At 62.0% G+C, this 220,263-nt stretch carries 227 protein-coding genes, 1 tRNA gene and 5 pseudogenes (1 of these 233 only partly in view); 148 read left to right on the top strand and 85 right to left on the bottom strand.

The window, feature by feature from the left end; all coding sequences use genetic code 11:
* The 35 genes and pseudogenes from AB4Y43_RS01165 to AB4Y43_RS00995 form a co-directional block, all read left to right on the top strand.
* Window positions 1-761, top strand: the 3' portion of a protein-coding gene (locus AB4Y43_RS01165; RefSeq protein WP_368726787.1) for a hypothetical protein. The gene continues 181 nt to the left of window position 1, outside the view; only the last 761 of its 942 coding nucleotides appear in the window; the start codon falls outside the window, past its left edge; it ends in the stop codon at window positions 759-761.
* A gap of 108 nt (window positions 762-869) precedes the next feature.
* Entirely contained in the window at window positions 870-1,670 is an 801-nt protein-coding gene (locus AB4Y43_RS01160) for a LexA family protein (RefSeq protein WP_368726786.1), read from the top strand.
* A 578-nt stretch (window positions 1,671-2,248) separates the two neighbouring features.
* Window positions 2,249-2,332: transfer RNA gene (locus AB4Y43_RS01155), tRNA-OTHER, on the top strand.
* A gap of 371 nt (window positions 2,333-2,703) precedes the next feature.
* Window positions 2,704-3,033 (top strand): hypothetical protein, encoded by a 330-nt coding sequence (locus AB4Y43_RS01150; protein WP_368726785.1) that lies wholly within the window; start codon window positions 2,704-2,706, stop codon window positions 3,031-3,033.
* A gap of 134 nt (window positions 3,034-3,167) precedes the next feature.
* A complete protein-coding gene (locus AB4Y43_RS01145; protein WP_368726784.1) occupies window positions 3,168-3,761 on the top strand; it encodes a hypothetical protein in 594 nt (197 codons plus the stop codon).
* Between the two features lie 9 nt (window positions 3,762-3,770).
* Window positions 3,771-3,968 (top strand): hypothetical protein, encoded by a 198-nt coding sequence (locus AB4Y43_RS01140; protein ID WP_368726783.1) that lies wholly within the window; start codon window positions 3,771-3,773, stop codon window positions 3,966-3,968.
* Window positions 3,969-3,971: 3 nt separating this feature from the next.
* Entirely contained in the window at window positions 3,972-4,166 is a 195-nt protein-coding gene (locus AB4Y43_RS01135) for a hypothetical protein (protein WP_368726782.1), read from the top strand.
* Window positions 4,163-4,510: a hypothetical protein gene (locus tag AB4Y43_RS01130; protein WP_368726781.1), complete on the top strand. Its 348-nt coding sequence runs from the start codon at window positions 4,163-4,165 to the stop codon at window positions 4,508-4,510. Before AB4Y43_RS01135 ends, AB4Y43_RS01130 begins: the two co-directional genes overlap by 4 nt.
* Before the next feature lie 112 nt (window positions 4,511-4,622).
* Entirely contained in the window at window positions 4,623-4,745 is a 123-nt protein-coding gene (locus AB4Y43_RS01125; protein WP_368726780.1) for a type II secretion system protein, read from the top strand.
* Between the two features lie 164 nt (window positions 4,746-4,909).
* A complete protein-coding gene (locus tag AB4Y43_RS01120) occupies window positions 4,910-5,272 on the top strand; it encodes a hypothetical protein (RefSeq protein WP_368726779.1) in 363 nt (120 codons plus the stop codon).
* Between the two features lie 436 nt (window positions 5,273-5,708).
* Window positions 5,709-6,128, top strand: a complete 420-nt coding sequence (locus tag AB4Y43_RS01115; RefSeq protein WP_368726778.1) for a hypothetical protein — start codon at window positions 5,709-5,711, stop codon at window positions 6,126-6,128.
* 8 nt (window positions 6,129-6,136) lie between these two features.
* Entirely contained in the window at window positions 6,137-6,349 is a 213-nt protein-coding gene (locus AB4Y43_RS01110; RefSeq protein WP_368726777.1) for a hypothetical protein, read from the top strand.
* Window positions 6,346-6,579, top strand: a complete 234-nt coding sequence (locus AB4Y43_RS01105; protein WP_368726776.1) for a hypothetical protein — start codon at window positions 6,346-6,348, stop codon at window positions 6,577-6,579. Before AB4Y43_RS01110 ends, AB4Y43_RS01105 begins: the two co-directional genes overlap by 4 nt.
* Window positions 6,576-6,737: a hypothetical protein gene (locus AB4Y43_RS01100; protein WP_368726775.1), complete on the top strand. Its 162-nt coding sequence runs from the start codon at window positions 6,576-6,578 to the stop codon at window positions 6,735-6,737. The genes AB4Y43_RS01105 and AB4Y43_RS01100 overlap by 4 nt, the downstream gene beginning before the upstream one ends.
* Window positions 6,737-6,934 (top strand): hypothetical protein, encoded by a 198-nt coding sequence (locus AB4Y43_RS01095; protein ID WP_368726774.1) that lies wholly within the window; start codon window positions 6,737-6,739, stop codon window positions 6,932-6,934. Before AB4Y43_RS01100 ends, AB4Y43_RS01095 begins: the two co-directional genes overlap by 1 nt.
* A complete protein-coding gene (locus AB4Y43_RS01090) occupies window positions 6,931-7,440 on the top strand; it encodes an HNH endonuclease signature motif containing protein (protein ID WP_368726773.1) in 510 nt (169 codons plus the stop codon). The genes AB4Y43_RS01095 and AB4Y43_RS01090 overlap by 4 nt, the downstream gene beginning before the upstream one ends.
* Window positions 7,433-8,704, top strand: a complete 1,272-nt coding sequence (locus AB4Y43_RS01085) for a hypothetical protein (RefSeq protein ID WP_368726772.1) — start codon at window positions 7,433-7,435, stop codon at window positions 8,702-8,704. Before AB4Y43_RS01090 ends, AB4Y43_RS01085 begins: the two co-directional genes overlap by 8 nt.
* Window positions 8,701-9,495, top strand: coding sequence for an ERF family protein (locus tag AB4Y43_RS01080; RefSeq protein ID WP_368726771.1), 795 nt, complete (start codon window positions 8,701-8,703; stop codon window positions 9,493-9,495). Before AB4Y43_RS01085 ends, AB4Y43_RS01080 begins: the two co-directional genes overlap by 4 nt.
* The gene (locus AB4Y43_RS01075) at window positions 9,492-10,139 is read left to right on the top strand and encodes a lambda exonuclease family protein (RefSeq protein WP_368726770.1); all 648 of its coding nucleotides are present in this window, start codon (window positions 9,492-9,494) and stop codon (window positions 10,137-10,139) included. The genes AB4Y43_RS01080 and AB4Y43_RS01075 overlap by 4 nt, the downstream gene beginning before the upstream one ends.
* Window positions 10,140-10,157: 18 nt before the next feature.
* Complete coding sequence (locus AB4Y43_RS01070) at window positions 10,158-10,601, top strand: single-stranded DNA-binding protein (protein ID WP_368726769.1); 444 nt, start codon at window positions 10,158-10,160, stop codon at window positions 10,599-10,601.
* Window positions 10,602-10,735: 134 nt separating this feature from the next.
* Window positions 10,736-11,020: a hypothetical protein gene (locus AB4Y43_RS01065; RefSeq protein ID WP_368726768.1), complete on the top strand. Its 285-nt coding sequence runs from the start codon at window positions 10,736-10,738 to the stop codon at window positions 11,018-11,020.
* 96 nt (window positions 11,021-11,116) lie between these two features.
* Window positions 11,117-11,497: a hypothetical protein gene (locus AB4Y43_RS01060; protein WP_368726767.1), complete on the top strand. Its 381-nt coding sequence runs from the start codon at window positions 11,117-11,119 to the stop codon at window positions 11,495-11,497.
* A gap of 13 nt (window positions 11,498-11,510) precedes the next feature.
* Window positions 11,511-12,263 carry a hypothetical protein gene (locus AB4Y43_RS01055; protein WP_368726766.1) on the top strand — a complete coding sequence of 251 codons (753 nt, stop codon included), beginning with the start codon at window positions 11,511-11,513 and terminating at the stop codon, window positions 12,261-12,263.
* Complete coding sequence (locus AB4Y43_RS01050; RefSeq protein WP_368726765.1) at window positions 12,256-12,483, top strand: hypothetical protein; 228 nt, start codon at window positions 12,256-12,258, stop codon at window positions 12,481-12,483. Before AB4Y43_RS01055 ends, AB4Y43_RS01050 begins: the two co-directional genes overlap by 8 nt.
* A gap of 3 nt (window positions 12,484-12,486) precedes the next feature.
* A complete protein-coding gene (locus AB4Y43_RS01045; RefSeq protein ID WP_368726764.1) occupies window positions 12,487-12,696 on the top strand; it encodes a hypothetical protein in 210 nt (69 codons plus the stop codon).
* Entirely contained in the window at window positions 12,693-13,046 is a 354-nt protein-coding gene (locus AB4Y43_RS01040; protein ID WP_368726763.1) for a hypothetical protein, read from the top strand. Before AB4Y43_RS01045 ends, AB4Y43_RS01040 begins: the two co-directional genes overlap by 4 nt.
* Window positions 13,039-13,281, top strand: coding sequence for a hypothetical protein (locus AB4Y43_RS01035; RefSeq protein ID WP_368726762.1), 243 nt, complete (start codon window positions 13,039-13,041; stop codon window positions 13,279-13,281). The genes AB4Y43_RS01040 and AB4Y43_RS01035 overlap by 8 nt, the downstream gene beginning before the upstream one ends.
* Entirely contained in the window at window positions 13,278-13,616 is a 339-nt protein-coding gene (locus AB4Y43_RS01030; RefSeq protein WP_368726761.1) for a hypothetical protein, read from the top strand. The genes AB4Y43_RS01035 and AB4Y43_RS01030 overlap by 4 nt, the downstream gene beginning before the upstream one ends.
* On the top strand, window positions 13,616-13,966 hold the full coding sequence (locus tag AB4Y43_RS01025; RefSeq protein WP_368726760.1) for a hypothetical protein: 351 nt from the start codon (window positions 13,616-13,618) through the stop codon (window positions 13,964-13,966). Before AB4Y43_RS01030 ends, AB4Y43_RS01025 begins: the two co-directional genes overlap by 1 nt.
* Window positions 13,966-14,247, top strand: coding sequence for an ASCH domain-containing protein (locus AB4Y43_RS01020; RefSeq protein WP_368726759.1), 282 nt, complete (start codon window positions 13,966-13,968; stop codon window positions 14,245-14,247). The genes AB4Y43_RS01025 and AB4Y43_RS01020 overlap by 1 nt, the downstream gene beginning before the upstream one ends.
* A complete protein-coding gene (locus AB4Y43_RS01015; protein WP_368726758.1) occupies window positions 14,248-14,406 on the top strand; it encodes a hypothetical protein in 159 nt (52 codons plus the stop codon).
* Window positions 14,403-14,567 (top strand): hypothetical protein, encoded by a 165-nt coding sequence (locus tag AB4Y43_RS01010; protein ID WP_368726757.1) that lies wholly within the window; start codon window positions 14,403-14,405, stop codon window positions 14,565-14,567. The genes AB4Y43_RS01015 and AB4Y43_RS01010 overlap by 4 nt, the downstream gene beginning before the upstream one ends.
* A gap of 189 nt (window positions 14,568-14,756) precedes the next feature.
* Window positions 14,757-14,969: an excisionase gene (locus AB4Y43_RS01005; RefSeq protein ID WP_368726756.1), complete on the top strand. Its 213-nt coding sequence runs from the start codon at window positions 14,757-14,759 to the stop codon at window positions 14,967-14,969.
* Window positions 14,942-16,123, top strand: coding sequence for a DUF3596 domain-containing protein (locus AB4Y43_RS01000; RefSeq protein WP_368726755.1), 1,182 nt, complete (start codon window positions 14,942-14,944; stop codon window positions 16,121-16,123). Before AB4Y43_RS01005 ends, AB4Y43_RS01000 begins: the two co-directional genes overlap by 28 nt.
* A gap of 28 nt (window positions 16,124-16,151) precedes the next feature.
* Window positions 16,152-16,658: pseudogene (locus AB4Y43_RS00995) on the top strand (alpha/beta fold hydrolase); the annotation flags it as partial.
* Between the two features lie 207 nt (window positions 16,659-16,865).
* On the opposite strand, the gene AB4Y43_RS00990 reads toward AB4Y43_RS00995, so the two are convergent.
* The 3 genes from AB4Y43_RS00990 to AB4Y43_RS00980 form a co-directional block, all read right to left on the bottom strand.
* Window positions 16,866-17,222 (bottom strand): STAS/SEC14 domain-containing protein, encoded by a 357-nt coding sequence (locus tag AB4Y43_RS00990; protein WP_368726754.1) that lies wholly within the window; start codon window positions 17,220-17,222, stop codon window positions 16,866-16,868.
* Window positions 17,223-17,610: 388 nt separating this feature from the next.
* Window positions 17,611-18,369 (bottom strand): SDR family oxidoreductase, encoded by a 759-nt coding sequence (locus AB4Y43_RS00985; RefSeq protein ID WP_342947270.1) that lies wholly within the window; start codon window positions 18,367-18,369, stop codon window positions 17,611-17,613.
* A 19-nt stretch (window positions 18,370-18,388) separates the two neighbouring features.
* On the bottom strand, window positions 18,389-19,138 hold the full coding sequence (locus AB4Y43_RS00980; RefSeq protein WP_342947271.1) for an SDR family oxidoreductase: 750 nt from the start codon (window positions 19,136-19,138) through the stop codon (window positions 18,389-18,391).
* 96 nt (window positions 19,139-19,234) lie between these two features.
* Between AB4Y43_RS00980 and AB4Y43_RS00975 the strand changes: the two genes are divergently transcribed.
* Complete coding sequence (locus AB4Y43_RS00975; RefSeq protein ID WP_069266417.1) at window positions 19,235-20,152, top strand: AraC family transcriptional regulator; 918 nt, start codon at window positions 19,235-19,237, stop codon at window positions 20,150-20,152.
* Between the two features lie 66 nt (window positions 20,153-20,218).
* On the opposite strand, the gene AB4Y43_RS00970 is transcribed toward AB4Y43_RS00975, so the two are convergent.
* A complete protein-coding gene (locus AB4Y43_RS00970) occupies window positions 20,219-20,980 on the bottom strand; it encodes a hypothetical protein (RefSeq protein ID WP_368684517.1) in 762 nt (253 codons plus the stop codon).
* A gap of 402 nt (window positions 20,981-21,382) precedes the next feature.
* Between AB4Y43_RS00970 and AB4Y43_RS00965 the strand changes: the two genes are divergently transcribed.
* On the top strand, window positions 21,383-22,432 hold the full coding sequence (locus AB4Y43_RS00965; RefSeq protein ID WP_368602178.1) for a methyltransferase: 1,050 nt from the start codon (window positions 21,383-21,385) through the stop codon (window positions 22,430-22,432).
* Here AB4Y43_RS00965 and AB4Y43_RS00960 read toward each other — a convergent pair.
* Entirely contained in the window at window positions 22,429-23,415 is a 987-nt protein-coding gene (locus AB4Y43_RS00960) for an aldo/keto reductase (RefSeq protein ID WP_368726753.1), read from the bottom strand. The genes AB4Y43_RS00965 and AB4Y43_RS00960 overlap by 4 nt on opposite strands.
* 26 nt (window positions 23,416-23,441) lie before the next feature.
* A complete protein-coding gene (locus tag AB4Y43_RS00955) occupies window positions 23,442-23,792 on the bottom strand; it encodes a hypothetical protein (protein WP_368726752.1) in 351 nt (116 codons plus the stop codon).
* Window positions 23,793-24,169: 377 nt separating this feature from the next.
* Between AB4Y43_RS00955 and AB4Y43_RS00950 the strand changes: the two genes are divergently transcribed.
* On the top strand, window positions 24,170-25,855 hold the full coding sequence (locus tag AB4Y43_RS00950; protein WP_368726751.1) for a sialidase family protein: 1,686 nt from the start codon (window positions 24,170-24,172) through the stop codon (window positions 25,853-25,855).
* A 185-nt stretch (window positions 25,856-26,040) separates the two neighbouring features.
* Here the strand turns inward: AB4Y43_RS00950 and AB4Y43_RS00945 are convergent, their stop codons facing one another.
* Entirely contained in the window at window positions 26,041-27,630 is a 1,590-nt protein-coding gene (locus tag AB4Y43_RS00945) for a winged helix-turn-helix domain-containing tetratricopeptide repeat protein (RefSeq protein ID WP_368602182.1), read from the bottom strand.
* Window positions 27,631-27,812: 182 nt separating this feature from the next.
* Between AB4Y43_RS00945 and AB4Y43_RS00940 the strand changes: the two genes are divergently transcribed.
* The 4 genes from AB4Y43_RS00940 to AB4Y43_RS00925 are packed head-to-tail and all read left to right on the top strand — an operon-like array spanning window position 27,813 to window position 30,501.
* Complete coding sequence (locus tag AB4Y43_RS00940; protein ID WP_368726750.1) at window positions 27,813-28,568, top strand: SDR family oxidoreductase; 756 nt, start codon at window positions 27,813-27,815, stop codon at window positions 28,566-28,568.
* Window positions 28,569-28,613: 45 nt separating this feature from the next.
* Window positions 28,614-29,093, top strand: coding sequence for a carboxymuconolactone decarboxylase family protein (locus tag AB4Y43_RS00935; protein ID WP_069266424.1), 480 nt, complete (start codon window positions 28,614-28,616; stop codon window positions 29,091-29,093).
* A gap of 23 nt (window positions 29,094-29,116) precedes the next feature.
* Window positions 29,117-29,515 carry a cupin domain-containing protein gene (locus AB4Y43_RS00930; RefSeq protein ID WP_368726749.1) on the top strand — a complete coding sequence of 133 codons (399 nt, stop codon included), beginning with the start codon at window positions 29,117-29,119 and terminating at the stop codon, window positions 29,513-29,515.
* A 53-nt stretch (window positions 29,516-29,568) separates the two neighbouring features.
* Window positions 29,569-30,501 (top strand): MBL fold metallo-hydrolase, encoded by a 933-nt coding sequence (locus AB4Y43_RS00925; protein ID WP_368726748.1) that lies wholly within the window; start codon window positions 29,569-29,571, stop codon window positions 30,499-30,501.
* Window positions 30,502-30,544: 43 nt separating this feature from the next.
* Here the strand turns inward: AB4Y43_RS00925 and AB4Y43_RS00920 are convergent, their stop codons facing one another.
* A complete protein-coding gene (locus AB4Y43_RS00920) occupies window positions 30,545-31,522 on the bottom strand; it encodes a zinc-binding alcohol dehydrogenase family protein (protein ID WP_368726747.1) in 978 nt (325 codons plus the stop codon).
* Window positions 31,523-31,641: 119 nt separating this feature from the next.
* Between AB4Y43_RS00920 and AB4Y43_RS00915 the strand changes: the two genes are divergently transcribed.
* Window positions 31,642-32,646 (top strand): LysR family transcriptional regulator, encoded by a 1,005-nt coding sequence (locus tag AB4Y43_RS00915; RefSeq protein WP_368624598.1) that lies wholly within the window; start codon window positions 31,642-31,644, stop codon window positions 32,644-32,646.
* A 74-nt stretch (window positions 32,647-32,720) separates the two neighbouring features.
* Here AB4Y43_RS00915 and AB4Y43_RS00910 read toward each other — a convergent pair whose 3' ends face one another.
* Together AB4Y43_RS00910 and AB4Y43_RS00905 are read right to left on the bottom strand one after the other, a co-directional pair.
* Window positions 32,721-33,632, bottom strand: coding sequence for a LysR family transcriptional regulator (locus AB4Y43_RS00910; protein WP_342947280.1), 912 nt, complete (start codon window positions 33,630-33,632; stop codon window positions 32,721-32,723).
* Window positions 33,633-33,761: 129 nt separating this feature from the next.
* Window positions 33,762-34,220, bottom strand: coding sequence for a nuclear transport factor 2 family protein (locus AB4Y43_RS00905; protein ID WP_368726746.1), 459 nt, complete (start codon window positions 34,218-34,220; stop codon window positions 33,762-33,764).
* 117 nt (window positions 34,221-34,337) lie between these two features.
* On the opposite strand from AB4Y43_RS00905, the gene AB4Y43_RS00900 reads away from it, so the two are divergent.
* The 4 genes from AB4Y43_RS00900 to AB4Y43_RS00885 are packed head-to-tail and all read left to right on the top strand — an operon-like array spanning window position 34,338 to window position 38,869.
* Window positions 34,338-35,039 carry an NADPH-dependent F420 reductase gene (locus AB4Y43_RS00900; protein WP_368726745.1) on the top strand — a complete coding sequence of 234 codons (702 nt, stop codon included), beginning with the start codon at window positions 34,338-34,340 and terminating at the stop codon, window positions 35,037-35,039.
* A gap of 44 nt (window positions 35,040-35,083) precedes the next feature.
* On the top strand, window positions 35,084-36,343 hold the full coding sequence (locus AB4Y43_RS00895; RefSeq protein ID WP_368726744.1) for a hypothetical protein: 1,260 nt from the start codon (window positions 35,084-35,086) through the stop codon (window positions 36,341-36,343).
* A 25-nt stretch (window positions 36,344-36,368) separates the two neighbouring features.
* Complete coding sequence (locus AB4Y43_RS00890; RefSeq protein ID WP_368726743.1) at window positions 36,369-37,688, top strand: hypothetical protein; 1,320 nt, start codon at window positions 36,369-36,371, stop codon at window positions 37,686-37,688.
* A gap of 53 nt (window positions 37,689-37,741) precedes the next feature.
* Window positions 37,742-38,869: a hypothetical protein gene (locus AB4Y43_RS00885; RefSeq protein WP_368726742.1), complete on the top strand. Its 1,128-nt coding sequence runs from the start codon at window positions 37,742-37,744 to the stop codon at window positions 38,867-38,869.
* 660 nt (window positions 38,870-39,529) lie between these two features.
* Here AB4Y43_RS00885 and AB4Y43_RS00880 read toward each other — a convergent pair.
* The 5 genes from AB4Y43_RS00880 to glaH form a co-directional block, all read right to left on the bottom strand.
* Window positions 39,530-39,976, bottom strand: a complete 447-nt coding sequence (locus AB4Y43_RS00880; RefSeq protein WP_342947285.1) for a MaoC family dehydratase — start codon at window positions 39,974-39,976, stop codon at window positions 39,530-39,532.
* Window positions 39,977-40,061: 85 nt separating this feature from the next.
* Window positions 40,062-41,021: a LysR family transcriptional regulator gene (locus tag AB4Y43_RS00875; RefSeq protein ID WP_342947286.1), complete on the bottom strand. Its 960-nt coding sequence runs from the start codon at window positions 41,019-41,021 to the stop codon at window positions 40,062-40,064.
* Between the two features lie 57 nt (window positions 41,022-41,078).
* A complete protein-coding gene (locus tag AB4Y43_RS00870) occupies window positions 41,079-43,091 on the bottom strand; it encodes an FUSC family protein (protein ID WP_368726741.1) in 2,013 nt (670 codons plus the stop codon).
* An 80-nt stretch (window positions 43,092-43,171) separates the two neighbouring features.
* The gene (locus AB4Y43_RS00865; RefSeq protein WP_368726740.1) at window positions 43,172-44,410 is read right to left on the bottom strand and encodes an alpha-hydroxy-acid oxidizing protein; all 1,239 of its coding nucleotides are present in this window, start codon (window positions 44,408-44,410) and stop codon (window positions 43,172-43,174) included.
* A gap of 85 nt (window positions 44,411-44,495) precedes the next feature.
* Window positions 44,496-45,428, bottom strand: coding sequence for a glutarate dioxygenase GlaH (glaH, locus tag AB4Y43_RS00860; RefSeq protein WP_342947289.1), 933 nt, complete (start codon window positions 45,426-45,428; stop codon window positions 44,496-44,498).
* A 94-nt stretch (window positions 45,429-45,522) separates the two neighbouring features.
* Between glaH and AB4Y43_RS00855 the strand changes: the two are divergent.
* Both AB4Y43_RS00855 and AB4Y43_RS00850 read left to right on the top strand, forming a co-directional pair.
* Window positions 45,523-45,603, top strand: a pseudogene (locus AB4Y43_RS00855) (LysR family transcriptional regulator); the annotation flags it as partial.
* Window positions 45,602-46,444: a LysR substrate-binding domain-containing protein gene (locus AB4Y43_RS00850; RefSeq protein ID WP_368726739.1), complete on the top strand. Its 843-nt coding sequence runs from the start codon at window positions 45,602-45,604 to the stop codon at window positions 46,442-46,444. The pseudogene AB4Y43_RS00855 and the gene AB4Y43_RS00850, both read left to right, overlap by 2 nt.
* Before the next feature lie 52 nt (window positions 46,445-46,496).
* Here the strand turns inward: AB4Y43_RS00850 and AB4Y43_RS00845 are convergent.
* The 3 genes and pseudogenes from AB4Y43_RS00845 to AB4Y43_RS00835 all read right to left on the bottom strand — a co-directional run bounded on the left by AB4Y43_RS00845 (window position 46,497) and on the right by AB4Y43_RS00835 (window position 48,452).
* Window positions 46,497-47,131, bottom strand: a pseudogene (locus tag AB4Y43_RS00845) (glutathione S-transferase family protein).
* A gap of 4 nt (window positions 47,132-47,135) precedes the next feature.
* Entirely contained in the window at window positions 47,136-47,762 is a 627-nt protein-coding gene (locus AB4Y43_RS00840; protein WP_368726738.1) for a glutathione S-transferase family protein, read from the bottom strand.
* A gap of 66 nt (window positions 47,763-47,828) precedes the next feature.
* Complete coding sequence (locus AB4Y43_RS00835) at window positions 47,829-48,452, bottom strand: isochorismatase family cysteine hydrolase (RefSeq protein WP_368726737.1); 624 nt, start codon at window positions 48,450-48,452, stop codon at window positions 47,829-47,831.
* A 252-nt stretch (window positions 48,453-48,704) separates the two neighbouring features.
* Here AB4Y43_RS00835 and AB4Y43_RS00830 point away from each other — a divergent pair, with 252 nt between their 5' ends.
* Entirely contained in the window at window positions 48,705-49,217 is a 513-nt protein-coding gene (locus AB4Y43_RS00830; protein WP_368726736.1) for a winged helix-turn-helix transcriptional regulator, read from the top strand.
* A 20-nt stretch (window positions 49,218-49,237) separates the two neighbouring features.
* Here AB4Y43_RS00830 and AB4Y43_RS00825 read toward each other — a convergent pair whose 3' ends face one another.
* The 4 genes from AB4Y43_RS00825 to AB4Y43_RS00810 form a co-directional block, all read right to left on the bottom strand.
* The gene (locus tag AB4Y43_RS00825; RefSeq protein ID WP_368726735.1) at window positions 49,238-50,461 is read right to left on the bottom strand and encodes a YbfB/YjiJ family MFS transporter; all 1,224 of its coding nucleotides are present in this window, start codon (window positions 50,459-50,461) and stop codon (window positions 49,238-49,240) included.
* A gap of 39 nt (window positions 50,462-50,500) precedes the next feature.
* On the bottom strand, window positions 50,501-51,487 hold the full coding sequence (locus AB4Y43_RS00820) for an MDR family oxidoreductase (RefSeq protein ID WP_368726734.1): 987 nt from the start codon (window positions 51,485-51,487) through the stop codon (window positions 50,501-50,503).
* An 85-nt stretch (window positions 51,488-51,572) separates the two neighbouring features.
* Window positions 51,573-52,751: an MFS transporter gene (locus AB4Y43_RS00815; RefSeq protein ID WP_368726733.1), complete on the bottom strand. Its 1,179-nt coding sequence runs from the start codon at window positions 52,749-52,751 to the stop codon at window positions 51,573-51,575.
* Between the two features lie 83 nt (window positions 52,752-52,834).
* Complete coding sequence (locus AB4Y43_RS00810) at window positions 52,835-53,461, bottom strand: isochorismatase family cysteine hydrolase (RefSeq protein WP_368726732.1); 627 nt, start codon at window positions 53,459-53,461, stop codon at window positions 52,835-52,837.
* Between the two features lie 341 nt (window positions 53,462-53,802).
* Between AB4Y43_RS00810 and AB4Y43_RS00805 the strand changes: the two genes are divergently transcribed.
* Window positions 53,803-54,093, top strand: a complete 291-nt coding sequence (locus AB4Y43_RS00805; RefSeq protein ID WP_342947299.1) for a hypothetical protein — start codon at window positions 53,803-53,805, stop codon at window positions 54,091-54,093.
* Window positions 54,094-54,192: 99 nt separating this feature from the next.
* Window positions 54,193-54,765, top strand: a complete 573-nt coding sequence (locus tag AB4Y43_RS00800) for a hypothetical protein (RefSeq protein WP_342947300.1) — start codon at window positions 54,193-54,195, stop codon at window positions 54,763-54,765.
* 397 nt (window positions 54,766-55,162) lie between these two features.
* Here AB4Y43_RS00800 and AB4Y43_RS00795 read toward each other — a convergent pair whose 3' ends face one another.
* From AB4Y43_RS00795 to AB4Y43_RS00770, 6 genes are all read right to left on the bottom strand, one after another.
* Window positions 55,163-57,241, bottom strand: a complete 2,079-nt coding sequence (locus AB4Y43_RS00795) for an NAD(P)/FAD-dependent oxidoreductase (RefSeq protein WP_368726731.1) — start codon at window positions 57,239-57,241, stop codon at window positions 55,163-55,165.
* 52 nt (window positions 57,242-57,293) lie between these two features.
* Entirely contained in the window at window positions 57,294-57,935 is a 642-nt protein-coding gene (locus tag AB4Y43_RS00790) for a DUF1109 domain-containing protein (RefSeq protein ID WP_368602221.1), read from the bottom strand.
* On the bottom strand, window positions 57,932-58,435 hold the full coding sequence (locus AB4Y43_RS00785) for a DoxX family protein (protein WP_083245397.1): 504 nt from the start codon (window positions 58,433-58,435) through the stop codon (window positions 57,932-57,934). The genes AB4Y43_RS00790 and AB4Y43_RS00785 overlap by 4 nt, the downstream gene beginning before the upstream one ends.
* A 5-nt stretch (window positions 58,436-58,440) precedes the next feature.
* The gene (locus AB4Y43_RS00780) at window positions 58,441-59,220 is read right to left on the bottom strand and encodes a putative DNA-binding domain-containing protein (protein ID WP_368726730.1); all 780 of its coding nucleotides are present in this window, start codon (window positions 59,218-59,220) and stop codon (window positions 58,441-58,443) included.
* Window positions 59,210-60,103 (bottom strand): DUF692 domain-containing protein, encoded by an 894-nt coding sequence (locus AB4Y43_RS00775; RefSeq protein WP_368726914.1) that lies wholly within the window; start codon window positions 60,101-60,103, stop codon window positions 59,210-59,212. The genes AB4Y43_RS00780 and AB4Y43_RS00775 overlap by 11 nt, the downstream gene beginning before the upstream one ends.
* A 79-nt stretch (window positions 60,104-60,182) precedes the next feature.
* Window positions 60,183-60,494 (bottom strand): DUF2282 domain-containing protein, encoded by a 312-nt coding sequence (locus AB4Y43_RS00770; protein ID WP_069266451.1) that lies wholly within the window; start codon window positions 60,492-60,494, stop codon window positions 60,183-60,185.
* Between the two features lie 493 nt (window positions 60,495-60,987).
* Here AB4Y43_RS00770 and AB4Y43_RS00765 point away from each other — a divergent pair, with 493 nt between their 5' ends.
* Window positions 60,988-62,184 carry an NnrS family protein gene (locus AB4Y43_RS00765; protein WP_368726729.1) on the top strand — a complete coding sequence of 399 codons (1,197 nt, stop codon included), beginning with the start codon at window positions 60,988-60,990 and terminating at the stop codon, window positions 62,182-62,184.
* Between the two features lie 97 nt (window positions 62,185-62,281).
* Complete coding sequence (locus AB4Y43_RS00760) at window positions 62,282-62,806, top strand: heme-binding protein (RefSeq protein WP_368726728.1); 525 nt, start codon at window positions 62,282-62,284, stop codon at window positions 62,804-62,806.
* 27 nt (window positions 62,807-62,833) lie between these two features.
* Here the strand turns inward: AB4Y43_RS00760 and AB4Y43_RS00755 are convergent, their stop codons facing one another.
* Window positions 62,834-63,484 carry a FadR/GntR family transcriptional regulator gene (locus tag AB4Y43_RS00755; RefSeq protein ID WP_368602226.1) on the bottom strand — a complete coding sequence of 217 codons (651 nt, stop codon included), beginning with the start codon at window positions 63,482-63,484 and terminating at the stop codon, window positions 62,834-62,836.
* A gap of 212 nt (window positions 63,485-63,696) precedes the next feature.
* Between AB4Y43_RS00755 and AB4Y43_RS00750 the strand changes: the two genes are divergently transcribed.
* From AB4Y43_RS00750 to AB4Y43_RS00735, 4 genes are read left to right on the top strand one after another with little or no spacing between them, the layout of a single operon-like run.
* Entirely contained in the window at window positions 63,697-65,481 is a 1,785-nt protein-coding gene (locus tag AB4Y43_RS00750) for a gamma-glutamyltransferase family protein (RefSeq protein ID WP_368726727.1), read from the top strand.
* Window positions 65,482-65,514: 33 nt separating this feature from the next.
* Window positions 65,515-66,927: an MFS transporter gene (locus AB4Y43_RS00745; RefSeq protein WP_368726726.1), complete on the top strand. Its 1,413-nt coding sequence runs from the start codon at window positions 65,515-65,517 to the stop codon at window positions 66,925-66,927.
* A 30-nt stretch (window positions 66,928-66,957) separates the two neighbouring features.
* Window positions 66,958-67,509, top strand: a complete 552-nt coding sequence (locus AB4Y43_RS00740) for a GAF domain-containing protein (protein ID WP_368726725.1) — start codon at window positions 66,958-66,960, stop codon at window positions 67,507-67,509.
* 17 nt (window positions 67,510-67,526) lie between these two features.
* Window positions 67,527-68,819 (top strand): MFS transporter, encoded by a 1,293-nt coding sequence (locus tag AB4Y43_RS00735; RefSeq protein ID WP_368726724.1) that lies wholly within the window; start codon window positions 67,527-67,529, stop codon window positions 68,817-68,819.
* Window positions 68,820-68,970: 151 nt separating this feature from the next.
* On the opposite strand, the gene AB4Y43_RS00730 is transcribed toward AB4Y43_RS00735, so the two are convergent.
* The 3 genes from AB4Y43_RS00730 to AB4Y43_RS00720 are packed head-to-tail and all read right to left on the bottom strand — an operon-like array spanning window position 68,971 to window position 70,944.
* The gene (locus AB4Y43_RS00730) at window positions 68,971-69,480 is read right to left on the bottom strand and encodes a DUF1697 domain-containing protein (RefSeq protein WP_069266458.1); all 510 of its coding nucleotides are present in this window, start codon (window positions 69,478-69,480) and stop codon (window positions 68,971-68,973) included.
* Window positions 69,481-69,503: 23 nt separating this feature from the next.
* Window positions 69,504-70,253 (bottom strand): Pr6Pr family membrane protein, encoded by a 750-nt coding sequence (locus AB4Y43_RS00725; RefSeq protein WP_368602229.1) that lies wholly within the window; start codon window positions 70,251-70,253, stop codon window positions 69,504-69,506.
* Between the two features lie 58 nt (window positions 70,254-70,311).
* Window positions 70,312-70,944, bottom strand: a complete 633-nt coding sequence (locus tag AB4Y43_RS00720) for a TetR/AcrR family transcriptional regulator (protein WP_368726723.1) — start codon at window positions 70,942-70,944, stop codon at window positions 70,312-70,314.
* A 265-nt stretch (window positions 70,945-71,209) separates the two neighbouring features.
* On the opposite strand from AB4Y43_RS00720, the gene AB4Y43_RS00715 reads away from it, so the two are divergent.
* Window positions 71,210-71,521, top strand: a complete 312-nt coding sequence (locus AB4Y43_RS00715) for a hypothetical protein (protein WP_368726722.1) — start codon at window positions 71,210-71,212, stop codon at window positions 71,519-71,521.
* 175 nt (window positions 71,522-71,696) lie between these two features.
* Here the strand turns inward: AB4Y43_RS00715 and AB4Y43_RS00710 are convergent, their stop codons facing one another.
* From AB4Y43_RS00710 to AB4Y43_RS00700, 3 genes are all read right to left on the bottom strand, one after another.
* On the bottom strand, window positions 71,697-72,089 hold the full coding sequence (locus AB4Y43_RS00710; protein WP_368726721.1) for a hypothetical protein: 393 nt from the start codon (window positions 72,087-72,089) through the stop codon (window positions 71,697-71,699).
* Between the two features lie 336 nt (window positions 72,090-72,425).
* On the bottom strand, window positions 72,426-72,827 hold the full coding sequence (locus AB4Y43_RS00705; protein WP_368685236.1) for an SRPBCC family protein: 402 nt from the start codon (window positions 72,825-72,827) through the stop codon (window positions 72,426-72,428).
* 113 nt (window positions 72,828-72,940) lie between these two features.
* The gene (locus tag AB4Y43_RS00700; RefSeq protein WP_342947315.1) at window positions 72,941-74,029 is read right to left on the bottom strand and encodes a DMT family transporter; all 1,089 of its coding nucleotides are present in this window, start codon (window positions 74,027-74,029) and stop codon (window positions 72,941-72,943) included.
* A 298-nt stretch (window positions 74,030-74,327) separates the two neighbouring features.
* On the opposite strand from AB4Y43_RS00700, the gene AB4Y43_RS00695 reads away from it, so the two are divergent.
* The 11 genes from AB4Y43_RS00695 to AB4Y43_RS00645 all read left to right on the top strand — a co-directional run bounded on the left by AB4Y43_RS00695 (window position 74,328) and on the right by AB4Y43_RS00645 (window position 87,524).
* A complete protein-coding gene (locus tag AB4Y43_RS00695; protein WP_069266464.1) occupies window positions 74,328-75,266 on the top strand; it encodes a D-ribose ABC transporter substrate-binding protein in 939 nt (312 codons plus the stop codon).
* Between the two features lie 82 nt (window positions 75,267-75,348).
* A complete protein-coding gene (locus AB4Y43_RS00690) occupies window positions 75,349-76,008 on the top strand; it encodes a DUF2291 family protein (RefSeq protein WP_368726720.1) in 660 nt (219 codons plus the stop codon).
* A complete protein-coding gene (locus AB4Y43_RS00685) occupies window positions 76,005-77,567 on the top strand; it encodes a sugar ABC transporter ATP-binding protein (RefSeq protein WP_368726719.1) in 1,563 nt (520 codons plus the stop codon). Before AB4Y43_RS00690 ends, AB4Y43_RS00685 begins: the two co-directional genes overlap by 4 nt.
* 63 nt (window positions 77,568-77,630) lie before the next feature.
* On the top strand, window positions 77,631-78,698 hold the full coding sequence (locus AB4Y43_RS00680) for an ABC transporter permease (RefSeq protein WP_368726718.1): 1,068 nt from the start codon (window positions 77,631-77,633) through the stop codon (window positions 78,696-78,698).
* 3 nt (window positions 78,699-78,701) lie between these two features.
* Window positions 78,702-79,760, top strand: coding sequence for a Gfo/Idh/MocA family protein (locus AB4Y43_RS00675; protein WP_368726717.1), 1,059 nt, complete (start codon window positions 78,702-78,704; stop codon window positions 79,758-79,760).
* Window positions 79,757-81,724 carry a hypothetical protein gene (locus tag AB4Y43_RS00670; RefSeq protein ID WP_368726716.1) on the top strand — a complete coding sequence of 656 codons (1,968 nt, stop codon included), beginning with the start codon at window positions 79,757-79,759 and terminating at the stop codon, window positions 81,722-81,724. Before AB4Y43_RS00675 ends, AB4Y43_RS00670 begins: the two co-directional genes overlap by 4 nt.
* Window positions 81,725-81,865: 141 nt before the next feature.
* Complete coding sequence (locus tag AB4Y43_RS00665; RefSeq protein ID WP_368726715.1) at window positions 81,866-83,221, top strand: MFS transporter; 1,356 nt, start codon at window positions 81,866-81,868, stop codon at window positions 83,219-83,221.
* A 38-nt stretch (window positions 83,222-83,259) separates the two neighbouring features.
* On the top strand, window positions 83,260-84,090 hold the full coding sequence (locus tag AB4Y43_RS00660) for a phosphogluconate dehydrogenase C-terminal domain-containing protein (RefSeq protein WP_069266471.1): 831 nt from the start codon (window positions 83,260-83,262) through the stop codon (window positions 84,088-84,090).
* Between the two features lie 20 nt (window positions 84,091-84,110).
* Window positions 84,111-85,355, top strand: coding sequence for a ribulose-bisphosphate carboxylase large subunit family protein (locus AB4Y43_RS00655; protein ID WP_069266472.1), 1,245 nt, complete (start codon window positions 84,111-84,113; stop codon window positions 85,353-85,355).
* Window positions 85,356-85,363: 8 nt separating this feature from the next.
* On the top strand, window positions 85,364-86,743 hold the full coding sequence (gene oiaK / locus AB4Y43_RS00650) for a 3-oxo-isoapionate kinase OiaK (protein WP_368726714.1): 1,380 nt from the start codon (window positions 85,364-85,366) through the stop codon (window positions 86,741-86,743).
* A gap of 73 nt (window positions 86,744-86,816) precedes the next feature.
* Entirely contained in the window at window positions 86,817-87,524 is a 708-nt protein-coding gene (locus AB4Y43_RS00645; protein ID WP_069266474.1) for a transcriptional regulator NanR, read from the top strand.
* 37 nt (window positions 87,525-87,561) lie between these two features.
* Here AB4Y43_RS00645 and aspA read toward each other — a convergent pair whose 3' ends face one another.
* The 6 genes and pseudogenes from aspA to AB4Y43_RS00615 form a co-directional block, all read right to left on the bottom strand.
* Window positions 87,562-88,980 carry an aspartate ammonia-lyase gene (gene aspA / locus AB4Y43_RS00640; RefSeq protein WP_321931448.1) on the bottom strand — a complete coding sequence of 473 codons (1,419 nt, stop codon included), beginning with the start codon at window positions 88,978-88,980 and terminating at the stop codon, window positions 87,562-87,564.
* 28 nt (window positions 88,981-89,008) lie between these two features.
* Window positions 89,009-90,475, bottom strand: a complete 1,467-nt coding sequence (locus AB4Y43_RS00635) for an aspartate/glutamate racemase family protein (RefSeq protein WP_368726713.1) — start codon at window positions 90,473-90,475, stop codon at window positions 89,009-89,011.
* Window positions 90,472-91,767 carry a dicarboxylate/amino acid:cation symporter gene (locus AB4Y43_RS00630; protein ID WP_368726913.1) on the bottom strand — a complete coding sequence of 432 codons (1,296 nt, stop codon included), beginning with the start codon at window positions 91,765-91,767 and terminating at the stop codon, window positions 90,472-90,474. The genes AB4Y43_RS00635 and AB4Y43_RS00630 overlap by 4 nt, the downstream gene beginning before the upstream one ends.
* Window positions 91,768-91,949: 182 nt before the next feature.
* Window positions 91,950-92,864, bottom strand: a complete 915-nt coding sequence (locus AB4Y43_RS00625) for a LysR substrate-binding domain-containing protein (RefSeq protein ID WP_368602245.1) — start codon at window positions 92,862-92,864, stop codon at window positions 91,950-91,952.
* A gap of 179 nt (window positions 92,865-93,043) precedes the next feature.
* Window positions 93,044-93,208, bottom strand: a pseudogene (gene ansB / locus AB4Y43_RS00620) (L-asparaginase 2); the annotation flags it as partial.
* A gap of 343 nt (window positions 93,209-93,551) precedes the next feature.
* Entirely contained in the window at window positions 93,552-94,187 is a 636-nt protein-coding gene (locus AB4Y43_RS00615) for a LysE family translocator (RefSeq protein ID WP_069266479.1), read from the bottom strand.
* A 393-nt stretch (window positions 94,188-94,580) separates the two neighbouring features.
* Between AB4Y43_RS00615 and AB4Y43_RS00610 the strand changes: the two genes are divergently transcribed.
* A complete protein-coding gene (locus AB4Y43_RS00610; RefSeq protein WP_028205419.1) occupies window positions 94,581-94,805 on the top strand; it encodes a hypothetical protein in 225 nt (74 codons plus the stop codon).
* Window positions 94,806-94,902: 97 nt separating this feature from the next.
* On the opposite strand, the gene AB4Y43_RS00605 is transcribed toward AB4Y43_RS00610, so the two are convergent.
* Complete coding sequence (locus AB4Y43_RS00605; RefSeq protein ID WP_368602344.1) at window positions 94,903-96,159, bottom strand: MFS transporter; 1,257 nt, start codon at window positions 96,157-96,159, stop codon at window positions 94,903-94,905.
* A 128-nt stretch (window positions 96,160-96,287) separates the two neighbouring features.
* Here AB4Y43_RS00605 and AB4Y43_RS00600 point away from each other — a divergent pair, with 128 nt between their 5' ends.
* Complete coding sequence (locus AB4Y43_RS00600; protein ID WP_069266481.1) at window positions 96,288-97,193, top strand: LysR family transcriptional regulator; 906 nt, start codon at window positions 96,288-96,290, stop codon at window positions 97,191-97,193.
* Between the two features lie 30 nt (window positions 97,194-97,223).
* Here AB4Y43_RS00600 and AB4Y43_RS00595 read toward each other — a convergent pair whose 3' ends face one another.
* The 4 genes from AB4Y43_RS00595 to AB4Y43_RS00580 are packed head-to-tail and all read right to left on the bottom strand — an operon-like array spanning window position 97,224 to window position 100,524.
* Window positions 97,224-98,453, bottom strand: a complete 1,230-nt coding sequence (locus AB4Y43_RS00595) for a cytochrome P450 (RefSeq protein WP_368602247.1) — start codon at window positions 98,451-98,453, stop codon at window positions 97,224-97,226.
* Window positions 98,454-98,492: 39 nt separating this feature from the next.
* Window positions 98,493-98,813: a 2Fe-2S iron-sulfur cluster-binding protein gene (locus tag AB4Y43_RS00590; RefSeq protein WP_069266483.1), complete on the bottom strand. Its 321-nt coding sequence runs from the start codon at window positions 98,811-98,813 to the stop codon at window positions 98,493-98,495.
* A 50-nt stretch (window positions 98,814-98,863) separates the two neighbouring features.
* On the bottom strand, window positions 98,864-99,670 hold the full coding sequence (locus AB4Y43_RS00585) for an SDR family NAD(P)-dependent oxidoreductase (protein ID WP_342947329.1): 807 nt from the start codon (window positions 99,668-99,670) through the stop codon (window positions 98,864-98,866).
* A 50-nt stretch (window positions 99,671-99,720) separates the two neighbouring features.
* On the bottom strand, window positions 99,721-100,524 hold the full coding sequence (locus tag AB4Y43_RS00580) for an SDR family NAD(P)-dependent oxidoreductase (protein WP_368617171.1): 804 nt from the start codon (window positions 100,522-100,524) through the stop codon (window positions 99,721-99,723).
* Between the two features lie 253 nt (window positions 100,525-100,777).
* Between AB4Y43_RS00580 and AB4Y43_RS00575 the strand changes: the two genes are divergently transcribed.
* The 3 genes from AB4Y43_RS00575 (at window position 100,778) to AB4Y43_RS00565 (ending at window position 103,914) form a co-directional block, all read left to right on the top strand.
* Window positions 100,778-101,944: a phosphotransferase gene (locus tag AB4Y43_RS00575; RefSeq protein WP_368726712.1), complete on the top strand. Its 1,167-nt coding sequence runs from the start codon at window positions 100,778-100,780 to the stop codon at window positions 101,942-101,944.
* A gap of 147 nt (window positions 101,945-102,091) precedes the next feature.
* A complete protein-coding gene (locus tag AB4Y43_RS00570; protein WP_069266487.1) occupies window positions 102,092-103,042 on the top strand; it encodes a spirocyclase AveC family protein in 951 nt (316 codons plus the stop codon).
* A complete protein-coding gene (locus AB4Y43_RS00565; protein WP_069266488.1) occupies window positions 103,039-103,914 on the top strand; it encodes an enoyl-CoA hydratase-related protein in 876 nt (291 codons plus the stop codon). Before AB4Y43_RS00570 ends, AB4Y43_RS00565 begins: the two co-directional genes overlap by 4 nt.
* 18 nt (window positions 103,915-103,932) lie before the next feature.
* Here the strand turns inward: AB4Y43_RS00565 and AB4Y43_RS00560 are convergent, their stop codons facing one another.
* From AB4Y43_RS00560 to AB4Y43_RS00540, 5 genes are all read right to left on the bottom strand, one after another.
* Entirely contained in the window at window positions 103,933-105,465 is a 1,533-nt protein-coding gene (locus AB4Y43_RS00560; RefSeq protein ID WP_368726711.1) for an AMP-binding protein, read from the bottom strand.
* A 32-nt stretch (window positions 105,466-105,497) separates the two neighbouring features.
* Window positions 105,498-106,310, bottom strand: a complete 813-nt coding sequence (locus AB4Y43_RS00555; RefSeq protein ID WP_368726710.1) for an alpha/beta fold hydrolase — start codon at window positions 106,308-106,310, stop codon at window positions 105,498-105,500.
* Between the two features lie 76 nt (window positions 106,311-106,386).
* Window positions 106,387-107,361: an NmrA/HSCARG family protein gene (locus AB4Y43_RS00550; RefSeq protein ID WP_368726709.1), complete on the bottom strand. Its 975-nt coding sequence runs from the start codon at window positions 107,359-107,361 to the stop codon at window positions 106,387-106,389.
* 168 nt (window positions 107,362-107,529) lie between these two features.
* Window positions 107,530-108,513 carry a phytanoyl-CoA dioxygenase family protein gene (locus AB4Y43_RS00545; protein ID WP_368726708.1) on the bottom strand — a complete coding sequence of 328 codons (984 nt, stop codon included), beginning with the start codon at window positions 108,511-108,513 and terminating at the stop codon, window positions 107,530-107,532.
* Between the two features lie 40 nt (window positions 108,514-108,553).
* Entirely contained in the window at window positions 108,554-108,982 is a 429-nt protein-coding gene (locus AB4Y43_RS00540; protein WP_069266493.1) for a carboxymuconolactone decarboxylase family protein, read from the bottom strand.
* 181 nt (window positions 108,983-109,163) lie between these two features.
* On the opposite strand from AB4Y43_RS00540, the gene AB4Y43_RS00535 reads away from it, so the two are divergent.
* Window positions 109,164-110,138, top strand: a complete 975-nt coding sequence (locus tag AB4Y43_RS00535; protein WP_368726707.1) for a GlxA family transcriptional regulator — start codon at window positions 109,164-109,166, stop codon at window positions 110,136-110,138.
* Window positions 110,139-110,158: 20 nt separating this feature from the next.
* Here the strand turns inward: AB4Y43_RS00535 and AB4Y43_RS00530 are convergent, their stop codons facing one another.
* The gene (locus AB4Y43_RS00530) at window positions 110,159-111,139 is read right to left on the bottom strand and encodes a LysR family transcriptional regulator (protein WP_368726706.1); all 981 of its coding nucleotides are present in this window, start codon (window positions 111,137-111,139) and stop codon (window positions 110,159-110,161) included.
* A gap of 227 nt (window positions 111,140-111,366) precedes the next feature.
* Here AB4Y43_RS00530 and AB4Y43_RS00525 point away from each other — a divergent pair, with 227 nt between their 5' ends.
* The 6 genes from AB4Y43_RS00525 (at window position 111,367) to AB4Y43_RS00500 (ending at window position 115,074) form a co-directional block, all read left to right on the top strand.
* Complete coding sequence (locus tag AB4Y43_RS00525) at window positions 111,367-111,753, top strand: aldehyde dehydrogenase family protein (protein WP_368726705.1); 387 nt, start codon at window positions 111,367-111,369, stop codon at window positions 111,751-111,753.
* A gap of 98 nt (window positions 111,754-111,851) precedes the next feature.
* Window positions 111,852-112,790: a LysR family transcriptional regulator gene (locus tag AB4Y43_RS00520; RefSeq protein ID WP_368726704.1), complete on the top strand. Its 939-nt coding sequence runs from the start codon at window positions 111,852-111,854 to the stop codon at window positions 112,788-112,790.
* Window positions 112,791-112,942: 152 nt separating this feature from the next.
* Window positions 112,943-113,728 (top strand): glucose 1-dehydrogenase, encoded by a 786-nt coding sequence (locus AB4Y43_RS00515; RefSeq protein WP_254353343.1) that lies wholly within the window; start codon window positions 112,943-112,945, stop codon window positions 113,726-113,728.
* 283 nt (window positions 113,729-114,011) lie between these two features.
* Window positions 114,012-114,209 carry a hypothetical protein gene (locus tag AB4Y43_RS00510; protein ID WP_083245399.1) on the top strand — a complete coding sequence of 66 codons (198 nt, stop codon included), beginning with the start codon at window positions 114,012-114,014 and terminating at the stop codon, window positions 114,207-114,209.
* Complete coding sequence (locus tag AB4Y43_RS00505; RefSeq protein WP_368726703.1) at window positions 114,206-114,520, top strand: hypothetical protein; 315 nt, start codon at window positions 114,206-114,208, stop codon at window positions 114,518-114,520. The genes AB4Y43_RS00510 and AB4Y43_RS00505 overlap by 4 nt, the downstream gene beginning before the upstream one ends.
* Before the next feature lie 11 nt (window positions 114,521-114,531).
* Window positions 114,532-115,074, top strand: coding sequence for a nuclear transport factor 2 family protein (locus AB4Y43_RS00500; RefSeq protein WP_368726702.1), 543 nt, complete (start codon window positions 114,532-114,534; stop codon window positions 115,072-115,074).
* An 87-nt stretch (window positions 115,075-115,161) separates the two neighbouring features.
* On the opposite strand, the gene folE is transcribed toward AB4Y43_RS00500, so the two are convergent.
* Entirely contained in the window at window positions 115,162-115,797 is a 636-nt protein-coding gene (gene folE, locus AB4Y43_RS00495) for a GTP cyclohydrolase I FolE (protein WP_368726701.1), read from the bottom strand.
* 184 nt (window positions 115,798-115,981) lie between these two features.
* Between folE and AB4Y43_RS00490 the strand changes: the two genes are divergently transcribed.
* Window positions 115,982-116,959, top strand: a complete 978-nt coding sequence (locus AB4Y43_RS00490) for an NAD(P)H-dependent flavin oxidoreductase (protein WP_368602263.1) — start codon at window positions 115,982-115,984, stop codon at window positions 116,957-116,959.
* A 74-nt stretch (window positions 116,960-117,033) separates the two neighbouring features.
* Here the strand turns inward: AB4Y43_RS00490 and AB4Y43_RS00485 are convergent, their stop codons facing one another.
* Together AB4Y43_RS00485 and bktB are read right to left on the bottom strand one after the other, a co-directional pair.
* Window positions 117,034-118,680: an MBL fold metallo-hydrolase gene (locus tag AB4Y43_RS00485; RefSeq protein ID WP_368726700.1), complete on the bottom strand. Its 1,647-nt coding sequence runs from the start codon at window positions 118,678-118,680 to the stop codon at window positions 117,034-117,036.
* A gap of 42 nt (window positions 118,681-118,722) precedes the next feature.
* On the bottom strand, window positions 118,723-119,904 hold the full coding sequence (gene bktB / locus AB4Y43_RS00480) for a beta-ketothiolase BktB (protein ID WP_368685213.1): 1,182 nt from the start codon (window positions 119,902-119,904) through the stop codon (window positions 118,723-118,725).
* A 354-nt stretch (window positions 119,905-120,258) separates the two neighbouring features.
* Here bktB and AB4Y43_RS00475 point away from each other — a divergent pair, with 354 nt between their 5' ends.
* From AB4Y43_RS00475 to AB4Y43_RS00440, 8 genes are all read left to right on the top strand, one after another.
* Window positions 120,259-122,190 carry an AMP-binding protein gene (locus AB4Y43_RS00475; RefSeq protein ID WP_342947347.1) on the top strand — a complete coding sequence of 644 codons (1,932 nt, stop codon included), beginning with the start codon at window positions 120,259-120,261 and terminating at the stop codon, window positions 122,188-122,190.
* Window positions 122,191-122,195: 5 nt separating this feature from the next.
* Window positions 122,196-123,407 (top strand): acyl-CoA dehydrogenase family protein, encoded by a 1,212-nt coding sequence (locus AB4Y43_RS00470; RefSeq protein WP_368726699.1) that lies wholly within the window; start codon window positions 122,196-122,198, stop codon window positions 123,405-123,407.
* A gap of 79 nt (window positions 123,408-123,486) precedes the next feature.
* Complete coding sequence (locus AB4Y43_RS00465; RefSeq protein WP_368726698.1) at window positions 123,487-124,647, top strand: acyl-CoA dehydrogenase family protein; 1,161 nt, start codon at window positions 123,487-123,489, stop codon at window positions 124,645-124,647.
* A gap of 19 nt (window positions 124,648-124,666) precedes the next feature.
* Window positions 124,667-125,404, top strand: a complete 738-nt coding sequence (locus AB4Y43_RS00460; RefSeq protein WP_368726697.1) for an enoyl-CoA hydratase — start codon at window positions 124,667-124,669, stop codon at window positions 125,402-125,404.
* Between the two features lie 79 nt (window positions 125,405-125,483).
* Entirely contained in the window at window positions 125,484-126,278 is a 795-nt protein-coding gene (locus tag AB4Y43_RS00455) for an enoyl-CoA hydratase/isomerase family protein (RefSeq protein WP_368726696.1), read from the top strand.
* A gap of 52 nt (window positions 126,279-126,330) precedes the next feature.
* Window positions 126,331-127,110 (top strand): SDR family NAD(P)-dependent oxidoreductase, encoded by a 780-nt coding sequence (locus AB4Y43_RS00450; RefSeq protein WP_368726695.1) that lies wholly within the window; start codon window positions 126,331-126,333, stop codon window positions 127,108-127,110.
* Between the two features lie 21 nt (window positions 127,111-127,131).
* Window positions 127,132-128,124, top strand: coding sequence for a nitronate monooxygenase (locus tag AB4Y43_RS00445; RefSeq protein ID WP_342947352.1), 993 nt, complete (start codon window positions 127,132-127,134; stop codon window positions 128,122-128,124).
* Between the two features lie 128 nt (window positions 128,125-128,252).
* Window positions 128,253-128,933, top strand: coding sequence for a TetR/AcrR family transcriptional regulator (locus tag AB4Y43_RS00440; protein ID WP_083245401.1), 681 nt, complete (start codon window positions 128,253-128,255; stop codon window positions 128,931-128,933).
* Between the two features lie 21 nt (window positions 128,934-128,954).
* Here the strand turns inward: AB4Y43_RS00440 and AB4Y43_RS00435 are convergent, their stop codons facing one another.
* Complete coding sequence (locus tag AB4Y43_RS00435; RefSeq protein WP_368726694.1) at window positions 128,955-129,842, bottom strand: SDR family NAD(P)-dependent oxidoreductase; 888 nt, start codon at window positions 129,840-129,842, stop codon at window positions 128,955-128,957.
* A gap of 55 nt (window positions 129,843-129,897) precedes the next feature.
* On the opposite strand from AB4Y43_RS00435, the gene AB4Y43_RS00430 reads away from it, so the two are divergent.
* On the top strand, window positions 129,898-130,425 hold the full coding sequence (locus AB4Y43_RS00430; RefSeq protein ID WP_368726693.1) for a nuclear transport factor 2 family protein: 528 nt from the start codon (window positions 129,898-129,900) through the stop codon (window positions 130,423-130,425).
* Window positions 130,426-130,466: 41 nt separating this feature from the next.
* Complete coding sequence (locus tag AB4Y43_RS00425) at window positions 130,467-131,618, top strand: Gfo/Idh/MocA family protein (RefSeq protein WP_069266511.1); 1,152 nt, start codon at window positions 130,467-130,469, stop codon at window positions 131,616-131,618.
* Here the strand turns inward: AB4Y43_RS00425 and AB4Y43_RS00420 are convergent.
* The 6 genes from AB4Y43_RS00420 to AB4Y43_RS00395 all read right to left on the bottom strand — a co-directional run bounded on the left by AB4Y43_RS00420 (window position 131,520) and on the right by AB4Y43_RS00395 (window position 136,719).
* Window positions 131,520-132,029 (bottom strand): tyrosine-protein phosphatase, encoded by a 510-nt coding sequence (locus tag AB4Y43_RS00420; protein ID WP_342947356.1) that lies wholly within the window; start codon window positions 132,027-132,029, stop codon window positions 131,520-131,522. The genes AB4Y43_RS00425 and AB4Y43_RS00420 overlap by 99 nt on opposite strands.
* A 121-nt stretch (window positions 132,030-132,150) precedes the next feature.
* Window positions 132,151-132,927, bottom strand: a complete 777-nt coding sequence (locus tag AB4Y43_RS00415; protein ID WP_266228802.1) for an enoyl-CoA hydratase-related protein — start codon at window positions 132,925-132,927, stop codon at window positions 132,151-132,153.
* 43 nt (window positions 132,928-132,970) lie between these two features.
* On the bottom strand, window positions 132,971-133,735 hold the full coding sequence (locus tag AB4Y43_RS00410; RefSeq protein WP_069266513.1) for a glucose 1-dehydrogenase: 765 nt from the start codon (window positions 133,733-133,735) through the stop codon (window positions 132,971-132,973).
* Window positions 133,736-133,774: 39 nt separating this feature from the next.
* Window positions 133,775-135,028 (bottom strand): CoA transferase, encoded by a 1,254-nt coding sequence (locus AB4Y43_RS00405; RefSeq protein WP_342947357.1) that lies wholly within the window; start codon window positions 135,026-135,028, stop codon window positions 133,775-133,777.
* A 2-nt stretch (window positions 135,029-135,030) separates the two neighbouring features.
* Complete coding sequence (locus AB4Y43_RS00400; RefSeq protein ID WP_069266515.1) at window positions 135,031-135,507, bottom strand: MaoC/PaaZ C-terminal domain-containing protein; 477 nt, start codon at window positions 135,505-135,507, stop codon at window positions 135,031-135,033.
* A 48-nt stretch (window positions 135,508-135,555) separates the two neighbouring features.
* The gene (locus AB4Y43_RS00395) at window positions 135,556-136,719 is read right to left on the bottom strand and encodes an acyl-CoA dehydrogenase family protein (protein ID WP_342947358.1); all 1,164 of its coding nucleotides are present in this window, start codon (window positions 136,717-136,719) and stop codon (window positions 135,556-135,558) included.
* Window positions 136,720-137,103: 384 nt separating this feature from the next.
* On the opposite strand from AB4Y43_RS00395, the gene AB4Y43_RS00390 reads away from it, so the two are divergent.
* The 15 genes from AB4Y43_RS00390 (at window position 137,104) to AB4Y43_RS00320 (ending at window position 152,284) form a co-directional block, all read left to right on the top strand.
* Window positions 137,104-137,469, top strand: a complete 366-nt coding sequence (locus AB4Y43_RS00390) for a Zn-ribbon domain-containing OB-fold protein (RefSeq protein ID WP_069266517.1) — start codon at window positions 137,104-137,106, stop codon at window positions 137,467-137,469.
* Window positions 137,470-137,529: 60 nt separating this feature from the next.
* A complete protein-coding gene (locus AB4Y43_RS00385) occupies window positions 137,530-138,681 on the top strand; it encodes a thiolase (RefSeq protein ID WP_342947360.1) in 1,152 nt (383 codons plus the stop codon).
* A gap of 53 nt (window positions 138,682-138,734) precedes the next feature.
* Complete coding sequence (locus AB4Y43_RS00380; protein WP_342947361.1) at window positions 138,735-139,535, top strand: enoyl-CoA hydratase/isomerase family protein; 801 nt, start codon at window positions 138,735-138,737, stop codon at window positions 139,533-139,535.
* 11 nt (window positions 139,536-139,546) lie between these two features.
* Window positions 139,547-140,353: an enoyl-CoA hydratase/isomerase family protein gene (locus AB4Y43_RS00375; RefSeq protein WP_069266520.1), complete on the top strand. Its 807-nt coding sequence runs from the start codon at window positions 139,547-139,549 to the stop codon at window positions 140,351-140,353.
* 17 nt (window positions 140,354-140,370) lie between these two features.
* Complete coding sequence (locus tag AB4Y43_RS00370) at window positions 140,371-141,186, top strand: enoyl-CoA hydratase/isomerase family protein (RefSeq protein WP_368726692.1); 816 nt, start codon at window positions 140,371-140,373, stop codon at window positions 141,184-141,186.
* A gap of 44 nt (window positions 141,187-141,230) precedes the next feature.
* On the top strand, window positions 141,231-142,085 hold the full coding sequence (locus tag AB4Y43_RS00365; RefSeq protein WP_368726691.1) for an SDR family oxidoreductase: 855 nt from the start codon (window positions 141,231-141,233) through the stop codon (window positions 142,083-142,085).
* A 3-nt stretch (window positions 142,086-142,088) separates the two neighbouring features.
* On the top strand, window positions 142,089-143,231 hold the full coding sequence (locus AB4Y43_RS00360) for a CaiB/BaiF CoA transferase family protein (RefSeq protein ID WP_368726690.1): 1,143 nt from the start codon (window positions 142,089-142,091) through the stop codon (window positions 143,229-143,231).
* 44 nt (window positions 143,232-143,275) lie between these two features.
* Complete coding sequence (locus AB4Y43_RS00355; protein ID WP_368726689.1) at window positions 143,276-144,475, top strand: acyl-CoA dehydrogenase family protein; 1,200 nt, start codon at window positions 143,276-143,278, stop codon at window positions 144,473-144,475.
* Window positions 144,476-144,506: 31 nt separating this feature from the next.
* Window positions 144,507-145,661: an acyl-CoA dehydrogenase family protein gene (locus AB4Y43_RS00350; protein ID WP_368726688.1), complete on the top strand. Its 1,155-nt coding sequence runs from the start codon at window positions 144,507-144,509 to the stop codon at window positions 145,659-145,661.
* A gap of 32 nt (window positions 145,662-145,693) precedes the next feature.
* Window positions 145,694-146,860, top strand: a complete 1,167-nt coding sequence (locus tag AB4Y43_RS00345; RefSeq protein ID WP_368685196.1) for an acyl-CoA dehydrogenase family protein — start codon at window positions 145,694-145,696, stop codon at window positions 146,858-146,860.
* Between the two features lie 18 nt (window positions 146,861-146,878).
* Window positions 146,879-147,685: an enoyl-CoA hydratase gene (locus AB4Y43_RS00340; protein ID WP_368726687.1), complete on the top strand. Its 807-nt coding sequence runs from the start codon at window positions 146,879-146,881 to the stop codon at window positions 147,683-147,685.
* 19 nt (window positions 147,686-147,704) lie between these two features.
* Complete coding sequence (locus tag AB4Y43_RS00335; protein ID WP_069266527.1) at window positions 147,705-148,574, top strand: MaoC/PaaZ C-terminal domain-containing protein; 870 nt, start codon at window positions 147,705-147,707, stop codon at window positions 148,572-148,574.
* Window positions 148,575-148,628: 54 nt separating this feature from the next.
* Window positions 148,629-149,837, top strand: a complete 1,209-nt coding sequence (locus tag AB4Y43_RS00330) for an acyl-CoA dehydrogenase family protein (RefSeq protein WP_368726686.1) — start codon at window positions 148,629-148,631, stop codon at window positions 149,835-149,837.
* Window positions 149,838-149,846: 9 nt separating this feature from the next.
* Complete coding sequence (locus tag AB4Y43_RS00325) at window positions 149,847-150,980, top strand: acyl-CoA dehydrogenase family protein (protein ID WP_368726685.1); 1,134 nt, start codon at window positions 149,847-149,849, stop codon at window positions 150,978-150,980.
* A gap of 74 nt (window positions 150,981-151,054) precedes the next feature.
* A complete protein-coding gene (locus AB4Y43_RS00320) occupies window positions 151,055-152,284 on the top strand; it encodes a cytochrome P450 (protein ID WP_069266530.1) in 1,230 nt (409 codons plus the stop codon).
* 68 nt (window positions 152,285-152,352) lie between these two features.
* On the opposite strand, the gene AB4Y43_RS00315 is transcribed toward AB4Y43_RS00320, so the two are convergent.
* Window positions 152,353-153,012: a TetR/AcrR family transcriptional regulator gene (locus AB4Y43_RS00315; RefSeq protein WP_069266531.1), complete on the bottom strand. Its 660-nt coding sequence runs from the start codon at window positions 153,010-153,012 to the stop codon at window positions 152,353-152,355.
* 1,380 nt (window positions 153,013-154,392) lie between these two features.
* Between AB4Y43_RS00315 and AB4Y43_RS00310 the strand changes: the two genes are divergently transcribed.
* The 5 genes from AB4Y43_RS00310 to AB4Y43_RS00290 all read left to right on the top strand — a co-directional run bounded on the left by AB4Y43_RS00310 (window position 154,393) and on the right by AB4Y43_RS00290 (window position 162,640).
* Window positions 154,393-156,084, top strand: coding sequence for a DUF1302 domain-containing protein (locus AB4Y43_RS00310; RefSeq protein WP_368610278.1), 1,692 nt, complete (start codon window positions 154,393-154,395; stop codon window positions 156,082-156,084).
* A gap of 14 nt (window positions 156,085-156,098) precedes the next feature.
* Window positions 156,099-157,448: a DUF1329 domain-containing protein gene (locus AB4Y43_RS00305; RefSeq protein WP_069266532.1), complete on the top strand. Its 1,350-nt coding sequence runs from the start codon at window positions 156,099-156,101 to the stop codon at window positions 157,446-157,448.
* 144 nt (window positions 157,449-157,592) lie between these two features.
* The gene (locus AB4Y43_RS00300) at window positions 157,593-158,954 is read left to right on the top strand and encodes a DUF1329 domain-containing protein (RefSeq protein ID WP_368726912.1); all 1,362 of its coding nucleotides are present in this window, start codon (window positions 157,593-157,595) and stop codon (window positions 158,952-158,954) included.
* Between the two features lie 125 nt (window positions 158,955-159,079).
* Complete coding sequence (locus AB4Y43_RS00295) at window positions 159,080-160,144, top strand: WD40/YVTN/BNR-like repeat-containing protein (RefSeq protein ID WP_368726684.1); 1,065 nt, start codon at window positions 159,080-159,082, stop codon at window positions 160,142-160,144.
* A gap of 12 nt (window positions 160,145-160,156) precedes the next feature.
* A complete protein-coding gene (locus AB4Y43_RS00290; protein WP_368726683.1) occupies window positions 160,157-162,640 on the top strand; it encodes an RND family transporter in 2,484 nt (827 codons plus the stop codon).
* Window positions 162,641-162,767: 127 nt separating this feature from the next.
* Here the strand turns inward: AB4Y43_RS00290 and AB4Y43_RS00285 are convergent, their stop codons facing one another.
* Complete coding sequence (locus tag AB4Y43_RS00285; RefSeq protein WP_342947375.1) at window positions 162,768-163,550, bottom strand: SDR family oxidoreductase; 783 nt, start codon at window positions 163,548-163,550, stop codon at window positions 162,768-162,770.
* 17 nt (window positions 163,551-163,567) lie between these two features.
* Window positions 163,568-164,593 (bottom strand): NAD(P)-dependent alcohol dehydrogenase, encoded by a 1,026-nt coding sequence (locus AB4Y43_RS00280; RefSeq protein WP_368726682.1) that lies wholly within the window; start codon window positions 164,591-164,593, stop codon window positions 163,568-163,570.
* Window positions 164,594-164,730: 137 nt separating this feature from the next.
* Here AB4Y43_RS00280 and AB4Y43_RS00275 point away from each other — a divergent pair, with 137 nt between their 5' ends.
* The 15 genes from AB4Y43_RS00275 to AB4Y43_RS00205 all read left to right on the top strand — a co-directional run bounded on the left by AB4Y43_RS00275 (window position 164,731) and on the right by AB4Y43_RS00205 (window position 179,955).
* On the top strand, window positions 164,731-165,480 hold the full coding sequence (locus AB4Y43_RS00275; RefSeq protein WP_368726681.1) for an electron transfer flavoprotein subunit beta/FixA family protein: 750 nt from the start codon (window positions 164,731-164,733) through the stop codon (window positions 165,478-165,480).
* A gap of 2 nt (window positions 165,481-165,482) precedes the next feature.
* The gene (locus AB4Y43_RS00270; RefSeq protein WP_368726680.1) at window positions 165,483-166,415 is read left to right on the top strand and encodes an electron transfer flavoprotein subunit alpha/FixB family protein; all 933 of its coding nucleotides are present in this window, start codon (window positions 165,483-165,485) and stop codon (window positions 166,413-166,415) included.
* A 178-nt stretch (window positions 166,416-166,593) separates the two neighbouring features.
* Entirely contained in the window at window positions 166,594-167,952 is a 1,359-nt protein-coding gene (locus AB4Y43_RS00265; RefSeq protein WP_069268808.1) for an SRPBCC family protein, read from the top strand.
* Entirely contained in the window at window positions 167,952-169,661 is a 1,710-nt protein-coding gene (locus tag AB4Y43_RS00260; RefSeq protein ID WP_368726679.1) for an FAD-binding protein, read from the top strand. The genes AB4Y43_RS00265 and AB4Y43_RS00260 overlap by 1 nt, the downstream gene beginning before the upstream one ends.
* A gap of 16 nt (window positions 169,662-169,677) precedes the next feature.
* Window positions 169,678-170,664: a thiamine pyrophosphate-dependent dehydrogenase E1 component subunit alpha gene (locus AB4Y43_RS00255; protein WP_368602290.1), complete on the top strand. Its 987-nt coding sequence runs from the start codon at window positions 169,678-169,680 to the stop codon at window positions 170,662-170,664.
* Entirely contained in the window at window positions 170,661-171,653 is a 993-nt protein-coding gene (locus tag AB4Y43_RS00250; protein WP_342947379.1) for an alpha-ketoacid dehydrogenase subunit beta, read from the top strand. Before AB4Y43_RS00255 ends, AB4Y43_RS00250 begins: the two co-directional genes overlap by 4 nt.
* Before the next feature lie 44 nt (window positions 171,654-171,697).
* Window positions 171,698-171,928, top strand: a complete 231-nt coding sequence (locus tag AB4Y43_RS00245; protein WP_069268804.1) for a biotin/lipoyl-containing protein — start codon at window positions 171,698-171,700, stop codon at window positions 171,926-171,928.
* Window positions 171,929-171,978: 50 nt separating this feature from the next.
* Window positions 171,979-172,800, top strand: coding sequence for a 2-oxo acid dehydrogenase subunit E2 (locus AB4Y43_RS00240; protein ID WP_083245640.1), 822 nt, complete (start codon window positions 171,979-171,981; stop codon window positions 172,798-172,800).
* 33 nt (window positions 172,801-172,833) lie between these two features.
* Window positions 172,834-174,363 (top strand): class I adenylate-forming enzyme family protein, encoded by a 1,530-nt coding sequence (locus AB4Y43_RS00235; protein ID WP_069268802.1) that lies wholly within the window; start codon window positions 172,834-172,836, stop codon window positions 174,361-174,363.
* 37 nt (window positions 174,364-174,400) lie between these two features.
* Window positions 174,401-175,294 (top strand): crotonase/enoyl-CoA hydratase family protein, encoded by an 894-nt coding sequence (locus AB4Y43_RS00230; RefSeq protein ID WP_069268801.1) that lies wholly within the window; start codon window positions 174,401-174,403, stop codon window positions 175,292-175,294.
* Window positions 175,295-175,325: 31 nt separating this feature from the next.
* On the top strand, window positions 175,326-176,105 hold the full coding sequence (locus tag AB4Y43_RS00225) for an enoyl-CoA hydratase-related protein (RefSeq protein ID WP_069268818.1): 780 nt from the start codon (window positions 175,326-175,328) through the stop codon (window positions 176,103-176,105).
* A gap of 76 nt (window positions 176,106-176,181) precedes the next feature.
* A complete protein-coding gene (locus AB4Y43_RS00220) occupies window positions 176,182-177,384 on the top strand; it encodes an acyl-CoA dehydrogenase family protein (RefSeq protein WP_368726678.1) in 1,203 nt (400 codons plus the stop codon).
* Window positions 177,385-177,386: 2 nt separating this feature from the next.
* The gene (locus AB4Y43_RS00215) at window positions 177,387-178,529 is read left to right on the top strand and encodes an acyl-CoA dehydrogenase family protein (protein WP_368726677.1); all 1,143 of its coding nucleotides are present in this window, start codon (window positions 177,387-177,389) and stop codon (window positions 178,527-178,529) included.
* A gap of 17 nt (window positions 178,530-178,546) precedes the next feature.
* Window positions 178,547-179,380 carry an SDR family oxidoreductase gene (locus AB4Y43_RS00210; RefSeq protein WP_368685185.1) on the top strand — a complete coding sequence of 278 codons (834 nt, stop codon included), beginning with the start codon at window positions 178,547-178,549 and terminating at the stop codon, window positions 179,378-179,380.
* Window positions 179,377-179,955: a nuclear transport factor 2 family protein gene (locus tag AB4Y43_RS00205; protein WP_368726676.1), complete on the top strand. Its 579-nt coding sequence runs from the start codon at window positions 179,377-179,379 to the stop codon at window positions 179,953-179,955. Before AB4Y43_RS00210 ends, AB4Y43_RS00205 begins: the two co-directional genes overlap by 4 nt.
* 52 nt (window positions 179,956-180,007) lie before the next feature.
* On the opposite strand, the gene AB4Y43_RS00200 is transcribed toward AB4Y43_RS00205, so the two are convergent.
* The 4 genes from AB4Y43_RS00200 to AB4Y43_RS00185 all read right to left on the bottom strand — a co-directional run bounded on the left by AB4Y43_RS00200 (window position 180,008) and on the right by AB4Y43_RS00185 (window position 183,233).
* Complete coding sequence (locus AB4Y43_RS00200; protein ID WP_342947386.1) at window positions 180,008-180,784, bottom strand: SDR family NAD(P)-dependent oxidoreductase; 777 nt, start codon at window positions 180,782-180,784, stop codon at window positions 180,008-180,010.
* Between the two features lie 5 nt (window positions 180,785-180,789).
* Window positions 180,790-181,110 carry a 2Fe-2S iron-sulfur cluster-binding protein gene (locus AB4Y43_RS00195; RefSeq protein WP_069268796.1) on the bottom strand — a complete coding sequence of 107 codons (321 nt, stop codon included), beginning with the start codon at window positions 181,108-181,110 and terminating at the stop codon, window positions 180,790-180,792.
* 21 nt (window positions 181,111-181,131) lie between these two features.
* Complete coding sequence (locus AB4Y43_RS00190) at window positions 181,132-182,394, bottom strand: FAD-dependent oxidoreductase (RefSeq protein ID WP_342947387.1); 1,263 nt, start codon at window positions 182,392-182,394, stop codon at window positions 181,132-181,134.
* Between the two features lie 110 nt (window positions 182,395-182,504).
* Entirely contained in the window at window positions 182,505-183,233 is a 729-nt protein-coding gene (locus AB4Y43_RS00185) for a TetR family transcriptional regulator (RefSeq protein ID WP_342947388.1), read from the bottom strand.
* A gap of 164 nt (window positions 183,234-183,397) precedes the next feature.
* Between AB4Y43_RS00185 and AB4Y43_RS00180 the strand changes: the two genes are divergently transcribed.
* The 6 genes from AB4Y43_RS00180 (at window position 183,398) to AB4Y43_RS00155 (ending at window position 190,090) form a co-directional block, all read left to right on the top strand.
* Window positions 183,398-184,642 carry a cytochrome P450 gene (locus AB4Y43_RS00180; protein WP_069268793.1) on the top strand — a complete coding sequence of 415 codons (1,245 nt, stop codon included), beginning with the start codon at window positions 183,398-183,400 and terminating at the stop codon, window positions 184,640-184,642.
* A 114-nt stretch (window positions 184,643-184,756) separates the two neighbouring features.
* Window positions 184,757-186,358 (top strand): GMC family oxidoreductase, encoded by a 1,602-nt coding sequence (locus AB4Y43_RS00175; RefSeq protein ID WP_368726675.1) that lies wholly within the window; start codon window positions 184,757-184,759, stop codon window positions 186,356-186,358.
* Entirely contained in the window at window positions 186,355-187,125 is a 771-nt protein-coding gene (locus AB4Y43_RS00170; protein WP_368726674.1) for an enoyl-CoA hydratase/isomerase family protein, read from the top strand. The genes AB4Y43_RS00175 and AB4Y43_RS00170 overlap by 4 nt, the downstream gene beginning before the upstream one ends.
* 37 nt (window positions 187,126-187,162) lie before the next feature.
* A complete protein-coding gene (locus AB4Y43_RS00165; protein ID WP_368726673.1) occupies window positions 187,163-188,329 on the top strand; it encodes a serine hydrolase domain-containing protein in 1,167 nt (388 codons plus the stop codon).
* An 8-nt stretch (window positions 188,330-188,337) separates the two neighbouring features.
* On the top strand, window positions 188,338-189,195 hold the full coding sequence (locus AB4Y43_RS00160; protein ID WP_342947393.1) for a MaoC family dehydratase N-terminal domain-containing protein: 858 nt from the start codon (window positions 188,338-188,340) through the stop codon (window positions 189,193-189,195).
* Window positions 189,196-189,259: 64 nt separating this feature from the next.
* Window positions 189,260-190,090: a CoA ester lyase gene (locus AB4Y43_RS00155; protein ID WP_368726911.1), complete on the top strand. Its 831-nt coding sequence runs from the start codon at window positions 189,260-189,262 to the stop codon at window positions 190,088-190,090.
* Between the two features lie 63 nt (window positions 190,091-190,153).
* Here the strand turns inward: AB4Y43_RS00155 and AB4Y43_RS00150 are convergent, their stop codons facing one another.
* Window positions 190,154-191,059: an SDR family NAD(P)-dependent oxidoreductase gene (locus tag AB4Y43_RS00150; RefSeq protein WP_368726672.1), complete on the bottom strand. Its 906-nt coding sequence runs from the start codon at window positions 191,057-191,059 to the stop codon at window positions 190,154-190,156.
* A gap of 154 nt (window positions 191,060-191,213) precedes the next feature.
* Here AB4Y43_RS00150 and AB4Y43_RS00145 point away from each other — a divergent pair, with 154 nt between their 5' ends.
* Complete coding sequence (locus AB4Y43_RS00145; RefSeq protein WP_368726671.1) at window positions 191,214-192,416, top strand: cytochrome P450; 1,203 nt, start codon at window positions 191,214-191,216, stop codon at window positions 192,414-192,416.
* 32 nt (window positions 192,417-192,448) lie between these two features.
* Entirely contained in the window at window positions 192,449-192,619 is a 171-nt protein-coding gene (locus AB4Y43_RS00140; RefSeq protein WP_069268785.1) for a rubredoxin, read from the top strand.
* 49 nt (window positions 192,620-192,668) lie between these two features.
* Here the strand turns inward: AB4Y43_RS00140 and AB4Y43_RS00135 are convergent, their stop codons facing one another.
* The 5 genes from AB4Y43_RS00135 to AB4Y43_RS00115 all read right to left on the bottom strand — a co-directional run bounded on the left by AB4Y43_RS00135 (window position 192,669) and on the right by AB4Y43_RS00115 (window position 198,290).
* Window positions 192,669-193,865, bottom strand: coding sequence for an acetyl-CoA C-acetyltransferase (locus AB4Y43_RS00135; RefSeq protein WP_368726670.1), 1,197 nt, complete (start codon window positions 193,863-193,865; stop codon window positions 192,669-192,671).
* 50 nt (window positions 193,866-193,915) lie between these two features.
* Window positions 193,916-195,208 (bottom strand): acetyl-CoA hydrolase/transferase family protein, encoded by a 1,293-nt coding sequence (locus AB4Y43_RS00130; RefSeq protein WP_069268783.1) that lies wholly within the window; start codon window positions 195,206-195,208, stop codon window positions 193,916-193,918.
* Between the two features lie 13 nt (window positions 195,209-195,221).
* Window positions 195,222-196,418 (bottom strand): CaiB/BaiF CoA transferase family protein, encoded by a 1,197-nt coding sequence (locus AB4Y43_RS00125; RefSeq protein WP_368726669.1) that lies wholly within the window; start codon window positions 196,416-196,418, stop codon window positions 195,222-195,224.
* A complete protein-coding gene (locus AB4Y43_RS00120; protein ID WP_069268781.1) occupies window positions 196,415-197,401 on the bottom strand; it encodes a nitronate monooxygenase family protein in 987 nt (328 codons plus the stop codon). Before AB4Y43_RS00120 ends, AB4Y43_RS00125 begins: the two co-directional genes overlap by 4 nt.
* Before the next feature lie 112 nt (window positions 197,402-197,513).
* Window positions 197,514-198,290, bottom strand: coding sequence for an enoyl-CoA hydratase (locus tag AB4Y43_RS00115; RefSeq protein ID WP_368687469.1), 777 nt, complete (start codon window positions 198,288-198,290; stop codon window positions 197,514-197,516).
* A gap of 220 nt (window positions 198,291-198,510) precedes the next feature.
* Between AB4Y43_RS00115 and AB4Y43_RS00110 the strand changes: the two genes are divergently transcribed.
* Window positions 198,511-199,305 carry a crotonase/enoyl-CoA hydratase family protein gene (locus AB4Y43_RS00110; protein ID WP_069268779.1) on the top strand — a complete coding sequence of 265 codons (795 nt, stop codon included), beginning with the start codon at window positions 198,511-198,513 and terminating at the stop codon, window positions 199,303-199,305.
* A gap of 48 nt (window positions 199,306-199,353) precedes the next feature.
* The gene (locus AB4Y43_RS00105; RefSeq protein WP_069268778.1) at window positions 199,354-200,595 is read left to right on the top strand and encodes a CaiB/BaiF CoA-transferase family protein; all 1,242 of its coding nucleotides are present in this window, start codon (window positions 199,354-199,356) and stop codon (window positions 200,593-200,595) included.
* A 60-nt stretch (window positions 200,596-200,655) separates the two neighbouring features.
* On the opposite strand, the gene AB4Y43_RS00100 is transcribed toward AB4Y43_RS00105, so the two are convergent.
* Window positions 200,656-200,925 (bottom strand): NAD(P)(+) transhydrogenase (Re/Si-specific) subunit beta, encoded by a 270-nt coding sequence (locus AB4Y43_RS00100; protein ID WP_368726668.1) that lies wholly within the window; start codon window positions 200,923-200,925, stop codon window positions 200,656-200,658.
* Between AB4Y43_RS00100 and AB4Y43_RS00095 the strand changes: the two are divergent.
* Window positions 200,848-201,276 (top strand): annotated as a pseudogene (locus tag AB4Y43_RS00095) (NAD(P)(+) transhydrogenase (Re/Si-specific) subunit beta); the annotation flags it as partial. The gene AB4Y43_RS00100 and the pseudogene AB4Y43_RS00095 sit on opposite strands and share 78 nt — an antisense overlap.
* Before the next feature lie 649 nt (window positions 201,277-201,925).
* On the opposite strand, the gene AB4Y43_RS00090 reads toward AB4Y43_RS00095, so the two are convergent.
* Window positions 201,926-202,798, bottom strand: a complete 873-nt coding sequence (locus tag AB4Y43_RS00090) for an SDR family NAD(P)-dependent oxidoreductase (protein WP_368726667.1) — start codon at window positions 202,796-202,798, stop codon at window positions 201,926-201,928.
* A gap of 139 nt (window positions 202,799-202,937) precedes the next feature.
* Here AB4Y43_RS00090 and AB4Y43_RS00085 point away from each other — a divergent pair, with 139 nt between their 5' ends.
* On the top strand, window positions 202,938-203,732 hold the full coding sequence (locus AB4Y43_RS00085; protein ID WP_368617228.1) for an IclR family transcriptional regulator: 795 nt from the start codon (window positions 202,938-202,940) through the stop codon (window positions 203,730-203,732).
* A gap of 105 nt (window positions 203,733-203,837) precedes the next feature.
* Here the strand turns inward: AB4Y43_RS00085 and AB4Y43_RS00080 are convergent, their stop codons facing one another.
* Complete coding sequence (locus AB4Y43_RS00080) at window positions 203,838-205,259, bottom strand: MFS transporter (RefSeq protein WP_368726666.1); 1,422 nt, start codon at window positions 205,257-205,259, stop codon at window positions 203,838-203,840.
* A gap of 238 nt (window positions 205,260-205,497) precedes the next feature.
* On the opposite strand from AB4Y43_RS00080, the gene AB4Y43_RS00075 reads away from it, so the two are divergent.
* The 3 genes from AB4Y43_RS00075 (at window position 205,498) to AB4Y43_RS00065 (ending at window position 208,324) form a co-directional block, all read left to right on the top strand.
* Window positions 205,498-206,694 carry an amidohydrolase family protein gene (locus AB4Y43_RS00075; protein WP_069268775.1) on the top strand — a complete coding sequence of 399 codons (1,197 nt, stop codon included), beginning with the start codon at window positions 205,498-205,500 and terminating at the stop codon, window positions 206,692-206,694.
* 104 nt (window positions 206,695-206,798) lie between these two features.
* On the top strand, window positions 206,799-207,593 hold the full coding sequence (locus AB4Y43_RS00070; protein ID WP_368726665.1) for an enoyl-CoA hydratase/isomerase family protein: 795 nt from the start codon (window positions 206,799-206,801) through the stop codon (window positions 207,591-207,593).
* 35 nt (window positions 207,594-207,628) lie between these two features.
* Complete coding sequence (locus tag AB4Y43_RS00065; protein WP_368726664.1) at window positions 207,629-208,324, top strand: SDR family NAD(P)-dependent oxidoreductase; 696 nt, start codon at window positions 207,629-207,631, stop codon at window positions 208,322-208,324.
* A gap of 64 nt (window positions 208,325-208,388) precedes the next feature.
* On the opposite strand, the gene AB4Y43_RS00060 is transcribed toward AB4Y43_RS00065, so the two are convergent.
* A complete protein-coding gene (locus tag AB4Y43_RS00060) occupies window positions 208,389-209,540 on the bottom strand; it encodes an NADH:flavin oxidoreductase (protein ID WP_368726910.1) in 1,152 nt (383 codons plus the stop codon).
* Window positions 209,541-209,593: 53 nt separating this feature from the next.
* Between AB4Y43_RS00060 and AB4Y43_RS00055 the strand changes: the two genes are divergently transcribed.
* A complete protein-coding gene (locus AB4Y43_RS00055; protein ID WP_368726663.1) occupies window positions 209,594-210,112 on the top strand; it encodes a PaaI family thioesterase in 519 nt (172 codons plus the stop codon).
* A gap of 30 nt (window positions 210,113-210,142) precedes the next feature.
* On the opposite strand, the gene AB4Y43_RS00050 is transcribed toward AB4Y43_RS00055, so the two are convergent.
* The 6 genes from AB4Y43_RS00050 to AB4Y43_RS00025 form a co-directional block, all read right to left on the bottom strand.
* Window positions 210,143-210,841: a TetR/AcrR family transcriptional regulator gene (locus AB4Y43_RS00050; RefSeq protein ID WP_256095044.1), complete on the bottom strand. Its 699-nt coding sequence runs from the start codon at window positions 210,839-210,841 to the stop codon at window positions 210,143-210,145.
* Between the two features lie 113 nt (window positions 210,842-210,954).
* Window positions 210,955-212,361 carry a hypothetical protein gene (locus tag AB4Y43_RS00045; RefSeq protein WP_368726662.1) on the bottom strand — a complete coding sequence of 469 codons (1,407 nt, stop codon included), beginning with the start codon at window positions 212,359-212,361 and terminating at the stop codon, window positions 210,955-210,957.
* Window positions 212,351-213,202, bottom strand: coding sequence for an oxidoreductase (locus tag AB4Y43_RS00040; RefSeq protein ID WP_342947404.1), 852 nt, complete (start codon window positions 213,200-213,202; stop codon window positions 212,351-212,353). The genes AB4Y43_RS00045 and AB4Y43_RS00040 overlap by 11 nt, the downstream gene beginning before the upstream one ends.
* Before the next feature lie 37 nt (window positions 213,203-213,239).
* Window positions 213,240-214,625 carry a hypothetical protein gene (locus tag AB4Y43_RS00035; RefSeq protein ID WP_368726661.1) on the bottom strand — a complete coding sequence of 462 codons (1,386 nt, stop codon included), beginning with the start codon at window positions 214,623-214,625 and terminating at the stop codon, window positions 213,240-213,242.
* Window positions 214,625-216,085 carry an acyl-CoA reductase gene (locus AB4Y43_RS00030; RefSeq protein WP_368726660.1) on the bottom strand — a complete coding sequence of 487 codons (1,461 nt, stop codon included), beginning with the start codon at window positions 216,083-216,085 and terminating at the stop codon, window positions 214,625-214,627. Before AB4Y43_RS00030 ends, AB4Y43_RS00035 begins: the two co-directional genes overlap by 1 nt.
* 78 nt (window positions 216,086-216,163) lie before the next feature.
* Window positions 216,164-216,754, bottom strand: coding sequence for a MarR family transcriptional regulator (locus tag AB4Y43_RS00025; RefSeq protein ID WP_342947407.1), 591 nt, complete (start codon window positions 216,752-216,754; stop codon window positions 216,164-216,166).
* 98 nt (window positions 216,755-216,852) lie between these two features.
* Between AB4Y43_RS00025 and AB4Y43_RS00020 the strand changes: the two genes are divergently transcribed.
* From AB4Y43_RS00020 to AB4Y43_RS00005, 4 genes are all read left to right on the top strand, one after another.
* Window positions 216,853-217,926, top strand: a complete 1,074-nt coding sequence (locus tag AB4Y43_RS00020) for a phosphotransferase (RefSeq protein ID WP_342947408.1) — start codon at window positions 216,853-216,855, stop codon at window positions 217,924-217,926.
* Between the two features lie 143 nt (window positions 217,927-218,069).
* On the top strand, window positions 218,070-218,888 hold the full coding sequence (locus AB4Y43_RS00015) for an SDR family NAD(P)-dependent oxidoreductase (protein WP_342947409.1): 819 nt from the start codon (window positions 218,070-218,072) through the stop codon (window positions 218,886-218,888).
* A 71-nt stretch (window positions 218,889-218,959) separates the two neighbouring features.
* Window positions 218,960-219,523, top strand: a complete 564-nt coding sequence (locus tag AB4Y43_RS00010) for a hypothetical protein (RefSeq protein WP_342947410.1) — start codon at window positions 218,960-218,962, stop codon at window positions 219,521-219,523.
* Window positions 219,524-219,692: 169 nt separating this feature from the next.
* On the top strand, window positions 219,693-220,263 hold a 571-nt coding region (locus AB4Y43_RS00005; protein ID WP_368726659.1), incomplete at its 3' end, for an NAD(P)/FAD-dependent oxidoreductase.

Raw genomic sequence — 220,263 nt, 5'->3', positions numbered from 1 at the left:
AGGCTTACCATCCCGTCAGAGCCGCGCCAGAGAGCTATCGCGATGCTCTGAACGCCCTCAAGGTTTTTCAGGTGCCAAACCTTGTTCAAATATCTGATGTCGCCGAACGAGTAGAAAAATGTGAGGCAATGCCACGACGGATGATTGGTCAGAAGCGTTCGCCCGTAAGCGAGCGCAGCCTCGGGCTCCCAGATTTTGGGGATTGCGCGACCGCGAAGCGCATTGCACGACCGGCAGACGGGTTCGACATTGAGTGGTTTGTTGTAGTCTCGATGATCGTATTCTGTAGCGGCGCGGCCGCAGTCTCTACAATCAAACAACTTCGGGTTGGCGAGGATACCTTTCCTTCTGGCGGATGCGACCGCGCTTCCAGCGAGGCTGCCACCACTCCAATAACGGGTGCGAAAGTATTGGGATTGCATTTAGCCCACCATCCGCGATTCAACGAGCTTGTCGCTCGAGCCACCGACTGGCGGCTGTACGTCATCACTACTGGCCGCGCGATCCATCGTCCCGCACTTGACCTCGCGATCCTTGTTCGGCTCGTAGAAGAAAGTCACCAGGTCGGCTTTGCTAAAATCAGCACCGAAGCGTATGCATGCCGCATAGAGGCTTTCCATGAGCTTCGGCCCCGGTATCTTTCTCGCGTAGACGAGATGGGTCTCGATGTACCGGATCGTGGTGCCGACCTCCTTGGCGAACTGCTGCTTTCGCTCACGATCCAGCGAGCGGTAGAAGGTCTTGAAGTCGGTGGGGTGTGAATTCGTAGCCATGCACCCATCATCTACTACCCGTAGGGTGCTGTCAAGCCTTTTTACTCCCCTAAGGGGAAATTTACCTATTAGGTGTAATGTGTCCTAATGGCGACCATGAAATCAATCGACGACATTCGCCGCGAAAACCTCGAAATCCTCATAGATGAGCGCTGCGAGGGCAATGAGAGTGAGCTATCACGCCGGTTAGGTTACGAAAGACCGACGATGGTGAACCATTGGACTGCCGGCCGTAAAAATATGAGCAGCGCATCCGCCAGGCGCATTGAGCAGACGCTCGAGCTGCCCGAGTTCTGGATGGATTCGGACCGAGGGTTATACCTGCGCACGCGCGCCGCCGTTAAACACACATCTGCGACGCATGATTCGGCAATCAAGCACTCAAAGTCTGCAGTGATTAAGGAATTACCTACAGCGGGCAGGAATAACCTTAGCGGGGTGGGTCGGGACGAATACGACCAGAACGTGGCGCCCGCTCCCACCGGTCAACGCCGCATCCCTATTATTAGCTACGTGCAGGCCGGTATGATGACGGAAGCGATGGACCCCTTCGCCCTGGGGGATGGTTTCGAGGTGATCCTTGCGGATCTCGATGTATCGAACGGAACCTTCGCGCTGCGCATCAAAGGGGACTCTATGCGAGATAGATTTTCGGAGGGCGACGTCGTAATTATCGACCCGGAAGTCGAGCCGCTGCCCGGAGATTTCGTGGTTGCGAAGAATACAAACGAGGAGGCGACTTTCAAAAAATACAGGCCGCGCGGTTCGGACGTGCGTGGAGACATGATTTTTGAACTGGTTCCACTGAATGACGACTATCCCACCCTGCATAGTGAGCGCGATCATCTGCGCGTTATCGGTGTGATGGTCGAGCACCGGCAATATCGGAAACGCTGAATTAGTTAGAGCTTCCCACCCAAGCCCGCGCTCGCGGGCTTTTTAATTCCTATCATTACTCCCCGTATGGTAGTTAGAATCAATCAAAAGATAACACCCGCAGGGTTGCTATTGAGACACCCGGCGGGTAATATTCATCCCATACCTAGCAACACCCAGCGCAACGGCGCGACGCTCAGTGACAGTGAGCGGTGCTCTTTAACAACGCAGCAGTCGAGTGTTAGTCAGGGCGGCGCCTTCTCCCGGCCTTGAGCATAACGGAGGTGGCGGGCTCGCGAAGCCACCGCGACCCATAAGGGCGCCGCGCCTGACGACATTCGACACTGCTTCATGGATACAAGGTGCCACGGCTTCGGCCCGAGCGCACACACGTCCTACCAACCGCGTGAGTAGCTGGAAAGGTTGAAATGGCTGAACCGTATCGACGGGGATGCTTCCGAAAGGGGCCGACGGACGCCGATGGCCTGGTAATCAGCGAACTAGCAGAAAGCCCGGGAAGGGTAGCAGACAGTTTCAAACCGTGACGGACCCTGAGCCGATAACAAGGGTGTAGCAGGGCCGTCACGCGCAATGTTCACGCATGGGGTAGCTCAGCCAGGCAGAGCACCGGGGTAACCGCGGCGATGCGCCGGAGGTCGTTGGTTCGAATCCAGCCCCCAGCCGTGAACACTGCAATAGCAAAGAGCAGAGGGAATCCACCAATACCCAGCATGAGTCGAGAATCTATTTCCCGCGCGGGCCTAGATACGAGGATCGGCAAGCAATAGTGCGAATTGCGGTGGTGGCGGTCGGGAATAGACCGGCACGAATTATCGAAATCCCGTAGCGCCCGGTAGATAGGGCGGCTCCATGCGAAGTCCACGTCTTGACGCATGGGGTGGCTGTGACGTGGCGCCGCACAGGCGAAATTATCGTGCTGGCAGGCCGGAAAGGACGGTCCACCCGACGCCATGAGAGCGCGTCGCCGGACGAGGGTAACCGGCACCAATTTCAACTCGCGCGATTAGCGCTAAGTACTCCTATGGAGACGATCATGCACGTAGAACGCTTGCAGCGGATGGTGACGATGCTGCGCGGGTTGCCGGAAGAGAAGTTCGATATCACGAATTGGGACTGCGGAACGGCTGCGTGCGCGGTAGGGCATGCATGCCTGAATCCCATCTTCAACGAACAAGGCTTGTGGCTTTCCGATGGGATGCCCGCCTTCCAGGGCGATGAATCCTGGTGGGCGGTTGAGCGGTTTTTCGAGATCGATAGCGTGCAGAGCGGGCACCTGTTTTACGGGCCTGACTATCCGAATGGCGATCTGACCACCGCCGCCGAAGTCGCCGACCGAATCGAAGCATTCATCGCTGGAGGCTGAAATGCAAGTCCACACAGTAATCCGCCCGCACGAGGCGGCGGCTTGGATCTACTCGGAATATGCGCTATTCGGCGGCCGGTGGCGCTATCTCAGAACGGTTGATATGTCGCGTTGCACCTACCAGTGAGGCAATCATGGGCGAATTTATATCGCTTACAGAGGCGCGAGCGAGAGGCTTGCCCAGATATTTCACCGGCAAACCATGCAAGCACGGCCATATCTCAGAGCGATTCGTTGGCGATACTCATTGCGTTACTTGCAAGCTCGCCCGAAATAAAAAATTCTACGAAAACAATCGCGAGCAGCAACAAGCATCGCAAAGGGATTACAACCGGAGAAATAGCGAAAAACGCGCGATAGCCTCGGTTAAATATCGAAAAGCGCATCCGGAAGTGTCTGCCGCAGCGTCCAGAAGATACCGCGCGAAGAACCCCCATTTCGCCAAATACACGAGAGATTTGTCGCGTGCGAGAGGGCTGGGGTGCATTCCAAAGTGGTTTGGGGAGTTGGACGAATTGGCCTTCACGGAGGCCATCGATCTCTTTAAAAGACGAACCAAGATGACGGGAATCGCATGGGAGATTGACCATATCGTCCCGATGAAATCCAAATGGGTGTGTGGTTTTCATACCTGGTTCAACATCCGCGTCATACCGCAGAAGATTAACCGGTCCAAACATAACAGACCTGAATTGCTCGGTCCATTGGATTGGATTCCATTGATTTAGGAGGCAAACATGGATTGGATGCAGCCAATGACCGTCGTAGACGGCACGCTCTATGTGAATGACAAATGGACCGGGCGATTCAGCTCGCATCAGGCGGCATTAGAAGGCCTCCAGCTAATGCGTTCAGGCCTGCGCCTCACCAAATGCCGGGCGTTGACTGAGCCGGATTTGGATCTTCTCGACATTATCGACACGGATGAGGACTAAACGATGTGCGACCACGAATACAACCCTGACTCCTCAGCCATCGCAACGGCCATGCTGCGGGAAGCGCGGGAGCGGTTGGAGGGGCAGCGGGGCGGCAAAGCATTCCGCAGCATCGAAGAGTGGGAACGTCACTATTTGCCGAACGGCATCCCGGAACTGCCGCAGCTTCCAATGCTTGCGGATGGAGATCATAAATGACTGCTGCACACGAACAATACGCATGGCACCTGCGCGAGTTGCCTCCACTCGATGAAGAGGCGTTCCACGCAGCGCGAGCGGCTATGGGGACGAACACAGAGCTACAGGATCGGATGCTTTATCAGGCCATCCTGACATACGTCCGCGCTACCCCGCAAGCCACGCTGACCGACGAGCAACGCGAAACCATCCGCGAAGCCGCGCAATGCCTGTCCTACGCCGTGACGTTGACTCAAGACGGCTACGACGGCGAGACGGGGCCAGCCTCCGAGTGGGATATGGCAGCGCAACGGCTCTCTGCCGAACTGAACGCCATTCTCGCCGCCACCAAGGAGCAATCATGAGCCACCTATACATCGGCATCACCATCGGCGCTATCTACACCGTGTTTGCATTGGCTCTCGGTAGCGCTGTAGGGCGGATGCTAAGGGATGCGCGCAGGCAGACGGAGGAAGTGTGAGAAAGCAACGCGGATTTACGCTGATCGAGGCTTTGGTCGCGATCATCTTTGTTTCATGTCTCGCGATGGCCGGTGGCGTGTTGCTGGTGCTTGGGCACTTCATTGCGAAATTCTGGTGAGAGCGACATGGACCCCGACGACGAAATCTTCGATGACACCGGCAATGGGTGTTTATGCCCGGTTTGCGATGGAACGGGCGGCGATCCAATGAACGATGGGATTACGCCCTGCGTACATTGCGACGGCGCAGGGTACGAGTGGTGGGAATAACCGGAGAACAACAATGGCTGACACGACTGGCCCGATTTCGACGCTTCCCGGCGCGCATCATTCTGTGCCCGCTGGCGTCATGTGCGACGACCATCCCGACCGACCGGCCACGCATCGCGTTCAGGGCGAGACGGATTCGTTCGGCTGCGAGCTGATCGACATGTGCGACGAGTGCCATGGCGAATGGAAAGCGTACCGCGATACACCGCAGGGTGGCGTGTGCGACTGGTGCGGCAAGCATGCCGACAAGCTGAGGCCGCGCCGAGACTACGAAGAGGGCATGTATGGGCGCGTCTATGACGTGTGCGTGCCGTGCATCACCCGAGCCAACCAAGAGGCCGAGGAAGAACTCGAGCGTTCTGGCTGGTACGACTGAGCAACCGCCCGGAGCAGTCCCCATAGCGCGAGACCTTCGGGTGCAACGCTCAAGGACGAGACCGAAGGAAGTTTCCGGCCAAGGCGGAGCCGGGCCATTTGACGGCGAATCCCGGCCAGCCGAACGACCGGGAATACTTTGCGGAGGGTGCCGCCATGAAGTAATCGACGCATAACCCCAAGGCTGATTCGGCCCGTGAAAGCGGCACGAAAGACCGCATGGGACTTAGTTACTGCCCGATGGTTGAGGAGATTCCCACCCTCGCTAACCAGGTGACGGCCACCATAGCACACGTGTCGCAGCACACTGCCGGGCCTGACGACCCGGGTGGAGCTTCCATAGCGAGCCGCTGGCCCTGCGCACGGGCGCCCTGACGAATGCCAATGCAAGCCGTAGCCATTCGCCAGGGATATCCACACACAATTTTGGAGTCCATATGACTATCGGCCATGAAGAAGGCGAGATTTGCGGTCGCGACGGCTGCGAAGGGCGCATCGAATTCACGAAGCCTGACAACTGTTCCTGCCACATAAGCCCACCATGCCACGCGTGTACGTCCACATACCTGCACTGTCCCGATTGCGATTGGGAAGCGGAAGAGCAGCCGCTAAACGACTACGTGGTGACGGTCAACACGAAGAGCCACGTCTACGAAGCTTGGCGACCGCGCGGACTCGATCCGACAAAGATCGACTGGCACAGCAAGGCGCACACGCACTTCTCGATGATCAAGGAAGGCGTCTATCCGCCGGATGCAACACGTGCACAGGTTGAAGAAAAGGTGCGCGGCACGTTCGGCGGCCGATTCGCATACTTCGGCGACGGGAAGTTTAAGTATGTCGCCTACACAGATTGAGGTGTGACATGACCCCCGTAGTCCGAATCTGCATTCACCTGATGGACGACCCATCGCACCGTCTGATCAGCGAAACCGAACACGATCTAACCGTCTACGAAGATGCGGGCGGCAGTCTCAAGGCATACGTGGACTATCACGGCTCGATCCTGCCGGTTCCGGTTGAATCGGCGGTGCTGGAGCGGTGGTTTGCGAAGGATAGAAGGGAGGCGGTGGTATGAGCACGATTACCGACGAACAGGCAGAGGACATTCAAGAGGCGCGCGAGATCCTTGTGAACATGCTCCGCAGCGTCGAAGAACATGGCCCATATTCCGCCGAGGCGACCTGCACCTTTCTGCGGCAGGCCATTCTGTGCTTGCCCCGTTTCTCCGAAACCTTCTGCTCATCCTGCTCTAAAGCGCTCGGCCCCGGCAATAGCGGTGCGAGCCACTGTGGAGACCACAAATGACGAACGAATTTACCGCCGACGACATGCGATTCAAAAAGATCCGCGCGATTCACATGGGAGTTTGCATCGGAAGCGCTGCGGCGCTCCTGGTATTGCTGGCGCTCGAAGAGATACCCGGATTTCTAAACCTGATTTGGCACGCATTGGGAGTCAAATAATGAACACGTTCCGTACACCGCAGCGCGGAGACGATCTGCGCCACATAGAGACGCTTCTCTCGCCCGACGAACGGCTCGCAGCGGTCAACGAATCGAAGCGCCTGCAAGCCATCAAGGCGCTGGGCTCGCGCTGGCTGCTGGCGAAGGACTACGACGGGCACTATCAGCCGGAATTGAGCCCGAAGGTGGTGGCATGAGGCCGCTAAGTGAACTAGCTAAGAGGATCGAAGATCGCTGCGAAAAGATAACCGAAACCGGCTGCTGGATTTGGATGTTCTACACAAACAGCGATGGATACGGAAAGATTTGGTGGGATGGGAAAAGCAACTCGTCGCACAGAACTTCATATTTATCGTTTGTAGGACCGATCCCCAGCGGCTTGTTGGTTTGCCACCGATGCGATATCCCTGAATGTTGCAACCCTCACCACTTGTTCTTGGGAACCGATCTTGAGAACACGCGCGACAAAATCAAAAAGGGAAGATTTCGTGCTGGCACCCCTCAGAGAGGCGAACAAAATGTCACGGCTCGATGGACGGATGAACAGATCTTGGCAATACGGGCTGACACAGATAGTCAGAGGGTAATCGCCAAGAAATATGGCACGAGTCAGGGTGCCATATCTCAGATTAAGAACGGGAAGATCTGGGCTCACGTGTCAAATGATCTATTAAACGAACCGATGGAGTCGAAAAGTGAGTGAAGAAAAAACATTGACCCTGCCAGAACGCGCTTCGGTCGCGCTGGGCGCACCGAAGTACGAGCAGGAAATCCGCGAACTGGTCGCCAAGACGGTGACGATCACGGAAGTTAAGAACAAGGACGGGCGTGAGCAGTGTCACGGCGCAATGATGACGCTCAAGAATGCGCGCGTCGCCATCGAGAAGGCAGCCAAGGCAGCGCGCGAGGATGCAACGGCGTTTTCCAAGGCGGTCATCGCCGAGGAAAGGCGGCTGGTGGCGCTGACTGAGCCGGAAGAGACAAGGTTGCAAGGTCTACGCGACGCGTGGGATGCCGAGATCGAGCGCGAGAAGGCAGCGAAGGCCGCTGCCGAGAAGGCTAGGGTCGATGGCATCCGTAAGCGCATCGCCGAAGTGCAGGCTATCCCGGCCATGCTGGTAGGCAAGCAGTCGCAAACCATCGCAGCGGCGATTGAGAGCCTGGAGGCAGTCGAGATCACGCTGGAAGCGTTCGCGGAATTCGCGGGCGAAAGCCAGATGGTCAAGATCGCGGCCGTGCAGAAGCTGGGCGAGATGCTGTCGGCGCAGGTGGCGCACGAAGATGAACAGAAGCGCATCCTGGCTGAGCGCGAGGAGTTGGAGCGCCAGCGTGCCGCCGAAGCCGCCCGCTTGGCTGCGGAACGTGCCCAGCTTGAGCGCGAGCGTGCCGAAGCCGCCGAGCGGGAGCGCAAAGCCGCCGCCGAACGTGCAGAGGCGGAACGTGTTGCCCGCGTGGCCCGCGAGGCAGAGGAAGCCCGTCTGCGGGCGGAACGCGAGGCGCACGAAGCCGAACTCCGAAAGCAACGCGAAGCCGAGGAGGCGAAGTTGCGTGCCGCGCGCGAAGAGGCCCAGCGCCAACTTGACGAGCAGCGCCGCGAGATCGAGCGCCAGCAGGCTGAGATTGCTGCGGCTAAGGCGGAACAGGAGCGCATCGAGCGCGAGCGTCTGGCAGCGATTGAGGCGGAAGAGCGGCGCAAGCGCGAAGAAGCCGAGGCAGTAGCGCGCGCCGAAGCCGCAAGAATCGAAGCGGAGCGCCGCGCCGCCGAGCAGGAGCAAATCCGCCGCGAGCGCGAACAGTTTGCCATCAATGGACCCGGCGACGTCGAGATGGTCAAGGTACTGGCGAATCACTACGGCGTCGTCATCGGCGACGTCATGCAGTGGATGAAGAAATTCGACTACGACGCAGCGGATGAGCATTTCGCTGCCGCGAACGTCGCAGCTAACCAAATGGAGAAAGCAGCATGAAAACAGCAACGATGGCAGACATCACCGAAATCGAAGAGGTCACGCCGGTCACGGCGAAGCCGCCCGCAGTCCAACAGACCCGCGCAGTCGCTGCGGCGACGCCGGCAGATCTTCTGCGGATCGCGGTCGAGCAGGGGGCGGACTTGGATCGCCTTTCTCAATTGATGGATCTCCAAGAGCGCTGGGAAGCCAAGGAGGCGAAGCGAGCTTTCGACGCGGCATTTGCAGCGTTCAAGGCTGAGTCGGTCATGATCCTGAAGGGCCGCAAGGTCACGGACGGCCCGCTCAAAGGAAAGAGCTACGCAGAGCTGCACGACGTCGTGAACGCCGTCACGCCCGCTCTCTCGAAGTACGGCCTTTCGTCGTCCTGGAAGCTGACGCAGGACACGAAGGACTGGATGGAAGTCACGTGCTACCTGCGCCACGTCAACGGCCACGAGGAAAGCGTGTCGATGGGCGGCCCTCCCGACGCGGGCGGCGCGAAGAACGCAATCCAAGCCCGCGCCAGCACGAAGACGTACCTGGAGCGCTACACGCTGAAGGCGATCACCGGTCTGTCGGAGCAGATGGACGATGACGACGGCAACGGGAAGGTGCCGCAGGGCAATCCCGACGAAGTTTTCATGAAGTACGAGAGCCAACTACTGGAAGCCACGACAGCCGACGACGTGCGCCGCGTCCGAGCATTGGCCGGCGCAGCGTTCGAAGCCGTCAAGGATGTCAAGGGCTGGAATCAGTTCAAGGCGATGGCAGACAAGAAACGCGCCGACCTCGAAGGGAGCAATCAATGAAGCGAAATTTCATCGTCTCGGAGCATCCGCAAAACACGCCCGAGTGGTTCGCGGATCGCTGCGGTCGTGCGACCGGCTCGAAGGCTGCGGCGATCACGGCCAAGGTCAAATCCGGCGAAGCCGCCACGCGTGCTGATTACCGCGTGCAGTTGGCCCTTGAGCGCCTGCTGGTCAAGCCGTGCGCCGATGAGTTTTCGAACGACGATACCGACCGCGGCCACGAGCGCGAGCCCTTCGCCCGGATGCGTTACGAGATCGTCACCGGGATTACGGTCGAGCAGTGCGGCTTCGTCTATCGCGAAGACATCATGGCCGGGTGTAGTCCCGATGGCTTGCTCGAGGATGCCGGTCGCCTTGGCCTGTGGGAGGCGAAGTGTCCGAAGTCGAAAACGCACTTCAAGTACCTGCTTGAGCAGCGCGTGCCGCCGACGTACCAGAACCAGGTGCTGCACAACATGCTCGTCACTGGTGCGGAGTTTGTCGACTTCGTGTCGTTCGATCCCGACATGCCGGGAAAGCTTCAGTTGTTCATATTCCGCTGGGAGCGTGACGAAGCACTGATTAAAGAGTACGAGGCCGAGCTTCGTCAGTTCCTGATGGAAGTTGACGCCACGCACAAGCAGATCGCGGCGATGGCCGCATAACCTTACACAAGAGCGAACATGATTCAGATATTTGGACTGGCCCGAGTTGGCCGAGATGTGGAAGTGCGGAACACCACGAACGGCGATGCCGTCGCAAGCGTTTCGCTGGCGTTCAGCTATGGTCGCAAGGGCGACGACGGCAAGAAGCCGACGCAGTGGGTTGACGGAGCGCTGTGGGGAAAACGCGCCGAAGCGCTCGCGCCGTATCTCACGAAGGGAACGCTCGTCACCGTGTCGCTGGAAGATGCACACGTCGAGACGTTCCAGAAGCAGGGAGGCGGCGAGGGCGTGAAGTTGGCCGCGCGCATTATCGCAATCGACCTAGCCGGGAGCCCTCCCCAAGCTGCGCCGCAGCCGCAGCAACGCCAGCAACAGCGCCCGGCACCGCAGCAGCGCCAAGCCCAGCAGAACATTCCTGCGGGCGGCGGCTTCGATGATATGGCGGATGACGTCCCGTTCTGACGATTACCGCCTCAGTGCCGCACGGATGAAACCCCGAATCTCCGTGAAAACGCGGCACAGGGGCACCTTTTCTTGCCGGTAGCTTGCGCTACTTTTGCGGGTGAGGCTGCCCGCACTTTTTATTCGAGGAAAGCATGAACCTCTACGACACCTTCGAGAAGTTTGAAGACGAGTACGGTGAATTTGAGCGAGTCCAGGACAAGTTGAGCAGCCGTCCCGACCTTCACGCCTTCATCCTGCTCAACCAACTTTGTCCCGGCGACCGCGACATGGTGAGTGCCGCCGAACACGACGAGATCTATCTCGACGTCGATATGGACGAACTGGCAGCGGTCATCACCGAAGATCAAGTGTGCGAGCTAGCGCGCTGCGGCGTTCGGTATGACGGCGGGCTCGACTGTCTGGCGATGTTCGTCTAACCCTATCTCCTCAGCCCTCCGGGCTTTCCCGCGTCGCATTCTGGCGCGGCTTTCTATTCCACGCTTCCGCTGTGGCGGGGGCATTTCGAGATGAGCATGAGTTGCTACTGCGATATCGACTATGACGAATTGCCGACCTTCTACACGGAAAGTATGGTTAAGGCGCGGCGCGAGCATCGTTGCTGCGAATGCCTCGGAACCATCTCGCGCGGAGAGAACTACCAGCGCAGATCCGGTAAATGGGAAGGGCGCTTCGAATGCTTCAAAACCTGCCAGCGCTGCATTGACTTCGAGGCGAACGTCAAGGCGCACATTCCCTGTTTCCGGGTCTGCTCCATCGGCGAGTTGATAGCGGAGGCTGTGGAGTGCCTGCGCGAGTATCGCGAGGAAGCGCCATCACTGCTTTTTGGGGCGTACCGGCGCGACATCATGCGCCGTCGCAATGCTACCGCCCTCCGTGCCGCTCGCTCAGCCTAACAAGGATCAACTAATGACGACATTCGATCAAGCCTACGCAGCCGCCAATGCTGAGCGCGTAGTGGAACTGGATGATTTTCAAGCGGGATGGGATGCGGCTCTTGCTTCAGGTGCGGCGCAGACGCCGATCTATCAGGTGTGGGAAGAGGCGCTAATGTGCTACGTAGACGTGACGCCCGAGTACTACGCCGAGCGACAGCCAAGCAACCGGCGCAAGCTCTACGCCGCTCCCGTCGCCCCTGCCGCGGTAGCGCCGATCAGCGAAGCCGACGTGAAGCCATTGAACGGCATCCCTGCCACGCTTCAGCATGATGAGGGCGCAATTGCGCGTTGTTCATACTGCGGTCGGTATTCGCTCGACCCCAAGACGTTGGGCAGCCGCCAACCGAAATGCGACTGCGGCGAACAGAACGGATGGAGCGGCAGTTTCCTGGCACCTAGCCATGACGCGAAATGGAGCGGAGCAGCACCGCAACCCGCCACCACACCCCAACCCACCCTCGAAGCCACCGACGCCTGTTTCCGCCGCAATCTTGACCTGCGCTTCGTCAACGTGATCGTGAGCGACGAGAACGAGGTGACGTGGGCTCGCATCTCTTGCCGCAATGTTGAGTCGTCGTTGGCGATTGAACGGGCAGCGTCTGTTCCCGAGGAAGTTCGTGAAGCCGTGGATTCAATGCGCGCGCTGTACGAGACGAATGGGATTCACGACGACGCGGATATTTTGCGTGATTGGCTTGCGCGTAATGGAGGCAACAATGCCTAGCGTCTTCTACAGCAGCCCAACCAATAGCACATTCTTCACGACGTGCTGTCAGGCGGCGATCCTCGACTATCAGCAGAAGTGCCCGCGTTGCAGCAAGGACGTCTATCCGTTCTTCGAAGGCATGACGGATCGAGAGCGCGACGACGCGTCGGCTGGCTACTACAACCACAACACTCGTATGGCGCGAATGGCTGCTGCGCGCAGGCCGAATTGGAGATAACCAATGCTTGACGACGTACAGGTTGGCGACACATGGCATTTTCGGCTGCCGGGAGCATCCGCTGTGTCAACTGGTTTTATTTTCGAGAAAACGGGCGCCACAGTGTTGATCAGACATCACAAGTTTTCGGCGTACGGAAGCAGATACGTGACGGCCGAGCTTGAGTGGTTTATCGAGCGCATAGAGCGGAGCGCCGCCCCGGAGGGATCGTGAGCACACGAGAACAATTCGAGGCGTGGTGGTTGAAAGATGTACCCGAGGAGCACCGCGCGTTCGCCAAGAAACTGTTAGACGGGTACGGCCCAGATTACGTCCACGCAGCGGGAGTGGCCGACGCGTGGACGGCTTGGCAAGCATCGCGGGCTGTGGCGCTGGAAGATGCGACCAAAGCATGTGATCGAATCGCCGCCGATTACTGGAATCTGTACAAGGGACATTTGCCCTATACGGGACTGGAGGGCGGTCGAGCAGATCCGGCCATCGAGGGGAAGTCGGATAGCGCCGAAGAGTGTGCCAACGCTATTCTAGCCCTAGCCAAAGCAGAGGGAGGGAACAATGGATGACCTAGACGCCCTGTACGACCAACTAGACGCCTATGCGGATTCGCTGCGCGCGAAGGATCGAGCAGTCAAGCAGCAAGCCGCACGGATTACCGAGTTGGAAACTCACCTTGATTTGATGACGAAAGAGTTTGTCCGCGTGTTCCCGATTTATTACTACGCCGAGCCGTGGGCGCATGACCGGAACCAGGTGCTGCAAGCCGCAAAGGCGGCACTCGCGCCAAAGGAGGGCGCATGACCGACGAACTGATTAAACGGTTGCGCCATTACATCGACTCACTTGCGCCGCCGATGGCGAAGCGTTACATCGAAGAGGCGATCCGCGAACTCGAAACCCAATCCGCCATGCTAGCCACCCTCGAATCGCGAGTATCGCAGCAGTCGCGGGTGATAGGGGAGATGTGTGAGCGGGCGGGGGAGCGCATACCGAACGGTTGGCGATTGGAGCCGCACGGAGTCGGCGGGTGCCTGGCGCTGATCAATTCGGCCGGCCAGTGGCGAATCTTCGGGCCGGACCTGGGAGAGGATTTCCTGCTTGCTTTTATGACCGCTCTCGCGCAGAAGGAGGGGTAATGGGTCGCGACATCGAAGCAATGAAGGCGCTCAACGAGGCGCACCTGCAGGAGCCGCAGGTCGGCGACATGTGGGAGGAAATGTGCAATTGGGTCTGCGTCGTTCTGGATGTGACGCCCGACACCGTGACGATCTGCCGGAAGAAGAAAGCCGAGTCCAGCCAGTGGTGGTCATGGGATTTGGCCGAGGCGGAAGAACTGACGCGCGCCGAGTTCCGCGCATGGCTGTCATACGGCTGCATTCCCGGCACATGGGCTTATGTCCATGCTAGGCGCGGCAAGGGCGATGCTGAGTACTGGCGCGACAAGTTCGCGAAGCCCGAGCGCGCATACGAATTTGAGGTGGATTGATGGAACTACCAACCCTAACCCTCCCCCTCAAGCGCGAATACTTCGACGCCATCAAGAGCGGCGAGAAGGTCGAGGAATACCGCCTATGCACGGACTACTGGCGCAAGCGTCTGGAGCATCGCCACTACGGTCGCATCGTCCTGACGCTGGGCTATCCGAAGGCTGACGATTGGGAGCGGCGCATTCTGAAGCCGTGGCGCGGGTATGTCGAACAAACCATCCAGCATCCGCACTTCGGGCCTGAGCCTGTGCGCGTGTTTGCTATTTTTGTGGGGCCTTGAATGAGCAACGTGGGAAATAGTCTTGTCGACAACTTCTTCCGCGGCTACGGCCATCGCGTCGTCGTCGAGGGCGATTGGGATAACGTCACCGTCGAGGATCTGTATCAAATGTTCAAGTTGCGCATGGAACTGGAGCGCGACGATTCGGAGGCGGAATGACGAGCGAAAACCAACCGACCGGCGCAACCGACCTTGGCGCGCTGAAAGACGAACTCCGCTACTGCCTGGACAACGGCATGTATGGGCCTCGCACTGGCGCAGCGCTGTTGTGGGCGCTTGAGTTGGTTGAGGACATCGAGAAACAAGGAGAGGCGGTATGAATCTCTGCTGGCACAAATGGATCTGGGAGAGCGTCACCAGTAACGACAAGGGCGACTACTTCCAGCCGGGCTACTGCTGTAGGTGCGGCAAGGCTCGAATTAGGTGGATGTCCAGATACTGAATGGAAGCAGCGTTGCAGAAGATCTTAGCCGCGACCGCCGAATGGTGGTCCATCATAAGGAAAGAACATGGAAGCATTGACCGCGCAAGTTGCGCCCGCTCCGTATGTGACGGTCGCGCTTGCTGCCATAATTACGGGTCTCACGGAGAAGGCGATCCGCCGAAAGATCCAAGAGGGTAAGTGGATCGAGGGCCGGGAGTTTCGCCGCTCGCCTGATGGCGGCATTTTTATCTCGCTCAAGGGTTACCAGTCATGGGTGGAAAGACGACAGGCGGCGTAGAGATCCGCGAGAAGTCCATACGTCTGCACTTCACAATAGACGGGAAGCGCCAACGGCCTACGTTGATGGTCGACGGCAGGCCGCTGGCTCCCACGCCCGCAAACATCAAGTATGCAAACCGTCTGATTATCGAGATCTGCGAGCGCATCCGCACCGATACATTCAGTTTTGTCGAATACTTCCCGGCCAGCGGCGGCACAGGCAATTTGACCGTTGAGAGCTGGCTCAACTCCTGGATCGCCACCCAGCGCATTGAGGATTCGACGCGCAAGGGCTACGCGGCGGCGATCAACTTCTGGTGCGGGGCTGCCAGCGATGAAGTCGGAAACAAGATCGGGCCGAAGTCCATCAAGTCGTTGAGACTGACGCACATCCTGACGGCAATCGCGAGCCGATCGTATCTGAGCGGGAAGACGATCAACAACTACATGAACGTGTTGAGGCAGGCTCTCGCGCTCGCCGTCGAAGAAAAACTGATCCCGACCAATCCCGCCCTGAAGGTGCCGAAAGCCAAGCACCAGAAGTCGCCACCAGATCCGTTTTCGCGGGAGGAAAGCGAGCGGATCATCGCCGAGGCATTGCGCGCCCATGCGGGGCACGTTCACAACATGATCGAGTTCTGGTTCTGGACCGGGCTGAGAACTTCCGAAATCCTGGGCCTCGATTGGCGGAATGTTGACCTTGCGTCTGGCTCTATCCTCGTGGCATCGACTGTTGTCAATGGCAAGGAAAAGGACCACACCAAGACCGCGGTGGCTCGAACCGTCATCCTGAACAGTCGCGCGCTCGCAGCAATCAAGCGGCAACGCGCACTTACCCAGGTGACAGGTGGCCGCGTGTTCCACGATCCGCGCCACAACAAGCCATGGCGGGCTGAGGACACGTTCCTGCACACCTATTGGGAGCGCATGCTCAAACGCATCGGAATGCGCTACCGGCGCCCGTACAACATGCGCCACAGCTACGCCACAGCGATGCTCATGGCGGGCATGACGCCGGCCTTCTGCGCGCGCCAGATGGGCCACAGTGTGGAGATGTTTCTGAGCACCTACGCGAAGTGGCTGGACGGCTCGCAGAACGAGATTGAGATGGCCCGACTGGAGGCGTCATTGTCCCTGGAAAGTCCCAGAGAAAAAGCGAAAGGCGGCAAGTGACCGTGTTTACAGGCGCTCCGGCTTTTCGTCCGTGGGATACGGTACCAATGATCCGAACCAGATGCTGACCCTGCAGCAGGTGCGCAATTACTGGTACCACTGGTTCATGGCGACGCCGCGAGGCGCTCGCGTGGTGCGGGACGAACGTGAGGCTTTCGCCCGGCAGATGTGGGATACCTGGGCGCCGGCTGGCTGGTATGCGCCGGCCGACTTCGACGAAGCGGCGCAGGCATTCGAGGGCGACGATTGGGCAGAGGTCGTGCTTCATAGCTACCGGCACCGTTGGGGCTTTGTCGACGGCGACCCTGCCTATGCCGAGGATGAGGCGCGTCTGAATCCCGCGCCGAGGCTGTCGGTCGCAACGTTGGTGCTGCACGGCGGCGCGGACACCTGCAACCATCCCGATAGTTCCAGCGGGCGGGAGTCGTTGTTCGTTGGACGGTATGAGAGGAAGGTACTCGATGGCGTAGGCCACTTCCCGCAGCGCGAAGCGCCAAAGGACGTTGCCGATGCGATTTTGCGGTTCTGTCGATAGGCGCTACGCGCAGGGGGCTTGGCGGTACTTGGCGACCCTTCGTCGATCTGCCGGAATAAATTGTGTCCACGCCGTCCTCGATACGGCGCTGCCTGCTGCCATGAAGGCGAAACGCATCGTGACTGCGAAATCAGTCAATCCGACGTTGGGGAACAGTGGGCGGCTCCTCGCCGCCCACCGTCCGAAGCGTGCGGTTGCAGGCGACGTTCACGCGTTGATCCAGGCACGCGCCTGTTCCAGCTCGTTGACGTGGAACGCCTTGATTTCAGCCTTGGTAAAGAATCGCGCCAAATTCATCGAGGCGCGAATCCAGGCCGCATCGGCCACCACCGCGGCGCGCGTGACCTTGCGGGCGACGGACACGCCTAGCGTCATGTCGGTCCACAGCGCCTTTGGCTCGATACCGCTGAAATGCTCGATGCGTTCGAGCACACGGGTTTTCCCGTTCAGTTCAAGATCGCCACGCATGCGCTCGATGGCTTCGCGCAAATCGTGGTCGGTGATTTTGCCTTCGACGGTGATTTCGACGACGGGCGAATCGGGAGTGGAGTGATACTGGATCATGGCGGGCCCCCATGGTAAGGAGACGTTACACGCTCAGGCGCGGCGAGGCCTGGCGTTCGACAGCACTTTCATAGTACCCCTTTTCATGCGCCATGCTGCCCGCAAGAAAGTGGTGTGCCTTTTGAAAGCCGCCTCAAATGTTTGCAGTGCATAAAAAAAGCCGCATACAGGGACGCGGCCGAGGGGGGCACCTGACGGGGGCTATTCCGTGTGCAGGCGCATAGCCAGATTACTCAAGCTGTGTGACATTCATCTAGCCGAAAAAAATAGCGGCGCTTCGTGTCGACACGGCGCAACAACAAAATTAGGGAATCTTGCGGTGCGCTGCAGTCTGGGCTAGATCGGCCGCGTCGCTTTTAATGAGGGTGCTTCAGCGGCGGCCCCTCGTTCACCACGGAATCGTCTGATTTTCCCAGCGGGTGAATGTCCCCGACGGGCCGTTCGGACCCAGCAGAATGACGCGTACCGCTTCGCGGGCACCTTCCTCGACGGTCTCCGTGCCGGTGAAGCCGTTCAGGTTCGTGCGCGTGTAGCCCGGCGAAACGGCGTTGACCCTGATGCCCTCCGGTTCCAGTTCGATCGCCATGGCAACGGTCAATGCGTTGAGCGCCGTCTTGGACGCGGGGTACACCGGACCGAAGATCGAGCGCCACGGGAACGCAGGGTCCGAGTTTGTCGTGAGCGATCCCACACCACTCGACACGTTGAGGATGCAGGCGGCCATCGATTTGCGCAGGAGCGGCAGCATCGCCTGATAAACGGCCAGCACGCCGAACACGTTGGTGTCCCACACCGCGCGCATTTCGTCGAAAGAGACATTGCTCGGGCGGGTGGTCTTCGCGAAGTCCTCCACGGACTGGCCGGGCTGCCGGTTCGTGCTCGAAATCGCGGCGTTGTTGACGAGCACGTCGAGGCGGCCATGCTCGTCGCGAATGCGCTGCGCGGCGGCGGCGATCGAAGCCTGATCCGTCACGTCGAGCTGGAGCGCACGCGCGTTCGGCCCAATCTCCCTGGCCGCGGCCTCACCGCGTTCGAAATTGCGCGACCCGACGAGCACCGTGAGGCCGTGTGACGCGAGATCCTTCGCGATCTGCAGACCGATTCCCTGATTGGCGCCGGTGACGAGCGCGATGACATTGTCCTGCATGCAAATCTCCTGGTGTTGATTAGCTCGCCTCAGCTGCCCACGCCTGTGCATCGGCACCGGCGGGAATGTGCATCGGAGTCGAGGGATCGGTCGCCGCGCGCCACACGGCTTCGGCGACGTCCTGTGCCTGGGTGAGCGGGGACGCCGTGTCCTCCAGACGCGCGATGACTTCTTTGACGAGACCCGCATAGGCCTCATTGTCGAAGCCGTGGATGTGGGCACGCGCGTTCTCTCCAAAGCGCGTCTCCAGCGAACGGCCTGGTAGCACGAGGCGCACTCGCACGCCGAACGGTTCGAGTTCGAGCGCCATCGACTCGGTGAACGCGTTCACCGCCGCCTTGCTCGCGCGGTACGCGCCGATCAGCGGCAGCGCCTTCAGCGTCACGCTCGACGTAACGTTCACGACGACGCCGGCCTTGCGCGCGCGGAACTGGGGCAGCACGGCTTGCGTCACCGCGATCGTGCCGAACGTGTTGGTCTCGAAGACCTCGCGCACGGCGTCGATCGGAACAAGCTCAGCCGGGGACGCCGCGCCAAAGCCCGCATTGTTGACGAGGACGTCGATCGGGCCCGCAGCCATGACGGCCGCGCGTATGCTTTCCGGCTTCGTGACGTCGAGCGCCAGCACGCGCAGATGTTCCGAAGGCGGCAGCACGTCGTCACGCGGCGTACGCATCGTGGCGACGACCCGCCAGTCACGGGCCAGGAAGTAGCGGGCGATCTCGAGCCCGAAGCCGGACGAGCAGCCGGTGATCAGCACGGTTTGCATGGAATCTCCTTTGGTTTGCGTGTGTCCATACGATAGATCGCGCAGACCGTACTTGCTACAATCAAAGGTCCGAATTTCGTTTGCAGGAGTCCGGCCATGATCGATCCGTTGGCTGAAGTCGTGACGCTGCTGCAGCCGAGTGCGCGCTTCTCCAAACTCGTCCTCGGCGCCGGCCCCTGGCGCATCAGTCGTTCGGGTGCGGGCGAGCCTTTCTATTGCGTCATCCTCGATGGCGGGTGCTGCATCACGATCGACGATCACGCGCCGCTCGAACTCGTGGCCGGCGACTTCGTCCTGATTCCTGCGTCCTATGGCATCGAGGTGAGCAGCCTCGAGCCTCCCCCGCCGGACGTCGAGCCAGTGACGCCCGTCGCGCTGGGCAACAATGAATTCAGAATCGGCGCCGCGGACCACCCGGTCGATTCGCGCATGGTGGCGGGCCACTGCAGCTTCGGGTCGCCGGATTCATCTTTGCTGGTTTCGCTGCTGCCGCAACTCGTGCATGTCCGCGGCCAGGAACGGCTGGCCACACTCGTCAAGCTCGTGCGCGAGGAATCGAGAGCGCAGCGGCCTGCGCGTGAAGTGGTGCTCTCTCGCCTGCTGGAAGTGCTGCTCATCGAAGCACTGCGATCCACGGCGGGAACGTATGCGCCACCGGGGCTCGTGCGCGGACTCTCCGACAGCCGCCTCGCGGCCGCGATCCGGGAGATGCACGAGCACCCGACGAAGCCGTGGACGGTTGCCGCGCTCGCGAAGGAGGCCGCGCTCTCACGTTCGACGTTTTTCGAACGCTTCAGCCGCGCAGTCGGCGTCGCGCCGATGGAATACTTGCTGACCTGGCGCATGGCGCTCGCGAAGGACCTGTTGCGTCGCAATCACGGCCGTATCGCCGAGATTGCGCAACTTGTCGGCTACAGCTCGGCCAGCACGTTCAGCGTTGCCTTTACGCGGCACGTCGGCCGGCCGCCTACGCAGTACGCGCGTGAGGAGCAGGTGGCCCCGGATGGCGCGTAAGCAGGCGCGAGCGGGTTGCCGGGAGGGCTGTTCGCGTCGGCAAATTTCCAGGCGGTACTGCGGCGACTACTGTCCGAGTATGGAGAGCGCCTCATGCACGGGCGCGAGGGAGACAGCGACGATGCCGCCGAGCGGCGTGTTCATTTCCAGAATCAAAAAAATGGCGATAGAGGTGGATATCGCGCCCAGAAAGAACGTGATGACGACCGTCGTGTTGGGTGAGGTGAACAGCCCAAACGAGCCGAAGATGATGCACAGCCACAACACGAGCGTGAGCAGCAGCGGCATCGGGGTCGAGCCTGCCGCCTGCAGCAGTGCAAGCTCGCGCATCGCCAGGACGTCGCCGGCGATCTGAATGGCGCGCGCCTGTAGCCGGCGTTGCGTTTCACTGTTCGGTGACAGTTGCGCCAACCGGCGTTGAATATTTTCCCCGCGTTTAAGCTCCTCGGGGCTGCGCATGCTTGCCAGCTGAGCCGGATCGCCGGAGGTGATCTTCTGGATGCCAGTGGCGACGCCCTGCTTCAGCAAGACCCGGATCTCCTGCGTCTCTGGACCGTACTGGGCGAGTGTGCGATCGAGCAGAATGATTTCGGTGGCGTCGCGCACGACCGCGGCGTTCGCGGCATCGAATGAGTTTTTCGCCGACGAGATCAGCAGCCCGAGCACCAATGCGGCCATGGTGGCTATCAATCCAATCGTCAGCTTAATGACGCTGACCGATTCGTCGCCGAGATGATGCGCTGGCAGCATGGTATGCAGATACAGGCCGAGCAGGGCGCAGCTAAACACGCATGCAAACACAATGATCGCAATGCCCAGGTGTGGCACGGTTCGATTCTCCGTTTTCGCTGGAGGCGTGGTTGCCTTCGCCGGATGCCTGAACGACTATTTTGTATTACACCCCATGTAATTGGCGAGGCTGCGGCGCATCACTACTCTTTGTTTGTCGTGTCATCGCCCCTTGATGCATGCGTCCGACTCCCAAGGAAAAATCATGGCTCACTTTCCCGTATATACACTCGATTCGGCTCCGGAAGGCTCGAAGGCGGCATGTCGAGGTCTTGCCGAAGCAAAGCACTCTTTCAGACGCCGTGCGCTTCCAGCCGCCTGAAGATGAGGTAAGCGCGGAATAGTCTTCGCCCGCAAGGTGTTCTGTTGACGCAAAGACGATTCGTGTAGCAAAGCAAAGCCATCGAGAAACTTGCTATCTCTGCGAAAGGAAACAAGACAATGGAAACGCAATTGAGCACCTTGACGTCTGAAACCGCGAACGCATCTGCCGCCTCCCCACAAAAGCTGCTTCAGCTGGCCATGGGTTTCTGGGCCTCGAAGACGCTGCTCTCCGCGGTCGAACTCGACCTGTTCACCGTTCTGGGAAGGGGTCCGCGCACAGCAACACAACTGATGGATCAAATGCAGTTGCATCCGAGATCGGCACACGACTTCCTCGACGCTCTGGTCGCGCTAGGGGTCCTGGATCGAGACGACGGGCTGTACCGGAATACCGCCGAGGCCGATGCATTTCTGGACAGATCCAGGCCGGGTTGTATCGCCGGATTTTTGCTCATGGCTAACAACCGCTTATATCCGTTCTGGGGCTCGTTGACCGAAGCATTGCGCACGGGGCTCCCGCAGAACGAAGCAAAGGAGGGCGGTAACCCGTTCGATGCAATCTATCGTGACGAACGCGGACTCCGTGAGTTTCTGGGCGCAATGAGCGGTGTCAGCATGGATCTGGCAAAGGAGATTGCGCAAAAGTTTCCCTGGCAGAACTATCGCTCGGTCGTCGACGTCGGGACCGCGCAGGGCGCCCTCGTGGCGGAGATTGCGCGTACGCACGAGCATCTTGCGGGAATCGGGTTCGATCTGCCCGCCGTCGCTCCGGTATTCAACGACTACATCGCGGCGAACGCGCTAGAGGATCGAATTCGCTTTCATCCGGGCGACTTCTTCGTGGACGCCTTGCCTTCAGCCGACGTTATGGTGATGGGACACATTCTGCACGACTGGAATCTCGAACAGAAGCGCGAACTGCTCGCGAGGAGTTATCAGGCGTTGCCCGCCGGCGGATGTCTGATCGTCTACGACGCGATGATCGACGACGAGCGCAGGCGCAATGCGTTCGGCTTGCTCATGAGTCTGAACATGCTGGTCGAGACGCCCGGCGGTTTCGACTATACCGCCAGGCAGTGCCGCGAATGGATGACCGAGGCTGGCTTTCGGGAGATCAGGGTCGAACCGCTGGGCGGGCAGAACTCGATGGTGATTGGCGTGCGCTAGCGGTCGAGATGCGACAGCATGGGCGGCAGGTAACGTGTGCCCGCGGTCTGGTGTCCGGCAAGGAAACTCCGAATGTGATCCAGATCCGCCGGCGTCAGCCGAACTGAAGCTGCGTTCACGTTTTCCTCGAGGTATTGGCGCCGTTTGGTGCCGGGGATCGGCACCAGATCGTCACCTTGCTTGAGCAGCCAGGCGAGCGCGAGCTGGCCCGGTGTCACGGACTTCTCGTCGGCAAGGGCCTTGATGAAATCTGCGAGCTTGACGTTCGTATCGAAGTTGCTGCCCTGTATGCGCGGATCGTTGGCTGCCCGCCAGTCGTTGGCGGGAAGGTCCTCCGCCCGCCTGGCGTTGCCGGTCAGGAAGCCCCGGCCAAGCGGACTGTAGGGAACAAAGCCGATACCCAGTTCGCGCAGCGCCGGCAGCACCTTGTCTTCGACGCCGCGCTCGAACAGCGAATACTCGCTTTGCACGGCCGAGACGGGTTGCACGGCATGGGCGCGCCGGATGGTATCGACGCTCGCTTCCGACAAGCCGAAATAGCGAACCTTGCCCGCGGCGATCGCGTCCTTGACCGCGCCCGCCACGTCCTCGATCGGCACGTCGGGATCCACGCGATGCTGGTAGAGCAGATCGATGTGATCGGTCTGCAACCGGACGAGCGACGCGTCGATCACCTCCTTGATATGCTCGGGGTGGCTGTCGAGGCCGCGTACGCCGTTGTCGATCTTGAAGCCGAATTTCGTCGCGATCGTCACTGCGTGACGACGCCCTTTTAGCGCGCGTCCGAGCAGTTCCTCGTTGGCGAAAGGACCATAGATCTCAGCGGTATCGAGGAATGTGCAACCGAGCTCGATCGCCCGATGAATCGTGGCGATCGACTCGGCGTCGTCGGGCGTGCCGTAGGCGTAGGACATCCCCATGCACCCCAGCCCGATCTCCGAAACGGCGAGTCCTTCACGTCCAAGCTTGCGCGTGTTCAGCATATTGCCCTCCTGTGGTGGCTAGCTACCTAGCATGGCACGCGCGTCGGATACGTGTTAGCACGATACTCCTGATTGCTTGCACGATTCTCCTGCAGATAAGGGACGCTCACCAACTCCATTGAGTCGTCGCAAGGCAATGCGAGTGCGACCTCGCAGTCAGCGCAATAGACACCACCCATGCCGTCGAGTTGCGCGCTTGGCTTGCCGGCCTGGTCGATGATGTCACTCGCATCGATCTGCGCTTGGGACATGTGCCGGATAAGGTCCTCCATCTCGTCCAGAAGCACGCCGGGAATATCGTGAAACGCTTCCTTTGTGACGCTTGTGGAAGCGCGATCATTCTCATTCCAGGTAAATAAGCATTCCGAATAAAACAACGATGTTTGAAAGAACTGAGCCGTCGAACACGCAGTCGTCTATGGCTCCCATGGAGTTCCGTCACCATGCTTCTGCAAGCGTATACATGATTTGACCGTGGATCTGCAATCCTCGTACCAAGCCAATATTAGTGAGGGCGCCGCGTGATGAATCGGAATCCGTAATGTTTTTTTCACACAAATGCGCCTACAGCGACCTAGTGTGTTTTGGTAGTGGCATCTTCGCTGCATGTTTACGCGGACGGTAGCAAGCGTTGGTTTTGCGGTGGGGCAAGTCGGTTTCACATGTACCGGAAGATCACGATATGACAGTCATGGCTCCGGTGACGGACAGCCGGAAAGTGCACAGGCGTTTTCCCTTTTTCGCGAGGCTCAGAATGAAAATCAATATCAGGTGCTTATCCCGGTTTGCTTTCCAGGGCGTGGCAGGCGGCGGGGTCATTGCGCTCGCATGCTCGATCGGCCCAGGCGCGAACGCGCAAACACTCGGATCGCTCGTCCAGGTAGCCGCGGGCGACCCGTTCAGCGGATGTGCCGCCGACCAGGTGCATGCGCAGGAATCGGCATTCGGCAGCGTCCTGTATCCGGCGACCTCGATTGAGCCATGGATTGCGGTCGATCCGACCGACCCGTCTCGTCTCCTCGCCGGCCACCAGCAGGATCGCTGGAACGACGGCGGTTCACGCGGGCTCGTCGGCGTCGCCTCGAGCGATGCGGGCACAACCTGGTCCAATACGATTCCGTCCGGCGTGACTGCGTGCACCGCAGGCAAATTCCGGCGAGCTTCCGATCCCTGGGTAGATTTCGCGCAAGACGGAACGGCCTTCTTCTTCTCTCTGGTACTGGACCCTGCGCAGCCGACGACTCCATTCGGAGCCCGAAATAGCGGAATGCTGGTCAGCCGCTCCACTGACCATGGCGCGACGTGGCAGCCTCCCGTTACGCTGATCCGCACCAACTCGCCGCACGTGCTCAATGACAAGAACTCACTCACTGCGGATCCGACCGCGAACAAATACGTCTATGCGGTCTGGGATCAGTTGAGCGTGTTCCCGCCGACGAAGGAGGGCGCCCAACTGCTCGCGCAAAATGACGGTGTTGAGATCGCGCGCCAATTGGCGGGCCTCTCTTCGACATGTGGGACGCCGCCGTGCGCGGGTGGTGCCCCCTCCTCCAAATTCAGTTTCACCGGCCCTAGCTTCTTCTCACGGTCCACCGACAATGGCGTGACGTGGAGCACAGCCGCACCGATCTACCAGCCTGGCACGAACGCGCAGACAATCGACAACATGGTGCGCGTGCTGCCTGATGGAACCGTGCTCGACTTCTTCACCGCGATCAACGTCACGCCATCGCCACTGAGCATCGGCTATATCAAGTCGACGGACAAAGGCGCGAGCTGGTCGGGGCCGACGTTCACCAACAATATTCATACGATCGGCGGCGTGGTCACCGGCGTGGTCACACCTGACAGCGGTCAGCCGATACGCGACGCCGCTATTCTCTACAGTGTCGCTGTGAACCCGGTCTCGGGGGCTATCTATCTTGCCTGGCAGGACGATCGCTTTTCGTCCGGGACCTGCACCACACCCACCGGATCGATTCCGATTGTCGGGGTCGTCTTCAGCGAGTCGGATGACGGCGGGGCGACCTGGTCAGCACCCGTGATGATCAACAAGACGCCGCCGAACGGTACGAACCCCTGCCGTCAGCAGGCGTACATTCCGGCGATAGTGCCTTCGGGCGACGGCAATACGATCGTGGTGACCTACTACGACTTTCGTAATGACACGAACACGCCTGTGGGCTTCGAGGGCAGCGACTATTTCGCGGTGTTCTGCTCGACAGCCACTGCGTGCACGAACCCCGCCAACTGGGGTAACGAACGGAAACTGACTGACGCCTCGTTCAACATCCTGAACGCACCCGTAGCGGGTGGACATTTCCTCGGCGACTACATGGGTCTGGCCGCTAGCGGACCGAAAACTATTTACCCCTTATTCGGTGTTGCCACGAGTGCCAACGTGACGGCCGAATACACCCGTAAGATCACCTTACCGTAAGCGCTAACGGCGGCGGCCGCAGGAGGTCGCCGCCCATGAATCGGGAAGCATGTGTAGACGACCGATTCGGCCGACGCGGGAAGTTGGACACGCGTGCACTCCTCGTCAGGACGGCGGCGAGAGCGCCTCGTTGAACTGCGAGAGAAACTGTCATGAAGTAACATCGGTGTGCTCGCCGGATCGCATCAATCCTTGCAGGGTTGTGGATTAAATCCAGCCTTGGCCAAGCCTTCCGTGAAAACGGCAAGATTTTCGTTGCGCTGGATCGGCATCCATTCGGTCAAGTTGCCGAGGCGCAAATCGGGAACCAGTTCACGTAGACGAATCGCAGCTTGTCGAGCCTCCCGTTGATTCCCGAGCCAGGCCTGACTCGCGGCGAGCGTTGCGTGGGCAAGGCCGAAACTCGGCAAATCCCGCATCGCCTTCTCTGCCCACGCAGCGGCCTCGACGAAGTTGCCCATGAACAAATGCGCAGCAGACAACCCAAACTGCATCCGGTAGCGTTCCGGATCCAACGGGCTCAGCTGCATCGCATGGGAAAATTGCCTGATCGCCTGTTCGGTTTCGCCGTGCCACAAGCGAACGAATGCGCCGAGGAACCACGCGGCGGCGAGATTGTGATTCAGTTCCAACGCCCGATCCAGAAGCGCAATGCCTTCCGCCAGGTGGTCACCGGCAAGATGTCCGAGGGCGTGCCCGCTGCGCGCCAGGGCCACGGCGTCATATCTGCCAAGCTCGACCGCGCGGCGCGCCAGACGCGCGCCTTCGGCCATTTCCCGCGGGCGATCCTGCATCCAGCCGTTGACCTTGCGCCAGCAATGACACCAGGCCGCCATTGCGTATGCCGATGCGTATTCCGGGTCGCACTCAAACGCGCGCTGGAATAGCGGCAACGCTTCGTCAATCGCTTCGCGGGTGCCTCGATGAAGCCGCGCCATGCCGCGTAGGTAGAAGTCGTACGCATCCAGACTTTCGGTCGGTTTGAACCGGGCGCGAGCGATCTCCGCCTGTTCGAGCTGCGGCGCAATTGCGCCGACCACGCTGTCGGCGATCTGATCCTGGAACTCGAAAATATTGTCGAGCACGCCCTCGAAGCGACCAGCCCAATGAGTCGCGCCGGTGCTCGCATCGACGAGCTGGCCGGTGATGCGAACGCGGCCCTGTGCCCGGCGCCAACTTCCTTCGAGCACGTAGCGCACGCCAAGCTCGCGCCCGATCTGCTTCACATCCACGTTTCGATGCTTGTACGTGAAGCTGGAATTACGTGCCACGACGAATAACCAGCGGTATCGCGACAACGCCGTGATGACGTCCTCGATCACACCGTCGGCGAGGTAATCCTGCTCCGGGTCACCGCTGAGATTGACGAACGGCAGGATGGCGATGGAAGGCTTGTTGAGCTGCGCCGCGTGCGGCGACGATGCTTCGGACGGCGTGGTTGTCTCGCCGGACTGAAGCGCCAGCGGTCGTTCGGTGATATCGGCGACGAACCGGAATCCCTTGCGCGCCACGGTTTTGATCACACGCTGCTGCTGACCGTCATCGCCGACCGCGGTGCGCGCGGCATTGACGTGGCTCGCCATGGTGGATTCGGAAATCACGCGTCCGTCCCACACCGCATTGATTAACTCGTCACGGCCCACGACACGGTTGCGATGACTCGCCAGATAAACCAGCAGATCGAACACCTTCGGCGTCGTGGCGACCGGTTGGGAAGCACGGCACAAGTCGCGACGTTCCAGGTCCAGCGTGCAGTCAGCGAAAACCCATTGCATTCGGGGCTCCAGCGCGAGAAGGCCGCCGGGCATGGGGTACCCGGCGCGCCGATGAAGCAGATCAAGGAATTTTGGACGGAAATACAAGGTGCAGGCAAAGCGGCGCCCGCGTCCGGAAATCATACTGCACTCATCGGATAACGCGGCAAGCCCTTCGTAAACTTGGCCAGCGGGAGTGCAACATGAAAGTGGTCGTCATAGGTGGCAGCGGACTGATCGGCTCGAACGTGGTGCGGCGGCTTGGCCGCGATGGGCACGAAGTGGTGGCCGCATCCCCCTCGACCGGGGTGGACTTGATGACGGGCGAGGGGTTGGTGAGGGCGCTTGAAGGCGCGCAGGTCGTTGTCGATGTCGCCAACGCGCCATCCTTCGAGGACGACGCCGTGATGGCCTTCTTCCAGACAGCGGGCCGCAACCTGTTGGCCGCCGAATACGCTGCGGGCGTCGAGCACCACCTCGCCCTCTGCGTCGTGGGCACCGAACGCCTGCAGCAAAGCGGCTATTTTCGCGCCAAGGCCGCGCAGGAGACGCTGATCAAGGCGTCGCCGGTCCCGTACACGCTGCTGCGCGCCACCCAGTTCTTCGAATTCGTCGGCGGCATCATCGCCTCCGGCAGCCAGCGAGACGAGGTGCACCTTTCGCCCGCGCTGATCCAGCCGGTTGCTGCCGACGACGTCTCCGCAGTCCTCGCCGATCTTGCGGCGGGGATGCCATTGAACGACACCATTGAAGTCGCCGGTCAGGACCGCTTCCCGCTGGACGACCTGGCCCGCAAGTTCCTCGCCGCACACAAGGATCCACGCACGGTGATCGCCGATGTCCACGCACGCTATTTCGGCAGCGAACTCGACGACCGCACCCTGGTCGCCGGCAGTGGCCATCGCGTCGGCCCGACGCGCTTTCACACCTGGCTCAGCCTCTCCGTCGCGAAAGACTGATTCCTGCAACGATTTTCCTCTGTTTAACCCCATAAGGGACATGCCATGACCCAGCGCATCGATTACCAGCAACAATCCCCGGAACTGTTCAGAAAATTTGTCGAATTCAGCCTCGTGCTCAAGAAGTCCGCTATCGAGGAATCCATCGGCCATCTAGTCGATATCCGGGCCTCACAGCTCAACGGCTGTTCGTTCTGCGTCGACATGCACGTGAAGGAAGCCACGATCCATGGCGAGCGTCCGCTGCGTCTTCATCACGTCGCCGTGTGGCGCGAGTCCAACCTGTTCACGCCGCGCGAGCGTGCCGCGCTGGCCTGGACCGAAGCGCTGACCCAGATTTCACCGCTTGGCGTGAGCGATGAAATCTACGACCGCGTGCGGACCCAGTTTTCGGAGAAGGAGCTGTCCGATCTCACCTTCCAGGTGATGTCGATCAACGCGTGGAACCGGGTCAACATCGGCTTCCGCATCCCGCCGGGGATCTACGACAAAGCCTTCGGCGTGGACAAGTCGGGCCTGGCCTGACCGCGGCGCAAAGGGGTAGCGTCATGCAAATTTCGAGATTGCTGATCGCATCGCTGCTGCTCGCTGCGGGCGCTGGGCAAGCGCACGAGCCGGCGCAAGCACAAGTCACGCCGCTGATGACCAAGGCGCTGGACGACTATCCGGGCAAGGAAGCGCTGATGATCCGCCTGGAATATCCGCCCGGCGCGTCGGACCCCGTGCATCGGCACAATGCGCACGGTTTCATCTACGTGCTGGAAGGCAACATCGTGATGCAGGTCAGGGGCGGCAAACAAGTGGCGCTCGGTCCGGGACAGACGTTTTATGAGGGGCCGAACGACGTTCATACGGTTGGGCGCAATGCGAGCCAGACGAAGCCCGCGACGTTCATCGTAGTGCTGCTCAAGGACAAGGGCGCACCGGTTCTCGTGCCAGCGAAGTAAACCATGCCGTCGCCCGGCGCGGCTCACGAAATCTATTAATAGGATTACTTAAAATGACTAAAGCAACCCGCAATGTGCAGCCTGTTACCGCCAACCTTGGCAAAGCAGGTTCAGTCGAACTCGTGCCTTCCCGCTACGCCGTGCGCGTGGGTGACGTCGACGTCGTGCTGATCAGCGATGGCATTCTGCCGCTTCCGACCTCGACCATGTCCACCAACGTGAGCGAAGCGGACCGCAACGAATGGTTCGACGGTCGCTTCCTGCAACGCGACATGTTCGACTGGGCGCTGAATATTGCGCTCGTGCGCAGCGGCGAACGCCTGATCCTGATCGATTCGGGTGTGGGCGACGGTTTCGAATACTTCACCCGTGCAGGTCGGTCGGTGATGCGACTGGAATCGGCTGGCATCGACCTGGCTACGATCACCGATATCGTGATTACGCATATGCACATGGATCACGTCGGCGGACTGAACGTCGATGGCGTTAAGGCCAGACTGCGCCAGGACGTGCGCATTCACGTATCTGCGGCCGAAGTGGAATTCTGGAAAAGTCCGGACTTCAGCAAGACGGTGATGCCGGAAGCCGTTCCTCCCGCGCTCCGCAAAGCGGCTGCGAAGTTCACGGAACTCTACAGCGAAAACATCATGCAGTTCGATCAGACCGTCGAAGTCGCAACGGGCGTGTCGGCGCGCGTAACGGGTGGGCACACGCCGGGGCATTGCGTCGTAGACGTCGCCTCGAACGGCGAGAAACTGACGTTCGCAGGCGACGCGATTTTCGAAGTCGGCTTCGACAATCCCGATTGGCAGAATGGCTTCGAGCACGATCCTGACGTGGCTGCGGACGTGCGTATCGCGCTGCTCACCGACGCTGCTGAAACCGGCGCTTTGCTGGCCGCAGCACATGTGGCGTTCCCGTCCATCGGTCACGTTGCAAGGAACGGTAAAGGCTTCCGTTTCGTGCCGGTGCAGTGGGATTACTGATTGATGAACGCCTGTCAGTCATCGGCGGGCGTGAAGGCCGCCTTCATGGCAGCACGACGATCTTCCCGCCGGCCTTGTTCTCTTCCATGCACCGGTGTGCATCTACGATTTCGTCGAGTCGAAAAACCTTCCCAACGGGGACGCGAAGTGTCCCGGCCTTCACCTGCGCCAGCAATTCGTCATACGGCGTCGCCATGAATTCATTGACTCCGCCGTCGTAAATGGTGAGTTTTACCGTGCTCGGTATCACTTCCATCGGACTGAAGGTGTCGAACGACCACTGGTTGCCAACAATGCCAGTCATGCACACCACACCGCCTTGTTTCGCGCAGCGCAACGAGTCCTTCAGCGTCGTGGTTCCGATGAGTTCCAGCACTTTATCCACGCCGCCGGGCGACACTTCGCCGATCTCCTGCGCGATTGTGCCCGAGTCTATGACGACACGGTCGGCGCCGTTCGCACGCAGCGCGTCGCCTTTCTGCGGATTGCGGGTCGTCGAAATCACAAACGCACCGTGCGCTTTGGCGATCGCCGCAGCGGCAAGTCCAACCGATGTCGTTCCACCCCGAACCAGCAGCCGGTCCCGCACTTGCAGCGCGAGGGCCTTGAACAGCGAGCCCCACGCGGTCTGAAGCATTTCCGGCATTGCGCCGAGCGTTTCCCAGGGCAAGCCAGTGACCAGTTTTTGTACCTGCCGGGCAGGTACGCAGGTGTACTCCGCATAGCTGCCGTCGAACTCACGCCCCAAGCCTCCCATCGCGGTGGCAACCGTCTCGCCCTTGGCGAACTCCATTCCCGGTGCGTCTTCCACGATGCCGACCGCCTCGATTCCCAGCACGCGTGGAAACTTCACGCTCTGAGAAAATCCCTGGCGGGTAAACATTTCGGATCGGTTGAGTCCGAACGCCTTCACGCGGATCAGTACTTCGCCGCGCTGCGGCGTCGGTATAGGCCGTTGTTCGAGCTTGAGCACCTCAGGACCACCGGGCTCGTGGATCACTGCTGCTTTCATGGTCGTCATCGACGCCTCCTTTGCGGCTCGCGAGTGTCTATTCGAAACCATAGAGCAGCTGCGATTTTCCGGTAGGCGGTAATGCAGAAAATCGTTTTCCACTTCCGGAAAGATCAGCGTGCCATGATATGTCACGTGGGCGCTCGTGCTCCGGGTTGGCATCTATCCTTGCGGCGTCGCCGACGATTGGCGCACAATGGTTTTCCAAGGATGGAAAAGCGATGGCGAACCTCAACTCGCTGGTGATATTCGCAAAGGTGGTCGAATCGGGCAGCCTTTCCGGGGCCGCACGCCGGCTTGGCATGCCGGTCTCTACGGTCAGCCGGCACATCGCTGAGTTCGAGCAGGCACTGGGCGTTCGGCTCCTTGAGCGCTCCACGCGCAATCTCACCCTCACCGACCTCGGCAAGGAGGTGTATGAGCAAGCCGTGCGAGGCGTCGAGCTGGGTGAGGCCATCGACAGCGTCGCGTCCAGCCATCTCTCGGACGTGTCGGGGCTCTTGCGCCTTTCGGCGCCGCCAAGCGTTTCGGACACCTTGTTGACGCCGCTTGTCCTGGAATTTCAGAAGCGCTATCCGAATGTGCGTTTTCAGATTCTCGTTACCGAGCGCTACGTCGAACATATCGCGGACGGCGTCGACCTTGTGTTCCGGGTTGGCGCATTGCGCGATTCGTCGCTGGTCGCGCGGCGCCTTCTGGCCTATCGTCATCGCATCGTTGCGACGCCCGCGTGCCTGAAGCGCTGCGGGGCGATCCGAAAGCCGCAGGATCTGCTCGAGCATCGCCTCCTTGCGTTTTCGCACTGGAAGGCGGATTGCAGCTGGTGTTTCGTGCACGAGAATGGAGGGGAAAAGCAGACGCTCACGTTCCAGCCGTTATTCGCGATGAACGATTTTGCCGGCCTCGCTTCCATGCTGCTGGCGGGTGCCGGCATTGGTGAACTGCCCCCTGTGGTCCGGCCCGATCTTGTTCGCGAGGGCAAGCTGGTGGAGGTGATGCCGCAGTGGCGCCTCCCGACATACGACCTCTCGCTCGTGTACCTGGGCAACCGGCACATTTCGAAACCGTGCAGGCTCTTCAAGGAATTCGCGATTGAAATGGCACCCGTGTTGTTTCCGGATTTTCCGCAGTAAGATGCAGACCATTCGAACTCCTGAATGATTTCGAATGGTTGAAACGGGTTCGATGATATCGCCTGTTTCGCCTTTCAGGATGGTAAGGTGCCAAAGAGCCCGGGCACCATCTTCGAGGCGAAGTCCCTGAAGATGCGTACCTGCCGGGGCAGATAGCGGTCGCGCAGGTTGGCGATGGTCAGGTCGAACACAGGCAGATGCCAGTCCGGCAAGACCTCGACGAGCTGCCCGCTGCGCACGAGGTCTGGCTGGACGATGGGCGGCAGTTCCCCGATGCCGCAGCCCTCGAGCAGCGCCACAATGAGCCCGGTGTAGTCGTTCATGGCCATTGTCGGCTGGAAGGAGACCGTTTCGGTATCCCGGCCGTTGACATGAACGAAGCTCCAGCTATAGTCCGGCTTCCAGAAAGAGAACGCGAAAAGCCGGTGCGCGGGAAGGTCCCGCGGCGACTGCGGAGGCGGGCATCTGGCGAGGTACTTCGGACTTGCAACGACCTGATGCCGGTAAGTCAGAAGCGTGCGCGCTGCGAGCGTCGCGTCGGTGAAGGTTCCGACCTTGAACGCGATATCGACGTCTTCGGCTATCTGGTCGACGATGCGTTCGGTAATGAACGCCTTGACCTCCACGTTCGGGTAAGACTGCTGAAAGGCTTCGACGACAGGCACGATCAGCGAGTCGGAGAGGTTTGGCGGCGCACAGAGCCGTACGGCGCCGGACACCTCGGGCAGGCGGTTCGAAATGACATTGTCGACGGCTTCGCTGACCTCGGTGGCCTGTCTTGCGAGCTCGAATACTTCGGTGCCGAAGTCCGTGAGCCTCAGGTGATGCGTGGATCGATCGAGCAAACGAACACCCAGCTGATTTTCGAGTTCGGCAATACGGCGGCTCACAGAGGAAATGGGCATCTTGAGCCGCCTCGCGCCCTCCGAGAAGCTGCTCGCCTCGACGACCTTCGCAAAAATGAGCAGCGTATTGAGATCTTTCATTACCGTTACGCTCCGTTCGACCTGCAACTTGCTGGCGATCTGCAGCTTCCATCGTCTGACGCAGATTACCGCCGCAACCGGGCGGCAGCAAGGCGGCAGTCCGCCTGGCGAGGTAAAGGAACCAGTCGGCTAGAGCACGACTCGCTCGCCGTTCGGATTGCCTTGAAAAGTCCAGCTTCCGCCGCTTCGGAACGACGCGCCTGTCGCGAACGTGTCCTCCATGAACTGGAGATACGTGCAGCGGCCATGTTCGACCTTGGCGAACACCGCGAAGGGCGTCGTCACGACCTTTGAGAGTACCGTCGACCGGTACGTGAAACGACCGAACATGGCGGCGTATTCGTCGGTGCCGAACAGCGCCTCCGGCTCGAAGGATTGAATCTGCCAGTAGCGGCCGACATCCATAAAGGTCTTCACGATGCTCTCGGGACCACGAGACGTACCGGCCCACGGCATGATCCGCTTCAGATCGGGATTGTCGTAGTTGAGCGAAACATAGATTACGTCAGGTGTGACGAGCGAACGGACGTGCTCGATATCGGTTGGCTTCTCGAGTATCGAAGACAGCACTTCGGTTGGCGCGAGCATGGGCTTTCTCCTCCTCATCAGGGCACACGCTCAAGCATACAAACGCGGCCGCTCGCGTGAGCTTTCCAGAAATGGAAATCCGATTTCCGCACTGTCCGTTAGCGGTCGACCGAACGGTTGGCTACCATTGAGATCACATTGCGGTCACGCAAGCGGGAAACAGAAAGGAGCGCAACTGTCATGAGCACGGCAATCATCGGCCTTGGAAACATAGGCTCCCGGCTGGCGAAGAATCTGGTAACGGGTGGCGAGACGATCATCGTCGCGGCAAGGACGCCGGACGAGGCAGAGGAGGTGGCCCGAGACCTCGGCAGCCATGCCGAAGCGTTGACGGTCGAGGATGCAGTCGCCAAGGCGGACGTCATTGTCCTGGCGATCCAGTTCGACGCGATCAGGCAATTTCTCGTTACGCATCGTGAGGCGCTGGCGGGGAAGATCATCGTGGACCCGTCAAACCCGATCGCCCCGGACGGTAAGGGCGGATACAGAAAGACCATTCCTGACGAGCAATCTTCTGGCGTGCTGATTTCCGGGCTGCTCCCGGCTCGGGCGCGTCTCGTCAAGGCGTTCGGCACGCTGGGCGCGCAATCGCTGGAGGCCGGCGCGAACCGGTCGCCGGAGCGGGCCGTGCTGTTTTATGCAGCGGACGATGCGCAAGCCGGCGAGGTCGTAGCAAGACTCATTACCGTCAGCGGGTTTTCTCCTTTGCGCGTGGGCGGCATCGACCAGTCGATCCGGATCGAGGTTGGCGGCGATCTGCACGAGTATGGACAGCTTGGCAAGCTGGTCAGCGCCAAAGAGGCCGTGTCGCTCGTCTAAGCGGCATGCGCGCCGTTCATCAGATCACGGAGGAACGACTCATCGTGAACACCGAAACGCGCACCGTCTCCACGCTCGCCGAATTGCAGACGGCAGTCGACGACGACCAGGTTCTGCATATCGTCGTTTCAGCGCAGATCGATGGGGTGGCAGCCCTTCGCCTGCGACCCGGTTTGGCTCTGACCGGCATCGACGCACATGCCGCCCTGCGCTTCGCGCCCGGCAGCGACGGGCTCCAGCTTTCCGCCGACAATCGGGTAGAAGGCTTGCGGCTTGCCACAGACCCCGATCGGCGCGCCATTTTCAATGACACGCGTGTCGACGGATTCGGTCGGCTCGTGCTGCGCCATCTGAATGTTGCGGGCGTCGTGCAACTGCTGGCCCGCGACAGTGTGGCTGGCGGCCATGTCGAAGCACACGATATCGACATTGGGGCCGCGGACGCCCGCGGCTATGAAGAGCGCCCGAAGGGATACGGCGTCGAAGTCGTTCCCGGCGTCTTCACGCTCTGGAATCAGCGCGAAGACCGCGGCGTAGTCATCACGGCGGACCTCACCGGGCTTTCGGCGGGCCGTGCCGGTGCGCCGGTTCGCGGCAGCGGCATCTTCGTTGGCGGCGCCGGAGAGGCGGGCGGGCGCGTCGTGGCGAATCGGCTGGAGACAGGCGCCGTCCATAGCGATGGCGGCATCGCGCCCGGCACGCCGGATCGCATTACCGGCGGCGTATTCGTCGTGTCGGGCGCATTCGTGGCCAGCGTGCGCAATCACGGCCCGGTGACGACCTACGGTCCGAATGACATGGTGCTCGACAACTGGGGAGCCGTCGATCGCTGGATCGTCGACGGGAAGGTCACGTCCCACGGGCCGAGCGGCATTGGCTTCGTGAATTTCGGCTCCCTCGAGCGGCTCGAAGTCAACGCGTTGATCGAGACGTTCGGCCAGGGATCGCGCGGTTTCAATGTCTACACGGGCACCGTGCGGTCGGCGCAATTCGAGCGCGTCGTCACGCATGCCGATGGCGCAGTGGGCATTCAGATCAGCCAACCTGTCGGCGAAATCACGGTCCGCCGGGGCATCGAGACGTGGGGCGGTACCGGCGACTCATTGGTCAAGGGCGTCGTTGTCCGGCTTGCGGCGACAGCGCTCAGCATCAAGCCCGGAGGATCGGCGCGCAAGATCGCGATCGCCGGCGGCCTGATCACGCATGGCGAAGGCGTCAATCCGCTGGAACTGCACGGCGTAATCGACGCGCTCGAGGTCAGCGGTGGATTGACGGCTGCCGGTGGCGGATTCGCCACCATCTAGCACCGAACGACAACCAGGGAACGCAATGGATCACACGACAACATCCGGTATGGCGGAAGAGGCCCGTGCGCGGCGCGAGTTTCTGCGGGCTGGCTCGGCTTCGGCACTCATGCTTGCCTTGGCGGGCCCGGCGCTGGCCGCGGGCGAAAAGACCAGGGCTGATGTAGAGGAGGGCGGCACACCGCGGCCGGGCGGTCCACTCCAGTCTGCGGGAGCCCTCGAGTTCGGGCCCGGCAATGTCCTCTTCGTCGGCGATATCACAGGTGCGGCCGTTCATGCGTTTGCACTGAAGGATTCGGACGTGACCTCTCAGGCCGACGTGGAAATGGGAAATTTTCATAACTTCGAAGGCCGCGATCTGGTCCTGGGCGTGGATCAGAAGCTCGCTGCGCTCTTCGGGACGACGGTCGGCAATATTGTCATCAACGATATGGCGATCCATCAGCCGTCGCGACAGATTTTCATGTCGGTCGAGCGCGGCAGCGGACCAGGCGCCATGGCTGCGATTGTGAAGGTCAATCACGGCAAGCTCGAGTTGCTCGAACTCGACGGTATTGCGCACTCGAAAACGGTAATTCCAAACGAGCCGGACCAGAACGCGATGCTGGAGTTCGAGCCCCAGCAGGTCTATGCGATTACGGACGTCAAGTACTACAACGGCGAGGTTTTCGTCACAGGAATCTCGAATCAACGCTTTGCATCGACGCTGTATCGCATCCCATACCCGTTCCGTTCCCGCCTGTCGACGAGCACCGTCGAAATCTGGCACCCGACGCACGGGGAGTTCGAAACGCGCGCCCCGATCGTGCGGCAACTGATCCGGGAGATGGATGGAAAACCGTACCTGTTTGCCGTGTATGGTTGCACGCCGCTCGTTCGCTTCCGCCTGGAAGATTTAAAGGATGGCGCGCATGTGCGTGGGGACACGATCGGCGAACTGGGCTATGGGTCGAATCCGCTGGATATGCTGACTTATACCGATCCGACGGACAATAAGGACTACTTGCTCGTGACCATCGACGTACGCAGCGCGTCGCGTATCGGAGCTGCGGAGTTGACGACCGCGAAACCCGAGCCGACCGGTGGCCCCATCGACTTCGGGCCGGGCGGCCTCGGGCGTACGCAGCGCGATCTGCCGATCCGGGCGGAACATATCGCGATTCTCGATCCACGATGGGCAGTCGTCATCTGGCGGCATCCGAAGACGTCCTGGCGGCTGGACATCGGCACGCTGATGGTTCCGTACTTCTTCGACCGCAGGTTGGGAATGGCTGAAATGAACTGGCCGAATGGTCCCGATCCATTCCACTACCGCGAACATCGCAACGAGATCGACCACGCGTAGCCGGTTGCGAGATCAGCCGGCCGCAGAATATCGCGCAACGCGACCGAGTAAGGATGCCGATGACACTCCAGCCAACACTGCGAGTCGAGCACGAGACCGAGAGGAGCGGGGTGGCTTGCGTCTGCGTGCGCAACCTCGATGCAGATCTTGCTGCGCTTCTCGTCGAACACCAGGGGACGGCCCGCTCGCTGCAACCCGTGCTGCGTGTGAACGTTATCGATGCAGCCATGCGGGACGGCGACGAACTTCCCGATGTGGCTGGCTGCTGTCAGCTTCTGGAGGCCGGGGTGCGATTCGTTCCGCGTTTTCCGTTCGAACCGGGCGTTCGCTATCGAGCAAGCTTCGATTTGCGGCCGCTCGGCCGTATTGGGCATGCGGACGTGCTGACGCTCGAATTCTCGCTACCGAACCCCATCGGGGTCGACCCGGCTTCGGTGTCGGAAGTCTTTCCATCCGCCGATGTCCTGCCGGAAAACCTGCTTCGCTTCTACGTTTGCTTTTCCAGCCCGATGCGGCGTGGCGGTGCCGAAACGCAGATTAGTCTTATCGGCCCCAATGGACGGCCTGCGCACGACGTGCTCTATCGGCCTGCGCTGGAGCTTTGGGACAGGAGCATGCGATGCCTGACGGTTCTGCTGGATCCGGGCAGGCTGAAACGCTGGGTCGGTCCCAATCGGGAACTGGGTCCGCCGCTGAGGTTGGGGCAACGCTACGCGTTGGCCATCGGCTCGGCAATGGTCGACTCATCCGGTCGTCCGCTCCGGCAGAATTCCTACAAGCCGTTCGTTGTCGCTCAGGCGGTCCGGGAGCCCGTTGCGCTCGCGCATTGGACGGTTCTGCCTCCTGCGGCGCTGAGTTGTCAACCTCTGGAAATCGTGTTTCCCAGGCCGCTGGATTGGGCGTTGCTGCGGCACGCGATTGTGGTCGTGGGCGACGACGAACGGCCGGTAGCAGGGCGAGTCGCGATCGAAAAGGGCGAAAGACGCTGGACCTTTACGCCGGATTCGCCCTGGACGGCGACGCGGCCCGCCATTCGCGTCGCGCCGGACCTTGAAGACGTCTGCGGCAACACCCTGTTCGAGGCTTTTGACGGGCCGCTGCGAGCGCACCGCGAATCGAGCGCGCAACGCAACAACCGCACGATTCGCTTCGAATTCACACGGCCGGCGAATTCCGCGTAACGATTGTGGAGGCAACCCTTGGCCTCGGCGGCCAGTCGTTTGCCACGGGACGTGTGGATTGGCAACGATTTCGAGCGAAGGAGCCGCATCAAGCTAGTTGCCCGATTGCTTAACGGTCTCGGTTGAGCAGTACGTTTTTGTAATGTAAACGGGCGACATGCACCGTCGCTTGTCCGAACACGAATCCGCCAACACCGCCGCCGATCATCGCTCCGACGACAGTGTGATTAGCAAGCGCACCCAGTCCAGAGCCTACTCCGGCGCATATGGCGCACCCGAGCAGGCCGGCCCATGTCTCCCAATGCCGCCATGTTCGACGAAAGGCACGTCGCCAATACGCGCGTCTCTCTCTCGCGCTTAGATTTGCCAGCTCAGGGATGCTTTTCAACGTCCAAAAGATCGTCATTTCCCATCTCCTACCCGTTTATTCGCGCCGAGGCATTGTCGACGAACTTCGCCCCGTTGTCGACTGGCCGGAGTTGGCCGGATCTGGAAATTCGAAGTCGGATGTCCGGTCCCTCCGACGCTTCGGTCTAGAACTTCCGTAGCCGACCCGAAGCGGTCTCATGGTAGCTGGTCAAGCGGACGGCCGGTTCCAGTGATTAAACGGTCATCGGCCCGGCGACAAGGACAGCCGAAGTCTGGTCCGGGAGCGCGTAGTCAACTGCGTCTGAAAGCGAGGAGGCGGGCAACAGATCGCTGGCACACTTCGCCATGCTGGTTCAACGTGTCGCTCTGCACCGTCACAATTCCTCGGTCATGCTTCGATCTGGATGGCGCAATCTCCACGATCGTGCTCACGACGTGCAGGATGTCGCCTGGCCGGGTTGGGCGTGGCCAACTGATCTCGCTTCCCGCACCGATCACTCCACCCGCCAACGGCAGGCTCTCGACCAGAAGCTTCATCGTGATGGCCGCTGTATGCCAGCCGCTAGCCGCAAGGCCTGCAAAGAAGGTCTCGCGCGCGGATTCCTCATCCAGATGGAAGGGCTGGGGATCGAACTGCTCTGCGAAAGCGAGTATCTGCTCGGCGTCGAGCCTGTGCTCCGAACTCGTGTATGTCGCGCCCGGCGTCAGGTCTTCCAGATAAATCGGCTGTGCTCTCATGTGACTTCTCCTTGCAAGTGGTTCCGGACGGTCCGCTCGTTGTTCGCTCGCGGCATCGTGTGCGTCAATGCTGGCGTAATCTGCGTTACATCGTCAGATCAGCGTCAGTAAGCACGGCCGCGGGTGGCACGTTATCGCCGTCATCGAGCGTTTGTGGAATGAAGTCTCTCAGAAAATCCACCCAGCTTCTGATCTTGGCATCCAGATACTCGCGAGACACATAAAGAACGCGGATGTGTGTCTCATTCATCCGATGTGTAGGCAGTACACGTAGCAGCGTGCCGTTGCGCAGCCACGGCATCGCAGTCCATAGCGGGAGCGCGCCGATGCCCCGGCCGTCGCGCAATGCGAGCGCCATGGCTTCCGCTACGTTGACCTGAAAGGGCGAAGGAGGAAGCTCAAAGGTTTCCGTGCCATAGGGACCATCCAGATTCCATCGGCTTTGCGGGAATACCGGACTACTGGTGCGCATGCAGGTGTGAGCGGCGAGGTCGGCCACCGTGGCAGGGGTGCCATGCCGGGTGAGATACGAAGGCGACGCGCACAAGATGTTGCAGGTCTTTGCGACCGGGACCGACACGAGACCGGAGTCCGGCAACTCAATCGCGCCTAGTTGAACCGACACGTCGTAGCCTTCTTCGATCAGGTCGGGAACGTGCTGCGAAAGCGTCAATTCGACGGAGACCTGCGGAAACAGCGCCTGGTACCGCAGGACTGCGGGCATCACATAATGCTGACCGAAACTCGCGGTGGCATGCACGCGCAGGCGTCCCGACGGCTGCAAGTGCGCATTCGACGCCTCGGCCTCCGCCTGATCCACGAAAGCCAGAATCCGGTAGCAATGCTGCAAGTAACGCTGACCTGCTTCCGTCACTCCAACGTGTCGAGTCGAACGGTTTAGCAGACGCGTCTGCAGATGTGCCTCCAGTTCAGTGACGGCGCGCGACACCTGACCGGTAGATTTATCCACGGAGTTGGCAGCAGCGGTGAAGCTGCCAGCCTCAACTACGCGCACAAACATCCTCATGTTGCTTAGCGTGTCCATCGTATTTCCTTTATTGCGCCGCATGGCGCTGCGCGGGATGGGTGGCGGCAACGCCACTCATGCCGGATTGGCGTGCTCGCGCGATGCGTCCATATACTCTTTCGCCGAAACGGCGATCGTTTGCATAAGTGCGGCGCCATCCAGAAGCTCATGTGTGGCCCGATCAGCAGCGACTGAGGCCTGCCGCAGCAATCGGACTGCGAGTGTGTCGCAAGCCGTTGCGAGGCGCGCGAAATCGAGCTTGCGCAGCCTTCCCCGAATGACTGTCATCGCGCGCCGTAAGCCTGGATGCGACGAAGTACCGTTTTGTAGCGCGAGCAGGCTGTCGCCTATCGCCCACGCCGCGAGTAGTTCGCGCAGGCCGGTTTGCTCACCTGATGCCCGCTTGACGACGGAGGTTTCCGTGGCGAAACGGCGGCCGAGGCGATCGGCAGTACAGCTAAGCCAGGCATCTCGCCGCCATCGTTGTGGGTTGCTGGCCAGGCTGGAAAGATCCCGCCGGACCGCGCGTTGCAGGCGCGCGATGCTCGACGCACGGTCCGCCGGAAACAAAACCGAAAACGCGAGCGTGGCCCAGGCGATTGCCAGCAGGGTGGACAGGGCGTCGTTCAAGAACGCCGCATCGTTAATACGTGCCACGTTGCTGGGTGAAGTGAAGTTCCAGAAGAACAGGGCAAATCCGCTGCCAATCGATGCCGTTCGAGGATTGCGCATCGCAAGACCCGCAGAGATCGTGAAGACGCCAGCAATACACGCCAGCGGAACGAAGTCCGTCACTGCCGGTAGCAAAACAAAATTACAAAGGATGCCTGCCAGTGCCGCAATGAATGCGCCCTTGAGCCATCCCATCGCGGCGGCTATGGAATTGGGGCGCGTGGCGAAGAGTGCGCTCACCACCCCCACTGTGGCGACGAAACCCGCGCCCGACGGCCACGCGCTAAATAGCCAAAACATCGACGCGGCTACCACAGCGAAAAAAGCCCGCATGCCGTTGTGCCAGGCAAGCACGTGGTCATGGTGGAAGGCAAATTTCACGAGCGATCGCGGAGGATTGACCTGATCCAGACAAGACTTTCGTGCGATAACCTGCTCCCACGCTGTGAGAAGCAGGGTTAACCGATCAAGAATGAACAGCATGCCACTCTGCGAACCGCGCTGGCCGTATGCTTCCGAAGAAAGAGCGAGCCTGATCCTTGACTTCAGAGAGGCGATTCTGGACTTGGCACTGGCGGAATCGGTGTCATCGCCTGCCAGCAGCGTTGCCGTTTCATTGACCACGTCAATCTGAAGATCGGGGTTGCGAGCCAGTTGCGCTCGCAACGCGTGGATGGCGCTGAGCTGCGTGAGTACCGCGATGATTGCGGCGCGTAGATGTCCAATGGAGAGACGAACTTCCGCGGATGCAGCGGCAGCATATTCGGCCGCAGTGTCCAGTTCGAGAGCCGCCGCAAACAGCTTGTGTATGGCGACGTCATCCGTCTCGCGGCGAAGCGCGCGTGCGCCGAACTGTGAAGCCTTGCTTACGTAGCCACGAAATTGTTCGCGTACCTCTCGTAACGGCGCCCCAGGGGCGAGGATCGCAGTGAGGGTTGCTTCGACCAGAATGCCGACGACAACATAGACAAAGCGCGCGAGCGCGATATCGAATGCATGAAGGGGCGCGGAAGCGGCATCCAGCCCGATGATCGCTGCCGTATAGCCTGCCAGTACCGCTGCATATGCGCGAAAATTCCGCAGTGCCGTCGCAAACCCGGTGCAAAGTCCAATCCAGCCGGCGAGCCCCACCAGGAACAATTCTGGCGTCTGCGCAAACAGGGCGACGAGCACGAGTGCTGCGACTGCGCCCAGCGCAGTACCGAGGATCCGGTACTGGCTCTTCGAGACGCTCATGCCCCGACTATTCTGGGCGACGACCCACACGGTGATTGCGGCCCATTTCGGATCGTCGAGGTTCATGCAAAACGCGACGTACAGCGCGATCAGCGATGCGCCTGCGGTCCGGACGGCGTACGCCAGCCCCTCCCATGTAACGCACGGGATGGGTAGTCGGGGTAGTTTCTTGAAGTCCATCAAAAATGGAGTCCTAATTTATTGATGGCCAGTCTTCATACACCAGCGGGGCCACGCGTTTTCCGGTCGGAACGCCCCGTTCAGGCCAGTATTGCGCGATCGATCTCGCGAATCGCTACCGTGCCGAGCATCGCCATGTTTCGATCGACTTCGTCCCTGAGAAGGCCGATTGCATGTCGAACACCCGGCTCGCTGCCCACCGCGGCGGCATACATGAACGGGCGCCCCGCGAATACGAACTGCGCACCGAGCGCGAGCGCCTTCAGGACATCTCCCCCGCGCCGGATTCCGCTGTCCATCATTACGACGGTTTTGTCACCAACGGCATCACAAATCTGCGGCAATACAGCTAGCGGCTCGACCGCCCCGTCCAGTTGGCGCCCACCGTGGTTCGACACGATGATCCCGTCCGCGCCAATCGCGAGTGCGCGCCGTGCATCGTCCACGTGAAGAATGCCTTTGATGACCAGATTCCCGCTCCAACGTTGACGAATGCTTGCGATGTCCGACCATGACAGATGGTCGCGTCCGGTGGTGTCGCGTACCGCCGAAGCGGACAGCATCGGCGCCCCTCGTGTCGCGAATGAGTTCTCGAAGTGGGGCATCCCGTGATTGATCAGCGTCCGGGCGAAGGTGCCGAGCAGCCAGCGCGGATGGGAAATACCGTCCATCGCGAGACGAAGCGACGGGCGCAGCGGCAGCGAGAAGCCCGTGCGCACGTTGTTTTCGCGGTTTGCCCAAACGGGAATGTCAACGGTGAGGACGAGCGTCGCGAAGCCGGCGGCCTTGACGCGCTCGATCAGGGCGTCGCGGCGAGCGGCATCGCCGGGGAGATAGGCCTGGAACCAGGTGCCAGGTGCTTCGGCATGGACCGTCTCCATCGGAATGAGCGAGGAGCCGCTCATGATCGCAGGGATGTTTTCATCCTGAGCGGCCGTGGCCAATGCGATGTCGCCGCGATATGCCGAAATGGCACTGATTCCGACCGGTGCGATTCCGAACGGAGACGAATAGGTGTGGTTGAAGATCGTTGTCTGCTGTGACCGATGAGACACGTCGACAAGCACTTTCGTGCGGAACTTCAAGCGTTCGAACGCGGCCCGATTCGCCGCGATCGACATCCCGTCCTCCGCTGCGCCTGAAATATAGCCGAAGAGCGGACGCGGCAGAACACTCCGTGCCGCCGCCTCGAAGTCCGCGAGCGAGAGGATCTGGCGCAGCCGCGGGGGGAGATGTTCCTTGACCCCGTAAGCTGGTTGTTCAATTCGCCCGACGGGCGTCGTCTCCTGCACAGTCATCTGCTCTGCATAGTCGTTCATTTCACCATCCCACTGTGTTACATCGAAATCGCCGCGTCGGCCCTCGGCGGTCGGTGTGCCCGACAACGCCAGAGCGCCGGCGACATCAAGACGCAAACGAACCGCGCTGGCGCATCAACTCGCGGAACAGCGATTCGTTCGGCTGGAATGGCGCCCGGCCGTGAAGGTAAAAATAGTTGTTCAGCACCACCAGACCGCCGACCGGCAGAGACACTTCCTTCGTGCCGGCCGCCGTTTCCATCGACTGGGACAGTGAGCGGAGAAATGCCGCTTCTTCACGGTTGGACGGCTGAACGAACTGGTCGATGAACGAGATCGACAGACCGAATTCGCTTTGAAAGAACAGCGGCCGCTCGATCTGCTCGCTGACGTTCTTGGAACCGGATCCCTTGTAGAAGAACGGCTTGGTCCCGAGCTTGTGATTGACGAAGCGATCGCGCTCTTCCCAGTCGTCGATGTGCAGAAACCGCGATTCGCCGCCGACCGCGTTTCGTTCCGCGAATTTCATCATCAGCAGCCAGTCCGTTGCGTCGCTCACGTACGTGCCGTCGGTGTGCATCGTGAACAGCCGGTATGCCTGACGAAGATACGAGTCGCTGTTATCGGTGTGCTTAACCACGAAGCGGGCGTAGTACGTTCCCGACATCGCATCGTGATTGCTCGGGCCGAGGATATGACCGATGGCCGTACCGAACTTCACGAAGTCAGAAGGGTCTTGCGAAAGGTCTTGGAGGCCGATAGTGAAACCGCCGTGCCGACGGTCCTTGACCAGCTCGACGAGCATGTCGGCAAAGTCGTCGCCCAGACGCTCGACCAGCAGATCGGCAAGGTGATGGCGCATGAACGGGACATACTCGAGATTCTGGACGTCGACATCGCGCACGTCCGCCAGGAATCCGGTCAGCGCGTTGGGGTCGACCGTCACGTTCATGATGCGGTGATGGGTGGGATGCGCCGACAAGCGGAAAAGCGGTTGCCGGTGCGTGATGGAACCAGGGTGGGTGATCAGTGCGTCCATGTTGTCCTCCAGTTGTTTCAGGCTCTATTTGATGCCTCTTCTTTGATATCATCCAGAAGCAATGTGCGAATGTTTATTCGCTTCTGGAGATTAAATGATCGACGCCCGTCAACTGCGATACTTCGTTGCGGTGGTGGAGGATCTTCACTTTGCCAAGGCAGCGGATCGACTGGATGTCGCGCAATCGGCGCTCAGCGCCCAAATTCAACGCCTCGAGCAGGAGATCGGCGTTCGTTCGTCTCCTGAACCGCAACAAGCGACAGCCCGTTACGCTGACCGATGCGGGGCGTTTGTTTCATGCCGAAGCGGTTGCAGCGCTACGTCATATCGAGCGTGCGGATCAGGTTGGCCGGCTGGCGGCCAGAGGCCTCGCTGGTGTGGTGCGGATCGGATCGGTGGCATCCGGCGTAAGCAGCGGTGTGCTCTCGAGGATGCTGCGTCAGTTTCGGATCTCGCATGGCGACGTGCGAATCGAGGTCGTGGCCATGGAGACCCCGCGCCAGTTCGAGGCACTCGTCAGCGGCGAGATAGATGTAGGTATCGTGAGACCGTGGCGCCAGCATCCAGCAGGTATCGTGGCGACAATCGTGCAGACCGAATGCCTGTTGGTCGCGATGGCCGAGGACCATGCATTGGCAGAAAGCGGGCACGTGTCGGTCAGAGACCTGAAAGATCAGCGTTTTATCGCCCCCCACTTCGACGACGACACGGGATTCAGCGAGGTGCTTACTGCGCTGGGCGTGGCGGGAGGCTTTGTTCCCTTTCTCGAACATCGCGTTCATGACTTCATCGCCGCGATCAGTCTCGCATCGGCCGGATACGGCGTGGTCGTCGTCCCGGAATCGATGCGCAACTTCACACAGCCAGGCATTTGCTATCGGCCGATCGAGGATTTCGAGTATCCGTGTCATCTCGCATTGGCCAGCAGGCGGCGAGAGCTTTCCCCCGCCGTTCGCGCGTTCGTGAAGGAGTCCCTCGCGCTGTTCACCGGCCGCACCTTATCAGACCCAGCTTGAACCTGGAGGTGACGATCCATAGAGAGTCAATCAGGACCGCTATGTAATTATTTTAGTCGAGCTTGACCGCGAAGCCGCGACGCACCGCGGGGCGATCGAACATGGCGTCGTACCATCGCTTGACGTTTGGGTAGTCTGCAAGATCGACCTTGTGCCGCTCGTGTCGCCACGCCCAGCCAATGATGGCAAAGTCGGCAATCGAAAGCTCGCCGGCCACGTGCTCACGGCCGGCGAGCCTTTCGTTCAGCACCGAATAAAGCCGTCGTGTTTCGTCTGAGAAGCGCTTGAGACCGTAGCGTCTGTCGCCCTCGGAAGCGAGGGCGGCGAAGTGTGCACCTGTCCGGGCATCGGTCCGAAACCACCCATCTGCCACATGAGCCATTCGATCACGGGCACCCGTTCGCGTAGACCACGTGGGAGAAATCGGCCGGTCTTTTCTCCAAGATAGAGAAGAATCGCACCCGACTCGAACACGCTGATGGGCCGACCATCGGGGCCGTCTGGATCGACGATCGCCGGAATCTTGTTGTTCGGGCTGATGGATAGGAATGACGGCTCGAACTGCTCGCGGTTGCCGATATTCACAGGCTGAACGACGTACGGCAACGCCATTTCCTCGAGCGCGACGCTGGCCTTGCGGCCATTAGGCGTGTTCCATGCATAGAGCGTGATCGGTTCGGTCTTCATGGATTCAGCTTAATTCGACATCGACATGTGTGCTGAAACCCGGACGCGTGGCGAGCGACGCGTACCAGCGCTCGAGGTCGGGCATTCGAGCACGTTCTATGCCCGGCATGCCAAACCACCGCTTCGCGAACGCACCGAGAACGATATCCGCAATCGTGAACGACTCGCCTTCGACGTAGTCGCGACCCCCCAACCGCGCTTCGAGCACTTTCCAGACTTCCGCGACCTTTACGACATCGGCGGCAATTTTCTCGATGTCCCGCTTGGCCTCGGGTGTGCGGACGATTCCCCAGAACACCGGACGCTCGGCCGGTTGCAAAGTCGAGAGCGACCAGTCGAGCCAGCGGTCGATGCTGGCCCGCGCCTTTGGATCGGCGGGATAAAGTGTGCCCGGTCCACCGTACTGCATCACGATATAGCGCAGGATCGAGTTCGACTCCCAAAGCACGAAATCGCCGTCGACGAGGGTGGGGACTTTGCCCATCGGATTCATCGCGAGGTAGTCAGGTTCGGTGTTGTGTCCGAACTGCAGACCGGCGTCTATCCGGTTATAGCGTAGGGAGATCTCTTCGCAAAGCCACAAGACCTTCTGGACGTTGACCGAATTGGCACGTCCCCAGATGGTAATCATGCGTGAGTCCTTCTAGTGTTTTGTTATTAGTGGATTGACCGCTTCACTCCGTCGTCGGCATAGCGCTTACGCTGGCAATGCTGTCAGCAATTCGGCCGTCGTGACAATCGAATGGGCAAACGTGGGTCCGTTCAGTTCGTGGGCCGCCCGCATCAGTTCCGGCGTGAAGGCGGCGGTCGCGTCGCGTACGAGCGTCACGTGATAGCCGAGTTCCATCGCGAATCGCGCAGTGGATTCGATACAGGTGTTCGCGAGCAGGCCGACGGTAATCACGTGCGAGATTTTGTGCTGCTTGAGCTGGAAGTCGAGGTCCGTGTTGGCGAAGCCGCTTTGCGCCCAATGCTCGTGGATGACGATGTCGTTTTCCTGGGGAACGAAATCGGGGTGCCATTCGCCGCCCCAAGTGCCCTTTGCGAAGGTCTGACGCTTTTGCACGAGCCGTTGCGTCGGGTTCGGATGGTCCCAGTCTTCGTAATCGCCAGGCTGCCAGCGGCGATGCGGCACATAGAACACCTGAATGCCAGCCTTGCGTGCGGCGCCCACCGTTGCGCGCAAATTGTCGAGGAGCCGAACGTCGTTGGCGACTGCCTCGATCATCGGAAAGATCTTGCCGCCATGTGACAGGAAGTCGTTGTACGGGTCGACCAGCAAAAGGCCAGTGTGTTCGACGTGATAGACGGGGTCCGACATGATGTTCTCCGGAAAAGCGATGCGGGATGGGACACGACACAGCCGACACCCGTTGCGCGAAACTTCTGCGCGACGTCGCGCACTTCGTTGCCTCACGAACTCAGTATATATATGAATTTCATAGTTGCAACTGGAACGTAAACACCATACCCAGTGCGTGGGTATAAAGTGCAGGGTTCGTCACGGATGCGGATGTCATCGCCATGACGCAATCCGTGATACTATGAAAACAGAAGTTACGATGGAGGCAAAATGAAGCGCAGAGAGAAGGGGGTAGCCACGGTGTGCCCGGTTGCGCGATCGACCGAAGTTGTCGGTGACAAGTGGACGACGCTTGTGCTGCGCGAGTTGTACATGGGCGCGACCCGATTCGAGGAAATCCAGATTCAGACGGAGGCGACGCCCCAGATGCTGGCGACGCGGCTGAAGTCACTCGAGGCGGACGGGATGGTCGAACGCCATCCGTATCAGGAAAGGCCGTTGCGCTACGAGTACCGTCTCACGGAGAAAGGCCGGGCGTACTATCCGGTGATCCAGGCGCTACGCACCTGGGGCGAGACCTGGTGCAAGAGCAAAGGCGAGGAAGTCGCGGTGCATTTTACGCATCGTGTGTGCGGGCACGAGGTTGGCCTCGACTATATCTGCCCGTCGTGCGGAGAGTACGTGGAGCGTCGCGACCTCGATGCAACCTTGAGTGCTTCGTTTGCGAAAGAGCGCGAGAAGAGGCGCGAGATATATCGGGCCGCGAAGGCCAGATCCGAATAGTTCGGTCAGCGCGCAGCGGGCTATCGTCCGGTCTGTTCCGTGCGCCGCGCGTTCACCAGGAAGTCCGCGACGAAGGCTAGCGCGAGAGCGCCCGCGCCGCACAGGAATACGAGCGCGTAGTCGTTGTGAAGGCGAGAAAACAGATACGAGTCTCCATAGCCGCCGAGTGCCTGGAAGAGGGCAAAAGCCGTGGTTGCACGGCCCCACGCTGCGCGCTGTTCCAGAAAATTGTTCGGTAGCAACTCGTTGATGCGTCCGAGCACGAGCGGCACGATGCCGGGCGTGAACACGCCGAGGATGACTGTGGCGCCTGCGAGAACATTGGGATTCCCTGTCTTCGCCAGTACCACGATCGCGGTCGCCTGTAGTACGAGGCCGGCGCGCCAGGCTGCCCGAAAGCCGATGCGGCTGCCCAGATTGCTGCAGATCATGGGCCCCGCGATGGCGGCGAGACCATATAGCACCCAGTAGTCGGCGCCCACTGCTGCGCCGCGGCCGAGGCCGCGCGCCACGTAGTCCACGAGCAGCACAATCACAGGCACGAGGCCGAGCGCGTTCGCGGCGTATTGTGCGTAGAGCACGCGCAGCGCGAGGCCGCTGGACTCGCCCTTGTGCGCTGACCCGGCCTGCGCAGCGGGCGCATTCGTCGCCGGCCAGCCGAACCAACTCAAGGCTGTGAGCGAAAACGAGAGCATGCCGAGGCCGAGCCACGTGTTGCGCAGCCCGGTCGACAGGAGTTGCGGGATCAATGTGCCCGATGCCGCGACGCCGAGGCCCAGCCCGAGAAAGATCATCCCGCTCGCGAAGCCGCGGCGGGGCGCAGGAATATGCGGGAGGATCGATGTCGCGACGAGTACCATGATCGCGCCACCGGAAAAGCCCGACAGCAGACGCCAGAAGAAGAACCACGCGACAGAGACGGGCCAGGCGCACGCGAAGAACGCGATCGTCACTGCGGCCATCAGGAGTCGCAAGGCGGCCCGGTTCGACAGCTTTGCAACGAGCGGCCGTCCTGCCATCGCACCCATCAGATAGCCGGCGAAATTTGCCGCGCCGAGCGTGACGGTCTGCGAGGAACCGAACCAGTGCGCCTGGATCATTGAGGGAATGAGCGGCGTGTAGGCGAAGCGCGCGAGACCGATGGCGACCAGACTGCCGCAAAGCCCGGCGAAGGCTGCGAAGAGCGCGCGGGCATCGAGCGATGATGCATCGCTCACGTGGGACGTGGAAGGAACTGCAGACATTGCGAACTCCGGTATCACGGGTGTTGCGGGGGGAAGCGTCTACGCATTGACGTCTACGACTGTGCGACCCTGAATCTTGCCTTCCAGTATCTGGCCCGCGACTGCAGGAACGTCGGCGAGCCCGATCACATTCGTCGCGCGGCCGAGTTTGCTCAAATCGAGGTCGCGCGCAAGCCGCGCCCAGGCATCGATGCGTACGGACTGAGGAGCATTGACAGAATCGATGCCCGCGAGGGTCACGTTGCGTCGGATGAAGGGCAGGACCGAACCGGGGAGACCCGAGCCCTGCGCCAGGCCGCAGGCGGCGACGACGCCCCGGTACTGAGTCTGGGCCAGGACGTTTGCCAGCGTGTGATGTCCAACGGAATCCACGGCACCCGCCCAACGTTCGCTGGCGACCGGCGTACCTGGCTCCGAGAGCGTTCGTCGGTCGATAACTTCCGCGGCGCCGAGGCTGCGTAGATAGTCGGCCTCCGCGGGGCGGCCGGTTGATGCGACGACGCGATACCCGAGGCCCGACAGGATGGCAATGGCGATCGAGCCGACGCCTCCATTGGCACCTGTGACGAGGACGTCGCCGCGTTGTGGCGAGAGGCCGCCATGTTCGAGTGCCAACACGGCAAGCATGGCCGTGTATCCGGCCGTGCCGATAGCCATCGCGTCGCGCGTGGAGAACACCTCTGGAAGCTTAACGAGCCACTCGCCCTTCACGCGCGCCTTTTGCGCGAATCCGCCGTGATGATCCTGGCTGAGCTCCCAGCCGTTGAGGACGACACGGTCGCCGACGGAGATGCCGGGATACGTGGATGCCTCGACGGTGCCAGCCAGGTCGATGCCCGCGACCAACGGAAACTCGCGGATGATCTCCGCGCGCCCAGAGATGGCGAGTGCGTCCTTGAAGTTCACTGTCGAATATTCGACCGCAACGGTAACGTCTCCGGGCATGAGGTCTTGCTCGCGCATATTGACGATGCGCGTCGAGATCACGTCACGCGGTTTCGTCGCGAGTAGTGCTTTGAAGGTCATTCGATTCTCCTGAGCAAATTGATTCCCGATGGCTCGAGCTATTGAGCCGTTGTCAAACGGAGAGTGATGTTTTCAGGTGGCCGGGTCATGCGTGCCCGTCAGCAACGGCTGAACTGGATCGTGCGTATGCGAGCGTATTGACCACTACGGCGGCGAGCGAGAGCAAGGCGCCGATCGCGGCGAGGCCGATCCAGGCAGCGTGCAGGGCACCTGCGCCTCCGAGTGCCGCACCGACTGCGCCACCGAGAAAGTACGAAACCATGAAAACGGTGTTCAGGCGGCCGCGGGCTTCGGGCCGCAGTGCATAGATCCGCGCCTGGTTGGCAATGAAGCTCGCGCGATTGCCCAGATCCAGCAACACCATCCCGACGATCAACCACACCAGGCTGCGTGCGCCCGCTGCGACAAATGCAAACGCGATGGCGACCGTGAGTGCGCCTGCGGTTGCAACATGGCGCGCGCCGACGCGATCGACGATCGCGCCCAGTCGTGGCGATACCGAAAGACCGACAAGGCCGATCAGCCCAAATGCTCCGATCGCGGCCGGGCCGTAATGGTAGGGCGCTCGTGCGAGTAGTACCGCGAGCGTTGCCCAGAGCGCGCTGAATGCGGCGAACACAAGAAACCCCATCGTTGCCGAGAGGCGTAGTAGCTGTTCCTTGCGAACGAGGCGAGCGAGCGAGTGCATCAACTCGCGATAGCGGATCGCCGCGAGCGCATTCGACACGGGCAGTTCCCTGATGACAATCAGAAGGCCAATGTCGATGACGGAAGCGATCACGAATATCGATCGCCAGCCCCACAGCGCGCCGACGACGCCACTCAGCGTGCGCGCCAGCAGGACGCCAGAGGAGAGCCCACCCAGCAGGGAACCGACCACGCGTCCTCGCGTCTCGGGCGTCGCCATGCCCGCGACTGCCGGGATGATGATTTGCGCGGAGATTGATGTCATTCCAACGAGGAAGCTGCATAGTGCCAGCGCGGAGAAGGACGGTGCCGCCACGCAGGCGAGCAGTGCCACTGCGTTCGCGATAATCGCTCGCGTAGCGAGTTTGCGCGGTTGGACACCGTCGGCGAGCGGGACGAAGAGCAGTAGTCCCATCGCATAGCCGAGCTGGGTAAGGGTGGCGATGAGGCTCCCACGCGCCGACGACACAGCGAAGGTCGATGCGATCTGCGGCAGCAGCGGCTGATGGTAGTAGATCGGCGAGACCGCGAGCGCGCAGCAAAGTGCCATCAGAAAGACCTGGCGCGGGGAGATCATGGGTGCCTTCGCTAAGGTAGGGGCGGAATTGCGCGGAATTCGCGGTATCGACGGAGTCGGACGAATTACAGAGCAAGGCGTGATCAGGCTTTGGGCAATGCGTCGAGGAACTCGCAGGTGCTCACGATACTGTGTGCGTAGGTCGGCCCGTTCAGCTCATGCGCCGCGTGCATCGCTTCCCACTTGAGAGCGGCCGTTGCGTCCTTCACGAGCGTCACGTGGTAACCAAGCTCCGTTGCATATCGCGCCGTAGCCTCTATGCAGGTGTTGGCCAGCAGGCCGACGATCACCACGTGCGTGATGCGACGCTGCGTGAGCTGGAAGTCGAGATCCGTATTGGCAAAACCACTGGAGCCCCAGTGTTCGAGCGCCACGACGTCACCTCGTTGCGGCGTGAAGTCAGGGTGCCATTCGCCGCCCCACTCGCCCTTCGCGAAGTGATGACCGTCCATGATCTTGCGCTGGCTCGGGCTCGGATGACACCAGCACTGATAGTCGCCAGGCTGCCACCGCCGGTGCGGTACATAGACTACCTGGACGCCGGCATCGCGGACGGCTCCGTTGATACGTCGCAGATTCTCCAGCAGTTCGACTTCTTCAGCGACATCCTTGACGAAGGGCCAGACTTTGCCTCCTTCGGAGAGGAAGTCGTTAAAGGGGTCGACGAACAGCAGTGCGGTTGATCTGGCCTCGTAGGCGACGCGGCTCATTGCATTTCTCCGGAAGGGGTTCATACCAGAACGCTGACTTGAAACAGCTCGCCCTCTCATCCGGACGCGCGTGCGACTTGCGACGCCGGTACGGCCGGAGATGAGGACTCTCTGTTTCGGCATTGTATATATGAAAAACATAGCGTCAAGTTAGGCATAAATCCCATTTCATGTGTACGGGATTGCGCAGCGTTTTTGTTGAATATGACCGGTTTACACTCGAGATAAAATATTGCTACTATGAAAATCATATGTACAATTCTGAGGCAGCAAGCCCGGAAGTTGTTCGTATCGTTCGTACGAAGCCCACCTGATCGCAGTGCCATACCCTGGAGAGCAACATGCAATACCTCGTGATGATTTCCCGTTCCGAAAACGCATCTTCCATGTCCCCTCATAATGAAGAGGTCGAGGCGGAGGCCGAGTTTGTCCGCCGTCTTTACGCCTCCGGAATAGTTCGGCAGGTATGGCTGAGGGCAGAAGGGGGAGCCTGCATGATTTCGGAAGCAGATGACGAAGACGGCCTGAGACAACTCCTCGGCGAACTTCCTTTGGTCAAGACCGGCTATCTTGCGCCGCCACAGATCAGCCGATTGCGCTCGTATTCGGGGTTTGGTCCGCGTAGTCTCTGAGCCACTTCAGTTCTCACGCCTGTACGGGCCGGCCAATCGGTGGAGATGGCGACTCTCACATCATGTCGTCAAGCTGACAATCATCCTGGAACGATCTCAATGACACGCTGGAAGCTATTCGGTATGCTAACTATCGTCGTTGCGCTGTTCGCCACGGTGTCCTCTGCAATAGCGCCGGACCGCGTGGCATCGCTGCAATACGCGATACGAGCAACGGCTCGCACGTCCTTTATCCTGTTTCTGGCGGTCTTCCTGGCCACATCGTTTGCGCGACTCGTCCCGTCGGCGCTAACCCGCGCGCTGGTCAGGGAGCGGCGGTTTATCGGATTGTCGTTCGCCGCCTCGCAATTTTTTCACGCAACGGCGCTCATTATCTACATCAGGACAGCGCCCGAGGCATTCTGGGTGGGGCGTACGCCCGCGACAAACATACCGGGCTCCATCGGCTATTTGATGATTCTGTTGCTGACGGTCACATCGTTCGCAATGCCGGCGCGTCTGATCGGTCCGGCCAACTGGAAGAAGCTGCATCTCGCGGGCGTATGGGTACTAGCCGTCATTTTCACGGCTTCCTTCCTCACCCGAGTCCATCAACATGCCGCTTATCTCGTTCCCGGCATGGTCATGGTTGTCGCGATGTTGCTACGCATGGCCGAGCGGTTCGAAGCGTGAGGTCAGGGATTCGCTGCACCTGGAGGACGGCCTCCCGCGCAATCCATTCAGGCTGGCGCAGCAGTCGAAACTCGCGATCCTGGAACGCGCATCAAGGAGGCCCCATATCCGAGCGCGACACCGTTCGCAAGGTGTGCAAATCGCAACGCTCCATCACATTGCGTTATTTGGCCGCTGGCTACGACTTGCGCGGTTGAGAAGCGAGGTTGGATTCGTCATGGCAGTCCGTTACCTCTATAGGAACAGACGATTCAATCGTCGCAAGGACGCTCCGGCGAATGGCTCCTTCTGGCCGCCTACGGCCTAACCCATATGCTGCCCGCAAGCCACCCTCAACCGTCACTCGACCCAGTGACGCTTTGATTGCCAGTTGCCTGAGGTGGGCGCACAGCGGATATCAACTCGACGGTCTGTCGGAAGCCGGATCGGTAATGAGTCGCGTGCTGCGTCGGTAGGTGACATAGGCCCAGAGCCAATCCAGCATGACCTTCACCCTGTTCGGCCCTCCGGTGAGAAACGCGATATGTGCGGCGCCCCAGAACCACCACGCTGGCGCACCCCACATGCGGATGGGGCCGATTTCTGCCACCGCGGCCTGACGCCCGATCGTTGCCAGGCTGCCGAAATGCTTGTATCGAAACGGCGGAGGCGGACGGCGACCCGCAAGCTGTGCGTCGATCACGCGCGCTGCATATCTTCCCTGCTGTTTGGCGGCAGGCGCCAACCCCGGCACCGCTGCTCCGTTCCAGCCCAGACTCGCAGCGGCGTCGCCAATCGCATAGATGCCTTCTGCGGCCGGAACGGAGAGATCGTCGTTCACCTTGATTCGTCCGGACGCGTCCTCTGGCTGGTTTAGCCATCTGGCGACCGGAGACGCTGCCACTCCGGCAGCCCACAAGATGGTTCGGGATGCAATGCGATCCTTGCCGAGGTCGGCGCCCTCCTGATCGACGCCCAGCACCCTGGTATCGAGGTAGATCGTGACCCCCAGCTTGCGAAGGGAACGTTCCGCGGCGGCAGACAGGGAAGGCGGGAACGTCGGCAGAACGCGAGGGCCGGCATGAACAAGAATGACGCGCGCGGTCGACGGATCGATCGTGCGATATTCCTGATCCATCCCGTGGTGCGCCAGTTCCGCGATGGCGCCGGCCAGTTCGATGCCCGTCGGTCCTCCGCCGACGATGATGAACGTCAGCCACGCGGCACGGGCTGCTTCGTCGGCGGCCGTTTCCGCTTCTTCAAATGCCCGCAGCAGACGGCTCCTGATCGAGGTCGCGTCCTCGATGCTCTTGAGCCCGGGCGCGTAAGGCGCCCAGTGATCGTTGCCGAAGTAACTGTGACGCGCGCCGGTCGCGAGTACGAGATAGTCGAATTTGAGGCTGGCTGCGCCGATCAGCACTTCGCGGGCGGCGGTGTCGATGCCTGTGACGCTTCCCAGACGGACCTGGACATTTCGCTGGCCACGAAAGAGGCTCCGGATCGGCGTCGCGATTTCGCCGGGCGACAACGCTGCTGTCGCGATCTGATAGAGCAGCGGTTGAAACAGATGATGATTCCGCTGGTCGATGAGGGTGATCCGGCAGCGCGAATTGCGCAGGCCGCGAACGGTCTCGATCCCGCCGAAGCCGCCGCCGACCACCACGACATGCGGACACTCGTCCAGCGTGCCTTCTTCTTTGTCCGGGCGGTCGAGCACCCAGCGGGCGAGCCAATGATCCACCGAGATGGCGCCGGGCCCCGTGGCGACAAACATAAGCAGCAGGAGAAGCATGGCCAGCCGGTCGTCCATGGACATGGCGATGCCAGCGAGTGGAACCATGGCGGCATAGATGAACATCGCCGGCCGCGTCATGCAGCCGAAGGCGATGCAGAATGCGAGCAGCGCAGCGACCCATGAGGGGTAGGCGAACAGTGCCGCAAGACCTTGATGGGCAGCCCGCCCGAATAGGGTAGGCGTCAATGCGGAAGCGAGACTGAGCGACGCCGCGATGCCTGCGCGCGAGACGAGCAGGAGCACAGGTGACACATATCGCTCGATCAGCTCATAGCATTTGCTGACCTGTCGGGCCGGCCCAAGTGGCGCCCACGCCAGGCCTCGCGCCAACATCGCGTCGAGGGAGAATGTTCCCGGACCCAGCACGACCAGCCAGGCGAGCAAAACAAGCGTTGTGCCGTCCGGGCCGAGGGCGATCGATCCGTAGCCGCCAACGAGCAACGCAAGCGCGATGGGCCGGGTCAGCAGGCCAGCAGTGAGCAGGAGCGGCACGATACCGTGCAGCGCTGCCTCCACGCTGGACGGCGCATGCAATCCCGCAGCGGTTGAGCCGCTGTGATTGCCTTGCGCCATGGTCATGATCTGATGCACGAGCACGACCTGCCCAAACCAGACGCGAGTGGCAAGAAGCAGCCACGGCATGCAAAGCGCACGTAGTTTGGGCGCGAAGCGGATCAGCGGTTTGAAGGCGTTCCAGAACATACGGCACCCTTTCGAACGATCCATCACGGCGCATGCGGCGTCGACGCGAATCTCACCAGCGCAGACAATGCGGCGCGACGGCCGAGCCGACTGCAGTCGTGATGACGATGGCGAGCACGTACCAGACTCCCCAGAACGGGACCGCCATCTCCGAGCAATACAGCGAGTAGACGAGCAAGCCCTGCGCGCCTGCCAGCAGACCCGCGCCTGCGCCGGCCAGGGCGAGGCGCGTCGGCGCGAGCTGCTTCATCGCGCGCAATATCGCAGCGAGCGAGGGCAGCGAGAGCAGCACGACGTTCGCCGTCGCCGTGCGCCATGTCGTGCCGAGCATCAACTCGAGCCGGTAGCCCGGCGGCGTCGCCAGCAGAACGCTGCCGGCGGCGAGCAGCATGGAGGCCACCGGCAGTGCCGCCGCGAGCCCCGCGAGCCTGAGGTGCGCGCCGGGGCGGCCCAGCCGCTCGGCGAGCGCCACGGCCGCGGCGATGATCGCGAGCGGGAACGCGAGGCGCACCCAGAACATCGTCGTGAGGATCAGCTCGGGCATGTCGCTGCGCACGCCGTACAGCGCAACCAGCAGGGCCGCGCTACCGGCGAGGCCGTGCAGCAGTGCGCGCGTTAGCCGCCTTGGGCCGGCGTTGCGCTCGATGGGCGACACGTCGCTCGCGAGCCGGGTGACCAGCTCTCGCGTTTTCATGACCGGTACGCGCGGTCTCCGAGCAGGTAGTCGATCGATATCACGCCGGGGCCCCAGGCGGCGATGCCGAGCGCCATGGCGGCCCACGTGATGTGGATCGGCCAGCCGTCCGGCACCGTCAGCTCGATGATGCAGGTCATCAGCAGCAATCCTGCGGCCGCGAAGCGCGTGCCGAACCCGAGCACGAGCAGCACCGGGAAACCGACCTCGCCGCACGCGGAGAGGAACGCGAAGAGGGCCGGCGCGGGAAACGGATACGGACCGCCGGGCAGATGGAGCTTGAATTCGTCGGTGAAGAGATCGATGGCCGTGTCGTTGAGCTGCAGGAACCCGTGCCACTTGAGGATGCCCGATTTCCAGAAAGGCACCGCAAGCGCAATGCGCAGCACGAGCTGCACGAACGACGGTTGTGCGAGCCGTTCGATGAAGCGCCGGGCGCACCCGATCGCGTGCGCGACGTTGCCCGCGAAAGACGGTCTGGAGTCCTGTCGAGTTTGCATGATGGTTACGCTCCTGGTTGAACGGCGGCGAACACGCCGGCCGAAATCATTGCGGCCAGGCTGGCCGGCAGGTCAAAGGCGGCGCTCTCCTCGAAGGCTGCCTGCGCGGCGGCGCCGAGCGGCATGCCCTCGATGAGTGCGAGCAGAAACGCAGCGCCGCCCGCGGGCAGGCGCGAGACAATCACGTCGTAATCGGGCCGCGTGACGAGCGCGTCTTCCGCATCGCTCGAATGCAGCGGGGTGACGGGGCCGGGCGTCCGGTTCATCGCGAAGATCGCGGCGGCCGGGTAGCGCGAGCGCACGATGCGAGTAGCCGGATGCGGGACAAAGCGCAGTTGCGCTAGCGAATCCGCATCGACGCCCGCGAATGCGTCGGCCGCAAGCGGTGTGGCGTCCCCGGCGTGGTAGGCGTCGAGCCACGCGCGCTCGATGCGTGCCGTATCCGCAAGCCACGGCATGTCACGCGCGTACTCCCAGGTTTCGATGAACGACGAAAAATCGCGTCCGTACTCGAACAGGAGCGGCGAAGCCGGTGGCGTAGCGCGCACGTGACAGCGCGCCATCGCGCGGAAGAACTCGACGCCCGTGATGCGCTGCACGGCGGGATAGATCGCGGCCAGCGCATCGATGAGGCTGACCGTGACGTTGTTGCGATAGACGTTGTAGCGCTTCACGACGCCCTTGCCGTGCGCCGCCACGACACCAGTCGGTGCGGCGAGGTCGGGGTTCGTCAGTCCCGGCGCGAAGGCCGTCGCGTAGTCGCTCGCGGATGGCTCAGGCTTCATGGCTGGCACGCTCCATGAGGTATGTATCGGACTCCGATGTATTGTTGCGAAAAAATTCGGAAGCGATGCGCCGTACCGCCAATGCTTGTGCGCGCAGTTCGGGCCACGCAGGCAACTGGCTGTCCCATTCCACCAGTGTCGGTATGGGCCCGGTGCGTGCGATCACGTCGCGGTAGAGCGCCCAGACCGGATCGGCGACGGCGCGGTCGTGGCTGTCGATGAGCAGTGGCGCATGATCGTCGTCGTGCTGCTCGCTGTAGCCGGCCAGGTGAATCTCGCCGACGTATTCGAGAGGAAAGTCCGCGAGGTACGCGTGTGCCGGATAACCGTGATTGGTCGCTGAAACGAAAACGTTGTTGACGTCGAGCAGCAGCCCGCAGCCCGTGCGCTGCGCGACCGCACGGATGAATTCCGTTTCGCTCATCGTCGACGAGGCGAATGCCACGTACGTCGACGGATTCTCGAGCAGCATCGGACGTCCAATGGCTGCCTGCATCTGATCGATGTGAGCGCAGACCTTATCGAGTGTCGCCTTCGTGTAAGGCAGTGGCAGCAGATCGTTGAAGAACGTGCCGCCGTGCGAAGACCACGCGAGGTGTTCGGAAACGAGTGCGGGTTCGTAGCGCGCGACCAGCTCGCCAAAGCGCGCGAGATGGCCGGCGTCGAGCCGGTCCGGTCCGCCGATCGACATGCACACGCCATGCAGCGAGACCGGATAGCGCTCGCGGATCGCGCTCAATGCGCGGTGCGGCGGACCGCCTGCGCCCATATAGTTCTCGGCGTGCACCTCGAAGAAGCCGTCCTGCAGACCGTCTTCGAGAATCGCCGCGAGATGCTCACGCTTGTAGCTGGTGCCTGCTAGCGCAGCCGCGCCGGGCGCCATGCGAAGGGGACGGCCGGACCGCGCCGCTGATTGCATGGGAGTGCTCATGACCGTCCCCTCTCTTTCGTGGTCGTAGCGATCAGGACTTGATCGGCGTGAGCGAGCCGTGGCCACCGCCTGGCACGACGATGCTCGCGCAGGTGCCACCCTGAACGAACTTCCACGAGTTGCCCTGGAAGTCGACCGTCGAGGTTCCCTGACAGGTCGTGCCGGGACCGGCGGCGCAGTCGTTTTGCCCCTTCAGCGCGACGCCGAAGCACTTCTCCTTGTGCGCGGCGACGGCGGCGTTCATCTCTTCCTTCGTGAGCGGTGCGGCATGTGCGACTGAAGCCAGCAGGCTGGCAACGGCGCCTGCAAGCAGGGCGGAACTAACAGTGGTCTTTGCGGACATGGACGTTCTCCAGTGATTGAGATTTGAGGTATCCGTCGCGGATACACCAGCTAATTCGCGCGATGCAGTGGGCCGGTTACAGCGATCGATTTATTTTTGCGCGAAGCTTCGAAGGAGGGGGAGAGCAAAACCCTTTCAAGCTCTGCCAAGCTTTATCGCGCAAAAAAAAAGCACTTCAGCTTGTAACCGGGATGCGCAATCGCCGAATCGGGTGGGATGACCTGATCCCGGTCGACGTTTTAGGGCGAAGGCGTTCAGCGAGTAACAAAAATGGGAGACGACCACCCAGGCTGTCTTTGAGGAGGGAATGGGGGCGCGACATTACACCGCTCTTTCAGATTTTCATGTCGATTGTCCACGCCCGACGCCGGGTTTCGGGTTTTTCCGCTGACTTTTCAATCGCTTTTGTGCCGCACCATTCAATTTCCCAGCGGCAATTCTCAGCCAGTCCATATAAGATGCATTGAATATGAATGTATTTGCGAGAGCGATCATGACCGCCTTTCGGATCGAAGAACCCACCCCCGCGGCCCGCGGCGGTTTCGCGCTGTGGGCGCTCGGCTTCCGGCCGTTCTACCTTGGTGGCGCGCTCTTTGGCGGCGCGGCGCTGCTGGCCTGGATGGCCGCGTATGCCGGCCATCCGTTGCCGGGTCTCAGTTCCTACCTGCCTGGCATGTTCTGGCACGCGCACGAGATGATTTTCGGCTTCGGCGCGGCGATCGTGGCGGGTTTTCTGCTGACCGCCGTGCGCGCGTGGACGTCGATCACGCCGGCGCAGGGCAAGTCGCTGGCGGCGCTGTGGCTGTTGTGGCTCGCGGGGCGCATCACCGTCGCTTACGCACCGTCCGGCGTCGCCGCCGTGGTCGACAGCCTCTTTCTCCCCGCATGCGCGCTCGTGCTGCTGCGCGTGCTCATCGGCGCCAGGAACAGCCACAACATCTTCTTGCCGGTCGCGCTCGGCATGCTCGCCGCGCTGAATGTGGTGTTCCATCTTTCGATGCTGGCGGGCCGCGCGGACTGGGCGCTGCACAGCGCGTATCTCGCCGTGGGCATGCTGGTGCTGTTCATCACGATCATCGGCGGGCGCATCATCCCGTCGTTCACGGCCAATGCCGTGCCCCGTTACGCGGCACAACGCTGGAACGCGGTCGAGCGCGCGGTGACGCCGCTCAGCGCGCTGGCGTTCGTGCTCGACGCCGCGCTCGGCTCCGGCGTGCTCGTTGCGATCGCCGCGCTCGCGGCGGCGTGCGCACAAGGTACGCGAATCTGGGGTTGGCGTTCGTGGCGCGTCGGCAACCGGCCGATCCTGACTATCCTGCACATCGCCTATGCCTGGATCCCCGTCGGCTTTGTGCTGCTCGCGCTCGCAGCAATGGGTTCGGTCGCGCATACGCTCGCCATTCACGCGTTCACGGTGGGCGCTATCGGCTGCGCGATCATGGCGATGATCACACGCACGGCGCGCGGACACACGGGTCGCAAACTGATGGCGGGCGGCTTCGATATCGCCTGTTATGTGTTGCTCGTGCTTGCCGCGCTGATTCGCGTGGCGGGACCCTCGCTCGCGCCGCAGTGGCTCGCGTTCTGGATCGAAGCGTCGGGTGCGTGCTGGGTCGTTGCGTTCGCAGCCTATTGTTATCGCTACGCAGGCTGGCTGGTGGCGCCGCGTGTCGATGGTAAGGAGGGCTGATTCATCGGCCTTGCACAAGGCGTATCGCGCGAGTATGTTGACTGGCAAGGGCTGCACGCGCGTAACGCCTTGGCCCGCCGATGAAGGAGGGTGTGCAATGCATCACTCTGTTCAGATCGCAGGCGCGGCCTGTCTCGTCTTTGTAACCTCTGTGCAGGCTCAAACGTCAGCTTCCGCACCGCCAGCGGCTGCCGTGCCCGAGCGCATGCCTTACGACATTCCTTACGGTTCGCCTATCGGGCTTGATGCAGCGAAGCATCTGCTTGGGCTTGCCGAAGCCGAGGCACGCAGGCATGACTGGAAAATGAACATCGCCGTGGTCGATCCGCATGGCGATCTCGTTGCCTTCGAGCGTATGGATGGCGCGCAATACGCCTCTGTCGAGGTTTCGCAGAACAAGGCGCGCACGTCCGCACGCTTTCGCCGCGAGACCCGCGTTTTCTATAACCAGTTCGAGAGCGGTCATGCCTACGTTGCCACGCTCGTGCCGGACCTCGTGGCTTCGCCCGGCGGCTTTCCGCTCGTCGAGGACGGCAAGGTGATCGGCGCGATCGGCTGCAGCGGCGGCACGGGCGAACAGGATGCCGTCACGTGCAAGGCGGCGGCTTCCACCGTGAAGTAAGCGCGCGGAACGCCGTAGCTTCTTCCGTCAATGCGGCGAGCCGTACCCCTGGACCTTCAGCAGATGCTCGCGCATGCAACGCGCGGCGGTTTCGCCGTCGCGCGCGAGAATTGCCTCGACGATGGCCTGGTGCTGCTGTGCGAAATGATGGCGCGTGGCCTGATCCGTGGTCTTTTCACGTTGGGTAGGCTTGACCCGCATGCCGTTGATCACTTCCATCAGGGCAATGATCGCGGGATTGCGCGAGGCCTGTGCGATCAGCAGATGAAAGCGCTGGTCCCATAGTTGCCACTCCTCATCGTTTTTTGCCGTCGCGTTCCGTTTCGCGCACTTCTCCAGTTCAGCCAGATCCTCGGGCGTGGCCTTGGCGGCGGCAAGCCCAGCTAATGCCGGCTCGAACATGAGGCGCATTTCCGCGATGTCGGCCGGGCTCGTACGCGAGCGCAGGCCGCGCAGCGTGGGCGCGAACTTCAGCGGCCGCGCGCCCAGATACGTGCCGCGGCCCACGCCGCGCCAGATCCGGCCCGATGCCTCCAGCGAGGCGAGCGCCGTGCGCAGTTCGCGGCGGCTCACGCCGAGGTCCTCGGCGAGCTTGCGTTCGGGAGGCAACGCGTCGCCGTCTTTCAAGCGGTGCTGTGCGATGTAGGCAAGCAGACTGTCGAGCACGGACCTTTCCATGATGTAGCGTGAACCAATTTTAATTGGTTTGATTCTATCAGTTGTGCTGCGCCGCGCAACCGTGCGCTCGTAATCCACGGTACTCCGTAGATGTACAGGGTTAACACGGGGTGCAGCCAAAAATCTTCCTTCGTATGCTGATCGTGAAGGGTTTTGGAACCAATATCGAAAGGTTCGACTACAGGCCGAACCTTTCACCCAGGGAGTGGAAGATGTCGTTTACAACGCGTCCGGAGCTGATCGGAACCTTCGGGATGGTGGCGTCCACGCATTGGCTCGCCAGCGCGTCGGCGATGGCGGTGCTCGAGAAGGGCGGTAACGCGTTCGATGCGGCTGCTGCTGCCGGCTTCGTGCTGCAGATCGTCGAGCCGCATCTCAACGGCCCCGGCGGCGAGTTGCCCGTCGTGTTCTACAGCGCAAGGGAAGACCGTGTGCGCGTGCTGTGCGGCCAGGGAGTGACGCCGGCGACCATGAGGATCGAACGCATGCGCGCGCTCGGGCTCGAAGTCGTGCCGGGCACCGGCCTGCTGCCCGCCGTGGTGCCCGGCGCGTTCGGCGCATGGATGATGATGCTGCGCGACTACGGGCAACTGCCGCTCGAAGACGTGCTGAGCTACGCGATCGGCTACGCGGAGAACGGCTATCCGGTGCTGCCGCGCATGTGCGCGTCGATTCTCGCGATCAAGGACTTTTTCCTCAGCGAATGGACGACCTCCGCCGAGCAATGGCTGCGCGCCGGCGACGCCCCCGCGCCGAACGCGTTGTTCGCCAATCCCGCCATTGCCGCCACGTACCGCCGCATCCTGCGGGAGGCGAGCGCGAAAAGCGACCGCGCGGAGCAGTGCGAACTCGCGCGCTCGGCGTTCTACCGCGGCTTCGTGGCCGACGCGATCGACCAGTATTTCCGCTCGACCGACGTGCTCGACACCTCCGGTCTTCGCAATCGCGGCCTGCTCGATGCGGACGATCTCGCACGCTGGGAGCCCACCTACGAGGAAGCGCTCTCGTACGACTACGCGGGCCTGCGCGTGCACAAGACAGGACCGTGGGGCCAGGGGCCGATGTTCCTGCAACAACTCGCGCTGCTCAAGGGCTTCGATCTGGACGCGATGGATCCGTTCGGTGCGGATTTCGTGCACACGGTCATCGAAACGTCGAAGCTCGCGTTTGCCGACCGCGACGTGTTCTATGGCGACCCGCACTTTGCCGACGTGCCGATGCAAACGCTGCTGAGCGACGCGTACAACGACGCGCGCCGCCGTCTCGTCGATCCGCACAAGGCCTCGTTCGAATTCCGCCCCGGGCCGCTTCTCGACAGCGAAGCGCGCGCGGCGCGCATCCTCGCCAACGCAGGGCGCCAGCAGCCGGGCGGCTGCGGGCAGGGCGAGCCGACGTTCGCACCGCTGCCCGAATTGCGCGGCGATACCGTTCATCTCGACGTGGTCGATCGCTGGGGCAACATGGTCTCGGCCACGCCGTCGGGCGGCTGGCTGCAGGCGTCGCCCGCGGTCCCCGGCCTCGGTTTCAACATCACCACGCGCGCGCAGATGTTCTGGATGGAAGAGGGCTTGCCTTCGTCGCTCGGGCCGGGCCGGCGTCCACGCACGACACTCTCGCCCACGCTCGTCACGCGCGAGGGCAAGCCCTATGCGGCGTTCGGCACGCCGGGCGGCGATCAGCAGGATCAATGGTCGATGCAGCTGTTCTTGCGGCACGTGCATGCGGGCATGAACCTGCAGGCCGCCGTGGATGCCCCCTCGTTCCAGACCGCGCATTTCCCCGGCTCGTTTTATCCGCGCTCGATGCAGCTCGGCAAGATGTCGGCCGAGTCGCGCTTTCCCGAAGCCACGCTCGCCGAATTGCGCGCACGCGGCCACGATCTCACGGTGGCCGAGCCATGGGGGCTCGGGCGCGTGTGCGCGGTGGGCGTGCGCAACGGACTCATGCGCGGCGCGGCCACGCCGCGCCAGATGCAGGCCTATGCGATCGGCCGCTGAACACGCGCCACGCTCAACCGGAACCGACTCACCATGTCCACCGTCGCCGCCCGACTCGAACGACTGCCGCTCGCGGGCTTCCATCGCAAACTGCTGTTGATCGGCGGGCTCGGCTATATGTTCGACGGGCTGGACTCTTCGTCGCTCGCCTTTTTGCTGCCGGTCGTGAGCAAGCTATGGCATTTGACGAGCGCCGAAACGGGACTCGTCGCCAGCAGCACGTATATCGGCTATTTTTTCGGCGCGTTTCTCTCGGGCGTGCTGGCCGACCTGATTGGCCGCCGCCGCATCATGATGAGCGCGCTAGCCATCTACTGCGCCGCATCCATGGCGAGCGCCACGGCGCACGACTGGCATACGTTTTTCGCGCTGCGCATGCTCGCGGGGTTTGGTTCGGGCGCAGAAACGGTCGTCATCGCACCGTTCCTAGCGGAATTCGTGCCGCGACGCTATCGCGGCATGTTCTGCGGCGCGCTCGTCGGATTCATGTCGTTCGGATATCTAAGCTCGTCGATTCTTGGCTATACCGTCGTGCGCAATTTCGCGGACGGCTGGCGCTATCTCGCCGTGCTGACCTCGCTGCCGGTCGTGATGCTGCTCTGGTGGCGCAGGACGTTGCCAGAGTCGCCGCGCTGGCTCGAAAGCCGCGGACGCTCCGCCGAAGCCGACAGCATCGTGCGGGCGATCGAGTCGGGCTACGAGCAGGAGGGCATTGCGCTGGCGCCGCTCGGCTCGGTGGGCACGATTCCCGCCGCCGCGCAGGGCAGCGGCAGTGCGCTGCAGAACGTGTTGACGCTGTTTTCGCACCGGCTCGTGGGCACGACGGCGGTGAGCTGGCTGATGTGGTTCTCCGTGGCCTTCGCGTATTACTCGTTCTTCTCGTGGATTCCTAGCCTGCTCGTCAAAGAAGGCCTAACGCTCACCAGGAGCTTCGGCTATTCGATTGCCATCTACGGTGCGCAGATTCCTGGCTATTTCTCGGCGGCGTGGCTCAATGAGCGGATCGGGCGCAAGGGCGTCGTGGCCTCCTACATGACGCTTGGCGGGCTCGCCGCGATTGCGCTGGCTTTCTCGCATACGGGCGTGCAGATCACGGTGGCGGGCGTGTGCCTCTCGTTCTTCATGAATGGCGCTTTTGCGGGCGTCTATGCCTATACGCCGGAGGTATTCCCGACGGCCGTACGCACGACCGGCACGGGATCTTCGTCTTCGTTCGGTCGCATCGGCTCGGTAAGCGCGCCCATTCTGGTGGGTCTCGTGTATCCGGCGTTCGGCTTCTTCGGCGTGTTCGCCATGACGACCGCCGTGCTGCTGGCGGGCGCTTGCGTCGTGTATTTCCTCGGCATCGAAACCCGCAATCGCTCGCTCGAAGACATCGAGGCGAGCGGCGCGCAGGCGGAGTTCGATGCGCACAAGCCGCTTGCCCGCGACGGGCTGCGAGGCTGAGCACGCGCCACTCTCACTCTCGTACGCCCCATGCAAACGCCCCTTTCCCTCGCGAACGAACCCTACGCACTCCAACGCGAACTTGCCGCGCTCGCGCGCCTTTCGCACGTCATTCGCCAGCCCGGGCAACCGGACGCGATTTTCCGCGAAGTGTGCGCCGTCGCCGCCGAAGCCATCGGCTTTCGCCTCTTCACGATCATGGCCTACGACGCCAGGAACCAGGAGGTGGAGCGCATGTTCACGAACATGCCCGACGTCTACCCGCCGGGCGGACGCAAGCGGAAAAGCGGCACGCCCTGGGCGCAGCGCATTCTTTCGGATCTCGAACCGTTTCGCGCCACGACGCCAGAGGGCCTGCGCGAAGCCTTCGACGATCACGCGGTAATGACGGCGATGGGGCTAGGCTCGATACTGAACATACCGGTTGCCTATGACGGCCGCTGCGTCGGGACGATGAACCTCACGCACGTGGAGGGCTGGTACACCGCGCAACATGAAGAAACGGGCCTGCTGCTCGGCGCGTTTCTCGCGCCCGCGCTCGTCGCAGATGGCATGTCTTTTGCGGCCCATGCAAGTCTCTGAACGCAGGACCCTTGTCGATGAACACAACGACATCCACCGGAACCGCCAATCGCTGGCTACTCGTCTTCGCGCTCGGCTATCTCGCGCTGCTCGTCGACGGTGCCGACGTCATGATGTACGGCCTCACGCTTTCGCGTATCAAGAGTGAATTCGGCTTGACCAATGTCGAGGCGGGTGCGCTCGGCAGCCTGACGCTGCTCGGCATGGCGATTGGCGGCATTCTTGGCGGCTGGGCGAGCGACTCGCTCGGGCGCGTGCGCGTGGTGGTCTGGGCGATGGTGCTGTTCTCGGTGGGCGCGGGGCTGCTCGGTTTCACGCACAGCTTCCTGGAATTCGCGGTCGTGCGCTTCATCAGCTCGATGGGCATTGGCTGCATGGTGCTGGTGAGTACGCTCGTGGCCGAATACGTACCCATGGCGCGACGCTCGCTGATACTCGGCGTGCTCCAAACGGCGATCTCCGCAGGCTATATCACAGTGATCGCGCTCAGCACGTGGATCCTGCCGCATTACGGCTGGCGCACGTTGTTTTATGTGGCGGCGGCGCCCGTGCTGCTCGCGTTGGCGATTCACTTCTTCGTGCCCGAGCCGCCGAGCTGGCGCATGAGCGAGGCCGCGGCTCGCCCGAGCGGCCGCCGCTGGCACGACAACCGCTACGCGTTGATTTTCGCGGACCGCGAGGCACGCAGGATGTTCATTTTCTGGTCGCTCGCGTCCGTGTTTGCGCTTTCAGGGTTCTATGGCTTGAACAACTGGTTGCCCACGTATCTGGAAAGCGAATTGCATATCAAATTCAGCTCGATGACGGGGTATATGACCGCGACGTGGGTTGTGGCGTTCATCGGCAAGATCGTGGCGGGCTGGCTGGGTGACATCTGGAGCCGGCGCGGCGTGTATGTGCTGGGCTGTATCGGTGCTGCTGTCTTTCTTCCCGTGATCGTGCTGTTCCATACCCGCGAGAACATTGCGTGGCTGATGCTCGTATTCGGTTTTCTCTACGGCGTGCCGCTGGGCACGATCGGGACTTTCATGTCGGAGAGCTTCGAAACGCGCATTCGCGGCACGGCGGTGGGCGGCTCGTATAACGTGGGACGCTTCTGTTCGGGCGCGGCGCCTATTGTGATCGGCTATATCGCTACGCAGTTTTCGATCGGCATGGGTTTTCTTGTGGTCGGCGCGGTGTTTTTCCTGAGCGGCGTGATGGCGCTGTTCATCCCGGACCGCCTGCACGATACGAGCGAAGGCGATCCGGCGCAGGCGAGTGGGGAGGCTCGGCAGGGGACGTTGACGCCGGCGACTGGAAAAGGGTGACGCGTAGTGGGACACACATTGTATCGACTGCGATGCGTCGCTGCATTTACGCTACGCTAACACCGGCCTGAAAAAACTCCGCTCGTAACTCACGATACAACGCTCTTTTGGTCGTTGAAGTAGGGGCTTGGGCCGTGCTTAAAAGGGCAGCCTACGCTTGCGCCATCTCCAGAAGCTTCGCCACGGTATTCATGTTGCGCGCGGTTCCGGCCTTCGCCGCAGCGATCCTGAGCTTCGAGCGCCCGATACCGTCCTTGTAAAACACGTAGATTTCGCGCTCGCCCAGCTGGAATTCTTCCGCCTGCTGACCGCTCACGTTGTCGAACGCGTCCGAGGGCGGCGGCGTGTCGAGAAAGATCGCGACAGTGCGATCAGGCGCGCCAGCGGGAAAGGGGTTGTCATGCAATACGGCGGCCAATTCGGCAGCCGTACGCACCACCACGCCGACGGGTTTGCCTGCATAAGCCTCGAGGCTCTGCTCGAGCTTCTTTTTCACCGATGCTTCGGCCAGCCGGCTCTCGAACACCACGTTGCCGCTCGCGATATAGGTACGCACTTGCGCGAACCCGAGCGCTTCGCACATGCCGCGAAGTTCTGGCATGGGAAGCTTGCCGGTTCCGCCGACATTCACGGCGCGTAGCAGGGCGATATAGACGGGCATGGGTTCGATCGGGAAGCCAGGAGTTAGTCAGGGCGCCGCAAGTCGGTGACGGCGAGGGCCTCGTTTGCGACGACGGCAGGGCGCCTGCGTGCGTTGATCGTCACGAAGACCGTCATCAGCACCATGAAGGCGGCAAGCAGCAAGGCGCTGTTGACGAGCACATGTGCATAGCCGAGCTGAGCGACGTCGATGAATGGATAGGGGTAGAAGTCAGTCTCGCTGCCGCGCCAGAAGGTGACGGCAAGGTAGCCCAGCGGATAGACGAGCCAGGCGAGGCGGTCGCGAGCAGTCAGGGTGAAGCGCGGCACGAACAGGAGCCAATACGCGGCGCATAGCAGCGGGATCAGGCTATGCAGGCTCTCGTTGAGCAGCGCGCGATAACCGTGCGGCGTCCAGAGATGCCGCAGCAGCAGATTATAAGCAATGCCAACGAAGACGATATACACCGTAACCGCGCTCACGCTGCCCGGAGCGCGGAGCAAGCGTGCCGGCCACGTGCGCACGCGCAGTGCGATGCAGGTGAAGGTGAGCGCAACGAGCAGCACCGTGAGATTGGTGAGGTAGGCCGAAAGCCTGCCGATGGCCTCGAACGTGTCGAAACCGCGCAGCACCATGCGCTGGATCGTAATGTCGGTTTGCGCGGCGAGCGCCCCCCACGCGAGCAGCGCGATCACAGCCGCCAATGCGGTGGCGTAGAGGCCTGGGGGCTGCGCCTGCGCCGTGTCGGCAAGCGGCACGGCAGCCGCGCGTGTGGATAGCGGTGGTTCGGACATGCAGCGATGGTAGCGCACAAAGATCATGCGCGCCTGAAGCCGCTTTTCCCGGTTGCGGCTATTTGCCGTCGGCGCGCTCCGCAGCCGCAACGAGATACAGGCGCACGAGATCGCGCAGTTCGGCCATCAGCACGGCGCGCGCCGATGGTTCTTCGTTGGCGATGCTGGCGACGCCCTTGAGCATGTGAATCAGCACGATCGCCATGACTTTTGCCTTGGCCGGCTTCAGATGCGCGATCGCGCGGCTCAGGATGTCGGCAACGCCGCCGCGCATCGCTTCGCGAAAGCGCCTGCGATGGTCGTCGCTGCCGCTGCGGGCGTCGACGAGTGCAACGGCAAAGCTGCGTTGCGATTGCAACAGCAGCATGAAATCGACGAGCGCATCGGCGACGGCCGCGAGCGTCATCTCCGGAACCTGTTGCTCCAGTTCGGCGAGTCCGTTCTTCGCCTGTTGGGCGTAACGCAGCAACAGTGCTTCGGCCAGCGCCTCCTTGGTCGGGAAGAAGCGGTACAGCGAACCGATCGCCGTCGACGCGCGCGCCGCAATTTCGGTCATGGTGGCGGCGTCGTAACCCTTCTCCGTGAAAACGGCGACAGCGGCGTCCTGGATCGCGGCCACGCGCTGGCGGCCCCTTTCGCGTTTGGGCTCGATGCCGCGAGCGGCTTGCGCAACGGGTGTGGATGACGTCATGGCGTTATCTTCAAATGCGAGGATATGAGAGGAATTCCTCGCATATTAGCACGCGGGATGCCTTTGTCGGCCAGACGCAAGAACACGCCGACATGAAAGGGTGCGTCCCGACCGCTCGCCGGTCAATTGACTTATGAGAGGCTACCCACTACCATGATTTGCGAGGCTGTCCTCGCATTTCGGCGCGGCGGCGATCGCCGCCGTTGCCGCCCGCCGTTGCCGCCATCACGCTGCCCCTTCCCGTTTGAACGTTCGAGGTTATGACATGCCGTACGTGTGGCTCTTTTTCGCTGGCGCGTTCTTTTGCAACGCGATTCCACATCTGGCTTCCGGCCTGCAGGGGCTGCCTTTTCCCACGCCCTTCGCCCGTCCCCGAGGGCGGGGCGACTCGTCGCCCATCGTGAACGTGGTTTGGGGCTTCGTGAATATCGCGATCGCAATCGCGCTGGGCGCTGGACGTCTCGAGCAACCTGCAACGCGCGAGGACGTCGCGGCGCTGCTCGCGGGCGCGCTCTTCATCGGGCTTTTTCTTGCGTTCCATTTCGGCGCGGTTCAGCGGGAGAAGCGCGCCGATTGAGGTCGAAACAGGCCGCGGCAAGATCGTGAAAAAAGCAGTTGCGCAGATTAGGGGAAAACCCTATACTTAACCCGTCTCCTCCATGTCTCCTCCTGATATGGATTCAGCCCGCTCTCTCAGCGGGCTTTTTCTTTTCTGGCGCCAATTCGCTCAGGCCGCCAGCCATCCTCGCCAGTCATTCCTTTACGAACACAAATTCGCATTTGCGTGCGGTCGTGCGCGAGCCGCTGCCTGAAGTCGCGTCGAACTGCGCGCTGACCTCATACGAATAGGGCGCTCGATTGTTGGCGTGCGGCGATGTGGCAGTCAGGCCCTGGGCGACGAGTGTGGCAGAACCGTCCGGTTCGAGCTTGCCGTCCAGCGTGAGCCAGCCACTCGCGTCCCGTTCGCCGTGTTCTCCGTGGAGGACGTTTTGCTGGATTTCGACGGGGAATTGATATCGGTAAGCCGGTGTGTCGCCGGCGCCCTTGGGGCACGTGAGCGTCACGTTCCAGTCGCCGTCGAAGGTGCCGGCGGCGTGTGCCGCGGGCGTTCCAGCAAGGCCAGCGCAGACGACGATGCAGCGCACGGCCAACGTTAACTTACCTACCCGCATTGCGGCTCCCGGTGTCGACTCATCTGGCACTATTCTGACCGCAATTGGCGTGCCGGTATGGGCGCCGTCGCACAGTGTGTTTCGCGGCAGCTCGGCGCCTGGATTGTGCCTTTTGTCAGTCCGGCTGCGCCTCATTTGCGCAACTAACTGTCAAGCCCGGCAACCGCAATCGAATTTGGCCCGCGCGCCCGCAAAAGAATCCGACCATTGACATGAGCGACACCGGCCTCCAGGACGCGCGGCGCAGAAGCGCGGGCGGGCGTGCTGCGTCTTTTCAGACAGTAGACGACTTCCGCCCGGCCGCCACCCTCAACTCCGGGCCAGATTGCGCTGGAGCGCCGCGCAGCCCGCATCCGTGAGCGGCTCGACCATCTGGATCCGCTCGTCGGGCTTGAAGTCGCTGATCCAGACCACGCGGCAACGTTGGGGCGAATCGGATGAGTCCGGCATCACCTGAAGCGTCGCGTGATGATGCTCGAAGCGTCCGCCGCACACGGTGTAGGCGAGGCGCATGCGGGCATCGTCGACGCCGATCACGCGTTCCTCGATCACGGTGCCGTCGACGAACGTCACCCATCGCACGTCGTTTTCCATGCGCGCATCGGTCAGCACGCCGGCGAACACGCGGTCGACGTTGGCGGGATCGCGCAGCGCGGCCCAGACATCTTGCGCCGAGGCTTCAACGGGAACGTCCCGGTAGACAGTAGCCATCGCACTTGTCTCCTTCGTTTTGTGTGACGAGTGCATCGTGCGCGTGCCACGCGCGGCGGTCCTGGGAAATCTTGACGTCGTTTGCGAGGGAAGCACCGCGACGCGTGCCGCCCTCAATGCGCGTGCCGATGGTGCACGTCGGGATAGTGCGCGTGACTATGCGTGATCGGCGCGTGACGGTGCGCATGCGTGTGCGGCTCCGAGCCGTCCCACGCGAAATCGTGCTCGTGCTGATGGTGTTCGTCGTGCCGGTGCGCGTGGGTGTGCTCGAGGGGTTCGTGCGTATGCGGGTGGTCGTGACGTTCGCGCACGTGCAGCCATACGCCGAACGCCATCAACGCGAGCGCGAGCCAGAAGGCGAGCGCCGGGCGCTCCGGCCACAGCAGCAGTGACAGCGCCACGCCGAAGAGCGGCGCCACGGAGAAATAGGCGCCGGTGCGCGCCGTCCCGAGATGGCGCAGCGAGACGACGAAGAGCACGAGGCTCACGCCATAGCCCGCGAAACCCACGGCCATGGCGCCGCTGACCGCCGGCCAGGCGGGCCAGTGCGCGCCCGCGGCGAGCGCAATGCCGATATTCACCGGCCCGGCCACGAGCCCCTTGGTGCAGGCCACGACCATCGCGTCGTTGGTGGAGACCTTGCGGGTGAGGTTGTTGTCGATGGCCCAGCACAGGCACGCGAGCGCGACGAGCAGCGCGCCGGGCGCGATGCCGGACACGGCGCCGGCATGCGCGCCGGGCCACGAGAGCAGCACGCCGCCCGCCACGATCGCCAGCATGCCTAGCGCGATCTGCGCGTCGAAGTTTTCGCGAAAACAGACCCAGGCGATGAGCGCCGTCAGCACGCCTTCGAGGTTCAGCAGCAGCGCGCTCGTGGCGGCGGGCGTGGTGTTCAGGCCGAGCATGAGCAGGGCGGGCGCCGCCACGCCGCCCGCGGCGATCGCACCGGCAAGCCATGGCAACTCGGCCAGGCGCAACGGGTCCTGTGCGGGCTCCTGCGTGGCGGCTGAGTGGCTGCGGCGCGCCGACAAGCGGCGTAACACCAGGACGGCCGCGAGCCCCGAGCCGCTGCCGAGATAGAAGAGTCCCGCGAGCATGAACGGCGACACGCTGCCGAGCAGCGCCTTGGCGAGCGGGGTGGTGATGCCGAACAGGGCGGCCGCGAGGAGCGCCGTGAAGATGGTATGCCGATGGGACTTCATTGCAGGCCGGAAGCAGGAAGTGGAATAAAAAGCGTAGAAGGCGCGCGATGGGCGCGCAAGCGGGCCGCGCGCCGAGCGGGCCCTGGACCCATCAATCTTTAACCTGGGCAGGAGATAAGTGCCGATTCTGCCACTTGTGCGAGATGAGAGAAAACCCTGGATCTAAAAACATAGCGGAGTTCCTGCCTACTGGTATGATGACATCATGACGGCATAAGTGATGAGTGTTGAAAGGCAACCACGACCGTCAGCTGGTTGTAGTCAGACAAAGGCGTTTAACCAGACAGGAGGCAGCATCATGAAGGCACCCAGGCGTTGGCTTGCGTCGACGTTGATGTCATTTGCGGTTCTCGGCACGGCGGGCGTCGCGCAAGCGGCCAATCTCATCGCCATCATCACCCCCTCTCACGACAATCCCTTCTTCAAGGCGGAAGCCGACACGGCGAACGCGCGCGCCAAGGCGCTCGGCTACGACACCATCGTGCTGGTCCACGACGACGACGCCAATAAGCAATCACAACTCATCGACACCGCCATCGCCCGCGGGGCGAAGGCGATCATTCTCGACAACGCCGGCTCGGAGGCGTCCATCGCCGCAGTCAAGAAGGCGAAGGACGCAAAAATTCCCGCGTTCCTGATCGATCGTGAAATCAACGCGACTGGCATCGCGATCTCACAGATTGTTTCGAATAACTACCAGGGTGCGCAGCTCGGCGCGCGCGCCTTCGTCAAGGCGATGGGCGAGAAAGGCAACTACGTGGAGCTCGTCGGCCGCGAGGCGGATATCAATGCCGGCATCCGCTCGAAGGGCTATCACGATGTGATCGACCAGTTTTCGAACATGAAGATGGTCGAGCGTCAATCGGCGAACTGGAGTCAGACTGAAGCCTATTCGGTAATGGAATCGATCCTGCAGAGTCACCCCGACATCAAGGGCGTGATAGCCGGCAACGACACCATGGCGATGGGCGCAACAGCCGCGTTGAAAGCTGCGAAGCGCAACGACATCATCGTGGTGGGCTTCGACGGCAGCAATGATGTGCGTGACGCGATCAAGCGTGGCGAGATCCGCGCGACGGTGTTGCAGCCAGCGGCCGAAGCGGCCAACGACGCGGTCGATCAGGCCGACAAGTATCTGAAGACCGGCGCGACGGGCAAACCCGAAAAGCAGCTCATCAACTGCTCGCTCATCACGAAGACGAACGCCAGCAAGCTCGACATGTTCGCCTTGCGTTAAGGCGTGCATCGGTAGCACAAGCATTGCACGAGCGGGGCGCGGCGCGCTCCGCAAGGACATCCGTAACCAGATGGGGTTATGCATGGGAGTGCTTCGGTACGCGGTCATCGCCGTGGTGGCGAGCGGTGCGCTGCACGGCTGCAAGCTGGTGAAGAACAGTGACCTGCAGGGCTCGGGTGGATTGCACGACAACTATGCGTCGGCGGGCTACGACCCGAACGCCATGGTGGCGTCGATGTGGAGTACGAAGATCGTGCCCGACATCGAAAAGCGCGCAGTGGACTATCGGACGCTGCGCGATGCCATCAAGGCGGACCCCGACGCCGCAGGCCACAAGTACGGCTACCGCGGCAAAGACGATGGCGCGCCGTGGAATTTTCCGACCACGCTGCACGGCACCATCGTGGACGTGGACACGCAGTCGAGCCAGGGCACCGTGGGCGTGGACGTCGACGGCAGCGGGCAGGCGAGCGTGATCGTCGATATCGGCCCGACAGTGCTCGGCACCACACTGCGCGATTCGCTCGATTTCATTTCGTTCAGCAACTTCCGCAACCAGATCGAGTATGCGCAGTTTGGCACGGCGCTCAATGCGTACGCGGCGAATCACGTCATGAAGCCGCTGCCGCGCAACGATCTCAAAGGCAAGCCGATTACGGTGACGGGTGCGTTCTCGTACGACTCGTCGAGCGACCAGCCGGAGATCGTACCGCTCGCGGTCACGGTCGGGGGCAAGTCATGACCGATGCCAGCAATGCCGACGTAATCCTCCAGGTCGAGGACGTCACCAAGGTCTATCCCGGCACGGTTGCACTGAAGGGTGTGAACTTCTCGGTGCGACGGGGCGCAGTCAATGTGCTCGTGGGCGAGAACGGCGCGGGAAAATCCACGCTCATGAAGATCATCGCGGGCGCGGAGCAGCCGACCAGCGGGAAGCTCGTGCTGGACGGCAAGCCTGTCGCACCGGCTAGCAGCGCAGAGGCACTACGCCTCGGCATCGGCATCGTCTTTCAGGAACTCAACCTGTTTCCGAACCTCACGATCGCCGAGAACATCTTCATCGCGCACGAAATCACGCGTGTCGGCATCGATATCGACGCCGACGCGCAGCGCGAGAAAGTACGCGCGTTGCTCGCGCGGCTCGAACTCGACCTCAGCCCCGACACGCTGGTCGAGGATCTGCGCATCGGGCAGCAGCAGCTCGTGGAGATCGCGAAGGCGCTCGCCCACGACGCGCGCGTGCTGATCCTCGACGAACCCACTTCGGCGCTCAGCGCGGCTGAAGTGGCCGTGCTGTTTCGCGTGATTGCGGAACTCAAGGCGCAGGGCGTGTCGATCGTCTACATCTCGCACCGGCTCGAAGAACTGGTCAGGATCGGCGACTACATCACGGTGCTGCGCGACGGCCTCATCACGGGCCATCAACCGATGGCGCAGATCGACGTGCCGTGGATCGTGCGGCAGATGGTGGGCCGCGAAACCAGGGACTTCTCACGCCCCGTCGGCCACACGCGCGGCGCCGAGGTGCTGACGCTGCGGGACGTCACGCTGCCGCGCAAGGGCAGCGGCTTGCTCGTGGATCACGTCTCGCTGTCGCTTCACGCGGGCGAGATCGTCGGCATCTACGGACTGATGGGGGCGGGGCGCTCCGAACTGTTCGAATGCATTCTGGGCGTGCATGCGCACGCAACCGGCAGCGTGGTGCTCGACGGCAAGGCGCTCGACGGCAAGCCGATCGCGGGACGCGTCGTGCAGGGCCTTGCGCTCATTCCCGAGGACCGCAAGGCCGACGCGCTGCTGCCCATCATGTCGATTGGCGAGAACATGACGCTCTCGAGTCTCGCGGCACATGCGCGAGGTTTCCACATCGATCCGCGGCGCGAGCAGCGCTCGGTGCTCGATTACATTCGCAACCTCGCGATCAAGGTCGCCGATTGGCGGCTGCCGGTCAGTTCGCTCTCCGGCGGCAACCAGCAGAAGGTGGTCATCGCGCGTGCGCTGATGACCACGCCAAAAGCGCTGCTGATGGACGAGCCCAGCCGCGGCATCGACGTCGGCGCGAAGGCGGACATTTTCAAGGTCATGCGCGACCTGGCCGGCCGGGGACTGGGCGTGCTGTTCGTGACGTCCGATCTCGAAGAGGTGATGGCCTTGTCCGATCGCATTCTCGTGATGTCGAACGGCCGTGTCACTGCTGAATTCGATGCCGCCGACGCTACGCAGGACGCGCTCGTCGCCGCCTCCGCAGTCGGGCACAGGACGGCGCATGCCACCCATGCTGCGCACGAACAGGCGGCCTGAGCAAGCGCGTTCAACGGTCGTCACGGTTCCAACGTTTAGCCTGCATTCATCTGGAGAGCATTCATGTCGCTGGCCATCAAGAGCACGGCACCCGGAGCGAGCTTCAGCGAGGCGCCGCTGCTCCTGCTGCTGAAGCTGCGTACGTTCATCGCATTGTTCGCGGTCGTGGTTTTCTTTTCGTTCGCCGCCCATAACTTTCTGAGCATCGAGAACCTGCTCATCATGTCGCGGCACGTCGCGCTCAATGCCTTTCTCGCGATCGGCATGACGTTCGTGATCGTGGCGGGCGGCATCGACCTTTCGGTGGGCTCGGTCGTGGGGCTCACGGGCATGGTGGCGGGCGGGCTCATCCTCAAGGGCATTCCCATCGGCAGCGAGTACACGCTCTTTCTGAGCGTGCCCGCCGTGATCGTCGTGGCGCTGATCGTGGGCGTGCTGGTAGGCGCGATCAACGGCTTGCTCATCACCCGGCTGAACGTCGCGCCGTTCATCGCGACGCTCGGCACGCTCTATATCGCGCGAGGCGCCGCATTGCTGTCCTCGGGCGGCGAGACCTTCCCGAACCTTACGGGCAATCCCGCCTACGGTACCAGCGGCTTTCCGGTTCTCGGCAGCGCGACGATATTCGGCATCCCGCTCACGGTATGGTTGCTGGTCGTGGTGGGAGTGGTCGCCGCGTACATTGCTGCGCGCACGCCGCTCGGCCGGCAGATCTATGCGGTTGGCGCAAACGAGCGCGCCGCCCAGCTCTCGGGTGTGCGCGTGAATCGCGTGAAGATGTTCGTGTATATGTTTTCCGGTTTCTGCGCGGCGATCGTCGGGTTGATCATTTCATCGGAACTGGTCGCTTCGCACCCCATGAGCGGCGAGACATTCGAACTCAACGCGATCGCGGCGGCCGTGCTGGGCGGCACGTCGATGTCGGGCGGACGCGGCAAGATCGGCGGCACCATCGTCGGTGCGTTCGTGATCGGCATGCTTTCGGACGGGCTCGTGATGATGGGCGTGAGTTCGTTCTGGCAAACGGTGATCAAGGGCGTCGTCATCGTGGCGGCGGTGGTCGTCGACCAGATCCAGCGGCGCGCGCAGCAGCGCTTTGCGCTACAAAAGCAGGCAGCAACGGGGGCGTGACCGATGAGTGTGACCACGAGTGCAACACCTGCGCAATTGAAGGGCGCGTTGATCGGCTGCGGATTCTTCTCGCTCAATCATCTGCATGCGTGGCAGGACATCGACGGCGCACGGATCGTCGCGCTGTGTGACGCGAACCGTACGCGCCTCGACGAAGTCGGCGACAGGTTTGGCATCGAACGGCGTTACACGGACGCGGCCACGATGCTGCGTGAAGAGCGGCTCGATTTCGTCGATATCGCGACCACCGTGCCGAGTCACCGCGCGCTCGTGGAGCTTGCGGCGGCGGCCGGCGTGGCGACGATTTGCCAGAAGCCGTTCGCTTCCTCGCTCACCGATGCGCGCGCTATGGTTCAAACGTGCCACGAGGCCGGCGTGCCACTGATGGTTCACGAAAACTTTCGCTGGCAGAGCGCGATCCAGGCCGTGGGAAGGGTGCTGCGCGAGGGGGCGATCGGGCAGCCGTTCTGGGGGCGCGTGTCGTTTCGTTCGGCATACGATGTGTTTAGCGGTCAGCCCTATCTGGCGCAGGGCGAGCGCTTTATCGTCGAAGATCTCGGCATCCACATTCTCGACGTCGCGCGCTTCCTGTTCGGCGACGTGGCGCGCGTGAGCGCCACGACCGCGCGCGTGAATCCCTCGATTCGCGGCGAGGACGTCGCGACGATCCTGCTTGCGCATGAAAACGGCATGAGCAGCGTGGTGGATTGCAGCTACGCGACGCGGTTGCCGCGCGAGCTCTTTCCGCAGACGCTCATCGAAGTCGACGGCGCCGAGGGTTCTCTGCGGCTCTTTGCCGACTACCAGCTGCAGATCCACACGCGAGCAGGTTCCGAGCTGCGCAACGTCGCACCGCGTGCGCTCTCGTGGACGAGCGAGCCCTGGGTGGCGATCCAGGGCAGCGTGTTCAGCATCCAGTCGCACTGGGTGGATTGCCTGCGGCGCGGCATCGAGCCGGCCACGAGCGGTCGCGACAATCTGCGCACGCTGGAGCTTGTGGAGGCCACGTATCTTTCGGCGCGCGAGCGGCGCAGCGTCGTGCCGGGAGAGGCGGCGTCATGAGCAATGGGATGAGCAACGCGATCTACTACGGCACGCAGCAGCCGGTGACCCCGGGGCGCCGCCTCGAAGCGGGACCGTGGTCGGCGTGGCTGATCGACGGCGCATTGCATGACATCCGCTATCAAGGCACCGAAGTCATACGCGCCGTGTCATTTCTCGTGCGGGACAAGGACTGGGGCACGTGCCGCCCCGACATCGAACGCATCGATGTCGAAGAGACGGCGGGCGGCTTTCACGTTGCGTACGACGCGCGCTGTGCGAATCCGGAGGGACACGCACTCAGCTATGCGCTTGCCATGGCGTGTTCAGCCAACGGCGCCCTCACGTTTCGTTGTGACGTCACCGCGCTCGCCGATTTTCTGGCGGCCCGCTGCGGATTTTGCGTGCTCCATCCCATCGACGGCGTAGCCGGTGCGCCCGCGCGCGTGGAGCACGGCGACGGCAGTCGTGAAAGCGCGGCCTTCCCGGCACTGATCGATCCGTGGCAGCCCTTCAAGGACATCGCGGCAATCGAACATGATCTGTCGAATGGATTGACGGTGCGTTGCACCTTCACGGGCGACGTGTTCGAGATGGAAGACCAGCGCAACTGGTCCGATGCTTCGTTCAAGACCTATTCACGCCCGCTTGAACTGCCGTGGCCCTATACGCTGGAAAAGGGCGCAGCGTTCGCGCAGACGGTGACGCTAAGCGTGGCCGGTACGCGTCAGACGACGGGGAAAGCAGGAGCCACACGAGAGGCGCGTGCCGACAAGATCGAAATCGCTTCTGGCAATCTCGGGCAGCACGAAACCATGCCGGCGATCGGCGTAGCGATTGCCACACACGATGCCGCAGCGGCGCTCGCGAATCTCGCGTTGCTTGCAGAGCTCGGGCCGCAGCAATTGACGCTGAGCTACGACCCGCTTGCGGGCGATGGCGTGGCCGAGCTTGAACGCTTTGCACAGTTGCAGCGCGAAAGCGGCGTGGCAGCCGTGCTGGAGTTTGCCTTGCCCGGTATCGAGGCGCCGCATGTGGAACTCTCGTGCCTCGCCGCCCAGATCGACCAGGCGTGCCTCGCCCTGACGGGCATCGTGGTGAGCCCGGCCGTGCATCGGCAGTCGAACCCGCCGGGCAGCGTGAGCCCGCCGTGTCCCGCGCTCGACGAAGTCTATCGTGAGGCGCGCCGTGCGTTCCCCACGCTACGGCTTGGCGGCGGCATGCTGAGCTACTTCCCGGAGCTGAACCGCAAGCGGCCGCCGCTCGACCTGGTCGACTGGGTTACCCACGCGACGTGTCCCATCGTGCACGCCGCCGACGACCGCAGCGTGATGCAGACGCTCGAGGCCATTCCCCACATCACACGCTCTTGCCGCGCGCTGATCGGTGGGCAGCCCTACGCGATCGGGCCGGTCTCGATCGGCATGCGACAGAACCCATACGGTTCGCGCGTGATGCCGAATCCCGGAGGCGAACGCGTGGCCATGGCCGCCAACGATCCGCGCCAGCGCGCGTTATTCGGTGCCGCCTGGCTCGCCGGATATGCGGCCGCGCTCGAAGGCGCGGGAATCGAAACGCTCACGCTCGGTGCCTTGACAGGGCCGCGCGGGCTTGCCGATGTGGAAGGCCACACGCCCGCGCGCTATCCGGTTCTCGATGTCGCGAAGGCATTGGCTCGTGTGGCGGGAGCGTCGCGCCTGCACGTCACGCGAAGCGGCCATGCCACGCGTATCGCGTGCCTCGCAGGACGCCACGCCGACGGCGCGATCGAACTCGTGCTGGCCAATCTGACGAGCGAGCCACGCGAGGCTCAGCTCGAATTCGACGAGGCGATACCCACATCGCTGCAGGCGACGAGCCTCGACGAATGCACGTTGGGCGGGGGGGCCGACGCACCCGGGCCATGGACGCTGTCGCCCGGTGTTGCGGTGACGCTGCGGCCGTTTGCCTGTGTGTTCGCCTCTTCGCGCGCGGTGTTGACGTAGCGTCCGCGGCGCATAAGGGCCGCGGCGTACAGGCATGTCGGTGGAAATACCAGGTGTAGTCGTTCCGTCATGATGGTCTACTCATCATACCAGCACATATGATCTGTTAATCGGCATCGGATCACTCGCGGGAGCAAACGCATGCAAGCCGTTTCAGGAAAAGCCGAATCCGCTTTCGAACGTCCGACGATCCGCAAGGTCTCGCTGCGCCTCGTGCCGTTCGTCGCCTTGATGTTCTTCATCAACTTCCTTGACCGCACCGCGATCTCGTTTGCCGGCCCGAACGGCATGGCGCACGACCTCGGTCTCGACGCGGCGCAGTTCGGATTCGCGGCGGGCGTGTTCTTCATCGGCTACATCTTTCTCGAAGTGCCGAGCAACCTGGCGCTGCATCGCTACGGCGCGCGCCGCTGGCTCGCGCGCATCATGGTGACGTGGGGCGTGGTCGCGCTCCTGCTTGCGTGGGTCAACAGCGCGACCTCGCTCTATGTGCTGCGGTTCCTGCTGGGCGTGGCGGAAGCGGGCTTTTTCCCCGGCGCGATCCTCTTTCTCAGCAACTGGGTGCCGCAGCGCCATCGCAGCCATATCCTCGCGCTGTTCTATCTCGCGCAGCCGCTCACCATCGTGATCGGTGCGCCGTTCGCCGCGCTGCTCATCGGGGCGCATGGGTGGTTCGGGCTCGCGGGGTGGCGCGTGATGTTCATCGGCGTGGCCTTGCCGGCCATCGTGGTGGGCGTGATCGCATGGTTCTATCTGAGCGACCGTCCCTCGCAGGCGCGCTGGCTCACACGCGACGAACAGGCGTGGCTCAACGCGGAACTCGAAGCGGAGGCGCGCACGAAAGAAGCGGGCGCGATGCGTCACGGCGCGCATTCGGGCGCGGCCCTGCTGAGCCCTCGCGTGTGGATGTTTTCGCTGATGTACTTCGGGCTCGTCTACGGCCTTTATGCGCTCGCGTTTTTCCTGCCGACCATCATCGGCGGATTCGAAGGGCAGTTCGGCACGCACTTCAACGTGTTCCAGAAGGGGCTCATTACGGCCATTCCGTATCTGCCCGCCGCCATCGCGCTCTTCGTCTGGAGCCGCGACGCCACGCGTCGCGGCGTGCGCGGCTGGCACGTCGGGATTCCCGCGCTGCTCGGCGCGCTGAGCATTCCGGTCGCGCTCTACATGCAGTCGCCGGCAGCAAGCATTGCCGTCATCACGGTGACGGCCTGCGCCGTGTTCGCCGCGCTGCCGTGCTTCTGGACGCTGCCGGCCCGCTCGCTCTCGGGCGCGGGCGCGGCCGCGGGCATCGCGCTCATCAACACGGTTGGCAACGTGGCGGGCTTCGTCGCGCCTTACGTGACGGGCGCCATGCACGATGCAACCGGCTCTTACCACGCGCCGATGTTCGTCGTCGGCGCCTTGATGCTGCTGAGCGCCGTGCTCGCGCTGGCCTTTGCCCGCGAGCCGCGCGCATCGCGTGAGCGCGAGCACGCGCTCGCCGCGAATTGATCGAAGCTGGACTCACGGACCTGGCAAGGAGGATGAACATGAAAGAGAAAATTGCGCTCTTTGGCGCCGGCGGAAAGATGGGCTTTCGCCTTTCGGGCAACTTGCAGAAGTCGGACTATCGCGTGGCGCACGTGGAAGTCGGCGAAGCGGGGCGCAAGCGCCTCAAGGATGAACTGAACATAGAGTGCGTGTCGGTCGAAGCGGCGCTCGACGGCGCGCAGGTCGTCATCCTCGCCGTGCCCGATACGCTGATCGGCAAGCTGAGCCACGAAATCTCGCCCATGCTGAAGGCCGGCACGATGGTGATGACGCTCGACGCGGCCGCGCCGTTTGCGGGCCATCTGCCGGAGCGGCCCGATCTCACGTACTTCGTTGCGCATCCGTGCCATCCGATCATCTTTAACTACGATGTCGATGAAAAGTCGCTTCACGATCATTTCGGCGGCGCATACGCCAAGCAGTCGATTACGAGCGCGCTGATGCAGGGACCGGACTCGGCGTTCGATCTCGGCGAGGATGTGGCGAAAACGATCTACGCGCCGATTCTGCGCTCGTATCGCCTGAGCGTGGATCAGATGGCCATGCTCGAGCCGGGTCTCTCCGAAACGGTCTGCGCGACGCTGCTGTACGTGATGCGCGAAGCGATGGACGAGACCATCCAGCGCGGTGTGCCCAGGGAAGCCGCGCGCGACTTCCTGCTCGGCCACATGAACATCCTGAGCGCGGTGATCTTCAACGAGATACCCGGCGCGTTCTCCGACGCCTGCAACAAGGCGATCGAATTCGGCAAGCCGCGCCTCATGCGCGACGACTGGAAGGGCGTATTCGACCGCGCCGAGATCGCCGAGAGCATTCGCCGCATCACCTGACCCGAAACAGGAATCGCACCGTGACCGAACGTATTCACGCGACTTACTGGCTGGAGACCGGCGATGATCCGCGGCGTGCCGCCGACGTCATCGCCGGAGAGCAGTCGAGCGGCACTTTCGTCGCACTGCCAAACGAAACACCGGAGCTGAAGGCGCGCTCGGGCGCGCGGGTCGAGCGCCTCGACGTGCTGGAAACCGTGGACGCGCCGAGCCTGCCCGGCGGGATGCGCTCGGACGCATACACGCGCTGTACGCTCGAACTCTCGTGGCCGATGGAGAATTTCGGCGCGTCGCTGCCGAACCTGATGTCGACCGTTGCAGGCAACCTGTTCGAGCTGCGCCAGGTGTCGGGCCTGAGGCTCACCGGGCTGCGACTGCCTGAGTCGTTCGCGGCGGCCTATCCAGGGCCGGCGTTCGGCATCGAAGGCACGCGGCGGCTCACGGGCGTGGCGCACGGTCCGCTGATCGGCACGATCATCAAGCCGAGCGTGGGGCTTTCGCCCGAGGAAACCGCGCAGCAGGTGCGCGAGCTCGTGGAGGGCGGCATCGACTTTATCAAGGATGACGAACTACAGGCCGACGGCTCCCATTGTCCCTTCGACGAACGCGTGAAGGCCGTGATGCGCGTCGTGAACGACCATGCCGATCGCACCGGCAAGAAGGCGATGGTGGCGTTCAATCTCACGGGCGACCTCGACCAGATGCGCCGGCGCCACGATCTCGTGCTCGCGCATGGCGGAACGTGCGTGATGGCCGTGCTCAATTCCGTGGGTATCGTGGGCCTGCATGAATTGCGGCGGCATTCGCAGTTGCCGATCCACGCGCATCGGGCGGGCTGGGGCTACCTCTCGCGCAGTCCGGCGCTCGGTTGGGACTACGCGCCGTGGCAGATGATCTGGCGTCTCGCCGGAGCGGACCACATGCACGTGAACGGCCTGCGCAACAAGTTCAGCGAACCCGACGACAGCGTGATCGCTGCGGCGCGCGCCGTGCTCGCACCGGTGATGGCGAGCGCCCCCATGCCGGCCATGCCTGTTTTCAGCTCGGGGCAGACCGGCCTGCAGGCCGCCGATACCTACGCTGCACTCGGCTGCGCCGATCTCATCCATACGGCGGGCGGCGGCATCTTCGGACATCCCCAGGGCGTCGCGGCGGGCGTCGATGCGTTGCGCGAAGCCTGGTGCGCCGCCATCGAAGGCGTACCGCTGGAGCAGCACGCGCAGAGGCATCCGTCATTGCGTGCGGCGCTCGGCTTCTGGAAGTGAGCAACGGGATGGCTGAAACAAACAACGCATCCCTGCCCGAGGGCCTGCTTCTCGCCTATTACGGCGACGACTTCACGGGGTCGACCGATGCGATGGAGGCCATGACGGCCGCGGGCATCCCCACCATCCTGTTTCTCGACACGCCAACGCCCGAGGCGCTCGCGCGCTTTCCCGAGGCGCGCTGCGTGGGTATCGCGGGATCGTCGCGCGGGCGCAGTGCCGCGTGGATGCGCGAAGCGCTGCCGCAAGCGTTCGCGAGCCTCGCCGCGCTCGGCGCGCCGGTGCTGCAGTACAAGGTGTGCTCCACGTTCGATTCGTCGCCCGAGGTGGGTTCGATTGGCGCCGCGGTCGACATCGGCACGCAGTACATGCCGGGAAACTGGTCGCCGATGGTGATCGGCGCTCCGCGCCTGAAACGCTATCAAGTGTTCGGCAACCTCTTCGCAGCCGTCGATGGCGTCGGCTATCGCCTCGACCGTCATCCGACGATGTCGCGCCACCCCGTGACGCCGATGGACGAAGCGGATCTACGCCGCCATCTCGCGCGGCAGACGTCGCGCCGCATCGAACTCATCGACATGCTTCAGTTGCGCGCCGGGGACGGTGCCTCACGCGTGGGCATGCTATCGGCGGAGGATACCCCCGTCGTGCTGATCGATGTGCTCGACAACGAAACGTTGGCAGAAGCTGGGCGGCTCGTTTGGGAAGCGCGCGGCGAAGGGGTGTTCACGGCTTCGTCATCGGGCCTCCAGTACGCGCTTGCCGCGTACTGGCGCTCGCGAGGCTGGCTGCCCGCTGCGCCGTCGTTGCCCGCGGCGAGCCCGGTCGATGCGATTGGCGTGGTGAGCGGCAGTTGTTCGCCGGTCACCGCGGCGCAGATTGGCTGGGCACGTCAGCACGGTTTTCACGTGGATCGGCTCGACCTCGCGCGTGCCCTCGATCGGCAAGCGGGACCCGCTGAAATCGAACGGGCCGCAGGTGCCGCTACGCAAGCCATCATCAGCGGAAGCAGCGCCGTCGTCCACAGCGCGGAGGGCCCGGACGACCCGGTCGTGCGCGGTTTCGACGAGATCGCGCGGCGCTGCGGACGCACGCGCCAGGACGCCGCCCGCGAAGTAGGCCGCGCGCTCGCGGCGGTGATGCGACGCATGCTCGATCGCACCGGCGTCTCGCGCGTGGTCGTTGCGGGCGGTGACAGTTCGGGCGAGGTCGCCGGCGCGCTGGGCATCGACGCGCTCAGCGTGACGGCGGGCGTGGCGCCCGGTGCGCCGCTGTGCAGAGCATGGTCGAGCGCTGCTGCGCGCGACGGCCTCGAAATCGTGCTCAAGGGCGGACAGATCGGCCACGCCGACTTCTTTGGCGCCGTGCGCGAAGGGCAGGCGAAGTGATCCAGCGGTGACGTGGTGGCCGGCGGCGTGGTGTGGTATTGTCATTACACCAGACGTTTACAGTACCACTGCAATGGGCGAGATCATTCCACGTCGCAAGCTATATCAGGAAGTCGTCGATCGACTCATGGAACGCATTCGTGCGGGCGAGATCGCGCCCGGCGCGCAGTTACCGTCCGAGCGCGAGCTGATGGAGATATACGGCGTCGGGCGGCCGGCGGTGCGCGAAGCACTGCAGGCGCTGGAGCGTTCCGGCATCGTCGAGATCGTGCATGGGGAGCGCGCCCGCGTGGTCGTGCCGACCGCAGACCGCCTGATTGCCCAGATCGCTGGCGGCGCGCTGCATCTGCTGCGCACCCAACCGGACATGCTCGAGCACCTCAAGCACGCGCGGCTTTTTCTCGAAACCGGCACCGCACGCATGGCGGCCGAGCGCGCCACGGAAGAAGATGTTGCGCGGCTTCAGTTGAGCGTGGCGCAGCATCGCGCGTCCATGGTCAATCTCGCGGAATTCATCGAGAGGGACATGGCGTTCCACCGCGAAATTGCGAAGATCAGCGGCAACCCGATTTTTCCCTCGATCGTGGAGTCGTTGTTCCGTTGGGCGGGCGAATACTACCAGCCGCTCGTGCGTGCGCCAGGCGTCGAGGAACTCACGCTCACCGAACATCAACGCATCGTCGATGCGATCGCGGCCCGTGACGGCGACGCCGCCGAGGCGGCGATGCGCGCCCATCTGACGCGCGCCAACGAACTCTACCGTACGCAAGGCCGCAACTAGAATACGCTGGCGGTGTTCGCCTGGCGGCGTACGCTAACTACGCAAGCGGCAGGTGATGCCTCGGCTGCGTCAGCATCGTGGGCTTGAGAATGTCTTCGAGTTGCGCCCGCGTGAGCAAGCCTCTCTCGATGACAATATCGGCGACGCTCCTTCCCGATACGAGCGCTTCCTGGGCTACCTGGGTCGCATTCGTATAGCCGATGTACGGATTCAGCGCAGTCACGATGCCGATGGAATTTTCAACGAGCGAACGAAGCCGCTCGCGATTGGCCGTGATGCCGTCGACACACCTCGATGCCAGGGTCAGACATCCCGCACGCAGGTGCGCAACGCTCTTGAACAGGCTGTGCGCAATGACCGGCTCGAACGCATTCAACTGCAATTGACCGGCCTCCGCAGCAAAGCTGACCGTCACGTCATTGCCGATGACTTCGAAAGCGATCTGGTTCACGACCTCCGGAATGACCGGATTGACCTTGCCCGGCATGATGCTGGAGCCCGCCTGAACCGGCGGCAGGTTGATTTCACCAAGGCCTGCGCGCGGGCCGCTCGAAAGCAGGCGAAGGTCATTGCAGGTCTTCGAGAGCTTGACCGCCACGCGCTTGAGCACGCCCGACAGTTGCACGAACGAGCCGACGTCCTGCGTCGCCTCCACGAGATTGGGCGACGTCGTCACAGGGATACCGGTGACACTGGCCAAATGGCGGCAGACGAGCGGCGCATAGTCGGGCGACGTATTGATGCCCGTGCCGATCGCCGTGGCGCCCAGGTTGATTTCGCAAATCAGTTTCGACGCTTCCCGCAGACGTTCCTGATCTTCTTCGAGCATGACCGCAAAGGTGCTGAACTCTTGTCCCAGGGTCATGGGGACCGCGTCCTGCAACTGGGTTCGCCCCATCTTCAGATCGTCGTGAAACTCCACTGCCTTCCGTTCGAACGACGCGCGCAGGACACCCATCGCATCGACCAGTTGCGCGATGCCCATATACGTGGCGATTTTCAGTGCAGTCGGGTAAACGTCGTTGGTGCTTTGCCCCAGATTCACATCTTCGTTTGGGTGCAGTACCGCGTAGTCTCCTCGTTCGTGGCCAAGATGTTCGAGCGCGAGATTGGCGATCACCTCGTTCGCGTTCATGTTGGTCGACGTGCCGGCGCCGCCCTGAATCACGTCGACGACGAATTGGTCGTGCGCAACCCCCTCACGAATCTGCTGGCACGCGTGAACGATGGCCTTCATCTTGTGCTCGGGGAGCAGCCGTAATTCGCAGTTCGCAATCGCCGCGGCTTCTTTCACAAACGCCAGGGCGTTGACCAGATTCGGATAAGTCGAGATTGGAATGCCGGTAATCGGGAAATTGGCGAGCGCACGAAGCGTATGGACTCCGTAATAGACTTCATTGGGCACGGCGAGGTCGCCGAGAAGATCGTGTTCGATGCGTTCAGAACGATTGGACATTGCTTTGCTCCGTTGGAGAGGATTCGGGTCAAGCGAGGGTCGCGTCGGCCGACAATGCGTACGCGATGCATCGTCGCGCGAGAACGTCGGTGGGATCAACCAGCCTGACGCGCGCGCCGCCGCTGCCCACGAATTCACTCCCGGTCAAAAGGAGCGGGAGTTCGGTGCACCCAAGGACGACGACTTCAACGCCTTCGGCAATCAGTCCTTCCATCGCGGCGGCGATATCCTCCTGACACTGCCCCGTCGTCAATCCCGCCTTGACGCCATGTTTGCCGTAGATGGCTTCCATCACGCGCTCCTGTAGCGCAGGGGAGGGCACGACCTGACGAAGATCCTGCGATTCCAGCGCCTTTCGATAGACCCCGCTCTCGATCGTGCCCGATGTCGCTAGCACACCGACATCACGAAGCGCCGGATACGTCGTGCGCAGACAGCCAACCGTGACCGTCAACATGTTCACAATCGGAATGTTGAGGTACGGCTGGATCCGCTCGACGAATGCATGCGCGGTGTTGCACGGAATCGCGATGATGTCCGCGCCGCCGTCTTCGAGCCGCTTGCACGTCGCGTACAGCGAGACCGTTGGGTCCGCGCCGTCACCAATCAGATTATCGGTGCGATCCGGAATCTGCGGGTTTTGTTCGACCAGCAGCTTGATGTGGTCCTGGTCGCGCGTGGCGCGTGTATTGCGGACAATCTTCTGCAGAAAATCGACCGTCGCCGCGGGGCCCACGCCGCCCACGACCCCAACCTTGAAGGCGTGCGACGGCGAACCGTAACCGCCAGAGACGACGTACTGCGCATACGCGAGGTTGGCATCGACGAGCGGTACGCCCAGCGGGCCGATTTCGTCCGCGACCAGGGCGATTTCCGTCATGCCGGGCACGATCACCTGGGCGCCTTGCGCGATCAGATCGCGGCAAGCCTCGCGCAGCAGTTCGACCGGACGCCCGCGCAGGTTGCCACTCTTGATGCCGTCCGATCCATATACCGCTTCCGTGACCGGATCGAATTCTTCGTGGCATCGGGGGTGGATGACTTCGAACTCGGGGGGCGCAAAGTACCGTTCAAACAAGCGCTTTTCCCGCGTGTAGTCGGAGGCGAGTATGCCGATACGGCTTGCGCCCGGGAACTTGCGCCGAACATGGCTGCGAACCGCGTCGATCATGTCCACGATCTGCAAGCGCGTGTTCGCGCGCAGTTCGTCGATGAAGGTGTGACTGAGAAAGCACGGCAGCACGACCGTTGTTACGCCGCGCTTCTCGAAGTCCCGGATCATCTCGAAGATATAGAGCTTGCGTTCCGTCGTCGCGGTGCTTCCGGAGCCCGAGTTGGGAAAAGGCGACTGCTGAAAGATTGCATCGAAGTGCTCGGCATCAGTCGATGCGGGCGTCGCCTTCACCAGTTTGAAGAAGACATCTGCGCTTGCCAGCGGCCCCAGGCCGCCGACAATACCGAACTTGTGCTTGTGGCCGGCGACATCGGAAGTCATTTCGCTCCACCTTGCGCCGGACCGAAAATCTGTTCGCCATCCTCAACGAAGTCGGAAGCCTTGCTCTCGCGCGCACCTTCCCATTTCGCGATCACGGCGGTCGCCACGCTGTTGCCGATCACATTGGTCATCGTGCGGCCCATGTCGAGGATCTGGTCGATCGCAAGCACCATGGCGACCCCTTCGACCGGCAAATGGAACATCGGCGCCACTGCCGCAACCACCACCACCGAGCCCCGCGGAACGCTGGCCATGCCCTTGCTGCTGAGCATCAGTACGAGCAGCATGAAGAATTGCTGCGAGATCGGCATGTCGACCCCGAACGCCTGGGCGATAAAGATGGCCGCAAACGCCTGATACATCATCGAGCCGTCCAGATTGAACGCATAGCCCAACGGCAGCGTGAAGCCGACGACTTTCTTGTCGACGCCAAAGCGCTCCAGCTGCTCGGTCAGCCGCGGATAGGCCGCCTCGCTGCTCGCCGTCGCAAACGCGATCATCGCGGGTTCACGCACTGCCTTGAGCAACGCGCCGACACGACGGCCGAGGAACAGATAGCCGACGAAAACCAGGATCGCCCACAGCACGACCAGCCCCAGATAGAAGGAGCCAATCAGCTTGCCATACGTGTAGATGACGTCGAGGCCGCGCAGCGTCACCGCCGAAGCGATCGCACCGAACACGCCGAACGGCGCCGCACGCATGACGTGTTTCGTCACGCGCAGCATGACGGGCACCATGCCTTCAATGATCTCGATCACGACCTTGACGCGCGCGTCCCGCTTTGTTGCGCTCAGACCCAGGCCGAGGAAGACAGAGAAGACCAGGATCTGCAGGATATCGTTACGCGCCATGGCGTCGAGCAGGCTGGTCGGAAAGGCGTGGGTCAGGACGTCCCTGAAGTTCAGCGCCGAGGTATTCAGGCCGGTATCGACTTCACCTGTACCCGCCACCATGTGCAGGCCGGCCCCCGGCTGCAGGAGATTGGCGAAGACGAGGCCTACCGTAAGCGAAATCAGCGATGCGCAAACGAACCAACCCACCGAACGCAAACCGATGCGGCCGACGTCCTGGCCGCTGTCCATGCCGGCGAGGCCCGACACCAGCGTGACGAACACCAGTGGCGCGATGATCATCTTGATGAGACGCAGGAAGATGTCCGTGATGATCGAGAAGTATCCTGCAATGGCTTTGAGTGTCGCCGGGTCAGATGTGCTGGCGTGGCACGCGTAGCCCGCAATGACGCCCAGTATCATGCCAACGGCAATATAAACGGTGAGGCGATTTTTCATTTCCGTCTGTCCTTGAGTGACACAAGGTGGTCGAGACATGACCGGTGTACGTTGAGAGACGCCTGGAGCGAGATCGACTGCGACCTCGGTCAAGCGTTGGGAGGCATATTAGGGGTGCCAAAGGAAGCGATGATGCCGTTGTTGCATGTGCGTATGCGAATTTTGCATAACGCGGGAAAACCCTAGACGCCGGTCTGTAAAACCGCCCGAAGATGCTGCCAGAGCGTATCGAGAAACTCGCTGCGATTCGAAGCGTCGCGGTAGACGCGCAACTCGATATCCAGATTCCAGTGCGTCGGGCCTGCGGGGACCAGTTCACCCGCCTCCAGTTCCGCGGCTATCGCGCTCTTTGGCAGCCATGCCATCCCTTCGCCTTCCATGACCATTTTTTTGAGCACCTCGGCCATGTCCGATTCATAGTGAAGCAACAAGGAAGGCGCAGAGGGCGCTCGAGCGAGCAGCACCGCAAGGCAGCGGCCGAAATAACTCGTTTCCGTGTATGAAATGTGAGGCAATGGCTGTTTTGCTGTTCCGGGCAGTCGATACGTCGGCGCGGAACGCAGGTTTGGCCTGCTGGCAGGCATGAGCGTGTCGATACCCACAGTGAGATGCTGATACCTCGCGGGATCGAGATGCAAGGGCAGTTCAGGGTGGTGGTAGGCGAACATCAGTTCGCAGTTGCCATTCACGAGCGACAGGATCGAGTCGTGCACATTGGCCGGTACCACGCGCGCGCGCACGTCCCCGAAGTGGGCGGAAAGCGCCTTGAGCCACGCAGGCAGAAAATTCAGCGCGATGGTGTGGCCGGCGGCAATCTGGAGGCTCTTGCCGCCGATCCGTTTTTCAGTCCGGATGATGGCGCGTGTATCGAAGAGTTTGTTCAGGATATCTTCAGCGACTTCGCGGAAGAGTTGACCTGCGGGCGTCAGCACGGGAGGGAAGCTGCTGCGATCGATCAGTTCCGCCCCGACCCATTGCTCCAGCGATTGAATGCGCCGGCTGAACCCGGACTGGGTCACATTGCGGAACTCCGCTGCGCGTGAAAAGCTCTGGTATTGAGCAAGGGCGATGAAGTCCTCGACCCACTTGATTTCCATACGTATGGCCCGCCTTCTGGGACGTGAAATGGCGTTTTCGGGAAGTTCCGATCTTACGCCGGTACCGTTGCACCAGGTCGCGTCGAGGACTGCGTCTGACCTGGCGAAGGTCCGCGATGGTGTCGACGCGAATTGCGCCCGCACTGACCCAATGCAGACGCAATCCTCATCGGTTGCGATCAGTAAGTTGCAGAAAACGCTGCCTGTACCTGGTCGGGCGACGTGATCCCATTGGCGATCAGCAGTTGGGTCAGCAAACGGGCCTTCTCAGGATTGAGATCGAGCGACGCGACAAATCCGCTCTTGCCATCGTCGACTTCGACGTTGCGGTTCAACTGAACAAAGCGGGCGATCCCACGACTCCGAATTCGATTGGTAGCGGGATGGACCACGCGTCACACCGGAGTCAGACCGGATGGTAGAAGCGGTCAAAAAAAGGACGATGCGGAGGTGGCATGTCCCTATGCGAGACTCGCATAACGTGGGAAAACCCTGGCCTCGCCGACGTGCGGTGCGAATCTCTTCGGTCTGCAGCAGGTAGTCACATATCCGTAGTAGTCCAGATTAATTTGCGCGTGAGTGGAAGCGTTACTCATCTCCACAGGTCGGACCAGCGACTACTGGCCGGTCGACCTGGTGCCTGCATTCGGGAAAGCGCGCCAAGACCATCGCGCCGCCCCGCGAGCCCTACTGCCGAATCAATGCCATCATCGCGCCAAACCCGACGAACACCCCGCCCGTCACGCGGTTGAACGCCTTTGCCACACGGCGGCTCTTGAGCGTCGCGCCGATGCGCGTGCCGAAACCCGCGTAGACGAGATACCAGCTCACTTCGCACACGGCGAAGGTTGCAACGAGCACGCCGAACTGCGGCAGCACCGGCCGGGTCGCGTCGATGAACTGCGGCAGGAGCGCCGCCGCGAAGAGGATCGCCTTCGGGTTGCTGCCGCCGACGAGAAAGCCGTTGCGATAGAGCGCGAGCGGCGAGCGCACGGGGCGCGCGGCCACACGTTCTGCAACATCGGCGGCGGCCTCGGGCACGGGTGCGCCCCACGCCTTGACGCCCAGGTAGACGAGGTACGCGGCGCCTATGAAGCGCAGCGCGTTGAACATGGTCGGCCACGCTTGCAGGAACACGCCGAGCCCGGCCGCCGAAACGGCGAGCATCAGAACCAGTGCGGAAAGGCAGCCGGCCATGGTCGCGCTCGTGCGGCGCAGTCCGTACTGCGCGCCATGCGACATGATGAGCAACATGTTGGGACCGGGGATGGCGCAGACGACGAAGACGGTGACGAGGAACAGCCACCAGGTATGCAGATTCATTGCAGCGGCGAGATCAAAGAGGGCTGGAAAACGGCGAAGGGACGATTATGCCAGCGGAAGGCGCGAGCCTGGCCGCGGCCAGCAGGCCAGAGGTGATCCGGCGTGTCACGAGAATGCGGGGCGGGAAAAGAAAAGCCCGCAGCGAATGCGGGCTTGAACCATGCCAATGGAGACATGGAGGAGACAACCTCACTATAGTCAAACAATTGACGCATCGCAATATATGTTCGTGTATCACATCGTTAATTATTGTCAGATTAATGAGTTAGTGATTGATACGGCCATCGAGCAGGCACACAATGAAGCGGCGCGCTCGCTGGATGGAAGGTGCGGCGCACGGGAGGCGAGACATCGCCTCGTCAGCCCGGAGCGGGTTTCAACTGGAGGGATGAAATGGGCATTCTGGACAAGGTGGGTGAAATTGCCGGTGCGGTTGCCGCTGTGGAAGGCGCCGAGAAGCTCGATCCGAACGCAGGCTTTCTGACCAAGGCCGCCGCCGCGGTTGCCGGTTTCGAGGGCGCCAAGGAAGTCGAGCAGCTAGTCGAGAAGAAGGAAGACGAAAAGCCCGCCGACGACAACACCGCGCAACCCGCGGATGGGTCGGATCAGCAGACGTGAGCGTATCGCTGCGCGCATGACGGTTTGACACAGGCACAGGAAAGCCGCGGCCGGATCAGCCGCGGCTTTTTCGTTGGACCACCTACCAGGCAGGCCGCTAGCGGGCAGAAGCCGGCGACGCGCGATAAACGAAGCCCAGCGCGATGACCGCAACCGTGAAGCCGAGGGCAACGAGGCACACGCCGCTCCAGCGCGCCGTGGCCCACGCCGCGCCGGCCATGAGCGCGCCCGCGGCGCCGCCGATGAAGAACATCCCCACGAAAATCGCATTGAGCCGGCCGCGCGCGGCGGGATTGAGCAGGTTGATCGCGCGCCGCCCGAGCGTCTGGTCGGCGATGACGCCGGCATCGAGCGCAGCCGCGCCCACGACGAGCAGGCCGAGCGCCAGCGCGGGATGCGCGGCGGGTGCAAAACCGCCCCAGCCCGCGCCCGCCACGCCTAACAGCAGGACTGCGCCGAGCATCGTCGCGTGCGCGGCGTATTGAACCGCGCGCCCCACGCCGTGATCGCCCAGCCGGCCCGCGAGCGGCGTGACGATCGCGCCGCTCGCGCCCGCTAGCGCGAACGCCGCAATGCCGTTCATGCCGAGCGAAAACGGCGGCTGCGACAGCAGCAGCGCGACGGCGGTCCAGAACGCCGAGAAGGCACCTAGTGCAAGTGCCGCGAGGAAGGCGCTGCGCCGCAGAACCCGCTCGGTGCGCAGCAACGTCCAGAGCGAATAAAGCAGATCGGCGTAGCGCGCCGTCACGCTCGGCATGCGGCGCGGCGTGCGCAGAAAGAGGACCACGGCGAGCAGGGCATCCGCCACCGCTTCGATGCCGTAGAACGCACGCCAGCCCAGCGTTCCCGCAATCAGGCTCGCGAGCGGCCGTGAGAGCAGGATGCCCAGCATCAGGCCGCTCATCACGTTGCCGACGGCCCGCCCGCGCTGGCTTTCAGGCGCCATCGAGGCGGCCATCGGCACGAGCATCTGGATCACGCTGGAGGTCGCGCCCGCGAGGAATGCCGCGGCGAGAAAGAGCGGGCCCGAGCGCGCCAGTGCCGCGAGGGCCAGAAAGACCGAGCACGCAAGCAGCGTGCGGAAAATCAGGCGCCGGTTTTCCAGCAGATCGCAGAGCGGAACGAGCAGCAGCAGACCGGCGGCGTAGCCGAGCTGCGGCAGCATGGCGACCGCGCCGACGAATTCCGGGCGCAAACGCAGCGAATGGCTCACGAGCCCGGCGAGTGGCTGGGCCGCAGACAGATTGACGACGATCACGCCGACTGCGGCGGCGAAGAACAGCGTCATCGGTAGTGTGAGGGTGGTGTGCGTCGCCTGATTGGCGTGGCTCGTGGGGGCGGCCTCGCGCGCCATCGGACGCGTACAGGTTTCAGCAGGGTGCTCCATCGATTGGCTCCGCAACGTGGCAGGTCCAGCTATCGTAGGGAGCGTTACGTTATGCGACAATTGAATTATCGCGATAATCTTTATGCGGAGTCGTTGTGAACACTCGAGATCTGGAAGCCTTCGTGGCGGTGGTCGAAAGCGGCTCGCTCGTGCGGGCGTCGGAGCGGCTGTTCCTGACGCAGCCGGGCCTCACGCGCCGCGTGCAAAACCTTGAGACGACGCTCGGCATCGAGCTTCTGGATCGCCAGAGCAAGCCCCTCAAACCCACGGCCGCGGGTAACGAGGTATACGGCCTCGCGCGCTCGGTCCTGCGTGCGGTCGACGACCTGATGTCGGTCGCCTCGCCGGAGAGCGAGCCCGTCGGCGAGCTCAAGCTCGGTGTGCCGCCGTTTCTCTCGGAACTGGCGCTCGAACAGCCCGTCGATCAATTGCGCGGCGAGTTTCCCAAGCTGACGCTGCGCGTGAGGGCGGGCTGGTCGCCAGGCCTGCTCGACGAGGTCGAGCGCGCACGGCTCGATGCGGCCGTGATTCTGCTGCCCGCCGCGGTGATGCCGCCGGAGGGCGTGGTCGCGACCCAGCTCGGCTACACGCCGACCCTCGTCGTCGCGGCGCGCTCGTTTGGTTTGCCCGACGAGCCCACCACGCTCGCGGCGCTCGCGCACCATCCGTGGGTACTGAATCAGGACGGCTGCGGGATGCGCTCGGCGCTGAGCCGGGCCATGGGCATGGCGGGTCTGCCGTTCAACGTCGCGGTCGAGGCCTTCGGTTCGGAACTGCAGCTTTCGCTGGTCGCGCGCGGCATGGGCGTCGGGCTCGCCGCGCCGCAGGCGCTCGCGCGCAGCCCGCTGCGCGACCAGTTGCAGATCATCGACGCGACCGACTTCCGCTCGGGCCTGAATGTCTGGCTCGTGCACGGGGCGCTGCCGGGGCGTCTCGTGCGGCCGGTCGCGCTGATCCGCGACGCGCTGGCGAACAGGCTGGAGATGGCCGAGGTGGCATGACGGCGTAGCGCCATATGGCTACTCCGAACGTTATGCGCTGAGCCGGTGGACATCGGAGTTCCAAACGAGCGGCACGCGTGTCACACAATTCACCATTCCCCCTTCAAAGCCAATCTGCCCTGCGGGATCAAGTTCGAAATCGGGAATGCGCCGGAACCATTCCTCAAGGAAAACGCGAATCTCGTTTCGGGCCAGCAGCGCCCCTGCACAGCGATGGGGGCCGTTGCCAAAGGCTGCATGTTGGGATGCATTCGCGCGCGCGAAATCGGCGTGCATTGGGCACTGGAACTTGCGTTCATCCATGCCATGCAACAGTGGGCGGACGTACACCCGGTCTCCCGCCTTGAAGCGGACACCCTTATATTCGAAGTCGCGAGTCATCACACGGCCTGTGCTGGATGGTGCAAACATGCGCAGCAGTTCCTCGACGGCGTTGCCCACCAGTTCCGGGTGCTCCGCCAGTTGGCGACGATGTGCTGGGTTGCGCGCGAGATAGAGCACGGCAAAACCCATGGTCGACGCGACAGTGTCGAGTCCGCCAAAGATGACGTTGACCATCATGCCGCGTATTTCCTGCTCAGTGAGAGGTCGTCCGAATACCGTTCCATTCACGATTGCACTGATCAGATCCGCTCCCGGCTCCTTTTGGCGATCGCGAATGATATTCTCAAGGTAGCCGAACAGCATGCGCTGCGACCACTCACGACGCTCTGGGTCATTCGCTCGAACGCTTGCCTCGGTCCACGCAAGCAGGTCGTCCAGATCGGTGAGCGGGAGATTCACGAGTCGCATGAAGATGGTGATCGGGAACTTCATTGCAAAATCGGACATGAATTCGCAACGGCCTTTCTTCTTGAAACCTTCGATTAGCAAGACCGCCAGTTCCCGGATTTCGCCCTCCATGTCACGGATAACCTTCGGCGCGAAGAAGCGGTTGATCAGCGCACGATAGTCTGCGTGCTCGGGAGGGTCGGCCGACAGAGGCAAGATCTGCATCGTCGTGCTGGCGGGAAGCGTGATCTCGTGCATCGAGAACGGGTCGTGATTGCGCTGCGCAAATTCGATATCCGCCGCTCGTGTGAGGATCCAGTGACCGCCGTTGTACGGCGTCCAGACAATGTCCGGACCATCGTGAAGGCGCTTCCACGCGCCGACAATGTCGGCTTCGCCGCCGGGAGGCTTGCTGAAATCCCAGTCTACGACGAGTTCTTGAGGTACATGATCGGGAACCGGTACGAGAGGGACAGCGATATGGGACATGTGAGTTCTCCGCGAACGAGTGTTCACCGGTTGCTTTGATCAGGTTTGCGAAGCGGGTAACCGCACGACTAATCCGTCGAGTTCATTGGTCACCCGAATCTGGCAACCGAGCCGGCTGTTGCTATTCGCATCGATGGCGCCGCTCAGCATATCCAGTTCGGCGTGCTTCGCGGGTGGAATCCTTGCGGCCCACATGTCGTCGACATAGCAGTGACATGTCGCGCAATTGCAGTAGCCCCCGCAATCGGCGAGGATGCCAGGCACCGAGTTTTCGATGGCTGCCTGCATCAACGACTGGCCGGCATTCGCCTCGACGGTATGCTCCGTGTCGTCATGCTCGATGAAAGTAATCCTCGGCATTTCGGTATCCTAAGTTTTTACTGCTGCGCGCACATCGTTGCGGCTGTTGCCTAGCTGACCGTGAAGCCGCCGTCCACAGCGATGATCTGGCCGGTGACGTAGCTCGCTGCGGGGCTTGCGAGAAAGAACACACTCTGGGCGACTTCGATTGGAGCGGCCATCCGCCCCATAGGAACGCGGCCAGCGCCCACGATCGGCCCGCGTATCCTGAACGTGGTGCTGATGTTTTTGCCGCCCTCGCTGGCCATACCGCCAGGCAGGATCGAATTGACGCGAATTCCATCGACCGCAAATTCGCTGGCCAGTGTTCGCGTAATGCTGTCCACGCCGGCCTTCGCGGCGTCGTAGTGGGCGTTGACGCCCCACAACGTCGGCCGAAGCGCACCGACGGAGGAGATGTTGACGATCGAGCCACCTTCGCCCTTTTCCTTCATGCGCGTAATCGCCTCGCGGCAACACAGGAAAGTGCCACGTAGCGTGACGTCCTGCATCTGGTCCCACTGCTCCACAGACATTTCAAAAAACTCAGCCTTCGAACGGTGGGCAGCGTTGTTGACGAGAATGTCGACGGCACCGAATTTTGCATCGATGGCTGCAAAGAGCGCCTTGACGGAAGCTTCGTCCGCAACGTCCACCTTGCAGGGCAATACAATGCCACCGTTTGCCTCGATATCCGCCGCAGTTGCGGACGCGACATCCGGGTTCAGGTCGGCGATCACGACGTTGGCGCCCGCCTCAGCAAGCAGTCGCGCTGTTTCGCGGCCTAGACCTTGCGCAGAGCCGGTAACGACGGCAGTCTTTCCCGTGAGATTGAAAATCTGCGCGAGGCGCGCGCCGATCTGGTTTTCGCTAAACATGGAATGCTCCGTGTGAGTAGTCGCTCAGAGTTGTGCTTCCTGGCGGGCCTTCAGCTAATCAGAAATCCGCCGTCGAGCGTAATCGACTGGCCCGTCATATAGCGGCCCGATGGACCCACAAGGTACAAGACCGCCGCCGCGATGTCGGCGGGATCTCCCCATCCAAGCGGCAAGCGTCGCTCTGCATCTGTGCCGGGGCCCGTGAGCTTTCCTTTCTTCAGGCGAGCCTGCATGTCGGGATGAAACTGAACCTTGCCGGGCACGGCGCCTGGAAGCACGCAGTTGACGAGGATCTGCTCGGAGGCATAGTCGAGCGCCGCGGAGCGAGCCAAGCCCGTTACGCCGGCTCGCGCGGCGCCGTAAGCGCCATTGCCGTTGAGGACGGCATGCATCGCTCCCATAGTGGTCACGTTCACGATGCGGCCACCCCGGCCCGCGGCGAGCATGTGCTTGATCGCTTCTCGCATGCAAAAGAAAACGGACTTCAGGTCGATCGACATGACTTCGTCCCAGGCCGCTTCGGTGAAATCCGTGAGCGGTCCGTTATTGGTCATCGCGGCGCAATTGACCACGATGTCGGGGCTGCCCCAAGTGGCCTTCGCCTGTTCGAACAACGCGATCACGGAGGCTTCGCGCTCCACGTCCGTCTCGATCGCGACAGCATCCCCGCCTGCCAAAAGGATTCTGTCGACGACAGGCTGCATGTGTGCCGCGCTGTGATCCGCGATCACGACCTTCGCGCCGGCTTCGGCCAGCACAGGGGCAATATCGATACTGGAATTGCGTCCCTTGTCGGTCACGACAGCGACTTTTCCGCTGATGCCGAATAGCCGTTCAAGCACGGTCGTGGTCATCGGGTTGTCTCCTGAAGGTTTGTCGATTTTTCTGCATTCTAGCGACAACCCACGACGCACAATGGTTACCGTATGGAACAATTAGAGTGAGTAATTTTCATCAAATCTGAGCGCGCGAGACGGCGAGACTTCAGGGCGGCGAGGCGATTGCCAGGCCGGTACCGGAGTGAAAGTATGTACGCAAACGTGTACGGTGTTCTATATTTAAAACAATGACGCCAGCCGGGATTTCCCCTGTTGCGAGCGTCTGGAGGTGCCGCGCAACATGCGCGAACTCACATGCACTGCTCAGGAGCGCGTCAACATGCTTGTTGCGAACATATCGAACCCGGCTCCCGAAAGGCTCCCCTTACACGTCGAGGAAATCACGACGTCGTGGCTGACGTCGGCGCTCGCGCGCGGTCATGAGGGCGTGACGGTCGAATCACTCGCAGTGAGCGATGTGATGTACGGAACCGCTACCAAAGTCAGGGTGCATCCTGGCTACAACGCAAGGGGGCGCGAGCTAGGCCTGCCGGAGTCGTTGATCGTGAAGGGCGGTTTCGTTCCAGAATATCGGAATCTGAACGCCTACATATACGAATACGAGGCGAGGTTCTTCAAGGAAGTCCATCCTCACATGCACGCGAACGTACCGGCCTGCTTTTACGCAGAGACGGACGCTCGAAGCGGGCAGTCTATCGTGATCCTCGAAGATCTAAGCTCGCGGAACGTTGAATTCTGCCGCGTGCAAAAGCCGCTCACATTTGCGCAGGCCGCGGCGAATCTGGACGCGCAGGCACGTTGGCACGCCCAGTTCTGGCAATCGCCGGAACTCGATAGTGGTGGTGAACTGGCCTGGCTGGCGCCGCAGGACCCGCTCCCCGACGGCGAGTCAGGCACGTATCACTGGGGCCAGTTGAAACCCGATGTTTTCGCAAGCTATACGCAGTTGCCGCGCGGGGCTGCCGTGCCAAAGCGGTTTCACGATCGGGACTGGATGGAGCGCGCGTTGCTCGATCTGCGCGCTTTCGACCGAATCGGGCCGATGACGCTTCTCCACGGCGACGTTCACCTCGGAAATCTCTATTTCGACCGCGACGGCACGCCCGGTTTTCTCGACTGGCAGTCGTATCGACGCGGACCGTGGGCGCATGATGTCACGTATTTCCTGATCTCAGCATTGGACATTGCGGATCGACCGCGATGGGAACGTGCGTTGCTGGAGCACTATCTCGAGCGGCTTGCGTTTTACGGGGTGAAGGAGCCGCCGTCATTTGAAACCGCGCTCGAGGCGTATCGGCGGCACATCGTCTACGGGCTGTTCTTCTGGCTCGTGAACCCGGTGGAATGGCAGGTGGAAGTCAACAATTGCGCAGTTGCCCCGCGATTCGCAATGGCTGCGCTCGATCACGAGATTCATGATCTTATCGGCCGATAACAACCTTCGGGGCGTTGAATGACACGGCCAGGCGTGCCGCTATCGAAGCCGGCATTGCGTATTGCGCTTGACGTTGCCTCCTCAGCAGGGTACATTTTTTAGACCACCATTCACAAATGTGAATGGTGTGATGATGAGGAGGCAAGCATGTCGGAGATGGTCGCTCGGCGCAGTACGACCTGGCACAGGGTGTATGCGTGGGCTGCGCTCGGTGCGCTTTTCGCGTTTGCGCAAATCTATGCCTACGTGGCATGGATTCGTTCGGAGGACTTTCGCCCCGTCGATGTGGGCACGGACACGATTCCGGAATCAGTGAAGGCGACGATCGACCATTACCAATGGGTCAGCGTGTTGCTGTTGATTCCGGTGGCAATATGGTTCGTCTACGGAATCGTCAAAAGCCGCCGCATCGACGCGGTGCGTCTCATGATGATCGGCTGGCTCTCTGCCTACTGGCTTGATCCGTGGCTGGACTTTCTTCGTCCGATGTTCACCTATAACGCCTATGCATTGAATTATGGCTGTTGGTGCCGTTTCATTCCGTTCTGGCAATCGCCACATGCGCGCATTGCTGAGCCCATCCTGATAGACGCACCGAGCTATTTCTACACTTTCACGGGTACCGCAGTGGTCGCGCTATGGGCGATGCGTGCGGTCCGCAAGCGTTGGCCCCGTGCAGGTAACGTTGGACTCACGCTCGCGGGCTTTGCGGCCATCTGGATGACGATGGGTTTGCTCGATATCGCCGCCAGCCGCTTCATGGGATTCGACGCATGGCCGGGCGCGTTTCAGCGTGTTTCCTTCTGGGGCGGTCACTACTACCAGTTTCCGGTTTACGAGTTCCTGCTGTTTCCGTCCGCCTTCGTGGCTTCTGCGTTCCTACTGATGAGCGTCGACAACAACGGTTACACGGCGATCGAACGAGGCGTCGATCGTCTCGAGTGCCATTCTGCGGTTCGCACGGCGCTGCGCGTGCTGGCCTTCGTCGCGTTTTGCAATGTACTGAATCTTGCCTACACGACCGCAATGGGTGTGCACGCGGTATATGCGGACCCGTGGCCGACGGATATGCCGAGTTGGCTGGCGAACGATCGATGAACAACCGGAACGCTCAGCGCTTCGAGAACGTCGAGTATTACGTAGAAGACGACGTGGCCGTCGTCGCGATGGGCCACCCGCCGGTCAACGGGCTGGGCCTCGGAGTTCGTCGCGGGCTCGTCGCTGCGTTCGAAGCGGCGCGGCACGATCCGGAAGTTCGAGCGATCGTGCTCAAAGGCTGCGGTCGTGGCTTCTCGGCAGGCGGCGACATCCGCGAATTGGGCACGGCCGCTGCTGCGGCAGCCCCCGCGTTATCGCTGCACGTTCATCCGGTGATCGAGGCGAGCGAGAAGCCGGTTGTCGCCGCTATTCACGGATTCGCCATTGGCGGTGGGCTGGAAACGGCGCTGGTCTGCCATTACCGGCTTGTCGCGGGCAATGCGCAGATCGGGCTGCCGGAGTGCAGGCTTGGTGTGATCCCGTTGTCCGGGACGCAGCGTTTGCCGCGTCTGCTGGGCCTCGCAGAATCGATCGAATTCATTCTTGGCGCGCAGATCGTGACCGCGAGTACGTTCGCCGGAACAGCACTATTCGACCGAATCGTCGAGGGCGATGAGCAGCACGTGTTGCGCCTGGCGATCGAACTGGCGCGAGAGAAGATCGGCAGCGCGGCGTTGCCATTGATAAGTCGGCTGCCATTGCCGGATCACGATCCGGTTCCCGTTATCGCTCAGGCGCGTGCACGTCTTGCCTGTGGCGATGCGATAGAGAGCAAGTGCCTGGATGCCATCGCTGCAGCCGCCGAGTCGACTGATTTCGAGGCGGGCCTGGCCGCCGCGCGTGCGATTTACGATCGACTCGCCGCGTCCGAAGAGGTGTCGCGGCAGCGAGATCGCTTTTTCAAGTCCCGCCAGGACAATCACGCGCGATAAGTGCCGACTGAACTGCCGTTACGTAGAAAGCTGCTTGCGCAGGTCGCCTTTTCGCACTTTTCCCGATGGCGTGCGGGGTAGTTCTGCAACGATGCAAAGATGCTCGGGGGTCTTTTGCTTCGCCACACCCGCGGCGGCAAAGTGGGTCTGAACTGCGTTCAGGTCGAGTGCCGTGTGTTCGTGCAGGACGACTACGGCACAGACTCTTTCGCCGTACCGGGCGTCGGGTTGGGCCACGACGGCGACATCGCGCACTGCGGGATGAGCGGCAAGCACACGCTCCACTTCGAGCGACGAAATGTTTTCTCCACCGCGAATCACGATGTCCTTCTTTCGGTCAGTAATGGTCAGGCAGCCGCTTTCGTCGAGATGGCCAATATCGCCAGTCCGGAACCATCCGTCGAGAGTGAATGCCGCCGCATTGAGTGCCGGGTCGGTGTAGCCGACGAACAACTCCGGTCCCTTGATGAGAATCTCGCCGTCGTGTCCCGCAGGCAGGTCGCGATCCAACTCGTCGACAACGCGCACCTGAGAGCCGGGCTGAACGCGCCCGTCCGTGTTGGCTCGAATTTCAAAAGGCGAATCGGCCCAGCCAACACTCACCGTCGAGTGTTCGGTCAACCCATAAGCGCGTGTTCCCTTAAATCCGGCACGATCGACGAGGGCGACGTGCTCGGGCGTGACGCCCGTGCCGCCCAGACCGTAAGACACGAGCGACGCCAGGCTGCGGCCGTCACGATGAGCGGCATCAAGGAGTCCTTGAAGATGGAACGGCGTGCCGCCCGAAAGGCGTACCCGGTGCTGTTCAATGAGTCGCGCGGCGAGTGAGGCGTCCCATCGATCCATGAACACCATCTCCGTGCCGGTGACGAACGGGCGCAACAGAAAATTGAAGCCTGCGATATGCCCGGCAGGGAAGGGCGTGAGGTATGGCCCTGGCCCGTCGATGAACGGAATCTGCCACTCTGCGCCAACGGTTCGATGCGAGTGCTGTACGCCTTTGGGAGAAGCCGTCGTTCCCGAGGTGTACAGCAGCAGGCAGATGTCTTCCGACATGGGCGCATCCACAGAATGCCGATCGTGCGTTGTCGCCGCGAGTCGTTGCAGCGCATCGAACGTGATGCCATTCGCGGGCGCCCGATCGCCAACGACGATAACGCGCTCCAGATCGGGTGGGTCGCCCAGCGCGGCGACACGCTCCAGGTAGTCCGTGCCGCACCAGACGTCGGGTACGCAAAGAAATCGGGCGCGCGACTGCCGGAGGATGAAGCCGACTTCGGCTGGACCGTAGATGTGGACGATCGGTACGAGCACGGCGCCGATTTCGAGTGCAGCCAGATACAGAAGCGCAGTCTCGCGTTGCGTGGGGAGCTGTATCGCGATCACATCGCCTCGACGCAGGCCGATCGCTCGCAGCGCCTTGCCGATTTCTCTCGCGTCGTGCAGTAGGGACTGCGTGGTGCACGTATAGGCGCCGCCCTGGGTATGAAAATGGAGCGGCGTAGCGCCGTGCCGTTCGACGGCGCGCGCTATCAGCGCCGAGAGGGGCAACTCGCTCGACTAGGTTGCAGTTGTGTCGGGTTTCATGCCAGCAACGCCCGTAAGAGGCTGACCAGCGCAAGCGGCTGGTCTAGCATCATGTGATGGCCTGCGCGCGGCATCGTGATGGGTCCCTTCGCGCCGGGAATTGCCGCTACGATGTGGCGCGCGCGATCCGCTCTGACCACGCTGCTGCACTCGGCGTGAACGTAGCTGACGGGAACCGTGATGCGGGTCAGCAGGTCTTCCTCGCCTTCGACCGGCTGGAGATCCCGAAGCTTCGGGTCGAAGCGCCACACCCAGCCGTCGGCGGTTTGGCGAAGCGATGTCTGCGCGAGATGTTCGAGAAGCCACGGCCCGCAATCCTGCTCGGGGATGAGGCGAAACCGGCTGACGGCGGTTTGCCAGTCCGGATAGGGGCGTGGAGGCGGGCGTCGTTCCACGGCAGGCAAGCTGTCACCGCGTAGCATGAAATACGAATCGAGCACGATGGCATGCGAGAGACGATCGGGAAAAGTCGCGCACGCCTGCAGGAGACGCGATCCGCCGAAGCTGTGGCCGACCGCGACGCACGGACCGGAGCCGATTGCATCCACGACGGCTACGAGGTCGCGCGCGAAAATGTCTGCGCTGTATTCCTGCCTGTAGCCGCTCTCACCCATGCCGCTGAAATCCAGAGCGAACACACGAAAGCGGTCGGTGAAGAACGGCGCAATGAAGTCCCACCAGTGCGTGTGCCCTAGAAATCCATGCGCGAAGACGAGCGGAGGTTTGCCTGTGTCTGCGGCGTTCCAGGAGACATAGTGCACTGCGGCCCCGCCGGCTTCGGTGAAGTGAGAGCGGCGTGGCTGGCTCATGGCGAGATCGAACCAGGAGGGGGCACAGACATTCATTGCGGCTTTTCCATTGCTCAAGGATTGTTTCGCACACCTGTCACGCAAGCGGGATGTGCTGTCGATTTGCGGCGATCCAGTCTGTCATCGAGGTCAGCTGGATGCCACGTTCGGAGAGCGAATCGATGTCGACGCGATACCCGACCGCGTTGATCCATTCCTGCGCGTTCACCCACCCCGGTGCGAGGCCCTTTGCTCGCGCTTCGTCCGGCGAGACGTGCGAAACGCGAATCTGTGTGCCAAGGACCTGACCGAGGCGAGATCCCACTTCAGACATCGTGAGCTTCTCCGAAGCCAGCGGCACAGTCTCGCCATGCCAGCGTTGCGCGTCGTTGAGCGCGCTGGCTGCGAGCGCACCCACGTCGTCGGCGGCGATCCAGTCGAGCCGGGAGGCGGGCAGCAACGCGCTGAGCAGCAAGCCCTCGCGCAGGTGCGGGAACATCGTGCCCGCTTTCGGCTCAGCAAGATTGTCCATCATGAATGCCGGTTGCAAGACCGTCCATGATTCGAAACCCGCAGAGCGAACGGCTTCTTCGACGTCCCATTTGTCCGTCCAGTATTTTTGATTCCAGCGCTTCTCGTGCCAGTCTGGAAACGTCAAATGATTGCCTGCCTGCGCCACGGAGGTATGAACGAATTGCGGGACGTCCGCGTTGCGCGCTGCGTTGATGAGCGCGAAACCCTGGCGGCGCTCCCTGTCGCTGCGATCGAAATCGGGGAGGAGAACGGAAAAGACGGAGCGGACGCCCTCCATCGCTTTGTCGAGCGACTCGCGGTCGTCCAGATCCCCCCTTAGGCCCTGCGCATTCATTTCGATGAGTGCCCGGGCAGCAGGCGAGTCTGGATCTCGCGTCAGGAAGCGCACTGTACGTCCAGCCGAAAGGAGGCGACGAGCCGTGGCCCCCCCTTGCGCGCCAGTAGCGCCGATGACGAGTATCACGTCGGATGAATCGGCCATGATTTTTCCGGTGGTCGAACTACAGAGAAATGCCAGCCGTGTCGTGGCCGGGCGCATAGCGCGCGAAGTCACTAGCCAGGCGACAGGTCATCCCAGAATGGCCTGGAATTGTGCCGTTATTCTAATATTAGCACGACGTTCAGAAAAATACGTTGGGTGAATGCCCGGGCGCTGAAGGACGCGAAGCGGAAAGACGAAGCGTCGTCTTTCCGCGCGAGAGCACGATCAATGCTGCGGCCGCAGCGTTTGAACGAGGCCGCCTTCATGGGCGACGATCACTTCGCAGCCCGGCTGATAAACGTCGGCAATCTCGTCGCCGCGCACGCGGTTGCCCTGGAAACCGCGCAAATAGCTCGTTTCGTCGAGCCGCAAGACATGCTCGCCATCCGCGTCGCGCACAACGATCTGGTCAGGCGCGATAGACGTCAGCGTGCCCACATAGGGCAGCCGCGGTGCGAACGGGAAACTGCCGCCTTGCGGCAGGATCCGCGTGTCGAGCGATAGGCGGAAGCGGTCGGAATGATTGCTGAGCCCGGAATGCGGCGTGCGCCGGCTCATCAACAGCACGTCGCCCAGGCGGTAGTTCGTGCGGCGCCATGCGTCCTCGGGCACGCTCGCGAGATCGATGGGAATGATCTTGTCGCCGTCCTTCTTATGCAGGCACGGAAGCTTGTGCAGCCCTTCCGCTACGGCCAGCCCACCGACCTGCGCATCGATATCGCTGAGTGGAATCCAGCAAATGATGAAGTCGAGGCGGTCGCTGTAGATCGCATCTTCGTGAATAAAATCGAAGCGTGTGCGGCTTTTGTCGATGGCGGGCGGCGAAGTGCGGTATTCGGTAAACGGCACCCAATAAAGCGGTACGTCGAAGAGCCGCTGGAAGAATGCGCGCGTTGCGGGATCTTCCATCACGGTTCGCGCGGCGCGCTGCTCGTTCATTTCCTTCACGGGAAAGAAGCTGAAATTTTCGCGCTCCTTGCCGGTCCATCGCACGTCCCGATCGTTACGGTCTACGAAACCGTTGCGATCGAGGTGGTCAACGAGCAGCGCGCGCATGCGTTCGAGCGGCTCGTGATCCAGTACGTCGCGGAAGAACAGGTAGCCGTCTTCGTCCCAGCGTTGTTGCAGCGCGGCGTGATCGCCTAGCAGATCGTTCGAAACGTTGAACTCGCGCATCGTCGGCACGATATCCACGATTGGTGTGCTCACAAATTGTCTCCTCTGGTCGCAGGGGCGCTTTGCCGACGTCTCACAGCAATCCGCGTTCTTCCGAAGTGCGGGTGGTAGTGTCGATACCCAGTTCCCGCAGCGTCTCGAGTACGGCCGTGGTGGCGGAGGCGACAGCCGGGAAGCCTGCATACGGCAGCGCCTGGATAAGCACGCCTTCCAGTTCGCGTGCGCTCAGACCGTTGCGTACTGCAATGCGGACGTGGTTTTTCAGTTCGAGCGTCTGGCGGTTGGCAATCAGGATGCCGAGCGTCACGAGGCTGCGCTGTTTGCGCTCGAGCTTGTCGTCGCCCCATACGTCCGCGAATGCGTAATTGACGGCAAGGCGTGAAATATCGGCGCCGAAGCCGTTGGACTCGCTTGCGGCCCGCAGGCCGGCTGCCTTTTCCTCACCCATGATTTCGCCGAATACCTTTAAACCATAGGCGTGTTTCTCTTCCAGGCTCTTCATTTGCGTCTCCTGTTTTACCGCAGCGGCGCGGCTATGGGTGGCGGGTAGCGGCTCCGCTCTTCCCGCCATTCTTTTTGCTGACAATGGTGACGATGATGCGTGCTAAGATCGCCGCGAAAGAGGATCAAATTCTGCATATAAGGGGATCGAAATTCGCAGGCCCGCCACGCCGACTGAGCCAGTGAAAGACGTTGCCGCGCTCGTGCTGCCGGGCACCTATCTGTCGAGCGTAGGCGCGCTGGTGGATGGATTCGCGCTTATTGCGCGACATGTATTTACGCAGTTCGCGCCGCCATACCGCCACACGATGAAGACGCAGGTGCGACTGTTGAGCGCCACCGCGGGCGGTCTGGAGTTCGCCGGCGGCCGGAAGATGGATAGTGACGGCGACTTGCTGGGCGACGCCGAGTACAGCATCGTCTACGTCCCGGCCTTTGCGGTGGCCAGCGAAGAGGCGCTCGTTACGCTGCTCGAACACGCACAGCCGGTGACGGAGTGGCTGCGTTGGCAACGTTCCCGGGGCGCGGTACTGGCCGCAAGCGGCACAGGGGTATTGCTGCTCGCTCAGGCAGGCCTTCTCGACGGTGGCCCTGCGGCTGTCGCGCGCGTGCTCAGGGGCTTGCTGCGATCGCGCTATCCCAAGGTGCGCGTGGACACAGGCGCCACGATCGCGGAGCACGCAGGTGCGCACACCTGCAGCGTGCCGGCAAGCGAATGGCAACTCGTGGCGCGCCTCGTCGATCGTGCGATTTCATCGCATACCGCTCAATGGCTCGCCTCGACGACAGGCACGGATGGCGAGCGCGAGGAAGGCCGCCTGTCGAGCGACGATCCGCTCGTAAGCAGCGCGCAGTTCTGGCTCGCACAGCGTTTCGCCCAGGACTTCAGGATCAGCGAACTGGCGGACGTGCTGGCCGTCAGTCACGCTACGTTGCTGCGCCGCTTCACACGAAGCCTCGGCATGACGCCGCGAGCTTATGCAAGCTCATTGCGAATCGAGGCAGCAAAGCGCATGCTGCGCAACACTCAGGTCTCAATCGAGCAGATCGCCGTCATGGTGGGCTATTCAGATGTGCGCGCGTTTCGCAACATCTTCCACAAATACGTTGCGATGAGTCCTTCCGCGTATCGACGGCGCGGTGCCGCCCACGAATGAAGAATGAAGCTGCCCGGCATTCAGGCGGCAAAGGTGTCGAGTTCCGCTTTGCCGGTATCGGTCGAACGAAACCGTTCGAGCAGGTAATCCACAAAAACCCTGACTTTCGCGGGCAGATACTGGCGGTGGGGGTAGTGCACGTAAATGCGCGGCCCCGTGCCATCAGCCTCGTCGCCGCGCACCCGGTATTCGGGAAGCACGATCTTGAGTGCCCCGCTACGCAGATACGGTAGCACCACGGGCACGGAAGACGGCGTGATCCCTGCGCCACTGAGCGCTGCGACGAGGCCGGTGTCCGGTTGGCCTGCCACGGTTAGACGCCCGCGGGGATGGTGGACGAATGTCCTGTCCTTCCGGGCGCCGCGCTTTCGCGTACTTCCTGGCATGCGTTCGAGATGAAGCGCGGCGAGTCCGAACGGCATACGGATGCCGACGAATTCGTGTTCCGCCAGTTCCTCCGGTGTTTGAGGAACGCTCTTGCGTTCGAGATAGCCCGGGCTCGCGACCAGTACGATGGGGTAGTCGCACAGCGGACGGCAGACATGATTGGTTCCGCGTCCCCGCGCGTGCTGAATACTGACGTCGACGCCGTCGTTGACGAGGCTTGGCGCAATTTCGTCATAGCTGATATCGATTTCGACGAGCGGATAGCGTTGCAGAAATTCCGCGATCACCGGAGTCAGGCAATGCCTCCCGAACGTCGGCGTGACGGATACCTTGATCATGCCCTCCGGATGCTCGGGACTGCGCCGCACATCGGCGACGGCTTCGTCGAGCTGATTCAACAACGGCGCCACCCGTTGATAGAACTGCCGCCCCTCGCTCGTGAGGCTCAACTTGCGTGTGGTCCGGTTGAAAAGGCGCACGCCGAGTTCACGCTCCAGCGCCGCGATACTCTTGCTGATGGCAGGCGGCGTGACCTGTAGCCGGGTTGCCGCCGCGATGAAGCTGCCGCAACGGACGGCCTGAACGAAAGGCTGCAGATTCCGGATTTCTGGCATCGTCGATTAATGAAAAAAAGTCACTCTAAATGTTCCGTTTAGTAAGCAGTGTAGAGCATGAGCCGACGCTAGAATCGAATTTATCAGAGGCGGCCCGCGCTGCGCGCGCCAGGCCGACCACGAAAATGCTCAGGAGAGGACACGACTGACCTCGACGGCGCGTGACCGGCGCCGGTTCCTGCACGCGTCTCCTGCCTGTAGCAGTCAAACGCACAATGGAACGGCACATGGCACTTTCCCAATCGCACCGGCGCCCGCTCGGCGTCCCCGGGCGCCTCTATATCGGCGGTGTATTCGTCGAAGCTGACGGCGCATCCAGCGTCGAACATGTCAACCCTTCAACAGGGCGGCCTCAAGCCGTCGTGCCTCTCGGCAGCGTGAGCGATATCGACCGCGCCGTGAAGGCTGCCAGGGTGGCGCAACGCGTGTGGATGGAGATGGGGCCACGCGCGCGGGCGCGAAGCTTTCGGCGCCTCGAGGATGCCGGACCAACGAACCGTCTTGCAGTTCGTATTCACGCTTCGAAATGTTCTCTTGCCCCATGCCTCTTCCAGTTCATCCGGGCGGCTCGTTTTATTCATAATTTAGAACGATATTCAAAAACGTATGTTTAGTGCAGGTCTACGTCAAGTCCGCATGCACCCGATACCACCTGCGTTCAACAATGTGACCAGGGTTCATCCGCAGTGCACCGCAATAGGACAAAGGCGATATGCTGGCGGCACCCTCGATATCGAAGTCATATCAAGCCATGGAATTGCGGCATCTCAGGCACTTTGTAGCGGTTGCGGAGACCCAGCACTTCGGGCGTGCGGCTGCACGCCTTGGCATGGCTCAGCCGCCGCTCAGCCAGTCGATCATGCGGCTGGAGGAACAGCTTGGCATCAAGCTGCTCGAACGCATGCCGCGCGGTGTGACCCTCACGCCCGCGGGATCCGCCTTGCTCGCGGAAGCCAAGCCGCTCATCGCGCAGGCGGAATTGGCCGAGCGGCGGGTGCGTCAGGCAGCCGATGAACTGGCGAGCTTGAGCGTGGCGTTCGTGCCGATGTGCGCCCTACGCATCATGCCGCTCGCCATTCAGGGGCTGCGCAAGCAATGGCCGGGTGTCGATGTCCGGTTGATCGAGCGTGGTAGTGCCCTGACTGTCGCGAGCGTGAAAAACGGCAGCATCGACCTGGGCGTGGTCGTAACCAGCGCGGCGGACGTCTCGGGTCTGGAAAGCGTGGTGATCGAGCGCCTGCGCGTGGTGGCTGCGGTTCCCGCTAAATGGCCGGTCGCGACGCAGCGTTCGATTCGCATCGCGGATCTCGCTCGATATCCCCTCATCATGTTCCCTCAGCAGATGTCGCAACCGCTGTTCGCCGCGTTCGAAGCAGCACGGCGCGAGGAGGGCTTGTCGCCGCGAGTGACCCAGCAGGCTCGCCACCCCTATACGATGCTCAACCTCGTCGCTCACGAGCTGGGTGTCGGTTTGATGCTGGACTCGGCGCGATACTTGCCTGTGGAAGGCGTTGCTTACGTCGATATAGAAGATGTCCCGGCATCTGGCGAAACGGAAGTGTCGCTGGTGTGGGCGGATAGACCCCACAAGCCCTGGCACCGCGCGATGCTCGACATCATGCGCGAGATCGCGTCGCCGACTCCGGTGTGACGCGCGCAGCCGCGCCGTTGAACCGATTCATTCTCGCTGCTCCTCGCGCCATTCGTTTCTGCGTTCACCTTGACACCCCACGATGGGGTGTTTATCTTTGCGAATGACGTTCACAAAACAACCCGCTCGCATGGCGAGCCAAAGGAGGAGCAGTGAGCACGAATGTGGCGAGTCTTTTCAGTCTCGATCAGAAAGTGGCGGTGGTGACAGGGGCAGGTTCGGGTATCGGCCGCGAGACGGCGCTGTTGCTGGCGTCGGCCGGCGCCGCTGTGGTCGCGGCGGACCTGAACGAGGAAGCGGCGCAGGAAACGGTCAAACAAATCGAAAGCGCTTCAGGTAAGGCGATCGCCGTCAAGGTGGACATCGGCAATGAATCTTCGATTCTTGCGATGTACGAAACCGTTCAGGCAAAGCTCGGGCGTCTTGACATTCTCGTCAACAATGCCGGTATCTATCCGAAGACGCAATTCGTCGAAACGTCGGCCGAGAAGTGGGACAAGGTTCTCGGCGTGAACCTGCGCGGCACCTTCCTTTGCATGCGCGAAGCGATCAAGCGCATGCAAGCGGCCAAGCGCGGCGGTTCCATCATCAATATCTCGTCGGTGGCTTCGCTGCAGCCCGTGATCTTCGACAACGGCGATTACGGCGCATCGAAGGCGGGTGTCAACAATCTCACCAAAGTGGCTGCTCTCGAATTTGCAGCAGACGCAATTCGTGTGAACGCAGTGTTGCCCGGCGGCGTGGCGACCGAGGGCGCAGCTGCATCGACCAAGGTCCATCAGGCAAGCGGCCCGATTACGCAGCCCGGCCGTATGCCCCTGGGCCGCATTGGCGTCGCCTCCGATATCGCGCGCGCCGTGCTGTTCTTTGCCTCGCCGGCATCGGACTATGTCACCGGCCAGCTCCTGGCTGTCGACGGCGGTTTCCAGGTTTCCTGATCGCCCCTCGGCGGCCCGTTTTTCGCGTTGCGAAGCCGCATCGGCGATGCGGCCTGGGCTGCCTTTTGCTTTGCCCAAATTGCATACGATCCGTTGCGCACAATTGACCGTGTGCGTAGCTTGCGCTCGCGCATACGCTGCACGCTACGCCCTGGCGGCTGGTGAAAACACCGACACAGTTAATTGAACGAGTTGTTGCATAACGGAACTTCGTCACCTACGATGTCGACATAGAGGCGCCACGAATGCGCCCGCGTGGCACAAGCCTGATCGGAGACATGCGATGTACCTGCTCGACAGCGATTTACGTGGCCCTCTCGCGGACTACACGTTCCACCATCGGCGCCAGCCTGCTGGCAGCCATCCTCCCTCGTCGGACGAATCGGATCGCGCAAAACAATCGAATTGGGCGGCGCGTGCGCTGGGTGCGATGGCGCACCGTATCTTCGGCAAGCTGCGCATGGAGGGGGCGGCACGATGAAAACGATGGCTGGCGAGCGCGCTCGAGAAGCGCGCAGGGTATGGCTCCCGCTTATCCTCTTGTCGATTTCGGCAGCGGCGATCTGGCTGCTGCAACGCGACTTGCGCATGGAAGAGTTGGGCCGTTCGGCGCTGTTCGACGTTGTGATGACGATTGCCGTGCTCGGTGCAACGGCATTCGCGGGCCTCGTTGGGTGTGCGATTGCGAGTCGCGCGCAGGAAGAGGAAACCGATTTGTCGACAGGTGAAGGGTATTGCTTCATTGGCGCGGTGATCGGCGCGGTGGTCTTTTTCGTCGCTATGACTTACTAACGGTAGAAACCATGAACGAAGTGCTGAGCGCACGCGTGGAAGCGCTGTTGGACAAACAGGCCATACTCGAATGCGTGCACCGCTATTGCCGCGGGGTCGACCGCATGGACCGTGAGTTGACGCTGTCAGCGTACCATCCGGATGGGATCGATGACCACGGCGCATTCGTTGGTAATGCAAAGGAATTCGTAGATTGGGCCTTTGCGTACCATGCCGAGCATCAGCTCTCGCACCACCACATGGTTTTCAATCACAGTGTCGAGCTGAAGGGCAACGAAGCGCACGGGGAAACGTACTGGCTTTTCTTCGGCGAGAATCGCGTCAAGCCGGACACGCTTGCGGTGGGGCGCTATATCGACCGCTTCGAAAAGCGCAATGGCGTGTGGGCGATTGCCGCCCGCGTCTGCATCTCGGAGGCGATCAACGAGCTCACGCCTGCCGTAGTGCCTGCTGCCTGGCGCGAAATCTTGATGAGCAATGGCGTGAGTTCGAGAAATCGCGAAGATGTTTCTTACGAGCGGCCTCTCACGACACGTCAGCCCAGCGAGGCTTAGGGGCTTGCGTAAGCGTCGCGCGAAGCTTGTCACGAACAACCAGCATCTCATTCAAGCCAACGTCGGCGTGGAGCCGACGTTGGCTTTTTAGCTATTGGGCAGCGGCATGATCGTGCTGTGGCCTACGATCGACAGAAACTCACGGCGCGTTGAGGGATCGTCGCGAAACGCACCCAGCATCCGGCTCGTCACCAGCGAAGCGCCGGGTTTATGCACGCCGCGCGTGCTCATGCACTGATGCGCGGCTTCGAGGATCACGGCAACTCCCTTGGGCTGTAACACCGTGTTCAACGCATCGGCGATCTGAACGGTCATTTTCTCCTGAATCTGCAGACGCTTGGCATACACGTCGACGAGGCGAGCAAGCTTGGAGATGCCGACCACACGATGCTCGGGCAGGTAAGCAACGTGTGCGCGCCCGATAATGGGCACCATATGGTGCTCGCAATAGCTTTCGAAGCGGATGTCTTTTAGCACCACCATCTCGTCGTAGCCATCCACTTCGGAGAACGTCGTAGCAAGAATCTGCATCGGATCGGATTCGTATCCGGAGAAGAACTCGCGATACGCGCGCGCGACGCGTGCGGGTGTTTGAGTGAGACCTTCTCTTTGGGGGTCGTCGCCCGCCCATCGGATAAGCGTTCGCACGGCTTCTTCCGCCTGATCTCGCGTCGGGCGAACCGATGCTACCTCAGTGCCAATTTCTTTGTCTCGCGTGTTCATCAACTCTCCTGATCATTCATGCCTCGTGCAATCCGACGCGCGTGCGCGTGTGCTGCGCACCCGTATCGGCAACGTGAATAAAGTGTATATAATTGCACGGTGTTCGTAAATACAAACGCGTGTACCTCGCTCGACGTGCCGCGCGCTGCAGAAGCAGGTTGCACTTACATCACAGGATCAGTACATGAAAACGCGCATTACAGAGTTGCTTGGGATTCGATATCCCATCGTTCAAGGCGGCATGATGTGGGTGGGCCGCGCGGAACTGGCCGCTGCCGTCTCGAACGCCGGTGCGCTCGGCACCATCACCGCGCTCACGCAACCCACGCCGGAGGCGCTGAGCAACGAGATTGGCCGCGTTCGATCGTTGACGGACCAGCCGTTCGCGGTGAACCTGACGATTCTGCCGACGATCAAACCGGTTCCGTACGATGAGTACGTGCAAGCGATCGTGGAGAACGGCGTGAAGGTGGTCGAGACGGCGGGGCGTAATCCCGAGCCGCACATGCCGGCGTTCAAGGCTGCGGGAATCAAGGTCATCCACAAATGCACCTCCGTGCGGCACGCGCTGAAAGCAGAGGCATTGGGGTGTGACGCCGTGAGCGTGGACGGCTTCGAATGTGCCGGCCACCCAGGCGAAGACGACGTGCCCAACCTCATTCTGTTGCCCGCGGCCGCCGCGAAGCTGCGTATTCCGATGCTGGCATCGGGCGGTATTGCCGACGCGCGCGGCATGGTCGCCGCACTCGCGCTCGGTGCGGACGGCATCAACATGGGCACGCGATTCATGGCCACGCAGGAAGCGCCGATTCATGAGAACGTCAAGCGCAGGCTGGTCGAGAACGACGAGCGCAACACGGCGCTGATTTTCCGCACGCTGAAGAACACCTCGCGCATTTTCAGAAATTCAGTTGCGGAGAAGGTGCTGGAACTCGAATACAAGGAAGGCGCGACGTTCGCGGATCTCAAACCACTCGTGAGTGGCGAGCGCGGAAAGCGTATGTACGAAACGGGGGATACGGAAGATGGGACGTTCCCTGCCGGTCTCGCGATCGGGCTGATCGAGGATATTCCCACCTGCGCGGAACTCGTGAGCCGGATGGTTGCTGAGGCGCGCGCACTCATTCACGGCCGGCTGGCCGCATTTGCAGAAGATAACTGAGCGTGCGCTAAGGCGCCTTTCGAATCGTCTGCCCGTGCCCGGATTGAAAACGGGCGCGCGCAGGCAGTTTGCATTCAGCAACGCGGGGCTTGTTCGTCTAACCGTTCGAGATGAGCAAGCAGCGAGCGGGCCGCGGCTGGCCAGAGCTTTGCCGGTACGTCCTCGTAAGCATGGCGTAGCCAGTCATCGATCGAGCCGTTCGGCAGTGTCTTCACTGCCTGCGCGATCTTTGCTTCCCGCGCCATGCGGTGCGCCTTGAAGCGCGCGATCTGCTCACGCGCGCGGTCGAGCACGTAGCCGTGTGCAGGCAGAATGAAGTCGATCTCATGTTCGGCGCAGATCGCGTCCAGCCGGTCCAGCGACGCGAGGTACGCAGTCATGTTGCCGTCGGGCGGATCGATGATGGTCGTGCTTCCATTCAGGATGTGGTCTCCGCTGAACAGCAATCCGTCCTCGACGAGGACGAGGCACACGTGGTTGCTCGCGTGCCCCGGTGTCGGAACGACAAGCAATCGATGTGTCTCGCCGTCACAGGCAAGCGCGAGCCATTCACCGTCGCGCAGTTCGCGGTCCGGGACGAAATGGCTGCTAGCCCTCGCAAAGGACCCGGACGGCAGGCCGAGGATCGCTGGCTTGTTCGCGCACATGGCTTGCAGTGGCCGCGCGCCGGGCGCGTGGTCCGCGTGCGAGTGCGTGCAGACGATCATACGGATGTCGCCACCCGTTGCGGCGAGAATGCGCTGGAGGTGCGCCCGATCGTCAGGCCCCGGATCGATCACGATGAAGCCAGTTGCCGCTGTGCCGACGATATAGCTATTCGTGCCGGGTCCCGTCATCATGCCGCCGTTCGCGACGGTCAGCCGCATCACGTTTTTCAGCAGCGGGACGGCCTCGGTTGATCGCCAGTCGAGCGCGTGAAGTACCTGGCCATCAGGGCACACGAGGCGAAGCTCCCCGTATGGCGCGTCGCCTTCCATGCAACGCACGACGTTGCCGGCTTTCAGGCCACCGCGCGGACAACTGCTCCACAGCGGTTTTTCACCGGCGCATGCCGCAAGCAACGCTTCGACCGAGTCGAACGAACGAAGGCGTTCGAGCGTGCGCACGGTTGGGAAGATCATGGCGAAGTCGCCCGCAGCGTGGCGCGCGAGGGCGTCGGAGGGATTGACCCACACCGGTTCGAATTGCTCGGCGCCATCCGCGACAGCGGTTTGTCCGGCAGGCATGCGCGCCACGAAAAACTGCACGTCGAAGCGCCGAGGCAGGTCGCGGTCGGTGATCCAATGCGCAAGCGGATAAATGCAGTCGGCGGCGAGCGTGAGGCTTCGCTGCGCGCAATGTTCCCCGATCGCTGCGCTTCGGTCGAGCGTCGCCATATCGCTGTCGTCGACGAACGCGCCATCGCTTCGCCGCGCGAGCAACACGCCTAGCTCCTCGAATGTCTCGCGTATGGCGGCCACAGCCTGAACTGCCTGCGCTTCGTCTTGCGTGCCGCGTCGTGACGCGCACGCGGCGATGCGTGCATCGGACGGATCGATGGCGCCACCAGGGAAGACAAAGGCGCCCGGTGCGAAGCTCGCTTGCGCCGAGCGCCGCGTCATCAGCACTTCAATGGCCGGCGCACCTTTGTATTGAGCGTTGCGCAGCAACAGCATCGTTGCCGCCGGGCGCGGTGAAACGGGTTGGCGCTGCGCGTGGAGCAGCTGTTCGGGGCGTACCACGTCACTCCCTCTGATTCAATGAATAGCCGCTTGCGTGTAGCGCTAAATGCGTTCGAAGACTGCTGCGATGCCCTGGCCGCCGCCGATGCACATCGTGACGAGCGCATAGCGGCCGCCGCAACGGTGCAGCTCGTGAATCGCTTTCACCGCAATGACGGCGCCGGTCGCGCCGATCGGATGGCCGAGCGAGATGCCCGAGCCGTTTGGATTGACCCGGGCGCTGTCGAATTCCAGCTCCTTCGCGACGGCGCAAGCCTGCGCGGCGAATGCTTCGTTCGCTTCGATCACGTCGAGATCCGCCACGGTCAAGCCCGCGCGTTGCAATGCCTTGCGTGTTGCAGGCACCGGGCCAATGCCCATGTATTGAGGATCGACGCCTGCGTGAGCCCAGGACACGAGCCGCGCGAGTGGACGAAGGCCGCGCTGCTCGGCAGCGCGGCGCGCCATCAGCAGGACTCCCGCAGCGCCGTCGTTGAGGCCGGACGCGTTGCCGGGCGTCACGGTCCCGTCCTTCTGGAATGCGGGACGCAACTTGGCGAGATCCGCGGCGGTCGTGCCGGGCCGTACATGCTCATCCGTATCGAACACGCTGTCGCCCTTTTTCGTGCGGAGTGCTACAGGCACGATTTGCTCGCGGAAGTGGCCATTATGTATGGCTCGTGCGGCGCGCCGGTGCGACTCGACGGCGAGCTGGTCCTGGTCGTCGCGCGAAACGCCGTACTTCTTCGCGACGTTCTCCGCCGTCACGCCCATATGGCAAGCGCTGAACGGGTCCGTCAACGCGCCGGCCATCATGTCGATCAGGCGGATGTCGCCCATGCGTGAGCCCCAACGCGCGCTAGTGGCAACGTACGCTGCGCGCGACATGCTTTCCGCGCCTGCGCCGATGGCGATTTCGGTCTCGCCGAGCGCGATGGCCTGGGCGGCGGAAATGATGGCCTGGAGGCCGGAGCCGCACAGCCTGTTGAGTGTCAGCGCCGGGGCGTCCGCACTCACGCCGCCCTCGAGCGCCGCCACTCGCGCGAGGTACATGTCGCGAGGCTCCGTATGGATCACATTGCCGAACACCACGTGGCCGACATCGTCGCCCGGCAGATTCGTGCGGTCGAGCAGCGCGCGAACGACCGTCGCGCCAAGTTGCGTAGGCGGAACGCTCGCCAGGGCACCACCAAAATCTCCAATCGCCGTGCGAACGGCAGCGGTGACGACAACCTCATCCGACATGATGGCTCCTTGATCCGGCGCTCGGCTACGACCTGCGCATCGCGTTTAGCAATATGAATGACATTCATAAAGTAGCGCATTTCTTGTTTCATGTCCACGTTATTGTGCAGTGCGCAAGGATGCGATCGAGCCGCGCATTTCGACGCGTATTCGCGTCAGATGCGAGTTGCGCATCTGACCTTCCTTGCGGGTGACAACCGGATAGACGTCCGTTCGATTTCGCGTTATGCTGGTTCAACATTATGATCAACGTTCAATTATTGGTTGCTATGGAGCTGCAAGAATTGCGTCTGCTGGAAGATGATGCGAACGCTCTCAGGACATGGCCTGCCAGATAACAACAGGACGATTCAAATGGATGCAGGTACGGCTTCGCACGATGCCCTCATGGATGTACCGTTTCGCCCGATTCGCCTTGGCAGCATGGAAGCGATTGTCGAGCGCAGACCCGATGGCAGCGTGGTGTACGCACTGAAGGAACCGCTCGAACCGTATCCCGTCCGCTTGACGGAGCGGCTCGAACACTGGGCGAGTGTTACGCCCGAGCGCGCGCTGCTCGCGCGCCGCACGCCGGACGGCAAGTCCTGGGAGTCCCTCACCTATAAGCAGGCGTTCGACGGTGCGCGTGCGCTGGGGCAGGCGCTGCTCGATCGCGGTTTGTCCCAGTCGCGTCCGTTGATGATTCTTTCGGATCGAAGCTTCGAGCATGCGCTCTTTGCGCTTGCCGCATTGCACGTCGGCATTCCCTATATTCCGGTCACGCCCGCGTACTCGCTTTTATCGCAGGACTTTTCGAAGCTCAAGCAACTGGCGGCCGTGTGCACACCTGGGCTCGTGTTCGCGGACGACGGCGCGCAGTATGGCCGCGCATTGCGCGAGGTATTCGGTGACGTGGAGTGCGTCGTCGTCGGCCCGTTGCCGGAGGGCCGGGCCGGTTCGCGTGTCGCGGAGTGGCTGAAGACGCCGGTTACCGCCGATGTCGAAAAGGCGTTCAACGCAGTGGGCCCGGACACGGTGGGCAAGATCATGTTCACCTCGGGTACGACGGGCGCACCGAAGGGTGTGATCTACCCGCAGCGCATGTTGTGCAGCAATCGCCAGCAGGTCGCGCAGGTGTTCGCGTTTCTTCAGGACGGCCCGCCGGATCTCGTTGACTGGCTGCCGTGGCATCACACCTTCGGCGGCACGCATAACTTCGGCATGGTGCTGTACGGCGGGGGCACGTACTACCTGGACCCCGGCAAGCCAACGCCGGAGGAAATTGGCCCGACTGTGCAGGCGTTGCGTGAAATCGCGCCGGTGGTCTACCTCAATACGCCCCAAGGGTTGGCCTCGCTCATTCCGCATCTTCAGGCCGACAAGGCATTGCGCGAGAAATTCTTCAGCAAGCTCGCGCTGATCTACTACGGCGGCGCAAGTCTGCCGGAGTACATCTGGGCCGAACTCGACGAACTCGCCGTACGCACGATAGGCCAGCGCGTGCTCATCATGTCGGGCATCGGTGGCACGGAAGCGGGCCCCACGCCGATGTCGGCAGCCTGGGATCCGCGGCGCGAGGCGATCGCGGGATTGCCCGTGCCCGGCGTCAAAGTGAAGGTGGCGCCGGTTGGCGCAAAGCTGGAAATCCGCTTCCTTGGCGACTGTGTCACGCCCGGGTACTGGAAAGATCCCGAGCGCACTGCCGCCTCGTTCGACGAGGAGGGCTATTTCCGCTCCGGTGACGCCGCAACCTTCATCGACCCGCAGCGTATCGAGCTCGGCCTGCGCTTCGATGGCCGCATTGCGGAAAATTTCAAACTGTCCACCGGCACGTGGGTCAACGTCGCCGAGTTGCGTCTGCATGCGTTGAACATTTTCGGCCCGTATGCGCGCGACATTGTCATTGCGGGGCACGACCGCGATTACCTGACTGCACTCGTATTCCCCGACGTCGAAGCGTGCCGTGCGCTGTGCGACGACCTTCACGAACTCACGCCGAGCGTCGATCAGATCGTCAACAGCCGTGGTGTGCTGGCGTTCTTCCAGAGGGGCATCGACAAACTCGCTGCGCGACCCGGCGGCAGTTCTGCCCGTATCACGCGCATTGTGCTCGAAAGCGAGCAGCCCACGCTCGACAGCGGTGAATTGAGCGCGAAGAGCGCGATTAGCCAGCGCAACGTGCTCGAGCGGCGTCGCGGCGTCGTTGAGGAGCTTTATCGCATGCCGCCCACGCCGCGCACGCTGGTCGGCAATGCCGGCGCTGCCGAAGCAGATCCTGTTCAACGTATCGAAAACGCTGGAAGCTAAAGAATATGGACTTTCGCGTAGACCCCGCCGACATTGCGTTCCGCGAAGAAGTGCGGGCTTTTCTCAAAGCGCACCTGCCGGCGGATATGGCGTTTCGCGGCCAGCAGGGCTTCCTCGCAGGCGACGACGATTCGCAGCGCTGGACCCGCATTCTGCATGAAACACGCGGATGGTCGGTGCCGCATTGGCCCGTCGCCGATGGCGGCACGGGCTGGACCGCGATGCAGCGCTACATCTTCGAGGAAGAGTGCTATCTGGCGGGCGCTCCAACGCAGAATCAGGCGGGTGTATCGCTCGTCGGACCCGTGATTTGCGAGTTCGGAAACGAAGAGCAGAAGCGCCGCTTTCTTCCACCGATTCAGCGCGGCGAAGTGTTCTGGGTGCAGGGCTTTTCGGAGCCGGGTTCGGGCTCCGATCTCGCGTCGCTGCGCACGACGGCGGTTCGCGATGGAGACCACTACATCGTCAACGGACAAAAGATCTGGACGAGCTTTGGCGCCTATGGCCAATGGAACTTCGTGCTGGTACGAACGGACAGCGAAGCGAAGCCGCAGAAGGGCATTTCATTCCTCCTGCTCGACATGGCGACGCCGGGTGTCACAGTGCGGCCCATCGGGTCGCTCGACGGTTGTCATCACCTGGCCGAAGTGTTTTACGACAACGTGCGCGTGCCCGCCGAAAACCTGATCGGCGAAGTGAACAAAGGCTGGGGATATACGAAGTTTCTGCTCTTTAACGAACGCGCGTTCCTCGGCGCCGAAGCACCGGCGCTCAAGCGTTATCTGCGCAAGATCCGGCACTACGCGTCGCGCGAGCGCGCGGCGGGCAGGCCATTGATCCAGGACCCCACGTTTGCCTCGCGTCTCGCGCAGCATGAACTGGAGGTTCGGGCGATCGATATGGCGGTGCAGAAGATTCTGCATCAAGGGATCGACGAGCGTAGCGGCGGCATGGCAATCGGGTCCATGCTCAAGGTGCGAGGCTCGGAACTTCACCAGAAGCTCACGGAAATGTTGCTGGAGGTGATTGGCGACTACGGCGCCGTGTTCTACCCCGATCCGAACGAGGAACGTGCACTGCGCGACGCGTCGTTTATCGGGCCCGAATACGCGCCGGGCCTCGCCGCCGAGGTTTTCTACCGGCGCGCGTGCACGATCTACGGCGGCACGGCCGAAATCCAGCGCAACATCATCGCGAAGGCGATGTTCGATCTGTGACGCCTGCGTCGATCCAGGAACAGCCGTCGATCCCCGTTACGGGTGATCGCATCAATTGCCGGCAGATAGAGGGTGCAGCATGGACTTCGAGTTGAGCGACGAACAGCGGATGCTGCAGGAAAGCGCGCAGCGCTTCGTGCAAAAGAGCTATACGTTCGAACATCGCAGCAATCTGGCTTCGCAACGCGGCGGTTTCTCGCGTGAGACATGGCGCATGCTCGCAGAAATGGGCTGGCTTGGCATCGCGGTGCCGGAGGAAATGGGCGGGCTCGGTTTCTCGCCGGTGGAGAGCGCCATCGTGGCCGAGCAGATCGGGCGCGCACTCGTGCTCGAACCCTACGTGATGTGTGGCGTTTTTCCGGCCTCGCTCGTCACGCGCTGCGGGCGCGAAGGACAGCGCGAAACCATGCTCGGGGAAATCGTCTCCGGCGAAGCCGTTTATGCGGTCGCGCACAGCGAGCGCGAGGCGCGAGGCCAGGTGCACTACGTCACGGCCACGGCGCAGAAGACGGCAGACGGCGCCTGGCGCCTGGACGGCTACAAAACGCTCGTGGTCGGTGCACCCGTTGCCGACCGGCTGCTTGTCGTCGCTCGCACCGCGGGTGCGGCCGGTGACAAGGACGGCATCGGTATTTTTCTCGTCGATCCGAAGCAGGCGGGCGTGACGCTCAAGACGTGCGCGCTGCTCGACGGCACGCCGTCGGCCGATCTGCTGCTCGATGGCGTGATCGTGGCAGATGCCGATGTCGTCGGCGAGCCAGGGCGCGCTTACGAAGGACTACAGGCCGCAGTTGACGAAGCCATCGTTGCGATTTGCGCGGAACTGGTGGGCGATATGGAAGACGCCATTGAACTCGCTTCGGACTACCTGAAAACACGCAAGCAGTTCGGCGTTCCAATTGGCAGCTTCCAGGCGCTGCAACACCGTATGGCCGACATGGCGATCGATGCCATGCAGGCGCGCGCAACACTGCACCGTGCATTGCTTGCGCTCAGCGAGGACAGCACGAAGCGAAGCGTGGAGATCTCAGGCTGCAAGGCGCAGACCACGCGCAGTGCGAAGTTCGTCACGCAGCAAGGCATTCAGTTGCACGGCGGTTATGGCATCACGAACGAATACAAGGTAGGTCATCACTATCGCCGCCATCTGGTGCTCGACGCGTTGTTCGGCAACATGGACTATCACCTGAATCGCTACGCGTGCCAGATTCAACACGAGGCATTGGCGGCGACGGCTTGAACCTTATCGAGGCACTGCCATGGACGCAACAAGAACCGATCTGCTCGGCACGACGCGTGAGGACGCCGTTCTCACGCTTACACTGAACCGGCCCGAGGCGCGCAATGCGCTGAACCTTGCGTTAACCGAAGCGCTGGTCGAAGCACTGCGCCGCTTCGAAGCCGACGAAAGCCTGCGCGTGCTGATTGTGACGGGCGCCGATCCGGCCTTTTGCTCGGGGCTCGACCTCAATGACTTCTCCGCGCCAAATGCGCCGCGCGCGCAAGTCGCAGAAATGATCGACATGTGGCCGCACATCACCAAGCCGGTGATCGCGGCGGTGAACGGCGCCGCCGTTACCGGCGGGTTCGAGCTTGCAATGGGATGCGATTTCATCCTTGCGTCCGAGCGAGCGCGCTTTGCCGACACGCATACGAAAATCGGCGCGCTCGCAGGCGGCGGCATGACAGCGCGGCTGCCCTATCTCGTGGGCCCGAGGTGGGCCAAGCAGATCAGCCTGACAAGCGAGCCGATCGACGCGGCAACCGCGTTGCGCATTGGTCTTGTGAACGAGGTGGTGGGTCACGATCAGTTGATGGAGCGGGCAAAGGCGGTTGCGAAGACGATTGCGAGCCGTCGTCCCGACCTCGTCGCAACCGTCAAGCAGGTGATCGATCAGGGCGCGCTGGCAACACTCCAGGATGCCTTGCGCATCGAGAAGGCCGCGCTGGCGGAACGAAAGCAACGCGGCAGCATGGCGTGGCAAGTGCAGAAATAATCGATTCGCCGAACAAGGCGCGTAACCCGGGCGCGGTAGCGCCGGCTCATCCAGCAACTCTGGCCCCACGGCGCCAAACATGACAAATCTATACGGCCTTCCAGACGATATTCAAGTCACGGCAGATGGCGGCCTGCGCATCATCACGCTCAACCGGCCCGACGATCTGAACGCGTCGACTACGGAGATGTTGTTTAGCTATCCAAAGCTATTCGCGGCGCTCGCTGACGATCCCGAGGCGCGCGTGGCCATTCTCACGGGTGCGGGGCGGGCATTCAGCGCAGGCGGAGACATGAACCATTTCGTCAAGACGCTCGACGACCCCGAGTTCGCCCGGCGGGTTCAAGAGAACGCACGCCAGACCATACACGGTTTCATCGACGTACCGATTCCGATTATCGCAGCGGTCAACGGCCCTGCGGTGGGGTGGGGCGCGACGATGGCCACGTTGTGCGACATCGTTCTGATGTCCGAGAAATCGTTTCTGGCCGAACCGCATATCAACATCGGTCTAGTCGTGGGCGATGGTATTTCCGTAGCGTGGCCGCTCTACACGAGCCTGCTGCGGGCGAAGGAACTGATCTTTACGGGCGATCGCATCACTGCGCAGCAGGCGGTTGAATACGGACTCGCCAACCGCGTCGTGGAGCCGGGCAAGCTGATGGACGAAGCGTTGGCGCTTGCCGAAAAGCTCCTCAAGCAACCGCGTCACGCGCTGCGCGAAACCAAGAAGCTGATGAATCTCCACCTCCATCGCAGCGCGGCGCAGATGCTCGACACGACGCTTGCGAGGCAGCTTGCGGCAACGCTCAGCAATGAGCATCACGAGATTGCCTCGGCATTCATCGCCCAGCAGAAACGCAAACAAGACTAATTCGGCACGGTGAAGCTCGTTCATCGGCACACCATTCTTATGTGGAGTATGCATGCGCTCTTCGCTTTTCGACCTGACCGATAAGGTCGCCATTGTCACCGGATCGAGCCGCGGCATTGGGTACGCCAGCGCGCTCGGCATGGCAGAGCACGGTGCAAAGGTCGTCATTTCCGGCCGTAACGCCGACGCGTGCGAAACCGCCGCGCAAGCCATCAACGAAAAGATCGGCAGCCGCGTGGCCATGCCGTTTGCCTGCAACATCGGGCGCAAGGCCGAACTGCAAAATCTCGTGGACGCTGCGAACGGCAAGTGGGGCAGAGTCGATATCGTGATGGCCAATGCGGCAATTCATCCCTGGATTGGATCTGCCCTCGATCTGCAGGACGAAACGTTCAACAAGTTCATGCAAGTCAACGTGCAGAGCAATATCTGGCTCGTGCAGATGACCATGCCGGGCATGATCGAGCGCGGCTATGGCCGCTTCATTTCGGTGGCATCGGTGGTCGGTCTGTTCGGCGACGCCGTGACGGGAACCTACGGGCTCACCAAGGCCGCCGACATGCAACTGGTGCGAAACCTCGCGATGGAATTCGCAGCGAAGGGGGTCACTGCCAACTGCATTGCGCCGGGCACATTCAAGACCGAGATGGCGCGATCGCAGTGGGAAGACGAGGCGATGGTCGAATGGTACCGTGGCCGCAATCCGTCGCAACGCTTCGGCGAAGTCGAGGAGATTGCCGGGCTCGCCGTGCTTCTGGCGTCGCCCTCGGGTGGCTATATCAACGGCCAGACGATCGCGGTGGACGGTGGCCACACGATTTCGTTTCGCTGATTTGCGCGAGGAAACCGCATCGTGCGCCCACAGATGTTCAAGACGCGAATCACCGATCTGCTCGGCATTCGCCACCCCATTCTTTGCGGCGGTCTCGGGCCACGCGTGTCCGACGCTCGATATGTCGCCGCCGTCGTCAATGCAGGCGGCATGGGGTTCATCGTCGGCGCCGGCTTTCCCGATGCCGACGAATTTCGCAACGAGTTGCGGACCTGCCGTGAACTCAGCGGTGCGAAGAACTTCGGCGTCAATCTCTACATATCACGGCAAGCGGGTGGCGTGGAGCGCGTCAAGCAACAGATCAGCATTCTGATCGAAGAGAAAGTCGCTTGCGTAGAAACGGCGGGTGCGAGTCCGGAAGCGGTCGTGCCCATCCTCAAGGAGGCGGGCATCAAGGTTTTGCACAAGGTGCCCGCTGTGCGCTATGCACATACGGCCGTGCGGATGGGCGTCGACGGTGTGATCGTCGTCGGCAACGAATGCGGCGGCCACCCCGGCATCTATCAGATCGGCAGTATCGTGCAGGCCGCGCAGGCGCCGCGGGAAGTTGGCTTGCCTGTCGTGATTGGCGGCGGCATCGGTACGGGGCGCCAGCTTGCAGGCGTGCTGGCGATGGGGGCCGACGCCGTCATCATGGGCACGCGCATGATGGTTGCAGAGGAGCTGTGGATTCATCCCGAGGTCAAGGCGAAGGTGGTGGCGGGCGACGGCAGCGAGAGCGTCGTGGTCAAGTCTGCGATCCGTGATCACCACCGCGTGCTGCGCAACGAGAGCGCTGAGGCGGTCCTGGAGCTGGATCGCGCGCAGGTGACCGAATTCGAGCAATTCCGTCCTCACGTGATGGGCGCGCTCGCACACGATGCCTACGTGACTGGCGACACCCGCAAGGGCATGATCGACTACGGCCACGCGGCGGTCTTTGCCGATGCGGTGAGGAACGTCGAAGCCATCTTCGACGAGATGATCGACGACGCGGTAGCTGCGTCGGACCGGCTGGGCAAACTGATGACGTAGAAAGTTGTCATGGCGACGATAGAGCGTGCAGGGGTCTGGCAGGTCCGGCACACGTGGCCCCTGGGCTACAATCTCAGGCGTACTGGTTTCAATACCTGTAATGCATACGCAATCTCTATCGGCACGCCATGAACGCAGTGAAAAGGCCGCAGGCCACGCTTGAGGACGAGGCTTTGCCAGGTGCGAAGCGGGGGCGCCCATTCAAGGCCGACGCGGCGAAGCGCCAGGACGAACTGCTCGATCACACACTGGAGCAGTTCATGGCCGTGGGCTATCGAGCCGCGACCATGGACGGCATTGCGGCCTCGTTTGGCGCGAGCAAGTCCACGATCTACCGGCGCTATGGAAGCAAGGCCGGTCTGCTGAGCGCGGCGATGGAGCGCGGCGTTCCGCTGCTACTCGATCCGCTTGCCCAGGTCTCCACCGATGCTCGCCGCTCGCCGCGCTCGGTTCTGCGCGATTACGGCGAAATCATTCAGTCTTATCACGCCGATCCGAGCATACGCGCGATGTGGCGGGCGGTAAGTGAGGCGAGGGAAGAACTGGGCGACATGCTGGGGCACGTCGTAGAACAGCAGGATAGGGCGCTGGCTCCCATCGCCGACTATCTCGCTACGCTGGCACGCAACGGAAAGATCGCTGTTGCCGAGCCGCGTGCGGCCGCTGCGTGTTTCGGCGCGTTGACGAGCGGCGGTCTCGCCAGCTTCCTCGGCGAGCCGCCTCGCGAGAACGAGCGGCGAGGCGCGCTGGAGTTTGCGCTCACGCTGTTTCTAGACGGCATACTGCCGCGTGCGTCTGCACGGAAATAAGTGAGAGCTTGCGCTGCGGCGCTAACCAAACAGTTTGCGCAACGTGCCGCCCATGGGAACGGGGAGCGTCGCGCCTTCGTCGTAAGGCCAGCGCAACATGCCGAGGGCGGCTGCGGCACCGCCGTCCACGTGCAGTACCTGACCTGTGATCGACCTCGCGAGGTCGGATGCGAGGAACAGCACGGCATTGGCGAGGTCGTCCGCGGCAGGAGGCGTTTGCAGCGGGATGTACATCTGAAAGGCCTTCGCCCACCAGTCGGCCGGGGCGTCGGCGTTGAGCGAGCGCCATGGTTCGGGAATGGCTGCGGCGTTGCCCGCGCTGGGCGTCGTATCGGGCGCGATCAGGTTCACGCGTATTCCGTGCGGGCCGAGTTCCCATGCCATCGCTTTCGAGAAGTTCGTCGTTGCCGCTTTCGCGCCTGCGTAAACGGCAAAACCGCCGGCACCGCGATGTGCTTCGATGGTCGTGAAATTCACGATCGATCCGCCGCGCCCGCTGCGCTGTAATAGCGGCACCGCGTGACGCGTCGATTCGACTACGTAGCCGAAATTGCGCTGAACGTCGTCGGCGCAATCGCGCTCCGCGCGTTCCATGAATGGCTGCATGCACGTGCCGCCAACCACGTTGACAAGCACATCGATACCGTCGAAGAAGCGCGCGGTCTCGCTATAGAACTGCGCGAGTTGGTCACTTCGTGTGGCGTCCGCATGCATGTCGAACACGCGGCGTCCCATCTCCCTTAGCGCCGCCGATGTGCTTGCAATGCTTTCGTCATCGATGTCACAAAACGCGATGTCAACGCCGGCCTCGCCGAGCGCAAGCGCGACCGCTTTGCCAATTCCTGCCGCACCACCAATCAACACGGCTCTGCGCCCTTCGAGTGCGCCCCTGCGATCCAGAAATTCCATCGACTTCTCCTTTCATTGGGATGTGAGTGAGCGGGAACACGGCAGAATCCGCGTATTGAATAATGGTACCGACGGTGCTATTGTTTCTCAAGGGTATCAAAGCAATGTGCCGAAGACGTCGATCCATGGAGGAACCTGCGTGACCGACATCGAACGACTCCTTGCAATCGAGGAAATCAAGCAGCTCAAAGCGCGTTATCTGCGCTGTGTCGATACGAAGCACTGGGAAGCATTCGGCGCAGTGTTCGCGCCTGATGGCCAACTCGACATCAGCGACGATGTCCCGGGATGCATTCTTGCGGGCAGGGAGAACATCGTGCGCGCGGTCAGTGTCCCGCTTGCCGGATGCGTAAGCGTTCATCACGGCCATTGCCCCGAGATCGATATCACATCGAGCACCACGGCCAACGGCACCTGGGCAATGGAAGACATGTTGCGCTGGGGGGCGAAGTCGGCGTATCCGAATCGCACACTGCATGGCTACGGCCACTATGTCGAGACCTACGAGAAGATCGACGGCCAGTGGCTTATCAAGAGCATGAAACTGCAGCGACTGCGCGTCGATGTCGGAGTGCAGACGTGAGTGCAATGAACCCATCGGAAGCAAGACATGGAGAAGCGATCGTGACACGCAGAATCGGCATCATCGGCGCCAACTGGAGCCTGAAAGTGCACGGCAGCGCCTGGCGGCTGCTGCGGGATGTGGAGGTGGCGGCGGTCTGCACCGCGCACCGCGAGACCGCCGAAGCGGCGGCGCAGGCATTCGGCGTGCCGCGCGCGTATTGGAACGTCGCCGATCTCGTCGCCGATCCGACGCTCGACATCATCGATGTCGGCAGCAGGCCTGCATATCGCTACGACATGGTCATGGCTGCGCTCAACGCCGGCAAACACGTGTATGACGCGCTGCCCTTTGCGGTCGATACGGAGCATGCCGTTGCGCAGAGCGAACTCGCGGCGAAGAAAGGATTGGTTGGGGTCGTCGATGCACAGTTTCGTTGGGTGCCCGCAGCGATGCACATGCAGGCGCTGATCGCAGAAGGGTTCCTCGGCGAACCGCTCGGATTCAATTTTCAGCTGCTTCAGCCGCTGCGCAACCACGATGGTTTCATCTATCCCCACGCGTCCTATCCCGGCGGCGGCGTCTCGCCCTACAAGTGGCTTGCCGATGCGCAAAGCGGTGGCAGCGCATGGCGCAATTTCGGCAGCCACATGGTGCTGCTGCTCATGCCGCTGCTCGGGCGGGTGAAGGCGGCCGCCGGTTCGGACACAACGGGCCTCAAGCAATGGCGCCTGCCGGACGGCAGCGTATTCACGCCGGACACCGCCGATCTTGGCTGTAGCGTGCTGCGCATGGAAAACGGCGCGCTAGGCACGGTCCAGACGAGTTGGGCCGTGGCCGACGGTCCGGGCATTCGCGCAGAACTTTGGGGAACGAAAGGACGCCTGCTCTATGTCGATCCCACGTTTGGCGATGGTGTTTCGTCGCGTCTTTATGCGGGAAAGCCGGAGCCATTCGAATTCGGTACTGCGGCAGGCGAGTGGCTCGAAACGCCCGCACGCTATTTCGAGGTGCCTGGAACTGGGTTCTCGAAGGAGAACGCGCCTTCGTATATGGTGTCGATGGGATGGATGTTTCACGACATGCTCCAGGCCATCGAGCAAAAACGGGCACCGTCACCCAGCTTCGAGGAAGCCACGCACGCGCACCGGGTGGTGGAGGCGGTGATCGAATCCGGCCGTAGCGGGCGGTGGATCGAGATCGGCGGTCGTTGAGGTTCGCGGGGACAGCGCGGTCGCTGTTCCAGCCACCTTCTCCTTCACTCCAGCAGGGCGTCGCGCAACCGATGTAGTTGAGACGGGTCGAGTCGGGCAGCGCTTCGAGGTTACGCTCGACCGAGCCGTGGCTGGCGGCCATCGCCGAGAAACCTCATCGAGATAGAGCGCATCGACGCCGGCTACAACATCGATCACCGACGCATCGAGTGCTGCACCGAAATGGATGGCCATCGCTTGCGCAGCGGATTCGTGCAAGAGTCCATTGCGTGTGCTCCTCAGATAATCACGATAGATCGTATCGCGCGAGACGCCCAGCGCATGGAGCATGATGGCTATCCGAAATCCAGTCCGGTCTTTGCCCGCCGTGCAGTGGAAAATGACGGGCAGACACCGACCTCCATTTACCATGAGTCTTGGCCGAGGCAATGAGCGTTTACGGGTGCCTCACTATCGACGTACACGCGCGAAAATTGAAATGAGGTGGGCTGGCGACGGCAGGCAGGCGCGTCGCCGCATTTTTTGCTTCGTCTTACTTCACGTACTTGCGGAACTCCGGCTTGCGCTTTTCGCGGAACGCATTGCCGCCTTCCTTGGACTCGTCGGTTTCGTAATACATTGCGAGCGCTTGCATTGCGAACGCACCGATGCCGCGAATATTCTCGGTATCGATATTGAACGATCGCTTCGCCAGCGCGATGGCCGTGGGGCTCATCTGCAGAATCTCGTCGCACCACTTTTTCGTTTCGGCATCGAGTTGCTCGGGGGGCACGACTGCGTTGATGAGGCCCCAGTCGAGCGCCTGTTTTGCACTGTATTTGCGGCACATGTACCAGATTTCCCGTGCGCGCTTCTCGCCGATGATGCGCGCGAGGTACGCGGTGCCGAAACCCGGATCGACCGAACCGACCTTCGGGCCGACCTGGCCGAAGATCGCGGTTTCGGAAGCGATCGCGAGGTCGCAGATCGTCACGAGCACGTTGCCGCCGCCGATCGCGTAGCCGTTCACGCGTGCGATCACCGGCTTCGGAATGTCGCGGATAATGCTTTGCAGTTCCTCGATCGGCAGGCCCACGGTGCCGCGGCCGTTGTAGCCGTCGCCGGACTGGTCGCCGCCGGTGCAGAACGCCTTTTCGCCGGCGCCGGTGAGCACCACGACGCCGATGTCCTTGTTCCATCCCGCGAGACCGAAGGCCTTGATCAGTTCTTCACAGGTGTTGGCGTTGAACGCGTTATAGACGTTGGGGCGATTGATGGTGATCGTCGCGACGCCATCCGCTTCCTTGTAGATAATGTCCCTGAATTCCATGTCGTATTCCGATGTTGTTTATTGAGCAGGTTCGAGACGCCGGTTAGCCGGCCATCGTCAGGCCGCCGGACACGCTGATGACCTGGCCGCTGATGAAAGCGGCGTCGTCGCTCGCGAGGAAGGCAACCGTGCCGGGGATATCGCCCGGTTCGCCCATGCGGCCGAAAGGCACGGCCTTCACGAGCGCCGCCTTGATGCGCTCGCCTTTCTCACCTTGCGCGAGGTTGTCGAGCAGCGGGGTCGCGGTGGGGCCGGGGCACACGACGTTGACGGGAATATGCTGGCGCGCCATTTCGCGCGCCATGGTTTTCGTGAACGCGATGAGACCGCCTTTGCAGAACGAATAGACGGCTTCCATCGAGGAGCCCACGCGTCCCGCGTCCGACGAGATGTTCACGACGCGGCCACGGCCGCGCTCAGCCATGCGCCGCAAGACGGCGTGGTGCATGTTCAGCGGGCCGTACAGGTTGATCGCGACGACCTTGTCCCAGAACGGCTTCTCCGTTTGCAGGAAGAACGAACCCATGTCCCAGCCCGCGTTGTTGACGAGGACCTCGATCGGACCGAGGTCTTCCTCGACTTTGGCCACCGCGGCATGCACGCCTTCGTGATCCGTGATGTCGACACGGTACGCACGCGCCTTGCCACCCGCCGCCTCGATTTCTGCCGCGACACGTGCTGCGCCTTCTTCGTTCAGATCGAACAGCGCGACGGTCGAGCCTTCCTCGCCGAATCGCTTGCTGATGGCGGTTCCGATCCCGCCCGCGGCGCCGGTTACGATGACGACCTTCTCCTTGAGCCCCTTCATTGGTTCCCCTCCGTGATGTGCGAGGCGCGTTCGCGCCAGTTAGTCTTTGCTCAACGCTTCCGTAACGGCTTGGCCTTTTCCCGTGGCACGGGCGACGAGCGCGCTGGCTTCGCTTGCGCTATAGCCCGCTTCGATCAGGACTTCGATGCTGTGCTCGCCGAGATTCGGCGGCAGATAGCGAACGTTGCCGGGCGACTCGGAGAAATGCACCGGGATCGAGGTCATGACCATGTCGCCTTCGGTCGGGTGAGCGAAGCGCTGGAAGAAGCCGGTTTCCTTGACGTACGCGTCGTGCATCAGGTCTTTCAGGTCGCGCACGGGACCGTGCGGAACGTCCGCCGAGGCAAAAATGGCGTTCCATTCAGCCGTGGTCTTATTGCGGATGGCGTCGCCAACGATGCGGTACAACTCGTTGATGTTGCGCATGCGCTCGGTCATGTGGCAAAAGCGCGGGTCATCCAGCAGATGCGCCGCATCGATCGCGCACAGCACGCGGCGCCATTGCTCGTTGTTCACCGCAAGCAGGCAGATATGGCCGTCCTTCGTCGCATACGGGCGGCGATACGGCGAGAACATGCGCGGATAGCCAAGGCCCGTGCCGTCATTGGAGCCCAGCGCGCCTTCCCAGAGATGCTCGAAAAGATTGAACTGCAGCATCGTTTCGAACATCGGCACATGGACGAGCTGACCGAGACCGGTACGCTCGCGGTGATAGAGCGCCATGCCAATTGAGGAGGCCAGCACGTAACCGCAGAACTTGTCGACGATCACGGTGGGGAAGTAGCGCGGCGAGCCGTCAGCGTCACGGTTCATCGCGGCAATGCCGGTTTCGCCCTGGATCACGTCGTCGAAGGCGGGGCGATCCTTGTAGGGGCCGTCGATGCGGTAGCCGGCGCCCGACGCGTAGACGATGCGCGGGTTGCGCGCCCGTACGGTTTCGTAGCCGATGCCGAGCCGCTCGGCGGCGCTCGGACGCATGCTGTGCACGATGACGTCGGCCGTTTCGACAAGCTTGAGCAGCGCTTCGCGGCACTCGGCCTGTTTGAGGTTCAGGATCACGCTCCGCTTGTTGCGGTTCATGATCGTATAGAACACGGCCATGTCGGGATTGCGGCCGGGACCGTTCTTGCGGTTCTGGTCGCCTTCGGGCGGTTCGATCTTGATGACGTCCGCACCCATGTCGCCGAGCAGCTGCGTGGCAACCGGACCGAGCACGTTGATGGTCAGGTCGATCACGCGCACACCGGCTAACGGGCCCGTGGCCCGTTCGAGGGGTTGTTGTGGATTTTCCATGCTCAGGCCTTGTATTCTTTGCCCTTCACGAGTCTGAGCGGCGTGTACACCATCACTTCCGTGCCGTCCTGCTTGATCACGCGATTACGCGTGCGTACGAGACCAAGTCCTGGACGCCCGTTGCTGGGCCGGCATTCGATGACTTCGCATTCCACATGAATCGTGTCGCCCACGTAGGTGGGACCCTTGATATCCAGCTCCATGTTGAGGAACGCGAAGCCGACGCCCTGCATGGTGGCCTGCGTGAGCAGCCCCTCCATGAGCGTAAACACGAGTGCTCCCGGCGCGACGCGTCCCTTGATCGCGGACTGCTCCCTTAGAAACTCTGTGTTGGTAAACAGCACTTCCAGCATGCCAGTCACGGATACGAAATTCACGACGTCCGTTTCGGTGACTGTGCGGCCCACGGTCTTGAACTTGCGTCCAACGGGCAGGTCCTCCCAGTGGATACCCAAACCAACCGTTTCGACTTCTTCCATTGCCTGTCCTCTGTTGTTGTCGCTCGCTTGTTAGCTCAACTGTCTTTTTCAGTTCTTCTTGATGCGGCCCAGCACGTTGTCCGCGACAATGTTGCGCTGGATTTGATTCGTGCCCTCAATGATCTGCACAACTTTTGCGTCGCGGAAATACCGGTTTATCGGGTACTCGTTGGAGATGCCGGCAGCGCCAAAAAGCTGTACGGCGTCAGTCGCGACCTTCATGGCGACATCCGATGCGAACATCTTCGCCATCGCAGCCATTGGAGCGAGTTCGCGTCCGCTTACGCCCGCGTCGACGAGCGACGCGGTGCGGTAGACAAGTTGGCGCGCGGCTTCGGTCTGCGTGACCATGTCGGCAATCATCCAGCGCACACCCTGGAAGTTGCTGATGGTCTGGCCGAACGCTACGCGATCCTGAATGAATTTGACGGCATGGTCGATCGCCCCCTGCGCAATGCCGACCGCGCGCGCGGCAACGATGGGGCGGCTCGTGTTGAGCGCTTCCATGGCCACCTTGAATCCCTGGCCGCCTTCCGGCCCGAGACGGTCTTCCACGCGAATGAAGGCGTCGTCGAAATAGAGGGGGCAAGACGCTACGCCTCGCGCGCCCATCTTGTCTTCTTCATTACCGATGGTGAGCCCGTGCGTGTTGCGATCGACGATAAAAAGATTGATCCCCAGCGGCTGCCCTTCCTCATCGAGCGTCTTTGCCGCGACGAGAATGAAGTCGGCAATATGGGAGTTCGTGCACCAGATTTTTGAGCCGTTGAGCACATAGCCGCCGTTCTTGCGGCGCGCTGTGGTGCGAATGCCGGATACGTCGGAGCCGCTTTGAGATTCGGTAATCGAGAGCGCGCCGCGCAATTCGCCGGATGCGAGTCCGGGCAGAAGGCGTGCCTTCTGTTCATCCGTGCCTCCTTCGAGAATGGCGCCAAAGGGCGTCCATTGCACGACCAGCAAATAGCCGGTGTTGTAGCAAACTCGCCCAAACTCCTCGACGGCGATACAGGCCGACATCACACTGCCGGCGCCGCCATACGCTTCCGGAAACGGCAACGTGAAGAGGCCCAGTTCCTTAAGCAGTGCATACATGTCATGCGGATACTCGGCCGTACGGTCGATCTCGTCGGCGCGCGGTGCCACGCGCTCCCTTGCGACGCGACGGATGAGATCGCGGATCTGAACCTGGTCGTCTGTTAGTTCGTATGTCACTTCGAGCTCTCTTACTGGCGGTTTTCCGGATCGGGCCAGGATTCGTCTTTCGGAGCGGGCCAGGTTGCCCCCGCTGACCACTCCCGAATCACCCCGGTCTCTTCAAAATGTTGAACAATGTTCGATAAAGTAAACGATGGATCAGGTGGCCGTCAAGCGCAGAAACCGGCTGGCGCGGGTTTGTCCGAGGTGCGTCCGGAATTTCGCCGGGATGTAGTGTCAGCCTTGTGGGGCGGGGCACGACAGGGCTTTCCCACCGTTGACAGCACGCTTCCGATGCGTTTAATATTTGGAACAGTGTTCGGTTAATTGTTCCATTTTGGCCCGACATAGCGGCTCGATTCGCGGGAGCCCTAAGGCAAAAACGATTTGGAGGAGCGGGGAATGGACTCTCTTTGTCCTGAAGTCGACTATCAGAAGTTTCTGGCCGAGGGCCGCTTGATGATCCAGCGCAGCCGCAGCAGCGGCCGCTATGTGTTCTATCCGCGCGTGGCCGAGCCGGTCACCGGGGCGCGCGATCTGGAATGGGTCGACGCGTGCGGGAAAGGCACGGTTTATTCCACCACGGTCGTGCGCCAGAAGTCGCCCACGCCGAGCTACAACGTCGCAGTGATCGATCTGGAGGAAGGTGTGCGCATGCTCAGCTGCGTTGAGGGCATCGAGCCGGAGGCCGTGCGCATTGGCATGCCCGTGCAGGCGAAGATCGTCTACCGGGGGGATGCGGCACTGCTCGTATTCGAACCAGCCTGACGCCCGCTAACCCGCAACCGGCCGTCAAGAGCCGGTCGCACCTGATGAAAGGTAGATCGAATGGAATTCAACTTGCGCGGGCGTACCGCACTGGTGGCAGGCGCCACTTATGGGATGGGGGAAGCACCTGGGTTGTCGTCGATGGACCTTGCTGCGCGCGCTTGCGTCGACGCGCTGGCCCAGGTAGGGCTCACGCCCGGCGATGTGGATGGCCTGTTCGTGTGCACGCCCGACGACATGCTCTCGGGTCTCACGTTTGCCGAGTACCTCGGTATTAACCCGAAGTTCACCGACAACAACCGAAGCGGCGGCTCGGCGTTCGAGATTTACGCACACACTGCGGCGATGGCCTTGTCTACGGGCCAGATCGACGTCGCGCTGATCGCATATGGGAGCAACCAGCGCAGCGCGGCGGGCAAGCTCGTGCAGTCGTCGCGTCCCTCGCCGTGGGAGAGCCCGTACAAGCCGATGAATCCGGTCTCGTCTTATGCGCTCGCGGCGGCGCGGCATATGCACCAGTTCGGCACGAAGCGCGAACATCTGGCCGAGGTGGCCGTCGCCGCGCGCAAATGGGCGCAGCTCAATCCGGATGCGTACATGCGCACGCCCTTGTCGATCGATGACGTGATGGGCGCGCGTCTCGTATCCGACCCGCTTTCCGTGCGCGATTGCTGCCTCGTGACGGATGGCGCGGCGGCCGTCGTCATGGTGCGCGCCGACCGCGCACGCGATCTGACCGACAAGCCCGTCTATCTGCTCGGCGCGGCTTCGGCCACGTCACACCGCGAAATTGCGAGCATGCCCGATCTCACGGTGACGGCGGCCGCGCAATCGGGCCGGCGCGCGTATGAAATGGCGGGCGTGAAGGCAAGCGATATCGACGTCGCGATGCTGTACGACGCATTCACGATCAACACCATTCTGTTCCTGGAAGACCTCGGCTTCTGCCCCAAGGGCGAAGGCGGCCGCTTCGTCGCGGACGGGGCCATCGCGCCGGGCGGCCGGCTCGCGGTGAATACCAACGGCGGCGGATTGTCCTGCGTTCACCCCGGCATGTATGGGCTTTTCCTGATCGAAGAGTCGATGCGGCAGTTGACGGGGCGCGCCGGCGAACGCCAGATTCCCGGCGCGAAGCTGGCCATCGCACACGGCAACGGCGGCGTGCTCTCGAGCCAGGCCACGGTGATTCTCGGAACTGAGGAGACGCTGTAAGACACGCCGGCCGCCCAGGCCACGGTCAACAGCTTTGCATGGGAGACGGACAGATGAGCGTAGAGATCGGCAGCGACGCGACAGAGATCGTCCAGGTCCAGCAAGACGGTGCAATCGCGATCGTCACATTGAATTACCCCCAACGCCGCAATGCGTTTTCATTGAAGATGCGTCAGACGTTGTATGCGCAACTTTATCGTCTGATGCATCAGGAGGAAAGTTGCCGCGCAATTGTCCTGACCGGCGCCGGCAATACGTTTTGTGCGGGCGGCGACATCTCGGAGATGCAGACGCGCAAGGTGCTCGAGTACCGGCAACGCAATGAACTGCCGCTCGATATCTTCAGACTGATGGTCGAAGGCCCGAAAGCGGTTGTTGCCGCGGTCGAAGGGTTTGCGTTTGGTGCAGGCCTCTCGCTCGCAGCGGCTTGCGACTACGTCGTCACATCGTCGGCGGCGCGCTATGCGAGCGCGTTCGTGAAAGTCGGGCTTTTGCCCGATACGGGGCTCTACTGGTCGCTCTCGCAACGCGTGGGCGGCGGCCTCGCACGTGAACTCATGCTGAGCGCGCGCGAGTTCAACGGAGTAGAAGCGGGCGAGACCGGCTTTGCGAATCAGGTCGTCGAGCCCGGCGAGGCGCTGAACGCGGCCTTGAAGGTGGCGCAACAGTACGCCGAATTGCCCTCGGTCGCCACCGCGCATCTGAAGGCCGCGCTCGCGACGGGCATCCGCACGCTCGACGAAGCGATCGAAGCCGAAGTCAACCTGCAGCCCATCCTGCGCCGCAGCCGCGAACACCAGGAGGCCGTGAGCGCCTTCATGGAAAAGCGCAAGCCGGTGTTCGTGGCCGACTGAAGGGAGCCAACATGAGCGAAAAGCAAACGGCAGCAACCGAAACGGCGGCGCTGATCGAGGTGACCCGCGAGGGGCCGGTCGCGATCGTGACGTTGAACAATCCGCGACGCCGCAATGCGATGGGGCGCCAGATGCGCCAGTTGCTGCGTGACACGGTGCATCGTCTCATGGTCGACGACCCAGAGTCGCGCGCAATTGTACTCACAGGCGCCGGCGAGCATTTTTGCGCGGGTGCGGACATCTCCGAGATGACGAAGCGCACGATCCTGCAAAGCCGCGAAATTCTGGCGGAATCGTGCATGGTGGTGCGCGAAATGCAAGCGGGTCCGAAGCCCGTTGTGGCGGCGGTGGAAGGCGTGGCCTTCGGCGCCGGCCTCTCGCTCGCGGTGGCGGCCGATTACGTCGTCGCAGCGTCGAGCGCGCGTTTTTGCGCTGCGTTTCTGCGCGTGGGGCTGATTCCAGATACCGGCATTCTGTGGACGCTTCCCAAGCGCATTGGCATGGCCCGCGCGCGCGAGATGCTTTCGCTCGCCACGGAGATCGACGGTAACAAGGCCGCGGCAATCGACCTCGCAAACGAAGTGGTCGAGTCGGGCGCGGCGCGCGCCAGGGCGATTGAAGTTGCACTCGGCCTCGCGGCCTTGCCACCGCTCGGCGTGGCGCTGTTGAAGGAGTCGCTCACCAACGCCGCGACGACCATGGAAGGCGCGCTGCGAGCCGAGATCGACTATCAGCCCATCCTGCGTCAGTCGAAGGACCATCAGGCTGCCTGCAAGGCATTTATGGAAAAGACCACACCGGTCTTCACCGGCGAGTGAGCGCGGGGACCCATGCGATGAGTATCGAGCAGAAGGAAATGACTGCGGGCGCCGACGAGGTCGTGCAGGTGCGCCGTGAAGGCGACGTGAGCGTTGTCACGATGAACTATCCCGAGCGCCGCAACGCGTTCTCCATGAAGATGCGGCTCGCGCTGACGGAGGTGTTTCAGCGACTCATGAACGACGACGCCGATACGCGCGCCATCGTGCTGACGGGAGCGGGCGGTCATTTTTGCGCGGGCGGCGACCTCTCGGAAATGCACGCGGCCACGCCGCCATTGCTCGCGCTGCGTGAACGCATTGCGGTGGGCGTGCGTCTGTTCAAGCTGATTTATACGGGCACGAAGCCCGTCGTCGCGGCAGTGGAAGGCACGTGCTACGGAGCGGGCGTCTCGCTGGCTGCTGCCTGTGATGTCGTGGTCAGCGCCGAGACGGCGAAATACTCGTGTGCCTTCGGCAAGGTAGGCCTGCTGCCCGACACCGGGATTCTCTGGACGCTCCCGCAAAAGGTGGGTGGCGGCAAGGCGCGCGAACTGATGCTGAAGGGCGATGTCATCGATGCAACCACGGCGCGCCGCATCGGCCTCGTCAGCGAGCTGACGGTGAGCGGACACGCGCTCGATGCGGCGATCGAGGCCGCGGCTCGCTTTGCGAGCTATCCGCCGGTGACGCTGGCGCTCCTGAAGGCGAGCCTCGTCAACGCGGGCAACTCGATCGAGGACGCATGCCGTCTGGAGACCGATCTCAATCCGCTGGCGCGTCAAACGAGCGATCACACGGAAGCCGTGAAGGCCTTCATGGAAAAGCGCAAGCCGGTTTTCACGGGCGCCTGAAGCCGACGTTCTTCATTGCTGTCTCTACAGGAAGTTCAATGCCAATGTTTACGCCTGACCTGCTGAAGAACAAACGAATCCTGATCACCGGTGGTGGCACGGGGCTCGGCAAGAGTATCGGCCGACGTTATCTCGAACTGGGTGCCGATCTTGTCATCTGCGGCCGCCGCAAGGAAGTGCTCGGCGCGACCGCCGACGAGTTTCGCGGCGCGGTGCCCGGCGCACGCGTCACGACGGTGCAGGCGGACGTGCGCAGCGCGGAATCCGTCGAGGCAATGATGGACACGATCTGGCAGGACGGCCCGCTCGATGTGCTGCTGAACAACGCTGCGGCGAATTTCATCGCGCGCACGGAGAGCCTTTCGCCGCGCGCGGTGGACGCGGTGCTCGGCATCGTGCTGCACGGTAGCTTCTATTGCACGATCGCGGCGGGCAAGCGCTGGATCGACGCGGGCCACGCGGGCAACGTGATTAGCACGGTGTCTACGCCCACGATGACCGGCTCGGCCTTTACGGTGCCCTCCGCCGCGGCGAAGGCGGGCATTCTCGCGATGACCCGTAGCCTTGCGGTCGAGTGGGGCCCGAAGGGCATCCGTCTGAACGCGGTGGCGCCCGGACTTTTCCCTACGCCCGGCGCCTGGGAGCAACTGTATCCGCCGGGCTCGCAGGTCGAACCGCAGGAGCGCTCCGTTCCGCTGCGCCGCTTCGGCGATCACAAGGAACTCGCCGATCTTTACGCGTATCTGGCATCGGATGGGTCCGGCTACATCACCGGCGACATGATCGTCATCGACGGCGGCCGCTGGATGCAGGGCGTTGGCGGCCCGACCTTCCGTGCCATGCAGGACTGGACCGACGAACAATGGGACGCCATGCGCGCCCATGCGCGCAAGGGTTGAACGATGGGTCCGCTCGCGGGAATCCGAATCATTGAGCTGGCCGGCATCGGGCCGGGCCCCATGGCCGCGATGTTGCTCGCCGACCTGGGCGCGACGGTGTTGCGCATCGAGCGTCGCCAGCCGGTCAAGCTCGGTATCGAGCGCCCGCTGCGCTACAACCTGTTGCTGCGCAACCGGAAGACGATCGCGCTCGACCTGAAAGACCCGGAGGCTGTCGAACTCGTGCTTTCTCTGGTGGAGCGCGCCGACGCCTTGATCGAAGGCTTCCGCCCTGGTGTGACCGAGCGCCTGGGGCTCGGTCCGCAGGTTTGCCTCGGTCGCAACCCGAAACTCGCCTATGGGCGCATCACGGGATGGGGGCAAGACGGACCACTCGCGCAGTACGCAGGGCATGACCTGAACTACATTGCGATCACCGGTGTGCTCAACGCGATCGGGCGCTGCGATCAGCCGCCGTCGATACCGTTGAACCTGATCGGCGACTATGCGGGCGGTTCGCTGTACCTCGCGATGGGGCTGCTCTCGGCAATTCTGCACGCGCGTAACGGCGGCTCAGGCCAGGTCGTGGATGCTGCGATCGTCGACGGTACGGCCAACCTTGCCACCACGTTCTTCGGCATGCAGGCAGCCGGTATCTGGCGTGACGGGCGCGGGACGAATATCACGGACTCCGGATCACACTTCTACGACGTATACGAATGTGCGGACGGCAAGTGGATTACCATCGGCCCGATCGAGGACAAGTTCTATCTCGAACTGCTGCGCTTGCTCGACATCGACACGCGAACCCTCGGCGCTCAGCTTGACGAAAGCAATTGGCCTGCCGCGCGCGCCCTGTTTGCGCTGAAGTTCAAGAGCCGCACACGCGAGCAATGGACCACGCTGCTCGAGCATTCGGACGCGTGCTTCGCACCGGTGCTGTCGTGGACCGAGGCACCCGAGCATGCGCACCTGAAGGCGCGTGGCACGTTCATCGAAGTCGACGGCATCGTGCAGCCCGCTCCGGCGCCGCGCTTTTCCGCCACGGTGCCCGCGAAACCGACCGCGCCTGAAGCGCCCGACGCGGCAACGGTCGACGCCGCGCTGGCTGCGTGGCTCGAACCGGGCCGCATTGGCGAGCTGAAAGAAGCGGGAACGCTGGCCTGAGTGGCACACGCCAGGCGAGCCTAAGAAAACGAAACGAGACACTCATGGATCTGCGATATACCGACGAGGAGCTGGCGTTCCGCAATGAGGTGAGAGCCTTCTTCAAGGAAGCGCTGCCCGCCGACATTCGACGCAAGGCCACCCTGGGGCAGCGCTATTCGGCGGCCGACCTGCGCCGCTGGCAACGCATTCTCTACGAGCGCGGCTGGGCGACGCCCGCGTGGGACAAGGCGTGGGGCGGGACCGGCTGGAGCGCCGTGCAGCAATACATCTTCAAGGAAGAGCTGCACATGGCCCCGGCGCCCGAAACATTGTCGTTCAACGTGAACATGATCGGCCCGGTGCTGATCGCGTTTGGCAGCGAAGAGCAGAAGCGCCACTTCCTGCCCCGCATCGCGAGCCTCGAATACTGGTTCTGCCAGGGCTTTTCCGAGCCGGGCGCGGGTTCGGATCTGGCCGCACTGCGCACCCAGGCGGTTCGAGAAGGCGACCAGTACGTCATCAACGGGCAGAAGCTCTGGACCTCTACGGCGCATCACGCCGACTGGATGTTCTGTCTCGTGCGCACGGACTCGAGCGGGAAGAAGCAACAGGGCATTACCTACCTGCTGATCGACATGAAGACGCCGGGCTTGACGGTGCGCCCGATCATCACGATCGACGGCCACCACGAAACCAACGAGGTGTTCTTCGACAACGTGCGCGTGCCGGTTGCGAATCGCATCGGCGAGGAAAACAAGGGCTGGGACTACGCCAAGTATCTGCTCGGCAACGAGCGCAGCGGCATTGCGCGCGTGGGCGTTTCGAAGATGCGCGTGCGGCACGCAAAGGACCTCGCGAAGCGCGTGCCCTGCGGGGACGGCGTGCTGTGGGACGACCCGCGCTTTCGGGAGCGGGTCGCGGCCGTGGAAGTGGAATTGAAGGCGCTGGAAATGACGCAGATGCGCGTGATCGCCGAAAGCCGTGCGCAAGAGAGCCATGTGCCGGACCCCAAGACTTCGATCCTGAAGATCAAGGGTTCGGAACTCCAGCAACTTTCCGCCGAACTGCTGCTGGAAGTGGCGGGGCCGGATGCGTTGCCGCTCGATGTCGACTTCCTGCGCGGTCTTGGCGACGCGGTTCGCGAGCCCGAATGGGCGCTGACGATCGCGCCGAACCACTACTTTGCGCGTCACGTTTCGATTGTGGGCGGCTCCAACGAGATTCAGAAGAACATACTCGCCAAGTCGGTATTGGGACTTTGAGCGACGGTCGAACAGCGGAGAAGCATGGGCTATGGACTTTGATTTCACCGATGAGCAGCGCATGCTCAAGGACAGCGTCGAGCGTCTCGTCAAGGACGAGTACGGTTTCGAGCAGCGTGCGAAGTACCTCGTGGAGCCGGACGGCTTCAGCCGCGCGCAATGGGCGCGCTATGCGGAGATGGGGCTGCTGGGTCTTTCATTCGATGAGGAATACGGCGGCAGCAACTGCGGTCCTGTCGAGACGATGATCGTCATGGAGGCGCTCGGCCGCGGCCTCGCGGTCGAGCCGTACCTCGCAACGGTCGTGCTGGGCGGCGGCTTCGTGCGCCTTGGCGGCAACGCGGCGCAACGCACGGCGATTCTGCCGCAGATCGCGCAGGGCGAATTGCTGATGGCCTTTGCGCACAGCGAAGCGCAGTCGCGCTACGACCTGGCGGACGTGGCGGCCACCGCGCGGCGCGAAGGCGACGCATGGGTGATCGACGGCGCCAAGCGCGTCGTGCTGCATGGCGGCAATGCCGATCTCCTCGTGGTGTCGGCGCGGGTGTCGGGCGGCAGGCGCGAGCGTGACGGCATCGGCCTGTTCGTGGTGAGGGGCGACGCGGCGGGCGTGACACGCCGCGTGTATCCGACACAGGACCGGCTGAGCGCGGCAGATATCGAATTTTCCGGCGTGCGAGTTCCGGATAGCGACGTGCTGGGTGTCGCGGGTGCCGCGTTCCCGCTCATTGAGACAGTCGTTGCGCACGCAATCGCCGCGGTGAGCGCGGAAGCTGTAGGCGCGATGACCGCCGCGCACGAAGAAACCGTCGAGTATCTCAAGGTCCGCAAGCAGTTCGGCGTACCCATCGGGTCATTTCAGGCCCTCCAGCATCGGGCGGTCGACATGCTGGTCATGGTGGAGCAGGCGCGCAGCATGGCGCTCTTCGCGACCATGATGATTGAGGAACCCGATGCGGGGGAGCGCGATCGCAGCCTGTCCGCCGCGAAAGTGCAGATCGGACGCTCGGGCCGCTTCGTCGGCCAGCAAGGCGTGCAACTGCACGGCGGCATCGGGATGACCGAGGAGTGCAAGATCGGCCACAACATGCGACGCCTGAGCGTGATCGATATCCAGTTCGGCTCGACCGAACATCATCTGACCCAGCTCGCCAATGCCGGCGGGCTGATCGATGCAGCAGCGTGAGCCGCGTCCAGCCAAGTATACGGAAACCATTCATGAGCCGAATTACCTCTCCCGACCAATATCAGGAACTGCGCGACGCGCTGCGTGACCTTTCGAAGGAATATCCCGATGAGTACTGGCGCCGCATCGATCACGAACGCGTGTACCCGGAGGCGTTTGTCGACGCGTTGACGAAGGCCGGCTGGATGGCGGCGCTGATTCCTCAGGAGTACGGTGGTTCCGGCCTCGGGTTGACCGAGGCGTCCGTGATCATGGAGGAGATCAACCGCAACGGCGGCAACTCCGGGTTCTGCCACGGCCAGATGTACAACATGAACACGCTGCTGCGCAACGGCTCGGAAACGCAAAAGCGCAAATATCTGCCGAAGATCGCGAGCGGCGAATTGCGCCTGCAGTCGATGGGCGTGACCGAGCCGACCACGGGAACGGACACCACGAAGCTGAAGACCACCGCCGTGAAGAAAGACGGCCGCTATGTGGTCAACGGCCAGAAGGTTTGGATTTCGCGCGTGCAGCATTCGGACATGATGATCCTGCTCGCGCGCACCACGCCCTTGTCTGACGTGAAGAAGAAGTCGGATGGGCTGTCGTGCTTTCTCGTGGACCTGCACCAGGCGATCGGCAACGGTCTGACCGTGAGGCCGATTCCCAACATGGTCAATCACGAGACCAATGAACTGTTCTTCGACAATCTGGAGATTCCCGAAGAGAACCTGATTGGCGAGGAAGGCAAGGGCTTCAAGTACATCCTCGACGGGCTCAATGCCGAGCGTGCGCTGATCGCGGCCGAGTGTATCGGCGACGGCTACTGGTTCGTTGAACGCGCATCGAAATACGCCAACGAGCGTATCGTCTTCGACCGGCCAATCGGCATGAACCAGGGTATCCAGTTTCCGATCGCCGAGGCGTATATCGACGTGCGCGCGGCGGATCTCATGCGCTACAGAGCCTGTGAACTGTTCGACAACCATCAGGCATGCGGCGCGGAAGCGAACATGGCGAAGCATCTGGCGGCCACGGCTTCGTGGAAAGCGGCGAATGCCTGCTTGCAGACGCATGGCGGCTTCGGTTTCGCCTGCGAATACGACGTCGAACGTAAGTTCCGCGAAACGCGGCTTTATCAGGTGGCGCCGATTTCGACGAATCTGATTCTGTCCTACGTCGCCGAGCATGTGCTCGACCTGCCGCGTTCATTCTGATCATCGAGAGGGGATCTCATGCGCTTCGAGACCATTCTGTACGACGTCAAGGACCGTATCGCGACGATCACGCTCAACCGTCCTGAACACATGAACACCTGGAACGACCAGGTGGCGACGGAGGTGTACGAGGCAATGCAGGCCGCGGGCGCGGACCGCGGTGTGCGTGTCATCGTATTCACCGGCGCGGGGAAGGCGTTTTGCGCGGGCGGCGATATTCACAGCTTCGGTGGTGACCCCGCCGCACTCATGACCAAGCTGCCGCGTCCGTTCGACATGCGCAAGCGCGCCGACTGGCAGACGCGTTGTTCGTATTACCCGGCCATTCCGAAGCCGGTGATCGCCATGCTCAATGGCGCGACCGTCGGTATTGGCCTGATTCACGCGCTCTTTTGCGACATCCGGTTTGCTTCGGAAGACGCCACCATCACCACGGCATTCGCGCGGCGCGGTCTGACCGCCGAATACGGCATGGCGTGGATCCTCGCGCGCCACGTGGGCCAGGCGCATGCGCTCGACCTGCTGCTGTCGGGCCGCAAGATCAAAGGGCGCGAAGCCGAGCGCATGGGACTCGTGAATCGTGCGATCCCGGCGGAGAAACTGGTCGAAGAGACTTATGCCTACGCGCGCGAAATGGCGGATTACTGCTCGCCGCGCTCCATGCGCATCATGAAGGAACAGATCTGGGAGGTGCCTTTCCAGACGCCCCACGAGGCGATCATGTCGGCCGGTCTGGATATGCCGATCGCCAACCAGTGCGACGACTACAAGGAAGGCATGGCGAGCTTCCTCGAGAAGCGCAAGCCCAACTTCACGGACTACTGAGCACCTACAGGACACCCTCATGCTGAACTACGAAGTCGTCAAGAACTGGCCTATCGAAGATGTTACGCAGACGTACAGCGAACGCGACGTCATGCTGTATTCGCTGGGCCTTGGCCTCGGCGGAGACCCATTGGACGCAGACCAGCTGCGCTACGTCTATGAAAAGGACCTGCAGGCAATGCCGACTTGCGCGGCCGCGTTCGCGTGGCCGAAATCGTGGATGCGCGATCCGCGTACGGGCATCGACTACCTGAAGCTCGTGCACGGTGAGCAGGACGTCCGTTTCGTGCGGCCGATGCCGGTTGCCGCGACCATCGTCAGCAAGACGCGCGTGAGCCGCATCTCCGATAAAGGCGCGGGAAAGGGCGCGATCGTCGAGCTCATGCGTGACATCATCGACGTTTCGAGCGGCGAACAACTCGCCGAAGTCCGCCAGGTGTCGTTTCTGCGTGGCGACGGCGGGTTTAGCGCGGAGTCGGGGGTCAGCGACGTGCCGCCCGAAGCGCTTCCGCCGGTGCCGGAGCGCGCACCGGATGCGGAATACGTCTTCTCCACCGGCGCCCATGCCGCGTTGATCTATCGCCTTTCGGGCGATGCCAACCCGCTGCACGCGGATCCTGAAGTGGCTTCGAAGGCGGGTTTCAGCCGCCCCATTCTGCACGGCCTCGCGACCTATGGCATGGCGGGCTACGCCGCGATTCGCACCTTCGCCGGCAACGATGCCACCCGTCTGAAGCGGCTCGCCCTGCGTCTGACTTCGCCGGTTTATCCGGGCGAAGAAGTGCGTTTCCAGTTCTGGAGGGATAGCGACACCCGCCTGCATTTGCGCGCGCGTGTTGACGCGCGCGATGTGGTGGTGCTGAACAACGGCATCGTGGAAATTGCCTGAAACCGCGCCTGGCAGCGACAACGCGACTTGCCGGGCAGCGACTGGAGCCTGACGATGGACCTGAGAGAAAGCCCCGCCGAGAAGGCGTTTCGCGCCACGGTGCGGGAATTCGTAGCGACGCATTTGCCTGACGACATTCGTGATCGCGTGCTGAACTTCCGCCATGTGCCGCGCGAAGACTACGTGCGCTGGCAACGAATTCTGGCTGGAAAGGGTTGGGGCGCCCCTGCATGGCCCACGCAATTCGGCGGCGCCGCCTGGAATGCCGCGCAGCGCAATATCTTCGACGAGGAATGCTTTACCGCTGGCGCGCCGCGCCAGATGCCGTTCGGCCTTTCGATGGTCGGACCCGTGATCCAGAAGTTCGGCACTGCGGCGCAGCGCGAGCGCTTCCTGCCGCGCATCGTCTCGATGGAGGACTGGTGGTGCCAGGGTTATTCCGAGCCGGGCGCGGGTTCCGATCTGGCCTCGCTCAAAACGCGTGCGGAGCCTATCGAGCGCGACGGCCAATCGTTCTATGTCGTCAACGGCCAGAAGATCTGGACCTCGTTCGCGCAATGGGCGAACTGGATTTTCTGTCTCGTTCGCACGGACGGAAGCGGCCGCCCGCAGGAAGGCATCTCGTTCCTGCTGATCGATATGTCGACGCCGGGTATCACGGTCAGACCGATCCGCACGCTGGACGGCGGTCACGACGTCAACGAAGTGTTCTTCGACAACGTGGAAGTGCCGGTGAGCAATCTCGTCGGAGAGGAGCATCGCGGCTGGTCGATCGCGAAGTATCTGCTCGGACATGAGCGCACGAATATCGCCGGACTTGGCAACTGCAAGCGCTTCATGCGGCGTCTCAAGGAGATTGCGAGCACCGAGCGCAAGCACGGCAAACCGCTCATCGAGGACGTGCGCTTTCGCGATCGCATCGCCAAGGTGGAAATCGATTTGATCGCTCACGAATGGTCGCTTCTGCGCGTGGTCTCCGCTGAAACCGCAGGGCGTCCCATCGGGCCGGAAGCCTCGGTGCTGAAGATCCGCGGGTCGGAGATTCAGCAGGAGCTCACCGAACTGATCATGGAATGCGCAGGCCCGTATGCAGTGCCCTTCGTAAGCGAAGCGCTGGATGCGGACTGGCGCGGCGAAACCGCGAACGGCGAATTGCTCAACGCGCTGGCCGCGCACTACCTGGACTGGCGCAAGATTTCGATTTACGGCGGTTCGACCGAAGTGCAGAAAAACATCATCGCCAAGCAGGCGCTCGGCATCTGAGGACACGCCATGGACTTCACGCTGGTTGAAGAGGAACAGATGCTGGCCGACGTGGTCGGTCGTTTCGTCGAAAGGGAATACGATTTCGAGGCGAGGCGTCGTCTCGCCGCCACGCCGCAGGGCTGGTCGGATGCGCACTGGTCCACGCTCGCCGAAATGGGCGTGCTCGCGCTGAACGTGCCGCAGGACCACGGCGGCCTTGGCACGGGACCGGTCGAGACCATGCTCGTAATGGAAGCCTTCGGCCGGGGACTCGTGCTGGAACCGTTCGTTTCGTCGGCAGTGATCGGCGCGAAGCTCATCGGGCGCGCGGGACACGAGGCACGCAAGGCGGAGCTGCTGGCCGGCATCGCAGACGGCAGCCTGAAGACGGCGCTTGCAACGCTCGAACCTGGCGCGCGTTTCGATTTGTGGAACGTCGCGACGAGGGCCGAGGCAACGCGCGACGGGTTCGTCCTCGATGGCCGCAAGGGCGTCGTGCTGCACGGCGACTGCGCGGACATTCTGCTGGTCTCGGCGCGCACGGCAGGCGAGCAGGCGGACAAGCACGGCATCACGCTTTTCGCTGTCGATGCGCGCGCGCAAGGTGTGAGCGTCAAGGGGTTTCCCGCACTGGATGGCCAGCGTGTCGCGGAAGTGGTGCTGAACGGGGTGCGAGTCGACCAACAGGCGGTGATCGGCACGATCGATCGAGGCTACCCGTTGCTCGAATGGGCTGTCGATCAAGGCATATTCGCGCTGTGCGCCGAAGCCGTGGGCGCGATGTCGCGGCTGAGCGAACTGACTTTCGAGTATCTGCGCACACGCAAGCAGTTTGGCTCGCCCATCGGCAAGTTCCAGGCGCTGCAGCACCGCGCCGCCGATATTTTGACCGCGGTGGAGCAGGCGAAATCGATCGTCTATTTTGCGGCCGCCAGGCTCGGCGAAGACGATGACGTTGCCGCTCATCGCGCTGTGACCGCTGCGAAAGCGCTGATCGGGCGCAGCGCGCGCTTCGTCGCGCAGCAGGCAGTGCAGCTTCACGGTGGGATGGGCATGACGGACGAGCTGGCGGTGGGTTGGTATGTAAAGCGCCTCACCTGCATCGACATGACGTGGGGAAACACCGAGCACCATATCGAGCTATACGGCGCGTTCCTGTAACTGCGGCTCGATGGCAACAAGAACGATTCATCCGACCGCGTAGAGCGGTCAATTCGAGGAAAGGAGACAACCTTATGTCAGCAACTGGCCATGGCGTGACTCCGGAGCTGGCGCCGGTACCCGCGCACGTTTCGCCGGAACGGGTATTCGATATCGATATCTATCACCCGCCCGGCGCAGAAGACGACTACCATCTCTCGCTCAAGAAGCTGCACGCCGAAGGGATTCCCGACATTTTCTGGACGCCTCGCAACGGCGGGCACTGGATCGCCACGCGCGGCGACGACATCTATCACATCCTGAAGGATTACGAGAACTTCTCGTCGAAGCAGCTCACCGTGCCGCTGGTCGAGCATCAGCCGTTGCCGCCGATCTTCTTCGATCCTCCACAGCATACGGCGTATCGTGCGTTGATCGCGCCCGCGTTCATGCCGCAGGCGATCAGCAAGCTCGAAGAAAAAGCGCGCGAAATGGCGATCGAGTTGATCGAAGACTTTTACCCGAAGGGCGAAGTGGAATTCGTCTCTGGGTTCGCGCAGCATCTGCCGATCGGCATTTTCATGAACATGGTGGCGCTGCCCGCTGAGGATCGCGAGTACCTCCTGAGTCTCGCCGACAAGATGGTGCGCCCGGTGGACGCCAGGGAGAAGCTCGGTGCGCTAGGCGCAATCTTCCAGTACCTGGGCGTGAAGATCGCCGAACGGCGCGCGAATCCGGGCGACGATCTCATCAGCAAGATCGTGAATTCGAAAATCGACGGGCGAGCCTTGACCGACGAGGAGGTTCGCGGTCTGTGCGGACTCGTGCTGATCGGCGGCCTCGATACCGTTGCGTCCGCAATGGGATTCATCGCCAGTTTTCTGGCCGGCAGTCCCGCGCACCGCAAGCAGCTCATCGACAATCCCGAACTGACCCAAAAGGCCGTTGACGAGCTATTACGGCGTTTCCCGGTGGTCAACCAGGGTCGGCGGATCACTCACGATTTCGAATATAAGGGCGTGCGGCTCAAAGAGGGAGACATGATCATCATGCCGACCACGCTGCATGGCCTCGACGAGAGAAAATTCGACGATCCGCTTACCGTCGATTTTACCCGGCCCACGCCGATTCATTCGACGTTCGGCAATGGTGCTCATCGTTGTCCCGGCTCGTTCCTTGCGCGCGTGGAACTGAAGGTTTTCCTCCAGGAATGGCTTAAGCGTATTCCTGACTTCCAGATCAAGCCAGGTGAGAAGGCGGGTGTCCACGGAGGGGTGAACGGCACGCTGTACCACTTGCCTCTTGTGTGGAAAGTCGCCGGCTGAGCGTCCACATCTGCAGAAGGCGGTGCGCGCAGATTGCTACCCGTGCTGCGCGCACCTGAACTTCAGATTCATGGAGACGCTTTGCTCAGCGCACGCCAGACGACCTTCATGGCGTGACGGAATGAATCCCGCTCGGGTGTATTCGTCCCCGACCGGCGAAGAAAGACGACCAGACCTTGCAGATGGGAAAGAAGCAGGGCGCCACGCAGCGTACATTCCGCCGACGCCAAGGTTGGGTTGATTTCCGCGATCAGTTCCGCGAGAAGAACCTGGAAATCCGCAGTGGATTTGGCCATCAGGGCATGGAGATACGGTTCGTGTTCAGCCAGGCTCCAGGTTTCCAGCACAAAGGCGCTAACGCGATTGCCGCCGGGTGCCGTCAGCACAGAGAATGCCTCTTCGACGATCATGTCCAGCCGGGCCTCCGGTGGCCGGTGTTTGTCCTGCGTGATCGCCTGATAGTGTTCGAAATAGCGATTCGTGAATGCCTCTATCGTGGCCCGCAATAGTTCTTCGCGGGTGCTGAAATAGTGCTGCAGGGTCCTCAGCCGGATGCCTGCGTCGCTGGCGATGCGGCGTTGCGTGAATCCAGCGTTGCCTTCCGATGCGAAGACTTCGATCGCCACTTCAATGATGGCTGGCACACGTGTAGATCTGTTCCCTCGCCGCCGAGGCGCGTCTGCTGCCGGCTTGTCGAGGTCTGCCGATGAGATGGTCAGGTCTTTCATCTGTTGTGCTCTCCTTGGCGTTTCCTGTCCCTCTCGCGCGCGTTGTAAGGGCGAGACGAACAAGACTGGCAACTGTTCCCGCCCCCGATAGGTACGTCTTCCGATTCGGCTCGGACGGCGGCAAGTTTGATCTGATGATACTGCTAGTCAGGCGACGAATAAACGGTAGTCAGACGACTAATTGATTCCAGATCACATGCGGCTCTCGCCCCGTAGCATCACCCATGCTACTAGAAAATAGGGTGGACTTGTCCATACCGGCATTTCCCCTGGTACGGTTGAATCTTGATAATGGGTCTGCTGACTACTAATATTTAGTCAGTAGACACATTTGCGTCCAATCACACGGATCCTTTCGCGACGGCAACCGGAGCACGAGGAATCCGGGTGTCTGGGCTGACTGGTGAGTGCCTCCATTTGCACTCGTGAGTGTGATCGTCAGAGGCGCGCACAGAGCGGTTGAAGGAGCAGGGCATGAAACTTGGAGAAAGTTCTTTGCGTGCGCTCATCGAAAAATGGTTCGCGCCCTCTGCGACCACCCCGGTGCACGTGACCCGATATAACTTCGCGAATTCGAGCCAGACGAGGTGTGTGCTCGCACGGTCATCCGCCTCGGAGGGGGGGCTTTCGATCTTCTTCTTTCGGCATGACGATGGGGCCTGGCGCGTGTTCCCTCCTGCTCCCCGAAAACCAGCAATGCACGCTCGCGCAGGAACGGGGTAGCGGATCACGAAAGTCGCGGCCGACAGCCGGCATATATGGAAGGACTGCCAAGGAAGACGGCCTGGTCCCGTAAGCGCTTCGGTCGCTCGTGCAATTCTTCCTCCGTTCACCATTGAATCGACAGACTAAACGCCGCCTCTTCCATGACCGGTACCGCGTACCGCTTTGGGTCGGCGGTACCTGGCCGCGTCCGGCCTGCATGTCGATTGATGAACCGCCGCCGGGTTGTTGCAGCGAAAGCTCCCATAGATCGCATCGCCAACCCGCACAGGCGAGGCGAATGCCCCGCAAATGCGAGCGCCGCCAACACGCGTGGGCACAACGCGCGCGCGCCGTATGCAGTCGGCGCCACTTGGCCGAGGCATGCATGTACCGAGTTAAGCCGATGACAAAAATCGAACCCTCGTTTACCCAGGTTTGTGAACGGCGTTCGAGAAAATGTACCGCATAGGGGTGAGCGAGCGTTGACAGTCAGGTTTCGAGCGTTTATCTTTGCGAACAGCATTCGCATTCTGGTGATGCGCTTGGGGGACCCCGAGACGCGATGCTGACGAGGTAGGGAGGCCGGTTTCGCTTCATAGCTAAAAGTCTGCGGCAGTCCAACGGCCTTGGCCTTTTCTGCGGCAGTTCGACAAAGAAAAGAGGAGACGCATGAAAATGAAGAGCCTGAAGCCAAGTGCGATCAGCCTTGGCGTGCATGCAACCTGTATCGCGGCGGCTTGCGGGTTGTGGAGCGCGAACGCCAATGCATTTCACTTCGATGTGCCGAACCCGGACATCGACATGGAATGGGATAACACGGTGCGTGCGGATTACGACATTCGGCTTCAGAACCCGGATCACTTCTACACGAACAGTCCGACCTACGACGAAGGTGATCTGTCGACGCCGAGGTTCAGCACGATCCAGGCGATGCTGAACCTCTATAGCGAGTTCGATTTCAAGTACAAGGAGACGTCGGGCTTTCGCATCAGTATGGATGCGTGGTACGACCCGACGTTCAAGAATCACAACACGAGCAATCCTGCATTTCCGCCGAACTATCCCAACAACGAGTACACAAGCTACATCAAGAAGTATTACCAGGGACCGAGCGCCGAGTTGCGTGATGCCTTCGTGTTCAACACCTTTGACCTCGGCGGGCATTCTGTCAACGTCAAGCTAGGCCGTACGGCGGTAACCTGGGGGCAGTCGGCGTTTGCTACGCTGGGCGGCGCCAACTCGGTGGCGATTGGCCAGGCGCCGCTGGACCTTATGAAGCTGACGCAGAGCCCGAGCGCATCGCTGAAGGAAATCGTGTTGCCGACGGCTCAGGCTGACGTGACGACGAACATTACGGATACGATCACCCTCGGGGCGCAATACACCTTCGAGTGGAACCACGATCGCCTGCCAGAAGGCGGCACCTATTTCGGCGGTGCGGATCCGATTCTCTATGGGCCGCCGGTGGCCAGTTACACGACGATTCCCGGACTGGGCACGTTCGCGATTCCGCGTGTACCGCCGACCAAAGGTCAGATCGGTGATATCGGTCTTGACGGCAAGTGGCGTGTTGATTCGCTGGCAACCACCTACGAACTGACGTATCGCCACTTCGCCATGAAGATGCCTTGGGCGGCCGTGCTCGTGCCGGGCGCGGGGCCGCAACTCTTCCCGGGCACCAATCTGCCGGGCGTCACGGCGAAATACGGCAACGACGTCAACCTGATCGGTCTGGGCTTTAATAGTGCTATCGGCAATGCCGCCGTGGCTGGCGAAGTCTCGTACCGCTGGAACATGCCGCTCAATGCAGTCAACACGACGACGGTCAACGACGCGCCGACCGGCCGTACGCTGCATGGTCTTTTGAACGTTACGCAGTCGTTCGGCAAGTCGCCGTTGTGGGACAACATGTTCCTGCAGGCGGAATTCTCGTTCAATCAGTTGTTGAGCGTGCAGTCGAATGCGGGAAATTTTGCGAATTCCAGCTATGACACCACCGGCCAGTGTTCGGCATCGGGCAATTCTGCATTCAATAACTGCTCGACGCGCTTCTGGGCCGGTCTCGGGATCGGTGCGAGCCCGCAGTGGTATCAGGTATTCCCTGGGGTCGACCTGACGATGCCGCTGTTCGTCAATCTGAACCTGAAGGGCTACTCGTCCGTTATCTCGCCGGCCGCCGAGGCACAAGGCCAGAATACGTTCGTGGTCGGGCTCGACTTCACAATCTACAACAAGCACGAGGTGGACATCACCTACACCTATTACATGAACAAGAAGGGGTACTCGACGGCGGGCGCCGCAACCGCTCTCGGCGCGCCGTACAGCGACAAGTCGTGGCTCGGCATCACGTATCAGACGACGTTTTGATAATGGAGACAGCTGTGAAAAGATTCCCAAAGCTTCTTAAGGCGCTTGCGGTTCTTGCGGCAATCTGGGCTTCGCCATACACGCTAGCCGCCGATAGCGGATTGACGCCGTTTGGCGCCGAGATCGCAGGAAACAAGGACGGGACAATTCCTGCCTATACCGGGGGCATCACGCAGGCTCCGGCCGCATTCAAACCGGACTCAGGAAAATGGGCGGATCCGTTTCCCGGTGAAAAACCCATTCTCCAGATCACGGCACAAAACTACGAGCAATACGCGGACAAATTAAGTGCGTCGGAAATCGAATTATTCAAGCGCTATCCGACTTACAGGATGGATGTCTATCCGACTCACCGCAGCGTTTCGTATCCCGACTGGTATTTGGAGAACTCCACCAAGAACGCTCAAACCGCGAAGCTTGAAAAGAACGGCCTTTACCTATCTGGAGCATTTGGCGGAAAACCGTTTCCGGTGCCGAAGAATGGGCAGGAAGCGTTGTGGGACTGGGAGTTGCGTTACGTCGGTACGCTCCAACGCAATAACGTGAAAACGTGGTTGGTGGACTCGAGTGGTACGCCGATCCTTGCGGCGCAATTCAAGAGCTCGCTCTATTACCCGTACTTCGATATCAAGAAGGAGGATGAATTCCGGAAAAAAGCGGGCCTCGCAAACTGGTATTACGTGTACAACGACTACGCGGCACCGGCGCGCTTGATTGGCGATACGACCCTCTTCTGGTACTTCATGGATACGGCGGATCATGATCAGCAGTCCTGGGAATACAACCCGGGGCAGCGTCGTGTGCGGGTGGCGCCGGATCTGGCCTACGATACGCCGAACCCCGGGTATTCGGGGGCAATCACGATGGATGACATCCAGTTGTTCTATGGACGGATCGATCGCTGGGACGCCAAGCTCGTGGGCAAGAAGGAGATGTACATCCCGTACAACGACTACAAGCAGCAGTATGAAACGCCGGCGAGCAAGATCCTCACACCGCATTTCGTCAATCCGGATCACGTACGCTGGGAGCTTCACCGTGTGTGGGTCGTTGACCTGAAGCTCAAGTCGGGTGCGCGCCACGTCTACGGCCGCAAGATGCTCTACCTGGATGAAGATGGCGGTGGCGGGATGATGGACGCCTACGACCAGTCGGGCAAGCTCTATCGCGGTGGATTCGAGACGACGGTGCCCGCCTACGACTACAAGGTTCCGTATTCGCTCGGCAACTGGTTTTACGACTTCAATAGCGGCATTTACATCTTCGGCAGTCACCCTGCCGAGACGCCGGGGATTCTCTTTAACGTGAGCTTCCCGTCCGACTACTACACACCGGAACGCATGCAGTCTGCGGGTGTGCGCTAATTGCCTGCCGATGTCGGAGTGAGGTAATTAGTAGCGTCCTGCGTGGCCCCGCCGGGCAGGACGCTTCGGCAACGAAGTTCTACATGGGTGTTGGGTATCGAAAGTAGCGTTGTTGCTTTTGGTTCTGAGTTAATCAGGAAAGGGATGGTGAAGGCTTTGAAGAAGCACCTGATGTTGATGAAGGCGCTCGCACTTGCAGCGGCTGTTTGCATGGCGCCGATGGCTGGCGCGCTCGAGAACGGGATGACGCCATTCGGCGCGCAAATTGCCGGCAGCAAGGACGGGACGATTCCTGCGTACACGGGCGGAATTACGCAGGCGCCGGCGGGTTTTAAGCCCGACTCGGGAAAGTGGGCGGATCCGTTTGCCGGTGAGAAGCCGACGATGCAGATAACGGCGCAAAACTACCAGCAATACGCCGACAAATTGAGTGCCAGTTCGCTCGAGCTGTTCAAGCGCTACCCGACGTACCGCATGGATGTTTACCCGACGCACCGTTCCGTCTCGTACCCGGACTGGTATCTGGCGAACTCGGAAAAGAATGCGCAGAGTGCGAAGCTCGAAAAGAACGGTCTGTTCGTGGCAGATGCATTCGGCGGAAAACCGTTTCCTGTGCCAAGCAATGGGCAGGAAGCGATGTGGGACTGGGAACTGCGCTACGTCGGTACGGCGCAGCGCAACAACGTAAAGACGTGGCTCGTCGACACCAGCGGCACGCCGATCCTCGCGGCGCAATTCAAGAGTTCGATTTACTACCCGTATTTCGACCTCAAGCAGGAAGATGCATTCAAGAAGAAGGGTGGCACTGCCGTCTGGCAGTACATCAACAATGATTTCGTAGCGCCGGCGCGAATGATTGGTGATACCACGCTTTACTGGTTCTTCACGGACACTGCGGATCACGACCAGCAATCGTGGGAGTACAACCCCGGTCAGCGTCGCGTACGAGTCGCGCCAGACCTGGCCTATGACACTCCGAACCCCGGCTACTCGGGCGCGATCACGATGGACGACATTCAGTTGTTCTACGGGAAGATCGATCGCTGGAACGCGAAGCTGATCGGCAAGAAGGAGATGTACATCCCGTACAACGACTACAAGCAACAGTACGAGACGCCTGCGAGCAAGATCCTGACGCCGCATTTCGTGAATCCCGACGATGTGCGTTGGGAACTGCACCGGGTGTGGGTTGTGGAATTGACGCTCAAGCCGGGCTCGCGCCACATCTACAGCAAGAAGACGATGTACTTCGACGAGGACGGCGGCGGCGGAATGATGGACGCGTACGACCAGTCGGGCAAGCTCTATCGTGGGGGCTTCCAGACCACGGTGCCTGCCTACGATTACAAAGTGCCGTATTCGCTGGGCAACTGGTTCTACGACTTCAATAGCGGTGTGTATATCTTCGGAAGCCATCCGGCCGAATCGCCGGGCGTCTTCTTCAATAGCAGCTTTTCGCATGACTTCTTTACGCCGGAGCACATGCAGTCAAGCGGTATCCGGTAGCAGGCGGTAAAGCAGTAAGCGCAGCAAACTTGCAGTGCCGGTTCGACCCGGCACTGCACGCCAAAATTACATAAAGCCCAGGACAGTTCGCGGAGTCGATCGGCAGTAACTGTGAAGGAGACGCAATGCGCAATACCATGTTTCGTTGGCTCGCCCTGGTGGCGGCAGCAGGCCTCGCGAGCAGTGCGGTTTATGCGGGGTTTGCCGACCCGATGCACTCGCCGGCAATCACCAACCCACGCGCTGCACACGAACCCGTGATGGCCGTTGCCCAGGCCGGCCAGCGACTGGTCGCGGTGGGGCCACGCGGCGTCATTCTCGTCTCGGACGACGACGCGGCGCACTGGCGCCAGGTGAACGTGCCAGTGAGCGCCGATCTTGTTGCGGTGACCTTCAAGTCCTCGACGCTGGGCTGGGCGGTCGGACACGATGGGGAAGTGCTCCACACGGCCGATGGCGGCAATACCTGGACGCGCCAGCTTGACGGCGAGCAGGCCGCGAAGCTGATGACCGACTATTACGCGCAGCAGCGGGGCGATTCGCCGGACTTGAAGGCCTCGCGCGAGGAGGCCCAGCGCTTCGTGGCCGACCAGGGCGGACGTCCTTTCCTCGACGTCTGGTTCGACGACGAGCGCTCGGGCTGGGTCATCGGTTCGTTCAACATCATTTTCCATACCGAAGACGGCGGCAAGAACTGGGTTCCATGGTTTGACCGCGTCGACAACCCGGACGCCCTGAACCTGCATGCGATGCGGCGTATTAACGGGACGCTCTATATCGTGGGCGAGCAGGCGCTGCTGCTCAAACTCGACCCCGACAGGCAGCGCTTCGTTGCGATGTCCTCGCCGTCGAAGGGCAGCCTCTTCGGACTCGCCGCGGCGGGCAACGCGATGGTCGTGTACGGCCTGCTCGGCAACGCTTACCGCTCCACCGATGGCGGCGCCACCTGGAGCAAGATCACGCTGCCGACAGGCGCGAGCATCCTCGCCTCAGCCGAGCTCCCGAATGGTCGTCTGCTGCTGGCCACGCAGGCCGGCGAACTGCTCGAGAGCACCGATCAGGGCGCAACGTTCCACACACTGGGCGCGAGCCAGCCGGGCGGGGTCTTCGCCATGGCGCTGCGCGACGACACCGCGGTGCTGGCCGGCGCAGCAGGCCTGACGCGCGTCACATTGGCGAAGTCGCAATAAGGGGGAGCAGACATGGCTGGCGGCAACAATGCCCAATTCGACAAAATGCCCGTCGTGGCGGATCTTGCCCAGTTCGATTCGCGTTCTGGCAATGCGCTCGAGCGGCTGATCTTCAACCGGCGTCCCTGGCTGATGATCATCTGCGCGATCATCACCGCGGTGCTCGGGTTTCAGGCGACGCGGCTCGATGTCAATGCGAGTTTCGAGAAGATGATTCCGCTCTCGCATCCGTACATCAAGAACTATCTTGCCAACAAGGCGGACCTGAAGGGACTCGGCAACTCGCTGCGTATCGTCGTCGGGAATCCTTCCGGCGACATCTACGATCCGAAGTACCTGGCGGCACTGCGTCGCATCAACGATGCCCTGTTCCTGATTCCAGGCGTTGATCGCCCGGGTGTGAAATCGCTGTGGATGCCGATCGTGCGCTGGAACGTGGTGACCGAGAAGGGCTTCGCGGGCGGTCCCGTCATGCCGGACGGCTTCGACAGTTCGACTCAGGCGATTACACAGCTGCGTACGAACGTGGCGCGCGCCAATATCGTTGGCAGCCTCGTATCCAACGACCTGCATTCGAGCATGATCCAGCTGCCGCTGCTGGACCACTACGCCGATACGGGCAAGGCGCTTGACTACGCAAAGCTCTCGCGCCAGATCGACGAGGTCATCAAGACCGAAGGCCGGGGCGAGGTGCGCGTGCACGTGGTGGGCTTCGCCAGGCTGATCGGAGACCTGATCGCGGGTCTGAAGCAGGTGGCGATGTACTTTGGTATCGCCGCGGCGATTGCGCTCACCGTGATCTTTCTGTACACCCGCTGCTATCGCAGCACGCTGCTGGTGGTGGCCTGCTCGCTCATCGCCGTGGTCTGGCAGCTGGGCATCATCAGCACGCTCGGCTACGTGCTTGATCCGTATTCGGTGCTGGTGCCGTTCCTCGTGTTCGCGATCGGCGTGTCGCATGGCGCGCAGAAGATGAACGGCATCACGCAGGACATCGGGCGCGGCACACACCGCTACGTCGCCGCGCGCTATACGTTCCGGCGGCTCTTCCTGGCCGGACTCACGGCGCTGCTCGCGGACGTCGTCGGCTTCGCCGTGCTGATGGTGATCGACATTCCGGTGATCAAGGACCTGGCCTTCACGGCGAGCGTGGGCGTGGGCGTGCTTGTCTTCACGAATCTGCTGCTCCTGCCGGTGCTGCTCTCGTATGTGGGTGTGAGTCCGTCGGCGGCACGTCGCAGCGTGCGTGGCGAGCAGAACGACGAACGCGGCACGTCGTCCGCGGGTGCGCTCTGGAACCTGCTGGACCGGTTCACCGAGCGCCGCTGGGCGGTGGGCGCGATCGTGTGCGCGGCGGCGCTCACGGCAGTCGGCTGGTCGATCAGCCAGCACCTGCAGATCGGCGACCTGGATAGCGGCGCACCGGAGCTGCGCCCGAACTCGCGCTACAACCTCGACAACGCGTACATCAACGCGCACTTCGGGCTGTCGAGCGATCTGTTCGTGGTGGTCGGCAAGTCGTCGCACGGCACCTGCGACGCGAACAACTTCCCGCTCGTGCTGGAGGCGGACCGCCTCGAGACCGCACTGCGCGGCGTTCCGGGCGTGCAGACGACGACCTCGGTGGGTGGCCTGACGCGCTGGATGACCTCGGGCTTCTACGAGGGCTATCCGAAGTGGTACACGATCGATCGTGTGCCGTCGATCATCAACAAGACGGTCTGGCAGATCCTGCTGGACCATCCGGACCTGATCAGCCAGACGTGCGGTACGGCGCCGGTCATTGCGTATCTGACGGACCACAAGGCGGCAACGCTCTCGCGTGTGATGGAGGTGGCCGAGGAGTTCGCGAAGGCGCACAGTGACGCGGACCACCAGTTCCTGATGGCGGCGGGCTCGGCGGGTATTGACGCGGTGACGAACGTGGTCGTTGCGAAGGCGAACCGCACGATGCTGTTCATGGTGTACGCGGCGGTGATCCTGCTGTGCTTCATCACGTTCCGCAGCTGGCGCGCGGTGGTGGTGGCGGTCGTTCCGCTCGGCATTACGTCGGTGCTGTGCGAGGCGCTCATGGTCAAGCTGGGTATTGGCGTGAAGGTGGCGACGCTGCCGGTGATTGCGCTGGGGGTCGGGATCGGGGTGGACTACGCGCTGTACCTGCTGAGCGTGCAGCTCGCGTACCAGCGCACAGGGCAGCCGCTGAAGGTGGCCTACCGCCACGCAGTTCAGTTCACGGGCAAGGTGGTGGCGCTGGTGGGTGTGACACTGGCCGCGGGGGTGGTGACGTGGGCATTCTCGCCGATCAAGTTTCAGGCCGATATGGGCATCCTGCTTACGTTCATGTTCCTGTGGAACATGATCGGTGCGCTGATCCTGATCCCGGCGCTGTCGCATTTCCTGTTGCAAGGGATCACCCGCAAGGCAGTGGCGAAAGCCGCGGCGAAGGGTTCGTCGCAGGTCGAAGCCCGCAGTGGCGAGGTGACCCTGCGGTCGTGACCGTGTCGCATGTGCCGCGTTACGCGGCACTGCCCGCAGAAAGAATGTGGCGGGCCGCCATCTGCGAAGATGGCGGCCGAATTGCGTGCAAGTCAGGAAACGTCGGGGCGGACGGTGCTGGGCAGGCCTACACCACGGACATCGAGAAGCTGAGGATCTCCGAGACGCCGCCGTCCACCATCAGCATCTGGCCATTCATGTAGGAGCTGGCCTCGGAGGCGAGAAACACGGCTACGCCGCCGAGTTCTTCCGGGTTCCCCCAGCGTCCAACCGAGATATGCGAGCGGACGATCTCCTTCATTTGCGGATTCGATGTAACGGGCTCGGCCATATCGGTGAGGAAATAGCCGGGACAGATACCGTTGCAACGAATGCCGTGGCGGCCCAACTCCGCGCCGAGCGATTTCGTGAGCCCGGCGACCGCGTGCTTGCTGGCCACGTATGCCTGGAGCTTCTCCCGGCCGAGCACCGAAACGTAGGAACCCACGTTGATGATGCGTCCGTGCCCGCGTTCGATCATGGGACGAGCGACTTCCTGCGCGAGCAGATACGCGGCCGTGACGTTGGTATCCATCGTCCTTTGCCACATTTCAACGTTCGACTGAAGAAAATCGCTCCATTCGCAAATGCCGGCATTGTTGAGCAGGACGTCGATGCGTCCATGACGCGCAAGGACGTTGCGTACGCCGCTTCTGATCGCGTCTTGATCCGTGAGATCGAACGGTTCCACGTCGACGCTGCCGCCCGTCTTCCTGATCGATTCCGCGGCAGTTTCCAGACTCTCGCGCGATCGCGCGCAAAGAATGACGGTCGCACCCGCCGACGCCAACGCACTTGCCATGGCGAAGCCGAGGCCGCGTGACGCTCCGGTGACGAGCGCAATCTGCCCTTCCAGTGAAAACAGTTTCATAGTCTGACTCCCATCGATCATGCAGTGGCTGCTTGCGGGTGGCGAATGACGATCTTGCCGAAATGCTGCTGGCTTTCGAGGTGCCGCAGCGCATCCGGTACATGTGCAAAGTCATAAACCGAGTCGATTACGGGCCGCAGTTTGTGCAGCCCGATCGCGCGATTCATCGCTTCGAAATCCTGACGGGAACCGACGCGGATCGGCGCGATCGACAGGCCGCGCGTGAAGAATCCCTCGCCCGTAGAGGGCGCGCCGGTTAGCAGCCCCACGACGCTGATTCGGCCGCCATCCCGTGTGGCGGCAACGGACTTGCCGAAGGTTTGCGCGCCTCCCACCTCGACGACGACGTCGACGCCCAGTCCATCGGTCAAGCGCAGCACGGCGTCGTCCCATTGCGGCGTTTCGCGGTAGTTGATGGTGGCGTCGGCGCCTAATTGCGCGAGGCGTTTGAGCTTCGCATCGCTCGACGACGTGGCAATCACGCGAGCGCCGAACAGACGCGCAAGCTGCAGCGCGAAAATCGATACGCCGCCGGTACCTTGCACGAGGACGCTCTGGCCCGGCAGAAGGGGCGCATGCCCGCACAACGCGTTCCATGCGGTGACGGCGGCGCAAGGCAGCGTTGCAGCTTCCTCGTCGGAGAGATGATCCGGAACGCTAACCAGTTCCTCCTCGTTCAGCACCGCCTTGTCGCGCAGCATGCCTTCGACTATCGCGCCGCGGCCCAGCATATCCGCGTGTTGCGGGCGGGCGCCACCATGCCAGTTTTCCGCGAAATTCGCCATCACCCGGTCGCCGGGCTTGAAACGCCGAACGCCAGAACCGGCTGCAAGCACGACGCCGGCGCCGTCCGAGGCGGGAATGAAGTTGGGCGCCATCCAGTCGCGAAATGCGCCCTTCATCAGCAACAGCTCGCGAAAATTCAGTGAACTTGCGTTGACCTGCACCAGCACCTCATGCGCGCCAGGCTGCGGTGGATCGGGTTCCTCGTGTAGCGCCAAGCCTGAGATTCCCTCAAAACGTTCGCATCGATAGAGCTTCATTCGTTGCCTCCATGGTGGTGAACGAGAGCGCCAAATTCGTTGCCGAATGACGCCTTGTTCATTCTTCTCGTTGACAGCCGCAAAAAGATGAGTTCAGAATATAGAACATTGTTCAACAAAGCGTTCGGAGCGTCAAATTGAAGATACTGGTCGCGGTGAAGCGCGTGATCGACTACAACGTGAAACCGCGGGTGAAAGCCGATGGTTCGGGCGTCGATCTGGCCAACGTGAAAATGGCCATGAATCCGTTCGACGAGATCGCGGTGGAGGAGGCGGTGCGCCTCAAGGAAGCGGGTATTGCGAGTGAAGTCGTCGTGGTATCGGCGGGAACTGCGCAATCGCAGGAGGTGTTGCGCACGGCGCTCGCCATGGGGGCGGATCGCGCAGTGCTCGTCGAAAGCGATGCCGACCTGCAGCCTCTCGCAGTCGCCAAACTGCTGAGCGCCGTTGCGTCGCGGGAAAACCCGCAGCTGGTATTGCTCGGCAAGCAGGCCATCGACAACGACGCTGGTCAAACCGGTCAAAAGCTCGCCGCATTGCTCGGCTGGCCGCAAGCGACATTCGCGTTCAAGACGGAAGTAGACGAGCGGCAACTGATCGTTACACGTGAGATCGACGGTGGTCTTGAACGTGTCGCGCTCGATCTGCCAGCGGTGGTCACGACCGATCTGCGCCTGAATAGCCCGCGCTATGTGACGCTCCCCAACATCATGAAGGCGAAGAAGAAACCGCTGGAGACGCTGAGTCCCGAAGCGCTGAACGTTGACGTCGCGCCTCGTTTGAAGGTTCTCGAAGTGACTGAGCCGCCGGCGCGTAAAGGCGGCGTAATGGTTCCGGATGCTGCAGCGCTGATTGAAAAGCTTCGCAACGAAGCGAAGGTGATCTGATCATGACTATTCTCGTAATCGCCGAACACGACAACGCAACCCTGCAGCGCGCCACGCTCAACGCCGTCACGGCGGCGGGCGCAGCGGGCGGCGACATTCATGTGCTGGTGGCGGGCCACGGCGCCGCGGCCGTGGTTGAGCAAGCGGCCAGCATTGCCGGCGTCGCCGAGGTGCTGGTGGCGGACGCACCGGAGTACGCGCACGCGCTGCCGGAAAATCTCGCCTTTCTCGTTGTTTCACTTGCCAGCGGCTATACGCATGTGATTGCCGCTTCGACGGCCGTGGGCAAGAACTTCATGCCCCGCGTGGCGGCGTTGCTCGACAGCGCGCAGATTTCCGATGTCGTCGCCATCAGAGCGCCCGATGTATTCGTGCGTCCGATCTACGCGGGCAATGCACTCGCAACGGTGCAATCGTCCGATGCCATCAAGGTCATCACGATCCGCCCGACCGCTTTCGATGCGGCGGCCACCGGTTCGGGCACCGCGCCCGCGCGCGCGATTGCCACGGCACCGGCCTTCGATAGGGCCCGTTTTGTCGGTCAGGAACTCACGAAGTCGAGCCGCCCGGAGCTTTCCGCGGCGAATATCGTCGTGTCGGGCGGTCGCGGCATGCAGAACGGCGATAACTTCAAGCTGCTCGATGCGCTCGCGGACAAGCTTGGTGCGGCCGTCGGCGCTTCGCGCGCGGCCGTCGATGCCGGTTTCGTGCCGAACGACTATCAAGTCGGGCAGACCGGCAAGATCGTCGCGCCCCGGTTGTATATCGCCGTCGGCATCTCCGGCGCTATTCAGCACCTTGCGGGCATGAAGGACTCGAAAGTCATCGTCGCAATCAACAAGGACAGCGAGGCCCCGATTTTTCAGGTGGCCGATTACGGTCTCACCGCCGATCTGTTCGAAGCGGTACCCGCACTGACCGCGGCGCTCGATTGAGTTCGATTGACGTTCGTCCGGATTGACAGCAATCCGGGCGCAGGCCTAGCATCTGAACGCCGTTCACGAAAATTGCACCGATAGTTGCATATTGGTTACCGACCGGGCTGCAAAACGAGCGGCCGCGACATAAAAAGCCGGAACCGGCGCCTACGCCGGCCACATCAAGGAGATATCCATGGGTAACAGAGGTCCCGATTCGGGTGCGCACACGGTCAGACTCGATTTCGTCCCGAAGGACAGTTACCTGTCGAAGCAGTTTCTCGAGCGGGAGAACGAGCGCCTGTGGCCGCGCGTGTGGCAGGTTGCCTGCCGCCTGGAAGAGATTCCCAATGTCGGCGACTACGTGACTTTCGATGTGGCGGGCGAGTCAATCATCGTCGTGCGCAAGTCGGCTGAAGAAATCAAGGCCTTTTTCAACGTTTGCCAGCATCGCGGGCGCCGCTTGACCAACGGTTGCGGCAAGGCCGCGAAGTTTCACTGCGCCTATCACGGCTGGCAGTGGAATCTGGACGGCAGCGTGGCGCGCGTGCTCGACCGGCAAGACTGGGAAGGCTGCCCGGAAATGGCCGATGGCGATCTGCGTCTCACCGACGTTCTGGTGGACACGTGGGGCGGTTTCGTTTTCATCAACATGGATCCGAACGCCGAACCGCTCGCAAGATTCCTCGATCCGGTGCCGGAGATCACGAACTGCTTCGAGTTCGAGAAGATGCGCTACCGCTGGTACAAGTCGATTCGCCTGCCGTGCAACTGGAAGGTCGCACTCGAAGCGTTCAACGAAGGCTATCACGTTGCCGCAACGCACCCGCAGTTGCTCGACGTTGCCGGCGACGACGTGACGCGCAGCTTCGCCTACGGCCGCCACGGCATGTTCGGGTACTCGACGGCCACGCGCATGATCGGCGCGCCGTCGCCGCGCACTGGCAAGCCCATGCCTGAGGATGTGCGGCAGGGTCTCGTGAACTTCTTCCGCGTCATGGAAGAAACGCTCAAGGCGATCAACACGGCTCGCGACTATGAAGCCGCGAAGCGTTTGATGCACGAAATGTCGCCGTCGGGCAACCAGTTCGAAGTCTTGGGGAAGGCGATGGAGTTCCAGCGCGAAGCGGCTATCGCAGAAGGTGCGGGCTGGCCCGAGATTACGTTCGAACAGCTCGGTCGCGCGGGTGCGGACTGGCACGTGTTTCCGAATCTCGTGTTTCTCCCGTACCCCGATGGCGCGCTGTTCTATCGTGCGCGGCCGGACGGCGACAACCCCGATTCGTGCATCTACGACATCTGGTCGCTTCAGCGCTTCGCGCCGGGTGCGGAGCCGCCGTTGAAGCGTGAGTTCTATTACGGCGTGGACGACTGGAAAGAGAACGCGCAGGAAAACTTCGGCCTGATCCTGTGGCAGGACTTCCAGAACATGACCAACGTGCAGCAGGGCATGAAGTCGCGCGGGTTCAAGGGTTCGCGCACGAATCCGCTGCAGGAAACGTCGGTGTCGAACTTCCATCGCGCGCTGCGCGAATTCATCGCGCAGGAGGAGTGATGTCGGGGACCTGGGACGCTAGCTACGATTTCGTGGTGGTCGGCAGCGGTGGCGGTTCGATGTGCGCTGCGCTTGCCTGCAAGTCGGTGGGCAAGGATGCGCTCATCATCGAGAAGCTGCCGAAGGTCGGCGGCTCGACCGGTTATTCGGGCGGGGTGTGGTGGTTGCCTAACAATCACGTGATGAAGCGTCACGGCGTGAGCGATTCGTATGAACGCGCGCGCCAGTACTTCGACGCGGCGGTGACCTATCAAGGCCCGGGCACATCGGAGGCGCGGCGCGAGGCGTATCTGCGCACCGGACCGAAGATGGCCGAGTTCCTCGAAGAGCAGGGTATGCAGTTCGTGTACGCGGACGGCTGGTCCGACTACTACGACACGCTGCCCGGTGGCGAGCCGCGTGGCCGTTCGCTGCTGGCAAAGCTGTTCGACGTGAAGGAGCTGGGCGAATGGGCGCCGCGTCTGTCGCGCTACAAGGGCCCTTCGATGCCGGCCAATTCGGACGAGTATCCGCAACTCTTTCTGATGAAGCGCACGTGGGGCGGCAAGCGCAAGGCGATGCAGCTTGGCGGCCGCATGCTGTATCAGAAGATCACGGGCAAAGAGCTGGTTGCCAACGGCGCGGCAATTCAGGGGCGCATGCTGCAGATGGCGTTGCGTGCGAACGTGCCGATCTGGACCGACACGCCAGTGCGCGAACTCATTGTCGAGGACGGGCGCGTGACCGGCATCGTTGCGGTCCGCAGCGGCCGCGAAATGCGCATCCAGGCTCGCGAAGGCGTGCTGCTCAACACCGGCGGCTTTTCGCACAACGCGGAAATGCGCCGCAAATACCAACCGCAGCCTTCATCGGCGGCTTGGACGAACGCGAATCCGGGCGATACCGGCGAAATCCTGCAAGCCGCCATCGCGCTCGGCGGCGCCGTGGACTGCATGGAGGAGGCGTGGTGGGTCGTGACGTCGCTCGGCCCCAACGAAGAACTGCCCGAGGGCGCGCGCGCGCCGGACGGTTCACCGCTGCCGTTTATGCATCACCTCGACCTCTCACTGCCGTTTTCCATCATGGTTGATCAGGATGGCGAACGCTTCTGCGACGAAGCGGGCGCCTACATGGAAATCGGCCAGCGCATGTACCAGCGCCACAAGGAGACCGGCAAGGCCGTGCCCGCGTGGGTCGTCATGGACAGCCGGCAGCGCAAGTATTACCCGTGGGGCACCGCCATGCCGGGGCAGATTCCTGAGAAGTGGCTCGACAGCGGCTACATGATCAAGGCCGATACGCTCGAAGAACTGGCCGCGAAATGCCATATCGACCGCGCTGGTCTGCTCAAAACGATCGAGCGCTTCAACGGCTTCTGCGAAACGGGCGTCGACGAAGACTACGGGCGTGGTTCGCGCGCATTCGATCGCTGTCATGGCGACCCGACCATCAAGCCGAACCCGAACCTCGGGCCGATCGAAGAGGGCCCCTTCTACGCCGTGCGCATGTACCCCGGCGACGTAGGTACGGCGGGCGGCCTCGTGACCGACGAATACGCTCGCGTGCTCAGGGATGACGGCACGCAGATTCCCGGCCTGTACGCCACCGGCAACTGCACGGCATCCGTTGTCGGCCGCTGCTATCCGGGCGCCGGCAGCAGTATCGGCGCGTCGTTCGTATTTGGTTATATCGCGGCGCTCCATGCAAGCGGCGCGCCAAAAATCTGGTGAGACAGGAGAGATACGAATGAACGCCTATCAGCCGCCCAGCAGTGAAGTCCTGGTCGACATTTACCGGCGCATGGCACTCATCAAGCAGAACGATGAGCGCTTTCGTGCCGTCATCAAGTCCGGCAAGCTGGTCATGCCGTACTACTCGCCGCGCGGCCAGGAGGTGATTCCCTCCGCGATGTCGGTGTGCCTCACCGACGACGACTACATCTGCACGATCTACCGTGGCGTTCACGACATGATCGCCAAGGGTGTGCCGCTCAAGGAATTGTGGGCCGAACTGGGCGGCCGCGTGACCGGCACCTGCAAGGGCAAGGGCGGCCCGATGCACGTTACCCATCCCGCATCCGGCGTCATGGTGACGACGGGCATCGTGGGCAGTTCCATGCCCATTGCAAACGGCCTCGCGCTGGCCGCGCAGATTCGTGGCGAGCCGCGGGTGGCCGTGGCTTATTTCGGCGACGGCGCGTCGAATATCGGTGCTTTCCATGAGTCGCTGAATATGGCTTCCGTCTGGAAGTTGCCGGTGATCTTCGTGTGCCAGAACAACGGCTATGCCGAGCACACGAAATACGCTTACGGCACGTCTGTGGCGAATATCGCGCAGCGAGCCGTCGCGTATCAGATGCCCGGCGTCACGGTCAACGGCAACGATCCGATCGCGATGCACAGGGCGGCACACGAGGCGGTCGAACGCGCTCGCAACGGCGGCGGCCCGACGCTCATCGAAGCGAATACCTTCCGCTTTCAGGGGCACGTGTTCGGCGACCCGGACGCGTACATGGACAAGCACGAAAAGGCCGCCTGGGTGGCCAGGGATCCCGTGCCGCTCTTCCGGCAGTGGCTCATCGAAGCGAAGCACGCAACCGAAGAGCAACTGGCCGCGATGGAATCCGATCACGAGACGCAGATCGATGCTGCTGTCGAATTCACGTTGTCGAGCGAATATCCCGACGTTGCGGAGCTTCGCCGTGACATCTTCAAGGACGAGGTGATCGCATGAGCCAGGCACCCACGAACATCAACACTATCCAGGCCGTCAACTACGCGCTCGACGACGCAATGGCGGCCGACGCCAATGTGATCGTGCTGGGTGAAGACGTGGCCGATGGCCAGGAGGGCGGCATTGTCGGCGTAACGAAGGGACTGTCTTCGAAATACGGCACGTCGCGCGTGCGTTCGACGCCGATCTCGGAGCAGGCCATCATCGGCGCCGCGATCGGCGCGTCGATGGTCGGCATGCGTCCCGTTGCGGAAATCATGCTGATGAACTTCACGACGGTCGCGATGGACATGATCGTCAATCACGCCGCGAAGTTGCGCTTCATGTCGGGCGGACAGACCAACGTGCCGCTCGTCATTCGCACCATGACGGGCGCGGGGTTCGGCACGGGCGGACAGCATGCCGATTACCTGGAGGCATGGTTCGCGCACGTTGCGGGCATCAAGGTCGTCGCGCCTTCCAACCCGGCCGATGCCTATGGCCTGATGCTGTCCTGCATCCGCGACGACGACCCCTGCCTGTTCATCGAGAACATGCCGTCCTACTGGAATCCGGGCAATGCGCCGGAGCGCGGCGTGGCGATTGCGCTTGGCAAGGCAAACGTGGTGCGCGCAGGCACCGACGTGACGGTGATCAGCTACAGCCGCCGCATGCAAGAGGTCATGGTTGCCGCGGAGGCGCTCGCGAAAGATGGCATCGCGTGTGAAGTGATCGATTTGCGCACTGTCTCTCCGTTGGATACCGAAACGATATTGACTTCGGTTGCCAAAACGGGACGTGCCGTCGTCGTACACGAGGCGGTCAGGCCGTTCGGCGTGGGCGCGGAAATCGCTTCGCGCATTTACGAAGCCCTTTTCCGCGAACTCAAGGCGCCGGTGCAGCGCGTGGGCGCGCAATTCTGCCCTGTGCCGTTCTCCAAGCCGCTTGAGGACGCCTTCGTTCCGGGCGTGGCCGATATCGAAGCGGCGGTTCGCGCCACGTTGAAATAAGAGCGGCGCACCCCAAGGATTTTCATCATCAATAGAGCAATGTCATGACCACACAAGTTCTGCTTCCCAAACTGGGCTTTTCGATGAACGAAGGCACGCTGGCCGAATGGCTGGCCGAAGACGGCGCGACCGTCAACGAAGGCCAGATTCTCTACGCGCTGGAGAGCGACAAGTCGATTCAGGAAGTCGAGTCGCCGGCGTCGGGCAAGCTGCGCATCGTCGCACAGGTTGGCGAGGTGTATCCCGTCGGCACGCTGCTGGCGGAAATCGTCTGATCGGCTTCACGCCGTCAAGTACCCAAAGGTCGTTTGAAGAGGCATCCGCGATGAGTGTCGAATCCGTTGCTAACCGGTCGCAGGCCAATGCGAATGCCGGACCCGGCGAACCCGTAACGCCTGCATTGGGTGCCAATTTGCCGCCCTGGCCGCAGGTCGACTTCGCCGAATTCGGCGAGGTGGAGATCAAGCCGGTCTCGCGCATCCAGAAACTCACAGGCGCCTTCCTGTCGCGCAACTGGCTCACGATTCCGCATGTGACGCACCACGACGACGCGGATATCACATCGCTCGAAACCTGGCGCAAGGCGCGCAACGAGGCGAATGCGGCAGTGAAGCTCACACCGCTCGTGTTTCTCATCAAGGCGGTGGTGCGCGCTTTGCAGGAGTTTCCGCAATTCAACGCTTCGCTCGACGGGGATGGCAAGAACATCGTCCTCAAGAAGTATTTCCACATTGGGGTCGCGGTCGACACCCGCTTTGGACTGCTCGTGCCGGTGCTGCGTGATTGCGACAAGAAGAGCGTCGAGGAACTCGCAACCGAACTCGCGGCGATTTCCCTGAAGGCGCGCGAAAAGGGCCTTTCGATGGCGGAGATGTCTGGCGGTTGCTTTTCGATCAGCTCGCTCGGCGGCTTTGGGGGCACCGGCTTCACGCCTATCGTCAATGCGCCGGAGGTGGCGATTCTCGGCGTGACCAAAACACGGCTGGCGGCCGCACCCGCGGAAGACGGCGGTGGCGGTATTAGCTGGCGCAAGATGTTACCCCTCTCGCTGAGCTACGACCATCGCGTGATCAACGGAGCCGATGCGGCGCGCTTCGCCGCATTCATCGGGACCGTGCTGGCCGATCCGCAGGCGCTCGCAGGCTAAAAGAACGAAGTGACAAACAACGACGGGACTGAAATGAGAACCCTTGGCGAGATGATTGAGCGAAACGCTCGCTTGCATGCCGACCACACGGCGCTCGTGTACGCTGAGCGCCGTTTGACGCACGCTCAGTTGGCCGAGCGCGCGCGCCGCTTCTCTGGGGCGCTCTATGAGCGCGGCCTGCGGCGTCAGGATCGGGTTGCGATCCTCGCGATGAATTGTGCGGAGTACTACGAGAGTTACCGCGCATGCGAGTGGGCAGGCTTCATTCTGGCAACCGTCAACTTCCGGCTGGCGCCAGCGGAGATTCTTTATATCCTCAAGGATGCGGCCCCCAAGGCGCTTGTCTTCGAGGCGCAGTACGCGGATGTCGTGGATGAGCTGCGTTCGCAATTGCCGGAAATCGAGCAGTACATCTGCATCGGCGACACGCCGCAGTGGGCCGTTTCATTCGAAGCGGTGATGGACGAGGGCCCGCTGGAAGGGCCGCCGATCCGATCGAACCCGGAAGACTACGCTTACCTGATGTACACCAGCGGCACCACGGGGCGTCCCAAGGGCGTCGTTCGCACGCACCACGCCATGTGCGTCACCGCGGAAAGTTGCGCGCTCGTCACGGAGTTTTCCGGCAACACGCGCGTGCTGCAAACCACGCCGGCGTTCCATGTCGGCGGCATTGGCTTCGTCAATTCTGTGGCCTGGATGGGCGGCACGACGGTCGTGCATCGCGGCTTCGAGCCGAAGCAGATGCTGGAAACGATCGCCGAGGAGCGTATCACCTTCACGTTCATGGTGGCAGCCATGCTTCAGGCGGTGCTCGACGTGCCGGAACTGTCGAGCTACGACGTATCGAGCATCGAGAACATCGTCACCGCGGCGGCACCCGTGCCTGCGCCGCTGCTTTCGCGTGGCATTCGGGTGCTCGGCCCCGTGTTTTCGGTCCAATACGGCATGACCGAGAGCAACGCATGCTGGTTGCCTTCTCACGAGGTCAAGCCGCACGGCTCGCCGGAACAGGTTCGGCGCCTCGCATCGGTCGGGCGCCCGTGTCCCGGCATCGAACTACGCATCGTCGACGACCACGGCAACGACTTGCCGCAAGGCCGGACGGGCGAGGTATGGCTGCGCTCGCAGACGCAATTGAGCGGCTACTGGAATAACAGCGTCGCGACGGTGGAAGCGCTGCGAGACGGCTGGTATCGATCCGGCGACATGGGCTATCAGGACAAGGACGGCTACATCTTCCTCGTCGACCGCAAGAAGGACATGATCATTTCGGGCGGGGAGAACATTTACAGCCGTGAAGTCGAGGACGCACTGGTGCAGCATCCCGCCGTCGTCGACGTGGCCGTGATCGGGGTTCCGCATGAGAAGTGGGGCGAATGCGTCAAGGCGATCGTCGTTCTGCGTCGGGGCGAACAAGCGAGCGAAGCCGAGCTGATCGAATTTTGTCGCGACCTGATCGCGAGCTACAAGTGCCCGAAAGCCATTGCGTTCGTCGACGAGCTACCGAGGTTGCCGACAGGCAAGATCAGCAAGGTGATTCTGCGCAAGCAGTTTGCGTAGTTGAACCGGCAATCGCTTCATTCAGAGAGAACCGATCATGGCAAAATGGCTAAAAAGTACGGAGTGCGTACAGTTCGAAGTCGCGGAGCGCGTTGCACGCATCACGCTGAATCGCCCGGACAAGCGCAATGCCATCAACAATCCGCTGCTGCAGGAACTCAAGGCGGCGTTGCTGGAAGCCGACGATTTGAAGTCGGTCAACGTGATCGTGCTTTCGGGGGCGGGCCGTGACTTCTGCGCGGGATACGACCTCGTGACGACGTATACGGACCGGGCGGCGGAAGCCATCGATCCGGGTGAGTATCGTGGCACGATCCGCAGTTTCGACGACGACTGCTGGTCGATGGAGCGGCAGGCAGAGACGGTCAATCTGATGGCCGAGATCCACAAGCCGATCATCGCGCAGGTTCACGGCAACTGTCTTGCAGGCGGCACGGATCTCGCGCTCGCATGCGACATGGTGATCGCCGCCGACAACGCGAGAATCGGTTTTCCCGCCACGCGCGCCAACGGCTCCCCCCCCGCGCATATGTGGTTCTATCACGTCGGCCCTCAGTGGGCGAAACGTCTGCTGCTTTCCGGAGATTCGCTGTCAGGAAGAGACGCGGCGAAAATCGGCCTCGTCATGGACGCGGTGCCGGCGGAGCAACTCGAGGCGGAGGTGGGCGAACTGGCGCGCCGTCTGTCTTTCGTCGACGCCGATCTGTTGGCGGCCAACAAGCGCATCGTCAACATCGGCTTGGAACTGGCCGGTTCGCGCACGCTTCAGCGGCTCGCCGTGGAGAACGACTCGCGGGCTCACCAGAGCCAGGGACCGCGCCGCGCGCAGTTCAAGGCAGATATGGAAGCGGTTGGGCTGAAGGAAGCGCTCAAGCGCCGCGACGAGCCCTTCGGCGACGGAATGATCCGCCTGCACGCTCGTGGCAGTTGACGAACCGAACTCGAACGAAGATCCGAACATCATGGACGTTGAACTCACATTGAACGGCGCGGTTGCGACGCTGTGCCTGAACCGCCCCGAGAAGCTCAATGCACTGACGCCGGAAATGCTGCAACTAATTCTCGGCCACCTCGATCGCATCGAGCAGGACCCGGAGATTCGCGCGGTCATTCTCACCGGCGCAGGCCGCGCTTTCTGCGCAGGCGCCGATATCAAAGGCAGCGGCGCCGCGCCGCCGCAGATGAGCGTTGCCCATGCTCGTGCTTCGATGGCCGTCTATCAGAAGATCGCGCTCAGGCTGTACAACCTGAACAAGCCGATGGTCGCGGCTGTGCGGGGCGTTGCGGTGGGTATCGCGTGGAGCTTCGCGCTCTGCGCGGACCAGCTGGTCGTTTCCGACACGGCGCAGTTCATTCCCGCGTTCCTGATGCGCGCCACGCTGCCCGAAGGCGGCATGGTGCATCTGCTTGCGCGTCACTGCGGCGAGTTTCGCGCCAAGGAAATCATGTATCTGAATCGCCGGCTGACAGGCCAGGAAGCGCTCGATATGGGCCTTGCCAGCCACTTCGTCGAGGACGGCGAACTCGACGCGGCAGCCGCGAAGCTGGCCGGCGAACTGGCGGCCGGCCCGACCTTTTCGCTTGGCCTGACGAAGCAATTGTTCCGGTTGAACGCCGCAAGCATGGAAGAGTTTCTGGCCCAGGAGCTGAATGCTGTAGCGCTCGCGGTAAATTCGGAAGACGCAGCGGAGGGCCGGCTGGCCGCGAGAGAAAAACGAGCGCCTGCCTTCCGTGGCCGCTAAAGGGGCTCCTCCACGAGCAGGGCGAGCCCGGCCGGTCTGATATACGGGTGCGTAAAGGATTCAGGAGTCGGGAAACATGAATTTTGCTTATAGCAAGGAAGACGAAGCGTTTCGCCAGGAAGTGATGCAGTTCTTCAAGGAGCATGCACCCGCCGATATTTCACGCCGGTGGCGCGTGGGCGTGCATCCGCCTGCGCGCGATGATATTCGCAAGTGGCAGGGCATTCTGTACGAGCGTGGCTGGGGCGCGCCCCATTTGCCGGTCGAGCATGGCGGCACCGACTGGAGCGGGTTTCGCAAGCATATCTTCATGGAAGAGCTGTACAACGCCGATGCCATGGACTACAGCTGGCAGTCCACGCATATGGTCGCGCCCGTCATCATCGCGTTCGGCTCGGCCTGGCAAAAGGAGCGCTTCCTGAAGCCGCTCCTGCGTGGCGACGAATTTTGGTGCCAGGGATTCTCGGAACCGAACGCGGGCTCCGACCTCGCCGGACTGAGAACCACGGCGGTACTCGATGGCGACGAGTACGTCATCAACGGCCAGAAGATCTGGACGAGCGACGCCACGATTGCCGACTGGGGATTCTTTCTCGTCAAGACCGATACGACGGTCAAGCCGCAGCGTGGCATCTCGTTCCTGCTCGTCAAGATGGACACGCCGGGCATTACCGTGCGTCCGATCGTGTCGATCGAAGGCGGCAGGGGACTGAACGAGGTGTTCCTCGAGAACGTCCGTGTGCCGAAGACGCATCTCGTGGGTGAGGCGGGCATGGGTTGGACCTATGCGAAGTACCTGCTGGAGAAGGAGCGCACGACGAGCGCGTTCCTGTACTTCAACAAACGTGAGTTGCAACGCGCGAAGGACATCGCCGCTCAGGAGATGGTCGACGGCGTGCGGCTGATCGATACGCCCGGGTTCGCGCGCAAGGTTGCGGAGATCGAAACGGATCTCATGGCGCTCGAGTGGTCGGTGCTACGCATCCTCGCCGAAGAGAAGAGCGAGCGCAATCTCGACGCTGTGGTGTCCGCGCTGAAGATCAGCGGGTCGGAAATGCAGCAGCGCGTGACGCAACTCCAGATGGACGCGCTGGGTCCTCGCGTGATGCGCTTCGACGACCACAGCGTCGCGCACGCCGATCCCGCGGTCGACGAAAACTGGCCAGATTACGTGGGCGGCCGCACGTCGGGCTATCTCATCGCGCGCGCATCCACCATTTACGGCGGTGCGCGCGAAGTGCAGAAGAACATCATTGCGAAACTCGCATTCGGACTGTAGCCATGGACTTCAACTTCTCCGAAGAACAATTGATGCTGAAGGATGGCGCCGAGCGCTACGTCCATCAGGAGTACGGATTCGAGGCGCGCACGCACATCGCGGCGCAGCAGGAGGGCTTCAGCCGCGAGCATTGGCGCGCATACGCGGAGCTTGGCTGGCTTGGGCTGACCATGCCGGAAGATGTTGGCGGCCTGGGTTGTTCGTTTGTCGAAATGGCGATCCTGATGGAGGCGCTCGGCCGCGGCATGGCGCTCGAGCCGGTCGTGCAAACGGCACTGCTGTGCGCCACGATCATCGAGCGGGGCGACGCGCAGTCACAGCGCGAAACGCTGCTGCCCGCCGTCATCGAAGGCAAGCTGCTGCTTTCGCTCGCGGATAGTGAAGCGGGCAGCCGCTACAAGGTGGGTTGCCATGGGCGAACCCATGCTCGTAAAACCTCCTCGGGTTACCTGATCAGCGGTGCGAAGACGCTGGTGGTAGCCGGTGAGTCGGCAGATCAACTGCTCGTGACCGCGCGAGTGGAAACCGCATCGCAAGGCGTGGCCGTGTTTCTTGTCCACCGTCGTGCTGCGGGCGTCACGTGCCGGTCGTATCGCCTGCTCGACGGCTCCCGTGCGGCGGATCTCGACTTGCACGACGTCGAGGTCGGCGACGATGCGCTGATCGTCGGACCGGAGCGCGCGCTGGAGGTGCTCACGCAGGCAACGGAACTCGCCGCCCTGGCGAGCGTGGCCGAGAGCCTCGGCATGATGGAGGCGGTGATGGCCATCACTTCGGAGTACATCAAGGGGCGATCGCAGTTCGGCCAGCCCCTCGGCAAGTTCCAGGCATTGCAGCACCGCATGGCGGAGATGTTCGTCGCCACGCAGGAAGCGCGCTCGATGTTGTACTGCGGGATCGCGCACCTGGACCGTCCCGCGGCCGAACGCAGCCGGGCCATCTCGGCGGCCAAGGCCGTTGCCGCGCGTGCCAATCGCTTCGTTTGCGCGCAGGGTATCCAGTTGCACGGCGGCATGGGACTGACCGAGGAATATCCGATCGGCCATTACTTCCGCAAGATGGCGATGATGGAAAAGATGTTCGGCGATATCGACTTTCATCTCGACCGCGTTGCGGCAAGTAACCGCACACCGGTAACGGTGTGAGCCCGGAGGAGCAGATCGTGCAACGCGTGAAAGACAAGATTGCGATTGTGACCGGGGCGGCATCGGGTATCGGCGCCGCCTGTGCCGCGAGGCTCGCGCAGGAAGGCGCGTTGCTGGTGGTGGCGGATCTGAATCTCGAAGGCGCGCAGGAGCAGGTTCGCCGTATCAAGGAGTCGGGCGGCCAGGCGATTGCGGCGCGTGTCGATATCGGCGACGAAAGCTCGATCGCGGCGTTGTTCGATCTCACGCTCGAGACGTGGGGCGGCCTCGATATCCTGCACAACAACGCCGCGGCCACGTCGCTCTCCAGTACGGTCGATGCGGCGGTCGAGGCGGTCGACGTCGCGGTGTGGGACGACACGATGCGCATCAATCTTCGCGGCACGATGCTGGCTTCGCGGCGCGCGCTGCCGCTCATGCGCTTGCGCGGCGGCGGTTCGATCATCAATACCTCTTCGGGCTCGGCTCAGGCAGGTGCGCTCGGGTACAGCGCCTATGGCGTCTGCAAGGCAGGCATCGAGAATTTGACGCGCTACCTAGCCGCGCAGCACGGCAAGGAGGGCATACGGTGCAACGCGATTGCTCCCGGGCTGATCGTCACGCCGGTGACTGAGGCTTACTACGTGGGCGAACTCGGGGAAATGATGCTGAGCCACCATCTCACGCCTCGCCTTGGGCAGCCCGAAGACATTGCGCACGCGGTCGTGTATCTCGCTTCGGACGAAGCCGCGTTCGTCACGGGCCAGGTATTCAACGTTGACGGTGGACTGCTTTCGCACCAGCCGTACTATGCCGATGAAATCCGCGCACGTTCGGCCAACGCGGCCATCGCGGCCAAGGGGGCGGCATGACGACGGACCTCAGCCTTCTTGCGCGTGTCGAACGCATCGAGGCGCAACTCGCCATTCAGCAGTTGCCGGTGCGATACGCGCTCGCGGTCGATTCGCGCGATCAGGACAGCCTCGTGCAACTGTTCGCCGAGGACGTCGATTGCGGCCGCTGGGGCGTGGGGCGCGCTGCGCTGAAAACGTTCTACGGGTCCGAACATATCCTGCGCGGGTTTTATCGCAGTATCCACCAGATTTGCGGCCACGCAGTGGATTTCATCGACGCCGACCATGCGACGGGTAGCGTATATTGCCGCGCGGAGCACGAGGACAACGGCTCGTGGGTGGTGATGGCGATCTGTTACTTCGATCACTATGTGCGGCGCGACGGGCAGTGGTATTTCGAGCGGCGCGAAGAGCAGCACTGGTATTCGACGGACTGGCTCGCACGTCCCGGCGCGCCGCGCTTCCAGAACTGGCCCGGCAAATATGAGGGCGATCGGTACCAGCCGCGTCTCCCGCAGGGCTTTCCGACGTGGGCGGCGTTCTGGAGCAAGAGCGAACAACACGCCATCGACGCGTTGACGAAGGCGCCGTAAGCGCCGCCGTAATCGTGTTTGCGCTTTTGGCGCTAGCGCGTGGGCGAGTGCATCAAAGCGCCGCTTCCCCGCGCAGTAGCACGTCCGCGCCACCGTCCGCGAAGGGTACCTGGCCCACCATGTAGGCGTTGGCCGGACCGGCGAGGAACGCAAGGAGCGGAACGATCTGCTCCGCGCTCGCATAGTCCCGCACGGCGGTGGGTACACCCGCTGCAAGCGCCTCGCGGCCCTCGGCGGTTTCCAGCAGCGGCGCGACCATCGGCGTTTTCACAATGCCCGGCGCGATGCCGTTCAGCAGCACCCCTTGGTCGGCCCAGCCAGGCAGCACGGCCGTGCGCCGTATCCATTGGGTCAGCGCGCGTTTGGACGACGCATAGCATTGCGCGCCGATTTTCGCGGCCTGTTCCCGCGCGGCGGTTTCGTCGCCGTGGAGGCATAACTCGACGAGCCGCGTATCGACGGGATGAAGCGAGGCCAGTGAAGAGATCACCACAACGCGGGGCTGCTTTCCACGCTGCAGGAGCGGCAACAGGCGCGGCAGCAGGTCCGCAACGCCGAAGTAGTTGACCGACACGAGCGTATCGCCGGCCACGGGGGGAGATACGCCGGCGCACGCGACCACCGCGTCGATCGATGGCGCAATCTCCTGCACGCGCGCGACGAGCGCTGCACGTTCCGCCGGGTCGGAGAGGTCCGAACACACTTCGGCGTTGTTCAGATCGACGCCAATCACCCGTTCGCCGAGTGCGGACAAATGCCGGGCGAGGGCGGCGCCCATGCCGGAAGCCGCGCCGGTGATTAGCGTCGTGCGTGGGGCAGTCGTGGTCATGACGCTCAAGCCGCCGAGCCGGGCAGACGCACCACCAGGCCGTCCAGTTCCGGCGTCATGAAGATCTGGCACGTCAGACGGCTGTTTTCGCGCACGTCCATCGCGCAGGTGAGCATGTCGACTTCGTAGGACTCGGCCGCTGGCATGTGGCCGCGCCAGGCTTCGTCGACGTAGGCGTGACAGGTCGCGCAACTGCAACTGCCGCCACAATCTCCGAGAATGCCCGGGACCTGGTTGTTCACGGCGGTTTGCATGACCGAGTCGCCAACGTTGGCGCTTACGCTGGCTTCGCTGCCGTCCGGCTGGATGAATCGAATGAGCGGCATGGCTTCTGGACCTCTGAAAATTTAGTTGGACTGGGGAAGCAGACTTTTCAACGGGATCGACTCGTCGGCGAGATCGGCCGCACGAACCGGAATTTTCTCGGCGACGAACCGCTTTGCCAGCATGAATTCGGGCGCGCGGCTCACCGTGTCGGCTGCGAGCATCACGCCGTCCTTGAGATAAAACGCCGAAAACGAGCGGCTCTCGGGACTGCCGCGCAAGACGAGTTCGTCGTAGCCCTGGGACAGCCCGACCATCTTGAGCTTCAGATCGTATTGATCGGACCAGAACCACGGCACGCTGTTATAGACGCGCTCCTTGCCGCACAGCGACGCCGCGGCGGTGCGGGCCTGCTCGAGTGCGTTCGGCACCGACTCCAGGCGCAGCCGCCGGCCGAGCGCGGGATTGGGATGATTGGTGCAATCGCCGACCGCGAAAATATTCGGATCGGAGGTGCGCGTATGCTCGTCCACCACAATGCCGTTGTCGACGGCGAGACCCGCGGCCTGCGCGAGTTCGGTGGCGGGCTCCAGTCCCACGCCGACGATGACGAGATCCGCCGCGACACGCGTGCCGTCCGCGCAGCAGATTGCGGCGACGGCGTCGCGGGACGCGTCGAGTTCGAATCCGCTCACGATCGCTTTCGTGCGGATGTCGACCCCGGCCTCGCGGTGCACTTTCTCGTAGAACGCGGAAAGCTCGGGCGCGGTGACGCGCGCGAGCACACGCGGCAATGCCTCGAGCACGGTGACGTGCAAGCCGCGCTTCACGGCCACGGCAGCCACTTCGAGGCCGACATATCCGCCGCCGATGATCACGAGGCGCGAGCCCGCATGAAACTGGTTACGAATGCGCGCGACGTGATCGAGCGTGCGAAGGTAGTGAAAGTTCTGCAGCTTCTCGATGGCTTCGATACCCGGCAACGCGAGTCGCCGCGCGCGGCCGCCGGTGGCCAGAACGAGCTTCGCGTAGCTGATCTCGCTGCCATCGGAGAGTGTGACCCGTTTCGCCTCACGGTCGATGCGCTCCGCGCGCGTATTCGGAATGAACTCGACGCGTGCCTTGTCGTAAGTCGAAAGCGGTTTCAGGTAGAGCTGCTCGGCGGTCGATTCGCCCGACAGGAATGCTTTCGAAAGCGGTGGCCGCTGGTACGGCAAATGCGGTTCTTCTCCCACCATCACGATGCGTCCCGTCCAACCCTGTTCGCGGATCGCGGTCGCGCATTCTCCCGCAGCGTGACCCGCTCCAACGATCAGCGCGGTGTTTTCTGCGTCTACAGCTGTCATAAGGCGAACTCCGTCTCGCACGGCCGCGCTCGCTGCGGCCTCAGTTATTTTGAATAATGTTCTAAATTGTGAACGACGGTCGCCGCGGCTGTCAATGCTCATAACCCCGCTCACGCACCCCGTTGGTCCCGCGCGGCGTTGACCATCGCCTCGATGCCGCCAACCGCAAAGCGGATCAAATAGGTGCGCATGCGCTCGATATGTGGTGACGTCAGTGCGCGCGTTCCGGATCGGGCTTCTTTCGCGTACAGCTCGTTGAGCACCAGGTGAAACACGGACTCGACGAAATGCTGCACGAGTTCGACGGTTTCCCGCGTCGTGCCGGGCAGTGCCTTCGCGAAGGCGTCGCGGTAGCGCGCCGCGGCCGGCGCGTATTGGTCGTAGAACGGCGCCGTGAGGTCGGGGCGCTCCAGCAGGCAGCCGATCTGGGTCAGCAGGCGCAGGTAGTTTCGCCACCCCGGGTCGCCGCTTTTCAGATGCGCGAAGGCCGGCGCGGAAAGCGCGGTCACGATGGCTTCCACATCGGGGCGCTCGCCATGTTGCGGCGCGAGCGCCGCTTCCAGCGATTCGATCACCTGCTGGCTGATCACGGTTGCGCGGCGGCCTATCGCCTGCTGGAACAGGGCGTCCTTGCTGCCGAAGTGGTAGCGCGCGAGGCTCAGCTCCATGCCGCAGCTCTGCATGATGTCGCGAATCGACGTACCAAAGTAACCATGCATCGCGAACAGCCTTTCGGCTGTATCGAGAATGCGCTCGGGCGTTGTGCTGCGAGCCGAAGCGCGCGGTTCCTTGTTATCGGCTGCCGGGCTGCTGGCGGCCTGGGTATTGCTCGACGACATAGTTTCCCTTTCATTACAGGCGCAAACCGGTCAAGCGCCGGAGGCCCTTCAACCGAATAATAAAACGTTCTTGCACAATCGTGCAAAATCGAACATAGTTCAACTATAGGTACAAACGGCAAGGCCGTGCACCTGCAATCGAACGACTAATGGAGACTGGAACCATGGCTGGCGCGCTGCGACTTGAAGACTTCGACGATCCGACGTTCAACCCCTTTTTCGAGGATTCGCTCGCTTACGGAGCCGATGCCAACCCGTATCCGCGCATTGCCGAGCTGCGCGAAAAAGGCATGGTTCAGGAAGGGGACTATCGTGTGCTGATGGGCGGTGCCGCGGACCTGACGATGTCCGATGTCGCGCACTACTGCGTATTCGGATACGACGAGGTATCGCAGGTGCTGGGTGATCCGGCGACGTTCTCGAACAAGTCTTACGAGCGCAATATCGGCATCAGCTTCGGACGCAGCATTTCGACGATGGATGCGCCAGAGCACCCGCGCTACCGCCGCATTTTCCAGAAAGCGTTCTTGCCGCACACGGTGGCGGCATGGGGCGACACATTGGTCGATCCTGTGGTAAACGAACTGATGTCGAAGTTCGTGGATCGCGGGCATGCGGATCTCGTCAACGAGTTCACGCTTCACTATCCGTTCAATATCATCTACCGCCAGCTCGCATTGCCGCCGGAGGACGTGAAGATCTTCCACAAGCTGGCGATCGCGCAAACGCTGGTTTCGATCGACGTGGCGCACGGCGTGGAGGCATCGACGAAGCTGGGCGCTTATTTCGCGCAACTCGTCGAGGCGCGCCGCGGCAATCCAGGCGACGATCTCGTCAGCGCGCTGGCCACCGCGGAAGTCGATGGCGAATTGCTGCCGGACGAGGTCGTCATTTCGTTCCTGCGCCAACTCGTGAATGCGGGCGGCGACACCACTTATCGCGCAACCAGCGTGCTGCTGCTCGCACTGCTGCGCGATCCGGCACAGCTCGAAGCGGTGCGCCAGGATCGTACGCTGGTCGCCCAGGCGATCGAAGAGGCTCTGCGCTGGGACGGTCCGGTGTTGATGCAGTCGCGCATGGCGACGCGTGACGTCACGCTCGGTGGCGTCGAGATTCCCGCGGGCGCATTTCTGGACGTGCTGGCGGGCAGCGCCAATCGCGATCCCAGCCGCTTCCCCGATCCGGACAAGTTCGACATCTATCGCAAACCGGCTCACCGCCATTTCGCGTTTGCGTATGGACCGCACGTGTGCATTGGTCAACATCTCGCGCGTGTGGAGATGACGCGCGCGCTCAACGCGATCCTCGACCGCCTGCCCAATCTTCGTCTCGATCCGGCCGCGCAGGCACCGCAGATCAACGGCATCATGATGCGCGTTCCGCATTCGATTCCCGTCGTCTTCGGCTAATCAGAACAAAGCCGGCCTCATGGGCTTTTTACGAGGCCGACCGACAAGACAGGTGCCGCTGGCCAGCTCGCATATTGAGTTGCCCGGCGCGCACCGACGGTGGAGAACGCATTGATGACGGAGTTTGACTATGTCGTGGTTGGCGCGGGCGCCGCAGGTTGCGTGCTCGCCAACCGTCTTTCGCAAAGCGGGCGCCATACGGTGCTGCTCATTGAAGCAGGGCCCGAGGACCGCAGTCCCTTGATCCGGATGCCAAAGGGATTCGGAAAGCTGCTGGGCGATCCGGCTCACGCCTGGTTCATCCCCGTGCAGCCCGACGACGGCAACGGGCACCGCAATGAAATCTGGCTGCGCGGCAAGATGCTCGGAGGTTCGAGCAGCATCAACGGCATGGTGTACATGCGCGGACATCCCGAGGACTACGACGGATGGAGCGAACTGGGCGTGGAGGGCTGGAGCTGGCAAAACCTGGCGCCGTGCTTCAGGCAGATCGAAGATCACGCGCTGGGCGCCGACGAACTGCGGGGATCGGGCGGCCCACTGAAAGTCTCGCCGTATGCGCAGCGCAACCGCATTGGCGACGCTGTTCTCGAGGCGTGCCGGTCGCTTGGTATTCGGCGCGTGGAGGATATCAACCGGCTCGATCACGAGGGCGTGGCTTATCTGATCTACACGATACGCAACGGGCGGCGGCAAAGCTCGGCCGAAGCGTTTCTGAAGCCCGTTCGTTCGCGCAAGAATCTCACGGTCGTTACTGCGACGCAGGCTGTGCGAATCGTTTTTGACGGCACGCGCGCAACAGGCGTGCAATGCGAAAGCGCGGGGCAGCAGATCGTCTATCGTGCACGCCGCGAACTGATTCTGTCGGCCGGAGCGATCGAGTCGCCGCGGCTTTTGCAGTTGTCGGGCATTGGCGATCCCGGTCATCTGCAGTCGCTTGGCATCCCGATCGTGGCAGCGATCCCGGGTGTCGGGCTGAACATGCGCGAGCACTATCTGTATATGGTGCAGGTGCGTTTGCGGCATTGGCGCGACTCGCAGAACCGGCAGTTCAGCGGCCTGCGCTTGTGGCGCAACGCGATGCAGTATTTCCTGTTCCGCCGTGGCGTGATGTCGCTCGGCTCGTATCAGGTGGGCGGCTTCGTCAAGACTGCTCCCGACGCGAAGCGCCCCGACGTTCAACTGATGATGGCGCCGTACTCGATGGATTTCGGCGCGGCCGGCTATGCGTTCGAGAGGTTCCCTGGCATGCAGCTCTTCAGCTATCCACTGCGTCCGCGCAGTGAAGGACATGTGAGGATTCAGTCGGCGGACCCCCGTGTGCCGCCCGAAGTCGTTGCGAACTACCTTGCCGATTCGTACGACCAGCGGATGGCCGTCAGCGCATTCCGGCTCATGCGCAACGTGCTGGCCGCCGAGCCGCTAGCCAGCCTGCTGGAAGGAGAAACGCGTCCAGGTTCCGCCGTTCAGACCGACGCCGAGATCCTCGACCTCTACCGGCGCGAGGGGCAGTCCGGCTTTCACGCTTGCGGCACCTGCAAGATGGGCTCCGGTCCGCTTGCCGTGCTCGATTCGCGCTTGCGGGTGCGGGGCGTTGAAGGCCTGCGCGTGATGGATCTCTCCGTGACGCCCACGATGATCTCCGGCAACACCAATGGCCCCATGATGGCGATGGCATGGCGTGCCGCCGGCCTGATCCTCGAGGATGCGCGATGAGCCACCTCGAGGACTACGGCAAGCGCTTTGCGAACATCGAATTCGAGCGGCGCGATGGCGTTCTTCTGGTACGCCTGCACACGAACGGCGGCCCGCTCAAGTGGGGCGCGCTCGACGGCAGCATTCACAGTCAGCTGGGCGAGGCGTTCTATCAGATTGCACGCGACCTCGAAAATCGCGTAGTGATCCTGACGGGCACCGGCGATGCGTTCTGCGACGCCATGAACTACGCCGAGCTGCCGGCGGAACCGCTTGCGCAAATCTGGCCGCGCCTTCAGCGCGAGGGGCAGGACTTGCTCATGCAACTGCTGGACATTCCGGTTCCCGTTATCGGCGCGATCAACGGCCCGGCACTCATTCACGCCGAGTTGCTCGTGCTGTCCGATATCGTGCTCGCGTCCAGTCACGCTGAAATCTCGGATCAGGCGCACTTCGTTCACGGCGTCGTGCCGGCGGATGGTGTGCAGATCGTCTGGCCGATGTTGGTCGGCCATAACCGCGCACGCCATTTTCTGCTCACCGGCGAGCGCATGACGGCGCAACGCGCGTGGGAGCTTGGCGTGGTCGGCGAAGTCGTCACGCAGGAAGCGCTGCTCGATCGCGCCTGGGAGATCGCCCGCAGCCTCGCGGCGAAGCCGATCGAAACCCTGCGCTATACCCGCGCGGTCTTTGCTCAGCCGTTCAAGCGGCGCATGGCCGACGAACTGGGCTACGGACTCGCGCTCGAAGGGCTCGCCGGTATTGCCGCGCAGTCTGGCAAGACCTAGCCGTCAAAGCGACATGTTCACGAATGGGAGACACGATATGGACCTGGCAGTGCATACATTAACCGAGCGAAACGCGATCGTTCAAAAGGCGCTCGACCGTGCGACGCGGGAGGGTGGCGAGATCGGCGTGCAGGTGGCGGCCTATCTCAATGGCAAACTCGTGATCGACGCATGGAGCGGCGTGGCCGATCCGGCCACCGGCCGCCTCGTTGACGGCGATACGCTCTTCAACGTCTATTCGGTGACGAAGGCAGTCGCGGCAACCGCGCTGCACATTCTGGCAGACCGCGGGCTCATCGAATACGACGCGCCGGTCGCGCGCTATTGGCCGGAGTACGGTGCGCACGGGAAAGACAAGACGACGGTACGCGATGTGCTGACTCACCGCGCCTGCGTGCCGCAGATGCCGGACGGCGTGACGCCGGAACTGATGTGCGATTGGCAATGGATGACGCGCGCCATCGCGAACCTGGAGCCGCTCGCCGAGCCGGGCACGAAGACGCTTTATCTTTCGATGACCTTCGGCTGGATCGTTGGGGAACTGGTCCGACGCGCCGACCCGAAGAAGCGCTCGCTGGGCCGCTTCGTTCAGGAGGAGATTGCGAAGCCGCTCGGTATACACGATCTCTGGATTGGCATTCCTGATGAAGTCGAGCCACGCATTGCTCGTCTTACCGATGCAATGGTGCCGGTTCCCGCGGAATACCTGCCGCCGCTGTTCTTGCGCTCGATGCCGCAGCAGGTCGCACTGACGCCGCATGTGTTCGAGCGCCCGGACGTACGGCGCGCCGAGGTGGCGGGCGTGGGCGGGATCTTCAATGCGCGTAGTGAAGCGCGTTTCTGGGCGATGCTTGCGTGCGGTGGTGAGCTGGACGGCGTGAGGATCCTTTCGAAGGAACGCGTGGCCACGCTGAATACGCCCCGCGCCAACAGCGAAGAGCCGGACCCCGTGATGTTCGGCTTTCCGATTCCGATCACGATCGGCGGCTTCTGGTTCGGCGGCAATCATCCGCCGGTGACGGCGGCGCGTTCGCCGCGCGCATTGTGTCATCCGGGGCAGGGCAATTCGATCGGCTGGGCGGACCCGGACACGGGACTCGCGGTGGCAATCTGCCACAACAAGCTGTTCAATCCGACCACGCCGGAAGAAGATCCACTGCTCCCGATCGCTGTTGCGATTCGTGAAGCGCTCGATCTGGAGTGATCACCGCAATGGTCATGGATATCACGTATTTGCAGCAATGGACTGGACGCACCGAGGAAGTGCGGGACCAGGTCACTCTCACGCCGATGGCGGCGCTCGGCGCCATGCTCGACCGCGACGACCCGTCTGCTGCGGCGGGCGATGACTTGCCGCCGTTGTGGCACTGGCTTTATTTTCTGCCGGTTCATCGTCAGTCGATGGTCGGGTCGGACGGTCATCCAAAGCGTGGAGGTTTCCTGCCGCCTGTCGACTTGCCGCGGCGTATGTGGGCGGGCAGTCAACTCGAGTTTCTGCGGCCGCTGAAGGCGGGAAGCGCGATTACGCGTCTTTCGCGCATCGAAAGCGTTGCGCACAAGCAGGGACGCACCGGCGACCTGGTGTTCGTCAACGTCAAGCACGAGGTTGGCGATGTGGCCGGCGTTGCGATCGTCGAACGCCAGGATATCGTTTATCGCGATCATCCGGCGGGGAGTGAAAAGCCGGCTGCGCCACAGGCCGCGCCCGCGAGCGCTCAGTGGGCGCGCGAGGTCGTTCCCGATCCCGTGCTGCTGTTTCGCTATTCGGCGCTCACCTTGAATGGTCATCGTATTCACTACGATCGGCCATACGCGACCGGCGAAGAGGGATATGAGGGGCTCGTCGTGCACGGCCCTCTGCTCGCCACGCTACTTATGGACTCGCTGAGATCCGAGCTGCCGGGCGCGCGCGTGCGATCGTTTTCGTTCCGCGCGATCAAGCCGGTGGTGGACACGTCACCTTTCTACGTCTGCGGGAAGCGGGACGAATCGGACCCCGGCAAGGTGATGTTGTGGATTTCGGGTAGCGATGGGTCGTTGCGCATGGAAGCATCGGCCGTGCTCGCCTGATGTGTTGAATCCGGTCCGCCAACGTGTTTCAACTTCCGCGGCCCGGTCTCTGAACTGGAGTTTTATGCGTTCGTTTCTTTTTGTGCCTGGGAGCAAACCCGAGCGATTCGCCAAGGCGCTCGCGGCAGGCGCCGATGCAGTGATCGTGGACCTCGAAGACGCCGTCGCTGACGCGGATAAGGCGTCAGCACGCGAACATGTTGCCGATGCCGCGCGAACATTTGTGGCTGCGCCTGTTCGCGTGCTGCTGCGCATCAACGGCGCAGGCACTCAGTGGTTCGAGGATGACCTCTCGCTTGCAGTGCTCGACGGTATCGATGGCATCGTGCTGCCCAAGGCGGAGAATTCGGCAGCGCTGACCGCTGTCGCCACGGCAACGCAGAAGCCGATATGGCCGATCATCGAATCCGCCGAGGGCGTCTGGAACGCGTTGGAAGTGGCGCGCATGCCCGGTGTCGAGCGGCTCATTTTCGGCTCGGTGGACTTCGAACTCGATCTCGATTGCGATGGTTCATGGGACGCGCTGCTGCACGCGCGTTCGCGCATCGTGCTGGCATCGCGTGTAGCCGGAATTCAGTCTCCGGTGGATGGCGTAACCGTGGCGATCAATGACGAACGGCAACTTGCGGAGGACTCGTCGAAGGCAAGATCGCTGGGTTTCGGCGGCAAGCTGTGCATTCATCCACGCCAGGTTGAAGCGGTCAATGCCGCGTTCAGCCCGAGCGCAGATGAAATTGCCAAGGCGCGGCGAATCGTCGAGGCGTACGAGCGCGCTGAAGGCGGGGCAGTGTCCGTGGATGGACGGATGGTGGACTTGCCGGTCTTGCTCAAGGCAAGACGCATAGTCGGTTTGTCCGAAAAGACCGAAAGCGTGCGCGGTTCGGTAGAAGCGTAAGGAGAACTGCGGGGCGCCCGCGCCGCCACCGCATGATGTGGCGCGGGCATGGTCCGATTGAATTTACACCGGATCCCACGGCGTCAGCGCCATGGAGGGCACGTTCGGGAAGAAGCTCGATTCGAACGCCGGCATGACCTGCTCGGCAATCGCTTCGGGCGTCCAGCCGCCGTCGCGATGCAGCGAGCGGATCATGCGGATCTGGTTGAAGAAGTAGATTTCGTTGGCGCGCACACCGAAGATCTGCCCCGAAACCTTGATGGCCTGGTCGGAGGCAAGATACACGGCGAGCGGCGCAATCTTGCGCGATTCCATGCGCTTGAGAATCTCGACGCGTGCCTTTTGCTCGGGCGTTTCCGAGGGAATCGAGGCAGTCATCGCAGTCCATGCCCACGGCGCGATGCAGTTAGAGCGCACGTTGAATTTGGCCATGTCGAGCGCGATGGACTTCGACAGACCGACGACACCCATCTTGGCGGCCGAGTAGTTGGCTTGCCCGATATTGCCGATCAGACCCGACGTGGAGGTCATGTGAACGAAGCTGCCGCCGTTTTGGGCCTTGAAGTGCGGAGCCGCAGCACGCGCCACGAAAAACGACCCGTTCAGGTGGACGTCGACCACGGCCTTCCACTCGTCGAGGCTCATGTTGAAGAACATGCGGTCGCGCACGATGCCGGCGTTGTTGACCACACAGTCGATGCGGCCGAACGTGTCCAGCGCGGCCTGCACGATCTTCTGCGCCGAATCCCATTCGGCGACGCTGTCCATCGAGGCAACCGCTTGTCCGCCGGCCTCCTTGATTTCCGCGACAACGCGCTGTGCGGCGAATTCGCCGGTTTCGGCGTTACGACCGAGGTCGTTGACGACGACCTTGGCGCCGTTCGCAGCGAATTGCAGCGCGAAGTCGCGCCCGATGCCGGCACCCGCACCCGTTACCACTACCACCTTGTCCTTGACGAAATCGCTCACTCTTGTCTCCGTTCGATACAGGCGTTGATGTAGAAAAGCTCGCCTCGGTATAATAGCAAAACTGAACGACGTTGCATAATATGAACGCTGACGCATTGACGCGGAGTGTGGCGATTCATCCATTCGAAGACGACGAAATGAAAGGAGACGCAAGATGAATCATACGAAAGGCTGGACCGTACCGGACCATGTTCCGCGAGAACTCGTGGTCGATTTCGACTATATGAACCCGCCTGGCGCGCAAGACGATGTTCATCTGGCATGGAAGTCGCTGCACGCGGGGCCCGACATCGTATGGTCCCCTTACTATGGCGGCCACTGGATCGCCACGCGAGGCGAAGATATCGAGGCGATGCAGAAGGACCATACGCGCTTCTCGCATCAAAGCGTCAACATTCCGCCGCTCAACGAGTCGCGGCTGGTGCCGCTCGAACTCGACCCGCCTGAGCACACTGCGTACCGCAACCTGATCACGCCCGCTTTTCTTCCGCAGGCAATCGCGTCGCTCGAGAGCGACGTGCGCAACCTCGCAATCGAGTTGATCGAAAAGATCGCTCCGCGAGGCGAATGCGAGTTCGTCTCGGAGTTTTCGAAGATCCTGCCGATCGTGATTTTCCTGCGTCTCGCAGACCTTCCGTTGAGCGATCGCGAGCAACTGCTCGAATGGGCGGAGTGGGCCGTACGCGGCAATCTCGACGAACGCATCGAATCCCAGCACCGTCTTGGCGGCTATATCGCCACGTGGGTGGAAAAGCGCAAGGCCCAGGCGGGTGGCGATCTGGTCAGCCTGATCGTCAACGCGCAGATCGATGGCAAGCCGATCAGCCCCGAGCGCATGTTCGGGATGTTTATCGTCGTGCTGTTCGGCGGTCTGGATACCGTCGCCTCGTTGATGGGTTTCATCGGGCGTTTCCTCGCCGAGAATCCGGCGCACCGGCGGCAGCTCATCGAGAATCCGGAACTGATGGTGTCGTCGGTCGACGAATTGATCCGGCGCTTTGGCGTGGCGAATACCGCGCGACTCATCACTCAGGACATGGAATACAAAGGCATCCAGTTCAAAAAGGGTGACCAGATCCAGTTGCCGAACTCTCTGTTCGGCCTCGACGACCGCAAGTTCAGCAACCCGCTTGCCGTCGACCTCACGCGCAAGCCGGTGATGCACGCGGCTTTCGGCAACGGACCGCATCGCTGCCCGGGCTCGTTTCTCGCGCGCACGGAGATCAAGGTGTTCCTGCAGGAATGGCTCAAACGCATTCCCGATTTCCGCATCTGCGAGGGCGACAAGCCACGATGCGGCTCGGGCTCGGTCAACGGCATGCTTTATCTGCCGCTCGCCTGGGACGTAGCGCCCTGACACAACCCCACCTCAACGACTCATAGACGATCATGAAAAAGTGGCAATGCATTTTTTGCGGGTTTTACTACGACGAAGCAGTGGGACTTCCGGCGGAGGGCATCGCGCCCGGTACCCGCTGGGAAGACATCCCGGATGACTGGGCATGCCCCGAGTGCGGCGCGACCAGGGCCGACTTCGTGATGGTCGAGGTGGAGGCCTGAGGGTTAGGGCACGCGCACGGCACCAGGCCGTGCGCTGCGTCGCCCAGTGTCAAACGCGCTCGAAGACGGCGGCGATACCCTGGCCGCCGCCGATGCACATGGTCTCGAGCGCATAACGCCCCTTTCGACGCGTCAGTTCGTGCAGGAGCGTCGTCATGATCCGCACGCCCGTTGCGCCAATCGGGTGGCCGAGCGATATGCCGGAGCCGTTCACGTTGAGCCGGTCGGTATCGTGCCAGTTCCAGCCTTTGAGGACTGCCAGCACCTGGCATGCGAACGCTTCGTTCACTTCGACGAGATCCATCTGATCGAGCGAGAGGCCCGTGCGCGCCATGAGCTTCTGGACCGCAGGCACGGGGCCGATGCCCATGCGTGACGGCTCGCAGCCAGCGGCGGCCCAGCCGGTCAGCCAGGCGATGGGTTCGAGCCCGAGCGCTTCGAGACGGTCTTCCGCGACGACGAGGCAGGCGGCCGCGGCGTCATTCTGCTGGCTGGAGTTGCCGGCGGTCACCGTGCCGCCCGGCATCAAAGCGCGAAGCTTGCCGAGACTTTCCATGCTGGCGTCCGCCCGGAATCCTTCGTCCCTGGAGAAAAGGAGCGGCTCGCCCTTCTTCTGGGGCACGCTGACCGCAACGACTTCCTCGGCCATGCGGCCCGACTCCCACGCCGCCGCCGCGCGCTGGTGGCTGCGTAACGCGAATTCGTCGGCGGCCTCGCGGCTGATGCCATAGTCGGTGGCGAGATTTTCCGCCGTCTCGATCATGCCGGAGATATAGCCGAAGCGAGATTCGGGCTGCGAGCGCTCGCGGCCGCGTGCGAGACGGTCGTGAAACTGAACGGAGCCCGAACGGGCGCCCCAGCGCATGTCCGTGCTGTAGTACTCGATGTTGCTCATGCTTTCCACGCCGCCGGCCAGCACCACGTCGGCGGCGCCAGTCTGCACCATCATCGCTGCGGTGGCGAGCGCCTGCAGGCCGCCGCCGCAGCGGCGGTCCAGTTGCATGCCCGGCACTTCGACGGGCAGGCCCGCCTGCAGCGCGATCCAGCGGCCCACGCAGGGCGTTTCGCTGCTCGCGTACGATTGTGCGAACACGACGTCGTCGATGCGAGCGGGATCGAGTCTCGCTCGCCGGATCGTTTCGTTCGCAACGAGTGCGCCGAGTTCTTCGACGGAGACACCGCGCAGGCTACCGCCAAAGGTGCCGACGGGCGTTCGTACGGGGGACACAATTGCTGCGCGTTTCATGGGACAGTTCCTTGCAGGGTTTCGAGTTTCTGATTCGGGCCCGATGGCAATCAGGCGACGAGCGTCGCACTTCCGGACCGATTGGAAGGCGGGGCGCCGGCCATCTGGTCGAGAGCGCCACGATGGTCCGGATGGGCAATCGCAAGCATGCGCTCGCGCCGTTGCCGCAGCGTCAGTCCGCGCAGATCGGCAACGCCATATTCCGTCACCACGATCCCGGCGTCGCTGCGCGGCGTGCTGACCGGCCCGGTCAACGACGCGACAATGCGGGTGGCGCCCTTGCCAGCCGTGGAGGGCAGTGCGATGACGGGAACGCCGCCACGAGAGCGTCGCGCGCCGCGCAGGAAGTCCAGCGCGCCGCCCACCGCGCCCACGTACACGCCCCCCGCGATTTCGGCGTTGATCTGTCCGCTCAGATCGACTTCGACCGCCGAGTTGATGGCGACGAAGCGATCGATGCTCGCGAGCACATGCGGGTCGTGCGTGTAGCGGGTCGAACGAAACTCGATGGCGTCGTTGCGGTGCGCGAATTCGTGAATGCGGCGGCCGCCCATCATCACGCCGGCGATGGTCTTGCCCATGTCGATGGATTTGCGCGCATTGTTGATCACGCCGGTTTGCATGAGGTCGGCGACTTTGTCTCCGATCGTGCCGGAATGAATGCCGAGGTTTCGACGATCGGAGAGGCACGCAAGGATCGCCTCTGGAATCGCGCCGAGACCGAGTTGAATCGTGGCGCCGTCTTCGATCAAACTTGCCGTGTACCGCGCGATCGCCAGATCCGTCGCGCTTGCTGCGCTGGGCGAACTTTCGGGTAGAGCGCGCGACGTCGGCAGGATGAAGTCGATCTCATCGTCGCGAAGGTAGCGCTCGCCGTACGTCCAGGGCGCCTGCTCATTCACCTCTGCGACGACGACGCGCGCGTGCTTCAGTGCCGGAATCAGATACTCATGCGCAATGGAGAGGCTGTAGCGACCCAGTGAATCGGGCGGCGCCAGCTGAAGCAGCAAGACGTCGATGGGAAACTGGCCCGACTCCATCATCTGCGGAAACTGCGAGTAGTGGCACGGAAGAATATCGAGTGCGCCAGCCTTGGCCAAAGCGCGGTTGGCGCCTGTGCCGCAGTACGACACGAAATCGATGCAGTCAGCGTGCTCTGGCCGGCACGTGTCGAAACGACTAGCGCCCAGAAAAATCCGAAACGCGCCGATGCCGTGCCGTTGCTCCAGCAACTTTCTCGTGAGCGGGAGGGGCTCCGCGTTCGATTGACCCCACGCGACGGTATCTCCGGGACGAACGATGGATGCGAAGTCGACGGAGTCCGCCTCTAGCAGTAAAGGCATGATGTTGTTCGCGTCAGTGCGTAGTTTGAGTCATTGGCGCAACGGCATAGGTGTCGTCGTGCTGCCCACGCACGGCGCCCGACGCGATGACTTCCGCGATCCGCTCTTCGCTGTATCCGATGCTGCGCAGTACGTCTTCCGTATGCTGGCCAAGGCGCGCAACGGCGAGCGGCGGCGCTGCAGGCTCCATGCGGAAATGAATCGGGCTTGCAACGTGTTTGCGTCCGGACGGATCGCTTTGAATCATCGCGCGCTCATGCGCATGCGGATGGTCGAGCGCTTCGGCGAGCGAGAGCACCGGCGCGACGCTGATGTTTCGGCCCTCGAACCAGTCGAGCCATTCATCGAGAGTGCGGGTCAGGAAGGTACGCGTCAGGAATGCGCGCACCCGCGTCTGACCGTCGCCGGCCGGACCGATGGCGTCGCCGACCAGATCCGGGCGGCCGAGTGGCGTAAGCAGGTTAGTGGCAAAACTGCGCTCCCGGCCGCCGAGGCAGAGCCATTTCGAATCGGCGGTCTCATAGCTGCTGAGCAGTGCGAGACCGCTGTCGTCGTCTGGCGTTTCCTGAGATGAAACGTCCGGCGTGTTGAGCAAGCGGCCACTCAGATACGGCTGCGCCGTGAGCGCCGCATCGAAGAGCGAGACGTCGATATAGTCGCCGCGCCCGGTTTCCCGCGCGCGCAGGAGTGCCATCAACACAGCGGACAACGCCGTCAACGAACCGGCGAGCGCCGCGAGCGAGGGCCCCGTGGTAACGGGCCTCCCGCGGCTATCGCGCGGCAGCGTGCCCGCGAGCGCTTGAATCACCGGATCATGGGCGGGCAGTTGAGAGAGCGGGCCATTCTGTCCAAATGCGGTCATCGCGCAATAAACGAGTCGCGGGTTCGTCCGGCTCACCGTGTCGTAGTCGATGCCAAGGCGGGCGGCCACTCCCGGCCGTGACGATTCGATCACCACGTCGGCCTCGTTCATCAGCTTGAGCGCCACCTCGCGTCCGTCGGGATGCTTCAGGTCGAGGGCGATGCTGCGCTTGCCGCGGTTGATTGCGGCGAAGAACGCGCCATCCGTGCCCGGTGCACCGCGTGTGGGGTCGCCGGTGACCGGTTCGATCTTGATGACTTGCGCCCCGTGTTCCGCGAGATTGGCGGCGAGGAACGGACCCGGCATGAACTGTGACAGGTCTACGACGCGAAGACCGGTGAGTTTCATGCGAGAGCGGCTCCGAAGCCGAGCTGGCGTTGCGCGATCGCGGCAGCCTCTTTCACGATGCGTTCGATCAGTTCCGCACAAGTCGGCAGGTCGTGGATGAGACCGGTCACGATCCCGGCGGGGAACGCGCCGCCTTCGACTTCTCCCGTGCCGAATGCGTCCATCCAACGCTTGGCTCCGGTCAGCGCGTAGAGGTCGGCATGCGTCACGTGCCCGCTGCGCTCGAGTTCGAGCGCGGCGAGGCTCACGCTATTCTTGATCACACGGCTTGAATCGCCGAGCGAGCGGCCGACCACCACCGTATCGCGCTCCGTCGCTTCCAGCAGACGTTGCTTGATCGCCGGGTGGACCTGCGATTCTTGCGTGAGCATGAAGCGCGTGCCCATATTGATGCCGTCCGCACCGAGCGCCAGAGCCGCCATCAGACCGCGCCCATCGGCGAAACCACCGGAGGCGAGAATCGGCACCTTCAGCTTGTCGGCGGCGGCGGGAATCAGGATCAGTCCCGGGATATCGTCTTCACCGGGGTGCCCCGCGCATTCGAACCCGTCGATGCTGATGGCGTCTGCGCCGAGCGATTCGGCCTTCACCGCGTGGCGGACCGTGACGCACTTGTGGACGACCTTGACGCCCTGCGCCTTGAATTCGGCGATGTATTTCGCGGGATTGCTACCTGCCGTTTCCACGACCTTGACACCCTGCGAAACGATGGTGCGCACATACGCGTCATAGTCGAGACCGGCATTCGCGCCGAGTACGGTCAGATTCACACCGAACGGCTTGTCCGTGAGCGAACGCACTTTGTCGATTTCACGCGCGAGCGCGTCGGCGCTTGCATGTGTATGCGCGGAGATGAACCCAAGACCGCCCGCGTTACCTACGGCCGCTGCCAGTTCGGCGCGCGCCACCCAGCGCATGCCGCCTTGAATGATGGGGTATTGGATGCCGAGTAATTCAGTAATGCGGTTGACGTAGGGTTTCATCACGTGCCTGTAGTCTGGGGAGGGAGTGTGGGTGCCAGAGGAGGGCGCTGGATGCGCGCGGCCTGGCGTGCTCGGTTAGCCACGGCAGAAGTGGCTCTCGTTTCTCAGCGATTCAACAATCGCGGAACTGCGGCTTGCGTTTTTCGGCGAAGGCCGCCATGCCTTCCTTGCGGTCTTCGGTGGCGAAGGTCGAATAAGCCATGCGCCGCTCGAACAGGATGCCTTCGGCGAGGCTCGATTCGTAAGCACGGTTGACGCACTCTTTCGCCATCGCCACGACCGGTTGCGAGAATCGGGCAATTTCGTCGGCTGTTTTCAGCGCTTCGCCGACGAGCGTATCGACAGGAACGATACGGCTCACGAGCCCGCATCGTTCGGCTTCGACAGCGTCCATCTTGCGGCCGGTGAGAATCATCTCCATCGCCTTCGATTTGCCGAGCACCCGCGTGAGGCGCTGCGTGCCGCCGGCGCCGGGAATGGTTGCGAGCGTGATTTCGGGCAGGGCGAAACGCGCGTTGTCGGCGGCCAGAATGAAGTCGCACATCATGGCCAGCTCGCAGCCTCCGCCCAACGCGAGACCGGCGACGGCGGCGATGACCGGTTTACGGCAACGCGAGGTGCGCTCCCAGTTCGAAGTGATGAACTGGTTCTTGTAGACGTCCATGTACGTCCATTCGCCCATCATCTTGATGTCGGCTCCGGCGGCGAATGCTTTTTCGCTGCCGGTGAGCACGATCGCGCCGATGGCCGGATCGGCCTCGAGGCCGTCGAGTGCGGCCGTCAGCTCGTCCATCAACTGGTTGTTCAGCGCGTTATAGGCATGCGGACGGTTCAGCTTGATCAAGCCGGTCTTGCCGTGAATTTCGACGATGATCGTCTCGTAGGCCATGGTCTTTCCTTGCGGGAATCAGGGTGAACACTTAAGCCAGCATCGGTATCTGCCCGGCCTTGCTTGTATTGGCTGTGGCACCCCGTGCAGACTGCGTCAGGTCGTGCCGCGCGTTGCCAAATTTGTGAACGACGTTTATGATTCTGAATGTGTGACCCGGCTTTGTCAATTGAGCCAATGGTCAGATTCGCTAATGGAAAACACCGCGAGGAGACAGTGCATGACGACTCGTCACGAGGACGGACAGATTCGCGTTGAACAACGCGGGAACCTGCTTTTGATAGGCATCGACCGGCCGGAAAAGCGCAACGGCTTTACCCCGAAGATGTTCAGGGAACTGGCCGCCGCTTACACGCGGCTGGAGAACAGCAGCGATCTGTTCTGCGGTCTGGTCTATGCCGAAGGCGACCACTTTACGGCGGGGCTCGACATGCCGAAGATCGCGCCGCTGCGCCGTGAGGGCAAACCCTTGCTTCCGGAGGGTGAGGTCGATCCGTTCAATTTGCGCGCGCCGCTGCGCACCAAGCCGGTCGTCATCGCTCTCAAGGGAATCTGCTTTACGGTCGCTGTCGAATTGATGCTCGCATCGGAAGTGGCCGTGGCCGCCGATAACTGCCGTTTCTCCCAACTTGAAGTGAAGCGGGGGATCATGGCAGGTTGTGGTGCGACGTTCCGCATGGTCCAGCGTGCCGGCTGGGGCAACGCGATGAAGGTGCTGCTCACCGGCGACGAGTTCACTGCCGAGGAGGCGCGCCGCATGAACTTCGTTCAGGACGTCGTGCCGGCGGGCCAGGAATTCGACCGCGCGCTGGCTATCGCAGAGCGAATCGCCGCGCAGGCGCCGCTCGCCGTGCAGGCCACGATGCAGAACGCGCGTGTTTCACTGGGGCAAGGCTGGCAGGATGCCTACGCGACGATTCAGTCGACGCAGCAGTTTCTCTACAACACGGAAGATGCAAAGGAAGGCGTTCAGTCCTTCATCGAAAAACGTACGGCGAAGTTCGTCGGACGCTGATGCATGGCTTGCGGCGCGGCCGGTATGAATTCAAGGGGACAGTTTGATATGACAAAAGGCGCGTTGACGGGAGTTCGCGTACTCGACCTGAGCCGTATTCTCGCGGGGCCCTGGGGGGCGCAGATGCTGGCGGATCTCGGCGCGGAGGTCATCAAGGTCGAGCGTCCGGGCAAAGGGGACGATTCGCGGCAGTTCGGCCCGCCGTTTCTCATGGATCGGGAGGGCAAGGTTACGCGCGAATCGACGTTCTTTATCAGCGCGAACCGTGGCAAGAAGTCGATCACGTGCGATATTTCGACGCCCGACGGCCAGACGCTGATCCGCTCGCTGGCTGCGCATTGCGACGTGCTGCTCGAGAACTATAAGGTTGGCGACCTGAAACGCTACGGGCTCGACTACGAGAGCCTCAAACTCGTCAATCCTCGCTTGATCTACTGCTCGATAACGGGGTTCGGACAAACCGGGCCGTACAGTCCCCGCCCCGGATATGACTCGATTTTCCAGGCGATGGGCGGTCTGATGAGCGTCACGGGCAACGGCGACGACGTGCCGGGCGGCGGACCGATGAAAACCGGGCCCAGTCTCGCGGACATCCTTTGTGGACAGTACGCGGCGTCCGCGATCATCGCCGCGCTCTATCATCGCGACGCGGCACAAGGCGGCAGTGGGGAGGGGCAGTACATCGACCTGGCGCTGCTGGACGCGATGATCGCCGCCACCTCGCACTATGCGAGCCAGTACCTCGTTTCGGGGCAGGTTCCGGTCCGGCGCGGTACGGAGGGAAACGGCGGCATGCCGTCGCGCATGTTCCGCTGTGCCGATCGCGACATCATGATCGTTGCGGGCAACAACGAACAATACGCGCGGATGTGCCAGGTCCTCGGGCATCCCGAACTCGCCAGCGACCCGCGATTCAGCGAGATTGCACTGCGAGTGAAGAATCGCCGCGCGCTCGGCGAAGTGTTCGAACCGCTGATCGCCGAATGGCAAAGCGATGAACTGCTGGCGGCTCTCGACGCGGCAGGGGTGCCGGCGGGGCCGATCAACAATCTGGAACAAGTGTTCGCCGATCCCCACGTGCAGGCGCGTGCGATGTGTGTTGAAGTCGCGCATCCGCTCACCGACGAGGCGGTCCGTATGGTTGCCAATCCGGTGAAGATGTCGGGCACGCCGATCGATTCGTACGGCGCGCCGCCGATGCTCGGGCAGCACACGGACGCCGTGCTGCACGATGTGCTGGGTATGTCGCAGTCCGATATCGATACCTTGCGCGAAAAGAAGGTAATTTAGAAAGCACGATCTTGCGAAGCGCAGCCCTTCGGGGCTGCGCTCTCTTGCGGACTATCCATATCAATCAGGACAACGAATGTCACTGTCGTTGCGAGACATTCGAGGATGGTTGCGGGGTTGCGCGAACCCTCGGCGGCCAACTGGCTTGTTTCGCATCACGCTTTTGCAATCAGGGGTTCTTTGATGCACATTGGAATACCCGCAGAAACTCGGGCGAACGAAACACGCGTGGCCGCGACGCCGGAGACACGAGCGGTTCATCGCGTGGCACATGACGTACGAGAGGATCGCGCCGGAAGAGCCCACCAGCGACCCCGCGATGATCAGCATGGCGTTGTTCAGCGAGAAGCCGTGAACGTGCTGCTCGCGGAAGCCGAGGTGCCGTACGACATGGTGTTCGAAATGGAGGACATCAACAACGAGTTCGGCCAGACCGACGTGGTGCTGGTGCTCGGCGCGAACGACGTGGTGAACCCGGCGGCGAAGAACGATCCGAAGTCGCCGATCGCGGGCATGCCGATCATCGAGGCGTACAAGGCGCGCACGATCATCGTGAACAAGCGCTCGATGGCGGCGGGCTACGCGGGCCTCGACAACGAACTCTTCTACATGGATAAAACCATGATGGTGTTCGGCGACGCGAAGAAGGTGATCGAGGAGATGGTGAAGGCGGTGGAGTAAGCGGTAGCTAAAGGACGAATCATGACGACTGAGAATAGCAATAGCGGTATCGCAGGCACAACCGAGGTAGAAGTCGGGTATCTCGAAGCGGGCGGGGATGCTTCAAATCATTCGCGCCTGCACCAACGATCGGACGCTGCCCAGCGCGGTGGAAAGTCACCCCGGTGGGCATGGGCGGTCTGCCGCAGCGAATACGACTGGATGGACGTGCACTTGCCGTTCTTCACATCGGAATGGTACTGATTGCTTTCTTGAAAGGCGGCATCGAGATCGCAATTTCCACAGGCCGATTCGGTCTGTCGTGGTGAGCGTCCTCTTCGCCGTCGCCCAAAAATCCGTTCATCGCTTTACGGCTTCGGGTGAGTCTCGACGTCGCGGTGCCCCCGTTGAAAATCGCCTGACACAACGGCGCAAAAAAAACCTTGGCTCGGTGTCCCGCAGCCAAGGTCAAACTCCACACGCTCTCGCGAAGTGTGCCGGAGGAGAAATATGTGACCACTTTCGATCGTTTTGGTAGGCGTCTCGTGCGAACTCGCCGTCGGATCGAGGTATCTCAGTTAATGCAACTGTTAGTTCAATTAAATTCTCTGCGCCGCTGGGAAATGCAACTTCTCGTTTCATATATTGCAACTGTGTTCAAAAAGACGCACTAAAGCATTGACTGTCCGCCGTCCACACTGATAGTCTGCCCGGTTATGAAATTAGCGTCGTCACTACACAGAAATGCAACTGTTCGTCCAATATCGAGCTCAGGATCGCCGAAGCGGCCAAGAGCGATTTCACCGAGATAGCGCGTGCGTTCCTGGGGATTGGCCTCGAGATAGGCTTCAGCGGCTGGCGTGAGCGCTGCCGGGCAAATGACGTTGACGGTGATGCCATAGGCACCCCATTCGCGCGCGGCAACACGTGAAAGTCCACGAATGCCCTCCTTGGTTGCGGCGTACGCGCCGAATCCCTTGAGCCCTTCGATGCCTGTGCGCGAGCCGAAGTTGACGATGGCGCCGCGGCCCTGTGCCTTCATGTGCGGCAATACGGCCTGCATGAAATACAGCGTGCCGTACAAGCCAGACTCGAGTGTGTCGCTCCAGTCGTCGTCGGTAACGGACTCGAGCGGCACACCCGGGGTGCTGCTTTGTGCGTTGTCAATAAGCGCGTCCACGCGTCCGAAACGCTCAATGGCAAGTTCGACCGTGCGCACGGCGTCGGCTCGATTGCGCGTGTTACCAGGCACGACGAGCACTTGCGAGCCGAGGGCACTCAATTCGTCAGCAGCGTGCGTGAGTTTGCTCTCCGTGCGGCCAGTCAGCACCAGACTCGCGCCCTGGGTGGCAAGCGCGCGGGCAATGCCGAGTCCAACGCCTTGCCCGCCTCCGGTCACGATGACGACCTTTTCTGCCAGTTTTTTCGTGTGCATGTGTGATCCAGAAGTGAAGTTTGATGCTGCAGTTCGACGCGCGAGCGTGCCGCGTGGATGGTCCGGAAAGCGTTGCTCCTGCATTGCAATTTTATGAACGCCGTTCAACTATATCTCAACCTGAATGCGGAGGCGCCCTGGCGTATTCCCGAATTCAGGCGGTGCAAAAGTGTGCCAAATTGTGATCGTTGTAAAACTATGTGAATAGTTCCCGTATAATCGATACAGTCAATTCATGGGGAAAATCATGTTGAAAGAGACCTCAGCGCCGGCGGACCGGGATGTCAGCGGGCCGCGCTCGCTGACCCGACTCCTCGGAATTTTCGATGTGCTGGCGAAGTCTCCGGAAGGGATGTCGCTGGCAGAACTGAATGTTGCCCTCGAGTCGCCGAAGAGCAGCCTGCTCAATCTGCTGAGGCCTCTCGTGGCGGAAGGGTATTTGATGCACGACGCAGGCCGCTATCGCCTGGGGCCTTCGATCTTCCGCTTGTCCGCCGGCGTGATGGCCGCGTGGAATTTCTCGAAGATGCTGCGCCCGTTCCTGGTGGATCTCTCGAAGAGCACCAATGAAACCGTTTATATCGGCGTCCTTGATCACGAGCACAAGGAGATCACCTATGTCGATGTGATCGAGAGCGAACAATCCGTGCGCTATTCGATGCACATCGGATTGCGCCGTCCGCTCTATTGCACGGCTGCGGGGCGCGTGCTGCTGGCTCATGCGCCGGAGGCTTTCGTCACCGACTACATGAAGACGGTCAAGTTCGAGCGCCGTACGCCGCAAACCGTCGCGACGAAGAAGGCGCTGCGTGACGAACTCGATCACATCCTCGAAACCGGTTTGTCGGTGAGCCGCGGCGAATTGCTGCCGGACTCCGCGGGTGTGTCGTCACCGATCTTCGGGCCGAACGGTAACGTGATTGCGGCGATGGCGATTGGTGCGCCGCTCGAGCGTTTCGATCGCGAACGCCCGCAACTCGAGCAGAACATGATCAGGGTGGCGCAGCGTGCGTCTGCATTGGGTCAAGCCGAAGATGAGTGACCGGCCAGCGTGCCGAGCATTGAAGCACATGCTTCAATGTTCGGCACGCATGGCGAATTCGAAGAAGCGTCGGACCGGCGTGTAACAGGTCGTTCGCAACGACGATCAACGGGCGTGACGCTTCGGCAGCATGCAAGCGATCAGCAGTCCGGCAATCGAACTGCAGGCGATGTAGACGAACACCGAAACATAGCCACTGTCGGCGGGAAACGACGCACCGTCATGTCCCCCCGTCGCGCCGCGTAACAGCACGAATACCACCTGGGCGCCTACCGCGAAGAAGCACGAGAAGAAGACGTAGAGCATGCCCGTTGCCTCGCCTGTCTGATGCGCAGGCGTCGTTTCCACGATCTGGTTGTACAGCGCCGTGCTCGCGAAGGCGAGCCCGAACGAGCACAGGACCGCGCCTGGAACGAAGATCAGCAGGCTGCGATGAAGCGCGATCAGTGAGGCCCAGGCAAAGGCCAGGATGGCCATGCCGATCAAGGCGGCGCGACGCGCCTTGTAGCGGGCCGCAACGCGGCCGCTCCACGGGCTCGCGACCATCGCGACGATGTTGACGCTGAACATCAGTAATCCGGCTGCTGTTGCACTCAGTCCGAATCCAGCGTGCGTGCCGGCAGGCTGCTGGGCGAGCAGCGAGAAAACCTGTCCCAGTTGCATGGCGCCTGCCGCGAGGAATGCCATGCAGGCATTCGCCAGGACGACCTCGCGCGTCTTCAGCAGACGCACGTTGATGAGCGGATGACGCGCGTTGAGCTGATGCCGCGCCCATAGTCCCAGCACGACCATGCCGCCGACGATCAAACCCCAAAGCCGCGCATCGCCGAGCCCCCACGCGCGGATCTGTTGCACCGCAAAGAGGATCGCGCAAAGTGCTGGAGCGAACGCAAGGCCTCGAAGGTAGTCGATCCGGACGCTGGGATGCTGTGGCGACGGCGGCGTCCACGCGCGTACGGCAGCGACTGCCACGATGCAAAGCGCGACTTTGAACCAAAAGCCGCCTTGCCAGGAATAGTGATCCACGACGACGCCCGCACAAATGTAGACCAGCCCCGCGGATACCATGCCTGCAGCACTGATCAGGCCCACCGCGCCAGGCAGCCTCGCTGGCGGCAGGTTCTCGCGGACCAGGCCGATGGAGAGCGGTGTAATGCCTGCCGCGATCGATTGCATCGCGCACCCGGCGACGAGCATGCCGACATGGGTTGCACAGGCGGCGACGACCGCGCCGGCGGCAGCGACCGACATCACCACGAGCAGGATGCGACGGTAGCCCAGCAGGTCACCGAGCCGCCCGCTCACCGCGGCAAAGACGGCCGAGCCGAGCCAGTATGCGGTAACCGTCCAGCTCACGGAGTTCGAAGCGGGAAAGGCTTTGTAGAGTGTGACCAGCACCGTATAGATAACGGTGATTCCCGACGAGGCGGCCACTGCGGCCAGCAGGATCGCCATCGTGAACCCGCGCGGCGGACCGGCTACGGGTTGTGCTCGGTGTGCCTGCTGCGAGAGGACTTCAACTTGCATGAGCGTCTCCGGTTGTATGTATCGTTTCGAGTATACTCATATGCGAACGATGTTCGTATTGATGTTTTCCGGAGGATGCCATGTGCGAGCTTCGGAAATCGCGAGGGCGCCGATCGATATCAATTCGATATCGACGTTTCTGTGTTCGATATGAGAGTTTTTGGGCTGATGGCTTGAGCCGATACTTCTCTCAAGGGCGCACGTTGAGCAGCGCTCCCCCACAATCAGGAGAGAGTTCATGCAAGCGTACCAAGGGAAGATCTACGACGCGGACACGCACTTCTACGAAGTCGAGGACGCATACAGCCGCCACTTGCCCGAGAAGTTCAAGAAGGACTGGTCGTTCACCAGCCGTGTCACGGCCGACGGCAACCGCTGCATGTATGTCGGCGACCGCAAGGTGGAAATCAGCGAAGGCTACACCTCGGCCGAGGGGCACGTGCCGCCGCCGGGCAAGCTGCATGAATGGCTGCGCGCGATGAAGGACGGCAAGGACAACGTCGACATGCGTGTCGCCCCGACGCCGGACATGTTCAATCGCGACGCCCGCCTGAAGAAGATGGACGAATTCGGCGTGGAAGCCTGCACGATGTACATCGGCGAAATGGTCGCGTGCATTTCGTACCTCAACGAGCCTGCCGCCGCAAATGCCGTGTTGCATGCGTATAACCAGTGGATGCTCGACGACTGGGGCTTCAACTACAAGGACCGGATCTACACGACGCCGGTCGTCACGCTCGACGATCTCGACGCCGCCGTCGCCGAGGCAAAATGGCTGGTCGCGAACGGCGTCCGCGTAATCCTGATGCCGATGGGGCCGTTCAATGGCCGTGCGCCGGCGGACCCGTATTTCGATCCGTTCTGGTCGATCCTCAACGAAGCGGGCGTGCGTGTCACGTTCCACGTGTCGGAAGCGATCTACATGAAGGATCACATGGCGGTGTGGGGCGAGCCGGTGCAGCAGTCGCGCCAGCGTCAAACCGCCTTTGTCTGGATGCACGGTTACGGCGAGCGTCCGGTGATGGAAACGCTGTCGTCGTTCATCTTCTACAATTTCTTCGAGCGTTTCCCGCGCGTCAAGCTGTGCAGCGCGGAAAACGGTGCCGAATGGGTGCCGTCGCTGCTCGTGAAAATGGACAAGTGCCGGGGCATGGCGAAGAATGGTTACTGGCCGTGCGGTCAACTAAAGAAGCGCCCGAGCCAGATCTTCAAGGAAAACGTGTTTGTGGTCGCGTATCCCGAGGACGACATCGGCCAGATCATCGCGCAAACCGGATCGTCGGACTTTCTGTTGATGGGCTCCGACTATCCGCACGCGGAAGGCGTGCCGGAGCCGAAAGACTTCGCTGCGGAAGCGCTCAATGGGCTTGCCGAAGAAGACACGCGCAAGATCATGTACGACAACGGTCGCAGGTTCATTCCGCTGCAGGTGTAATCGAAGTCGCGCGGGGCGCCGGTGCAGCGGGAATCGCATCCGGCGTTTGCGCGGCGGCGCGACCCGTCGTCCCGCGCTGTCTCTTCTTTGTGAACAGGTAAGCCATGAATATTTCGGACTATAAGGCGTTATTGCTCGAACGCGACGGCGGCGTCCTGACCGTCACGCTCAACCGCCCCGAAACGCTGAATGCGTTTGACGAGCAAATGGACATTGAGATGTCGCGGCTCTTTCTCGATGTCGCGGAGGACGGCGAGACCCGTGTTGTCGTGTTGACGGGCGCTGGGCGCGCATTCAGCGCGGGCGGTGATATCGAGCACATGCAGCAGGTCATCGACAACCCGGCGTTATTTCTGGAAGGCATGCAGCGCGCCAAAAAAATCGTCTTCTCGATGCTCGATTGTCCGAAGCCGGTCATCGCGAAGATCAATGGTCATGCAATTGGTCTGGGCGCGACGATCGCGTTGTTCTCGGATCTGAGCTACGCGGCGAATCACGCGAAGATCGGCGATCCGCACGTGAAAGTCGGCTTCGTAGCGGGCGATGGCGGCGCGGTGATCTGGCCGCAGCTCGTCGGCTACGCGAAGGCCAAGGAATACCTCCTGACGGGTGACCTCCTCACTGCGGAAGAGGCGGCGCGTCTGGGGCTCATCAATCACGCCGTGCCGGCTGACGAACTCGATGCCATTGTCGATGCCATGGCGAAGCGGCTGGCAAACGGAGCCGCGCGTGCGATTCAATGGACCAAGGCTTCAATCAACATCGGACTCAAGCAACTCGCGCATTCGATTCTCGATGCGTCGATCGCCTACGAGGCGCTGTCGAATTTGACTGAAGACCACCAGGAAGCGGTCAACGCGTTTCGCGAGAAACGTGAGCCGGTTTTCAAGGGACGTTGATTTTTCACGCCGAAGCGGCGAGGGAGTGATCGGACATGCAACGGGTAGTAATGGTAACCGGTGGCTTCGGCACATTGGGACGCGCGGTGGGCCGGGTATTTGCCGACAATGGCTGGAAGGTCGCGCTGATCGACAAGGCGCCCGCGCCGGAGGGCGCGAGCGCGGAGCAGCTACACGCCTCCTGGTGGCGAGGCGGCGTGGAACTGACTGACCTGGACGCGGCGCGCGCGGCGTTTTCGGCGACTGTCGAGCAGCTTGGCAAGCTCGATGCCCTCGTCAACATAGCGGGTGGATTTCGCTGGGAAACACTGGCGGACGGCTCCCTCGAGACGTGGGATTTGATGTATCAGATGAATGTGCGGACGGCCGCTACGGCATCGAAAGCGGCGTTGGACTATCTTGCTGTCGGCGCGCACGGCGGTCGCATTGTCAACATTGGCGCTGGTGCCGCACTGAAGGCAGGTATGGGAATGGGTGCGTACACGGCGTCGAAGTCGGGAGTGATGCGTTTGACGGAGGCGCTAGCCGAAGAGCTCAAGGATCGGTCAATTACCGTGAATGCGATCCTGCCGGGTATTATCGACACGCCGCAAAACCGCAACGACATGCCCGATGCAGACTTTTCACGTTGGGTACGGCCCGAGGAAATCGCGAACGTGATTCTTTTTCTCGCTTCCGAAGCGGCGTCGGGGGTAACCGGTGCATTGATTCCGGTTACTGGGCGCACCTGAAGATTAACAGGCCACCAACAGCAGTTGACGCCTGATACAGGGGCGTCAACTGCAAAACTGCGTTTCAGGTGAGGCGCGCGAGCGAATCGTTGCTGAATCCGAGAAACGGCTCGCCAAGGCGGGCACGCCGGGCCCAGTTCGGGTCGTGCAGAAGCGAACGTCCTACGCCAACAAGGTCAAACTCGTTGCGCGAGAAACGATCCAGCAGTGGTGTCAGGTCGGGTTGCACCGATGTTTCGGCGCCGGCCATGGAATCGTAGTAACCCTTATTAATGCCGATTCCGCCCACCGCCATAGCATACCGGCCGGTCACTTTCTTTACCCAGCCTGCGAGATTCATCTCCGAGCTCGGGAACTCCGCGCGATTGAAATAACGCGTGCTCGCCTCGAAGATGTCGACGCCAGCATCTGCGAGCGGTGCGAGGATCTGTTCGAGCTCGTGCGGATCGTTGGCGAGGCGCGCACGGAAATCCTGCTGTTTCCACTGTGAAAAGCGGAATGTAATCGGCATCGTATCGCCGATCGCTTCGCGTATCGCGCGCACGACTTCTGCGGCAAAGCGGCTGCGCGCCACGAGATCCTTACCCCATTTGTCCGTGCGTTGATTGGTCTCGGCCCAAAGGAACGCATCGATCAGATAGCCGTGCCCTCCGTGGATGGCGATGCCGTCGAATCCGGCGGTCTTCGCAAACGACGCGCTTCGACCGTAGGCGGCGATGACGTCCGCGATCTCGGTGTCGGTCATTGGGCGCGTTGGTGGCCTCACCCGCTCCATGTAGCCCGCGTTGAGAGAAGTCGTGCGTCCGGACGGCCCCCAGAGCCCCGATGGCCGTAGTGGCGCGGCGGCGGGGAAGGGCCCTGTGTTCGCCTCTTTCATCGGTCCCATGTGCCACAGTTGCGGAAAGATGACGCCGCCGCTCGCATGAACTTCATTCGTCACTCGCCGCCACGCGGCAACCGATTCTGCTCCGGCGAGTACGGGAATCGAATTCTCGCCGAGTCCGGCTTCGCCCAGGGCCGCCGGATGATCGACACCGACACCTTCCGTGATGATAAGGCCAGTCTCGCCCTGCGCGCGCCGCTTGTAGTAGGCGGCAACGTCACTGCCGGGCAGTCCATTGGGCGAAAAACCGCGAGTCATGGGTGACATGACGATGCGGTTGGCAAGCGTGACGCCTCGAACAACGAGCGGCGTAAAGAGCGATCCGATGTCCATATCCATTCATATAATTGACTTGCGTGCGAATAATGATACGCTATGTCTCCCCCATGAAAAAGCATTTATTGGTGCCGGTCACCTACGGCGCGAAGAGGAGAGTGGCATTGGAACACGCACACGCACTGGCGGTAGAGGCGCTTGAAGAGAGCGAAGAAAAGCCCATTCCGGAGGGCTTTGCATTGATGCCGGAGTTTGGCCCCTTCCATCAGATGTTCGGTCCTACTTATTTTCGCAAGAGCGAGCGTGGACACGTCGTCGGTATGTACGTGCGCGAAGCGCATCGGAATCTCGGCCAGATGATGCACGGCGGCGCCGTTTGCATGCTGGCGGATACGGCCATTACGTGGGCGAGCAAGTATTCGCGTCAACCGGCCGTAAGGGTGTTGACGACGGGCCTGACGGTCAACTTCATGGGCAACGCTGAACCGGGCGACTGGGTGGAAGCCCATGTCGACGTTCTGCGCTCTGGGAAACGGGTGATTTTCTCGGACTGCCGGATCTGGGCCAATGCGAAGTGCATTGCCCAGGCATCCGGGCAGTTTCAGGTGATGGGGGAAGTCGGCAGCTAGTCTGCGGGCGAGGCAGGCGCGCGGCGAACGTTACTGCATTGCTCTCGCCCGAGCCTTATCGAGCGTTGCGCGATACTTCCAGGCGGTCAACAGGATCCGATGAATCCTCTCGGCCCTACGCTTGCGTTCAGCGCGCGTAGTCTGGATCGCAAGGTGCACTTCGGGGGCGCCAGTGACCAGCGTGAGGAGATCACGTGCCGCGTTCGCAGGGTCGTCGATGTCGATCATTCCATTGGCCGCTGCCGCTTCCAGAACGGCCGTGAGCGGCTCCAGCATCGTCACCACGAACTGCAGAAACTGCCTTGCGACATCCGGAAAACGTATCGCCTCGCCAATGACCATGCGTGAAGTGTGAATGCTGTCCGGTATCGCCATGTGTTCGACGAGCGCATCGATCAGGGATGCCAGGCTGGTCGAAAAATCGCGGCCGGGCACCAGGTGCTGATCGATCTTGCCGCGCAGGTCGGACATACCGCGCCAGACGATAGAGCGAAAAAGCTCTTCCTTCGTGCCGAACTGGCGGTAAACGGTAGTTTTGCTGACGCCGGCCAGTGACGCGATTTCATCGACCCTGGCGGCACCGAAACCTTCCCTCATGAAGACCGTTTTGGCGGCGTCGAGCAGGCGCTCGCGCAGCTGGACCGCGTCGTCGTGGGTGGGCCGGCCGGCTGTTCGAGGTTTGCCCGCCGCAGCGAGCCGCGAGGCTCCGTCGGGAGCCTGAACTGCCATAGGTTTGGACATCGTTGAGCTTTTGATGACGGAATTAGGGCATCAGTATACTCACGAGCGCCAGAGGGTGCCAATACTGGCCCCCTGGGCCCCGCAGTTGCTCGCGGCCGAAATCAAACGTTGATCATCCCACGCACATACGACTCCATCGTGCCCGCGCAAGAGAGCTTGTCTTCGCCTTCTTCGAGGTCGGCATAGCGGCCGACCCCCCTGACCAGTGGTCCCTGGAGGCCGTCGGTGTTCCCCGCCGGCGAGAAGTCCACCGTGACTTTGTCGCCAGTGATGAAGCCGCCCCAGTATCCCTCGGCAAGCAGGTCGAAAAACGCGAAACGGCCCTCGGCAATGCCGCGCCCCTCCGACGGATTCAGTAGCTGCTCACCGGCTTTGTCGAGCACGAACGGAACGATCCAGGGGCAGATTGCGTAGCCCTGTGCCACCTCCGACCAGGGGCCGGTTCCGATCATTTCGGACATGCCATAGCTGTTCTGGACGTTCTCCGGGCGAATGCCATAGAAGCGTATGATCTGCTCCCGATAGTCGGTGGGTGCCGAGGTGCCCTTCAATCCGCCGCCGGTCGTGATCACCGTGTCGGGGTGGCAGATTCCATCGGCGATGCCGCGCTGGCGGGCGCGCTCAACGAGCGTCCAGTGTAGCGACCAGTTGCCCTGTACGAGAACGGGGACGTCGCGCTGTGTGACCAGCTTGTCGAGAAATCTGTCGATCATCGCGCCAGTATGGCGCTGGCGCGCCACCGCATGTTCCTGAAAAGCCGCGACTTCACTGGGTTTGGCGGAGCCGTCGGCGATTGCACGACGCATGCGGCCCATCGAGATCGTGGCGGAAGCAAGCACCGGTTCGTCGAACATCAGCGTGCTTTCGGCGCCAAGTCGTTTCGCAGCGCCGAGTACCGGTTCAATGTGACGATGCGCGCCGGCAGGCGGCATCATCAGGAATACCGGGCGCTTGCCGAAATCTCGGCGGATCAGTTCGTTACCGTGAACGCCGAGTTTCACACACGACTCGGTGACGTTCTCGAGATCGGCTTGCGTCTGGTTGATGAAGCTGCATTTCCCTGATGTGCCGCTCGAGCTGAACACGTAGTGTCCCGCTTCGCGCAACCGGCCCATCCACGCGTCGACGTCTTCCACGCCCGTCATATCCACTTCGCTCACCGGGGTGCTGGAAAGCGTCTGCAGCCAGGCCGCCAGATGCTTCCAGCGGCCGTTGTCGATGAATTGCTCGGGGTAGCTCTTGTAAATCTGATGCGCGAACAGGAGAGGAACCATGTCCTCATGGCGGTTGATGGTTTCAACGCCCAGATCGTCCGCGCGGCGGCGCAGCAGCCTGATCTGGTTGCGGCGCCCGGCGAAACGCTCCTTCATGGCGGCGAGTTGAAGCTCGCGAAGGTTTTCAGGGTGATTGCGGAACGGATCGGCGTTATCGCGAAGCATTGCATAAAATGAGTCCAGTGCGGACATGTCGTCTCCCGGGCAACGAGCTTCTGCAGCGTTAGCGATCAAAGTCAGTGGAACTCGACACGTCGAGCCACGCTTCAAGATTGTCCTGTACGGACGCGAGCTTCTTTCGGACGACGTCGACGGCATCCGGGCCGAGCGGCAACCGCAACGGCGGGTTCTCCGCAGACACCGCGCGCACGACGGCGGCGGCGGCCTTGGCTGGATCGCCCGCCTGCGTGCCGTGGTAGCCACCCATCATCTGGCGCATCTTGCCCACCGTTTCAGCGTAGGCAGGCGATTCGATCTCGCTCCATTTCAGCGAGCCACCCGCGAAATTCGTGCGAAAACCGCCGGGTTCGACGATGGTCACGTGAATTCCAAACGGCTTCAGTTCTCGCGCGAGCGATTCGGACAGCCCTTCGATCGCGTGTTTCGACGCGCAATAGAAACTGCAACCCGCGATGCCGATCACTCCGGCCACCGAGGAAAAGTTCACGATATGCCCGCGCTTTCGCTCGCGAAAATGGGGCAGTGCGGCGCGGATCACGTTGACCGTGCCGAACACGTTGGTATCGAAGAGCTGACGCGCTTCCTTGTCGGAAACCTCTTCGAATGCGCCGAACAGACCGTAGCCGGCATTGTTCACGAGAACGTCGATGGCGCCCGCCCGGCCAATGGCCTGCTCGACGGCGCGGGGCACCGAAGCGGCGTCGGTGACGTCGAGCAACACGCCGTAGGCGCGCCCGGGCGCGAGATTCTCGAACGGCGCTATCTGCGTGTCGTTACGCACGGTGCCCACCACCTTGTCACCGCGTGCGAGGACCGCTTCCGCCAGGGACCGGCCGAAGCCGGACGAGACTCCCGTGATGAACCACACGGGCGGATTTGTCGTTTGCTCAGTCATTGTGGAGTAGGTCTACGTGATATTGAAAAGAATTGCCTCAATTGGCAATACGGGCTTCGGTCATATCCGCAATTTCTCCGCGGACATAGGCGTCGATCGTTCCGGCACACGAAAGCTTGTCGTCGCCGCCGGGCAGATCCTTGTAGCGCACCACGTCGCGTATGATGGGCGTTCGCACGCCGTCGATGCCATGGCCGAACTCCATGGTGACCTTGTCCCCGCTGATGACACCGCCCCAGCGGCCGTCGGCGAGCAGATCGATCATCGCAAGCCGTCCTTCGACGACACCTTTTCCGTCACGCGGATTCAGCAACTGCTCGCCGGCGGAATCGAGCACTAGAGGAACGAGCCACGGCGGTACCGTCCACGCCTTCGCTTCATGGAACCACGGGCAGAACCCCGATACTTCGCCCATGCCGTATCCATCGTTGAAATTGGTCGCGTTGAAATTGAAGAAGCGTTCGCACTGCTGCTGGAAATCTCCCGGCAAATTTGCACCCTTCTTGCCGCCGCCGATACTGATGATCGTGTCGGGGTGGAAGTCGCCGTCGGGAATGCCTCGTTCGCGCGCCGTGGCTACGATCTGGTAGAGCATGCCCATCATGCCCATGATGAACATCGGTTCGTGGCGCCGCTCGAGCAACTCGTCGATGAAGTGCCGGAAGTCGGCTTGCACACGCTCGGTGCGTTCACGATTTTCGTTCTGGAAGGCTTCGATTTCGCTGGGCAACGCGGTGCCGTCCGCAATCGCTCGACGCATGCGCGCCATGCGTGTGGTCTGGGCGGCGCTTTGTGGCACGTCCGACATGTAGTGAATGTCGCCAGGCAGCGCAATCGACTCGGCGAACTTCGCCATGCGCTCGGTGCCGGTGTAGGACCCGGAAGAGGGCGTCAAAAGGTACGCGGGATAACGGCGCGACCGATCGCGCATGGCGCTTGCCGCCCAGCGAATACCCTGGTCGAGCAGGCGCCAGCCGAGCTCACGGTCGGTTTCACTCTGGTAGATGAATGACTGCTTCCCCGAGGTGCCGCTCGAACTCATCACATAGTGGCCGTTGCGGCGCAACTCGTTGATCCAGTCGTCGAGATTGGCGACCTTACTGTAGTCGAGCCCATCGATCCTGTTCGTCGTAAGGGTCTGAAGCCACGCTGTGAGGTGACGCCATTTGCCGTTTTCGATGAACGAGTCGGGATAGCTCTTGTAGACGGCGTCCGCGAATAACAGCGGAACAGCGTTGTCCAGCGTGCGAAGTTCCGTGACGCCGGCTTCGCTGGCCCGTTTGTCGAGAATGCGAATTTGTTGACGGCGCTGCGCGAAGCGCTCCCGTACGGCTTGCAGCTGCACGGTATGGAGGTTCTCGGGCGCGTTGCGAAAGGGGTCCTGCAGATCCGTGAATTGCAGGAGGGAGGAAAGGGCATGCATTATCGCGTCTCCTGCTGGTTCGGACCCGATTCCTCCGAGATCCATTTCATGAATCGGTGGATCGGAAACATGCCGTCATGGGGGTAGCCGCCAACGCCATCCGAAATCGATTCGCCCAAAGCGACCATGCGCTGCACGCCTGCGCACGCAAGGGCGTCGCGCACCTCGATTACCCGATGCGGCGGATAGATACCGACGGTCTGCGTCGCGACAGTCGCGTAGCGCGCTCCGTCGCGCAAGCTGCCCACGGGAATGACGTTGACCGTCTTGCAGATCGGATGGAAGTCAACCATTTCGTCCGAGCGCACGACGAGACCCTTGCCGTCGTAGCCACCGAACACGCGATAAAGCGGCTCCATTTCACGCAGCACGTCGACGGCTTCGCGAATGTCGCTCGGCACCAGCGGACCCTGGCCATCGCCATAACGGTAGTCCTCGCCGAGTGCGAGCGCGAGTTGCTCGCAGTAGCGGTCGGCGTCGTCTTCGTCGCCTTCGATGAACTGATAGCGGCTTGCGTTGCACGCATCCTGGTTGAACGACAGCACATCGGCGGCGCCCGCACGCGCGACCTCGCGCAGAACCTCGTTGGAGCTGAAGGCCTCGCGGCCGATCAGGGAGATCGACACCTTGGGATCAAAAGCAACCAGTTCCAGACCCGGCCCGGCGTAGCGCATGACGTGGCGTACCGCGCTCTCGCCGCCCCAAACGACGATCTTGTCGAAGTACTGCGGGCGATAAAGAATGGACTCGACGTTCTCGTCGCCTCCGCGCCAGTAGGCAGCGGAAAAGGACTGCGTGACGGGATGGTTCGGATCGATTTCGGCCATCGTGCGCAGAATCGCGGTGGCCGTAAACAGGTCGTTCGACGGCAGCTTGAGCAGATGCACACCTTTCGTCAGCGCGGCGCGCATGACGGTCATAGCCGCGACCATCGGTGAGTTGCCCGCCAGAATATGAACGAGCCTCGGCGGGAAGGCGCGCAGACGGCTAGGGCGGCCGCGCAGCGTGCGTTCTACCCAGCCGTCGACGAGCCTCGCGTCGCCAAGGCTCACACGCAACTCGTCTTCGATTACCTCGCGCAAAAACAGGTTAGGTATGTCCCGATAGCAGTTTTCGAGGATCCGGCGTCCCAGGGGACTAACCTTGATCATCGATTCGAGTGCGGCCTGCATTAGCGGATTGACGTCGAGATGCAGGCGGGGACCGAGCTCGACGAGAAAATCAATAATCTGCGCGACAGGCACATCGAACGCAGGACCCGACTCCGCACGCGGCCAGACGAGATCATCGAGTTCGATTTTGGGGGTGCAGAAACCCTGACCGAGGTCTCGCGATACGTGCCTGATCGCGTTTCCGGTGATCATACGGCCGCGGTAGACATGCGCAACCGGCAGCGGCGCAAAATCCGACGCTTGCGTCGATGTCTCGGCCGGTCGTGTGGTTGTTTCGGTGTGCTCCATGAACTGCTCCTTTTTCAATTGAGTCAAGCACTGAGCTTTTGCGGATTCGTCGCTCGATTCGGGCATGGACCTAGCCGTTCAGCTCAGGTTGACGATCATTCGCTCGAGAAGCCGTTTGACGGTTGCGACTTCGTCCATCGTGAAGCCGTGAAGCTGGCGGTTGCTCGTTTCCACGATGTGCGGCAGGGTCTCGCGCAGCAATCCACGGCCGTCTGCCGTCAATGCGAGTTCGACGCTGCGTCTATCGGAAATGCTTCGGATTCGCTCGATCAATCCGCGCTTTTCGAGTGAATCGAGCTTCCGGGTCATTGCGCTGCTGTCCGCGAGAAGGATGCGGCAGAGAGCGGTGGGCGTGCGTGCGCGCTCGTCGTAGAGCGCTTTCAGGATGCCCCACTGGAGAGCGGAAAGTCCGCTGGCGGCAAGCTTCCGGTCGATTTCGTTGCCCAGCAGAAGGTGAACCAGATTCATCTTGAACGCCACGCTCTCTTCGGTTCGGTATTCCTCCGGGGCGAGCATTCTTGCTGGTGCGGCACCGGCGAAGTCATCGGCCAGTGTGGGTGAGTCAAGGAGATTCATCAGGTGCCTGCCAAAAAAGTATCTGCATCTGGAGGCAACTATATGCACGGCATTCAAAATATGCAACGCTCGACGAGGTGTGGTTTTCCCCATGTTGCGGTCGAACGACTCTGTGCGCGACGATGCGCACGCGGCTTGCCTATCTCAATCGCCAGGGGGAAATCTTGTCTGCATTAGCTGTGGTGAGTGACATGTCGTTGCCGGTCACGGTGGAAGGCGTGACCGCAGAGTGGCTCACGTCGGCACTCGCGTTTCGCTTCGCGGGCGTGGAAGTGACTTCGTGCAACCACCTGGCCGTGCTGCCTGGAACGTCGACGAAAGTGCGCGTGGCGCTCGAGTACAACGATGTGGGCAGGGAGATGGCGCTGCCTTCGCGCATGATCGTAAAAGGTGGCTTTCAGGATCACAGCGAGTTAATGCAGGACATGTACCGCAATGAAATGCGGTTCTATCGTGACGTTTTGCCATTCATAAATATGAACGCGCCGAAATGCTTCTATGCAGGCGCGGATCCCGATCGATGGCAGTCCGTCGTCGTGATGGAAGACCTGGAGCAGCGCGAGGCTCGCTTTTGCAGGGCGCAGCGATCGCAACGCTACGAAGAGGTGGAGCGGCGGTTGAGTGCCATGGCGCGCTATCACGCGCAAACGTGGAACAGCGCCGAATTTGAAATGGGCGGCCGCTTTGATTGGGTGGGTGAGCGTTTTTCCGACTGGTCGCTGGAATATCAGAATCGCTATCTGGAACCGGATGTGTGGGCCCACTACGTCTCGCTTCCGCGAGGGGCCGCCGTGAGCCGGTACCTGCACGATCGTGAATGGATGGTGGCAGCGCTCGCAGACATTGCGAGCCAGCACAAAGGAAAGCCCGTGTGTCTCATTCATGGCGACACGCATCTGGGCAACCTGTTCGTCGAGCCAGACGGAACACCAGGCTTTTTCGATGCTCAGGTAAGCCGGGCGCCGTGGAGCCTGGAGGTTGCCTACCACATAGGCTGCGCGCTCGATATCGAAGACCGTCGCGCGTGGGAGCGGCCGCTGCTCGAGCACTACTTGTCGCAATTGGCAACTGGCGGAGTCGAGGCACCCTCGTTCGACGAAGCGTGGGAAGACTATAGACGCGATCTCGCATACGGCTATTTCATCTTCGCCATCAACGAGACTCGCTTCCAGACGGAGGCGGTGAACACAGCCTACGCGGCGCGCTTTGGCGCGGCATTGGTGGATCACGCAAGAGTAGGGTCGGGTGATCGCAAAGGCCAATAATGCAACTATGTGTTGCATTATTGGCCCCGTGAGACTAAGCTTGGTCGAAAATGCCGGCGCCAGCGCGCGTACGGACAGCCGCACAGGGCAGAGGAGCGCGCGAATACTTTGAGTGGCGAGCAACTACATCATTCGACTACAGCATGCCTTCTCCAAAAGTTTTTTATCAGCGTTTGAGCGGCAAGATCGCGATCGTCACTGGCGCGGGGTCGCTCGGGCAAGGTTACGGGACGGGAAAGGCTATTGCCTGTCTTTTTGCGGCTGAGGGCGCATCCGTATGCCTCGTCGATCAGCAATACGAAAGGGCTGCTGAGACACTCGCATTGATTACCGAATCCGGCGGTCAGGGGTTCGTCTGTACGGGTGACATCACGGACGCAGCCGTGTGCGCGCGAATCGTCGAAGAGACCGTTGAGCGATATGGTGGCCTGGACATACTCGTGAACAACGTCGGAATTTCAGGCGCACCGGGACGGTTGCAGGATATCGACGAGGCGTCGTGGGACCGCGTGATGGACGTGAACCTGAAGAGCACATTCCTGATGAGTCGCAGTGCCGTGCCAAAGATCGTGGCGCGCGGAGGCGGGGCAATCGTCAATATCAGTTCGGTTGCCGGCATACGCAGTCACGGGTCAGCCGCGTACGGTTCATCGAAGGCAGGCATGGTTGCGTTCACGCGCGAATTAGCGGTGATGTACGGCCGTGAACATGTGCGTGCCAACGCCATCGCGCCGGGGCACATCTTTACACCCATGGTGCAGAGCATGCTCAATGAGAAGGCGCGCGAGCGGCGCCGCAAGATCGCACCACTTCCGCTGGAAGGAGACGCGTGGGATGTTGCGTCTGCCGCGCTGTTTCTCGCCAGCGACGAGTCGCGGTTTATTACCGGCTCATGCCTGCCGGTGGACGGCGGAGTGACGGAGATTGCGGCACTTGCTGCTTACGATCTCGTTGGACAGTAGTTGGGACACACTCGCTCGGCGCGTGCGCCGTTTATTGTGCTGCGCGCGCGAATTGAACATATCGCGCGAGTGTGCTCAGGCACCTGAGTGCACTTGATGAGGCACGCTGGGTCGATGTGGTTCAGGACGGCAGCGGGGAGGCGCACTGTTCGAAGCGCGTGCAAGCCGAAGCGCAATTCCTCGCGGGGTGCACCGCGTTGCATACACCGGCGATCCCTGAAGCAGATGACGCACAGTCCACCACGTGGGCGCGCGAGCGGCCAGCCGAAGACGCGAACGTCTATCTTATCGGGCAACGACTGTTTCGACTGTCGACGCACATCGACCGGGCGCTCAAAGAGGCAGCTGCAAGCCAGGGCGTTCTGGCTGCCGAGTTGTTGCTGCCGGACCAACCGGTGGTTTCAGGGCCACCGTATATACAGTCGCCGACGCAGCTTCAGACGCCTCTGACGACGACACTTGGCGGCATCGCGAAGCGCGCAAACGTCGGAGCAGTTGGGCCTTGTGAAGCGAACGCCGGACCTGCGGACGGACGCCGAGTTCTCGTGCGAATAAAGCCGCGAGCGCGCAAATTCCTGGAGAACATTCTCCACACGTCGGGTCCCCTTGAGATGTTTCAGTGGTCGCCGCTCTGAGCCGCATTCACCATCTCTACCGTTCATATTGTTATACGACATTCATTTATATATACTCCTCGCTGTCACCTACGGAGGATGCTGGAAGCGATTCCCGTGTTGATGGCGCCCTCGACGGGCGAGAGTCCAACGAGCATGGCGACGTTACGAGGCCAGGGAGAGAGCGGGGATGGCGGAAGGGAATCAGCAAGTGCATGGCCCACGCGAGTCGATGGAATACGACGTGGTGATCGTCGGTGGCGGCCCCGCCGGGCTGTCTGCCGCGATCCGCCTGAAGCAGCTGGCCGCGGAGAAAGGCGCTGAGATCGGCGTCTGCGTGCTGGAGAAAGGCTCGGAAATCGGGGCGCATATCCTCTCGGGCGCGGTCATGGACCCGCGCGCCCTGAACGAGCTGATGCCAGACTGGAAAGAGCAAGGCGCACCGCTGAACGTGCCCGTGACCGAGGACAAGTTCCTTTTTCTTTCCGAAACGGGGGCTACGGCTGTGCCGAACTGGGCGCTGCCTGACAACTTCAAGAACCACGGCAACTACGTCATCAGCCTCGCCAACGTCACGCGCTGGCTGGGCCAGCAGGCCGAAGCCCTGGGCGTCGAAATCTTCCCGGGCTTCCCCGCTGCCGAAGTGCTCTACAACGACGACGGTTCCGTGAAGGGCGTCGCCACCGGCAACATGGGTGTCGGCAAGGACGGCGAGCCCACCGAGAACTTCCAGCTCGGCATGGAGCTGCACGCCAAGTACA

Origin of the sequence: Paraburkholderia sp. BR10872 (assembly GCF_040965835.1) — a bacterium.
GTDB classification, from domain to species: Bacteria; Pseudomonadota; Gammaproteobacteria; order Burkholderiales; family Burkholderiaceae; genus Paraburkholderia; species Paraburkholderia nodosa_A.
This window is presented reverse-complemented; position numbering and strand designations above follow the sequence as displayed.

Bases quoted from the DNA above. Each gene is read 5' to 3' on its own strand.
- AB4Y43_RS01000 (WP_368726755.1), top strand. From the start codon at position 14,942: ATGGGTGGAAAGACGACAGGCGGCGTAGAGATCCGCGAGAAGTCCATA.
- AB4Y43_RS00530 (WP_368726706.1), bottom strand. From the start codon at position 111,139: ATGCCAGAAATCCGGAATCTGCAGCCTTTCGTTCAGGCCGTCCGTTGC.
- AB4Y43_RS00520 (WP_368726704.1), top strand. From the start codon at position 111,852: ATGCTGGCGGCACCCTCGATATCGAAGTCATATCAAGCCATGGAATTG.
- AB4Y43_RS00220 (WP_368726678.1), top strand. From the start codon at position 176,182: ATGAATTTTGCTTATAGCAAGGAAGACGAAGCGTTTCGCCAGGAAGTG.
- AB4Y43_RS00730 (WP_069266458.1), bottom strand. From the start codon at position 69,480: ATGCCCGTCTATATCGCCCTGCTACGCGCCGTGAATGTCGGCGGAACC.
- AB4Y43_RS00915 (WP_368624598.1), top strand. From the start codon at position 31,642: ATGTCACGTGGGCGCTCGTGCTCCGGGTTGGCATCTATCCTTGCGGCG.
- AB4Y43_RS00165 (WP_368726673.1), top strand. From the start codon at position 187,163: ATGGACCTGGCAGTGCATACATTAACCGAGCGAAACGCGATCGTTCAA.
- AB4Y43_RS01130 (WP_368726781.1), top strand. From the start codon at position 4,163: ATGACTGCTGCACACGAACAATACGCATGGCACCTGCGCGAGTTGCCT.
- AB4Y43_RS00825 (WP_368726735.1), bottom strand. From the start codon at position 50,461: ATGTCTGCAGTTCCTTCCACGTCCCACGTGAGCGATGCATCATCGCTC.
- AB4Y43_RS00365 (WP_368726691.1), top strand. From the start codon at position 141,231: ATGTTTACGCCTGACCTGCTGAAGAACAAACGAATCCTGATCACCGGT.
- AB4Y43_RS00420 (WP_342947356.1), bottom strand. From the start codon at position 132,029: ATGGTAAATGGAGGTCGGTGTCTGCCCGTCATTTTCCACTGCACGGCG.
- AB4Y43_RS00025 (WP_342947407.1), bottom strand. From the start codon at position 216,754: ATGGGGAAAACCACACCTCGTCGAGCGTTGCATATTTTGAATGCCGTG.
- AB4Y43_RS00870 (WP_368726741.1), bottom strand. From the start codon at position 43,091: ATGGACTTCAAGAAACTACCCCGACTACCCATCCCGTGCGTTACATGG.
- AB4Y43_RS00125 (WP_368726669.1), bottom strand. From the start codon at position 196,418: ATGAAACTCACCGGTCTTCGCGTCGTAGACCTGTCACAGTTCATGCCG.
- AB4Y43_RS00230 (WP_069268801.1), top strand. From the start codon at position 174,401: ATGGCAAAATGGCTAAAAAGTACGGAGTGCGTACAGTTCGAAGTCGCG.
- AB4Y43_RS00645 (WP_069266474.1), top strand. From the start codon at position 86,817: ATGGGCGAGATCATTCCACGTCGCAAGCTATATCAGGAAGTCGTCGAT.
- AB4Y43_RS01075 (WP_368726770.1), top strand. From the start codon at position 9,492: ATGAAGCGAAATTTCATCGTCTCGGAGCATCCGCAAAACACGCCCGAG.
- AB4Y43_RS00050 (WP_256095044.1), bottom strand. From the start codon at position 210,841: ATGGCAGTTCAGGCTCCCGACGGAGCCTCGCGGCTCGCTGCGGCGGGC.
- AB4Y43_RS00505 (WP_368726703.1), top strand. From the start codon at position 114,206: ATGAAAACGATGGCTGGCGAGCGCGCTCGAGAAGCGCGCAGGGTATGG.
- AB4Y43_RS00835 (WP_368726737.1), bottom strand. From the start codon at position 48,452: ATGTCGGACCCCGTCTATCACGTCGAACACACTGGCCTTTTGCTGGTC.
- AB4Y43_RS00660 (WP_069266471.1), top strand. From the start codon at position 83,260: ATGAAAGAGAAAATTGCGCTCTTTGGCGCCGGCGGAAAGATGGGCTTT.
- AB4Y43_RS01070 (WP_368726769.1), top strand. From the start codon at position 10,158: ATGATTCAGATATTTGGACTGGCCCGAGTTGGCCGAGATGTGGAAGTG.
- AB4Y43_RS00925 (WP_368726748.1), top strand. From the start codon at position 29,569: ATGACTAAAGCAACCCGCAATGTGCAGCCTGTTACCGCCAACCTTGGC.
- AB4Y43_RS00625 (WP_368602245.1), bottom strand. From the start codon at position 92,864: ATGGAAATCAAGTGGGTCGAGGACTTCATCGCCCTTGCTCAATACCAG.
- AB4Y43_RS00120 (WP_069268781.1), bottom strand. From the start codon at position 197,401: ATGAAACCCTACGTCAACCGCATTACTGAATTACTCGGCATCCAATAC.
- AB4Y43_RS00750 (WP_368726727.1), top strand. From the start codon at position 63,697: ATGTCGTTTACAACGCGTCCGGAGCTGATCGGAACCTTCGGGATGGTG.
- AB4Y43_RS01005 (WP_368726756.1), top strand. From the start codon at position 14,757: ATGGAAGCATTGACCGCGCAAGTTGCGCCCGCTCCGTATGTGACGGTC.
- AB4Y43_RS00055 (WP_368726663.1), top strand. From the start codon at position 209,594: ATGAAAAAGCATTTATTGGTGCCGGTCACCTACGGCGCGAAGAGGAGA.
- AB4Y43_RS00105 (WP_069268778.1), top strand. From the start codon at position 199,354: ATGACAAAAGGCGCGTTGACGGGAGTTCGCGTACTCGACCTGAGCCGT.
- AB4Y43_RS00320 (WP_069266530.1), top strand. From the start codon at position 151,055: ATGTCAGCAACTGGCCATGGCGTGACTCCGGAGCTGGCGCCGGTACCC.
- AB4Y43_RS00135 (WP_368726670.1), bottom strand. From the start codon at position 193,865: ATGAAACGCGCAGCAATTGTGTCCCCCGTACGAACGCCCGTCGGCACC.
- AB4Y43_RS00850 (WP_368726739.1), top strand. From the start codon at position 45,602: ATGTCGCGCAATCGGCGCTCAGCGCCCAAATTCAACGCCTCGAGCAGG.
- AB4Y43_RS00905 (WP_368726746.1), bottom strand. From the start codon at position 34,220: ATGCTCGCGCCAACCGAAGTGCTGTCTTCGATACTCGAGAAGCCAACC.
- AB4Y43_RS00390 (WP_069266517.1), top strand. From the start codon at position 137,104: ATGGACTCTCTTTGTCCTGAAGTCGACTATCAGAAGTTTCTGGCCGAG.
- AB4Y43_RS00115 (WP_368687469.1), bottom strand. From the start codon at position 198,290: ATGGCCTACGAGACGATCATCGTCGAAATTCACGGCAAGACCGGCTTG.
- AB4Y43_RS00695 (WP_069266464.1), top strand. From the start codon at position 74,328: ATGAAGGCACCCAGGCGTTGGCTTGCGTCGACGTTGATGTCATTTGCG.
- AB4Y43_RS01065 (WP_368726768.1), top strand. From the start codon at position 10,736: ATGAACCTCTACGACACCTTCGAGAAGTTTGAAGACGAGTACGGTGAA.
- AB4Y43_RS00285 (WP_342947375.1), bottom strand. From the start codon at position 163,550: ATGAAACTGTTTTCACTGGAAGGGCAGATTGCGCTCGTCACCGGAGCG.
- AB4Y43_RS00690 (WP_368726720.1), top strand. From the start codon at position 75,349: ATGGGAGTGCTTCGGTACGCGGTCATCGCCGTGGTGGCGAGCGGTGCG.
- AB4Y43_RS01135 (WP_368726782.1), top strand. From the start codon at position 3,972: ATGTGCGACCACGAATACAACCCTGACTCCTCAGCCATCGCAACGGCC.
- AB4Y43_RS00665 (WP_368726715.1), top strand. From the start codon at position 81,866: ATGCAAGCCGTTTCAGGAAAAGCCGAATCCGCTTTCGAACGTCCGACG.
- AB4Y43_RS00375 (WP_069266520.1), top strand. From the start codon at position 139,547: ATGAGCGAAAAGCAAACGGCAGCAACCGAAACGGCGGCGCTGATCGAG.
- AB4Y43_RS00910 (WP_342947280.1), bottom strand. From the start codon at position 33,632: ATGAAAGATCTCAATACGCTGCTCATTTTTGCGAAGGTCGTCGAGGCG.
- AB4Y43_RS00030 (WP_368726660.1), bottom strand. From the start codon at position 216,085: ATGGAGCACACCGAAACAACCACACGACCGGCCGAGACATCGACGCAA.
- AB4Y43_RS00110 (WP_069268779.1), top strand. From the start codon at position 198,511: ATGACGACTCGTCACGAGGACGGACAGATTCGCGTTGAACAACGCGGG.
- AB4Y43_RS00475 (WP_342947347.1), top strand. From the start codon at position 120,259: ATGGATGCAGGTACGGCTTCGCACGATGCCCTCATGGATGTACCGTTT.
- AB4Y43_RS00400 (WP_069266515.1), bottom strand. From the start codon at position 135,507: ATGGAAGAAGTCGAAACGGTTGGTTTGGGTATCCACTGGGAGGACCTG.
- AB4Y43_RS01055 (WP_368726766.1), top strand. From the start codon at position 11,511: ATGACGACATTCGATCAAGCCTACGCAGCCGCCAATGCTGAGCGCGTA.
- AB4Y43_RS00715 (WP_368726722.1), top strand. From the start codon at position 71,210: ATGCCGTACGTGTGGCTCTTTTTCGCTGGCGCGTTCTTTTGCAACGCG.
- AB4Y43_RS00780 (WP_368726730.1), bottom strand. From the start codon at position 59,220: ATGAAGCCTGAGCCATCCGCGAGCGACTACGCGACGGCCTTCGCGCCG.
- AB4Y43_RS00415 (WP_266228802.1), bottom strand. From the start codon at position 132,927: ATGGAATTCAGGGACATTATCTACAAGGAAGCGGATGGCGTCGCGACG.
- AB4Y43_RS01050 (WP_368726765.1), top strand. From the start codon at position 12,256: ATGCCTAGCGTCTTCTACAGCAGCCCAACCAATAGCACATTCTTCACG.
- AB4Y43_RS00265 (WP_069268808.1), top strand. From the start codon at position 166,594: ATGGGTAACAGAGGTCCCGATTCGGGTGCGCACACGGTCAGACTCGAT.
- AB4Y43_RS00175 (WP_368726675.1), top strand. From the start codon at position 184,757: ATGACGGAGTTTGACTATGTCGTGGTTGGCGCGGGCGCCGCAGGTTGC.
- AB4Y43_RS00500 (WP_368726702.1), top strand. From the start codon at position 114,532: ATGAACGAAGTGCTGAGCGCACGCGTGGAAGCGCTGTTGGACAAACAG.
- AB4Y43_RS00295 (WP_368726684.1), top strand. From the start codon at position 159,080: ATGCGCAATACCATGTTTCGTTGGCTCGCCCTGGTGGCGGCAGCAGGC.
- AB4Y43_RS00580 (WP_368617171.1), bottom strand. From the start codon at position 100,524: ATGACCACGACCGTGCTTGAACGGCTATTCGGCATCAGCGGAAAAGTC.
- AB4Y43_RS00830 (WP_368726736.1), top strand. From the start codon at position 48,705: ATGAAGCGCAGAGAGAAGGGGGTAGCCACGGTGTGCCCGGTTGCGCGA.
- AB4Y43_RS00360 (WP_368726690.1), top strand. From the start codon at position 142,089: ATGGGTCCGCTCGCGGGAATCCGAATCATTGAGCTGGCCGGCATCGGG.
- AB4Y43_RS00240 (WP_083245640.1), top strand. From the start codon at position 171,979: ATGAGTGTCGAATCCGTTGCTAACCGGTCGCAGGCCAATGCGAATGCC.
- AB4Y43_RS00250 (WP_342947379.1), top strand. From the start codon at position 170,661: ATGAGCCAGGCACCCACGAACATCAACACTATCCAGGCCGTCAACTAC.
- AB4Y43_RS00610 (WP_028205419.1), top strand. From the start codon at position 94,581: ATGGGCATTCTGGACAAGGTGGGTGAAATTGCCGGTGCGGTTGCCGCT.
- AB4Y43_RS00675 (WP_368726717.1), top strand. From the start codon at position 78,702: ATGAGTGTGACCACGAGTGCAACACCTGCGCAATTGAAGGGCGCGTTG.
- AB4Y43_RS00615 (WP_069266479.1), bottom strand. From the start codon at position 94,187: ATGAATCTGCATACCTGGTGGCTGTTCCTCGTCACCGTCTTCGTCGTC.
- AB4Y43_RS00350 (WP_368726688.1), top strand. From the start codon at position 144,507: ATGGACTTTGATTTCACCGATGAGCAGCGCATGCTCAAGGACAGCGTC.
- AB4Y43_RS01020 (WP_368726759.1), top strand. From the start codon at position 13,966: ATGGAACTACCAACCCTAACCCTCCCCCTCAAGCGCGAATACTTCGAC.
- AB4Y43_RS00525 (WP_368726705.1), top strand. From the start codon at position 111,367: ATGGCACTTTCCCAATCGCACCGGCGCCCGCTCGGCGTCCCCGGGCGC.
- AB4Y43_RS00735 (WP_368726724.1), top strand. From the start codon at position 67,527: ATGAACACAACGACATCCACCGGAACCGCCAATCGCTGGCTACTCGTC.
- AB4Y43_RS00260 (WP_368726679.1), top strand. From the start codon at position 167,952: ATGTCGGGGACCTGGGACGCTAGCTACGATTTCGTGGTGGTCGGCAGC.
- AB4Y43_RS01110 (WP_368726777.1), top strand. From the start codon at position 6,137: ATGACCCCCGTAGTCCGAATCTGCATTCACCTGATGGACGACCCATCG.
- AB4Y43_RS00060 (WP_368726910.1), bottom strand. From the start codon at position 209,540: ATGGACATCGGATCGCTCTTTACGCCGCTCGTTGTTCGAGGCGTCACG.
- AB4Y43_RS00685 (WP_368726719.1), top strand. From the start codon at position 76,005: ATGACCGATGCCAGCAATGCCGACGTAATCCTCCAGGTCGAGGACGTC.
- AB4Y43_RS00700 (WP_342947315.1), bottom strand. From the start codon at position 74,029: ATGAAGTCCCATCGGCATACCATCTTCACGGCGCTCCTCGCGGCCGCC.
- AB4Y43_RS00270 (WP_368726680.1), top strand. From the start codon at position 165,483: ATGACTATTCTCGTAATCGCCGAACACGACAACGCAACCCTGCAGCGC.
- AB4Y43_RS00550 (WP_368726709.1), bottom strand. From the start codon at position 107,361: ATGCGCCCGGCCACGACACGGCTGGCATTTCTCTGTAGTTCGACCACC.
- AB4Y43_RS00555 (WP_368726710.1), bottom strand. From the start codon at position 106,310: ATGAGCCAGCCACGCCGCTCTCACTTCACCGAAGCCGGCGGGGCCGCA.
- AB4Y43_RS00540 (WP_069266493.1), bottom strand. From the start codon at position 108,982: ATGAAGAGCCTGGAAGAGAAACACGCCTATGGTTTAAAGGTATTCGGC.
- AB4Y43_RS00630 (WP_368726913.1), bottom strand. From the start codon at position 91,767: ATGAAAAATCGCCTCACCGTTTATATTGCCGTTGGCATGATACTGGGC.
- AB4Y43_RS00965 (WP_368602178.1), top strand. From the start codon at position 21,383: ATGGAAACGCAATTGAGCACCTTGACGTCTGAAACCGCGAACGCATCT.
- AB4Y43_RS00945 (WP_368602182.1), bottom strand. From the start codon at position 27,630: ATGCAATGGGTTTTCGCTGACTGCACGCTGGACCTGGAACGTCGCGAC.
- AB4Y43_RS00795 (WP_368726731.1), bottom strand. From the start codon at position 57,241: ATGTTCTGGAACGCCTTCAAACCGCTGATCCGCTTCGCGCCCAAACTA.
- AB4Y43_RS00510 (WP_083245399.1), top strand. From the start codon at position 114,012: ATGTACCTGCTCGACAGCGATTTACGTGGCCCTCTCGCGGACTACACG.
- AB4Y43_RS00140 (WP_069268785.1), top strand. From the start codon at position 192,449: ATGAAAAAGTGGCAATGCATTTTTTGCGGGTTTTACTACGACGAAGCA.
- AB4Y43_RS00300 (WP_368726912.1), top strand. From the start codon at position 157,593: ATGGTGAAGGCTTTGAAGAAGCACCTGATGTTGATGAAGGCGCTCGCA.
- AB4Y43_RS00745 (WP_368726726.1), top strand. From the start codon at position 65,515: ATGTCCACCGTCGCCGCCCGACTCGAACGACTGCCGCTCGCGGGCTTC.
- AB4Y43_RS01100 (WP_368726775.1), top strand. From the start codon at position 6,576: ATGACGAACGAATTTACCGCCGACGACATGCGATTCAAAAAGATCCGC.
- AB4Y43_RS00195 (WP_069268796.1), bottom strand. From the start codon at position 181,110: ATGCCGCTCATTCGATTCATCCAGCCGGACGGCAGCGAAGCCAGCGTA.
- AB4Y43_RS00410 (WP_069266513.1), bottom strand. From the start codon at position 133,735: ATGAAGGGGCTCAAGGAGAAGGTCGTCATCGTAACCGGCGCCGCGGGC.
- AB4Y43_RS00330 (WP_368726686.1), top strand. From the start codon at position 148,629: ATGGACCTGAGAGAAAGCCCCGCCGAGAAGGCGTTTCGCGCCACGGTG.
- AB4Y43_RS00590 (WP_069266483.1), bottom strand. From the start codon at position 98,813: ATGCCGAGGATTACTTTCATCGAGCATGACGACACGGAGCATACCGTC.
- AB4Y43_RS01045 (WP_368726764.1), top strand. From the start codon at position 12,487: ATGCTTGACGACGTACAGGTTGGCGACACATGGCATTTTCGGCTGCCG.
- AB4Y43_RS00235 (WP_069268802.1), top strand. From the start codon at position 172,834: ATGAGAACCCTTGGCGAGATGATTGAGCGAAACGCTCGCTTGCATGCC.
- AB4Y43_RS00075 (WP_069268775.1), top strand. From the start codon at position 205,498: ATGCAAGCGTACCAAGGGAAGATCTACGACGCGGACACGCACTTCTAC.
- AB4Y43_RS00370 (WP_368726692.1), top strand. From the start codon at position 140,371: ATGAGTATCGAGCAGAAGGAAATGACTGCGGGCGCCGACGAGGTCGTG.
- AB4Y43_RS00190 (WP_342947387.1), bottom strand. From the start codon at position 182,394: ATGACAGCTGTAGACGCAGAAAACACCGCGCTGATCGTTGGAGCGGGT.
- AB4Y43_RS01015 (WP_368726758.1), top strand. From the start codon at position 14,248: ATGAGCAACGTGGGAAATAGTCTTGTCGACAACTTCTTCCGCGGCTAC.
- AB4Y43_RS01025 (WP_368726760.1), top strand. From the start codon at position 13,616: ATGGGTCGCGACATCGAAGCAATGAAGGCGCTCAACGAGGCGCACCTG.
- AB4Y43_RS00490 (WP_368602263.1), top strand. From the start codon at position 115,982: ATGAAAACGCGCATTACAGAGTTGCTTGGGATTCGATATCCCATCGTT.
- AB4Y43_RS00200 (WP_342947386.1), bottom strand. From the start codon at position 180,784: ATGACCACGACTGCCCCACGCACGACGCTAATCACCGGCGCGGCTTCC.
- AB4Y43_RS00440 (WP_083245401.1), top strand. From the start codon at position 128,253: ATGAACGCAGTGAAAAGGCCGCAGGCCACGCTTGAGGACGAGGCTTTG.
- AB4Y43_RS00680 (WP_368726718.1), top strand. From the start codon at position 77,631: ATGTCGCTGGCCATCAAGAGCACGGCACCCGGAGCGAGCTTCAGCGAG.
- bktB (WP_368685213.1), bottom strand. From the start codon at position 119,904: ATGTCGGATGAGGTTGTCGTCACCGCTGCCGTTCGCACGGCGATTGGA.
- AB4Y43_RS00605 (WP_368602344.1), bottom strand. From the start codon at position 96,159: ATGGCGCGCGAGGCCGCCCCCACGAGCCACGCCAATCAGGCGACGCAC.
- AB4Y43_RS00355 (WP_368726689.1), top strand. From the start codon at position 143,276: ATGGATCTGCGATATACCGACGAGGAGCTGGCGTTCCGCAATGAGGTG.
- AB4Y43_RS00405 (WP_342947357.1), bottom strand. From the start codon at position 135,028: ATGGAAAATCCACAACAACCCCTCGAACGGGCCACGGGCCCGTTAGCC.
- AB4Y43_RS00820 (WP_368726734.1), bottom strand. From the start codon at position 51,487: ATGACCTTCAAAGCACTACTCGCGACGAAACCGCGTGACGTGATCTCG.
- AB4Y43_RS00790 (WP_368602221.1), bottom strand. From the start codon at position 57,935: ATGAAAACGCGAGAGCTGGTCACCCGGCTCGCGAGCGACGTGTCGCCC.
- AB4Y43_RS01115 (WP_368726778.1), top strand. From the start codon at position 5,709: ATGACTATCGGCCATGAAGAAGGCGAGATTTGCGGTCGCGACGGCTGC.
- AB4Y43_RS00020 (WP_342947408.1), top strand. From the start codon at position 216,853: ATGTCGTTGCCGGTCACGGTGGAAGGCGTGACCGCAGAGTGGCTCACG.
- AB4Y43_RS01140 (WP_368726783.1), top strand. From the start codon at position 3,771: ATGGATTGGATGCAGCCAATGACCGTCGTAGACGGCACGCTCTATGTG.
- AB4Y43_RS01060 (WP_368726767.1), top strand. From the start codon at position 11,117: ATGAGTTGCTACTGCGATATCGACTATGACGAATTGCCGACCTTCTAC.
- AB4Y43_RS00380 (WP_342947361.1), top strand. From the start codon at position 138,735: ATGAGCGTAGAGATCGGCAGCGACGCGACAGAGATCGTCCAGGTCCAG.
- AB4Y43_RS00975 (WP_069266417.1), top strand. From the start codon at position 19,235: ATGATCGATCCGTTGGCTGAAGTCGTGACGCTGCTGCAGCCGAGTGCG.
- AB4Y43_RS00280 (WP_368726682.1), bottom strand. From the start codon at position 164,593: ATGAAGCTCTATCGATGCGAACGTTTTGAGGGAATCTCAGGCTTGGCG.
- AB4Y43_RS00810 (WP_368726732.1), bottom strand. From the start codon at position 53,461: ATGAGCCGCGTCGCCTACGAGGCCAGATCAACCGCACTGCTGTTCGTC.
- AB4Y43_RS00815 (WP_368726733.1), bottom strand. From the start codon at position 52,751: ATGATCTCCCCGCGCCAGGTCTTTCTGATGGCACTTTGCTGCGCGCTC.
- AB4Y43_RS00840 (WP_368726738.1), bottom strand. From the start codon at position 47,762: ATGATTACCATCTGGGGACGTGCCAATTCGGTCAACGTCCAGAAGGTC.
- AB4Y43_RS00705 (WP_368685236.1), bottom strand. From the start codon at position 72,827: ATGGCTACTGTCTACCGGGACGTTCCCGTTGAAGCCTCGGCGCAAGAT.
- AB4Y43_RS00435 (WP_368726694.1), bottom strand. From the start codon at position 129,842: ATGGAATTTCTGGATCGCAGGGGCGCACTCGAAGGGCGCAGAGCCGTG.
- AB4Y43_RS00450 (WP_368726695.1), top strand. From the start codon at position 126,331: ATGCGCTCTTCGCTTTTCGACCTGACCGATAAGGTCGCCATTGTCACC.
- oiaK (WP_368726714.1), top strand. From the start codon at position 85,364: ATGGCTGAAACAAACAACGCATCCCTGCCCGAGGGCCTGCTTCTCGCC.
- AB4Y43_RS00670 (WP_368726716.1), top strand. From the start codon at position 79,757: ATGAGCAATGGGATGAGCAACGCGATCTACTACGGCACGCAGCAGCCG.
- AB4Y43_RS00315 (WP_069266531.1), bottom strand. From the start codon at position 153,012: ATGAAAGACCTGACCATCTCATCGGCAGACCTCGACAAGCCGGCAGCA.
- AB4Y43_RS00245 (WP_069268804.1), top strand. From the start codon at position 171,698: ATGACCACACAAGTTCTGCTTCCCAAACTGGGCTTTTCGATGAACGAA.
- AB4Y43_RS00565 (WP_069266488.1), top strand. From the start codon at position 103,039: ATGAACAACCGGAACGCTCAGCGCTTCGAGAACGTCGAGTATTACGTA.
- AB4Y43_RS01090 (WP_368726773.1), top strand. From the start codon at position 6,931: ATGAGGCCGCTAAGTGAACTAGCTAAGAGGATCGAAGATCGCTGCGAA.
- AB4Y43_RS00145 (WP_368726671.1), top strand. From the start codon at position 191,214: ATGAATCATACGAAAGGCTGGACCGTACCGGACCATGTTCCGCGAGAA.
- AB4Y43_RS00070 (WP_368726665.1), top strand. From the start codon at position 206,799: ATGAATATTTCGGACTATAAGGCGTTATTGCTCGAACGCGACGGCGGC.
- AB4Y43_RS00290 (WP_368726683.1), top strand. From the start codon at position 160,157: ATGGCTGGCGGCAACAATGCCCAATTCGACAAAATGCCCGTCGTGGCG.
- AB4Y43_RS00040 (WP_342947404.1), bottom strand. From the start codon at position 213,202: ATGACTGAGCAAACGACAAATCCGCCCGTGTGGTTCATCACGGGAGTC.
- AB4Y43_RS00180 (WP_069268793.1), top strand. From the start codon at position 183,398: ATGGCTGGCGCGCTGCGACTTGAAGACTTCGACGATCCGACGTTCAAC.
- AB4Y43_RS00460 (WP_368726697.1), top strand. From the start codon at position 124,667: ATGGACGCAACAAGAACCGATCTGCTCGGCACGACGCGTGAGGACGCC.
- AB4Y43_RS00800 (WP_342947300.1), top strand. From the start codon at position 54,193: ATGACACGCTGGAAGCTATTCGGTATGCTAACTATCGTCGTTGCGCTG.
- AB4Y43_RS01160 (WP_368726786.1), top strand. From the start codon at position 870: ATGAAATCAATCGACGACATTCGCCGCGAAAACCTCGAAATCCTCATA.
- AB4Y43_RS00960 (WP_368726753.1), bottom strand. From the start codon at position 23,415: ATGCTGAACACGCGCAAGCTTGGACGTGAAGGACTCGCCGTTTCGGAG.
- AB4Y43_RS00595 (WP_368602247.1), bottom strand. From the start codon at position 98,453: ATGTCCCATATCGCTGTCCCTCTCGTACCGGTTCCCGATCATGTACCT.
- AB4Y43_RS00755 (WP_368602226.1), bottom strand. From the start codon at position 63,484: ATGGAAAGGTCCGTGCTCGACAGTCTGCTTGCCTACATCGCACAGCAC.
- AB4Y43_RS00920 (WP_368726747.1), bottom strand. From the start codon at position 31,522: ATGACGACCATGAAAGCAGCAGTGATCCACGAGCCCGGTGGTCCTGAG.
- AB4Y43_RS00225 (WP_069268818.1), top strand. From the start codon at position 175,326: ATGGACGTTGAACTCACATTGAACGGCGCGGTTGCGACGCTGTGCCTG.
- AB4Y43_RS00455 (WP_368726696.1), top strand. From the start codon at position 125,484: ATGACAAATCTATACGGCCTTCCAGACGATATTCAAGTCACGGCAGAT.
- aspA (WP_321931448.1), bottom strand. From the start codon at position 88,980: ATGTCCAATCGTTCTGAACGCATCGAACACGATCTTCTCGGCGACCTC.
- AB4Y43_RS00215 (WP_368726677.1), top strand. From the start codon at position 177,387: ATGGACTTCAACTTCTCCGAAGAACAATTGATGCTGAAGGATGGCGCC.
- AB4Y43_RS01150 (WP_368726785.1), top strand. From the start codon at position 2,704: ATGCACGTAGAACGCTTGCAGCGGATGGTGACGATGCTGCGCGGGTTG.
- AB4Y43_RS01035 (WP_368726762.1), top strand. From the start codon at position 13,039: ATGGATGACCTAGACGCCCTGTACGACCAACTAGACGCCTATGCGGAT.
- AB4Y43_RS00930 (WP_368726749.1), top strand. From the start codon at position 29,117: ATGCAAATTTCGAGATTGCTGATCGCATCGCTGCTGCTCGCTGCGGGC.
- AB4Y43_RS00775 (WP_368726914.1), bottom strand. From the start codon at position 60,103: ATGGCGCCCGGCGCGGCTGCGCTAGCAGGCACCAGCTACAAGCGTGAG.
- AB4Y43_RS00585 (WP_342947329.1), bottom strand. From the start codon at position 99,670: ATGTTTAGCGAAAACCAGATCGGCGCGCGCCTCGCGCAGATTTTCAAT.
- AB4Y43_RS00325 (WP_368726685.1), top strand. From the start codon at position 149,847: ATGGACTTCACGCTGGTTGAAGAGGAACAGATGCTGGCCGACGTGGTC.
- glaH (WP_342947289.1), bottom strand. From the start codon at position 45,428: ATGGACGCACTGATCACCCACCCTGGTTCCATCACGCACCGGCAACCG.
- AB4Y43_RS00340 (WP_368726687.1), top strand. From the start codon at position 146,879: ATGCGCTTCGAGACCATTCTGTACGACGTCAAGGACCGTATCGCGACG.
- AB4Y43_RS00470 (WP_368726699.1), top strand. From the start codon at position 122,196: ATGGACTTTCGCGTAGACCCCGCCGACATTGCGTTCCGCGAAGAAGTG.
- AB4Y43_RS00950 (WP_368726751.1), top strand. From the start codon at position 24,170: ATGAAAATCAATATCAGGTGCTTATCCCGGTTTGCTTTCCAGGGCGTG.
- AB4Y43_RS00035 (WP_368726661.1), bottom strand. From the start codon at position 214,625: ATGCATGCCCTTTCCTCCCTCCTGCAATTCACGGATCTGCAGGACCCC.
- AB4Y43_RS00985 (WP_342947270.1), bottom strand. From the start codon at position 18,369: ATGCAGGACAATGTCATCGCGCTCGTCACCGGCGCCAATCAGGGAATC.
- AB4Y43_RS00465 (WP_368726698.1), top strand. From the start codon at position 123,487: ATGGACTTCGAGTTGAGCGACGAACAGCGGATGCTGCAGGAAAGCGCG.
- AB4Y43_RS00015 (WP_342947409.1), top strand. From the start codon at position 218,070: ATGCCTTCTCCAAAAGTTTTTTATCAGCGTTTGAGCGGCAAGATCGCG.
- AB4Y43_RS00100 (WP_368726668.1), bottom strand. From the start codon at position 200,925: ATGCTGATCATCGCGGGGTCGCTGGTGGGCTCTTCCGGCGCGATCCTC.
- AB4Y43_RS00725 (WP_368602229.1), bottom strand. From the start codon at position 70,253: ATGTCCGAACCACCGCTATCCACACGCGCGGCTGCCGTGCCGCTTGCC.
- AB4Y43_RS01030 (WP_368726761.1), top strand. From the start codon at position 13,278: ATGACCGACGAACTGATTAAACGGTTGCGCCATTACATCGACTCACTT.
- AB4Y43_RS01120 (WP_368726779.1), top strand. From the start codon at position 4,910: ATGGCTGACACGACTGGCCCGATTTCGACGCTTCCCGGCGCGCATCAT.
- AB4Y43_RS00720 (WP_368726723.1), bottom strand. From the start codon at position 70,944: ATGACGTCATCCACACCCGTTGCGCAAGCCGCTCGCGGCATCGAGCCC.
- AB4Y43_RS00065 (WP_368726664.1), top strand. From the start codon at position 207,629: ATGCAACGGGTAGTAATGGTAACCGGTGGCTTCGGCACATTGGGACGC.
- AB4Y43_RS00385 (WP_342947360.1), top strand. From the start codon at position 137,530: ATGGAATTCAACTTGCGCGGGCGTACCGCACTGGTGGCAGGCGCCACT.
- AB4Y43_RS00570 (WP_069266487.1), top strand. From the start codon at position 102,092: ATGTCGGAGATGGTCGCTCGGCGCAGTACGACCTGGCACAGGGTGTAT.
- AB4Y43_RS00760 (WP_368726728.1), top strand. From the start codon at position 62,282: ATGCATCACTCTGTTCAGATCGCAGGCGCGGCCTGTCTCGTCTTTGTA.
- AB4Y43_RS01010 (WP_368726757.1), top strand. From the start codon at position 14,403: ATGACGAGCGAAAACCAACCGACCGGCGCAACCGACCTTGGCGCGCTG.
- AB4Y43_RS01080 (WP_368726771.1), top strand. From the start codon at position 8,701: ATGAAAACAGCAACGATGGCAGACATCACCGAAATCGAAGAGGTCACG.
- AB4Y43_RS00255 (WP_368602290.1), top strand. From the start codon at position 169,678: ATGAACGCCTATCAGCCGCCCAGCAGTGAAGTCCTGGTCGACATTTAC.
- AB4Y43_RS00880 (WP_342947285.1), bottom strand. From the start codon at position 39,976: ATGAGAGCACAGCCGATTTATCTGGAAGACCTGACGCCGGGCGCGACA.
- AB4Y43_RS00635 (WP_368726713.1), bottom strand. From the start codon at position 90,475: ATGACTTCCGATGTCGCCGGCCACAAGCACAAGTTCGGTATTGTCGGC.
- AB4Y43_RS01095 (WP_368726774.1), top strand. From the start codon at position 6,737: ATGAACACGTTCCGTACACCGCAGCGCGGAGACGATCTGCGCCACATA.
- AB4Y43_RS00765 (WP_368726729.1), top strand. From the start codon at position 60,988: ATGACCGCCTTTCGGATCGAAGAACCCACCCCCGCGGCCCGCGGCGGT.
- AB4Y43_RS00890 (WP_368726743.1), top strand. From the start codon at position 36,369: ATGGATCACACGACAACATCCGGTATGGCGGAAGAGGCCCGTGCGCGG.
- AB4Y43_RS00130 (WP_069268783.1), bottom strand. From the start codon at position 195,208: ATGCCTTTACTGCTAGAGGCGGACTCCGTCGACTTCGCATCCATCGTT.
- AB4Y43_RS00805 (WP_342947299.1), top strand. From the start codon at position 53,803: ATGCAATACCTCGTGATGATTTCCCGTTCCGAAAACGCATCTTCCATG.
- AB4Y43_RS00785 (WP_083245397.1), bottom strand. From the start codon at position 58,435: ATGCAAACTCGACAGGACTCCAGACCGTCTTTCGCGGGCAACGTCGCG.
- AB4Y43_RS00170 (WP_368726674.1), top strand. From the start codon at position 186,355: ATGAGCCACCTCGAGGACTACGGCAAGCGCTTTGCGAACATCGAATTC.
- AB4Y43_RS00205 (WP_368726676.1), top strand. From the start codon at position 179,377: ATGACGACGGACCTCAGCCTTCTTGCGCGTGTCGAACGCATCGAGGCG.
- AB4Y43_RS00080 (WP_368726666.1), bottom strand. From the start codon at position 205,259: ATGCAAGTTGAAGTCCTCTCGCAGCAGGCACACCGAGCACAACCCGTA.
- AB4Y43_RS00770 (WP_069266451.1), bottom strand. From the start codon at position 60,494: ATGTCCGCAAAGACCACTGTTAGTTCCGCCCTGCTTGCAGGCGCCGTT.
- folE (WP_368726701.1), bottom strand. From the start codon at position 115,797: ATGAACACGCGAGACAAAGAAATTGGCACTGAGGTAGCATCGGTTCGC.
- AB4Y43_RS00740 (WP_368726725.1), top strand. From the start codon at position 66,958: ATGCAAACGCCCCTTTCCCTCGCGAACGAACCCTACGCACTCCAACGC.
- AB4Y43_RS00155 (WP_368726911.1), top strand. From the start codon at position 189,260: ATGCGTTCGTTTCTTTTTGTGCCTGGGAGCAAACCCGAGCGATTCGCC.
- AB4Y43_RS00940 (WP_368726750.1), top strand. From the start codon at position 27,813: ATGAAAGTGGTCGTCATAGGTGGCAGCGGACTGATCGGCTCGAACGTG.
- AB4Y43_RS00310 (WP_368610278.1), top strand. From the start codon at position 154,393: ATGAAGAGCCTGAAGCCAAGTGCGATCAGCCTTGGCGTGCATGCAACC.
- AB4Y43_RS00335 (WP_069266527.1), top strand. From the start codon at position 147,705: ATGCTGAACTACGAAGTCGTCAAGAACTGGCCTATCGAAGATGTTACG.
- AB4Y43_RS00345 (WP_368685196.1), top strand. From the start codon at position 145,694: ATGAGCCGAATTACCTCTCCCGACCAATATCAGGAACTGCGCGACGCG.
- AB4Y43_RS00160 (WP_342947393.1), top strand. From the start codon at position 188,338: ATGGTCATGGATATCACGTATTTGCAGCAATGGACTGGACGCACCGAG.
- AB4Y43_RS01145 (WP_368726784.1), top strand. From the start codon at position 3,168: ATGGGCGAATTTATATCGCTTACAGAGGCGCGAGCGAGAGGCTTGCCC.
- AB4Y43_RS00865 (WP_368726740.1), bottom strand. From the start codon at position 44,410: ATGAACGACTATGCAGAGCAGATGACTGTGCAGGAGACGACGCCCGTC.
- AB4Y43_RS00885 (WP_368726742.1), top strand. From the start codon at position 37,742: ATGCCGATGACACTCCAGCCAACACTGCGAGTCGAGCACGAGACCGAG.
- AB4Y43_RS00185 (WP_342947388.1), bottom strand. From the start codon at position 183,233: ATGTCGTCGAGCAATACCCAGGCCGCCAGCAGCCCGGCAGCCGATAAC.
- AB4Y43_RS01105 (WP_368726776.1), top strand. From the start codon at position 6,346: ATGAGCACGATTACCGACGAACAGGCAGAGGACATTCAAGAGGCGCGC.
- AB4Y43_RS00980 (WP_342947271.1), bottom strand. From the start codon at position 19,138: ATGCAAACCGTGCTGATCACCGGCTGCTCGTCCGGCTTCGGGCTCGAG.
- AB4Y43_RS00085 (WP_368617228.1), top strand. From the start codon at position 202,938: ATGTTGAAAGAGACCTCAGCGCCGGCGGACCGGGATGTCAGCGGGCCG.
- AB4Y43_RS00990 (WP_368726754.1), bottom strand. From the start codon at position 17,222: ATGATCCAGTATCACTCCACTCCCGATTCGCCCGTCGTCGAAATCACC.
- AB4Y43_RS00935 (WP_069266424.1), top strand. From the start codon at position 28,614: ATGACCCAGCGCATCGATTACCAGCAACAATCCCCGGAACTGTTCAGA.
- AB4Y43_RS00875 (WP_342947286.1), bottom strand. From the start codon at position 41,021: ATGGACACGCTAAGCAACATGAGGATGTTTGTGCGCGTAGTTGAGGCT.